This is a genomic window from Acetobacterium wieringae (assembly GCF_026646375.1).
Taxonomy (GTDB): Bacteria; Bacillota; Clostridia; order Eubacteriales; family Eubacteriaceae; genus Acetobacterium; species Acetobacterium wieringae_A.
Genome location: NZ_JAIPPU010000008.1, coordinates 1 through 168,647 on the forward strand (window position 1 = coordinate 1; position 168,647 = coordinate 168,647).

Annotated in this window: 151 protein-coding genes, 5 tRNA genes, 2 pseudogenes and 3 riboswitches; of the genes and pseudogenes, 122 read left to right on the forward strand and 36 right to left on the reverse strand. The window is 43.9% G+C overall.

Annotated features, from left to right (window positions below; translation table 11 throughout):
- Positions 1–39: 39 nt before the first annotated feature.
- Positions 40–4,134, reverse strand: a complete 4,095-nt coding sequence (locus Q7P33_RS08565) for a GLUG motif-containing protein (RefSeq protein ID WP_303869273.1) — start codon at positions 4,132–4,134, stop codon at positions 40–42.
- A 597-nt stretch (positions 4,135–4,731) separates the two neighbouring features.
- Positions 4,732–5,580 (reverse strand): AraC family transcriptional regulator, encoded by an 849-nt coding sequence (locus Q7P33_RS08570; protein ID WP_303869276.1) that lies wholly within the window; start codon positions 5,578–5,580, stop codon positions 4,732–4,734.
- Positions 5,581–6,338: 758 nt separating this feature from the next.
- Between Q7P33_RS08570 and Q7P33_RS08575 the strand changes: the two genes are divergently transcribed.
- The 7 genes from Q7P33_RS08575 (at position 6,339) to Q7P33_RS08605 (ending at position 11,097) form a co-directional block, all read left to right on the forward strand.
- The gene (locus Q7P33_RS08575) at positions 6,339–6,971 is read left to right on the forward strand and encodes a DUF305 domain-containing protein (protein WP_303869278.1); all 633 of its coding nucleotides are present in this window, start codon (positions 6,339–6,341) and stop codon (positions 6,969–6,971) included.
- Positions 6,972–7,230: 259 nt separating this feature from the next.
- Positions 7,231–7,455, forward strand: a complete 225-nt coding sequence (locus Q7P33_RS08580) for a TetR/AcrR family transcriptional regulator (protein ID WP_303869281.1) — start codon at positions 7,231–7,233, stop codon at positions 7,453–7,455.
- Positions 7,452–7,850: a hypothetical protein gene (locus Q7P33_RS08585; protein ID WP_303869285.1), complete on the forward strand. Its 399-nt coding sequence runs from the start codon at positions 7,452–7,454 to the stop codon at positions 7,848–7,850. The genes Q7P33_RS08580 and Q7P33_RS08585 overlap by 4 nt, the downstream gene beginning before the upstream one ends.
- 22 nt (positions 7,851–7,872) lie before the next feature.
- Positions 7,873–8,760: an alpha/beta fold hydrolase gene (locus tag Q7P33_RS08590; RefSeq protein ID WP_303869287.1), complete on the forward strand. Its 888-nt coding sequence runs from the start codon at positions 7,873–7,875 to the stop codon at positions 8,758–8,760.
- A gap of 308 nt (positions 8,761–9,068) precedes the next feature.
- Positions 9,069–9,851 (forward strand): hypothetical protein, encoded by a 783-nt coding sequence (locus Q7P33_RS08595; protein WP_303869290.1) that lies wholly within the window; start codon positions 9,069–9,071, stop codon positions 9,849–9,851.
- Positions 9,852–10,312: 461 nt separating this feature from the next.
- The gene (locus Q7P33_RS08600; protein WP_303869292.1) at positions 10,313–10,648 is read left to right on the forward strand and encodes a TfoX/Sxy family protein; all 336 of its coding nucleotides are present in this window, start codon (positions 10,313–10,315) and stop codon (positions 10,646–10,648) included.
- Complete coding sequence (locus Q7P33_RS08605) at positions 10,576–11,097, forward strand: hypothetical protein (RefSeq protein WP_303869295.1); 522 nt, start codon at positions 10,576–10,578, stop codon at positions 11,095–11,097. Before Q7P33_RS08600 ends, Q7P33_RS08605 begins: the two co-directional genes overlap by 73 nt.
- A gap of 222 nt (positions 11,098–11,319) precedes the next feature.
- Here Q7P33_RS08605 and Q7P33_RS08610 read toward each other — a convergent pair whose 3' ends face one another.
- Positions 11,320–11,586: a glutaredoxin domain-containing protein gene (locus Q7P33_RS08610; protein ID WP_250934491.1), complete on the reverse strand. Its 267-nt coding sequence runs from the start codon at positions 11,584–11,586 to the stop codon at positions 11,320–11,322.
- 292 nt (positions 11,587–11,878) lie between these two features.
- Between Q7P33_RS08610 and Q7P33_RS08615 the strand changes: the two genes are divergently transcribed.
- Positions 11,879–12,181 (forward strand): hypothetical protein, encoded by a 303-nt coding sequence (locus Q7P33_RS08615; protein WP_303869301.1) that lies wholly within the window; start codon positions 11,879–11,881, stop codon positions 12,179–12,181.
- A 26-nt stretch (positions 12,182–12,207) separates the two neighbouring features.
- On the opposite strand, the gene Q7P33_RS08620 is transcribed toward Q7P33_RS08615, so the two are convergent.
- From Q7P33_RS08620 to Q7P33_RS08630, 3 genes are all read right to left on the reverse strand, one after another.
- A complete protein-coding gene (locus Q7P33_RS08620; protein WP_303869304.1) occupies positions 12,208–12,912 on the reverse strand; it encodes a hypothetical protein in 705 nt (234 codons plus the stop codon).
- A gap of 233 nt (positions 12,913–13,145) precedes the next feature.
- Positions 13,146–13,709: a hypothetical protein gene (locus Q7P33_RS08625; RefSeq protein ID WP_303869306.1), complete on the reverse strand. Its 564-nt coding sequence runs from the start codon at positions 13,707–13,709 to the stop codon at positions 13,146–13,148.
- 17 nt (positions 13,710–13,726) lie between these two features.
- Entirely contained in the window at positions 13,727–13,888 is a 162-nt protein-coding gene (locus tag Q7P33_RS08630; protein WP_303869307.1) for a YtxH domain-containing protein, read from the reverse strand.
- Positions 13,889–14,304: 416 nt separating this feature from the next.
- On the opposite strand from Q7P33_RS08630, the gene Q7P33_RS08635 reads away from it, so the two are divergent.
- A complete protein-coding gene (locus tag Q7P33_RS08635) occupies positions 14,305–14,676 on the forward strand; it encodes a hypothetical protein (protein WP_070369595.1) in 372 nt (123 codons plus the stop codon).
- A gap of 182 nt (positions 14,677–14,858) precedes the next feature.
- Here the strand turns inward: Q7P33_RS08635 and Q7P33_RS08640 are convergent, their stop codons facing one another.
- Entirely contained in the window at positions 14,859–16,022 is a 1,164-nt protein-coding gene (locus Q7P33_RS08640; RefSeq protein WP_303869309.1) for an aldo/keto reductase, read from the reverse strand.
- A gap of 123 nt (positions 16,023–16,145) precedes the next feature.
- A complete protein-coding gene (locus tag Q7P33_RS08645) occupies positions 16,146–16,706 on the reverse strand; it encodes a TetR/AcrR family transcriptional regulator (protein WP_303869311.1) in 561 nt (186 codons plus the stop codon).
- A gap of 529 nt (positions 16,707–17,235) precedes the next feature.
- Here Q7P33_RS08645 and Q7P33_RS08650 point away from each other — a divergent pair.
- Together Q7P33_RS08650 and Q7P33_RS08655 are read left to right on the forward strand one after the other, a co-directional pair.
- Positions 17,236–17,505 (forward strand): type II toxin-antitoxin system RelB/DinJ family antitoxin, encoded by a 270-nt coding sequence (locus Q7P33_RS08650; protein WP_070369589.1) that lies wholly within the window; start codon positions 17,236–17,238, stop codon positions 17,503–17,505.
- A pseudogene (locus Q7P33_RS08655) lies at positions 17,498–17,754 on the forward strand (Txe/YoeB family addiction module toxin). The gene Q7P33_RS08650 and the pseudogene Q7P33_RS08655 overlap by 8 nt, the downstream one beginning before the upstream one ends.
- Positions 17,755–17,842: 88 nt before the next feature.
- On the opposite strand, the gene Q7P33_RS08660 reads toward Q7P33_RS08655, so the two are convergent.
- Both Q7P33_RS08660 and Q7P33_RS08665 read right to left on the reverse strand, forming a co-directional pair.
- Entirely contained in the window at positions 17,843–18,355 is a 513-nt protein-coding gene (locus Q7P33_RS08660; protein WP_303869313.1) for a heme-binding protein, read from the reverse strand.
- A gap of 409 nt (positions 18,356–18,764) precedes the next feature.
- Positions 18,765–19,388 (reverse strand): Ltp family lipoprotein, encoded by a 624-nt coding sequence (locus Q7P33_RS08665; protein WP_303869316.1) that lies wholly within the window; start codon positions 19,386–19,388, stop codon positions 18,765–18,767.
- A 369-nt stretch (positions 19,389–19,757) separates the two neighbouring features.
- Here Q7P33_RS08665 and Q7P33_RS08670 point away from each other — a divergent pair, with 369 nt between their 5' ends.
- The 4 genes from Q7P33_RS08670 to Q7P33_RS08685 all read left to right on the forward strand — a co-directional run bounded on the left by Q7P33_RS08670 (position 19,758) and on the right by Q7P33_RS08685 (position 21,448).
- The gene (locus tag Q7P33_RS08670; RefSeq protein ID WP_303869319.1) at positions 19,758–20,000 is read left to right on the forward strand and encodes a hypothetical protein; all 243 of its coding nucleotides are present in this window, start codon (positions 19,758–19,760) and stop codon (positions 19,998–20,000) included.
- A gap of 6 nt (positions 20,001–20,006) precedes the next feature.
- The gene (locus tag Q7P33_RS08675; RefSeq protein ID WP_303869322.1) at positions 20,007–20,294 is read left to right on the forward strand and encodes a DNA adenine methylase; all 288 of its coding nucleotides are present in this window, start codon (positions 20,007–20,009) and stop codon (positions 20,292–20,294) included.
- A gap of 14 nt (positions 20,295–20,308) precedes the next feature.
- Positions 20,309–20,458 (forward strand): hypothetical protein, encoded by a 150-nt coding sequence (locus tag Q7P33_RS08680; RefSeq protein WP_303869323.1) that lies wholly within the window; start codon positions 20,309–20,311, stop codon positions 20,456–20,458.
- A 162-nt stretch (positions 20,459–20,620) separates the two neighbouring features.
- Positions 20,621–21,448, forward strand: a complete 828-nt coding sequence (locus tag Q7P33_RS08685) for a hypothetical protein (RefSeq protein ID WP_303869325.1) — start codon at positions 20,621–20,623, stop codon at positions 21,446–21,448.
- A 254-nt stretch (positions 21,449–21,702) separates the two neighbouring features.
- Here Q7P33_RS08685 and Q7P33_RS08690 read toward each other — a convergent pair whose 3' ends face one another.
- Both Q7P33_RS08690 and Q7P33_RS08695 read right to left on the reverse strand, forming a co-directional pair.
- Complete coding sequence (locus Q7P33_RS08690) at positions 21,703–22,701, reverse strand: GGGtGRT protein (RefSeq protein WP_228878906.1); 999 nt, start codon at positions 22,699–22,701, stop codon at positions 21,703–21,705.
- Positions 22,702–22,712: 11 nt separating this feature from the next.
- Complete coding sequence (locus Q7P33_RS08695; protein WP_148637964.1) at positions 22,713–23,405, reverse strand: iron-sulfur cluster assembly scaffold protein; 693 nt, start codon at positions 23,403–23,405, stop codon at positions 22,713–22,715.
- Positions 23,406–23,683: 278 nt separating this feature from the next.
- On the opposite strand from Q7P33_RS08695, the gene Q7P33_RS08700 reads away from it, so the two are divergent.
- From Q7P33_RS08700 to Q7P33_RS08730, 7 genes are all read left to right on the forward strand, one after another.
- A complete protein-coding gene (locus Q7P33_RS08700) occupies positions 23,684–25,075 on the forward strand; it encodes a DUF2284 domain-containing protein (protein ID WP_303869333.1) in 1,392 nt (463 codons plus the stop codon).
- A gap of 302 nt (positions 25,076–25,377) precedes the next feature.
- Positions 25,378–26,133, forward strand: coding sequence for an MTAP family purine nucleoside phosphorylase (locus Q7P33_RS08705; protein ID WP_070369582.1), 756 nt, complete (start codon positions 25,378–25,380; stop codon positions 26,131–26,133).
- Positions 26,134–26,135: 2 nt separating this feature from the next.
- Positions 26,136–27,167, forward strand: a complete 1,032-nt coding sequence (mtnA, locus tag Q7P33_RS08710; protein ID WP_303869335.1) for an S-methyl-5-thioribose-1-phosphate isomerase — start codon at positions 26,136–26,138, stop codon at positions 27,165–27,167.
- A gap of 18 nt (positions 27,168–27,185) precedes the next feature.
- Entirely contained in the window at positions 27,186–27,917 is a 732-nt protein-coding gene (locus Q7P33_RS08715) for a glycosyltransferase (protein ID WP_303869339.1), read from the forward strand.
- A gap of 15 nt (positions 27,918–27,932) precedes the next feature.
- The gene (locus Q7P33_RS08720; protein WP_303869342.1) at positions 27,933–29,045 is read left to right on the forward strand and encodes a DegT/DnrJ/EryC1/StrS aminotransferase family protein; all 1,113 of its coding nucleotides are present in this window, start codon (positions 27,933–27,935) and stop codon (positions 29,043–29,045) included.
- Between the two features lies 1 nt (position 29,046).
- Entirely contained in the window at positions 29,047–30,186 is a 1,140-nt protein-coding gene (locus Q7P33_RS08725; RefSeq protein ID WP_303869344.1) for an NAD(P)/FAD-dependent oxidoreductase, read from the forward strand.
- Positions 30,179–31,147: a glycosyltransferase gene (locus Q7P33_RS08730; RefSeq protein WP_303869346.1), complete on the forward strand. Its 969-nt coding sequence runs from the start codon at positions 30,179–30,181 to the stop codon at positions 31,145–31,147. Before Q7P33_RS08725 ends, Q7P33_RS08730 begins: the two co-directional genes overlap by 8 nt.
- Before the next feature lie 73 nt (positions 31,148–31,220).
- On the opposite strand, the gene Q7P33_RS08735 is transcribed toward Q7P33_RS08730, so the two are convergent.
- Positions 31,221–31,961, reverse strand: a complete 741-nt coding sequence (locus tag Q7P33_RS08735) for a hypothetical protein (protein ID WP_303869348.1) — start codon at positions 31,959–31,961, stop codon at positions 31,221–31,223.
- Between the two features lie 151 nt (positions 31,962–32,112).
- Between Q7P33_RS08735 and Q7P33_RS08740 the strand changes: the two genes are divergently transcribed.
- From Q7P33_RS08740 to Q7P33_RS08805, 14 genes are all read left to right on the forward strand, one after another.
- Positions 32,113–32,907, forward strand: coding sequence for a sugar phosphate isomerase/epimerase (locus Q7P33_RS08740; RefSeq protein WP_303869351.1), 795 nt, complete (start codon positions 32,113–32,115; stop codon positions 32,905–32,907).
- Positions 32,907–33,105: riboswitch (cobalamin riboswitch) on the forward strand. Its footprint overlaps the gene before it by 1 nt.
- Before the next feature lie 104 nt (positions 33,106–33,209).
- Positions 33,210–34,166, forward strand: a complete 957-nt coding sequence (locus Q7P33_RS08745; RefSeq protein ID WP_303869354.1) for an ABC transporter substrate-binding protein — start codon at positions 33,210–33,212, stop codon at positions 34,164–34,166.
- A 94-nt stretch (positions 34,167–34,260) separates the two neighbouring features.
- The gene (locus tag Q7P33_RS08750; protein WP_303869356.1) at positions 34,261–35,292 is read left to right on the forward strand and encodes an iron ABC transporter permease; all 1,032 of its coding nucleotides are present in this window, start codon (positions 34,261–34,263) and stop codon (positions 35,290–35,292) included.
- 1 nt (position 35,293) lies between these two features.
- The gene (locus Q7P33_RS08755; RefSeq protein WP_303869359.1) at positions 35,294–36,571 is read left to right on the forward strand and encodes a heme ABC transporter ATP-binding protein; all 1,278 of its coding nucleotides are present in this window, start codon (positions 35,294–35,296) and stop codon (positions 36,569–36,571) included.
- Between the two features lie 94 nt (positions 36,572–36,665).
- Positions 36,666–38,030: a cobyrinate a,c-diamide synthase gene (locus Q7P33_RS08760; protein ID WP_303869362.1), complete on the forward strand. Its 1,365-nt coding sequence runs from the start codon at positions 36,666–36,668 to the stop codon at positions 38,028–38,030.
- Positions 38,027–38,911: a GHMP kinase gene (locus Q7P33_RS08765; RefSeq protein ID WP_303869365.1), complete on the forward strand. Its 885-nt coding sequence runs from the start codon at positions 38,027–38,029 to the stop codon at positions 38,909–38,911. The genes Q7P33_RS08760 and Q7P33_RS08765 overlap by 4 nt, the downstream gene beginning before the upstream one ends.
- A 57-nt stretch (positions 38,912–38,968) precedes the next feature.
- Positions 38,969–39,598 (forward strand): precorrin-8X methylmutase, encoded by a 630-nt coding sequence (locus Q7P33_RS08770; RefSeq protein ID WP_228879276.1) that lies wholly within the window; start codon positions 38,969–38,971, stop codon positions 39,596–39,598.
- Between the two features lie 5 nt (positions 39,599–39,603).
- A complete protein-coding gene (gene cobI / locus Q7P33_RS08775) occupies positions 39,604–40,332 on the forward strand; it encodes a precorrin-2 C(20)-methyltransferase (RefSeq protein WP_303869371.1) in 729 nt (242 codons plus the stop codon).
- Between the two features lie 12 nt (positions 40,333–40,344).
- Positions 40,345–41,490, forward strand: a complete 1,146-nt coding sequence (gene cbiD / locus Q7P33_RS08780) for a cobalt-precorrin-5B (C(1))-methyltransferase CbiD (protein ID WP_303869374.1) — start codon at positions 40,345–40,347, stop codon at positions 41,488–41,490.
- A complete protein-coding gene (gene cbiE / locus Q7P33_RS08785; protein WP_303869377.1) occupies positions 41,478–42,104 on the forward strand; it encodes a precorrin-6y C5,15-methyltransferase (decarboxylating) subunit CbiE in 627 nt (208 codons plus the stop codon). The genes cbiD and cbiE overlap by 13 nt, the downstream gene beginning before the upstream one ends.
- Positions 42,097–42,675 (forward strand): precorrin-6Y C5,15-methyltransferase (decarboxylating) subunit CbiT, encoded by a 579-nt coding sequence (gene cbiT, locus Q7P33_RS08790; protein ID WP_303869379.1) that lies wholly within the window; start codon positions 42,097–42,099, stop codon positions 42,673–42,675. The genes cbiE and cbiT overlap by 8 nt, the downstream gene beginning before the upstream one ends.
- A gap of 49 nt (positions 42,676–42,724) precedes the next feature.
- A riboswitch (cobalamin riboswitch) is annotated at positions 42,725–42,910 on the forward strand.
- Positions 42,911–43,388: 478 nt separating this feature from the next.
- Complete coding sequence (locus Q7P33_RS08795) at positions 43,389–44,102, forward strand: type 1 glutamine amidotransferase (protein ID WP_303869382.1); 714 nt, start codon at positions 43,389–43,391, stop codon at positions 44,100–44,102.
- A 267-nt stretch (positions 44,103–44,369) separates the two neighbouring features.
- Entirely contained in the window at positions 44,370–45,131 is a 762-nt protein-coding gene (locus Q7P33_RS08800) for a creatininase family protein (protein ID WP_303869385.1), read from the forward strand.
- Between the two features lie 62 nt (positions 45,132–45,193).
- The gene (locus Q7P33_RS08805; protein WP_303869388.1) at positions 45,194–46,036 is read left to right on the forward strand and encodes a hypothetical protein; all 843 of its coding nucleotides are present in this window, start codon (positions 45,194–45,196) and stop codon (positions 46,034–46,036) included.
- Positions 46,037–46,100: 64 nt separating this feature from the next.
- On the opposite strand, the gene Q7P33_RS08810 is transcribed toward Q7P33_RS08805, so the two are convergent.
- Positions 46,101–47,165, reverse strand: coding sequence for a chitobiase/beta-hexosaminidase C-terminal domain-containing protein (locus tag Q7P33_RS08810; RefSeq protein WP_303869391.1), 1,065 nt, complete (start codon positions 47,163–47,165; stop codon positions 46,101–46,103).
- 288 nt (positions 47,166–47,453) lie between these two features.
- On the opposite strand from Q7P33_RS08810, the gene Q7P33_RS08815 reads away from it, so the two are divergent.
- The 4 genes from Q7P33_RS08815 (at position 47,454) to Q7P33_RS08830 (ending at position 52,004) form a co-directional block, all read left to right on the forward strand.
- A complete protein-coding gene (locus Q7P33_RS08815) occupies positions 47,454–48,128 on the forward strand; it encodes a response regulator transcription factor (protein WP_303869393.1) in 675 nt (224 codons plus the stop codon).
- 1 nt (position 48,129) lies between these two features.
- Positions 48,130–49,140, forward strand: a complete 1,011-nt coding sequence (locus Q7P33_RS08820; RefSeq protein WP_303869395.1) for a HAMP domain-containing sensor histidine kinase — start codon at positions 48,130–48,132, stop codon at positions 49,138–49,140.
- Between the two features lie 118 nt (positions 49,141–49,258).
- Complete coding sequence (locus Q7P33_RS08825; RefSeq protein ID WP_303869397.1) at positions 49,259–50,026, forward strand: ABC transporter ATP-binding protein; 768 nt, start codon at positions 49,259–49,261, stop codon at positions 50,024–50,026.
- Positions 50,019–52,004, forward strand: coding sequence for an FtsX-like permease family protein (locus Q7P33_RS08830; protein WP_303869399.1), 1,986 nt, complete (start codon positions 50,019–50,021; stop codon positions 52,002–52,004). Before Q7P33_RS08825 ends, Q7P33_RS08830 begins: the two co-directional genes overlap by 8 nt.
- Positions 52,005–52,216: 212 nt before the next feature.
- Here Q7P33_RS08830 and Q7P33_RS08835 read toward each other — a convergent pair whose 3' ends face one another.
- Complete coding sequence (locus Q7P33_RS08835) at positions 52,217–54,250, reverse strand: EAL domain-containing protein (protein ID WP_303869402.1); 2,034 nt, start codon at positions 54,248–54,250, stop codon at positions 52,217–52,219.
- Between the two features lie 181 nt (positions 54,251–54,431).
- Positions 54,432–55,763: a C45 family autoproteolytic acyltransferase/hydolase gene (locus Q7P33_RS08840; protein WP_303869405.1), complete on the reverse strand. Its 1,332-nt coding sequence runs from the start codon at positions 55,761–55,763 to the stop codon at positions 54,432–54,434.
- A gap of 169 nt (positions 55,764–55,932) precedes the next feature.
- A riboswitch (cobalamin riboswitch) is annotated at positions 55,933–56,112 on the forward strand.
- 187 nt (positions 56,113–56,299) lie between these two features.
- On the opposite strand from Q7P33_RS08840, the gene Q7P33_RS08845 reads away from it, so the two are divergent.
- From Q7P33_RS08845 to Q7P33_RS08935, 19 genes are all read left to right on the forward strand, one after another.
- A complete protein-coding gene (locus Q7P33_RS08845) occupies positions 56,300–57,025 on the forward strand; it encodes an energy-coupling factor ABC transporter permease (protein WP_369693291.1) in 726 nt (241 codons plus the stop codon).
- Positions 57,003–57,302 carry an energy-coupling factor ABC transporter substrate-binding protein gene (locus tag Q7P33_RS08850; RefSeq protein WP_303869410.1) on the forward strand — a complete coding sequence of 100 codons (300 nt, stop codon included), beginning with the start codon at positions 57,003–57,005 and terminating at the stop codon, positions 57,300–57,302. The genes Q7P33_RS08845 and Q7P33_RS08850 overlap by 23 nt, the downstream gene beginning before the upstream one ends.
- Before the next feature lie 113 nt (positions 57,303–57,415).
- On the forward strand, positions 57,416–58,111 hold the full coding sequence (cbiQ, locus tag Q7P33_RS08855) for a cobalt ECF transporter T component CbiQ (protein WP_303869413.1): 696 nt from the start codon (positions 57,416–57,418) through the stop codon (positions 58,109–58,111).
- Positions 58,111–58,953 (forward strand): energy-coupling factor ABC transporter ATP-binding protein, encoded by an 843-nt coding sequence (locus tag Q7P33_RS08860; RefSeq protein WP_303869416.1) that lies wholly within the window; start codon positions 58,111–58,113, stop codon positions 58,951–58,953. The genes cbiQ and Q7P33_RS08860 overlap by 1 nt, the downstream gene beginning before the upstream one ends.
- The gene (hemA, locus tag Q7P33_RS08865) at positions 58,928–60,220 is read left to right on the forward strand and encodes a glutamyl-tRNA reductase (RefSeq protein ID WP_303869419.1); all 1,293 of its coding nucleotides are present in this window, start codon (positions 58,928–58,930) and stop codon (positions 60,218–60,220) included. Before Q7P33_RS08860 ends, hemA begins: the two co-directional genes overlap by 26 nt.
- Positions 60,198–60,782, forward strand: coding sequence for a bifunctional precorrin-2 dehydrogenase/sirohydrochlorin ferrochelatase (locus Q7P33_RS08870; RefSeq protein ID WP_303869422.1), 585 nt, complete (start codon positions 60,198–60,200; stop codon positions 60,780–60,782). Before hemA ends, Q7P33_RS08870 begins: the two co-directional genes overlap by 23 nt.
- 21 nt (positions 60,783–60,803) lie before the next feature.
- Complete coding sequence (gene hemC, locus Q7P33_RS08875; RefSeq protein WP_303869424.1) at positions 60,804–63,221, forward strand: hydroxymethylbilane synthase; 2,418 nt, start codon at positions 60,804–60,806, stop codon at positions 63,219–63,221.
- A 191-nt stretch (positions 63,222–63,412) separates the two neighbouring features.
- Complete coding sequence (gene hemB / locus Q7P33_RS08880) at positions 63,413–64,378, forward strand: porphobilinogen synthase (RefSeq protein WP_303869427.1); 966 nt, start codon at positions 63,413–63,415, stop codon at positions 64,376–64,378.
- 156 nt (positions 64,379–64,534) lie between these two features.
- Entirely contained in the window at positions 64,535–65,821 is a 1,287-nt protein-coding gene (gene hemL / locus Q7P33_RS08885; protein ID WP_303869430.1) for a glutamate-1-semialdehyde 2,1-aminomutase, read from the forward strand.
- Between the two features lie 327 nt (positions 65,822–66,148).
- Positions 66,149–66,940, forward strand: a complete 792-nt coding sequence (locus tag Q7P33_RS08890) for a sirohydrochlorin cobaltochelatase (protein ID WP_303869432.1) — start codon at positions 66,149–66,151, stop codon at positions 66,938–66,940.
- A 30-nt stretch (positions 66,941–66,970) separates the two neighbouring features.
- A complete protein-coding gene (gene cobM / locus Q7P33_RS08895) occupies positions 66,971–67,729 on the forward strand; it encodes a precorrin-4 C(11)-methyltransferase (protein ID WP_303869434.1) in 759 nt (252 codons plus the stop codon).
- Positions 67,730–67,733: 4 nt separating this feature from the next.
- Positions 67,734–68,789, forward strand: a complete 1,056-nt coding sequence (locus tag Q7P33_RS08900) for a cobalt-precorrin 5A hydrolase (protein WP_303869437.1) — start codon at positions 67,734–67,736, stop codon at positions 68,787–68,789.
- A gap of 32 nt (positions 68,790–68,821) precedes the next feature.
- The gene (cobJ, locus tag Q7P33_RS08905; RefSeq protein ID WP_303869440.1) at positions 68,822–69,559 is read left to right on the forward strand and encodes a precorrin-3B C(17)-methyltransferase; all 738 of its coding nucleotides are present in this window, start codon (positions 68,822–68,824) and stop codon (positions 69,557–69,559) included.
- Positions 69,556–70,320, forward strand: a complete 765-nt coding sequence (cobK, locus tag Q7P33_RS08910; protein ID WP_303869443.1) for a precorrin-6A reductase — start codon at positions 69,556–69,558, stop codon at positions 70,318–70,320. The genes cobJ and cobK overlap by 4 nt, the downstream gene beginning before the upstream one ends.
- Before the next feature lie 31 nt (positions 70,321–70,351).
- Positions 70,352–71,854: a cobyric acid synthase gene (locus Q7P33_RS08915; protein ID WP_303869447.1), complete on the forward strand. Its 1,503-nt coding sequence runs from the start codon at positions 70,352–70,354 to the stop codon at positions 71,852–71,854.
- The gene (cbiB, locus tag Q7P33_RS08920; protein ID WP_303869449.1) at positions 71,851–72,864 is read left to right on the forward strand and encodes an adenosylcobinamide-phosphate synthase CbiB; all 1,014 of its coding nucleotides are present in this window, start codon (positions 71,851–71,853) and stop codon (positions 72,862–72,864) included. Before Q7P33_RS08915 ends, cbiB begins: the two co-directional genes overlap by 4 nt.
- 45 nt (positions 72,865–72,909) lie before the next feature.
- Entirely contained in the window at positions 72,910–73,956 is a 1,047-nt protein-coding gene (locus Q7P33_RS08925) for a histidinol-phosphate transaminase (RefSeq protein ID WP_303869451.1), read from the forward strand.
- A complete protein-coding gene (gene cobU / locus Q7P33_RS08930) occupies positions 73,956–74,510 on the forward strand; it encodes a bifunctional adenosylcobinamide kinase/adenosylcobinamide-phosphate guanylyltransferase (protein ID WP_303869453.1) in 555 nt (184 codons plus the stop codon). Before Q7P33_RS08925 ends, cobU begins: the two co-directional genes overlap by 1 nt.
- An 87-nt stretch (positions 74,511–74,597) precedes the next feature.
- Positions 74,598–75,296: a DNA alkylation repair protein gene (locus Q7P33_RS08935; RefSeq protein WP_303869455.1), complete on the forward strand. Its 699-nt coding sequence runs from the start codon at positions 74,598–74,600 to the stop codon at positions 75,294–75,296.
- A gap of 111 nt (positions 75,297–75,407) precedes the next feature.
- Here the strand turns inward: Q7P33_RS08935 and Q7P33_RS08940 are convergent, their stop codons facing one another.
- Complete coding sequence (locus Q7P33_RS08940) at positions 75,408–77,324, reverse strand: FAD-dependent oxidoreductase (protein ID WP_303869457.1); 1,917 nt, start codon at positions 77,322–77,324, stop codon at positions 75,408–75,410.
- Between the two features lie 209 nt (positions 77,325–77,533).
- Between Q7P33_RS08940 and Q7P33_RS08945 the strand changes: the two genes are divergently transcribed.
- The 6 genes from Q7P33_RS08945 (at position 77,534) to Q7P33_RS08970 (ending at position 83,947) form a co-directional block, all read left to right on the forward strand.
- Complete coding sequence (locus Q7P33_RS08945) at positions 77,534–78,877, forward strand: helix-turn-helix domain-containing protein (protein ID WP_303869459.1); 1,344 nt, start codon at positions 77,534–77,536, stop codon at positions 78,875–78,877.
- Between the two features lie 426 nt (positions 78,878–79,303).
- The gene (locus Q7P33_RS08950; protein ID WP_303869461.1) at positions 79,304–79,657 is read left to right on the forward strand and encodes a VOC family protein; all 354 of its coding nucleotides are present in this window, start codon (positions 79,304–79,306) and stop codon (positions 79,655–79,657) included.
- 264 nt (positions 79,658–79,921) lie between these two features.
- Positions 79,922–80,656: a hypothetical protein gene (locus Q7P33_RS08955; protein ID WP_303869464.1), complete on the forward strand. Its 735-nt coding sequence runs from the start codon at positions 79,922–79,924 to the stop codon at positions 80,654–80,656.
- 48 nt (positions 80,657–80,704) lie between these two features.
- Positions 80,705–81,241, forward strand: coding sequence for a DUF1697 domain-containing protein (locus Q7P33_RS08960; RefSeq protein WP_303869467.1), 537 nt, complete (start codon positions 80,705–80,707; stop codon positions 81,239–81,241).
- Between the two features lie 99 nt (positions 81,242–81,340).
- Positions 81,341–83,311, forward strand: a complete 1,971-nt coding sequence (locus tag Q7P33_RS08965) for a tetratricopeptide repeat protein (protein WP_303869470.1) — start codon at positions 81,341–81,343, stop codon at positions 83,309–83,311.
- A 45-nt stretch (positions 83,312–83,356) separates the two neighbouring features.
- Positions 83,357–83,947: a hypothetical protein gene (locus tag Q7P33_RS08970; RefSeq protein ID WP_303869473.1), complete on the forward strand. Its 591-nt coding sequence runs from the start codon at positions 83,357–83,359 to the stop codon at positions 83,945–83,947.
- 97 nt (positions 83,948–84,044) lie between these two features.
- Here the strand turns inward: Q7P33_RS08970 and Q7P33_RS08975 are convergent, their stop codons facing one another.
- From Q7P33_RS08975 to Q7P33_RS08990, 4 genes are all read right to left on the reverse strand, one after another.
- Positions 84,045–85,295: an ABC transporter permease gene (locus Q7P33_RS08975; RefSeq protein WP_303869476.1), complete on the reverse strand. Its 1,251-nt coding sequence runs from the start codon at positions 85,293–85,295 to the stop codon at positions 84,045–84,047.
- Positions 85,282–86,010, reverse strand: a complete 729-nt coding sequence (locus tag Q7P33_RS08980) for an ABC transporter ATP-binding protein (RefSeq protein ID WP_303869478.1) — start codon at positions 86,008–86,010, stop codon at positions 85,282–85,284. Before Q7P33_RS08980 ends, Q7P33_RS08975 begins: the two co-directional genes overlap by 14 nt.
- Positions 86,011–86,013: 3 nt before the next feature.
- Positions 86,014–86,934, reverse strand: a complete 921-nt coding sequence (locus Q7P33_RS08985; RefSeq protein WP_303869481.1) for an efflux RND transporter periplasmic adaptor subunit — start codon at positions 86,932–86,934, stop codon at positions 86,014–86,016.
- A gap of 278 nt (positions 86,935–87,212) precedes the next feature.
- A complete protein-coding gene (locus Q7P33_RS08990) occupies positions 87,213–88,265 on the reverse strand; it encodes a hypothetical protein (RefSeq protein WP_303869484.1) in 1,053 nt (350 codons plus the stop codon).
- Between the two features lie 137 nt (positions 88,266–88,402).
- Between Q7P33_RS08990 and Q7P33_RS08995 the strand changes: the two genes are divergently transcribed.
- Together Q7P33_RS08995 and Q7P33_RS09000 are read left to right on the forward strand one after the other, a co-directional pair.
- Positions 88,403–88,729 (forward strand): hypothetical protein, encoded by a 327-nt coding sequence (locus Q7P33_RS08995; RefSeq protein WP_303869487.1) that lies wholly within the window; start codon positions 88,403–88,405, stop codon positions 88,727–88,729.
- 81 nt (positions 88,730–88,810) lie between these two features.
- Complete coding sequence (locus Q7P33_RS09000) at positions 88,811–89,311, forward strand: SEC-C metal-binding domain-containing protein (protein ID WP_286805224.1); 501 nt, start codon at positions 88,811–88,813, stop codon at positions 89,309–89,311.
- Between the two features lie 30 nt (positions 89,312–89,341).
- Here Q7P33_RS09000 and Q7P33_RS09005 read toward each other — a convergent pair whose 3' ends face one another.
- The 5 genes from Q7P33_RS09005 to murC all read right to left on the reverse strand — a co-directional run bounded on the left by Q7P33_RS09005 (position 89,342) and on the right by murC (position 94,306).
- Complete coding sequence (locus tag Q7P33_RS09005; protein ID WP_303869494.1) at positions 89,342–90,667, reverse strand: patatin-like phospholipase family protein; 1,326 nt, start codon at positions 90,665–90,667, stop codon at positions 89,342–89,344.
- Between the two features lie 52 nt (positions 90,668–90,719).
- Positions 90,720–91,577 carry a DUF4190 domain-containing protein gene (locus Q7P33_RS09010; RefSeq protein ID WP_303869496.1) on the reverse strand — a complete coding sequence of 286 codons (858 nt, stop codon included), beginning with the start codon at positions 91,575–91,577 and terminating at the stop codon, positions 90,720–90,722.
- 57 nt (positions 91,578–91,634) lie between these two features.
- Positions 91,635–92,405, reverse strand: a complete 771-nt coding sequence (locus Q7P33_RS09015) for a prolipoprotein diacylglyceryl transferase (RefSeq protein ID WP_303869499.1) — start codon at positions 92,403–92,405, stop codon at positions 91,635–91,637.
- Positions 92,406–92,539: 134 nt separating this feature from the next.
- The gene (locus Q7P33_RS09020; RefSeq protein WP_303869501.1) at positions 92,540–92,827 is read right to left on the reverse strand and encodes a hypothetical protein; all 288 of its coding nucleotides are present in this window, start codon (positions 92,825–92,827) and stop codon (positions 92,540–92,542) included.
- 60 nt (positions 92,828–92,887) lie between these two features.
- Positions 92,888–94,306, reverse strand: a complete 1,419-nt coding sequence (gene murC, locus Q7P33_RS09025) for a UDP-N-acetylmuramate--L-alanine ligase (RefSeq protein WP_303869504.1) — start codon at positions 94,304–94,306, stop codon at positions 92,888–92,890.
- Positions 94,307–94,569: 263 nt separating this feature from the next.
- Between murC and purR the strand changes: the two genes are divergently transcribed.
- From purR to dusB, 24 genes are all read left to right on the forward strand, one after another.
- Positions 94,570–95,373 carry a pur operon repressor gene (gene purR / locus Q7P33_RS09030; RefSeq protein ID WP_148637907.1) on the forward strand — a complete coding sequence of 268 codons (804 nt, stop codon included), beginning with the start codon at positions 94,570–94,572 and terminating at the stop codon, positions 95,371–95,373.
- A 199-nt stretch (positions 95,374–95,572) separates the two neighbouring features.
- The gene (spoVG, locus tag Q7P33_RS09035; protein WP_111888046.1) at positions 95,573–95,896 is read left to right on the forward strand and encodes a septation regulator SpoVG; all 324 of its coding nucleotides are present in this window, start codon (positions 95,573–95,575) and stop codon (positions 95,894–95,896) included.
- A gap of 80 nt (positions 95,897–95,976) precedes the next feature.
- Positions 95,977–97,335, forward strand: a complete 1,359-nt coding sequence (gene glmU / locus Q7P33_RS09040) for a bifunctional UDP-N-acetylglucosamine diphosphorylase/glucosamine-1-phosphate N-acetyltransferase GlmU (RefSeq protein WP_303869512.1) — start codon at positions 95,977–95,979, stop codon at positions 97,333–97,335.
- Between the two features lie 57 nt (positions 97,336–97,392).
- On the forward strand, positions 97,393–98,352 hold the full coding sequence (locus Q7P33_RS09045) for a ribose-phosphate pyrophosphokinase (RefSeq protein WP_303869515.1): 960 nt from the start codon (positions 97,393–97,395) through the stop codon (positions 98,350–98,352).
- 8 nt (positions 98,353–98,360) lie between these two features.
- The gene (gene pth / locus Q7P33_RS09050) at positions 98,361–98,987 is read left to right on the forward strand and encodes an aminoacyl-tRNA hydrolase (RefSeq protein ID WP_303869516.1); all 627 of its coding nucleotides are present in this window, start codon (positions 98,361–98,363) and stop codon (positions 98,985–98,987) included.
- A gap of 88 nt (positions 98,988–99,075) precedes the next feature.
- Positions 99,076–102,522 carry a transcription-repair coupling factor gene (gene mfd / locus Q7P33_RS09055; RefSeq protein WP_303869518.1) on the forward strand — a complete coding sequence of 1,149 codons (3,447 nt, stop codon included), beginning with the start codon at positions 99,076–99,078 and terminating at the stop codon, positions 102,520–102,522.
- A gap of 81 nt (positions 102,523–102,603) precedes the next feature.
- Positions 102,604–104,091 (forward strand): peptidyl-prolyl cis-trans isomerase, encoded by a 1,488-nt coding sequence (locus Q7P33_RS09060; protein WP_303869521.1) that lies wholly within the window; start codon positions 102,604–102,606, stop codon positions 104,089–104,091.
- A 138-nt stretch (positions 104,092–104,229) separates the two neighbouring features.
- Complete coding sequence (locus Q7P33_RS09065) at positions 104,230–105,864, forward strand: polysaccharide biosynthesis protein (RefSeq protein WP_303869524.1); 1,635 nt, start codon at positions 104,230–104,232, stop codon at positions 105,862–105,864.
- Between the two features lie 22 nt (positions 105,865–105,886).
- Positions 105,887–107,356, forward strand: coding sequence for a nucleoside triphosphate pyrophosphohydrolase (gene mazG, locus Q7P33_RS09070; RefSeq protein ID WP_303869526.1), 1,470 nt, complete (start codon positions 105,887–105,889; stop codon positions 107,354–107,356).
- A 90-nt stretch (positions 107,357–107,446) separates the two neighbouring features.
- Positions 107,447–107,734, forward strand: a complete 288-nt coding sequence (locus tag Q7P33_RS09075; protein ID WP_014357319.1) for an HU family DNA-binding protein — start codon at positions 107,447–107,449, stop codon at positions 107,732–107,734.
- 92 nt (positions 107,735–107,826) lie between these two features.
- Positions 107,827–108,066 (forward strand): RNA-binding S4 domain-containing protein, encoded by a 240-nt coding sequence (locus tag Q7P33_RS09080; protein WP_303869531.1) that lies wholly within the window; start codon positions 107,827–107,829, stop codon positions 108,064–108,066.
- 30 nt (positions 108,067–108,096) lie between these two features.
- Positions 108,097–108,429: a septum formation initiator family protein gene (locus Q7P33_RS09085; protein WP_303869534.1), complete on the forward strand. Its 333-nt coding sequence runs from the start codon at positions 108,097–108,099 to the stop codon at positions 108,427–108,429.
- Positions 108,392–109,405 carry a Ppx/GppA phosphatase family protein gene (locus Q7P33_RS09090; RefSeq protein WP_303869536.1) on the forward strand — a complete coding sequence of 338 codons (1,014 nt, stop codon included), beginning with the start codon at positions 108,392–108,394 and terminating at the stop codon, positions 109,403–109,405. The genes Q7P33_RS09085 and Q7P33_RS09090 overlap by 38 nt, the downstream gene beginning before the upstream one ends.
- Positions 109,406–109,493: 88 nt before the next feature.
- A tRNA-Leu gene (locus Q7P33_RS09095) sits at positions 109,494–109,581 on the forward strand.
- Between the two features lie 25 nt (positions 109,582–109,606).
- Positions 109,607–109,683: transfer RNA gene (locus Q7P33_RS09100), tRNA-Met, on the forward strand.
- 23 nt (positions 109,684–109,706) lie between these two features.
- Positions 109,707–109,783: transfer RNA gene (locus tag Q7P33_RS09105), tRNA-Met, on the forward strand.
- A gap of 17 nt (positions 109,784–109,800) precedes the next feature.
- A tRNA-Glu gene (locus tag Q7P33_RS09110) sits at positions 109,801–109,875 on the forward strand.
- A gap of 45 nt (positions 109,876–109,920) precedes the next feature.
- Positions 109,921–109,996, forward strand: a tRNA-Val gene (locus tag Q7P33_RS09115).
- A 61-nt stretch (positions 109,997–110,057) separates the two neighbouring features.
- Complete coding sequence (tilS, locus tag Q7P33_RS09120) at positions 110,058–111,503, forward strand: tRNA lysidine(34) synthetase TilS (RefSeq protein ID WP_303869538.1); 1,446 nt, start codon at positions 110,058–110,060, stop codon at positions 111,501–111,503.
- Positions 111,472–112,008 carry a hypoxanthine phosphoribosyltransferase gene (gene hpt / locus Q7P33_RS09125; RefSeq protein ID WP_303869541.1) on the forward strand — a complete coding sequence of 179 codons (537 nt, stop codon included), beginning with the start codon at positions 111,472–111,474 and terminating at the stop codon, positions 112,006–112,008. Before tilS ends, hpt begins: the two co-directional genes overlap by 32 nt.
- Positions 112,009–112,073: 65 nt before the next feature.
- Positions 112,074–113,900, forward strand: a complete 1,827-nt coding sequence (gene ftsH, locus Q7P33_RS09130) for an ATP-dependent zinc metalloprotease FtsH (protein WP_303869544.1) — start codon at positions 112,074–112,076, stop codon at positions 113,898–113,900.
- A gap of 267 nt (positions 113,901–114,167) precedes the next feature.
- Positions 114,168–114,569, forward strand: coding sequence for a thioesterase family protein (locus Q7P33_RS09135; protein ID WP_303869547.1), 402 nt, complete (start codon positions 114,168–114,170; stop codon positions 114,567–114,569).
- Positions 114,570–114,577: 8 nt separating this feature from the next.
- Positions 114,578–115,348 carry a type III pantothenate kinase gene (locus Q7P33_RS09140; RefSeq protein ID WP_303869550.1) on the forward strand — a complete coding sequence of 257 codons (771 nt, stop codon included), beginning with the start codon at positions 114,578–114,580 and terminating at the stop codon, positions 115,346–115,348.
- 9 nt (positions 115,349–115,357) lie between these two features.
- Positions 115,358–116,362, forward strand: a complete 1,005-nt coding sequence (gene dusB, locus Q7P33_RS09145; protein WP_303869553.1) for a tRNA dihydrouridine synthase DusB — start codon at positions 115,358–115,360, stop codon at positions 116,360–116,362.
- An 88-nt stretch (positions 116,363–116,450) separates the two neighbouring features.
- Here the strand turns inward: dusB and Q7P33_RS09150 are convergent, their stop codons facing one another.
- Together Q7P33_RS09150 and Q7P33_RS09155 are read right to left on the reverse strand one after the other, a co-directional pair.
- Positions 116,451–117,749 carry a folylpolyglutamate synthase/dihydrofolate synthase family protein gene (locus Q7P33_RS09150; protein WP_303869555.1) on the reverse strand — a complete coding sequence of 433 codons (1,299 nt, stop codon included), beginning with the start codon at positions 117,747–117,749 and terminating at the stop codon, positions 116,451–116,453.
- Positions 117,750–117,755: 6 nt separating this feature from the next.
- The gene (locus Q7P33_RS09155) at positions 117,756–118,331 is read right to left on the reverse strand and encodes a 5-formyltetrahydrofolate cyclo-ligase (protein WP_303869557.1); all 576 of its coding nucleotides are present in this window, start codon (positions 118,329–118,331) and stop codon (positions 117,756–117,758) included.
- A gap of 201 nt (positions 118,332–118,532) precedes the next feature.
- Between Q7P33_RS09155 and Q7P33_RS09160 the strand changes: the two genes are divergently transcribed.
- The 4 genes from Q7P33_RS09160 (at position 118,533) to Q7P33_RS09175 (ending at position 124,091) form a co-directional block, all read left to right on the forward strand.
- Entirely contained in the window at positions 118,533–119,204 is a 672-nt protein-coding gene (locus Q7P33_RS09160; protein WP_303869559.1) for a DUF1638 domain-containing protein, read from the forward strand.
- A gap of 152 nt (positions 119,205–119,356) precedes the next feature.
- Entirely contained in the window at positions 119,357–120,001 is a 645-nt protein-coding gene (locus Q7P33_RS09165) for a hemolysin III family protein (protein WP_303869561.1), read from the forward strand.
- A gap of 183 nt (positions 120,002–120,184) precedes the next feature.
- Positions 120,185–121,789 carry a CTP synthase gene (locus Q7P33_RS09170; RefSeq protein ID WP_303869564.1) on the forward strand — a complete coding sequence of 535 codons (1,605 nt, stop codon included), beginning with the start codon at positions 120,185–120,187 and terminating at the stop codon, positions 121,787–121,789.
- A gap of 355 nt (positions 121,790–122,144) precedes the next feature.
- Entirely contained in the window at positions 122,145–124,091 is a 1,947-nt protein-coding gene (locus Q7P33_RS09175; RefSeq protein WP_303869567.1) for an NAD(+) synthase, read from the forward strand.
- 41 nt (positions 124,092–124,132) lie between these two features.
- Here Q7P33_RS09175 and Q7P33_RS09180 read toward each other — a convergent pair whose 3' ends face one another.
- The gene (locus tag Q7P33_RS09180; protein ID WP_303869570.1) at positions 124,133–124,540 is read right to left on the reverse strand and encodes a helix-turn-helix domain-containing protein; all 408 of its coding nucleotides are present in this window, start codon (positions 124,538–124,540) and stop codon (positions 124,133–124,135) included.
- A gap of 251 nt (positions 124,541–124,791) precedes the next feature.
- Between Q7P33_RS09180 and Q7P33_RS09185 the strand changes: the two genes are divergently transcribed.
- Positions 124,792–126,453, forward strand: coding sequence for a DEAD/DEAH box helicase (locus Q7P33_RS09185; protein ID WP_303869573.1), 1,662 nt, complete (start codon positions 124,792–124,794; stop codon positions 126,451–126,453).
- 90 nt (positions 126,454–126,543) lie between these two features.
- The gene (locus tag Q7P33_RS09190) at positions 126,544–127,935 is read left to right on the forward strand and encodes an MATE family efflux transporter (protein WP_303869576.1); all 1,392 of its coding nucleotides are present in this window, start codon (positions 126,544–126,546) and stop codon (positions 127,933–127,935) included.
- Positions 127,936–127,989: 54 nt separating this feature from the next.
- On the opposite strand, the gene Q7P33_RS09195 is transcribed toward Q7P33_RS09190, so the two are convergent.
- Together Q7P33_RS09195 and cysS are read right to left on the reverse strand one after the other, a co-directional pair.
- The gene (locus Q7P33_RS09195) at positions 127,990–128,451 is read right to left on the reverse strand and encodes a Mini-ribonuclease 3 (RefSeq protein ID WP_303869579.1); all 462 of its coding nucleotides are present in this window, start codon (positions 128,449–128,451) and stop codon (positions 127,990–127,992) included.
- Positions 128,436–129,833: a cysteine--tRNA ligase gene (cysS, locus tag Q7P33_RS09200; protein ID WP_303869581.1), complete on the reverse strand. Its 1,398-nt coding sequence runs from the start codon at positions 129,831–129,833 to the stop codon at positions 128,436–128,438. The genes Q7P33_RS09195 and cysS overlap by 16 nt, the downstream gene beginning before the upstream one ends.
- 155 nt (positions 129,834–129,988) lie before the next feature.
- Between cysS and Q7P33_RS09205 the strand changes: the two genes are divergently transcribed.
- The 10 genes from Q7P33_RS09205 to guaA all read left to right on the forward strand — a co-directional run bounded on the left by Q7P33_RS09205 (position 129,989) and on the right by guaA (position 140,459).
- Positions 129,989–130,279: a YerC/YecD family TrpR-related protein gene (locus tag Q7P33_RS09205; protein ID WP_228879140.1), complete on the forward strand. Its 291-nt coding sequence runs from the start codon at positions 129,989–129,991 to the stop codon at positions 130,277–130,279.
- Between the two features lie 40 nt (positions 130,280–130,319).
- Positions 130,320–131,537, forward strand: a complete 1,218-nt coding sequence (locus tag Q7P33_RS09210; RefSeq protein ID WP_303869586.1) for a pyridoxal phosphate-dependent aminotransferase — start codon at positions 130,320–130,322, stop codon at positions 131,535–131,537.
- A gap of 19 nt (positions 131,538–131,556) precedes the next feature.
- Entirely contained in the window at positions 131,557–131,868 is a 312-nt protein-coding gene (locus Q7P33_RS09215; RefSeq protein ID WP_303869588.1) for a PspC domain-containing protein, read from the forward strand.
- A gap of 1 nt (position 131,869) precedes the next feature.
- Complete coding sequence (gene tsaE / locus Q7P33_RS09220; RefSeq protein WP_303869590.1) at positions 131,870–132,331, forward strand: tRNA (adenosine(37)-N6)-threonylcarbamoyltransferase complex ATPase subunit type 1 TsaE; 462 nt, start codon at positions 131,870–131,872, stop codon at positions 132,329–132,331.
- A 99-nt stretch (positions 132,332–132,430) separates the two neighbouring features.
- Positions 132,431–133,135 carry a 2-C-methyl-D-erythritol 4-phosphate cytidylyltransferase gene (gene ispD, locus Q7P33_RS09225; RefSeq protein WP_303869591.1) on the forward strand — a complete coding sequence of 235 codons (705 nt, stop codon included), beginning with the start codon at positions 132,431–132,433 and terminating at the stop codon, positions 133,133–133,135.
- 188 nt (positions 133,136–133,323) lie between these two features.
- Complete coding sequence (locus Q7P33_RS09230; protein WP_303869592.1) at positions 133,324–134,286, forward strand: thiamine pyrophosphate-dependent dehydrogenase E1 component subunit alpha; 963 nt, start codon at positions 133,324–133,326, stop codon at positions 134,284–134,286.
- Positions 134,287–134,312: 26 nt separating this feature from the next.
- Complete coding sequence (locus Q7P33_RS09235; protein WP_369693292.1) at positions 134,313–135,299, forward strand: alpha-ketoacid dehydrogenase subunit beta; 987 nt, start codon at positions 134,313–134,315, stop codon at positions 135,297–135,299.
- Between the two features lie 12 nt (positions 135,300–135,311).
- Positions 135,312–137,252 (forward strand): 2-oxo acid dehydrogenase subunit E2, encoded by a 1,941-nt coding sequence (locus Q7P33_RS09240; RefSeq protein WP_303869596.1) that lies wholly within the window; start codon positions 135,312–135,314, stop codon positions 137,250–137,252.
- A 193-nt stretch (positions 137,253–137,445) separates the two neighbouring features.
- On the forward strand, positions 137,446–138,903 hold the full coding sequence (gene guaB / locus Q7P33_RS09245) for an IMP dehydrogenase (protein WP_070369496.1): 1,458 nt from the start codon (positions 137,446–137,448) through the stop codon (positions 138,901–138,903).
- 8 nt (positions 138,904–138,911) lie between these two features.
- A complete protein-coding gene (gene guaA, locus Q7P33_RS09250; protein ID WP_303869601.1) occupies positions 138,912–140,459 on the forward strand; it encodes a glutamine-hydrolyzing GMP synthase in 1,548 nt (515 codons plus the stop codon).
- A gap of 117 nt (positions 140,460–140,576) precedes the next feature.
- Here guaA and Q7P33_RS09255 read toward each other — a convergent pair whose 3' ends face one another.
- From Q7P33_RS09255 to Q7P33_RS09270, 4 genes are all read right to left on the reverse strand, one after another.
- Entirely contained in the window at positions 140,577–141,242 is a 666-nt protein-coding gene (locus Q7P33_RS09255; protein ID WP_303869603.1) for a hypothetical protein, read from the reverse strand.
- A 182-nt stretch (positions 141,243–141,424) separates the two neighbouring features.
- Positions 141,425–142,732: a flotillin family protein gene (locus tag Q7P33_RS09260; protein WP_303869605.1), complete on the reverse strand. Its 1,308-nt coding sequence runs from the start codon at positions 142,730–142,732 to the stop codon at positions 141,425–141,427.
- Between the two features lie 285 nt (positions 142,733–143,017).
- On the reverse strand, positions 143,018–143,185 hold the full coding sequence (locus Q7P33_RS09265; protein ID WP_303869608.1) for a hypothetical protein: 168 nt from the start codon (positions 143,183–143,185) through the stop codon (positions 143,018–143,020).
- Between the two features lie 226 nt (positions 143,186–143,411).
- On the reverse strand, positions 143,412–143,750 hold the full coding sequence (locus Q7P33_RS09270) for a helix-turn-helix domain-containing protein (protein ID WP_303869611.1): 339 nt from the start codon (positions 143,748–143,750) through the stop codon (positions 143,412–143,414).
- Positions 143,751–144,360: 610 nt separating this feature from the next.
- Here Q7P33_RS09270 and Q7P33_RS09275 point away from each other — a divergent pair.
- The 15 genes and pseudogenes from Q7P33_RS09275 to Q7P33_RS09345 form a co-directional block, all read left to right on the forward strand.
- The gene (locus Q7P33_RS09275; protein ID WP_303869615.1) at positions 144,361–145,605 is read left to right on the forward strand and encodes a hypothetical protein; all 1,245 of its coding nucleotides are present in this window, start codon (positions 144,361–144,363) and stop codon (positions 145,603–145,605) included.
- Between the two features lie 47 nt (positions 145,606–145,652).
- Positions 145,653–145,868: a hypothetical protein gene (locus Q7P33_RS09280; RefSeq protein ID WP_303869617.1), complete on the forward strand. Its 216-nt coding sequence runs from the start codon at positions 145,653–145,655 to the stop codon at positions 145,866–145,868.
- 96 nt (positions 145,869–145,964) lie between these two features.
- The gene (locus Q7P33_RS09285) at positions 145,965–146,207 is read left to right on the forward strand and encodes a helix-turn-helix domain-containing protein (RefSeq protein ID WP_303869652.1); all 243 of its coding nucleotides are present in this window, start codon (positions 145,965–145,967) and stop codon (positions 146,205–146,207) included.
- Between the two features lie 24 nt (positions 146,208–146,231).
- Positions 146,232–146,447, forward strand: a complete 216-nt coding sequence (locus Q7P33_RS09290) for an STAS-like domain-containing protein (protein ID WP_303869620.1) — start codon at positions 146,232–146,234, stop codon at positions 146,445–146,447.
- Between the two features lie 786 nt (positions 146,448–147,233).
- Positions 147,234–147,425, forward strand: a complete 192-nt coding sequence (locus Q7P33_RS09295; RefSeq protein WP_026395803.1) for a helix-turn-helix domain-containing protein — start codon at positions 147,234–147,236, stop codon at positions 147,423–147,425.
- A gap of 50 nt (positions 147,426–147,475) precedes the next feature.
- Positions 147,476–148,081, forward strand: a complete 606-nt coding sequence (locus tag Q7P33_RS09300) for a DUF1819 family protein (protein ID WP_303869623.1) — start codon at positions 147,476–147,478, stop codon at positions 148,079–148,081.
- An 11-nt stretch (positions 148,082–148,092) separates the two neighbouring features.
- On the forward strand, positions 148,093–148,650 hold the full coding sequence (locus tag Q7P33_RS09305; RefSeq protein WP_303869626.1) for a DUF1788 domain-containing protein: 558 nt from the start codon (positions 148,093–148,095) through the stop codon (positions 148,648–148,650).
- A 13-nt stretch (positions 148,651–148,663) separates the two neighbouring features.
- Complete coding sequence (brxC, locus tag Q7P33_RS09310) at positions 148,664–152,188, forward strand: BREX system P-loop protein BrxC (RefSeq protein WP_303869629.1); 3,525 nt, start codon at positions 148,664–148,666, stop codon at positions 152,186–152,188.
- A 15-nt stretch (positions 152,189–152,203) separates the two neighbouring features.
- On the forward strand, positions 152,204–155,761 hold the full coding sequence (pglX, locus tag Q7P33_RS09315; protein ID WP_303869632.1) for a BREX-1 system adenine-specific DNA-methyltransferase PglX: 3,558 nt from the start codon (positions 152,204–152,206) through the stop codon (positions 155,759–155,761).
- Positions 155,761–158,364, forward strand: coding sequence for a BREX-1 system phosphatase PglZ type A (gene pglZ / locus Q7P33_RS09320; RefSeq protein ID WP_303869635.1), 2,604 nt, complete (start codon positions 155,761–155,763; stop codon positions 158,362–158,364). Before pglX ends, pglZ begins: the two co-directional genes overlap by 1 nt.
- Before the next feature lie 15 nt (positions 158,365–158,379).
- A complete protein-coding gene (brxL, locus tag Q7P33_RS09325) occupies positions 158,380–160,455 on the forward strand; it encodes a protease Lon-related BREX system protein BrxL (protein ID WP_303869638.1) in 2,076 nt (691 codons plus the stop codon).
- 40 nt (positions 160,456–160,495) lie between these two features.
- Positions 160,496–161,557 carry a CHAT domain-containing protein gene (locus tag Q7P33_RS09330; RefSeq protein ID WP_303869640.1) on the forward strand — a complete coding sequence of 354 codons (1,062 nt, stop codon included), beginning with the start codon at positions 160,496–160,498 and terminating at the stop codon, positions 161,555–161,557.
- 463 nt (positions 161,558–162,020) lie between these two features.
- Positions 162,021–163,043, forward strand: coding sequence for an ATP-binding protein (locus tag Q7P33_RS09335; RefSeq protein WP_303869643.1), 1,023 nt, complete (start codon positions 162,021–162,023; stop codon positions 163,041–163,043).
- A 180-nt stretch (positions 163,044–163,223) separates the two neighbouring features.
- Complete coding sequence (locus Q7P33_RS09340) at positions 163,224–167,804, forward strand: DUF3883 domain-containing protein (protein ID WP_303869646.1); 4,581 nt, start codon at positions 163,224–163,226, stop codon at positions 167,802–167,804.
- Positions 167,805–168,323: 519 nt separating this feature from the next.
- Positions 168,324–168,449: pseudogene (locus tag Q7P33_RS09345) on the forward strand (RNase III inhibitor); the annotation flags it as partial.
- Between the two features lie 8 nt (positions 168,450–168,457).
- Here Q7P33_RS09345 and Q7P33_RS09350 read toward each other — a convergent pair.
- The coding region (locus Q7P33_RS09350) for a hypothetical protein (protein ID WP_303869649.1) at positions 168,458–168,647 on the reverse strand (190 nt) is incomplete at its 5' end.

A 168,647-nucleotide genomic window follows, 5' to 3' on the forward strand; every position in this document is an offset into this window, starting at 1 on the left:
TTATTTTACCTCATTTCCTTGCAATTTGGGACTGCACTTTTATGATAACACTCCAAAGCAGTTTTGAGTTTCGCCAGGGGCGTCCGAACCTTTAGGCACCACCACAATCTCGATGCCTTCCAGTCGGTAGCTAAAGCCGGCCGAGCCGGCGGGGTTACCGTTTGAGGCCCAAGAAAGCCAGCCCAGGTTCTGAACATGAACCCGATAATAGATGTCAAAGTAATCGGCATCGGCCCCGGTTAAAGAAAGCTCAATGGCTTCCAGCCGCAGGCTCTGGCCTTCGGTGCCGGATTTTTTGCCGTCTGACACATAATTTTTTTCCCAGCCGATATTCTGAACATGGGTGCGGTAGGACACGCCCAGATCGTAGTCGGAATTCATCTGGATTTCGATGGCTTCCAACCGCAGGCTCTGGCCTTCGGTGCCGGATTTTTTGCCATCTGACACATAATTTTTTTCCCAGCCGATATTTTGAACATGAGTGCGGTAGGAAACGTTATAGTTTTTTTGAGGCACTTTAATAACGATTGGGATTTCCAGATCACCATAGTTTTTAGTGCTGGCAATGATCGTAACGGTGGCCGATAGCATGGTTTGATCGCTTTCATCAAGGGTGCCGGCAATTTGGTCTGAAGTGATGCTTGTGCTGTGCGGAACATAGTTGATATAGCAGCTTATAAGACCGGTGTCGGCATCAATGGATAGATCATAGGCACTGTTATCGGAGGCATCCAGACTAGCCACTGAGCTGACAAAACCACCGCTTCCGAACAGAATCCTGAAGGGATCAGTAACTCCGCCAATGCTGAAGCTGGTTGCACCGCTGCCAGTTGGTAGAAGACCTCCGGTATCATAGTTAAAGGGATAGCCTGTTCCGCCGCCAGGCAAATAGGTTGGAGACCCCAGGGTTCCGGCACTGCCCGTTCCGCCACCGCCGAACGGAAATACAACGGTTGAACCACCGGCAGGGGTTGCTGTGATGGTGACTGTTGTGGATGCGGTATAATCTATATAACCGGGTGCACTGATTTTATAATAAACCGTATAGGTGCCTGCTACTGGATAAGAAGGAACCGTGGTGCTGTAGGACAGCCCGTCGGTGCTGTAATAAACTGTCGCACCACTTGGCAAACCGGAGAAATTAAACGCTAAAGGACTGCCTAGGACAATTGTTGGCGGTGTAACGGTTATTCCGGTCATGGTCGGACTGCTGCCGCCGCCAGCGGCATTGACCGTGACCGCTGTGCTGGCTGTGTAGTCCTGATACCCGGTTGCTGTTATTTTAATATAAACCATATAACTGCCGGCTGCTGCGAAGGTGGGTGCAGTCGTGCTAAAAGTCGAATTATCCAGCGAATAGGAGATGCTCGCATTAGCGGGATGACCGGATATATTGTAATTGGGGGTTTGCCCCACTGTGATTGTGACTGAATTGGCGACTGAAATATTAGTCATGGCTGGCAATTGTGTTTTTTTCAGGGTCAGATCACTGGTAACAGAAGTGGAAGCGTCAAAGCTGTTGCTGCCGTTTAACCATTGATAGCCGGAAGCTGGCGCTGGGTAATTGACTACGGTGCTACCATCATTGGCATAACGGGTATACAAAAAAGTTGTATTATCAGTATTTTTAAAGATTAGCTGGTGCACTTGTTTGCTGGAAACATCAGTCAGTACTGGACAGGTATCAGTGCTCAGCATCTGTCCCCAGACTAGGCCGGACTGAGCTGAGTAAGACGAGTTTACAAGATTTGGATTTTGTAGTGACCAGGCTACTGAACCGGAGGCAAAAGTTGCGGCAGTTGTGGAGAAGGTTCCATCGCCGTTATTTTTATCGATGTTATCAAGGTAGTAGGTGTTGGAGATGGTGCCATTGTTAAAACCGGCAATTCCACCGATAAAGCTGCTGCCGGTTACATTACCGGAAACGCTGCAGTTCGCAATACTGGAAGCACCGGTGTTTTGACCGGCAATTCCACCGATATAGCTGGCTGTGCTGGTAACCGAGGCGGTAACTCTGCAGTTGGTAATATCTCCGCCATTTTCATTACTGCCGGCAATTCCACCAACGTAGTTGTTCGTACCGGAAACAGCAGCAGTAACGCTGCAGCCTGTAATCGTCTTGGAATTAAAACCGGCAATACCGCCAATACAGTTGTTTGTACCGGAAACAGCAGCAGTAACGCTGCAGCCTGTAATCGTCCCGGAATTAAAACCGGCAATACCACCAATACAGCTGATCGTCCCGGAAATTGTGCCGGCCACGTTCAGATTGCTGACAGTTCCGCTGTTGGAAGCAATAATGCCTTGGCTGCTGCCAGCAGTTGGCAGGGTAAGGGTGAAGCCTTGGCCGTCAAAGGTGGAGGTAAAGCTGGTAATGGTGGTCAGTGTTGTACTGTCGAAATTAATATTTTGGGTTAAAGCGGCATTGTTAATACTGTGACCGCCTTCACTCAAGTAGGTGGCATAAGCATTGAAATCAGCGGGCGAGCTGATCTCGATCGCACTATGACTTGTATCCGTGGCGAGGCAATAGATGATGACCGAAGCAGGTGCAGACCAGTCCGATGAGTCTGTTTTATATTCGACATAGACAGTATGCGTGCCAGCTGTCAGGCTTGGTGTCACAGGGTTTGCTTCTGTCCAGGCTCCGTTGGTGCCATCCACTTGATAGCGATAGCTGGACGCATTTGTTGCAGTGACGGCAATGGATGCATTTTCAGTATTATTCACTACACTTTTGGCTGCATCAAGAGTGGGTGCAGGAAGTCTTTCGCTTAAGGCAAGGTTGGCCGGTCCGGGGGAAGTATTAACATTGGGCATGGTGTAAGCGTCCGTACCAGCGGCGTAAACGGTATTGCTTCCGTCCAACCAGCAATAGCCGGAAGTATTGCTTGGAATGGTGCCTGATTGCCCAGGATTAAGGTAAATGGTAGACAGAGAATTCGCAGCGCTGGTAAAACTGACTTGATAGACCTGTTTTTCAGATGCAGAAGTCAGCACCGGATAGGGATCAGAACCGACCGTCTGGCCCCAGACCAAGCCAGACTGAGCTGAGTAATTAGAGTTTACAAGCTTTGGATTCTGCAATGCCCAGACCACTGAGCCGGAGGCAAAAGTGTCGGCGGCTGTGTCAATAGAAGCGATTGAGCCGCCATCAGATGAACCAACATCAAGTTGTCCGGTTAGATAGTAGACATTAGAAATGGTACCTTGATAATTATAGCCGGCAATTCCGCCGCAATTGCTGTTGCCGGTCACAATGACGGAAACGCTGCAGTTGGTAATTCTCCCGACAGAGTCATTACTGCCAGCTATCCCGCCAATATATTGGTTATATGCCCCAGTACCCAAAACCGAAGCGTTAGAATTAAGCATACAGTTTCCAATGTAGGAATTATTATAGCCGGCAATTCCGCCAATCATGTTGATTCCGGAAATCGATCCGGAAACGCTACAGTTCTCAATGCGACAGGAAGAGTCGGTATTTTGTCCGGCAATTCCGCCTATATTGGTATCACCGTAAACCGAAGCCGCACTGGATAGGGTACAGGCTGTAATCGTGCCGTAATTATTGCCGGCTATACCGCCAATCATGCTACCTGCGCTGGAAACCGATCCGGAAACGTTGCAGTTGATAATACTCCCGCCCAAATCATTAAACCCAGCTATTCCGCCTATATTGCTCGAACCGGCAACCGAAGCGGTTACGCTGCAGTCGGTAATCGTGCCGGCATTTTTACCGGCTATTGCGCCGATATAGTCCGAATCGGAACTGGAAATTGTGCCGGTAACGATCAGATTGCTGACCGTTCCGCTGTTGGAAGCAAAAACGCCCTGGCTGCTGCCAGCGGTTGGTAAGGTGATTGTATGGTCATCGCCATCAAAAGTGCCAGAAAAAGGATGATCAACAGTTCCGATTGAGATCATAGAATTTGCGTTAAAGGTAATATTTTCTTTCAGCACAGCAGTGGTATTGGCATCGGTATGCCCATCATTTACAGCTGTCGAAAAGGCATTAAAATCCTCCACGGAATCAATTTCATAATCCGCCGCCAAAACACTGTTGCCACTGATAAAAAAAACAGTCAGTATTAGAAACAGTAATAAAAAGGGTCTAAAAAAGCTTGTTTTCATGCTCTCTCCTGTCATCGTATTTCTTGCAAATTTTTACTTATATAACGAATGGCCCTTTGCACTAAAACAGCGCCATGGGCATCGGAAAAGGGAAAGTTGTCTGCTCATCACCTTCAATACAAATCTGTTTCAGCAAGCCACCGTTTTTGTGGTCTTAAAAAACAAAGCGCAGACTCATTAGCTGATTTTGATGCATATTTTCGTCATTGGCACTATTATCGCTATTTGGAACGGTTCCCAGGGAAAGGCGGAGGATTAAAGAATTTTCATTTTGTCTTTGTCTGAAACCGTGAAACCCCGCTGGGAATACACCCGGACGGTTTTTCTGATCACGACTGATGGGGAATTTTTTGTTTATGATTCGGTCATTGGTATTTGGCAGGTGCTTCAATCAATTTAAATGCGGTTAAAAAAGAAAAGAATAGTGCTGAAAAATTTATACCATGGTTAAAATTAAAAGTAAAGATAATTTTTGCTACTAAACTGATGTGAGCCGTTTGAAATTTCCTATCCGGACAGTCTGGAAGATGAGTGGGAAAAGCGTGCTTATTTTTATGCCTACACATTTCCGCAGATCATTGCGGCACATGCTGGTTGTTATTTTTTAATAACAGGGATCCAAACCTCGTATTGGGCATTTTGTGGATCTGCATGGATGTAAACTTCGATGTCCGGGGCATTGCCGTATTCATAGCCTGAAGTGGGGAGCCACTCGGTGACAATCCGTCGTTCTAAGTCTTGAATGGATTGACTCGTACCACTACCAGAAAATATAGCCCATGTTGAGGCCGGAATTTGATATTCCGTTAAGCTGTCATCAATGTCTTGAGTACTTGCAACGGCGATAAAGTACTTCCATTCCTCGGCGTTATTGCAGACACTGACACCCAATAGTCCCATGGGCTGATGATCCATCATTGATGCTAATTTGGAAATTGTGCCATCAGTGGCAGCTTTTTGCCACATTTGGGGGACGATCTCGAAATTTTTTTCAATTTCCTTGTACAAGGGTTGCCCAATGCCAATAATTCGAAAGGCTTGTTTTTGTTCAATTCTGTAATTCATTTCCGCTACTCCTGTAATCGTAATTTTGAAGCTGATCGGCGGGTATGCGCGTAGCTCAATGCCACCTTCTTTAACAAGAGAAGGGGCGACGCCGTGAATAGTTTTGAACGCTCTATTAAATGCAGTAGGCGAAGTATACCCATACTTTAAAGCCACATCAACAATTTTTTCCTCACTACTTAGTAGATCCACAGCGGCCAGTGACATTCTCCGGCGTCGGATATATTCAGATAGCGGAACATTTGCCATGTATGCAAACATTCGTTGGAAATGATAAGTTGAGCAACAGGCAATTGCTGCAGGTTGATTGTAGTCAATTTCCTCAGTAAGATGTTCTTCAATATAATTTATTGCATTATTTAGTCTTTCAATCCATTCCATTGATTCAGCTCCTTATTGTTATTATAATGTTTCAAGAGGATTTGTCCTCTCTTTTCATGCACAAATTAGCGAGTCGTTTTTTAGACGACAAGATTATTATATCGATTTAAACACCTATTTACAATCAGGTAGTTTACAAACGGCGAGTGTTAAAGAAAAGTCGGAGGATGAAAAAGTTTAACGGCTACTGGGCTGCAATTCAATACTTCACGTTGTGAAGGCATTAATTATTCGATCTGAAAGTACCCAAAGCCAGAAAATTTATAAATTTAAAGAGAAGTAAAAAAAGTGTCCGCATCAATAGGGAAAAAGCTCAGCAAAAACGATTCTATGGACTTGGTCGGGGGCGAGAAGCAACGGTCTGGTTTCGATGTCCAAACAGGGGATAATGGCAAATATTGCAAAAAACAGTAAAAACAATAGTAGCCATTATGACCACTATATCTTTTTGTTTTTGTGTCCAGAGCTCTTTATGGCAGACGAGACTATCTGAGTTTTTTGTTTAAAGATCTATCGGAAGGGTAATCAGAAAAATAAGCCAGGTTTATGTTTGGACCGGCTTTCCCATCAATCCGATTGCAAAGTATGATTGAGTGTGTTGAGAGATGCTGTATATGGCGCGTTCCTGATTTGGGTTTGTACAATGAAAGCTTGGTTCCTGAAGGTGGTCGATTGGCTTGGATGGGCATTTGTGATGCTGATACAATTAGGGATTGCTGTCGCTGAAAGATTTTAGTATGAAAGTGAAGGTTTCTATTATGAAAAAAACTACAATCGTGATACTTAGTGTAACATCTGCCGTGGTTTTGCTGGTTCTGATGGGGATGATGGCCTATATCATCTTTTTACTGACAAACAACAACCCAATTCAACAAAACGTTAATAATGGATTGGGATGGATGATGAATTCGGGGATGATGAATTCTGATGTGATGGGTTCTGGCATGATGCATGAATCGGTTGAAAGCGAACATGATTATTTAATTCATATGATTGCGCACCACGAAGAGGCTGTAGCATCAGCCAATACGCTGAAAGCGAATACCCAGCGTGAAGAGATGAAAAATTTCGCAGATGATATTATTAAAACCCAGAGTGCTGAAATTGAACAGATGAAAAGCTGGCTTGATACTTGGTATCCCAATGAGGATCATTCGGTTGATTATCAGCCGATGATGCGGGATCTTACTGGCCTTAAGGGCGATGCCGTGGATCAGGCCTTCCTGCAAGATATGATTTTCCATCACATGGATGCAGTGATGATGTCACAACAATTGATCGTCAGCGGCTTTGCCAAACATGCCGAAATCATTCCCTTTGCTGAAACAATCCGAGATAATCAGCGCAATGAGATTTTTATGATGCGTAGGTGGTTGTCAGAATGGTTCTAAACGGACGGAGAATGATTTGTGACGCTGGCTGATATTTGATGCAGTTGTGCGAAGCATTTAAAAGAGTGATTGGAAACTATTCCTGAAAAATTAAAATGACAGAACAGCTTCTTTGTTTAACTGGAATATGACGAACGAAACGTCCCCATGTCATCCCCGTGTTGTTGGGGTTATTTCAAATAATGTACTTGACAAGTGAACAAGTGTTAACTATTATTAGGTTAACATTTGTTCACTTTTGCGTGTTATTAAAGGAGCGATGATGAATGCTAAGGAGCGCATAGTATATATTTCTTTGGAGTTATTTGCACAGAAAGGTTTTTCGGGCGCATCAGTAAGAGACATTGCAAGTGTAGTCGGCGTACGTGAAAGCCCACTATATAAGCATTTCAAAAACAAACAGGATATTTTAGACAATATCTTGGTGATCATGAAAGAGCGAATCGAATTGGTCTATCAGGAAAATGAAGTTCCGAGGTCATGACCGAAGATGTTGTTGCGGCCTATAAGAAATTATCGCTTAAAAAATTATGTGAAATATCCTGGAATTTGTTCTCTCTTTTTACGAAAGATCCGTTGGTATCAAATTTTAGAAGATTGTTAATGCGTGAACAGTTTGGGAATGAACAGATAGCCAGGCAGTATGGGGAGTCTTATTTATTAGGTGTGGTTCGTAAGCAAGGCAAGACGTTTGTAAAGCTTGTTGAAGGTAAATTGTTTAGGGAAGAAAATCTGGAAATCATTGCGCTTCAATTTTATGGGCCGATTCTGTTACTGTTTCAACAATATGATTGTAATCCCGAGAATGAAGAACAGATTAAGGGTTACTTAAATGAACATATAAGAGCATTTGGAAAAAATTATAACAGGACGGTGTGATCAGTTGAAGAAGAGGGGAAAAGTGATCAAAATAATTAGCGGTATTTTAGTTGTAGTGGCGGTTGTGCTGGTAGTAAAATTTAATCTCGAGTTGAAAAAGGCGTCAGAACGATTTGAAACATACCAGAATAAAGCAGAAACCGTTGAAACATCATACGGAAAAATAACCTATATTGATGAAGGCGTGGGTGAAGTCATCCTGAGCTGTCATGGCATCTGCGGCGGTTACGATCAAGCCTATGATACACTTTCGGATAAAACAGATACTTATCGAGTGATCGCTCCTTCTCGATTCGGGTATCCGGGAAGTGATGTCGCAACGAATCCGAGTATTGATAGTCAAGTAGAAACCTTTGTTGAACTGCTTGATGCATTAAATATTGATAAAGTATATGTGCTTGGCACTTCCGCCGGAGGAGCAGTTGCAATTAAATTTGCGCTTTTGCATCCAGAACGTACAAAGGGCTTGATCTTATACTGCTCCGGTTATCCGGCAACTGAAAAGCCAGCCAACGAAGCCACTTATGTGGGACCGCCTGCAGCAATCTGTTATGACTTTCCAATGTGGTTTTTTAGCCCCTTATTTGAACCACTGATGGGGATGGACAGTGACACGATCGGATTAATTATGCCATTAAGTGAAAGACATGATGGCATTGTTTTAGATGCGAAAATTGCTAATACTGATATGGATAATCATTATGAGGAGTATGATATGAGTAAAGTGAGTGTTCCGGTATTAATTGCGCATGCCGAAGATGATAAACTGGCGGATTATAGTAAAGCCGCTTTATGGTCAGAGAAAATACCAAATTGTACATTTGTGTCATGCAAAACGGGAGGCCATTTAATGACCGGAAATTCAGTGAAAATCGATGAGGCATTTAACCGCTTTATTCATGTGGATTAACAAATGATTCTCCTTCTGTTGGGTATAATAGATAAGATGAATAAAACGTGTCTATGTTTTTCTGAATTAAGCATAAGTCGCTTTAAGTGAAATAGAAAAATGTCGCACAGTTCTCAGATGGAGTGCCCTCTTATTACCATTTCAATTTATATTTTAGTAATTATCTTTTCTTATGAAAATTTAGTAAAGTGTTATTTATCTCATTTTTAATAATGAAGGTAGAATGTTCCATTAGCTGATCGTTGCGCTTGGGTTATTTTAGGGCACTTTCGGGCGGCTATTTTGTTACGCGTAAGGAAGGGAGCGAGATGAATTTAAAGACTAAGAAGATAATAATCGGGACAATCGGTGTTGGTTTAACAATACTCGTGTTAGCTTTGGTCAATAGTTTTACCGGGAATCCGATAGCTAACGGATTGGCGAGAAAAGGGGCGCAGCACTATATGGACACCCATTACAGTGATTTAAATCTTTCGATTGCGAAGAGCGCGTATAGTTTTAAGGATGGCTCATACTACGTATCGGTGCAGTCAAATACAAGCAAGGATACCGCATTTAACATTTACGTTGACAGCTACGGAAACGTGAGGAGTGATAACTACCAGTACGAGGTTGAAAATAATTTTACCACTTTTCGAAGATTAGATAAAGAGTTGCGAGAAAAATCAATTGAGCTGATTGATGGCAAGTTGGATTATGACTTTGATTATATTGCATTTCGTTTTGTCAAGGAAGCGAATTTCTTGTTACTTGAGCGCGACATGCAAGTGGATATCCACAATCCGCCACTGCCTATTACGATCGATGTGACGTTGTTTAGTGAAGATGTTTCCTATGATAAAATTGCTGAAGTTTCCAAAGCTTTGGAAACCATCTTAGTTGAAAACGACATTCCCATTGTTGACTACAATATTCGTATTTTGCCATTGTCCGATAAACCGCAAAATAAAGATCAAGCGGTTTCGTGGGTCAATTCACTTTCGATTTCTGATTTCCCGACAGCGCTAATGAATTCGGAAAATCTGTCACAGGTGATGGATCAGTTTGAAATGAACCGGGTCAATGAGGTAAATGAAAAAGATAAAAAATGAATGAGTATCAAGAAGATGGTTATTGTGTGGTTGTGAATTCTGTCTAATACAGAAATTGTCAGAGATAAGTTTGTAATTGCGGTCTGCCTATCAGTAACTACCATTGCTCAATCTGATGAAAAAATGATCTTACATCACATAGGGGAGTATCCACCAATTGAGACGGTACTGGGGAAAGCAATGGGGGCACTGTTTGGTTACAAATGGTTTCAAAATATTGTGAGACCAAAAGGCTGATGGATGGTATAATTAATGAAATATGGGTCAGTTTGTGATAAACACAAGTCGATGAAATGTAAAAAACAGCACCTTTGTCAAACCGGAATATGACGAACGAAACGTCCTCGAGTCATGCCTGTGTCACGTGATGGTAAACGGCTAAAGCGGGCACTGGTTAAATTAATTGGCGCGTAAGGTAGTTTGTCGGCTTGTATCTGACCAGAATATAAAAGGAGACAAAAATGGCAACCAGTAAGGAATTTGCAGAGTATGTTTGTGATCAACTAATGGCAGCGGGAAACGTCAGCTGCAGAAAAATGTTTGGCGAATATGGCGTTTATCTTGACGAAAAAATTGTGGGTCTGATCTGCGATAATCAGTTTTTTTTAAAGAAAACCGAAGTGGGGCGGTCCATGATCGAAGAACACCTGACAACCGTTGAGGAGGGGCTTCCATACCCCGGGGCCAAACCACAGTTTTTGATTGAATCATTGGATGACCGGGAGTGGCTGGGGGAATTGTTGCAGGCCAGCTATCAGGAACTGCCAATGCCCAAACCCAAGAAAAAGAAAAAATGATGAATCAGCAAGTGTATAAAAAGACTTACAAACCACTTATTTTGTGGCTGCTGTTCTTTCTGGCAGCAAGCACCCTGATGCCAATGGGGATCAACAGAATAATGCAGGAACACTTAAAGATTACTTGGGGGGCGGGTGCTGAGGTTAAAATGATCCTGATGTTCATGGTGCTTGCCATTGATGGATTAATGTGGATGATTTATGCCGGTGAATATGTCTACTGGATTAATGGCGGGCCCAGCTTTGAGGAAGCAAAAGCAGCGGGCAGTGAAAAAAGAAAAGCATATGCAGGGGCGCATTTAAAGGTGTTTTTAAAAATGACATTACTTTGCTGTATCTACCTTGCAATCAGTTTGCTTTTTCGATTTCCGATGGGGATTGATATTGTTGCGATCACAGCAGCTGTTGTTGGCGCAGCGATTAAGACCATGCCGATTCGCTTTGATTAAAATCGTTGGTCACATTTGATGTGAGGCAGTCACAGCCAATCTGCCATAGCGGCGATATATTGTTTTTAACGACATTAAAGCTTCGACAATCCGAAACAATCAGCGCAATGAAATCTTCATGATGCGCCAAACAACCGCAGCGTGAGGCATCAAACCATCTTTATGGATATTTTTGACGGAAGAAAAAAACGGCTAGTGTGTGATAGCCGTTTTTTTTATGCATTAATCCTTTTTCTCGTCAATCAAGTCAGACAGTTCGCCTTCCTCGTCGAGTTTTTTCAGGTCCGAAAAGCCGCCAATACAGGTCTCCCCGATAAAAATAAAGGGGACGCTATAGTGATGGGTTTCTGCCTGTAACTGATAACGCAGGTCATCATTCTTAAAAATATCAACATCGGTGTAGGCAATTCCTCGTTCATCAAGCAGTTTTTTGGCACCATTGGAATACGGACAAAACGGCCAGGTATACAATTTTATTTCTTTTTTCATGGGTCTCCTTTCTTTACATCATCAGGGATCAATGTGATGGTATTATTCTACCCACCACTGGTCACTTAAAACGCCAGTATTTTTCAAAAAAACGTTTCAAAAACCGAGTGGCAAAACGGAGATATTCAAAAACGGAGAAAAATAAAACAGGTTATCAAACAGTTTAGGATAAACCGAGTTAATACGGTAAATGAAGGCGCTAAAAGTGAACACATACCCGGAAGAGAGCAGTTGTTAAGAATAATAAAATGGCTGTTTTGGATTCGTCGGAATCGGGAGTACAATCGCTTTTATGACGGCTATACCGGGTATTATTCTTCAGATTATAGTGGTGCCGCTGCTGGTTTTCGCGCTGGAAAAATCAGGCGTGATGATTCCCTATTTAATGGAGTCGGAGATAATCCTGGCGATCGATCTATCCGACCAAATGATTGCTCAGGCACGGGCTAAATGTCCATTGCCATTCGTCTGTTTTGACAATGTCGATTTTTACCGGCTTCAGACAATGGCTTTGACGTGGCTATTGCCTATAGCGCATATCCGCATTTTAAGGATAAACCAGGGTTTTCCAAAAAACTGGCTGATTCATTGGTAGCAGGGGGGCCGATCGGCGCCCGAGTGTTACGCTTGCCGGGATATGTTCATATGGTGGCGGATATTGTTTTTATTAAAAGACGCCAGCAGGTCATCCAGCTGTCGTTCCATCGTTTGAATCACCTGTTCCTCGTCCTGATAGCTAATCACTTTAAAGACACTCTCAATCTCAACGATGCCATAGTTGTTGTTTAGCTGCTTGTTCAAAAACGCATTCATCAGACTGTCGGCGACGGACTTTAAGACGTCGACATTTTTATCAATCGCTTTGATCTGATCAATCGTTTTACCCCGATTGATCAGAAAATCCAGCTGGGTGATGCTGATCAGGTAGGACGCACTGTAAAAACTCAGCCATTCGCGAACCTGCCGGTTAAACGCCTGTTTTTCAACGGTTTCAATCAGTTTTTCAGGCGTCAGCCCGTTATAGTCAATGTTGTCGAGCAGCAGCAACTTAAAATTGACATTGAGTTTTCTGGCATTATTCCAGATTTCGGCAATCAACCGTCGGCGTTCGGTGGCATAACTGACAATTGCGACAATCAGACTGACGAGCGATCCGGTAAAGATGCCAAAAAGAAACGAATTGTAGTTATCGAGGTTATTAAGAATATGACTTTTAAACGGGTCGACAATTAAATCGGGGATTATATCGTCAATCGCAAAAATCGCAATTGCAGATAAAACCGTTAAAACCAGGGTCACAATCGTACTGTACTTAAATGTCTTCATAAACAACGCTCCAGATTTTTTTATTTATTATAACTAAGTTTATTTTGATTGTAAATCTATTGATTAAAATAAAATTCGTAAAAGCGAAGGTTATCAGTAAGGATTTTGGCGAGTTTGATAAACCCTGCAGGCGTTGCGTTATCAAGGTGTGTTGAACTGTCAAATTTGTTGTCACTGTGGAATGCGGATGCGTGTTGATTTTGACAACCATACTCTGCGCAATGTACAAGCGGTCAACGTGTATATTTAATATACTCGCCGGAAATGGTTGAAATGGGACAGATGGTGCACCAGGTGCGTGGTTTATAAACCAGGGACAGAATCACACCGATAAACGTGGTGGTCATCATCATGGAATAAAAACGGTAGGACAGATGCGTCAACCAGGCTGGTAGCCTTTCAAATGTGATCAATTGAGGCATTTCAAATGGCAGGGGAATCACAATCAGAAAACGCAGGTATTCCAAAGCGGGTGAAAAGCCCAGTCCAACACGAATGGTGGTCATGGTGATAATGGTTAGACTGATGCCAAAATAGATAAGCATAATCCATTTCATCTTACCCTGGATAAAAAAAGCTGGCGTTTTCAACGATAATTTCGAAGTAAGTTTGCCAGTTTTGTTCAGCAGACTGGCCCGGGGGCAGTAGCCTTGGCACCAGGTTTTTTTACGGTTTCTAAACAATAAAATAAAGGGCAGCATCATACAGATGAGACCTAAAATGGCGAAGTGAATATTGATAAATCCCAAAGTAAAATAAGTCAGTACCAGGAGAAATAAGAATCGATTATTTTTCATACAACAGCACCTTCACTTTAAAACGAAGAACGGATCATAAAACCGGGACTGGTTCCATAAATCCCATTTCGATGCAGTTTGTCAGTAATGGGGTAACTGCCGTTGAGGTAGCCAAGCCGTTTGTAGCAAAGAAGCCCCAGTGCGCCTTTGACACGTGAGTCGATTATTTTGATATACATTTTTACCTCCGAAAAAATTTGATGGGTCAAGTGAATGTCTCTTATTGTATCAAAGGCTTTTTTTGAAATCGGTGATTAGATCACAGTAAATAAACGGATAGTTCAGAAGCCCTGATGCCAGGGGGACTTATGCTGATTTGAGAGATACTCCACAAATGAACCGATGCCAAGTATTTGCAGTTGAATAAAACATCAAATAAGGATATGATTTTATCAACTGGAAAGGAGTCGTTGACAATGCCAAATATCAAACCAGTCTCGAACCTAAGAAACGATCCGGAAGTATTGCGGGATGTTGCGGTGGCAAACCAGTTTTTTTAACAAAAATAGTCGAGCCATGGGAAGATCACTGGCATTGGCAAAGACAACAAAAAAGGCTCTGTTTATTGAAAATGAAAAAGGAGGGATCAGAAATAATGAAAGACAGAAAAAATATTCTATTTCTTGCCATTGGCGTGCTACTCTCAGTAGTTTCGAAACTGTTGCAATTTGTTTATCAAGCGAAGATTGGGGACTTCATTGTTATACCGGCAGCGGTATTTTTTGTGTTGGCGATTTTGCACTCGTTGCCAGCTTTTAAAGCCCTGTATCGCACCGCTAAAGGAGCCCGACAAGCCAATATTATGGCAACCCTGGCTTGTTCGGCAGTGGTGTCATTTCAGATTATGATGATCCTGATTATTGGCAATAGCAATTGGTTGGGGTTGTTGCTGCTGGTGCCATTTATAGCACTGGGAGCTCTGTTTGGGGTTAAATGGTTTCAAAACATTGTGAAGCCAAAAGGCTGAGGTGGAGGAGGTTCGTTGGCAGATTTAGCGGGAAGAACAAACGTTGTTACAATCCTTTCCGATAAGTGTTGCGGGTTTAGAGAATTTCAGCGATTCTGAAACGACAAAAAACCTGCCACTCGCTGGTAACAGGTTTCCGTAATTTTATCTTGATATTTTTGATTAAATTGATAAAAACAACGCTACAATTTCATAAAGCGTTTGATTAAAAATCGGGTTGGTTTATAATAAAAGCCTTCCATGGTTTTGGCAACTGTCGTCAGCTCATCTCTTATTTTTATATTCTGGGGGCAATGGCTTTCACATTTCCCGCATTTTGAACAAAGAGATGCATTACTCGTCTGGCTTTTGACACTGGTTTGTATAATATACTTGCTAAGCGCCGCTGTTTTTCCTTCAATCTCCCGATCATTATAGGTTGAGAAGCACGTAGGAATGTCAACACCTTTCGGACACGGTAAGCAATAATTACATCCGGTACAGGGGATTTTTATCTTTTCGCTAAGTATTTGGGTGACCTGATTAAACAACCCGAAATCAGCCTCAGTAAAGGCATTGGCTTTCGCCTGGGATGCGACTTTAATGTTTTCTTCAACCATCGCCTGTGAATTCATGCCCGATAAAACAACCGTAACTTCGGGATGATTCCAAATCCAACGAAAGGCCCACTCCGCTGGGGAACGCTTCACGTAAGCATTGTCCCACACCTTATAAACTTCCTTGGGCAGATTGGTAACCAGCTTCCCCCCTCTTAAGGGTTCCATGATCATCACCGGCAACCCTTTGGCAGCAGCATATTCCAAACCGCCTTTGCCAGCCTGTTTATTTTCATCCAGAAAATTATATTGGATCATACAAAATTCCCAGTCATAGGCATCCACCAGTTTTATGAATTCATCCCGGCCGCCATGGTATGAAAAACCAATATTGATAATCTGTCCGGCCTGTTTTTTTTCCGCAATCCATTTGAGAATCCCTAAATTGACCAGCCGCGTCCAGATATTGACATCGGTTAGCATGTGCAGAAAATAATAGTCAATACGATCGGTTTGCAGCCGCTCCAGTTCGGCATTGAAAATCTTATCCAGGTCTTCATACTTCTTTACTAAATAGGGCGGCATCTTGGTGGCAATTTTTACCCGGTCACGATAGCCTTTGGCAAGCACCCGGCCTAAAATCGCTTCGCTTTTGGGATAAATATAGGCGGTGTCAAAATAATTGATGCCATTTTCAATGGCATAGATGATTTGTTGCTCAACCTCTTTTTCATCTTTGGCAAAACGCATACACCCAAAACCCAGGGCAGAAAGTTTGTCGCCATTTTTAGGATTGATTCGATAATTCATATACGTAGCTCCTTCATTAATTCATTATAAACGCTTTTGATCAGTATTCTCTGATTTCATTGTATCTTAACTGTGATGACGTACAATCAATATGACTGATTAGTCATTCATTTGCAAAAAAAATTAGTTTTTAATGCTGTCCCATAGAAAATTAAATGACGTTTCAACAAATCCGTCGTCGGCTGCCAAACTGGGGTTATCAATAAAATAATAGGTGTTCGCATTGAGGATACCCATCAGCAGATTGCTCATATAATCCAGACTGACATTTTTGATAATTTCCTGCTCAATTCCTTCGGAAATTAACTCCATGATATTATTAAATTTACTTAACCCTTCTTTCCGGGTGGCTTCCCCGATACAGGAAGCATTACAGAACTGTTGAAAAAACAAAAATTCGTCAGTATGATCAAGGCTCCAGCCGATGTAATTAATATAAATCCGTTTGAGTTTGCTTCTGAAAGTCGATTCCTGTTCAAGACCAAGGGTTAAACGCCGGGTCAAGGATTCTTTGCAGGTCAAATAAAGCACATTAATCAGTTCTTCCTTGCTTCCAAAATAGTTAAACAGTGTCCCGGTTGCCACCCCAGCCTCTTTTGTAATCCGAGCGGTTGGTGTGTTATCAAAGCCATATAAATTAAAAAGTTTTAAGGCTGCTCTTAATAGTCTGTCGCGCTTATCCAATTCATGCCTCCTGACCAATCTTTTTTTGAATCTTGATGATGTTGATTATACTGTAAAATGACTATTCAGTCAATTTAAATTTCTGACATACTTTGCTTTTAAACTTTTTTATCTGCCTTCACGAAATAAAAAGATTTGGGATAACCTGCTTGCCTATTGGTCTCATGGCAGATGCAGCTTTCGCAGATCGCCATCGTGGATTCGTAGCTTATTCTGGATTTAAAAAAATCGACCCAAATGAAATGGATAACGTTGTTGAAGGAATTGTTGGCAGATAAGCGAACTCAGCGGATCGTGAAGATTCAAAAGAAAATGGGGGGATTATCCGCCAAGTGAGTCGGTTCTGGGGCTGGGAAAGGCGCTTTTGTTAAAGTAATGGACATGACAAACAAAACGTCCCCATGTCTCCAAAGTGGTGCCTTTGATTTGAATAATGGGTGAATAAGATGTGTATTGTAATTATATTTAAGGACAATGTCAATAAAATAGGCTATAATATCTTTAAATATTAGATAAGGGGTGACAAATTATGGCACAAACAAATCTCAACATCCGGATGGATGAAGAATTGAAAAAAAACTTTGATATGATTTGTACAGAACTGGGCTTAAATATGACAGCAGCGATCAATGTTTTTGCAAGAGCGGTGGTTCGTAAGCATGGAATTCCCTTTGATTTGACGATCAATGATGATTTTTTCTATAGTGAAGCAAACGTGGAAAGATTAAGAAAATCCATCAAAAGTCTTGAGGCTGGCAAGGGAACCATTCATGAGCTAATTGAGGCTGATGATGAATAAGGTCTGGACGGATGAGGCCTGGGAAGATTACCTATATTGGCAAAGCCAGGATAAAAAGACATTAAAGCGAATCAATGTACTTTGCAGGATATTGACCGGAATGGTTATGAAGGAATTGGGAAACCAGAACCATTAAGGCATGAATTTCAGGGTTTTTGGAGTCGCCGAATTGATGACACCAATCGTATTGTATACCGAATAAAAGACGGTCAAATCGAAGTTGTGCAATGTCGTTTTCACTATAAATAAACGGATAAAGCAAACGGATTGGCTAAGCGAAACGTCCCCCGGGTCATGCACGACAGGTCTTTTTTTCAGCGTTTTAATAGTGTGGGATTTAGAGGGGCTTCTCGACATCAATCAGCAGTTCGTTGTGTCTTAAGAACAAAGGCGTAAAGGGGGAATTATAACGGGCCAGACGGAAATTGCCATGGGTCTTAAGATTCTTTTCCTGAAGCCATTGGAGTAATTTTGATTGGAGTTCAGCAAGCTTTTCTTTTTTCACGGAACCGGAAAAAGTAATGGCAGCAACGGTTTTTTCATCGATTTTATTAATGGCAATTCGTGAATTACCCGGTTCTGGGGGCGGTTCGTTGGCATATTTAGCGGGAAGAACAAACGCTGTTATTGAAATACCTGTTCCGAGTTCATTAAACACCGGAACAGTCATTGCAATTTTTAGATGTTTGGAATTGTTCCCGTTGATGTAATCAAAAATCTGATTAAATCCACTGGCGTTTTCACTTTTTTTATCGTCGATCGAAGCCGTCAGATAACTTTTGTAGGCGCGAAGCTCGAAATCATTATCTTTCTCAATCACTGTGTATTCTGGGGTTTCATAATTTGGCATGATCTTTCCTCCTTGTGGTTTATAAACTATTGTTACCCCAAATTTGATTTTTATACGACTTTTTTTAAAACGGCTGATCATTTTTGCAACTACAGCAGTTTGCTGTTGAAGATAACATCAAATCAGGGTATGATTTTTTCAACAAGAAAAGAATTGTTGACAATGCCAAATATCAAACCAATCTCAGATCTAAGAAACATTGTGGAAGTATTGCGGGATGTTGCGGTGGAGTGTCCATAGTAAATTGAGTCGGGCGCTGGGGTGGGAAAGGCGATGGTGGTGCTTTTATTAAAATGAGAGTTATGATGAACGAAACGTCCCTGTGTCTCAATTTTTGTAGAGAGATGAGTGAAAGAGGGAACCTGCATGGGTTCCCGTAGAAAATTTCAATGTTTATTTATTAAAACGATTAATAACCAACAGCTGTCACACCGTATTCGGCTTGCTCATTGGTAAAACCTTCAAATAACAGCTGTTCAATTAGACCATCACGTGAGAATGATGTCATATCCAAATAACTTTTAGCTTTTTTCGCTGCCTGAGCATTCCAGTCAGCACCACAATTGTCTGCTCCATACGTAGCATCTTCGGTAGAAAAACCTTCGAACTCCAACTGTGAGATTAAACCAGAATAAGAGAATGCCGTAAAGTCTAAATACGATTTTGCTTTACTTAGTGCATTTTTCTGACCCATCGTTACCTGTGGCTTGGCAGCAGCAGCTTTATCAGCAGCAGCTTTATCAGCAGCAGCTTTATCAGCAGCAGCTTTATCAGCAGCTGATTTATCCTCGGCTACTATCTCAGTTTTGGTCGCCGTTTGGTCGCTGACGGTGGCCGACTTATTTCCGCCAACAAATCCACTCAACCACGCCAATGAATAAAAACCTAAAATAACCGTTAGAATAATTCGAAGTACCATGCCGCCTTTTTTACCAATCCACAACAGTGCAAGCCCTGCTGGGGGAACAAAGATACAAGCCAAGACGACCACCCAGGTTTTCTGCCACCAAGGCACCTTAACATTCTCTTCCATGAAGAACCTCCTCTTTTCAATAATAATTTGATTATACTATTTAAAATGTAACGAAGAAATGATTAAGGAGAGTAAAATTTTAACATTGGACGATATAAGTTAACAAAAATCAATATTTATTAACAGATGTTAAGAAATGGTGTTGCACATAAAGTGATTGAGATGACAATAAAAACTAACATGTGTTTAATACAGATTTTAAAGTTTTAAACATTGGTTCTCATTGAAGTTCACGGCGAATCATAACAGTCTTGTTTTCTTTTGATTCTGCTCAGAAAAAGCAAGGATATAACTCTCTATTTTATAAAAATAGAGAGGAGTCTGTTATTTACCAATTGTTTGAGTCAAAAATTACCGTATGTTAAAATTTTGGTTTACCTTACATACGCCATGGATTGTGATTATCGATACTCTTCGGCTAAAAGTGTCTTTGGTGGTGCCGATTGGGTGCTCTTTGCAAAAGATAAGCACGCCGATCTGGAAATTTATAACGATTTTGATGGCCAGCTGACCAATTTGTTCCGCTGTATGAAATTTCACCCGGATGAAGTTAAAAAAGAAATAACCAGTGTTCTGAATTCCAGGGAGTTTTTTGATGACTTCAAATCTTAGATTGATATGCGAGGATTAACCGGCATTCAACGAGCTGGGCGGTATTTCATGATCATCAAAACGACATATGGAGCCGATAGAAAGACCTTTGGCGGTACAAAGAAGAACCTCAATAAAAGCACTGACTACCTGAGTGAGATCAGCGTCCGATTAAATGGCGTGGTGATTGAAAACAGAGATTGTGAACGGATCATTAAGGTACATGACAGGCCCGGGGCGCTTTTCTATCTTGATCCACCTTATCATGGCACTGAAAACACTGTCAAACCGGATTTGGTGATGCCGATCATATAAGATTAAGAGATTGCTTGAAAGAAATCAAAGGAAAGTTTATACTGAGTTATAGCAATGATGATTTTGTCCGGGAGTTGTATCAGGGCTTTAACCTGATCAAAATCAGCCGAAGAAATTCGCTCTTGAGCGGCATGATGAAAAAAATAAAGAATACAATGAAGTAATAATCACGAATTACTAAGAGACAACCTTATATTAAAGGGCCTTACGATGTGGGGGCTTTTGGTATGAGGTGACTTTTCATTGAAACTTTAGATTGTTCTGTTTGTAATTATTTATATAAACTAAAAAAATATGATTTATGAAATAAGTGAAAGCGGTGTTATATGCGACGTTTCGATAATTTATTTGCCTATATTAAACGGAAATGGTGGTATCTAGTATTATTGCTAACAAGTTCTTTGTATGTCTTTTTCAATAGAAATGATGAAAATATATTTCAGCTAAAAGAATTCAATGCCATGAACTTGATCTTTGTTTTGTGGTTAATACTACTATTATTTCCGTTATTTTCAGAAATGGAATTTTTAGGTATTAAATTAAAGAAGGAAGTAGAAGAAGCGAAAAAAGAGATAAAAGATGGATTAACAGATTTACGGTTGCAATTGATGGATTTTAAGATCAACAATTCTTCTGTACAAAATGTTAATATAGGAAATGTTTTGCCTTCTGAGCAAGTTCTAAATGATTTGAAAGAAGAAATGCAAAAAAATAACGAAAACGAAATAGAACAACAAGATGATGATATTCTTAGTCTTGAAGAATTAGGAGTCTCTGAACAGTCGATTATTCTTTTTTCAGTTCGTTTAAGCATTGAAAATTCTTTAGCTGAATTGTGTGATAAAACTGATTATAATAGAGGTCGACGAACGATTACGGCGATGCTTAGGCATCTTGTGCAAGCTGAGTTAATACCTGGTAGAATATATGAACCTGTTATCGAAATAATAAATATTTGTAATCGCGGTGTTCATGGTGAAATTGTAAGCGAAAAATATATTGACTTCATTAGAGAAGTTCTTCCAAAAGTTCAGTATGAGATTGAAAAGGCAAATTCCGATATACAAATTAATGTATGCCCAAGATGTAAATATACAGGGTATACAAAATTTCATAATGTTTGTCCTAAATGTGGGTATATCAACTGCGACTGATTGACTATTTTCATATAAAAATGGCGATAAAATGGCGACACAACTTCTAGAAACAGTAAATCAGTCATATTCCCCTGACTCTTAATCAGGGTGTCCAGAGAAATTTGCAAATCAAAAACCCCAGGCTTAAAAACCTGGGGTTTCATTTATAAAATTTGTGTCATACCTATCTCATACTTGTGTCATACGACTTCAAATGATCTCAAATGAACGACCCCGAAATCGCATGATACGGTAGTAAATAAGGCTATAGTCTACTTACTTGCTTCCTCAATCGCCACCGCCACAGAAACCGTCGCGCCAACCATTGGATTATTCCCCATTCCGATCAGACCCATCATTTCAACATGGGCAGGAACCGATGAAGAACCGGCGAATTGAGCATCAGAATGCATTCGGCCCATGGTGTCGGTCATCCCGTAGGATGCTGGACCAGCGGCCATGTTGTCCGGGTGCAGGGTTCGGCCAGTACCGCCGCCGGAGGCCACGGAGAAATATTTTTTGCCTTGTTCCAGGGCTTCTTTTTTATAGGTGCCGGCAACCGGGTGTTGGAATCGGGTCGGGTTGGTGGAGTTTCCGGTGATGGAAACGTGAACACCTTCATAATGCATGATGGCCACGCCTTCCTGGACATCGTTACAGCCGTAGCAGTTAACGGCAGCCCGTTCGCCGTCGGAATATGGGGTTCGTGAAACGATGTTTAGTTCACCGGTGGCGTAGTTATAATCGGTTTTAACATAGGTAAAGCCGTTGACCCGGGAAATAATCAGAGCAGCGTCTTTGCCCAGGCCGTTTAAGATAACCCGCAGCGGTTTTTGACGAACCTTGTTAGCCGAGCGGGCGATCCCGATGGCACCTTCAGCCGCCGCAAAGGATTCATGGCCAGCTAAAAAGGCAAAGCATTCGGTTTCTTCTCGTAAAAGCATCGCGCCGAGGTTCCCATGACCTAAACCAACCTTCCGTTGTTCAGCCACCGAACCGGGAATACAGAAAGCCTGTAAGCCTTCGCCGATGACTTCAGAGGCGTCAGCCGCATTGGTAATGCCGCGTTTAATTGCCAGAGCCGCACCCAGGGTGTACGCCCAGCAGGCGTTTTCAAAACAGATTGGCTGAATGCCTTTAACAATGCCAGCCACATCAATGCCTTTTTCATCACAAATCGCTTTTGCTTCTTCTAAAGAGGCAATGCCATTGGCAGCTAAAACTTCTTCAATTTTAGCGATTCTTCTTTCATAACTTTCAAATAATGCCATGTGATTTCCTCCTATTCTTTTCTTGGATCGATGTATTTGACTGCATCGTCGAATTGTCCGTACTTGCCAGAGGCTTTTTCCAAAGCGACGGCTGGCTCAACGCCGTTATTGATACTTTCCATCATTTTTCCAAGATGAACGAAGGAGTAACCAACGATTTCATCGTTTTTGTTTAAGGCCAATTTCTGGATATAACCTTCGGCAATTTCCAGGTAGCGGGGACCTTTGGCAAGGGTACCATAGGTGGTACCAACCTGGCTTCGCAAACCTTTGCCCAAATCTTCAAGTCCGGCGCCAACGGGGAGGCCGCCCTCAGAGAATGCCGTTTGGGTACGACCATATACGATTTGTAAAAACAATTCCCGCATGGCGGTGTTAATTGCGTCACAAACTAAATCTGTGTTAAGTGCTTCTAAGATTGTTTTTCCTGGCATAATTTCAGAGGCCATCGAAGCTGAATGAGTCATTCCCGAACAACCGATGGTTTCAATCAGACATTCCTCGATGATGCCATCCTTTACATTAAGGGTTAATTTACAGGCGCCTTGTTGTGGAGCACACCAGCCAATACCGTGTGTTAAACCGGAGATGTCGGTGACTTCTTTTGCCTGAACCCATTTTCCCTCCTCTGGGATTGGGGCACAACCGTGGTTTGCGTTATTACCAACGGTACACATTCTTTTAATTTCGTGAGAATATTCCATTCATTAATCTCCCTTCAAAAAATTACTCCTTTAATTATAAACTTAAAATTTCAAAATAAACAGGTAATATTTTGTCATTTTTACGAATCGGGGAAAAATACCCGAATAGGACAAAAAGTTTAATTGATGAAATGGCGAAATCGATGTAGAATAGGGCAAGAACCTAAAATAGGTGAATTTTATCTTTGGTTCGGGAACTTATCTTAAAAATTTATTAAATGAAACGATAGATAATTGGTCGATTGATCTGCGGATTGATTGAGAAGGGATGTAAACGAATGGAATTGAAAAATAAACTTAGCCTGGGAGCAAAAAGAGTGGAGTACTTAATGGATGAGTATTTCGACCGGGACAAGACGCTGGGCTTTTGCAAGGCATGTCCAAATTTTTCCAAATACTGGTCCTGCCCAACTTACGCATTTGATGAAGCAATCTTTCTAAAACAGTTTAAATACATGCACATCATCGGCAGACAGTTTGAGGTCTCCCGGGAAGATTTAAGAAATATCCGTGATCCTCAGGCAGTTAAAGACTACTGCACTGACAAACTCCAGGCGATCAAGGTGATGACCTGGAAAACCCTACTGGAAATTGAAAACGAAGTCGATGGGGTGATCGGGCTGATTCCCGGCAATTGCCCGATCTGCGAAACCCAGGGGCTGGCCTGCGCCAGAAAAACCAATGAACCATGCCGTCATCCCGGCATGATGCGCTTTTCATTGGAGTCGCTTGGCTTTAATGTGGCCGATCTGCTTAAATATGAGGTCGGCATGACAATCAAGTGGGGTGATACCTACCGCTTGCCGGAGGTGCTGACCTCGGTGTCGGCAATCCTTTGCAATGAAGAAATTCCCAAAGAAATCCTCAAAAAATATTTCCCTGATAAAAAGAAAAGCTGGGAACGGGACAAACACCGGGCGCCGGTGGATGAGTTCCAGGTTTCGGAAGTCATCAAACCGGAAGAAACCATCCATGGCGGCAGAGCGGCGGTTGCCGCCAGAGCTAGGATTATCGATGATGAAATTCCAGCTTATCGGCCCCAGAAAAGCTGGGTCGGCTATAAGGCCGATAAAAACCCTGAGGAATTGGCTATGAAAAAGGGCTATACGGTCACCATTCAGGGTGAAGAAGACGTGATTCCGGAAATGACAGCACAAGAAGTGGAAGCACAAAAAATCTACGAAGAAGACACGGCCCCGGAAGTTAAGGCAGAAGAGGTGCTGGTGGAAGTGGTTACCCTAACGGCCGAATCGGAAGCTCCCGAAGTGGTGATTGAGGAAGAAGACGACAGCAAGTATCAATGGCTGGGCTTTAAGGCCAACCTTGATGACGACGAAATCGTGAAACGGCCGATTCCCAAAATGACCGAGCTGATTCTCGACGGCGAAGAAATACCGGCGGAAAATGAAGCGACTGAGCCAGCCGGGGAAGTGTGTCCGGATCTGGCTGTACCCCAGGTCGAAGAAGCGGCAGCTGAAGAAGCAGTGTCCGAACCAGCAGTCAGCTGTGATGCAGTTGAAGAAGCGGTTTCGGAAGTGAGTGAAGAGACAGTCGCAGAAGAAGAGGACGACAGCAAATATCAGTGGTTGGGTTTTAAAGCCAGCCTTGATGACGAGGAAGAAACCATTGTCACCAAGTCAACCCTGGCAACCCTGGTGATTCCCGAATAGAATAGTAGTAACGATCGAGATTGTGTTTGGGATGAGCTTTGTCATCTCGGGCACAATCTAATTTGTATCTCGGTACTTTCTGAAATGCCTAAAATCAACTCGATATTTGAGAGAAAATCAAAAATATCGAACAATCATTGCTTTGCGATCAGTTTCCACAAACAATTTTGTAACGTGTAGGCGAACAGTTCATCGAACTGTCCGCCGTACAGTGTAAAAATTGTTTCGTGCGAAACTGATCGTAAAGCTCACGGTAGTAATTTTATATCACCTAAATAAAAACAATTTGAAGGAGAGAAATGATGTATTATTCAGCAGACATTGGTGTTATTGGCGGTTCCGGTCTTTATGAACTCAGTAGTGATGTGAAAAAAATTGAAGTGGACACCCCTTATGGCAAGCCCTCGGACGATATCAGCCTGGTCAAAGTAGGCGAAAAAACGGTGGCCTTTTTGCCCCGGCACGGCAAAGAGCATACGCTCAATCCGTCTGAAATTAATTACCGGGCCAATATCTATGCCTTAAAAACCCTGGGGGTCAAAGCCATTATCTCGCCCTGCTGTGTGGGGAGTCTTAAGTTTGATATCAAACCCGGCGATTTTGTGATCACCGATCAGTTTATCAATATGACCTCTGGCCGCAAGGATACCTTTTTTGAAAAACCGAAGGTCAATCATCTCAGTTCGGCCCATCCATACGATAAAAACCTGCGGGTGCTGGCGATGGAAGCGGCTAAAGAATGCGGAATTACGGCGCATTTTGGCGGGACAGTGATCGTCATTAACGGGCCCCGTTTCTCAACCGTGGCTGAAAGCCGGATGTTTGCGATGCTGGGTGCCGATGTGGTTAATATGACCCAGTATCCCGAAGGCTATCTCTGTCTGGAACAGGAAATCCCGGTGGTGAACATTGCCCTGACCACCGATTACGATGCCGGGCTCGAAGGCCATCCCGACATTAAACCAGTCACCAACGAGGATGTGATCCGGGTTTTAAACGAAAATGCCGAAAAAGTAAAAGCGTTGATCTTTAAGCTCATCGATAAATTAGAGGTGTAGGCTTGAAACCTGTTTATTTTGAAGAGGGGAAGCTAAGGCTGATTGATCAGACCAAGCTTCCCACGGAGTTCATTGTTTATTCCTATACCGATTATCGGGAAATTGCCAAAGCGATTGTCGATATGATTGTCCGGGGTGCACCGGCCATCGGGGTAACCGCTGGCTACGGTGTTTATTTTGGAGCGCTTGAATATCAAAACGAGCCAAAAGATGTTTTTTATGTTAAAATGAAAGAAGTTTGCGAATTACTGGCGTCTACCCGTCCCACCGCCGTGAATTTATTCTGGGCGATTAAGCGGATGGAAGATGTGATGGCGGCCAATGCCGATAAAGAACCGGCCGAGCTGGTGGCGATTTTAAAACAGGAAGCCGATGCGATCTGTGCCGAGGACATTCAGATGTGCCGGGACATGGGCAAGCATGGCGCCGAACTGATCCACGAAGGTGATACCCTCTTGACCCACTGCAATGCGGGTGCTCTGGCCACCGCCGATTACGGCACCGCCCTGGGCGTGATCCGGGCCGCCCATGAAGCGGGCAAGAATATTTCTGTCTATGCCGATGAAACCCGGCCGTTTTTACAGGGTGCCCGGCTGACGGCCTATGAGCTCCACGCCGACGGCATTCCGGTGACGTTGATCACCGACAACATGGCGGGCTGGATGATGAAGCAGGGCAAAATTGACGGCGTCATTGTCGGCGCCGATCGGATTGCGCTAAATGGCGATGTCGCCAATAAAATCGGCACCTATTCGGTGTCGGTACTGGCCAAGGCCCATGGTATCCCGATGTATGTGGCGGCACCAACCTCGACCATTGATTTTGCGATGAAATCCGGCGATGAAATCGTCATCGAACAACGGGACTGCCGGGAGATCAGCCATATTGGTGGGATTCAGGTGGCACCGGATGGGGTCGCTATGGAAAATCCGGCCTTTGATGTCACCCCGCACCAGAATGTCACGGCGATCATCACTGAAAAAGGAGTGGTCTATCCGCCTTATGATCTAAATATTCCCAAGCTAAACGAATAAAAAGCTAAAGGATGACGTATGAAAGTAAATATATTATTTCCCGTTCTTGATGAAGAACGGCGACTCGAAAAAGGGATTTTAAAAACCCTGATATTCCTCAAAAAAAACAAGCTGTTTGATTATCAGCTGACTATCATCGATAACGGCTCCACCGATGCCACCGAGGCCATCAGCCGCCGTTTGTGTGAAAAGTATAAAGAAGTCCAATATCTAAAAACGCCGGAAAAAGGGGTTGGCGTGGCGCTGCGAACCGGTGCCGCTGCCAACAGCTGTGAAGTGATCGGCTATATGGACATCGATTTGTCCACCAGTATTGAGCACTTAAGAGAAGTGAAGGACATTTTTTCAAACCAGCCGGATGTAAAAATTATCAAGGGTTCCCGGCTGATGAAAAATTCGGCCGTGATGGGGCGCAAGCCAACCCGGGAATTGACATCCCGGGGGCTTAATAGCCTCTTGCATGTGGTGTTTAAAAATAAGTTTACCGATGCCCTATGTGGCTTTGATTTTTACCGAAAAGACACCTTTGATCAGTTAATTGCCGCTTCCAGCCAGGACAATGGCTGGTTTTATTGCGTTGAGCTGTTGCTGCGGGCCGAGCGCCAGGGCATTGCCGTTTATGATATTCCGGTAATCTGGAAAGATGATTACGATACTAAGGTAAAGGTTGTTAAAACTGTGGTATCCTATCTCAAGCAGATCAAATTTTTAAAGTCAGAGTTTATCAAAGAAGATCGAACAAAAGGCTGACAGCAAGGAGTTAAGATGAAGGTACCAGCAAACAATTTACTTCGGCATTTCAACGAGCATCAAGCGGAATACGAAAACAAAGCCCTGGAAATTTTAAGAAGCGGCAGCTATGTGCTTGGGGATGAGGTAGCACGCTTTGAAAAAGATTTTGCCAGCTATGTCGGCACCAATTACTGCGTCGGTCTGGGCAACTGCTTAGATGCCCTGTGGTTATCGTTTCGGGTCTTGGGCATTGGCGCCGGCGACGAGGTCATCGTTCCGGCCAATACCTATATTGCCAGCGTCATGGGCATCACCATTAACGATGCCACCCCGGTTTTTGTGGAGCCGGACGCTTACCACAGCATTGATGCGGACAAAATCGAAGCGCAGATTACCGAAAAGACCAAAGCCATTTTGGTGGTGCACCTTTACGGTACTTGCTGCGAAATGGATAAGATTGTGGCGCTTGCCAAAAAGCACAAGCTTTATCTGGTGGAGGATTGTGCCCAGAGCCACGGCGCCACTTATCAGGGTCAGATGACCGGTTCGTTTGGGGATATCGGCTGTTTTAGTTTTTATCCGTCTAAAAACCTCGGCGCTTTTGGGGATGGCGGAGCCATTACCACTAACAGTGCCGAACTGGATCAGGCCTTTCGGATGTATCGTTTTTACGGCAGTGAGAAGCGCTATTATAATAAGGTTGTCGGCACCAATTCCCGGCTCGATGAGCTTCAGGCCGGGCTGCTAAACGTTAAGCTTCGTTATCTGGACGCGCTTAATGCCGACCGCAACCGGGTCTGTACGGCCTATCTTAAAGAAATGAACAATCCGGTGATTGCGCTGCCAAAGCTCCGGGATCAGGCCACCACAGTCTGGCATCAGTTTGTCATCACCACCGCCTATCGGGATGAGCTGAAAGATTATCTGGAAGCGCAGGGCATTGGCAGTATTATTCACTACCCGATCCCACCCCATCTGTCGGAAGCCTATGCGTATTTAAAGATCGGCCCGGGCAGTCTGCCGATTACCGAAAAGCTGGCCGACGAGGTCTTATCGCTGCCGCTTTTTTATGGCATGACCGAGGCTGAAATTGATACGGTGGTGGCCGCTATCAACGCTTTTGTGCCCAAGGCATTGGAGCAATAAGATGACCAAAAACAAAAGCAAATGGGATAAGATCATTATCGGCGCCGGGCTTTACGGCCTTTATGCCGCCAAGCTCTGTGGCGAGCGAGGGGAGCGGGTGCTGGTGCTGGAATGGGAAAAATCCCCCTTTCAGCGGGCTACCTATATCAACCAGGCACGGGTTCATATGGGCTATCATTATCCCCGCTCCTATGCCACGGCGATCAAATCGGCTCATTATTTCAACCGTTTTATCAAGGATTATGATTTCTGCATTCACAGTGCCTTTGATCAGGTTTATGCCACCAGCGACAGCTTCAGCTGGACCAACCGGGAACAGTTTGTTCAGTTCTGTCAGGCCGCTGAGATTCCCTGCGACGAATTAATGCCCGATAAGTATTTTAAAAAAGGCCTTTGTGATGGGGCTTACCTGACCAAAGAATATACCTATGACGCCGGGATTCTGGGGCAGTTTTTTGTCGATGCGCTGGTCGGAATGAAAAATGTTGAAATCAACTATGGTGTTCGACTGCAGCAGATTGACAAGGGGCCCGACAGTTACGTTTTGACGCTGGAAAGCGGTGCCGTTTTAGAAACGGGCTTTCTTCTTAACGCCACCTATGGCTCCACCAATCAGATTCTTAGTCTGGCTGGTTATGAACCCTTTAAAATAAAGTACGAGCTCTGCGAAATCATTCTCTGTCAACCTCAGGACAAACTTCGGGAGGTCGGCATTACCGTGATGGACGGGCCTTTTTTTTCGGTCATGCCTTTTGGCAAAACCGGCTATCACTCCCTGACGTCGGTAACCTTTACCCCCCATGTCTCGTCTTTTGACAGTCTGCCGAAGTTTAACTGTCAAGCAAAGAGTTGGGGATATTGCAGTCCCGAGCAGCTGGGCAATTGCAACGACTGCGTCGCAAAGCCCCAATCAGCCTGGCCCTACATGTCCAATATGGCAAAAAAATATCTAAAGGCCGAATACGGCTTTAGCTACGAGGGCTCACTCTATTCCATGAAGCCGATCTTAAAGGCTTCCGAGGTGGACGACTCCCGGCCCACGGTGGTCCGCAAGGTCAGCGAAAAACCGACCTTTGTCTCGGTATTGTCGGGAAAAATAAACACGGTTTACGATTTGGATGAGGTGTTAAAAAATGACTAGACAGCAAGAAAAGAAGGTGACAGTTCGGGATAAAGAAAAGAACTTTGTTTCGGCGGTGATCTATATTTATAATGATGAAGAGCGGATCCGGGATTTTCTGGAAAAAATCAATGCCGTTTTAAGTGCCAATTTTGAAAGCTATCAGATAATCTGTGTTAATGATGCCTCGGATGACAACAGCCTGGCGGTGATCCGGGAGATTGGCAAAAGCATTTCCGGCACCGTTATCAACGTCGTCAACATGAGCTTTTACCAGGGTGTTGAGCTGGCCATGAATGCCGGGATTGATCTGTCCATCGGCGATTTCGTTTTTGAATTTGATAACATGGTGATGGATTATGAGGCCGAGTTGATGATGTATGTCTATGACCGCAGCCTCACCGGTTTTGATATCGTCAATGCTGCCCCGAAAAAATGCGGGCGCAAGACCTCGCGACTGTTTTATGCGGTCTTTAACCGGTATTCCCGCAGCCCCCATCCCCTGCGAACCGAAAACTTCCGGGTGTTGTCACGTCGGGCGATTAACCGGGTTCATTCGATGAGCAAGACGATTCCCTACCGTAAGGCGGTTTACGCCAACTGCGGCTTGAAGATCGACACCATCGAGTACGACAATGACCGCTCCTGCACCAAGGGATACGATAAGGAAACCCGCTATCAGCGCAAAGAAATGGCCTCCGATTCGCTGATTCTGTTTACCAACGTGGCTTACAAAATGACCCTGTTGGCGGCGGTCTTTATGATGGTGGCCACCTTTGGCATCGGCATCTATACTCTGGTCAGTTATGTTACCGAAGACGTGGTGTCCGGCTATACCTCAATGATGCTGGTCATCGTCTTTGGTTTCTTTGGGGTTTTTGTGATTCTGGCGGTGATTATTAAATACTTATCAATGCTGATGGAACTGGTCTTCAGCAAACAGAAATACACCATCGAGTCGGTGGAAACGATCAGCGAGTAGCCTAAAACAGCCGTACCGACCAATTATCGGTACGGCAGTTATCACATTTCGTATAAAGTCAGTCAAACCAACGTTATTGAATTTCAACCTCGGCATCAGGATCAAAGGGATTGGTTCGCAGGTAAAATGAATAGAGAAACGGGTAGGATTTGCGCAGGTGCATCATGTAAAACAGCCATTCCAGCAATAGCAGTTTGTAAGCCCGCTCAATATCGGACATCAAGTGGTGATAGTCATTTTCAGTGAGGTGTTCAAGATTTTTGCGGCTGGACAGTTCCTGTTGGGCATGGGTCAGGGCTAAAACAAGATCGGTAAAGGTATCATGTTCAACCAGGATGGGGTTTTCCAGGAGTTTTAAAAAAAGATCCCGTCGCGAGGTCAGAAATTCGGAGAGGGCCATCAGACAATGGGGGTTAAAGTTCAAATGGAGATCAAGACTTTTTACCTGTTTGATGGCTTTTTTATAATCTGTGGTCTCCCAGTGGGGCTGAATCATCAGATAATTCCGAAAGTCCGCCAGTTGATCATCCTCTTGCGAAAAAAACTGCATCAGTTCAATGCCGGCTTCGGTGAAATAGACCCCAAGTACCATATTGATTTTTTTGAAACGTTCATTTTTATCTTTATCTTCGATGACTTTGTGAAAAATCACTGAAACCAGCAGGACTTCAATGGGCAAAAAGGCGATATCGCCAAGCAGATAAATAAAAATATGATGCGAATCATGAAAGAATAGAAAATGCAAATAGTAGAGTAAGGCTGAAAGCGTAATAAATCCCAGAGCGAGTAGGATTCCTTTGTAATGTTTTTTCATAAATGAACTCCGTGTTTATTTAGATTTTTGTGCTAGTTGTATTATAACGCAGTTTTAAAAAGATGACCAGTGACGCAATTGAAAGACACAGGAAAAAATAGCGGTGTTTAGGCAAGTTGTGTATCAAAAAGATTGAGAATGAGAGAGTGTAATGAAGTATAGTATGTTTTCCTGGTTTGGCTATTTTATGAAATTTGAAGACCGCATCAAAATCATTGCCGATGCCGGTTTTGAAGAAGCAATGATTTCCTGGGAGGATGAGTTTGAGCCTTGGGCCTTAAAAAAAGAAGAATTCCCGGAGCTGGTTCGAAAAAACGGTTTGGAGATCACCAATATCCATGCTCCTTTTATCGGATACAGCGACATTTGGACCGCATCCCGGATGGAGATAAAGCCTAAGCTGCAGCTCTTTAAGGACTATCTTAAAGATTGCCAGGCCTTTGAAATCCCGGCGATGGTGATGCACACCAATGATCTCGACGAATTTGAGCCGGATCTCGATAAGGGCCTGGCCTTTTTCTCCGAGCTGGCAGATGCGGCCGAAAAATACGATGTCGATCTGGCGGTAGAAAATGTCTCCCGGCAGCATCTGCTTTGTTATCTGCTGGATCAGATTGATGCCCCCCGGTTTGGCATGTGTTATGATAGTTCTCACGATTTTCTGGAAGAGCAGAACTGCGGCCGGATTCTAAAAATACACAAGCAGCGGATTAAGGCGCTGCATTTATCAGACAATGATTTTGCGGCTGACCGCCACTGGATTCCCGGTGAAGGGGAGATTCCGCTGGATCAGGTAATGGCTGAAATCCTGACCGTGCCAACGATTACGACCATTTCCTATGAGGTGTTGGCCAATGAAGCCTGGCGGGAAAAGGAACCGCTTGATTTTGCCCGGGCGGTGCTTCACAGTCTGAACACAAACAATGAAAAATTACCGCAAAAATAATCAATTGAAATGTTGTCGATTCTATGATACACTGCCACTAATATAAATAAAGAAGTGATGAGGAAAGAGGTGAAAGACCTCTACAGCCCCCGCTACTGTAATTGCCAACGCGGTTTTTGTACCACTGTCTTATGGATGGAGTGGGAGAACCAAGGACACGCATAAGTCAGGACACTCATAATCATTGATATTCTTCGGTGGGAAGAACAGGATTAAACCGTTTGTTTAGTATCCAGCCTCCACAGGAAGCTGGATTTATTTTTGCAAAAAATGCAAAAAAATAAAGAAAAAGAAGGACGAAAATGAAAAAGAAAAACATGCGAAATTGGTTAGTGGTTCTTGCTGTGATTGCTTTAATGGTATCCTTTACCGGCTGTCAGCCAGGCAAAACGACAGTGGATGAATCAGGTGTCGAAACAAAAAGCGGCTCGACCACTTACCCGGTCACGGTAACCGATAATGCCGGTAATTCAGTGACCATCGAAAAAGAACCCCAGAAGATCGTCTCATTATCTCCAGCAACAACCGAAATCTTGTTTGCCCTGGATCAGGGGGATAAGGTCGTCGGACGGACCAAATACTGTGATTACCCCGAAGCCGCTTTAGCCGTGACCGATATTGGTAGTTTTAACGCACCAACCCTGGAAAAAATTATTGAGTTGGCACCGGATATTGTGGTGGCCTCGGATTTTGTCTCCGATGATATCAAACAACAGTTGGAAGCCACTGGCGCCAAGGTAATTACCTTTAATGCTGCCAATATTGACGGCGTCCTGGCCAATATTGTTCAGGCTGGCGAGGTCACCAATGCCAACGACAAAGCGACTGAAATCGTCGAAAAAATGCAAGCTGACCGAGAAGCGTTAATCGAAAAGGCGAAGACTGCCAAAACCCAAAAGTCAGTTTTCTTTGATATCGGAAAATTCTATACCGCTGGTCCCGGGTCCACTTTGGATTCGATGCTGACCGATTTGAACGCAGTCAATATTGCCGCTGATGGAGCAGAACAATGGCCGCAGCTCAGTACCGAAGAAATCATTGCTGATAATCCGGATGTTTATATTTCGCTTTATACCAAACCGGAGGATGTTAAAGCCACCGCTGGTTTTGATAAGATCAATGCGATCATTAATGATCAACTGATCTACTTTGAATATCTGACCCCGGAAAGTGATATGATTCAGCGGCCCGGTCCCCGGATTATTGAGGGGATGGCCTTAATTGCCAAAAGCATTTATCCGGAAATATTTACCAAATAAGTTTGTCTGATGGGGCGAAGGCTGTTCGCCCCCTGGTTTTCTTAAGTAGAGAGACTCAGGGGGTGAACAGACAAAACGATTAGTGGGAGAATACATGAAGAATACCGTCAAGAAATATGGCATCATCCTGTCCATTGCCATGTGCATCATCATCATTTACGTCTGTACCTTATTGGGGGTGGCATCGATTTCTTTTTGGGATGCCAATAAAATTCTATTGGATCAGATTTTTCATATCGATCTGGGGATGGAAAATATCAGTGACGGGGCCATTGCGATTATCTGGAATGTCCGTCTACCCCGGATTATTTTGGCCTTTATTACCGGTGGAGTGCTGGCTATCTGTGGCGCCGCCTACCAGGGCATTTTTAAAAACCCGATGGCCGACCCCTATATTTTAGGGGTATCTTCCGGGGCCGCCTTGGGAGCGACGGTTGGCATTGTCATGAATTTTTCCAGCAGTTTGTTCGGAATGAATGGTACGGCGATTTTAGCCTTTGTTGGTTCCTTTACCACGATTCTGGTGGTTTATAATATTTCCCGGGTTGGGCGCAAGGTACCGGTGGCGACATTGCTGCTCAGCGGGATTGCCATTGGTCAAACCATCAGTGCGATTATGTATCTACTGATGATTTTTAATCAGGAAGAGATGACCCAGATTATGTTCTGGATCATGGGCAGTTTAAACGGCAAGGGCTGGGATCAGGTTTTAACGGTGCTGCCCTATGTGCTGATTGGCGGGGTGATCATGCTGACTTCAGTGCGAGAGCTCGATATCATGCTCCTGGGCGAGGAAACCGCCACCCAGCTGGGCGTCGATACCGAACGGTTAAAAAAGAAAATTCTGATTACCTCGTCCCTGCTGACGGCGGCGGTGGTTTCGGTAACTGGGATCATCGGTTTTGTGGGACTGGTGGTGCCGCATATTGTGCGGCTGGTAACCGGGCCCAAACACCGGGTACTCATTCCATTCTCATTGCTCTTTGGCGGGGCGTTTCTGATTCTTTGCGATACCCTGGCCCGAACGGTGGCCGGGCAGGAAATTCCCGTTGGGATTATCACCGCTGCTTTCGGGGGACCTTTCTTTGTTTATCTTTTGAGAAAACGCAAGCAGGGAGGTGTCTGAGATGGAACGGCTAATGCCAAAAGTCATGCTGGATTTTAAGGATGTGGTCTCTGGCTATGGTGAAAAAGATATCCTGCAGGGCTTTAACGCCACCATCTGCCAGGGCGAGTTTGTCGGCCTGATCGGTCCTAACGGCACCGGGAAGTCGACTCTGCTCAAATGTTTGTCTGGTCTGTTGCCGGTGAAATCCGGGGTCATCACCCTGGAAGAAAAGGACAATACCAGCTATAGCCAACGGGAACGGGCCCAGATGATTGCAGTGGTACCCCAGTCCTTTGATATCGACTATGATTTTACCGTTGAGGATATTGTGCTGATGGGACGAAACCCCTACTTAAGTTATCGAACCAGGGAAAGTCAGAATGACTACCACATTGTGACGGAGGCGATGCGGGCTACCAAGACCCTCCCGTTTCGAAAACGGCTCTACAATAATCTCAGCGGCGGCGAAAAACAGCGGGTGATTATTGCCCGGGCGATTGCTCAGGAACCGGACATTATTCTGTTGGATGAACCGACCTCGGCTCTGGATATCCACCACCAGATTGAGGTAATGGAGTTGATTCGCAATCTCAACCTGAAAAAATCGATGACGGTGGTGGCCGTGCTGCATGATATTAATCTGGCCGCCCGTTACTGCAACCGGCTGATTTTAATGAAAGACGGCAAGGCAATTGTGGATGGCATCCCCAAAGATGTGATCACCGAAGTGAATCTTAAAAAAGTTTATGAGATGAAAATGTTTATCAAGGAGAACAAGCTGTTTGGAAAGCCGGAAATTATTCCCCTGCGGGTGATTAAAGAATCGGAGGACTATCGCAGTTTGCGGATTCATGTGATCTGTGGCGGCAACAGGGCGTCCCAGGTACTCGAAGAACTCGAGGCCATGGGTCATCAGCTCACTGCCGGGGTGGTCAACCAGGGCAGCGATGATTGGACCATCTGCGATGTGCTGGGGATTCCGATGATTGAAGAAAGCCCTTTTACGGCCATCAGCAGTGAAAAACAGGAAGAAAACCTGGCGGTGATGGCAAAAAGTGATCTGATTCTGATTTCAGATCTGCCCTTTGGCCACGGCAACATCACAAATCTGAACGGTCTGGAAAAGCTGCCGGGAGCGATATATTTTCACCGCAATTGCCAAAACAACGATTTTACAAATGGTCAGCTGCAAAAGCGGCTGGAAGCGATCAAAAAGCACAAGACCATTCACGAAATCGATGACCATCAGGAATTTATTGAAATGGTTAAAGCCTTGACTCTGATAGAAGATAAATAAAATTAAAGAAAAATAATTTCGTGTAACACGGCTTTTAGCAGTCGATCAGTGAATGCGAATAAACTATATGTCATTGGAAAAAGGAGACACAACTATGAATTATTTTATGCTGGCCGGAGCCAGCAGTAATGTCGGCAAAACAACCGTCACCATGGGCATCATGGCGGCCTTCAAGAAGCGGGGGCTAGCGGTAAAACCATTTAAAACCGGGCCGGATTACATTGATCCGATGTTTCATCGCTTTGTCACCGGTGAGCCGTCCATTAATCTGGACACCTGGATGTTGGACGAAGAAACGATCCGGGGACTCTTTTCCCGACGGCTTAGTGAAAATGATCTGGGCATCGTTGAGGGGGTTATGGGTCTTTATGATGGACATAGTCTGGAATCGGATGTTGGCAGTAGTGCCTATCTCTCCAAAACCATTGATGCGCCGGTGATTCTGATCATCGATGGCCGGGGTATGGCCAAAAGTGCGGCAGCTCTGGTTAAAGGCTATGTCGACTTTGATCCCGAGACAAAAATTGCCGGGGTAATCATCAACCGGATTTCATCGGCATCCCATTATCAGTTGTTAAAAGAAATGATTGAAGCCTATAACGATGTGACCTGTCTGGGGTATTTCCCCAATAATCCCGACATTGTTATGGACAGCCGTCATTTGGGTCTGGTGCCGGTAGAAGAAATCGCTGATTTTCGGGAAAAGGTGGACAAAGCCGGGGAACTGGCCGAAACCTACATTGATCTGGATAAACTATGGGAAATCAGCCAGCACGACCAGCTGGTCGTTCCGTTTGCCGATCCCTTTTCAGACTATGCCACTAAATATCAGGGGCTGCGGATCGGGGTTCCCAAAGACCGGGCCTTTAATTTTTATTATGATGATAATTTTAAAGCCCTGGCTAACGCCGGGGTGGAAGTGGTCGAATTCAGCCCGCTTAATGATGTAAGTCTTCCTGAATCACTCGACGGCCTGTATATTGGCGGCGGCTTTCCGGAAATCTTCGGTGCCGAGCTGGCGGCCAACACCGCAATGATTGCGGATATCAAAAGCAAACTGGATGCCGGACTACCCTGCTATGCCGAGTGCGGTGGGCTGATGTATTTAACCAACTCGATGACCTTAAACAGCGGTGAAACCAATCCGGCGGTGGGCTTTTTTGAGGCCGATGCCCAGATGACCAAACGGCTGCAGCGGTTTGGCTATGTCACTATTGCTGCCTATCTTTGCGGCAAAACCATCGAGATCCGGGGACACGAATTTCATCACAGTCTGGTAAACACCACAGAAGCTTTGCCGACCGCTTATGTGATCACCAAAAAAGGCCGAACCTGGACTTGCGGCTACCGCCAGAAAAACGTTCTGGCCGGTTATCCCCATATCCATTTTTACAGCAATCCGCAATTTTTAACCAGTCTCTTAAATGTGGTTCTTGAGCATCAAGCGGGGCAGGCATGAGGCGGGTTACAGTTAAAACCCCTGGCACCTGCGGCGAATACATTCAGGGTTGGTATGACGGCAATCCCTGTCTGGTATCCAGTCCGATTGACCGCTATTCTCGAATTTTGATCGAGGAAGGTTCGGGGAATCTGGACACATTAAAACCTAAAACCCAGAAACTGGTCGAAGCGGTTTTCCGACGCTTCAGGATTCCAGAGCAGGAAGCAGAGCATTTGCATGTTACCATGACCAGCGAGATTCCCCTGGAGAAAGGCATGGCCAGCAGCACCGCCGATATTGCTGGCATGGCTGCCGGGCTTTCGGCATATTTTAACCTGGGTCTGACGCCAGAAACGATTGGAACCCTGTGTAGTAGCATTGAGCCATCCGACAATCTGATGTTTGAGCGGCTAAACCTGTTTAATCATATCAGTGGTTCGGTGTTAACGGAATTTGACGGCACCGTGTCGGCGGACATCCTGATTATTGATTTTCATGGCGGCATTGATACGATGACCTTTAATGAAACCCAGGACGACTATGGCCCACAAGATCTAGCTGTCTTTGCCGAAATTGTCGCTCAGTTTGAACAAGGGGTGCGTACCAACAGCCTGAAAGATATCGGCGCGGCTTGTACGAAAAGCGCCATTCTCAATCAAAAACGGTTAAAAAAGAATTATCTGGATTGCCTGATTGGTCTGTCCCGGGATTTTGGTGGACTGGGCACTGTCATCGGCCACAGCGGAACGGTGATCGGGATTATGTATGAGCAGGGCGAGTTTCAGCAGAATAGCTTTATCAAAGCTTTGAAGCAGTATGTTCCCGATTCGGTTTATGCCGAAATCTACCACAATCGCCTGATCCCCGGCGGCATAAAAATTATCACTGAAACGGTGTGAAAATAGCGCATCGATTGATGCGATAAATAAAAAATTCATTTACGAAAGCGAGACAAGATGGAATACATTAACAACCCGAGAGAAATTGAAGAGCGTAGTTTTGAGATTATTACCGAAGAACTGGGAGACAAGGTTTTCCCGGAAGCGATTGCCCCAATGGTTAAACGAATCATTCACACCACCGCTGATTTTGAATATGCCGATTTATTGGAAATTTTAAATGGTGGCTATGAAAGTGGGATGGAAGCCTTGAAACAGGGCAAAAAAATCTATGCCGACACCCGGATGATTCAGGTCGCCGTCAATAAAAAAGCACTGGCCGATCACGGCATTGAAATTGTTAATTACGTCCATGATGCCGATGTCGCTGCTGAAGCGAAAGAACGTGGCGTTACCCGCTCAACTGTCAGCATGGAAAAAGCCTTAAAAGACGACAGCGTCGGTATTTTTGCCATCGGTAATGCGCCAACTGCGCTCTATACATTAATTGAACAGGTCAAACAGGGTACTGCCAAACCAGCCTTGATCATTGGTGCCCCCATCGGTTTTGTCGGTGCAGCCGAATCAAAAGAAGCCCTGGATCAGATTGACAGCCCGGTCATCCGAATCAACGGCCGCAAAGGTGGCAGCCCAGTCGTGGCCGCTATTCTTAACGCCATGCTCTATCAACTGGGAAGGGAATGGTAAGGTCAATGACAACAGCAAATAAAGGAATTTTTTACGGTATCGGAGTCGGTCCCGGGGATCCGGATCTTCTGACTGTTAAGGCGGCTAAGGTTTTAGATGCCTGTGATGCGGTGATTACACCGGTAAAAAAAATGGGCAGTACCAGTGTTGCCTTTGAAATAGTTAAAAGCCACATTTCCGATCTTTCCAAGGTTGTGGAAATGAATTTCCCAATGATTTCCCTGTCTCAAGAACGGGAAGCTCTTGAAAAACAATGGCAGCAAAATGCCGACGAAATAGAGGTACTCCTTAACCAGGGCAAAGATGTTGCTTTTATTACCCTGGGGGATCCAATGGTCTTTAGTACTTATTCCTATGTGATGGAATATCTGTTAAAACGCAACATTGAAGTGGTCACCCTGTCCGGGGTGCCGTCATTCTGCAATTTAGGTGCCCAACTGAATATTCCGCTGACCCAGGGCGAAGAGTCGTTGGGGATTGTAGCCATGACTCAGCCGGAGGAAGAAATCCGGGCAATTCTGGATGCCCACCAGAACATTGTGGTGATGAAGATTTCTGCCAACAATGCCTGGATGGCAGCGGAGCTGGAAGCCCGGGGGCTGGAAAAAAGCTTCGTGCTGGTATCCAACATCGGGATGGAAACCCAGCAGGTTGTCCGGGATATTGAGGTGTTAAAAGGTAAGATTCCTTACTTATCGACTTTGTTAATCAAGAAGAATTATCCCCTTCAGTAATGGAGGTGGCAGATGTTTAATAAAACTGTTGAAAAAAATGGCAAAATAATGCGTTATGGTTATACCACGGGTTCCTGTGCGACGGCGGCCACCAAAGCCGCCCTGCTGATGTTTTTAAATCAGCAGAAATGGGATACGGTAAAAATCGATACGCCCAAGGGCTGGCCCCTTGATCTGGTGCTTCATGATCAAAATTTTTCAGAACGTGAAGCGTCCTGTTCGGTAGTCAAAGACGCTGGGGATGATCCGGATGTGACCAATGGCATTAAGATTTTTGCCAAGATCATCCCCTCTGATCAGGCCGGGATCACCTTTGCCGCCGGTATAGGTGTCGGTACTGTGACCTCGGTGGGACTGAGCATCCCCCCGGGCGAACCGGCCATCAATCCCACCCCCAGAGAGATGATCGCCCAGGAAATTCGTGCGGTTCTGGATTCTGATGCTGTTAAACACCGGGCTGATTTACCCAAAGGCTGGCAGGTGGAGCTATCGATTCCCCAGGGCGTCGAGCTGGCCAAGCGCACCTTTAATCCCAAGCTGGGGATTGCAGGGGGGCTGTCGATTATTGGCACCACCGGAATTGTGGAACCGATGAGTGAAGAGGCCTGGAAAGCTTCATTGAAACTGGAACTCTCGGTGCTTCATGCCAAGGGCTTTAAAGAAATCATCTTTGTTCCTGGTAATTATGGAAAAGATTTTTCGGAGGAACTGGGGCTTAATGAAGATGTGCTGGTGAAGACCAGCAATTTTATCGGCTTTATGCTGGATGAGGCTGAACGGATGGGTTTTGATAAAATTCTCTTGATTGGGCATCTGGGTAAGTTGGTCAAGGTAGCGGGCGGAATATTTAATACCCACAGCAGCGTGGCTGATGGCCGGATGGAAATTCTGACCGCCCATGCCGGTATCCTGGGAGCATCCCGGGACACTATGGCCAAAATCATGACCGCCAAAACCACCGATGAAGCCACGGATATTATCCTGGCACAAAATCTGCCGGACTATTTTAATCATCTGGCCGAAGTCGTCAGGAAAAAAGTGACGGATCGGGTTTACGGTACCATCGACATTGAAGTGGTGCTGTTTTCCAAGATCCATGGCTTTTTAGGACAAAGCAAAGACGCAGAAGAGTTGAGGAAACGATTATGTACCCATTAAAAATTATTGGACTGGGACCGGGCCATCCGGATTATATATTACCCATCGCCTTAAAAGAAATTGCGGCAGCCGAGGTGGTTCTATGTGGCACCCGCCATGCCGAAAGCTTTGATGCCAGCGGCAAGGAGATGCTTTTTATCGGCAGGGGAACGCCACTGAGCGAACTGATGGAAAAGGTTGCTAAGGTGTATCAGACAAAAAAAACCGCGCTGGTGGTTTCCGGCGATTGTGGCTTTTACAGTCTGCTGACCTATGCTAAAAAAGTAGTGCCGGAAAAGGACATTGTCTGTATCCCTGGGATCAGTTCGCTGCAGTATTTTTTTGCCAAACTGGCCATCAGCTGGGAGGATGCCAAATTGATGAGCCTGCATGGTCGGGATCAGGATTTAGCAGCAGCGCTGGCAGAAAATAAAAAGCTGGGCATTTTAACTGACAAAAATAATAATACGGCCTTTATTGCTGGAATCCTCCAGGCTGCCGGTTGCGAGAACAGCATTCTTTACGTCGGCGAAGAGCTGTCCTATCCCAATGAGAAGATCACCCGCTTAACGGTTAGCGAAGCCCTGAGTTATCAGGAGGAAGGTTTGGCAGTGGTGGTGGTTATCAATGAGTAAGATAGCAGGATATAAAGACGAGGCCTACATTCGGGGCAAGGCTCCGATGACCAAACGGGAAATCCGCATTCTCACGATTTCGCTGTTGGGAGTAAACCCTGATGATGTGGTGGTGGATATTGGCGCCGGTACCGGCGGTCTGACGATGGAAGCGGCCTATGCCGCCGAAAATGGCAGGGTCTATGCTGTGGAAGCCAAGGAAACCGCCCTGGAGCTGGTGCAAAAGAATAAAGACCATTTTAAGGCCGATAACGTGGTGATCATCCCCGGTAAAGCGCCCGAGGCGCTGGGTGAAATCAAAGAGCCAGTGGATCGGGTTATCATCGGCGGTTCCGGCGGCAATATGGAAGGTCTTTTTCAGTGGTGCAAGGCCAATGTCCGCTCCGGCGGCCGGGTTATTGCCAACTTTGTGACGCTGGAGAACGCCGCCCAGGCCACCACCTTGATGAACCAGTATTTTGAAGCGGTGGAACTGATTCAGGTCGGCATCAGCCGGGGCGAAGGCATCGGCGGATTAACGATGTTAAAGGCCGCGAACCCGATTTTTATTATTACGGGCGATGTGAAGTAAATTAATCATTCGAATGGCAACTGGCTATTGACAAGCAGTAGTTTTTCGTGTAGAATGAATTCAATTAAATAGTGAACTTGTCCTATATTCAAGGGAAAAAGGTGTAAATCCTTTGCTGTAATCGCAGCTGTAAAACATGATGACCGTCTCATAACCACTGTTAAGAAATTAGCGGGAAGGGAGATGGAAAGTTGATTGTTGAGCCAGAAGACCTGTTTGTAGTGATTTCTTAACAACCTCCGATTTAGAGGACTGTAAGAGCATTATATTTAGATTTGTAAGTATGATTCTTTTATCCTTCTCCGTTGGAGAAGGATTTTTTTCGTCTTGCCGTCGGTGATGATCGCAAGCGAACCGGGAAGTGTGTGATTCCCGTGAGTTGGTTACTTTCTCCTAGCCAATTTTAGAATCTCTTCGAATAAAGGGACATCTCCAAGTCAGTATTTAATACCCTTCCTCGGGGATGGTGTGTGACATCCCCGAATTTATTTTGCTTTCATTAATTTATATTTTTGATAGAGTTTATTCCTCATTTCTGCTTAGATTTTTCTGGCCAAAAATTTGAGCACCAATAAAAGAAGTGCATTTTCTTAGGAATGCGCTTTTTTTATTGGAATGGATTTCTTTTAATAAAAAATATTTTTGAAAAAGCACCGAAAATGGTATACTTGCTATAAAAAATATTGATAAAAAATCAGATAGGCAGGTCACAGATGAGAATTCACTATTTACAGCACGTTTCCTTTGAAAATCCCGGCAGTATTCTGGAATGGGCCAAAGCCAACAACTATCCCGTCACTGCGACGCAATTGTATAACAATGAAATGTTGCCAGAGGTGAGTGATTTTGACTGGCTGGTGGTGATGGGAGGGCCGATGAACATTTATGAAGAAGCACAATATCCCTGGCTGAAGGCTGAAAAAGCATTCATTAAAGCCGCCATTGAAGCCAACAAGGTAGTCCTTGGCCTGTGCCTGGGCAGTCAGCTGATTGCGGATATCATTGGCGGAAAAGTTATAAAAAACAAACAAAAAGAAATTGGCTGGTTCCCGATCACCTTTTATGAAGAAGCCAAAGCGTCACCGTTGTTTGCCTTTTTCCCCGACAACCCGGTGGTCTTTCACTGGCATGGTGATACCTTTGTCGAGCTGCCTGAAGCAGCCACCGTCATTGCCGCCAGTGACGCCTGTCAAAACCAGGCCTTTGTCTACCAGAAACGGGTTTTTGGCTTTCAGTTTCATCTGGAAAACACCCGGACAATTATTGAAGCGCTGATTGCAAATTGTGGCGATGAAATGGTTGCTGGTGATTATGTTCAGTTGCCGGAGGAAGTCCTGGCTCACCCGGAATACATCCTTCAGGATAATCAGTGGATGGCAGCTTTTTTAGATCAACTCAATCAATTGACAAAAGAAGGCCAGATTTAAGAAAAGTTTTCTTTGACAATAAATGACTGGTGAAAAAGTGGGTAAATACAAATCAGGATCAATTTTAGGAGAATTTGAAACTCAAAAGTGTTGAACAAAAAATAGCTTTGTGTTTTGTTCCCACATACGATTTTGTAACATGTATGCGAACAGCACAAGAGAATGTTGTGCGTCCCAGTGCACGAATCGTTTCGCGAGAAATTAAACACGAAGCTCTCGACACTTATGCAAAAGCCTAAGAAATATTTTGTGTAAAGGAATGATATCATGAAAAAGGTAATGCTTAACGAAATGACCGCATTGGAAGTTCAGGAGCTGTTGAAAAATGCTGATCAGGTCACCGCAATTGTGACCTTTGGCTCCTGCGAGAGCCATGGCTGGCATTGCTGCCTGGGGCCGGACTTTTTTGTGCCCTCCGAGGTGGCCAAACGGGTGGCGCAGAAGCTTAACAATGTGGTGGTGCTGCCCTGCGTCCCCTTTGGGACCTCGATTCATTACAACCGTTACCCGATGTCGATTACCCTGCGCTATGAAACCGAGATCGCCATTGCTGAGGATATCTTTGAGAGCCTGATTAACAACGGCATCAAACATATTTATATTTTAAATGGCCATGATGGCAATATCCCGGCGCTGGAAATTGCCGCCCACAAAGTTAAGGATCGCCATCGCGATGCTAAGTTTTTGTATCTGCCGGACTGGTGGACTAAGGTTGGCCCGATTATGGGTGACCGTTTTGAGGTCTGGAATGGACTGGGCCATGGTGGCGAAGGCGAAACCTCGATTATGATGGCCTTGCGCCCGGAACTGGTCAAGCTGGAAGATGCGGTATCCCAGGTGCCGGAAAACGTCATTACGATTAATGAAAAGGTCGACATTATCTGGGACATTAAGGAGCTCACGGCCACCGGGGCTACTGGTGATCCCACCAAAGCCAGCATAAAAAAAGGTGAGCAAATGCTTGAGATCTTTGTCGATCTGGTTGCCAGTGCCATCGACGAGATGAATGGGCGGGGCTGGGAGTATTAGCGTTTGGTTGGTAAAAGATGATAAACAATCGTTCTAACAAAAAGAAAAGAGGTGGTTAAGTAATGAAGAAATTAATGCTGTTAGTGACAGCGCTTGGTTTGGTCGTGTTCCTATCGGGCTGTTCGCTGATCCCAGGGATTTTTGGCAACAAGTCAGAGTCGGTAAAAAATAAGGAAATCACGCTGGTCTTGGCGTTTGGCGAGAAAACTGGCACCTATACCGGTCAGTTGGTTAAAGGTTTGCCCCAGGGTAACGGCGTCTTTACGGTTTCTGACGAGGATGAAATTGCCTGGACTTACGAAGGTGAATGGGAACAAGGTCATTTCCAGGGCAAGGGAGAAACAGTCTGGGAAGATGGATTTGTCCAGGAAGGGACTTATCAAGACGATTATTTGACAGGAGAAGGAAAAGAATATCTGGATGGCAATTTGTTATATGAAGGGAATTTTGACAAAAGCCAGTATGATCGACACGGAATCCTTTATAATTATTATGGTGATGTGATTTATGAAGGCGATTTTGTTTTGGGGTTCTACAATGAGACAGCAGCCCAGCGAAAAGCCCGGCTGGATCCGTTTAAAGCCCAAACATCAGAAATATCCTATGCTGAAATCGTTGATAATGCTAAAAATGAAACGGGAAAAAAGGTCAAGATGACGGGACGGGTTTTTCAGGTTTATGAAAATTATGAAAATCAGCAATACTTCTGCGATTTTATCATGGATATGAATGATGATCCCAATCAGATGGTTCAGGTTTATTATCGCTTAAACGTTGATGAAGCACCTTTGGTTGAAGGACAAATGGTGACGGTCTGGGGTACTGTTGAATACCTCTATACGTTTACCTCTGATGGTGGACAGGAATACACCATCCCCAATGTGGAAGCCTGGAGCGTGGAGTAAGAAAAGCGGTGAATAAAAACTCCCATTCAGAAAAAGAATGGGAGTTTTTTGTATTGCAGTTGTGCTAATCCAGGGTAATAATATCGGATCCGGCAAATTGGAAAGGTAAGTGATACTGACCGTTGCCGATATAGTCAGCGGCAGTATAATCCCACCAGGGTTTTCCTTCATGTCGGAGTCGCATCTGATTGTCACCCGGGGTTCCAAAATCAAATTCAATCAGGATGTCACCCGCATTGTAACCTTCAACCGTAAAATTAAGAACCTTGATGGTGCCGCCGTTATCAGTGGTTGATACAATAATATAATCACCGGTTGCATTGCTCAGAGGGTTGGGGATGTGCTCTGTATAGGTCGTTTGAGAAATCGACAACGAATTGCCATAATCGGTTTTATACCATACGCCATAGATTTTGTTAATAAATTCTTTCGGGGTTAGCACCGATTGGGTATTGGTTTGGGGTGTGGTCAGGTTATAGTGCCCTTCAATCGTCGCACTGTAAAAACCTTTATCACTCATTGCGATGGCTTTAACCGTGGTTTCGCCAAGGGGGAGGGGAATAGCACTGGTGTACTTTGGCGAGGTCGTGTTGGGGACCTTGCCATCAATGGTATAATAAATCACATCACTTGAGTTACCCTTGATGATTTCGAGGTTTTGGGTTCCCTCATAGCTGCCTGGAGCCAGGTTAAAACTGGGCGGTTTAACCAGATAGCTGTCCTTGTTTTGAATATAGCTTTGATCCCCGGTTTCTTTGGCAGCCCGTTCCAATAAGGCCAGAATCTCAGCCTCGGACTTTCCGGAAGCCGCGTAGGAACTGAGCAGTTCGTCATAGAGTTTTTTTAGCTCCTCCTGATCGGTGGTTTTTTCAATTTTTTCTTCACTGGTTAGATTGGCTGTGGCAAACTGATTATAGAGGAAAAAAGTGAGGCCACCAAGAATCAGAATACTGCCAATAATTGTCAGAATGATGATCAATTTTTTTTTGTTTTTTTTCGGTGGTGGAACATTTTGCGATGGGTTGTTTTGATTTGAATCAACCTCGATCCGTTCCAGTTCAGCCCAATTTAATTCGTCATGAGCTGGTTTGATTTCATTGCCGTCAGATGGGTGTTCGTAGTCCGTCATTGTTACCCCTCCTTGTCCGGGTTGGAATCGAAACACACAAAAATTCTGCGCTGTAAAAGGTTTAAAATGACAGAAAATTGAGAGTGCAAAAAATTAACCGTGTCTTTATTAACTGTATACCCATAATCCGGATTTTTATATAGTTGTTATCGGCGCAGTTTTAAAAATACGAACAAAACATCAGTTGGATTTTGAAATCTGGGGGATTTGAATTATAATGGTGCATAGGTGGCAACGAAGCGAGCGTGATTTTCTTTGCCGCAATCAGAAAATGATAGGATGGTTCACATGTATAAGATATTAATTATCGAAGACGATCAAATAATTGCCTGGGCACTGAAAAATCATTTGGATAAATGGGAGCTGGAAACCGAAATAGTTGAGGATTTCTCTCACATTCTGGATGACTTTGTGGCCTACGATCCCCAGCTGGTGCTTCTTGATATCTCACTGCCTTTTTTTAACGGCTACCACTGGTGCAGCGAAATCCGCAAGATTTCCAAGGTGCCGATTATTTTTATTTCATCTACCAGCGACAATATGAATATCGTCATGGCCATGAATATGGGCGGGGATGATTTTATTGCCAAGCCCTTTGATCTGACGGTGGTGGTGGCAAAAATTCAGGCTCTACTGCGGCGAACCTACTCCTTTCAGGGTCAGGTCAGTCTGCTGGAGCATAAAGGTGCGATTTTAAACCTCGGTGATGCCAGCCTGAGCTATGCGGATCAAAAAGTGGAGCTGAGCAAAAATGAGTTTAAGACCCTCCAGATTCTTCTGGAAAACAAGGGCAAGGTGGTCTCCCGGGATGTGATTATGAAACGCCTCTGGGACAGCGACTGTTTTGTGGATGACAATACGCTAACGGTCAATATTGCCAGGCTCCGCAAAAAACTGGATGAGGTCGGGCTATCGGATTTTATTGCCACCAAAAAGGGCATCGGCTATTTAATTGGAGACTAAGATGAATAGCGTATTTATTTTTAAGGCCTACCTGAAAAGTCGGATCAAGGTAATTGCAGCTTTTGTGATAATGATGCTGGTCTTTACGCTTGTCTATGCGCTCTACCATCTGACACTGGAGCCGATTGTTTACAGTGCAGAATTGGTAACGGCGTTGGCAGTCGTTTTTGCCAGTATCGATTTTTGGCGCTTTTATCAAAAATATCAGTGTTTGAACGAAGCGATTAGCGGGGCCACTGCCGGGGTCGGGGAATTACCAAAGCCCCGGGACTTACTGGAAGAGAATTATCAAACCTTGATCCGGGTTCTGGATGAGAACCGGGCTGAGCTGATCTCCCAGTTTGATAATCGCCAAACCGACATGATTGACTACTATACCTTATGGGCCCACCAGATTAAAACCCCAATCTCGGCCATGGGGTTGCTACTGCAGACCGATGAGGGAGATCGGGAACGGATCAGTGCCTATCGGCAGGAACTTTTTAAGATCGAACAATACGTTGAGATGGTGCTGCAGTATTTAAGGCTGGAGAGCATGTCCGCAGACTTGCTGCTGGTTGAGTATGATCTGGGAGATCTGGTCCGACAGGCGGTAAAGAAATATGGCATTATTTTTATCAATAAAAAAATATCGCTGGAGCTGGCCGAACTGAATTGCCGGGTTCTGACTGACGAAAAATGGCTGGTTTTTGTGCTGGAACAGATTATTTCCAATGCCCTGAAGTACACCAATCAGGGTAAGATTTCCATTTATCTGGATCAGTACGCAGAAAAAACCCTGATCATTGAAGATACTGGTGTCGGCATCCGGGTCGAAGACATTGACCGGATTTTTGACCGGGGCTTTACTGGTTACAATGGCAGAATGGATAAAAAATCCACCGGAATTGGTCTTTATCTGTGTCAGCAGGTGTTAAATAAGCTCTCGCATTCGATCACGGTAACCTCCCAGGTGGGTCAGGGTACCCGGGTCAGCATAGATCTGGCAACCCGGGGATTTGAAGCCCTATAGGCTAATCTTACAAAAGTGTAAGATAACCAACCGAAATGTAAGCCAAAGCGATGGCTGGCAGTTTTCTTTTTCGTTATACTTTGGTTATCGATAAAAAATTCAGATCAGGGGAGAAAAAATGCGATTACTTGAAGTAAAGAATTTAAAGAAAATTTATACCACCCGCTTTGGCGGGAATCAGGTTCAGGCCCTGTCCAACGTCAGCTTCTCGGTGGAGCAGGGCGAGTACGTGGCCATTATGGGGGAATCCGGTTCGGGAAAAACGACCTTGCTTAATATTCTGGCCTCGTTGGACAAACCCACCAGTGGCGAAGTATTTCTTGATGGAAAGAACATTGTCACCATCAAAGACAGTGAGATCTCAGCCTTTCGACGGGACAATCTGGGCTTTGTTTTTCAGGACTTTAATCTGCTCGATACCTTTTCGATTCAGGATAATATCTTTTTACCGCTGGTGCTGGCTCAAAAGAATTATCAGGAAATGAATAGCCGACTGGGTCCGTTGGCCAAACGATTAAACATCGAAGAAATTCTAAAAAAGTTTCCCTATGAGGTTTCCGGTGGACAAAAACAGCGGGCGGCTGTGGCCCGGGCTTTGATTACCCAGCCCAAGCTGGTGCTGGCCGATGAGCCGACTGGGGCTCTGGATTCCAAGGCGGCAATGAATCTACTAAAGATTTTTTCAGCCATCAATGAACTTGGTCAGACCATTCTGATGGTTACCCATTCGGTGGCAGCTGCCAGCCACGCCAACCGGGTTTTGTTTATCAAAGATGGCGAAATCTACAATCAGATCTATCGGGGTTCGATGAGCAACGATGATATGTATCAGAAGATCTCCTATACATTATCGGTGCTGGCATCCGGAGGTGAGGATTGTGAATAAGTTCTTTTACCCCCGGCTGGCACTGGTTAACCTCAAGAAGAACGGAAATACCTATATTCCCTATATTCTGACCTGTATCGGATCGATCATTGCTTTTTATACCATGGTTTCGATCCACAGTAACAAAGGCTTGGATCAAATGCCCGGATCTGCGAATTTAAAAATCATACTTTTTCTGGGCATCATCGTAATTGGTATTTTTGCGGTGATCTTTCTTTTCTACACCAATAGTTTTTTGATCAAGCGGCGCAAAAAGGAACTCGGTCTATACAGCATCCTGGGTCTGGAAAAAAAGCATATCGCCCGGGTGTTGTTTTATGAAACCGTCTTTGTGACGGTGATCAGCCTGAGTCTGGGACTGATCGGCGGCATACTGATTGGCAAATTGCTGTTTTTACTGCTTTTGAATATTGTTCATTTCAAGAGTCCCCTAATTTTTCATATTGATTATTGGGGGCTGTTAATCACCACCGGGGTGTTTCTGGTGATCTTTGGCTTGACGCTACTGACGAATTTTTTACAAGTAAAACTCTCAAACCCCATCGATCTTTTAAAAGGCGGACAACATGGGGAGAAAGAACCAAAATCTTCCTGGATCGTTACAGTGATCGGACTGATTTCGCTGGGGGCAGGCTATGGAATTGCCCTGTCAGTAAAAACGCCGCTTGAGGCACTGATGCTTTTCTTTGTGGCGGTGGTATTTGTTATTATCGGAACCTATGCCCTATTTATCTCCGGAAGCATCACCCTGCTAAAACAACTGAAAAAGAACAAAAGATTTTATTATCAGTCCCGCAATTTTATTTCAGTGTCGGGGATGATTTACCGGATGAAACAAAACGCTGTCGGGCTGGCCAATATCTGTATTCTAAGCACCATGGTGTTAGTTACCCTGTCGACAACGGTATCGCTGTATGTCGGCCAGGAAGGGATGCGGCGGGATTTTTATCCCATGGATGTCAGCATTATTGGAGAAATAAACAACACCGATTTCGCTGAGGTCAAAGCGATTGTTGAATCAGAAAAAGAGAAACTAAAGATAAGGAGCAGCGATGAAATTTCTTATGATCTGGCTCGTTTTCGAGCTTTTCAGGAAGGTAGTCATTTTCTGAAGGATATGGTTGAGGATGAAAGCACCGATGCCAGGTATTACGAAAGGATCTCAAATATGATCCTGATTCCTCTGGACGACTATAACCGTATGACCGGTGAACAAAAAAGTCTGGCTGAAAATGAAATGCTGATTTTTTCGGTGGGTGACAACTATGGTGAAGCGACCATTGTTTTTGGCGATCAGCAGTATCTGATTACTGAACAGCTGGAAGCCATTCCGATGGACTTTAAAAAGACTCAGGATATGGGCCAAACCTATTACCTGGTTGTTAAAGATGATGCAGTTATGGAGGGCGTTTATCAGACCATGAAAAACGACGATGACCCTCAGACGACCCTTCATGCCCTGATGTTTAATCTCGATGGAGATGAAGACACCCTTAACACCTTTTCGGCGAATCTGCGGACAGCGATAACTCAGAGCAATCCTGATATCGATATCCAAAACCTGTATGAAGCATTGACGGAACTCTATTTCTTCTTTGGTGGATTTTTGTTTCTGGGTGTATTTTTAGGATCGTTGTTTATGATGGCCACAGTGTTGATTATTTATTTCAAACAGATTTCTGAAGGGTATGAAGACAGTGAACGGTTTGAGATCATGGAGAAGGTGGGAATGGATAAGACCGAGGTTAAAAAAACCATCGGCAAGCAGATTCTGATGGTGTTCTTTTTGCCTTTGGCCGGTGCCATTGTCCACGTGGCATTTGCCTTCCCGGTGATCACCAAAATGCTGGCTGCCTTCCGGCTGACCAACATAACCCTGATCTTTTTATGTACCCTGGCTGGTGTTCTCGTTTATGCCCTGGTTTATACCGGCGTCTATCTGCTCACCGCCAGATCATACTATAAGATGATCCATTAAGAATAAGATCAGCTAATAAAAAATCCCCTATTTCAGGAGATTGGAGGTTTACCGTACCGACCAATTGTTAATCTGTTGTATGCGCACAATTCGTACAGTTGCAATTAAAGATTCGGCTAGCTAGGTGTATTGCTGCAACTGTTCGCCTTGAGGCACACAACATGATGTAACTATTCGGTACTCGGTTAGCTTTTTTGACGATCTGAAATCCCCTATTTCAGGGGATTTTTTTGAAGTAGTGCTTCCATCTCTTTGACGCCCATGGGCTTGCCAAACATAAAGCCCTGAATGCAATCGCAGTTGTTGGCTTTTAAATAGTCCAGTTGGGTGCTGTTTTCAATGCCTTCGGCAACAATATGGGCATCCAGGTTATGCCCCAGCGAAATGATATCGCCGACGATGCGGATTGAGGAATCCTGATCGGAGAGATCATCAATGAAGGATTTGTCAATTTTTAAGGTGTCGATGGGTAGCCGCCGTAGATAGCTTAGGGATGAAAACCCGGTACCAAAATCATCCAGGGAAATTCGGACATTTAACGCTTTGATTTCATTAAGCATGTCAATGGTTTCTTCGATGTTATCGATAAAGAGGGATTCGGTAATTTCCAGCTCCAACTGCCTGGGATCCATGTTGGTTTCGGAAAGAACGTTTTTGATCGTGTCGACAAAGCTTTTATCCCGCATCTGCACCGCCGATACATTCACCGAAACGCAGAGATTCTGATTAAAACGACTGTTCAGTTCCTTAAATTTATGACAGGCAGTCAACAGCACCCAGTGGCCGATGCCGATGATCAGGCCCATTTCTTCAGCCAGAGGAATAAAACGCATCGGAGCAACCCGACCATAGTGGGGGGAGTCCCAGCGGATCAGGGCTTCAAAGCCGCGGATACGATGATCTTCGGCATTAAACTGAGGCTGATACTCGATGAAAAACTCTTGATTCTCATACGCTTTTAAGAGCAGGGATTCCATTTGGATCTTATTAAGAATTTCTTCTTTCATATCCGGTCTAAAAAACTGAATAGTGTTGCGTCCCAGTTCTTTAGCTTTGTACATCGAGGTATCGGCGCTGTTAAGCAGCTCAATGGGATCCTTGCCATCCTGCGGGAAGACCGAGATACCGAAACTGGCACTGACTTTAAATTCGGAGCAGCTGGTTTTGATTTTATCACAGAGTTCATTACGCAGGCTTTCCACATAGTTGTAGGCGGTATCTTCTTTGATATTTCGCTGAATGATCAAGGCAAATTCATCGCCGCCCAATCGGCCCAGTAAATCATCTTCATGAACGAGCTCCTTCAAACGTCGGGCAGTATACTTTAAATAGTCGTCGCCATAGAGATGGCCCATGGTATCATTGATTTTTTTAAAATTATCCAAATCGATAAAGACAATATAAAAAGATGACTTTTCATTTTCGGAAAGATTAACGAGCAGATGCAAGCGTTCCAGAATCATTTTGCGATTGGGGAGCTCGGTTAAACCATCGTAATACGCCAGAAAATGAAGACGCTCTTCGTTTTTTCTTATTTCTTCGTTGAAGGCCTGGAGTTCCTGATTTTGAACGGTCAGTGTTTTTTTGGTAAGGTTAAGTTTTTTGTAGAGCCTGGCAATTTTTTCCTTTTGCGAAATAACCGCATTCAGACGAACCACGGCTTTATCGTACCGATTCAGGTTCATATAAAAGGCTGCCGTAGCCAGGATGAACACAAACGTGAAGAGGAGATTTTGGATTAAAAAATAGACCGGGCTAAAAAGAAATCCATCAACAGGTAACAGGAAGGTCACGTATAAGCCGCAGACAAAGGTGGTTATAGCGAGGTAATAGAGCATCGTTATTTTTAATCGCATCAGTGAAAGGATAATCATGACAAACGAAACAGACCATACTGCCGGACCGATAATCTGGTAGTATCGGACGACGATAAAAGCCAGAGTGATGGATTGGGTGAGTGAAACGAGATGATCAAATAAATTGACGGCCATTTTTTTTCGGGAAATAAATTCAAAGCTTATGCCCAGCAATAAAAATATCCCGCTGTTTAACAGTACCTCAAATAAATTGCCGCCCCAAAAAAAGAACACGACAATGATATTGGCCAGGGCACCCAAAAATAAAAGGGGCGATGCCCACATACAGGAGATTAAATTCTGATAATACAGTATCTGGGCAGGATCATCTTCGGCATTTAATAAATCGAACACAACCGGTATGGTTCGCTTGAATTTAATGTTGTTCATCACACGACCTCTTTTATATTAAAGGATTACAAATACGCTGCTTCATTGTATCATTTTTTGGATCTGATTGCGAGTAGAGACGTACAACAAAAAAATAAACTACCGATTTTCTCAATTAAGAAAGTCGGTAGTTTGTGCTTAAATTTTATATGTGATTGAATAATAATTTATCAGATAAAGATCAGTTTTGATCATTCGCAAAGGGATTGTTGGCGAAAACTTCCACATAGGTGGGATGAAGGGGATTGGAACCGGATGGTTTAAAAGCAATCCAGGTTTCCAGGTTATCCATACGAATAACCATCGACTGGATGCTGGGGATATGATCGGATCGGAAGACTGCTCCAGATGGGATCGGTTTACCATCAGTCCCGCTGTAACCGACGATGGCCTTCATTTTATCAACATCGATTTTTCCGGTGGTCAAAGCATTGGTAATATTGTTGCGGTAGCTTTCCCAGCGCAGATCATCGATGGGGTCGTCAGGAGTTGCGAAATTATCGACTAGTCGGAAATCATTGACAGTGGCAATGGTATCTTTGATGCCCCAGATCATGCCGGGTTGCAGGGTGGAATCCCAGCTGCGCAGACCCCGCCCGGGACTGCCAATGTTGTTTTCCAGAACCTGCGCCTTGGTTGCATCAGCCAATAAAACCAGGTGATTCATGGTGTAATTTTCAGTAGAAAGATAGGCTGCAGCTTCCTCAAGGGTTTTAGTGTTTTCCAGTGCATCACGAAAATCGAAACAATAGGATTTTTTATCACGGGTATCCGGATACGGTGCCAGGGTTTCGGCATCCAGTGTACCCAGGAAAACATGATCGTCACTAAAACCAGAGATTGGAACCAACAAACCTAGAATATTGAACATAACAATGGACTTGTCGCCATTCTTGATATAAAGAACGGTATGCATAGCCGAAGCATCATCATGTTGGAGCAGATCCCAATCCAGATTTCGACCGACGATGGTATTGCCAGTGGCAGAAGATTCGCCAAAAACGGCAGCACCAGAACACTGGGTGGGTCGCATCACATCGCCAAACATCTGGTAAACCAGCATTTCATTTTTGGAAAGCCGTCCGTCACCCAGAACATCGTTGTCATAGTTGAATACCTTTTGCAACCCGGCAATTTCTTCCTGATATTCGGGTTGGATATTGTTTTGGATGTCGGTGGCCCGGGATTTACACAGTTCAAAATTTAAATCATAGCCGATGCTGTCTTTGGCAGCTGCCAATAAATCAAATTGATCCTTCAGCATGGAGTCTACATGGGCTTCATAATCTGGAAAGACATTCACAATCGCCTGAGCGTATGCTTCGCCCATTTGGGTGTGGGTCATTTGAGTGAGATCGATTTCACCATAAAAGTAAGCATCATCTTTTCGTTCCAATGTTACAGATGATGACGTGTCATCGTTTGCGGTGTTTTGTTGTTGGCAGCCCATTAAGAGTAAACCAATTGATAGACATAGAAAACATAAAGCTGATAATTTCATCTTATTGTTCATCTTTTTCATTTCTCCCTATTTAATGATAATTTTTTCAGAACCCAGAGTTTATTTTACCCGTTTCGACAGTAAACAAGCAAGAGAATTAATTTATTACCATTGGTAAAAGCATTTAAAAAAACCTGTACTTTTATCATATCCATGTTATAATATAAATGTAATTAAATAAAAATGTAAAAAATCATTTAGGATGAAAAATTCATTGAGGGAATCTGGTTAGAATCCAGAACGATCCGGTCACTGTAATTAGTTATGTCTCCTTAATATGTCACTGGGCACGTTATGTCTGGGAAGGCTAGGAGAATAAAAGCTATAAGTCAGGAAACCTACTAAAATGATGTACTAAAGTGTCCTTCCAGGGAAAAGGGAAGTTAGTAACATTAACAAAAGTTGGTTCCTTGGCGTTGAGTCAACGAATTGATGGATACGTGTAATGATGAAACCTTTTTTCCCATCGTAATGTGGGTGAGAGGTTTTTTTTTCGGCAAATTAAAAAATGGAGAGTGATAATAAGGATGAAAAAAGCAAAAAGAACCATGACTGTTGCCGGTATTGTGTTTTTTATGGTCGTTCTGGCATCGCAGCCGGTCAACGCCATGCACATCATGGAAGGTTTTCTGCCAATTGGTTGGGCAGTCTTCTGGTGGATATGTTCTCTGCCGTTTATCGCATTTGGATTATTTCAGGTTGGAAAAATATTTAAAAATAAACCCGAACAAAAAGTACTATTAGCCATTGCTACCGCTTTCACCTTTGCTTTATCGGCGTTTAAACTGCCATCGGTAACAGGCAGCTCTTCACATATGACGGGGATTGGTTTGGGCGCCATTGTGCTGGGCCCCTTTGCAACCGTGGTGGTTGGTACCATCGCATTGTTATTTCAGGCACTGCTTTTGGCCCATGGCGGGCTGACTACTCTAGGTGCCAATGCCTTTTCAATGGCAATTGTGGGATCTTTTGTGGCTTATGGGGTTTACAAAGGGCTGTCAAAACTCAATGTGCCCAAGGCATTAACTGTCTTTTTAGCAGCATTTATAGCCGATCTGATGACCTATGTAACCACCTCGATCCAACTGAGTCTGGCTTTTCCGGATCCGATCGGTGGGATTGCCGCTTCAATGGTTAAATTCTTGAGTATCTTCGCAATTACCCAGATACCACTGGCTATTATTGAAGGTATTTTAACGGTTCTGGTGGTCAATGCCATCTATCAATATAAAGAAAAGGGGATTATTTCCAATGAAACTCTCACCGATAACTAAAGTTATTCTGGTTTTGCTGATTGGCGCTTTGATTGTTATTCCGCAGATTGTTTTGCCGGATGCCGAATTTTCAGGAGCCGATGATGCCGCTGGAACAGCCATCACCGCAATCGATGAAAATTACGTACCGTGGTTTGAAAGCTTGTTTGATCCCGGCGAAATGGAAGGAAACCTGTTCCATTTCCAACAGCTATTAGGTGTCGGTGGACTGGGAATTTGCTTTTTCTACCTTTATAAAAAATCGAAAAAAAATGAAAAAGCTGATAAATCAGCGTAAACAATGAAAGACAGATAAAGCAGTACTGACAACTGGTTGGTACAGGAGTTTGTCACCAGCCTGAAGCTCGGTGATGTATATAAATACTGACAGCATCTTAGAAGGAGACTGACATGATTGATCGTTTTGCCCACACCAATAAACTCAGCAATGCCAATCCTACGGTTAAAGTAGTGGTTTCATTGGTTATGCTTCTTTCGGTCTTTTTTATCAATGAACCCCTGTATATGGCAGGGGTTTTTGGTGTTATGGTAGGTTGCACGCTACTGTGGGCAAAAATTCCGGTGCGGATTTATTTGCATACCTTGATTTTTGATTCGCTCTTTATTATTCCCGGAGCTCTGGCGTTATTGTTTACGATCTCAAAAGGTGGCGGTGATTATTTATGGGCCGTCAACTTTTTTCAGTTTACCATCGGTATCACGACCACCAATCTGGTGCTGGCCAGCTTGGTTTTCTGTCGGGCGATGTCAGGTGTTTCCTGTATGCTTTTTTTAATTTACACGACCCCGGTGATGCAGATCGCTGGAGTCATGAAAAAAGCCCATATCAGTAATACGTTTTTAGAAATATTTATTTTAACCTATCGCTTTATCTTTGATTACTGGGATAAAATCAAACTGATGGCAACTGCGCAGGAGCTGCGGTTTGGCTACCGTAATGTAAGAGTTGCGCTGCAATCCATCGCTATGATGCTAAGCAATTTATTTCTCATGGCCATCCAGAGCTACGAGGAGATGACAAAAACCCTGGAGCTGAAGCAATATCAGGGAGACTTTCATGTAAGCTATCGGAAAGGTCTTAAATAATGATTAAAACAGAAAATTTAACTTATCAATATCCAGACGGTACCATCGCCCTCAAGGGGGTGTCGATTGACGGCAGCCGGGGCAATTGCATCGCCCTGATCGGGGAAAACGGGGCCGGAAAATCGACCCTGATGTCGGCCTTGATTGGGCTGATTAAGCCCACGGCAGGAACCGTTTTTTTTAAGGAAGAACCCTTATCCTATCAGAAAAAAAAGCTCTATGAATTCCGTAAATCAATTGGGTTGGTTATCCAGGAATCCGATAAGCAGGTCTTTTATTCCGGAATCTATGACGATGTGGCTTTTGCCCTGCGAAACATGGGCATGGCAACAGCGCTTATCGATGAGCGGGTGCAGGCGGCCATGGAAGCCACCGGAATCACGCTGTTGGCCGACCGACCGGTTCACTATCTCAGCTATGGACAAAAGAAACGGGTGGCGATGGCCGGGGTGTTAGCCGTCGAACCGGAGATCATCCTGATGGATGAACCCACCCTGGGACTGGATCCCAAAAGCAAAGCCGGGGTTAAAGCGATTATCAAAGGGGCTTTGGCCAAAGGCATCAAGATTATTTTATCCAGCCATGATATGGATTTTATTTATGAATTTTGTGATTATACCTATGTGCTCCATCATGGAGGGGTGCTGGTTGAAGGTGAAACCACCGATGTTTTTAAAAACACCGAGGCCCTGGAAACCGCCAGTCTGGAACAGGCAACGATGACTCGCCTGGAACAGTGTCTGGGGATTAAAGGGTTTCGCAGTATTGCCGCTCTGGAAGAAGCGATCAGGAATCAGAAAAAGGAGGTTCAAACGGATGAAACTGGTAGTAGCGGGCATTAATCATAAGGATACGCCTCTAGAAATTCGGGAGAAAGGGGCTTTTCTTCATCGTACCCTGAATGAAGCGATCCGTACCCTTTTAAGTGAGCCGGACATCGCGGAGGTAATTATTTTATCAACCTGTAACCGCAGTGAGATCTACGTGTCAACCCGCCATCCCGAAGCAGCTGGAAAAATCCTAACCGATTTTTATCTCAGCGAAAAGTCGGCGGAACTGGCACCCTATCTTTTTGTCAAAAAAGAGCGTGAAGCGATGGTTCATCTCTATGAGGTGGTCACTGGTCTTGATTCGATGATTCTGGGCGAAGACCAGATCCTTGGGCAGGTCAAAGATGCGCTGGAAAAATCCCAGGCGATTAAAGGATGTGGCAAATACCTGACCAAAATGTTTCGCGAAGCGATCACCTTCACCAAAAAAGTAAAAACTGATTATAAAATTTCCGAAACGCCATTATCGTTAAGTTCAACCGCAGTAAAGCATATCAAGCGGGAATATCCGAAAGACTATGGTGATAAAAAAATATTAATCATTGGATCCGGAAAAATGGGTGTATTAGCGTTGCGCTATATGAAGGCCGAGGGTTTTCAGAACCCCTACATGACCAACCGAACCTTCCATAACATGGATCAGTGCGAAGCGATTCACGAAAACGTCCAGACGATTCACTATGAAGACCGCTATGCGATCATTCCCGACATGGATGTGATCATTACCGCTACCGCATCACCGCATGTTGTTTTAAAGGCTGATGAAATGAAGCCACTCCATAAACCACTGACGGTGATCGACCTGGCACTGCCTCGGGATGTCGAAGAAGCCGTTGGCAATTTGCCGATGGTCGAACTGTTGACCATTGATGACTTTAAAAACATCATGGATGAAAAAATGGCCTATCGGGTCAAAATCGCCGAAAAAATTGCGGCTGAAATTCAGGATGAAATCGATGGACTGCTGTCCTGGGTGACGCACGCCAAGGTCGACAACATGGTCAGGGATTTAAACGAAACCTCCCGGCAGCTGGCCGAGGAAACGATTGAAAATCTCTGCGGCAAGTTAAACTTGACCGAGAAAGAAGAAGTCTATCTGGCCAAGGTGATCCGCTCAAAATTCCGGGAAATGGTGATGCCACCGATTAAACAACTGAAGTCGCTGGAATGCGAAGAGGAAATTATTGGCATCGAAAAAACCGTGACCTATCTGTTTCCGGGAATCCAGGATAAAGTACCATTGATGGAACAGAATCATGATGACACCGCTGTTATTTAATTTAAAAAACAAAAAAATCCTGGTGGTCGGCGGCGGCAAGGTGGCTGCCAGACGGATTGGCACCATACTGGAAAACGGTGCGCAGGTGATTGCGGTGAGCCCTGATTTTTGTGAAGCGATTATTAGAATCGAGAACAGTCAATTGACTCTGATTAATGCCGGTTATCACAAAGAACAGCTTGCTGACATTGATTTGGCCGTGGCAGCAACTGATAATCGTGACTTGAATGGGCAGATCAAAACAGACTGCCAATCCAAAAAAATCTGGTGCAACCGGGTCGATGATCCGGAAGATTCGGATTTCATTTTTCCCAGCGTCATTCGCCGGGGTGATTTAACCCTGTCGGTCTGCACCGAAGGAGCCAGTCCTTTTTTAACGAAGCAGATTGTCGACGAACTGGCCGACCGCTTTGATGACAGCTATACCGAAAAAACCGCCTTATTGCGACTGCTGCGACAGGCTGTTTTAGCCGGTGACAGCGCCCCGAACGAAAAAACCGCAGAACTTAAAGCCTTGTCCCGATGTTCCAATGCGGAACTCAGGTCAAAACTAGGAAAATAACTGACAATTGGAGATAAGATAATGAATATAAAAGTTGGAACACGGGGCAGCACCCTGGCCCGTACCCAGAGCCAGTGGTTGATTGATGTGCTGGCAAAAGCCCATCCGCAGGAAAACTTTGAGATGGTGATTATTAAAACCAAAGGTGATCTGGTTCAGGATAAACCGCTTGATAAAATCGGTGATAAGGGTTTATTTACCAAGGAATTGGAAGATGCGCTGCTATCCGGTGAGATCGATATGGCCATCCATAGTATGAAGGATATGCCGTCAAAGCTGCCGGAAAGCCTGGTTTTAACGGTTCCACCGGTTCGGGAAGATCCCCGGGATGTTCTGTTGACACCGCATCCGATTACCACCCTGGAGCAGTTGCCTAAGGGTGCTGTGGTCGCAACCGGCAGCAAACGGCGAATTGCTCAGCTTAAAAAGTTGCGGCCGGATGTGGAAATTGTGGGAATTCGTGGAAACATCGACACCCGAATCCGCAAAATGCAGGAGCAACAATTGGATGGCATCATTCTGGCCGCAGCCGGATTAAAACGGATTGGTCGCTTGGAAGACTCAGCCTACAACACCGTTGCACTACCGGAAACGACCTTTATTCCGGCACCGGCCCAGGGTATTCTGGCGGTGGAAGTCCGGGAAGACAATCAGACGGTTAAAGAACTGATGGCAGTCATCAGCGATCCAAATACGATTGTTCAAATGAGCGCCGAACGGAGTTTTTTAAATGCCTTAAACGGCAGCTGTCATATTCCGGTTGGCGCATTTTGTGAAATAGAAGCAGAAGAAATTACGTTATACGGACTGTATGGTCTGGAAGATGGGAGTCGGGTGGTGACCCGATCCATGAAAGGTGCACCGGAGGAGGCAGAAAATTTGGGAAAACAGTTAGCTAAAGCATGTTATCAGGCGGTGCATGAAAAACCGGGAAAGGTCTATCTGGCTGGTGGCGGTTGCGGAGATCCGGGTCTCTTAACCGTTAAAGCCAAAGATATTTTAAAAAGAGCCGATGTTGTGGTTTATGATGCCCTGGTCAATGAAAGTTTTTTAAACGATGCTCGAATCGATGCCGAAATAATTTATGTCGGCAAACGGGCTGGCAATCATGCCATGCGTCAGGAAGAGATCAATGCCTTACTCGTAAAAAAAGGCGCTGAAGGCAAATTGGTTCTGCGCTTAAAAGGTGGCGATCCCTATGTCTTTGGCCGCGGCGGCGAAGAAGGGGAAGACCTCTATGACGCCGGGGTACCGTTTGAAGTGATCCCCGGGATTACTTCGGTTATCGGCGGACTGGCCTATGCCGGGATTCCGATTACCCATCGGGACTGTGTATCTTCGTTCCATGTCATCACCGGGCATTTAAAATCCAACGCCTACGATGGTTCATCGGATCTGGATTGGCCGGTGTTGGGCAAACTCAAAGGGACGATTGTCTTTTTAATGGGTGTTAAAAATCTGGAAAAGATTTGTGACGAACTGGTTAAAAACGGCATGAATCCGGAAATGCCGGTGGCCGTCGTTCATCGGGCATCCACCCCTTATCAGCGGGTTGTTACTGGAACCCTGACCACCATCTACGACATTGCCACGGAAGCAAAAATCACGGCTCCGAGCCTGATTGTGGTTGGCGAAGTTGTCAATAAACGGCAAAAACTGCGGTTCTTTGATGAAAAACCATTGTTTGGCAAAAACATCATCGTCACGAGGTCTCGGGAACAAAGCTCCCAGATGGTTGAAAAAATCACGGAGTTGGGTGGCAATGCGATTGAATTCCCAACCATCAAAATTGTTCCCATTAACGAAGCCGCTTGTGACGAAAAGGTCAAAGTGCTAAGCGATTACAGCCATATTATTTTTACCAGCATCAACGGGGTCGAAATCTTCTTTGATTCCCTGACCCGCTGCGGCAAAGATGCCCGCGCCTTTGGCAACCTGCATATTACCGCCATTGGCGAAGGTACCCAAAATGCCCTCTTAGCCCGAGGTCTGCAAGCTGATTTTGTACCGGATAAATATGTTGGCGAAGAACTGGTCAGCGGTTTGGTACCTCTGCTTACTAAAGATAGCCGGGTGCTGATCCCCCGATCCAAAAATGCCCGGATTTATTTGGTTGAAGAATTATCAAAGATCTGTCCGGTCGACGAGGTCCAAAGCTATGAAACCATCCGGGAAGATCACGCCACAGTTGATCCGCTGGAAATGCTCAAAAACAGAGAAATTGATTATATTACCTTTACCAGCTCAACCACGGCCCAGTTTTTTGTTGAAAAAATCGGCGCTGCCCACATCGACGCCATTAACTCGGCAAAAGCAGTGTCGATCGGTCCCCAGACCTCAAAAAAATGCCGGGAACTGGGCATTGATGTGGACATCGAAGCCGAAACCTATACCATCCAGGGCATGCTCGATGCGATTCTCAAGGATACAGAAAATTAGCTTTAGTTTCAAAATTGAAAAGCACAAACAAATTTTGCTTTGATGCCAGTTTTCATAAACAATTTTGTAACGTGTAGGCGAACAGTCGATAGACTGTACGACGTACAGTGTAAAAATTGTTTGATGAAAACAGGAAGCAAAGCTCACGTTAGTATCGTAATTATCAAGAAGTAAATTAGGAGGTTGACCATATGTTGCCAACACGATTACGAAAAAATACGGCGGTTCGGAATTTAATTAGGGAAACCCAGCTGTCCATGAACGATGTGGTTTATCCGCTGTTTATCGTCGATGGACAGGGCGTGCGCAAAGAAATCGGCTCGATGAAAGACCAGTACCACCTGTCTTTGGATATGCTCGGGGCAGAAACCCTCGCGTTAAAAGAACTGGGCATCCGTTATGTCATTTTGTTTGGTGTACCCGATGAAAAAGATGGCGAGGCCACTCCCGCTTTCGTTGAAGATGGACTGGTGCAGGAAGCCGTTCGGGTGATCAAAAAGGTTGATCCGGAGATGTATGTCATCACCGATGTCTGTCTCTGCGAATACAAGAGCGACGGCCATTGCTGTTTCTTTGAAGAAAACGGCGAGATCCGCCGGGCGCAGACCCTCGAAACTTTAAGCAAAACGGCGCTTAGCCATGCCGAAGCCGGAGCCGATATGGTCGCCCCTTCCGACATGATGGATGGTCGGATTGATCATATGCGAGAAACCCTTGACCGGGCTGGTTACGAATCGATTCCGATTATGGCTTACTCAGCCAAGTTTGCGTCCAGCTTTTATGGCCCCTTCCGGGATGCAGCCAACTCGGCCCCAGCCTTTGGTGATCGCCGCAGCTATCAGATGGATCCGGCCAATTCCCGGGAAGCCTTAAAAGAAATGGTTCTGGACATCGATGAAGGTGCCGATATTGTGATGGTTAAGCCGGCCATGCCGTATCTTGATATCATCGCTCAGGGCAAAGAACTGTCCTATTTGCCGATGGCCGCCTATCAGGTCAGTGGCGAATACGCCATGATTAAAAATGCCGTCGATGCCAATCTGATGGATCGTCGGGCGATTTTTGAAAGTCTGATCAGCATCAAACGGGCCGGAGCCGATATCATCATCACCTATTTTGCCAAAGAACTACAGGCGATGCTGAAAGATTATCAGTGACAGCAAATTATTTATAAATATAAATCTTTTGATCAAGACAAACGCAGTACCGACAATTGTTACATCATGTTGTGACCCCTTGGTCATTGGTCGGTACGGTAGGGTGTGAACACCTGAGTTTCACATGATGGTGAAATAATTATTATTGGAGATATTATGAATCGAGAAAAATCAGAACAATTATTTATCGAAGCCGAAAAATACATCCCTGGCGGTGTCAACAGTCCGGTACGGGCCTTTAAATCAGTGGAGATGCCACCGGTTTTTATTGACCATGGCAAGGGTGCCAAAATTTATGATGTTGATGGCAACGAGTATACCGACTATATCTGTTCCTGGGGGCCACTGATATTAGGTCATGCCTCACCCGTTTATTTTGACGGGATTCAGGAAATGCTGCAAAAAGGCACCAGCTTTGGAGCCCCAACCGCCATTGAGGTTGAGGTTGCCAAACTGATCACTGAGGCCTATCCTACCATGGAAATGGTGCGGATGGTTAGTTCCGGAACCGAAGCCACGATGAGTGCCCTGCGGGTCGCAAGAGGCTATACCGGCCGGGATAAGATTATCAAATTTGAAGGCTGCTACCACGGCCATGCCGATGGACTGCTGGTTAAATCCGGCTCCGGCACCCTGACCTTTGGCGTCCCGACCAGCTCCGGAGTGACCCCAGGAACGGCCAAGGACACCCTGGTGGCCACTTATAATGATATTGCCAGTGTCAAAGCATTGTTTGCCGAAAACCCGGGTGAAATTGCCGCCGTAATCGTCGAACCAGTGGCTGGTAACATGGGTGTTGTGCCACCCGATCTGGATTTTATGAAAGATCTGCGGGCAATCACCGAAGCTGAAGGAACGGTACTGATTTTTGATGAAGTCATCACCGGATTTCGCCTGGCTTACGGCGGCGCCCAGGAAGTCCTTGATATTAAACCGGATATGACCACGCTCGGTAAGATCATCGGTGGTGGCATGCCAGTTGGTGCCTATGGCGGGCGTCGGGAGATCATGGCCACCGTAGCTCCCTTAGGCGGTGTTTATCAGGCGGGAACCTTATCCGGAAATCCTATTGCGATGAAAATGGGACTCAACACCCTGACTTACCTGCGGGATCACCCGGAAGTTTACACTGAAATGGAAGATAACGCCAAGCTGCTAGAAGCCGGATTTAAGGCCAACATCGAAAAAACCGGAGTCAAAGCCCAGATGGTCCGTTTCAAAGGGATGACCTGCTGCTTCTTTACTGACGCACCCATCGATGGTTACGCGGCCGTTATGACCTCGGACACTAAAGCTTACACTAAGTATTTTAAAGCCATGCTGGATGCCGGTAACCTGATGCCGCCAGCCCAATTCGAAGGTATTTTCCTCTCCGCCGCCCACACCAAAGCGGACATCGAAAAAACCATCGCCGATCACTACCAGGCATTAAAAAGTTTATAAGTAAAAAATAAAAGCATTAATATGCTTTGCTGTCAGAATAAGTACTTTGTATTTTAAGGCGAAGTGAAACAGATATAACTAGATCTGACCGGAAACTGGATAGAAGGAAATGAAGTAGTACCGATAATTGTTACATCATGTTGTACGCATCGGAGCGGACACGGCGTCGCCTGTCCGATTCCGCAGCGAACAACAGATTAACAATTGGTCGGTACGGTAACATTTGACAAACCTTAGCCGTTACGAAAACAGTTTTGTATTTAGGATCGTCAGCAAAGCTAACCCAAGTTCTATAATAACAAAAAACATAAATAGGAGAACCATTTAATGGAAAAAAAAGCGTTACTGGTCATCAGTTTTGGTACATCTTACCCTGAGACCCGAAAAAAAACCATCACAGCTACCGAGAACCGCTTAAAAGAAGCGTTCCCAGATCATGATTTTTATCGAGCCTTTACCTCCCGCATGATCATCAACAAACTGAAGACCCGGGACAATGAAAGTGTGGATACCCCGCATGAAGCGCTTGAAAAGCTTAAAGCCGCTGGTTATACCCACGTGCAGTGTCAAACCACCCACATCATCAATGGTTATGAGTATGATATTACCCTTAAAGAGCTAAAAGCCTTTGAAAAAGACTTTGAATCCCTGACCATGGGCCGGCCGCTGTTAACGACCACCGAAGATTACGAAGAAACGGTGGACATCGTGATGAAACAGATGCCCAAGCTTAAAAAAGGTGAAGCCCTGGTTTATATGGGCCATGGCAGTGACCATCATGCCAACTCGACTTACCCAGCCCTGGATTATATGTTTAAAATGAAGGGCCATGAGGATGTTTATGTGGGTACGGTTGAAGGTTTCCCGGAACTGGAAAACATTGTGCCGTTATTACAGGAAAAGAAATACAAAAAGATTTATCTGGCGCCTTTTATGCTGGTAGCCGGTGATCACGCGATTAATGACATGGCCAGTGATGAAGAAGATTCCTGGCGAACCGTTCTTGAAGAGCAGCGGTTTAAAGTCGAATGTATCCTCGAAGGATTGGGAGAATATGCCGGCATTCAGAACATGTTTTTAGATCATTTAAAGAAAGCACAGCCCGTTACAGAAATGTAGGGACATTATAGAGTTTAGGAGAAATATTTTATGAATACAGTGTATATGGTGGGTGCAGGCCCAGGAGATCCCGAACTGATTACCGTTAAAGGTCAACGAATTGTCAACGAAGCAGATATTATAATTTATGCTGGCTCTTTGGTCAACAAAGCCATTATTGCCGGACATAAACCCGATGCCGAAATTTTTAATTCTGCATCGATGACCCTGGATGATGTGATCGCCGTAATTAAACGGGGAACGGAAGAAGGCAAAAAAATTGCCCGGGTTCATACCGGCGACCCTTCCATTTATGGTGCGATTCGGGAACAGATGGATCGCTTGGATGAGCTGGGAATTCCCTTTGATGTAATCCCGGGAGTCAGCTCCTTTGTCGCATCGGCGGCAGCCCTTAAAAAAGAATTTACCCTGCCAGATGTATCCCAAACCGTTATTTTAACCCGTTTGGAAGGTCGCACGCCGGTGCCGGAAAAAGAAAAACTGGAAGATCTGGCCTCCCATCAGGCGTCGATGTGTATCTTCCTGTCGGTTCAGATGATTGACGATGTGGTGGCACGATTGATGAAGCATTATGCGCCAACCACGCCGATTGCCATTATCCAACGGGCCACCTGGGAAGATCAGAAAATTGTCATGGGAACCCTGGAAACCATTGCCGCGAAAGTAAAAGACGAAAAGATTACCAAAACCGCCCAAATTTTAGTGGGTGACTTCCTCGGTGATCAGTACAGCTTATCCAAACTGTATGATCCCAGCTTTACCCACGAATACCGTCAAGGGGTTGAATAATACTGTGAAAACAGAAAAATGGGCCATTGTCACGCTGTCAAAGGATGGCATGGTTTTGGCCAACCGGTTGGCTAAACATCTGGATGACCGGGAATGTCAGATTTACACCAAAGAAAAATATGCCAACGAAACAACAAATATTATTCCTACCGATATTGCCACGTTTATGGGCAGCATTATCGGCGAGTATCAGATTATTTGCTGCATCATGGCAACTGGCATTGTGGTTCGGGCAATTGCGCCCCATCTGGCACATAAGTCTTCCGATCCCGGGATTCTGGTGATGGATACCAATGGCGAGTTTGTCATTAGTCTGCTGTCCGGCCATCTGGGTGGTGCCAATGATGCGGCCCGGCTGGTCGCCAAACGCCTGGCGGCGCAGGCGGTGATTACTACTGGCACTGATGTTAAAGGTACGATGGCGGTGGATGTACTGGCCCAGAAAATCAATTGCACCATCGATAATTTTACTGATGCCAAAGATGTCACCGCTTTGATTTTAAATGGGGACCCGATTGCCCTGATTAATCAGGAAAATTGTGATCTGGATGCGGTGGTGCTGCCCCGAAACATTGAAACCGTGGCTGATTTAAGTGCGACCGCTCAATATGCCGGGGCGATCATCACGACGTTAAATAGAGAAAAAAGTGATTTGCCAATTCCCAGTGTCAAACTGGTACCAAAAAAACTGGTGCTGGGGGTCGGTTGTCGTCGGGATACCCCGGGCGAGCGGATCATTCAGGCTATAATAGAGACACTGGCCGCTTTGAATCTCAGCGAAAAAGGGATCAAATCCCTGGCCACCATCGGCCTGAAAGCCGATGAACCGGGAATCATTGAAGCCTGCACCTTCTTTACCGCAAAAAAGGTGATCATTCCCAATGAAATGGTGCAAATGGTTCAAAGTCGTTTTGAAGCGTCTGACTTTGTTTTTAAAACCACCGGTCTTTACGCCGTTTCCGAACCCTGCGGCTTTGTCGCCTCGGGCTTCGGAAAGTGTCTACTTGAAAAACAGAAACTGGGTGGCATTACTCTGTCGGTCTGGCAGGATGAAAATTAAAAAAACTAACCTTGTATATAAAAGGAGAAAAGATGAGCAAAATTTATGTCACCGGGATTGGTCCCGGACTGTATGAACATATGACCGAGGCGGCCAAAGCCAGTCTTGAAGATGCCGATATTATTGTTGGCTACAAAACGTATATCGATATTATTGCCGATTTGATTGGCGATAAGGAAGTGATGTCTTCAGGGATGCGTCGGGAAATTGACCGCTGTGAAAAAGCCCTGGAACTGGCGGAACAGGGCAAAAAAATCTGTCTGGTCAGTAGCGGTGATGCCGGTGTTTTCGGAATGGCTGGGATTATGCTGGAAATTGTGGAAGCAAAAAACAGCGACGTCGAAGTTGAGATCATTCCCGGGATTTCAGCGGCCAATGCCGCTGCTTCAACACTGGGTGCGCCACTGATGCATGATTATGCCGTGATCAGCCTCAGTGATCTCCTGACAGATTGGGCAGTTATTGAAAAACGCCTGCACTGTGCGGGTGAAGGGGATTTCATCATTACGTTGTATAATCCCAAAAGCAAGGGCCGTCCCCACAATATTGAAAGCGCTCAGGAAATTTTACTGAAATACAAAGCCCCGGAAACCCCAGTGGGGATTGTGCGAAATGCCAAGCGAAAAGATGAATCGTATGTGATCACCACCCTTAAAAAAATGAATGAAGCAGAGATTGATATGTTTTCGATGGTGATCATTGGTAATTCCAAAACTTATGTAACCCGGGATCAACTCAAAATGATTACCCCGAGAGGTTATCAGCTTTGATTCTGGTATTGGGAGGAACCCTTGACAGCCGAATATTAACCGAACTTCTGCTTGAAGAGGGAAAAGAAGTCTGCTATTCGTCGCTGACCAATATCGCCACCGATCAAATCGCAGAAAACCCCCTCTTAACAAAGATCTCAGGACAATTGGATGCTGGTACCCTGCGGGAAACCATCACCATTTATAATATCAATCTCTGCATTGATGCCACTCACCCCTATGCCCGGGAAATTTCAGAAAACGCGATCTGGGCCTGTGATGCCATGAATATCGATTATATCCGCTTGGAAAGACCATCGCATATTGACGAGGGAAGCGATATTATCGCATATCACACCTACGAAGAAGCCCGGGATTATTTGATTGGCGCAATGGGAAAAAGTGACCGCAATATTCTTTTGACCACCGGCAGCCGACAACTGGAAGCCTTTGATGGGTTGCCGAAAGACCGCACCTATATCCGGGTGCTGCCTACGGCTGGGGTCTTAAAAAAATGTGAAAACCTGGGCTACAAGCCCCGGCATATTCTGGCGCTTCAGGGCCCTTTTTCGGTGGAGATGAATGTCGCCACCATGAAAGAATATAACATCGGCTTTGTTGTTACCAAAGACAGTGGCGACGTTGGCGGCATCCCCGAAAAGGTTGCGGCCGCCCGACAGGTTGACGCTAAAATTTTATTCATCCGCCGCCCCGCCGTCGCCTATCCCCGGGTGATCTCATCCGTTGAAGACGCCGTGGTTTGTGCATTGAAGAATCATTAGAATTTTAGATTTGTAAGAAAGAGGAGAAGACATGGCAAAAAATATTATGTTTATGGGCACCGGGTCGTCAGTTGGAAAAAGTCTGATCACTGCCGCCATGTGCCGGATTTTAGATGACCACGGCTATCAGGTGGCGCCCTATAAATCCCAAAATATGGCCCTTAATTCATTTATCACAAAAGATGGCAAAGAAATGGGTCGGGCTCAGGTGGTTCAGGCCGAGTGTGCCCGGATTGAACCCCAGGTTGAGATGAACCCGGTGTTGCTTAAGCCAAATTCCGACGTGGGCTGTCAGGTTATTTTGATGGGAAAAGCCGAATTTAATATGGATGCCATGGATTATCACGCCCATAAACCCAAACTGGTGGAGATTGTGGTTTCGGCTTACAACTCCTTGGCGGAAGACAAAGATGTCATTGTCATCGAAGGGGCTGGCAGTCCGGCTGAAATCAACCTGCGGGATAATGATATTGTCAACATGGGGCTGGCAGAGCTGGTGGATGCGCCAGTTGTGCTGATCGGCGACATTGATAAGGGTGGCGTTTTTGCTTCTATTTATGGCACAATCATGCTGCTGCAACCCGAAGAACGGGCCCGGATTAAAGGTTTTATCATCAATAAATTCAGGGGTGACGTGGAATTGTTAAAGCCCGGCATCAAAATGATCGAAGATCTGGTCAATGTGCCTTGTCTGGGTGTGATTCCTTATAAACGCTTTGTCATTGATGATGAGGATAGCGTCAGTGAACGGTTTGACAATAATTCCGAAGGCTTGATCACGATTGGGGTGGTTTATTTGCCGCATCTATCTAACTTTACCGACTGCACCGCCTTTGAAATGCACCCCGATGTCAAGGTCGAATACTATCGAAACCAGCGGGAGCTGCAACTGGCCAACCCGGATCTTTTGGTTATTCCCGGCAGCAAAAATACCATCGACGATACCTGTCACGTGATTAACAGTAAGATGGGCGATGAAATCCATCGGCTTCATGATTGCGGCATCCCGATTGTGGGCATCTGCGGCGGTTATCAGTTGTTGGGTAAAGAAATAAAGGATCCCTTCCAGGTCGAATCAACCAAGGGCAGCATTGAAGGTCTGGGTCTTTTAAATATCGTCACCACCATTGAAGCAGAAAAGCGAACCGTCCGGACAGCTGGCAAGGTTCAGGGAAACTTCATGGGAATGGAGCTGGCTGACATGGGAGTGGAAGGCTACGAAATACATATGGGCACCAGTGAAGCGCTGGATCATGCCAAACCGTTTGCCATTTTGGATGATGGGACCATCGATGGCGTGATTGCCGAAGACGGCAACGTCATGGGAACCTATCTTCATGGTATCTTTGACAACGATGGCTTACGGGAAAAAATCATTGAAGCCCTGCGGGTTAAAAAGAATCTCGAAGCTGGTCCGGCGGCCTTCGATTTTAAAGCCTTTAAAGAAGAACAATATGATTTGCTGGCCCAGACGGTGGAAGCAAATCTGGATATGAATAAAATAATGGAAATCATTGGAGAAATAGAAAAGTGAATCTGATAGAAGGACTTCCCTTGGGGTTAGGGGGAGGCTTTTGGTTTTTACTGATCCTCATCGGCGTAGTGTTGGATTGGCTGATCGGGGATCCTTCCTGGCTACCCCATCCGATTATCGCCATGGGGAAAACCATTGGCTTTTTAAATAAAAAACTTAATCACGGCAAGCATCGCAAGGCCAAAGGGTTTTTGCTGTTATTTTTAGTGCTGGGTCTGACTGGGGTGATTGTTTTTGGACTGCAATGGCTTTTATATAGAATCAACATTTATCTGTACATCATCTTTAACCTTTATTTGATTGTTACCGCCCTGGCAGCTAAAACCCTGGCAGTTGAAGTGCAAAAAGTGATGACCGCCTTAATGGGTGGCGATATTGAAGTCTCCCGGGTTCAGGTAGGCTATCTGGTTGGACGGGACACCTCGGAACTCAAAGAAAAAGAAATCATCCGGGCGACGGTGGAAACCACCGCCGAAAATACCATTGATGGGGTCCTTGCACCAATTTTCTATCTGCTTTTGGGTGTTTTGATGCCGGTGCCTTGGCTTAATCCCGTGATGCTGGTAATGCTTTATAAGGCGACCAACACCTTGGACTCAATGGTCGGCTACATCCAGGAGCCTTATAAGGACTTTGGCTATGCTTCGGCAAAATTTGATGATCTCATCAATTGGATTCCCGCCCGCATCGGCAGCATCTTTATGTTGGTTGCCGGAATGTTTTTGGGCTATACTTTCAATGATGGCTGTCGTATTTTTAAACGGGATCGTCACAACCACAAGAGTCCCAACTCGGCCCACCCCGAATCGGTGGTGGCCGGCCTTTTAGGTATTCAGTTGGGCGGCACCAATCAGTATTTTGGACAGGTGCTGGAAAAGCCGACTATCGGTGACCCCAAAAGCCCACTGGAAATTCTCGATATCCGGGAAACCATTACGATCATGTATGGTAGTGAGGTTGTACTGATGGTTTTTGCCACCATCATGGCGGTGATTATTTTTTCTTTATAGACGAATTGGTAAAAGCAGCGAAACTAAAATAATGGGAGCGACACGATGAATAAACACGGCGGATATCAGGGTGAGAATAAAAATATGCTGGATTTCAGTGTCAACATCAATCCTTTGGGAATACCTGAGGGAATCCGAAAAAAACTGATTGCCGGCATTGATGAGTTGGTAAAATATCCGGAGATCACCGGTGTGTCAGCGATAAAAAAGATTGCCGATGATCTGGCGGTGTTGCCTGAAAACATCATTCTTGGCAACGGCGCCATCGAGCTGATCTATCTTTTTGCCCGCAGCATCGGGCCGGGAAAGGCACTGATTGTCCAGCCAACCTTTAATGAATATGAACGGGCCTTGAAACTTTACGGCTGGGAGGTCATTCATCACGTTTTATCAGAGACAGACCAGTTTACCATTGACCCGGAAGCATTAGCGGCAGTGATTAAAAAGGAAGAGGCCCAGGCAGTTTTTATCTGCAATCCCAATAATCCCACTGGTCGGGTTTACGGCAGCGACTTTGTCAGAGCAATGTTAGAGCATTCAACACCTGAAATCAACTGGTTTCTGGATGAGTCCTTTCTGGATTTTTCTGAGCAAAGTAGCAGTCTGGCATTGGTTAAAGAAGCAAAGCAGTCGGTCTTTATTCTCAAATCACTGACAAAGTTTTATGCGCTGCCAGGGCTCCGTATTGGTTATGGGATCGGAACACCGTCGATGATTAAGAAAATGGAAAACTTCAAAGAACCCTGGACGATCAATGCCCTGGGTTTGATTGCAGCTGTCGGGGTATATGATGAAAAAGACTATGCGGCCAGTACCAAAGCCTATATTAAAGCCGAACGGCAGCGCGTTTTTGAAGCGTTAAACCAGATTAACACCATCAAGGTTTATCAAAGCGGCACTGATTTTCATCTCTGCCGACTGTTACAGGGAACTGTAGCAGAGCTGCAGATCGCCCTGGAAAAAGAAGGCATGTCCTTGAGAAGCTGCGAAGATTTTATCGGTCTGGATCATACCTATTTTCGGATCGCCATTAAAAAAGAAGCAGAAAATACCAAGCTGCTGACTTTTCTTAAAAACTGGAGGAATGAGTAATGGGACAGTTAATATTTGTCACCGGCGGTGCCCGCAGCGGCAAGAGTACCTATGCCGAAAATTTAGCCCGGGAATCAGGCCAGCCCGTGGCTTATATTGCCACCGCCATCGCCTTTGACGATGGTATGAAAGACCGGATTGCCAAACATCAGGCGCAACGGCCCGATCACTGGGGCACGATTGAACAATATAAGAATTTTCAGACAATTGCCGAGAATCCCATTTTTAAGCAAGCCAGGATCGTACTTTTTGACTGTCTGACCGTGATGACGACCAATAACATGCTTGATTTTCCGGTCGATTATGATACGTGTTCAATGGAGACGGTCGACGAAATTGAAGCGGCGATCAAGCTGGAAGTCGAAAAACTGCTGGATGTCTGTCAGGATAAAACCTTGATTGTGGTTTCCAATGAGGTCGGTCTGGGTCTGGTACCAGCTTACAAACTGGGCAGTTATTTCCGTGACATTGCCGGACGGATGAATCAACTGGTGGCCGGTCAGGCCGACGAAGCCTATTTACTGGTAGCGGGTTTACCGATGAAACTCAAATAAATGACTACAGGAGCCTATTTGCGGCGCAATAATCATTGCTGCCGCAAAGGGCTTTTGTTTTGTCTAAAATAACAGGGAGAGCAAACCATGGATCAAAAAGAAATAAGAGATGAATTAGTAGCTTTAGCCGAAGAAAAATATCAGAAATTTTCCAGTCGTTTGACACCGGGAACCGATACAATTTTAGGGGTACGCCTGCCAGCGCTTCGGAAGATCGCCAAACGAATTGCCAAATCCGACTGGCGGGTTTATCTGGAAACAGCTCGGGATGACAGCTTTGAAGAAACCCTGCTGCAGGGGATGGTGATTGGTTATATTAACGTGAAACTGGATGAGCGGCTGGCACTCATAAAAGCCTTCATCCCCAAGATTGACAACTGGTCAGTCTGTGATAGTTTCTGTACGGGTCTAAAATTTACAAAACAACATCAAGAGGAGGTATGGCTGTTCTTACAACCCTACCTCCAATCCAATGAAGTTTATGAGATCCGTTTTGGGGTGGTGATGTTTATTACTTATTTTCTGGAAGATCGTTATCTGGAGCCGATGTTTCGCAATTTCAACGCCATTGACTGTGACAACTATTATGTGAAGATGGCCGTGGCCTGGGCCATCACCAGCTGTTTTACAGTTTTTCCGGAAATGACAATGATTTATCTCAAAGCCAATGATCTGGATGACTTTACCTATAATAAAGCATTACAGAAAATCACTGAGTCGAGGCAGATAAACCCGGAGGTGAAGGTGCGGATACGCTGTATGAAACGAAAAAAGAAATTGGAGTGATCTGATGAAGTCCTGATGACAAACGCACATAACTTAGGGACTGAACTGATTAAGCGTAACTGAGACCAGAGTCAAGACTTCGGTCTCAGTTTTTAACATATTGATTAAAGATCAGATATCCAATCCGGCATTATAACCGGCGGTGGTGGCGGTATAGAGGGTTCCCTGATTGGTGGTGCAATCACCAATACAAAAAACCGTATCAACAAGATTGGCAAATTTGGACACTTCCGACAGGTTTGGTTTTACCCCCAATGAAAGAATCAGGGTATCAAAAGGAACTTCTTGTTGGCCGGAACGTCCTTCAATCAGAACGGCATGATCCATGGCCTTAATCAGTTGATGTTCTGCCAGGATGGTCACATTTTCTTTTTTGAGCAGCTGGAGCAAAGCGGTCATCGGAATTGGAGAAGGCTCAAGCATTTTCTTTTCGCTGACCATTTCGACAATCGTGACATGTTTGCCTTTTCGGGCCAGATCCAAAGCGGTTTCACATCCGGTTAGGCCACCACCGGCGATGACAACATTTTGACCGACGGAAACCGCTCCGGATTCAACATCACCGACCCATACTACGTCATCTCCTTCTAAACCGGGAATAGCTGGGATATTGGTTTCGGCTCCGACGGCAATAATCAGGGCATCTGGTGACTCGGCCAGAATGTTTTGTGGGGTGGCTTCAGTGGAAAGTCGCAGTGAAACATTGGGGTGACGGCTGGTCATCCGGATCGCCCAGGCCAAGTAATTTTTAAGATCAGCCTTGAAATCCGGAGCAACCGCCAGCCGCAGCGTCCCCCCGAGACAATCGTTTTTTTCAAAAAGAATCACCTCATGGCCCCGGTCACCGGCTGTTCGGGCCGCTTCCATCCCGGCGGGTCCGCCTCCGATGATGACCACCTTTTTCTTCTGATCCGCCAGCATATTGACATCTTTTAACTCACATTCGCGACCAGCCAGGGGGTTAACGGCGCAGGCCACCCGCAGTGGTTCCATACCATGGGTACGATTCAGGCAGAGTACGCAGCGAATACAGGGACGGATTTCTGCTTCGTGTCCGGTTCGGGCCTTATTGACACTGTTGGGATCGGCAATTACGGTACGGATCATCGCACACATATCCGCCTCGTTGTTTTCAATGATTTCGGACGCCAGTTCCAGATCAATGGAACCGACGGTGATGATCGGAACATGGATGCCCGGCGCTTTTTTTATACTGGCGGCATAATGGGCGTTATAACCACGTTTTAGATAGGACGGCTGGGTGGTGATCGGCACCATTTCGTCATCCAGGAGCATTCCGGCGGAGACATGAACCAGATCGACTTTATCCTGAATAATTTTAATGAATTCAATGGTTTCGTCCAGTTCGACACCACCGGGAACCAGTTCAGCGGCACTCAGGCGAAATTCAATGGCCAGTTTATGACCGACCTTACTGCGAATGGCATCGAATAATTCGCAGGCAAAGCGGGCCCGGTTTTCGATACTGCCACCATATTGATCGGTGCGGTGATTAAACAGGGGCGAGAAAAAATTACTGACGAGAATGCCATGGCCACCATGGATTAGCACCATGTCCATGCCTGCTTTCATGGCCCGTTCAGCGGCATTGGCAAACAGGGTAATCCAGTTTGTGATCTCTTCCTGGGACATCATGTCAATGGGTGATTTGCCTTCCTCGGGCATCTCATGTCCCATCGCAAATCCTGCCAGTTCAATCGAGGCCTTGGCGCCATAACGATGGACTGTGTCGGCCAATACTGCTAAACCGGGTACCACGTTGTCATCGCCGATGTTTACACAAAAACCGTTCATGTGTCCAAAGGGCGGGGTGACCATGGATATTCCGACAGTAACAATTCCGGCACCACCTTTGGCCAGGGCCCGGGTCCACTCGATCAGCTCCGGGGTGACCAGCCCTTCCGGGGAAGCCAGCCGGGGTGCTGCCGGGGCAGTTTCGATCCGGTTTTTTACCATCATATTACCAATTTTAATCGGGGTAAAAATCTTTGTGTATTTAGAATTCATTTTTGACCTGCTTTCTTTTTGTAAATCGTTTACTTAAATTAATTCTATCAGGAATACAGACTAAAACAATGTCAAAAGAGCAAAAATTATCAAGTATATTTATTGCAAAATGACAATGAATGCATTTGCTTTTTTATCCTTAAATACGTATAATATGAGCTAAAAAAAGGTTTAAAAGCAGTCGAAAAAATTACCAAAGCAGGTTAAAGATGAAAAATAGTAACGACAGCAAAAATACATACCGAATTCGGGTGAAAAGCTTCAGAGATGATCCGGAAGAAAACCAAATGCTTAGAGCCCACTGTTCACAAAAACGGTGTTTCGAAGCAAAAAAAGCGAAACTGACCGAGGCATTATTATCAGGCGGTGGTCTGCAGCAGATTATTGATATTGGTTATCGGGTATTGGGAAATCCGATGTTTGTCAGCGATATGGGCTATAATGTGCTGGCATTTAATAAAAACGCGGTAGTCGGGGACCCGTCCTGGCCTGCCGCCAAATCGGAGGAAGAATTTGCAGCCTATGAACGGATCAAAAAACTCAATGACAGCGGTGTATTCGAACGGCTTTATAACAGTGAAAGCCCTTGTATTGAACACTTTGATTATGCTCCGACACGCTGGATGGCTACAAAAATTGCAATTAATGGAGAGAATATCGGACATATTGCCGTAGTGGAGGCCAACAAAACCTTTACGAAAATGGATTTTGAGCTACTGCAATGGTTGTCCAGAATCGTAGCCAATGAGCTGCAAAAAGAGCCGATTCGGAGTGGTCAATTAGCTGGCGAGTTTGAACATTTTCTAGTTGCTATGCTTGAAGAAAAAATCACGAAAGCAGAAACAATTAAAAAACAGGGAAACAAACTAGGCTTAAAAGCAAAAAAACATTGTTGTCTGGTTACGGTCAGTCCGGAGTTAGACACAGCAAAAGGAATGTCGCTGAGTTATCTAAGAAGCATAATCAACCGTATCCTGGGGACTGAAAAATCTATTTTGTATCAGAATAAAATTACGGCATTGTTACTGTGTGACAGAAAAGAAGCACTTTCGGGTACTGCTAAAAATAAGCTGATAGAATTCTTAACCAGTAATCAGATGAATGCCGGTGTCAGCGCTTGTTTTTCGGATTTGGCAAGGCTTAAAGACCATTACAATCAATCCACAAAAGCATTGGAATTGGGGGTCTCCATCAACCCCAAGCAGAAGCTTTTTTATTATGATGCGTACACATTTTATTATTTGCTTGAACTGGCGGGGGATCAAAACCGCTTAAAGGATTTTTGCAGTGGCGCATTAACTGATTTAATGGACTACGATCAAAAGTACCAAACAAATTACTGCCATAATCTGATCATCTATCTTCAGAACGATGGTAACGTGACCAAGACCGCCCAGTATTTTCAAATTCATCGCAATTCGATGAAATATCGCATCAAAAAAATCGAAGAAATTATGGCACTATCGCTGGCAGACAGTGAAATTAAATTTTCCTTGATGATGTCGTTTAAACTGCTGACTTATTTGGGTGATGAACTTTTACTGAAGGTTTAAGCAAAATGCGAACACTTTGAATTTATTGATCACTGTTTTAAAAATTGAGCTATACGGGTTGCTTACTGGGTTAGGAACCTCTGCATGGTTGCGTGTCGAGTTGTTTTTTTGAATAGCGATTTTTAAACGCCTGACTGTTTGTTGGGCGTTTTTTTCTATCTTCTGTTTCCATTTAGTGGTACAATAAAGCCATTCGAAGCGATTGCATAAACAGAAAAGAAGAAAAAAAGGCAGAAGCAAGTCATGTTTATTATGGACATTTATTTCGGAGTGTCCGATTCCATGAGATGACCAGGAATTATTAGTTGAAGGTGAACAAGCTGTCGCTGCGATAAGAGAATCAGAGATAGAGCTGTTTCTTAGTAGTTGGTGCCTGGTTACTTGATTTGTTGATGAGAAATTGAGAACGGACTAGAAAGGTGTATTATGGAAATAAAACAAATATTAAACCGATTCTATGTAGAAGATATTGAGGTATCCATTGATTTTTACGAAAAAATATTGAATGAAAAATGTGAGTTGAGATTTAAGTATCCCGATAAAGATCTGGAATTGGCACAGATTGGGAATATTTTAATTCTGGCCGGCTCGAATGAAGCCCTAAAACCATTTCGAGAGACAAAAGCAACGATTTTAGTTGATTCGATCAAGGATTTTAAAAACTTATTATTAGCTAATGGTGCCACAATTATTCGCGATTTGACAGCAGTGCCTACGGGCATCAATATGACAGTTAAACACTTAGATGGGTCGATTGTAGAGTATGTAGAACATCATTAGGTCTCGGTGCCAGGGGTATGTTACTTGTAAAATTTAATTAACGCTTAATAAATCAGAATAATGATTATTTGTTTGAGTCAACAGCCTATTTAACAGAGCTTTTGAACACAATGTTTTTAAGAAACAATGATTAAAGAGTTTCTTTTATCCTTATCCGACATTTGTTATTCTGAGTTATACCGGGCATTGAATGAGAACATAATAAGAAATTTAATTGTCTGTTCTCAACTCAATCGATCTCAATTCATACAAGGGGGCGTTTATTTGGATAACAGCATCAAACAGGAATTTGACAATAAGATCAAGCGCCTGACAAAGAGTAAAGCATATCTGGACTACTGTGAAGAAGTTTATGGCTACCGCATGTATCTTTTCAACATGATGGACAAAGAGCAGCTTGACTTCGTTTTTGACTTGATACCCTTATCTGTAGACGACACAGTTTTGGATCTGGGGTGTGGGTCAGGCAGCATAGTGAATGCACTGGTCAAAAAATACCGCTGTTTCGGCATTGGTATTGATCAGCTGGACAGCGATACCATCGAAATTGAAAACGCTAAATATCTGCAAGGTGATATTGACAATTTCATTGATTTCCAACTACAACCGACCGTTACCTTGTCTGTTGACAGTATTTATTTCAGCTGTGACTCGGAGGCACTGATACGGTCTTTGTGCGCCGTTAAAAACAACCGGGTCTATTTGTTCTATTCTCAATATCTGTTTGATGATGCGGTGGATAAGCGCATATTGCAGGGTCACTTCACAAGAGTTGCCGACATCTTAAAAAACCTTCAGGTTCCTTATGAAATGATTGATTATAGTAGAAATGAGCGAATACTGTACGAAAGATCACTAAGTGCTCTGGAAAAGCGAAAAGCAGCGTTTAAAAGTGAGGGGAACTATGATTTGTATGTGGATAAGATGAACGAGCAAAAAATGGGAATACAGCTCTATGAAACGGGAAACGCAAGTCGGTATATGTACATTATCGGCTGATCAGCGGGGAACTGAGCAGACTCCCAAACTTGAATTGGAGGTGAAATTATGGTGTATGTTGCCTTGTTGCGAGGTATCAATGTGGGTGGAAAAAACAAAATCGGAATGAAACAGTTAAAAGAGACCTTTCTTCGCTTAGGTCTGGAATCGGTGGTGACGTATATTAATTCCGGAAATGTAGTTTTTGTCGATCACCAGACCAAAGATGTGTTGGAAAAGAAATTGCGTCAGGAAATTTATCAGGAGTATGATCTGGATATTCCGGTATTAATCCGCAGTTTGACTGAGTTTGAATGCTTAATGGAAATCTTGCCTGCTGACTGGAAAAATGATGATACCATGAAATGCGATGTGTTGTTTTTGGAAAGTGGGTTGGACGAAACTGCAGTAATGGAAAAGTTGACTGTCAAACCCGGTATCGATACCGCCTTATCGGCCACTGGTGTCATTATCTGGTCGGTCGCAAGAAAAAATGTCACCCGTAGCAGCTTGATCAAAATTGTCGGTACCGATCTTTATAAAAAAATGACGGTGCGAAATGTAAACACCACCCGAAAGCTCTATGAAATGATGAGAAATATTTAGACGGGATTAAGGCCGCTCGTTAAATTTTTTGATTAGTATGAATCTAATCGATTACAAAGAAATAATTTTATTCCATCAGAATGCCAAAGGAACGAAGCAATGAAAAATTGGAATCATCTACCCTCAGGCGCAATCGAGCTTACAATTGAAAGCGAAGCGTATCTGGAGCTCGCAAAAGATTATCTCACAGAGTGCCAATACGAAGATGCGAAACAGGCCCTTGAGGTTGCCGTTAGAAGCATAAACCCGCAGGCGGAATATCTGTTTGGAATTCTTTATCAAAATGCGCTTGGTGTTGTCAGGGACAACGAAAAGGCGCTTTTTTGGTATCTTCGTGCGGCGGATCATAACTACGCACCCGCCCAAATTGCTGCCGCTTGCTTGCATATTGATAAGGACGATGTGATGACGGATTATGCTGAGGCCTACCGGTTGCTCACACTGGCGGTTCATAAGGAAGTCACTGATGAAAACGCTGAGTCGCTGTCTGCGGACTTTCCTCATGTAATGGAATGCTTCGATGAAGACGAGCGCTGGATGGCGGTGGAGGAAGGCTATGCAGAGTATCTGCTGGGATGGCTACATGGTGCCGGCCTTGTTGGGGCGATCGATCATGCAAAAGCCATCGGCTGGATGGAAAAGGCCGCCGAAAAAGGATTCCGGGCGGCTGTTTTTGAGCTCGCACAGAAAAGTGGATATGGTATTGAGCGCAATGAAGTCTGGGCGAAAAAGGCGCTGGAGTATGGTGAGTATACCCCGCTTATCCGTGTCGCACGACGATATCTGGATAATGTTGATACTTCGCAGGATTGCAAAAAAGGCCTGTCAATTCTGACAGAGCTTGCCGATGAGGGGATCGGAAGCGCCCAGATCGCACTGGCAGAATGCCTGATCAAGGGAAAAAGCGTTCCCAAAGATGCGGACAAAGCATTTTATTATTTATCACTGGCTGCCAAAATGGTCGATGCAAAATTAATGACTGATTTGGGCATTGCATTGTACAAGTCGGAAGAACCAGAGATAGACTTTGCCATAAAAAGCCTGGAGCTGGCAGCGGCTGCGAGGGATGATCAGGCGCTGGTTGAACTTGGAAATTTGTACTTTGACGGTGCGGGAGAAATGATGCCGGATCAGGAAAAAGCTTTCAACTATTTTACCCAGGCCGCCACGAAAGATGTTCCCCGCGGTTGGGAATTGGTGGGGTACTGCTTGTATGAAGGCAAAGGCGTGTTGCAAAACAGGTGTGAAGCCTTGAGGTGGTATGAAAAAGCGGCCAAATATGGACTTTATAACAGCTATTACATGATGGGGATGATTTACGGCTATGATGAGACCTTATTTAATTATGAAATAGCGGTTAGCTGTTTTGAAAAAGCGGCAAATTTTGGACAGACGGATGCGCTCGTGCGACTGGGAACCATGCATTTACATGGCGTCGGTACGATCCCACCGGATCGTAAAAAGGCATTTTCATATTTTAACCAGGCAGCGCAGGCGGATAACAGCCTTGGCTGGGAATGGGCGGCTTACTGCCATTATTGGGGCTACGGTACCAAAAAAAACCTGCAGAAAGCCCAGCAATTTTATCACAAGGCCGCTCAAAAGGGCTCGAGCCACAGCCAGTACATGCTGGGTTATATTTATGGCTATGATGTCACACCGCCTGATTTTAAAAAGGCGGCTTGCTGGTTTGAAAAAGCAGCGGAACGGGGGCACAGTGATGCTCAGCTTAAACTGGGCTTTTACTACCACCAGGGGCGTGGTGTCAGGAAAAACTATAAAACAGCATTCAAGCTATTTACCCAGGCGGCGGCCCAAGGACAGGCCAGCGCCATGTACAATATCGGCGACGCCTATGAAAATGGGTTTGGTGTGGAAAAGGATGAAAAACAGGCATTTGCCTGGTATCGCAAGTCAGCGGAGTTGGGTGACAAATGGGGGATGTTTGGTGCCGGCCAATTGCTTTATTATGGCATCGGCACAACTCCAAATCAGGAAGAAGGCCGACGCTGGATAAACAAAGCCGCCAAAGCCGGTTTACCGGAGGCCATTAAATGGAGACCACATTAGATGCCAAATGCAACCTTAAATAAGAAGATAAAAGAGGATACTAGCATGGACACATATCAATTTGACGCAGCTGCCTATCGACGCATCCGGCTTCCGTGGCTGCTGTTGGTTTTGCTTCTGTCGTTTGCTGTGGATGGTATTCTGATCGGAATCTGGGAGACCGGGGTCAACCCGGAGGCAAAATATTATTGGGATGTCGGATTTGCGTTCCTGTGCTTTATCAACCTGGTGTTTGTAAAGGGTGTGGCACTCTATCATTATTGGCATACAAAAAAGATGCGTTTGCGAAGTTATGTCCGGCTCGAAAAAGAAACAGTTGTTCATTACCTGCTGAGGACACGCATGTCCCACTGGCAGGTGGAGACAGCTAAGGAGACAAGTTTCGCCGCAGACGGCAAGGCAGAATACCTTTTCGCCGACACCTTTTTTATTCGGCAGGTGAAGAATTTAAAGCGGCGATCCAATGGAAGCATCGTAATCGAAGGAACCATTGAAAACGAATCGCTCAATGAAGGCTGGGAAGAATACAGTTCTGATGGAAAGGCATTTAAAAGAACAACCAAACGGCATACGATTCCCGCCTATTATCAAGGGATGGATGAGATCTTTAATGCGCTTGAAAGGATGATTAAATAAAAGAGCTTTATCCAGTGCTTAAAAAGAAGCAGAGGATAAAGCTTTATTTAATCAAATCCTATTTTACAAAATTTCCCAGGCGGATAAAGCAACACAGTTATTCGTATCGTAGCGCATCAATCGGATCAAGCTTGGCGGCCTTATTGGCTGGATAAAAACCAAAGAAGACGCCGATGGCCATCGAGAAGCAAAGTGCAATGATCATTGGGCCAATGGGTGGTGTTGACGGGAATTTCATCAGGGTACTGCCTGTTATCCCCAAAACGGAGCCGAGGCCAACGCCAATGATTCCACCGATCAGACAGATAATCATCGCTTCGATGATAAACTGACTGCGGATCGCCGAATTACGGGCTCCTAAAGCTTTGCGGATGCCGATTTCTTTAGTTCGCTCGGTGACGGATACCAGCATGATGTTCATAACCCCAATGCCACCAACGAGCAGCGAGATACCGGCAATCACTGAGATACCCAGGGATAAGGTGCCGAGCATACCGGTAGCTTCACTGGCAATTGCTTCCAGGCTTTGGGCCTCAATGGTAAAGTCGGATAATGGACTCATCCCTTTAATAAAATAATCTTTGGTAGTCTGAGCAAAGGCAGCGGAGTCGGTGTTGGAAGTGGCCATGATGGTGAAGCTTTCATAACCAACCGTGTTGGCTGTATCGGGATTCAGTGATTTGGCGGTCGTGATGGGAATAAAACACTCGACCCGGGTATCGTCACCCATGTAAAACAAGGGATTGTCAATTACCATTTTTTCGTAGACGCCAATGACCGTGTAGGTTTCGTTGGTGGACTTGGTGTCGACCTGGACTTCTTTACCGATCACGTCGCCATCTACACCAACCAGGTTATTTCGTAGCGTCGTATCAATGATGATGACGTTGCGGTTTCCATCCATGTCCCGGTTGCTGATAAAACGGCCCTGAACCAGGTTGACATTGTTAACCAGACCATAGTCCGGGCTGGCGCCGGTGATGCTGACATCTTTATGGATGAAGCCACTGTTGAGTTGGCCCGAGCCCATCCCGGTCGAAAAGCTAATGGCCTTAATCTGGTCGCTATAGGTGTTTCGAAACGCATCAAGTTCTTCCTGGGTAATCAGATCGTCTTCCTGCAGGGTGGATTGGGTATCGTAATTTTTGGGCGACAGTGAAACCATAATATTTTTGCCGCCGATCTTATCCATCGTTTTGGTGACCGATCCAGTCATGGCTGAACCCAGTGTGGAGATGGCCATCACCGAGGCAATTCCGATGATGATCCCCAGCATGGTAAGCAGTGCCCGCATTTTATTGGCCCGCAAGCCTTCCAGGGCCAGTCGAATATTTTCAAACAGATTCATAGTAGCCCCCCAATTGATATTGATTATTTCTACGGTTATCGACGATCGAGCCATCCCTGAGCCGGATGGTTCGTTCGGTTTCTTCAGCCAGTTCGGCATTATGGGTGATCAGAATAATGGTTTTTCCTTGTTCCTGATGGAGTCGATGGAAGATGTCCATAACCAGACGACCGGTATGGCTATCCAGGGCGCCAGTCGGTTCATCGGCCAGAATGATGGCCGGATCGTTGGCCATCGCCCGGGCGATCGCCACACGCTGTTTTTGACCACCGGATAATTCATTGGGGCGGTGATGGGAACGACCACTCATTTCCACCAGCTGCAGCAAATCCGCCGCTCGCCGGGAGCGTTCACTGCGGGGCACCCCGCCGTATAGCATTGGCAGAGCGACGTTTTTTAAGGCGGTGGAACGGGGGATCAGATTAAAGGTCTGAAAGACAAAGCCAATTTTTTTATTACGGATTTGCGATAAGCCATCGTCCTTGACATTTTCCATCGGTAGATGATCCAGATAATAGTGTCCTTTGGTGGGGCGATCCAGGGCCCCGAGAATATTCATCAGAGTGGATTTGCCGGAACCGGAAGCGCCGACAATCGATAAGAACTCGCCTTCATAAACATCCAAATCAATCCCGTGGAGAATTTCCAGCTCGTTGGGAGTTCCCTGATAATAGGTCTTGACAATCCCCCGCATTTCAATAATTTTCTTGCGCATTGTTTAGACCCCGGCTTCCACAGAAACGGCCATTCCCGGTGAGACGGTTTGCGGTTGGGAAATAATGGCCAGCCCTTCACTGAGCTGATCGCCGGCGATTTCAATTAAAGAATCGGTTTCCAGTCCGGTGGTGACCGGAATCGCTTCAACGGTATAGGAGCCCTGTTCAACTGGGTTTTCTTTGGCAATATAAATCGAAGTCTGACCGGCATCATTCACAACCAGCGCTTCAAAGGGAACACAGAATACATCGGCCCGTTCTTCGCTGACAATGTTCAGGCGGGTGGTCATCCCGATTTTTAGCCCGGTGACATCAGATGGAAGATCAACTTCAACCTCGAATTCAGCTTTGGTGGCTGTTGCGTTGGCAGAGGAATTCTCGTTTTTTATTGCCGTTGGGGCGATTTTAGTCAGGTTTCCTGGGAAGATCTTATCTCCGGTAGCATCGGCTTTGACCAGCACTGGCATGTTTTCATGGATATGGTTCAGATCGGCTTCTTTAACCTTGCCGCGAACCTTCAGGTCATTGGTATCCTCAATGGTAAATAGTTCGCCATTGGCAGGGTTTCCTTTAACGGCGTTCATGGCCGTGATGGTTCCGCTGGTAGTGGCTTTAACATAGCTGTAGCTGTCATCGGCTTTGTTATAGAGCTGACATAACCAATCGTCTTTGGCTACCCATTGTCCAACTGAAACATAAATTTTTTCGATATTATCATTGCTGGTATCGCTGACTTTGACTTTGGTGTAGCTTTCGATCACGCCTGTGGCTGAGATTGTGTTTTGCAGGGTTGCCTTGGAGAGCGGGGCAGTTTTAACCGCGACTGTCGGGGCGGGCTGGGAATTGGCATAAACATAGGCACCCCCGCCAATCAATAGGGCTACCCCAAGTACAACACATAAAATAATTCCTTTTCTTTTCATAACTTCTCCTTTTTTGGGTGTGGGATTTGGAAAACGAGTTCGTATCATCACGATTCGTATTACTGTATTAAGTAATTAATACAGTAATACGAATCGTGATGATTGTCAAGCACTTTTTATAATTTTATTTAGTGTTTTCAACTGCTTCTATCGCAAAACAAATGATCACCAATGGATTTAAGTATAATGGTTAATTATGAAGAGCGAGTTACCCAAATTCTTAAGAATTTTTGACAATAAAAAAAGACCCCGAATGAGAGTCTTGAATCGTTGAATGACTACTGGTGAATCGGCAGAATCAGTTCGACCTTAAATAGCTGGTTCAGTTGATAATAGTCGATCCGACCCTGATGGCGAGTAATGATTTTACGGCAGGAGTCCAGACTGGAACCGTCAGTATCAATGGTTTTTTTGCCGACAGCGTCGGGATTATTAATGGTTTTATTACGCAGAATAAGACAGAGTTCATTTTTATTGAGGATCAATCCAAAATCAACGGGCTTATCGGGGTCAGCGTACTTAATAATATTGGAAGTCAGATAGTCAAAAATCCGTTGCAGCTGTTCCAGATCAACCCATAACGAAAAATCCCGTTCAATACAGTTTTCCTGGATCACTTCATAGCCGGCTTCTTCTAGAGCTTTGGTGGAAGCGCTCAGCAACTGATGAATCAGGGGTTTGCCATTATAGACTTTAAACTGATAGTAGCCTTTGCCATTGTCAGTAAAGGCGTGTTCAAAAAGATCGTCGATAAAATTGATGACCTGATAAGCTTTTTTCAGGGCAATCTTTAAGTATGCTTCCTTTTTGGAGACATCATGCTCATCAGGGTTTTGAATGCGTTCGAGATAGCCGATGATACCCGATAAGGGAGCGTGGATCTTATTGGAAACAGAGGTGATGATATGATGATTTTCCATTTTGGCCAGGGATTCAGCTTTGGATTTAGCTTCATACAGATCATGAATCAAGTTGACATTATTGGCAATGTCAGTGAGCTCGTTATTTCCCTGAAGGGGGATATACGTTTCAAAGTTTGCTGAGGCAACGCGTTCAGATCCTTTTTGGAGTGTTTTAAGATAGCTTAATTTTTTGCGAATGATATGAGCCATGATAATAAAAGCCAATAAATTGGGTACAAATATAGACAGAATGCTGATCAGTGGGTTACCATTTAAAATAGGAAGGAGAATCAGATTTAATAACACACTGATGATCGCCGCACCGATTAAAGTCAGACACAGATAGCGTATCAAAACGGAAACCAATTCTTCATCGTGCTGAGGTTGGTTGTTTTTTACCTGGGCTTGGTCAGGGTTGTTCGTTTTCAATATATTATTCCTTTCTGCATGTATTGATCATATAATCATTGTAAACTGGAATGGAATTATAATCAATAACTGCTTTAATTTAATTACAGGTGTTGGCTGAATGCTGATGAACAAAGAAGGTTCAATAGGAGGATAAAATGAAAAAAAGAATTGGATTATTGATCATGGTTATCGTGGCGATGGGGTTATTGGTTGGCTGTAACAGCAGCTCCAAGGCAAAAACCGATGAACTGGCAGATAGTATCAGCTTTACGGCTACCATTGACGAAGTAAGTGACACTGAACTGCTGGTCACGGTGTTGGATAATGAGAATTTTAATCAGGCCCGAGTTAATATGCAGGGGTTTGACAGCCTCGATTTTGTACCGGAGAAGGGTCAGACGATTAAACTGACTATCAAAAACCAGGTCGGTATGAGCGAGCCACCTTTTGTAAATCCAGTTACCATCGAACTGGTGAAGTAATTGCAGGGTTTAGCAGAAAATGGTTTATCTTCGGGTGTTTTTGGGATATAATATGCTTAGATTACTATGAGGAGAAATTGAATGAGTTTATACGAAGCGTGGAAGAGCTACATCGAAGAGAATTGCAATACTCAGGAAGAGCAAAATGCCTTTTGGGAAAAATACTGTGCTGAGGAAAAAGTCCTCTACCAGAAGATTCTAGGTGAAAAAATCACTGTCGTTGAAGGCCGATTTGAAGATCTGGCGAACGAGAGCAAGATGGTTCCACCCCAATACATGGGTTTTCTGGATGGAATCAGCGAAAGTCTGATAACCCCCATTGATCTGGAATCGATTGAGCTGGATTCGCAAATCAGACTGGAAATCGATTTTGCCAAACTTTATAAAAATATGCTGGCAGTGCCGGCGGAGTGGCTTTATACTTTGGAAGAATGGAACAATTTTTTCACTGAGGATGAACGCCTTGAGCTGGAAAAAGAATACAAGCGTTCAAAAACAGTGGTGAACGAAGTAAAGGTGGGCCGCAATGATCCCTGTCCGTGTGGTTCTGGAAAAAAATATAAAAAGTGCTGCGGCCGTTAACACATTAAAAAAAGAGCGAAAGCTCTTTTTTTAATGGTTGATGATTTCATGGATGTAGAAAATCGTGATCATTGAGAGGGAAATGTCCGCCGAAAATTTGCTCAAAAATGTCGACATCCGCTCGGGACTGAGATCACCCCGGATACTTAAAAAGACGATATAAAAGGTGATGAAATTGTAGCGGAGATAATTGCCGTTCGATGGCGTTAAAAAGGTTCCGATAATTTTGGGGTTATCCAATAGGGTGAGGTTTTCATCCAGAAGGCGATTCAATTCTTTGAGAATGGCCTTGATGAAAAAATCAACAGAATAATTTTCCAGCCGGGGTACCCCCATGCTTTTTGCGGTGATTTCCAGCATACCAAGGCCAAGCGGTTGATTTTTGAACGATGTTTTCTTTAACAAATTTTCAAGTGCGTCCAAAACATCACTTTGGCTGGCAGTGCCGGGTAAATTAAGTAAGGCCAGCATTTTTTGCAACTGTTTTTTATTTGAAAGGGGCTGTCCCAAAGTGTTGATAAATTTTTTGAAAAAGGTATTGCTTTTTTGTGTGTTCAGATAAAAGTGCTTGCCATCGAGTGCCCCAAACACTTTCATGGCATCCAGATAACCGAGTTGGATGTTCTGTTCAATCTGACGGGTATCAAAATTCAAGATCCCGCCAAGAAATTCGGAATTATTAACCGTAATGATTTCAGCATTATTATCCCGCACCCATTTTCGCATTCCAGGAGCCGGGAATTCCACTGAAATAATCTGAGAAAAATTCTGTTCCAGCATAAAATTAATTGGGACATTATCAAAGAATCCCCCATCGAGATAGGTTTTACCATCGATTTCCTGTTTCTGGAAAATCGGTAGGGCAGCACTGGCCAGCAGATAGTCAATCAGCTGGCCCTGGGGAATGTCTTCAATCATCAGTTGACGTGGTTTCAGACTGGTGATATCAACCGTGACCAGTCCAAAACGAATCGGTGAGTTTCGGATGGTTTCTTCACAGATTAATCGGGTCAGATTGTCGCGCAATGGCGAAATATCCAAACCGTCTGAGAATAGCGCTGTTAAAAAACCATTGCGAAAAGCATCAAAGCTCTCTTTTGACCACTGATCAACATAGGTATTGGTCATTATTTCATTTAAATCAAGAACCTGGTTAATGGTGAGATTGGACCAGAATTCCATGGCAATGTCATAATCATCCTGCGCAATCATGGCAGCATTCAGGGCTCCGACGGAGGTTCCGATGACTGCCCCCAGAGAATAATCACATTCTTTAAGGGCTTTCCAGACACCCATTTCAAAGGCACCTTTGGCTCCGCCACCACTGAGAACCAGACCATACTGTTGGTATGACATTAAAAATTCACCTCGCTGTCATTATGAAATGAAAGTTAAAAAACGGTTTCGATTAATAATACATCCCGTTCATCAAACCACCCAGCATGCCCATGCCGCCTAATCCCACACAGGCAATGCAGGCAAAGATCATCAGTACCGTAAAGGCCATACCAATGATGGAGCAAATCAAACCAGCCATCGCCATGCCGGTGGGTAGCCCCTGAAGTTTTCGTTCTTTCATGGCAATCATTCCAAAAATCAGGCCCACAGCACCGGTAAGCAAACCGCTGCCCATTAGGGTGATAAAGCTGACAATTGAGAAGATCCCCAGGGTCAGAGCCAGGATTGACTTGGAATCGTAAGTTTCGGTGATTACGCCTTCGGGGTGACGTTCATCGTAGGCATCCCGATTGCGGATAACAAAAACAAAAATCGGTCCCAGGAAAGGGAGAATGATGCTGAGAACCAGATAAAGAACCCGATGATCTTTGTCATAGATGCTGTAAAGCCAGAATTGAGCAGCATAATAGTAAAAGCTCAAAGCCAGTGATAATATAATCCCCATAAAGGCCCCTAAATAGGGAATAAACCCGAGAATGGTCATGACTACGGTTAGGGCCAACCCCATCAGCGGAAGAAAGAGCTTGGCATAGGGAATGTGCCAGGTACTGATGGAAACATCATCGTTGATCAATTCGCCCATCAGGTAGCTGCTGGCTAAGGGAATCCAGGCCAACCAGGGGTTATCAAGATTTCGGTTTTTGGCCATGGTATAAAGACCAAGGGAATTAAAAACATAGCAGATCAGGCCGATCACCAGACTAACGACTAAAATAATACCAAGAACGGACATAATAACTGGCATAATTGCCATAAAACTGTCGGGCCGGGAAGAAATATCGCCCAGATAATCATCATACATATGCATAACAAAACCTCCTAAAAATAGTAATATCCTAATTATACCCTAAAGTCATCTAAATAACTATTGTTTCAAGTATTTTTCATAAAGCTGCTGAGGGATCTTCATTAAGAATAAGATGCCTAAACCAATAACGAGCAGGCTGATAAATTGAGAAGTTGAGAGAAATCCAATGGCACCTCGGGGATCGGCCCGGAAAAATTCATTGATGAAACGAAACAGTCCTGAGGCGAGCAAGTAAACACCGGTGGTCATACCGCAAGCTTTGCTTTTCCACAACACGGCGATCAGAACCAGCGTCAGAATAAACAGAAAGACTGATTCTGACAATTGGGCTGGGAACAGTCCGATTCCCGATGGTGGATACGCCCCCACTGGATAGTAAACGGCACCGATCCCTTCGTAGGGAATCCCATAGCAGCAGCCATTAAAAAAACAGCCGATCCGGCCAAAGGCCTGAGCCAGAGCCAGGCAGGGGACGGCGATGTCGAAAAATTGAATGGCATGCAGATGATAAATATGGGTATAAAAATAGCCTCCCAAAAGGCCGCCGATCAGTCCCCCATAAAATACCGCACCACCAGTGGCAAGGCGAATCAGGGCAGTTTCCGGGTTGGCGAGCAGGTTTGGTAAGTCGACAATAATGTAAAGTATTTTGGCCCCGGTGATGCCGCCGATGATCCCAAAGAGACCAAAAAACATTGCATCCATGGTGGTGATATGATATTTTCGGGCGGTGTAGACGCCCAATAAAAACGCGGCACCGGTTCCCAGCAAAAATAAAACACCAAAGGTAGGGATGGAATAATCAAAAAAATGAATGATCGGATACATAAGACTCCTTTTTGAATTATGGTTAAGATTGGCTCCAAACAGGTCATGGACGGTGGTCGTTTAAAAGTTGACGGTTTGGGGACTGCGGGTAAAAAAAATAGACGATGGAAATCGTCTATTTTAAAACACCTGAATCAACTAAACATCGCTGCTGTGCCCAATAGTCCGACACAGGCAACACAAGCGATCAGGACAATTGCGCATAGGGCAAGACCAATGATATTAAGGACCAAACCGGCAGTTGCCATGCTACTTGGTTTAAATCCTTCCAATTCGCCAGCTTTACGAATTTGGATGGCAAAAATCAAACCGACTATAGCGCAGATAATACCAATAATAGTGAAGTAGCTCCATACGATGCTAACCAAGGATACGATTCCCAACACTAGGGAAGCAATGGCCTTATTATTATACTGTTCCATATAAGCCTCCTAAAGTAAAAAATAGTTCTCTCTTTAGGATACTCCTGCTTAGAAAAAATGTCAAGAATTATGAATCTCTTTTAACTTATCCACCAGATCAAAGGCGACGTGGTTGATCGTTTGGGAACCGGCCACCAGCACCAGATCATTCGGGCAGAGGTGGTCAGTCAGATACTTGACGATATCCTCAAAAGCCGAAATGGTGACAGTGGGAATGCCGTATTTTGCTTCAATGGCTTTTTGCAGATCTTCGGAATAAATGTTCCAGCTATTGCCTTCCCGGTCAGAATAAATATCGTTGAGAATGACATAGTCGGCTTTGGCAAACGCATCGACGAATTCATCAAAGAAAAAGAAGGTTCGTGAATAGGTATGCGGTTGAAAAACAACCCACAGTTTATTGTGCTCATAATTGAGACAGGCATCCACAACCACTTTTAACTCTGTCGGGTGATGGGCGTAATCTTCATAAACGTTGATGCCGTTGACTTCCCCCCGGAATTCGAAACGGCGTTTGGCACCGCTGAATTTTGCCATGGCAGCGACGGATGTTTCGAGTGGAATGGCCAGGAAATCCCCGCAAATAATGGCAGAAAGAGCGTTAAGAACATTATGCTCTCCGGGAATAATCAATTGATAATGACCATAAAATTCACCCTTTTTATAGACATCAAAACTGGGCTTGCCGACCTTATCATAAACAATGTTGGCGGGGTACCAGTCATTGGTTTTATTTAAACCGTAAGTAACCACCGGACAGGCTAAATCAGCCACCACGTCCAGAACATCCTGAGAATCGCCGTAGGCAATCATCAGACCATCGGCTGGCAGGATCTTGCCGAATTTTGTAAAAGACGCTTTGATCTGTTTGATGCCATCTTTAAAATAATCCAGATGGTCTTCTTCAATATTCGTAATGATGCCAATGGAATGAGACGTTGTCAGAAAGCTGTCCACATATTCACAGGCCTCCACGACAAAAAAATCTTTGCCGTCAATCACCGCATTGCCGCCGAATTCGTCAAGTTTGCCGCCAATGCTCAGGCTGGGACGCAGATCGGCGTGCTGGAGTAGACAGGCAACCATCGAGGAGGTCGTCGTTTTACCATGGGTTCCGGAAACCGCAATGGTTTTATCAAAGATATGGGAAAAGAGACCCAGGAAACTTGAACGTTCAATTTTGGGAAGATTTAAATCGGTGGCTTTGACCATATCCGGGTTGTCATCGTGGATAGCGGCTGAATAAACAACACAATCGGTGTCAGCGGGGATATTATCATAACTGTGTCCGATATGAACCGTGACACCCAGGCCTTCAAGTTTTTCAGTATAGGAGGAAGCAATCATATCCGAACCCTCAATGGAAAAACCTTGGGACAAAGCCATCGTAGCCAGGCCACTCATGCTGCTCCCGCCAATTCCAATGAAGAATAATTTATTGATGGGTCGGTTGAATTTGTTTTCTAGTTGTGCTTTCAAATAATCAGCTCCTTTATTTGGTGATAAAATCTTAAATATTTCTTAATGTTTTAATTATAAGTGTTCACATGTCGGTTGAGGATAAGGACGAAATAATCGAAATATCATCCAAAATCAGGAAAAACACTTTAAATCGAATTATAACATAGGTGTTTCCGCTGAGTAAAGATTAAAAAAAACTTGCACTTTTGCGGAAATATGAATAATATTATAGATATTGAGAATAATGTTCGGATTTTAATCAAATCCTTCATAGGTGGAAAATGAAAAAAAATGAAAGAATCAGTGTTATCACAAAAATATTGTCAGACCATCCCAACGAGGTGTTCAGTTATAATTATTTTACCGACTTGCTGGAGGCGGGCAAATCGAGTGTCTGCGAAGATGTGGCGATTGTCAAAAATGCCATTGAACTGACCGGTACTGGCTATGTCGAAACCTATTCCGGGGCATCCGGGGGGGTCGTTTATCATCCCCAGGTCACCAGAGAAGAAGAGGTCAGTATCCTCAAAGAAATAGCGGATCAGCTTCAGTCGCCAGCCCGGAAAATTCAGGGGGGATTTGTTTATTACAGCGACATCCTCTCTAATCCCCGCTATTCTAAAAACATTGGTCGGATCATAGCCTCAAAATATGGTCAAATAGGGATCGAGTATGTTGTCACCACCGAAACAAAAGGTATTCCGGCAGCCATGGAAACGGCCCATTATCTCAATGTGCCAATGGGACTGATCCGTCGTTCCAATCGGGTAACTGAAGGAGCAACCACCAGTGTCAATTATATTTCCGGCTCCTCCAATAAAATCAAAACCATGTATCTCAGTCGCCGGATTGATCTGCAGGGTAAGAAAGTATTGGTTATTGACGATTTTATGAAAGGCGGCGGAACCGCCAAAGGGATGATGAACCTGATGGAAGAGGTGGGCGCTGAGGTAATGGGAATCTGTGTTATTTTTGTGACCCGATCCCCGGCTGAAAAACTGGTTGAACAGTTCACTCCACTGATTTGGATGGATGATGAAAACCTGGAATCGGGATTGCGGGTTTCTCTGCATTTAGAAAGCTGAAAATTGAAATAAATATGGTGTCACATTTTATAATTCAATCGATTGGCAGTACCTGAAATTAAAGAAATTATTTGTTTTTTTACCCTTTTAGAAAATAAGTAAGAATGGAAAAATTTCAAGGTTTTTGTTTTAATATAGTTGAATTTGTGTTAGTATATACCTAGACATGTGACTTTATTTCAAAGGGGAGGCTTACGAGATGGAAATAACAGACGTAAGAGTACGGAAAACGTATCCAGAGGGTAAAATGAGAGCGATTGTCTCGGTTACTTTTGATGACCAATTTGTTGTTCATGATATTAAGGTAATTGAGGGTCAAAGCGGATTTTTTATTGCGATGCCCAGTCGAAAAACGCCGGACGGCGAATTCAAGGATATCGCACATCCCATTAACATGGGTACCCGTCGTGAAATGCAGGAAAGTGTCCTGCGCGCTTACGAAAAGGCCATAGAAGAGGATAATCAAGTAACCAATGAAGAAGAAGCAACAGTTGAATTAGAAGTAGATTACGAAGAAGAATAAAAATTAAACAAAAAAAGTTAAAAAGGGGGAAGCGTTTCCCTTTTTTTGTTGTTAATTATTATAAATGTTTGGAGAATAATATGAACCATTCACGAGTTATTATCTTGGCAGCCGGAGAAGGATCCCGGATGCGCTCCCAGAAGCCCAAGGTACTTCATCAGGTTTGTGGGGAGAATATTCTGGATTATGTGATAGCGGTCAGCAAGGCTTCAGGAATTTTTGAAATTGGCGTAATTATTGGGTTTCAAGCCGAACTGGTTAAAGCAAGCCTACCACCGGAGATCGTTACCTATTTCCAGCAGGAACAATTGGGGACGGGACATGCAGTAATTCAGGCGCTGCCCTTTTTTGATGAACTGGAGGGAAATCTGATTGTGCTAGTTGGCGATGCGCCACTGATTCAAGAAGAAACCCTGACCGGCCTGATTGCTGCCCATGAAAACGGTGGTTATGCCGCCACGGTTTTAACGGCGGAATTTGCAGAGCCCAGCGGTTATGGCCGGATGATCAAAAACAGTGCTGGTGAGCTGCTTAAAATTGTAGAAGAAAAAGATGCGACACCGACTGAAAAGCAGATTAAAGAAATTAATTCCGGGATGTATTGTTTTGATGCCCAGAGTTTGATTCTGGCGCTTAAAGAACTAAAAACCGACAATGCTCAGGGTGAGTATTATCTCACCGATGTTATTGAGATCTTCAGGAGAATGGGAAAAACGACCGGCACCTATGTGACGCCGGATTTCGAAGACATCCAGGCCATTAATTCCCGGGTACAGCTGGCTGAAGCCGAAGCAGTGATGCGAAAACGGATCAATAAAAAACTGATGGACAAGGGCGTGACCTTTATCGATCCGGCCGCTACCTATGTTGGCGCTCGGGTTATTGTTGATCAGGACACGGTGCTCTATCCCGGGGTCATACTGGAAGGTCAGACGAGAATTGGAAAAGATTGTGTCATTGGTGCAAATAGTCGGTTAGTTGACGCAAAAATTGGGAATAATGTTACTATTCAGAATTCCACAATACTGGATAGTAGCGTTGACGAGTACACCAGCGTTGGACCATATGCATATATTCGGCCGGGAAGCCAGATTGGTAAGCATTGCAAGGTTGGAGATTTTGTGGAAGTTAAGAATTCCACCATGGCTGATGGCGCTAAAGCCTCTCACCTGACCTATATTGGGGACGGGGATGTTGGTGAAAATGTCAACCTCGGCTGTGGTACGGTGTTTGTTAATTATGATGGCAAGAAAAAATACCGAACCGTTGTTGAAAAAGATGCCTTTGTTGGCTGTAATACTAATCTGATTGCCCCGGTTACGGTAAAAGAGGGGGCCTACATCGCCGCTGGATCGACTATCACTGACGATGTTCCGGAAGACAGCCTGGCGATTGCCAGAGCCCGACAGGTCAACAAGGTTGGCTATTTAAAAAAATAGCCGTTCACACCATTTACAATAGAAAAATTGAGAAAATTAAGAAGAGGTAAGAAACGCATGGATGGAAAGTATAGTGGAATTAAGATTATTGCTGGAAACTCAAATATCGCATTGGCACAGGAAATTGCCGAATATTTAGAAGTTCAGCTGTGTAACGCTGAAGTGGTTTCCTTTAGTGACGGGGAAATCGGCGTTAATGTCTTTGAATCGGTTCGGGGGGCAGATGTTTTTGTGATTCAGTCGACTGGAACCCCGGTGAATGAAAATTTAATGGAATTACTGATTCTTATTGATTCCATGAAACGGGCTTCGGCAGGACGAATTAACGCTGTCATTCCGTATTATGGTTATGCCCGACAGGATCGGAAGGCCAAATCCCGGGATCCCATTACCGCTAAACTGGTGGCAAACCTTTTAACCACCGCTGGAGCCGATCGGGTTATCACCATGGATCTTCACTCCAATCAAATTCAGGGATTCTTTGACATTCCCCTGGATCATTTGTCCGGCGGGGCCTTGATTACTGAATACTATCGGGAAAAGAAACTCGAAAACATGGTTGTGGTTTCCCCGGATGTGGGCAGCGTCAAGCGTTCCAGAAAGTTGGCCAGAAGTCTGAATTGCCCGTTTGCAATCATCGACAAGGAACGTCCCCGCCCCAATGAAACCGCCGTTATGAACGTTATTGGGGATGTTAAAGGGAAAAACTGTATCATGATCGATGATATGATTGATACGGCTGGTACCATCACCTCTGGGGCCAATGCGCTGATTGATCTGGGTGCCAGTTCAGTTTTTGCGGCCTGCAGCCATGGGGTGTTTTCCGGTCCAGCCATCCAGCGGATTCAGGATTCCGCCATTGAGGAACTGGTTACGCTCAACACCTTGATTATTCCCAAGGAAAAACAAATCGACAAGATAAAGATTTTATCCACAGGAACTCTTTTTGGTCGCGCGATTGACTATGTCCATTTTGGTCGCTCACTGAGTAAGCTTTTTGTGGGAAGATACGTTTAGGCTTTGCAATGCATCTGATTGTTGGATTGGGAAACATTGGCAAAGAGTACGATGGAACCCGGCATAATATCGGCTTTGAAACCCTTGATTATCTCAGTGATAAAAAGGGCATCGCTATCACCAAGAAAGAACAGCATGGCTTAACCGGGGTCTATCGTGAAGCGGGGCATAAAATTATGCTGGCCAAACCGACCACCTACATGAATAACAGCGGATTGTGCGTGGCTGGGTTGATGAATTTTTATGAGATTCCGCTGGAAAATCTTTTGGTGGTCTATGATGACATCGATCTGGCTATCGGGGATGTACGGATTCGCCAGCGGGGCAGTGCCGGGACCCATAACGGCATGCGATCGATTATCCAACATCTGGGTAATCCCGATTTCTCCCGCATCCGGATCGGCATTGGTCGGCCCCGGCTGGGTTCGGAATTGGTGCACTATGTGTTGGGACGATTTCCCAAAAGTGAATTTCCGGCCATGGAAACTGCTGTGATGGAAGCGGCAAAAGGGGTGGATATTTTTGTCAAGCAGGGCGTTGATCTGGCGATGAACCAGATCAATGTGCGAAAAAAGATTGAAAAATCAGCAGAAGATAAGATTGCAGAATCAAACACACTGGAAAAATCGGAATAAAAGACGATAAAAGAGCAGGACTTAGACGTGCGAAAAAGAATACAAAACAGGGGCCCGGGTTTAAAACCCGGGCTATCCTTGTTTTAAAATGAAAGAAGAACGTATGGAATTACTTTATCAAAACCTTTTAAAGGGTGAAGCCATCCAAACCATTTTGAATAATCTGGCCCCGGGAGAAATCATTAACCTTTCCAATGTTAACAACAGTTTTAAAGAAGTTCTAACCGGGCTGATTGAAAGCCAGATGCAGAGCCGGATTCTTTATGTTGCAGCAACCGATTATCAGGCTCAGAAAACAGCTGCGCATCTGGAGATGCTGCTCGGGGATCAGGTGCTTTATTTTCCGGCTGAACCGATTCATGATTATTTTGCCGATGTTCACAGTCAGGAAATCAATCACCAGCGGTTGATTGTATTTGAAAAGCTGTTGTCCGATAACCATTTTGTAGTGGTGATGGGAGCGGAAACCCTGCTAAAAAAACAAATGCCCCGAGAAAAATTTCAGGAACTAAGCTTTTCCCTGACAGTAGAGGACAGCTGTGATCCGGTTGAATTGACAAAGCGCCTCTTTGAATTGGGGTATGAATCAGTTTCCCAGGTCGAGGCCCGGGGCCAGTTTGCCCACCGGGGTGGGATCATTGATGTGTTTTCCACGACCGGCGAAGAAGCCTACCGGATCGATTTTTTTGGCGATACCATTGAATCGCTTAGAACCTTTGATCCCCAAACCCAGTTATCAACTGACTCGCTTAATCAGGTGACGATTTTTCCGGGACGGGAAATTATTCTGGCGGATGATGAGCGAGCAAAAGCCCTCAAGCAGATTTTAAAAAATTATGGTGACATTCCCGGTTATCAGACGCTGATTGAACGGCTTAACGAAGATCCGGGAAGCCACGACGAAACCTTGTTTGCCTTTATCAAGTCCGAAGGAATGCTCACCGATTATCTGGGAGCTGCGCTGGTGATATGGGATGAGCCGCCGCGCATTAAGGAAGCCCAGAGCGTTTTTGTCAATAAGTTGCACAGTGACTTTCAGACCCTGATGGATGAACAGTTAATGTTTTCGGAAGAAAAAAACAAATTTAATTCTTTTTCAAAAATTGAGAAAGCGCTGGAGAACCAGCCGCAGTTAAAACTCCATTTATTTACTTCACGGGGTAAAAAAGGAATGAGCCTGGATTTAGCGGTCAAAGAAAACGATTCGTTCCTGGGGCAGATGCCGCTATTTATCGAATTTGTTCAAAAGCAGCTAAAACAGGATGCGATCATTCATTTACGGGCCCGGGATCAGGCGGGCATCGAAAAGCTCAAAAAAATATTGACTGATGCGGATATTCATCGCTTTACCAATCAGGCCTTGCCGGGAGTTCAGCTGGTTACCGGCGAAATCAGCGGCGGTTTTGAATTGACCAATGAAAAGCTGATTTGTATCAATCAAAGTGAAATCATCAAAGAATCGACCCAGCGGAAAAAGCGCCGCCGCCAAAAGGGGCGTAAGATTGATACTTTTACCCAATTGAATCAGGGGGACTTTGTGGTTCATGATACCCACGGCATCGGGGTCTATCGGGGAATTGAACAATTAAAAATCGATGAGACGATTAAAGATTTACTGGTTATTGAATATGCCAATGAAGCCAAGTTTTATTGTCCGGTGGATCAGCTCGATGCCATCCAGGTTTATGTGGGAACTGGTGAGAAAAAGCCGAAAATTAACCAGTTGGGCACGAATGACTGGAGCAAGTCTAAATCGCGGGTCAAGGCGGCTGTTGAAGAAATGGCCGATGAGCTGATTGCTCTTTATGCCAAACGCCAGAATTTAAAGGGCTATGCCTTTGGTCCCGATTCCAGCTGGCAGCAGGAATTTGAGGATTCATTTCCGCATGAGGAAACCAACGACCAGCTCCAGGCGGTGGATGAAATCAAGGAAGACATGGAGTCGCCCCGACCGATGGATCGGCTGCTCTGCGGGGATGTCGGTTATGGTAAAACGGAGGTCGCTCTGCGGGCGATCTTTAAGGCGGTAATGGAAGGCAAGCAGGTGGCTTTTCTGGTGCCCACCACCATTTTAGCGCAGCAGCACTACCAGACGGCACTGGAGCGATTTAACAAATATCCGGTCAGTATTGGCCTGCTCAGCCGCTTCCGGTCGAAATCCGATCAGGATAAAACCTTAAAACAACTCGCTGCCGGTCAAGTGGATTTGATCATCGGTACACACCGGCTTTTATCAAAAGATGTAATCTTTAAAGATCTGGGCTTGCTGGTGGTTGATGAGGAACAACGCTTTGGGGTTGGTCATAAGGAACGGATCAAGCAACTCAAAGAAAATGTTGATGTACTTACCCTCAGTGCCACCCCGATTCCAAGAACTTTGCACATGTCAATGATCGGGGTTCGGGATATGAGCGTTATCGACGAGCCTCCGGCGGGCCGTCGGCCGGTTCTGACCTACGTGATGGAATACAATGAAGCGATTATCAAAGATGCGATTGAGCGGGAACTGGCTCGGCGGGGCCAGGTCTATTTTGTCCACAACCGGATTCATGATATCTTTGAAGTGTCTAGAAAAATTCAAAAGCTGGTTCCGGAAGCCCGAATTGTGGTGGCCCATGGCCGGATGACCGGACAGGAATTGGAAGACATCATGGTTGATTTCTTGGAACAGGAATTTGATATCCTGGTGACCACCACGATTATTGAATCGGGACTGGATATTAAAAATGCCAATACCCTGATCATTGACAATGGCGATTATATGGGGCTGTCCCAATTGTATCAGCTCCGGGGGCGGGTTGGGCGATCCGATGTTCAAGGTTATACCTATGTGACCCATCGGCCCAAGGTGCTTTCAGAAATTTCCCAGAAACGCTTAAAAGCCATCAAAGACTTTACTGCCTTTGGTTCAGGCTTTAAAATTGCTCTTCGGGATCTCGAAATCCGTGGTGCGGGAAATATTCTGGGAGCGGCTCAGTCCGGTAATCTGGCCACCATTGGCTATGAGCTTTACTGTCGGATTCTGGATCAGGCCATTCATGAGCGGCTGGGCAAAGAAATGGATTTCTCAGCCAGCGAACTGTTAATTAACCTCAATGTCAGCAGCTATATTCCAGAAAAATATATTGCGGATGAGGAGTTAAAATATGATATCTATAAGAAACTCTCCTATGTCAAATCCCAGGCGGATTATGATGAACTGGAAGATGAACTGTTGGATCGCTTTGGGGAAATCCCAGATGGGGTTTATAACCTGATGTCGCTGGCAATGATTAAACATCTGGGCCGAATGCTGGGAATGACGGAAATCCGGGAGCGCGGTAACTCGGTATTATTCACTTTTGACAGTACCAGAGAAATTCCCATTCCCGATCCGGAACTGATGAAGGAACTGTTTAATTGCTATAATATTAAGTTTAATGCCGGTAAAGGCGATCAGATCCGTTGGCGGATCGTTTTAAAACATGAGCGTGATCAACCCTATCTGAAAGCTCTGGGTGAATTTTTGGGTCGACTGACTCCCGCTAAGAATTAAGGTAAAGTCCAGTTGTCGTGTGTTAAACTGGGCAAGGTCTTAATGATATGATATTAATAAAAGAAGAGGAGAACAACAAAAATGAAGAAATCTCGTATTCTGGCTTTGTTGCTGACAGGCGTAATCAGTGTCAGTCTTTTTGCCGGAGGTTGCAGTTTGGTTAAGGTAAATCCTGAACAGGATAAAAAGGTGGAGATCGCCGTTATTGATGGTACCCCCTTGTTGAAAGAAAATTTCAACAACTACATGGCATATTACCAGATGTATTTTGATGCCAGTGGCATGACATTCCCTACTGATAAAGAGCTCACCCAGCTAAAAAAAGACATTCTGGATGATCTGGTACGAGTTGAAACCCTCACCGCCAAAGCCAAAAAAGATGGGGTGACCGTCGATGAAACCGGGATCGCTACGAATGCCAGCAGTATGCTGGAATCACTGAAAACAACCCTGGGCGAAGAAAAATATGCCGCTGTTTTAGCAACCTATAACACCGATGCCGCTTCTTTCGAGGCATTCTTAAATAAATTCCTGCTGGATTACAGCTATGCCAACACTATGGAAACAAACTACAACAACACCTTAAAGGCCGATCCCAGTAAAGAGTTAAATACGGTTGTGGGAACTGTTGGTAAGGATGAGGTTAAAAAAGATGTGTATAACTATCGGTTGGCCAACGAAGAATTATTGACCTATTATCAGACGCAACAGGCCCTTAAAACGGATGATGAAACCATGAAAACGACAAATGAAACCATCTTTAACACCATTGCTGAACAAAAAGCACTGGCCCAGTATGCCGAAGAAAAGAAACTGACAGCGGATCAGGCTAATATTGACAGTTATGTAACCACACAGGAAGCATTTATTAACTATCTGCTACCAGGGGACGAAGCACTGCAACAGTTTCTCGATACAAAATTCTTAACGATTGCTCAATTTAAAGAATTTATGAAACAGGATGCTACTGCATCAGCTATTTCCAAAGCAGTACAGGCAGATCTGGAAAGTACGATTAAAGTGACGGATGGCGAAATCAAGAAATACTACGATGAAAACAAAGCGTCCTACGATACCAGCACTGTTTCTGCTAAACATATTCTGGCCAGCGAACAAGCCTTAGCAGATCAAGTTTACGCTGAAGCCAAAAATGCTAAAACAGTCGAAGAATTTGATGCGATTATGGCCAAATACCAGACCACCGAAGGAATTAAGGAAGCTGCCGATTTGGGTGCATTTACCAAGTCAACCATGGTATCGGAATTCTCAGATGCCGCCTTTGGTATGGATGTCAATACCGTCAGCGAGCCAGTTAAAACCGACTATGGGTACCATGTCATTTATGTCTACGATAAAAAAGACGGAGAAACACCAAGCCTGGAAGATAAAAAAGAAGAAATAACCGAAACATTGAAAAGCGAAAAAGTGACGGAAGAATTTGATAAGCTTAAAACCAAGCTGACGAACAAATTCAAAGTAAAAATCAACGATATTGTTACGCCAGCTGACGCGTATCTGGACGAGCTAAAAACGGAATTGAATGTTAAAGTATACGAAAATAAAATCTAGCATCATCTAAGCATAACCCGCAAAAAGCACTGATTTTCAGTGCTTTTTGGTTGTACATGGTTAGTTGATACGATATAATAAAAAACAATCTGCAAAGCATCAGTGGAATTTGCAACACTGTAAAAAAGAGGTTTATCTATGTCTGAGCGAACATCAAATTACTTAAAGGGTGCCAGTATTCTGGTTGCAGCGGGGATTTTGTCCCGGCTGTTGGGCCTCTTTTTCAAAATTCCCCTGTACCAGATGGTAGGCAGTTATGGAAATGGGATCTATGGCAATGTTACCAGTATCTATAACCTGCTGCTGATGGTTTCCACCGTGGGCTTTCCGGTAGCGATTTCCAAAATGGTATCTGAGAGCATCGCCCAAAAAGAATATGCCACCGCCCATCGGGTTTTTAAACTATCGATTCTCATTCTGGCGGTTTTAGGGGCATTATCCAGCCTATTTCTGTTCTTTGGAGCGGAATGGATCATCGAAACGGCGAATTGGACGGCCGAGAGTTATCCGGCGTTGGTGGCCATTGCCTTGGCGCCCTTGTTCATTTCCTTTGTGTCGGCCTTTCGGGGCTTTTTTCAGGGGTTTCAGATCATGACACCTACCGCAATTTCCCAGATTCTTGAACAAATTGTCCGGGTTTTTTTAGGTGTTGTCCTATGTTGGGCTTTTGTCGGTCAATTTGGGGTTGGTTTGGGCGTTGGTGGGGCGGTTTTTGGCGCCACCGCCGGTGGTCTGGTGGCAGCCATTCTACTGGCTTATCTGTATTATGGTTTTGTTACCAAAAATAAACGCCTGCTCAAAGTAAAGACCAGAAAACGGCAGCGCTCCAACCGGGCACTGCTCAAGAGACTAGTGATCATCTCAATTCCGGTCACCTTGACATCGGCTTTAGTGGCGATGTTTTCGACGGTGGACTCCTTTATCTACGTATCCCGGCTGGCCGTGGCCGGAATTGACGAAATAACCGCAACAATGATGTTTGGTGATTTTACCAATGCTGAAATATTGATTACCATTCCGCTGATTATCAGCGGTAATCTGGCAGTAGCGATGATTCCGGCGATTTCGGAATCCTTTGCGATGCGAAACCGGAAAGCGATGAATGAGAAAATTGTGTTGGCGATCCGGGTCATCCTGCTGGTCGCTTTTCCCTCCTGCATTGGTTTGTCGGTGCTGTCTTACGGCATTTTTGATCTGCTCTTTCCGGGATCACCCTACGGCGGCTTTATTTTATGCACCTTTGCCTATGCAACGATTTTTATGATGCTGTCAAACACCTTTCAGAGTATCCTTCAATCCATCGACCGGTTTCGCATTCCGCTGATCAATCTGGGAGTAGCTATTATTATCCGTTTTATCACGGGTTGGATATTTTTGTCGATTCCCTTTTTTAATATTCAGGGGATTGTCATCAGCAGCATGATTACCTTTATCTATCTGACGTTGGCGAACTACGCTTCGGTTAAGCGTTATACCCACATCAAGGTGGATTTTGTCCATACTGCCCTGAAACCATTGGTTGCTGCCATCATGATGGGAATTGCCGTGTTTTTTACCTACAAGGGAATTGCAGCCTTCCTGGGTGGATTTATAGGGATTATCATTGCGGTATCCATAGGTGTCTTTATTTACTCCTTTGTGCTGGTTTTAATCAAAGGCATAACGGCAGACGAAATCAGCGTTTTGCCGGGAAGTCGTACCCTGCTTCGCTTTTTTCATTGGCTCGAGCGATTGACGCCCGGTCATAAAAAAAGGCGGATTAGACATCAATAACTGATCTAGAAAGGAAATAAACATGCACCACATTGATATTGTTGGACTCGGTCCGGGCAGTCCCGGCCAGATGACTTTGGAAACATTTGCTTTGTTGAAAGATTCAAGTCCCAATTTTTTTAGAACGACGATCCATCCAGTGATGGATTTTATTTGTCAGGAAGCCATCACTTACCAGAGTTTTGACTGTTATTATGAGCAGGAAGACTCGTTTGAAGCGGTCTATGATCAAATCGTCACGACCCTTATTGAGGCCGCCAGGACAAATGAAAAATTGGTTTATGCGGTTCCTGGAAACCCGCTGTTTGGCGAAAAAACCGTCGAGAAATTGATCGTTGCAGCCAAAGCCGCTGGCATCAGTTATCGAATTTATCCCGGAGTGAGTTTCGTTGATGTGACACTCAACAGTTTGGAAACGGATCCGATTAATGGGCTAAAAATCATTGATGCCTTTGATGTATTCAAAAATCCCCCGGATCCCCGAATAGGCACGTTGGTGACCCAGGTGTACGATCAACATATGGCTTCGGAGTTGAAGCTTCAATTAATGGAAATCTATGACCCGGAAAAAAAAGTGGTTTTACTGATTAACTCTGGGATCCCCGGTGCTGAAAAAACACTGGAAGTTTACCTTTATGAACTGGATCGGGTTGATGACATCAATCATTTGACCAGTCTGTTCATTCCCGCCGAAATTGATGTCTATCAGGGATTTCAGGGCACCATAGAGCTGATGAAAGCTCTGCGAGCCGATGACGGCTGTTCATGGGATCGCAGCCAGACCCACGAAAGCTTGAGAAGCTATCTGCTGGAAGAGAGTTATGAGGTGCTGGAAGCCATCGATAATCAGGACTGGGATAATCTCGCGGAAGAATTGGGCGATGTTTTATTTCAGATTGTTTTCCATGCTGAAATTGCCAGTGAAGCCGGTCGCTTTAACGTCAACCAGGTGATTTCTGGAATCAATGAAAAAATGATTCGGCGCCATCCCCATGTATTTATCGACAAGGCGAGCTTTAATCCAGACCAGGTTGAAACCAACTGGGATGCGATCAAACGATTAGAAAAAGGTGAGGTGAATACCACCCAGGAAAGTGGTCTGTCATCCGAAATGAAAAAAATTCCCAAGGCGCTGCCAGCTCTAATGGAAGCGGTTAAGGTTCAGAAAAAAGCTGCTAAAGTCGGCTTCGACTGGCTGGAGGCAACGGCTGCGCTGGAAAAAATCGATGAGGAAACCCATGAATTAAGAGCGGCAATGGAGGAAAATGATCCTCAAAAGATTGCTGAAGAACTGGGAGATCTGCTTTTTTCAGTGGTGAATGTATCCCGATTGCTCAAATTACAGCCCGAACTGGTATTAAGAAAGGCGACAGAAAAATTCATTGATCGCTTTGAAAAAATGGAAAAAGTTGCTAGTCAAGAGAATAAATTGCTAAATGAATATACTTTTGAGGAATTAAATGAGGTCTGGAATCGGTCGAAAGGGCTTTAATAACGGAAAAAGCCGAAAAAAGCAAAAAAAACTTGTAATTTGCTGGTGAACACGCTTATAATATTACAATAGAATACTGGAAACTATCAGATGGAGGAAAAAATGAACAAATCAGAATTAATTGCCCAAATGGCAGAAAAGTCGGGTTTATCAAAAAAAGATTCAGAAAAAGCATTAGGTGCTTTTTTGGACACAGTGGTAGATACCTTGAAAAATGGAGACAAGGTGTCGTTAGTAGGTTTTGGAACCTTTGAGGTTAGAGAACGTGCAGCACGTACAGGTCTTAACCCACGAACAAAAGAGCCCATCGAAATAGCAGCCTCTAAAGCCCCTGGCTTTAAAGCAGGTAAAGGCTTTAAGGATGAAGTAAATAAGTAAGCAAAGTTACAGAAGCCGGGGCGATGCTCTGGCTTTTTGTTTTATCAGTGGTTTTAGTTTTAAGCTTTTTGATTTAGAATAATGAGGAATACATGAGAATTGATAAATATTTAAAAAACGCCAGAATTATTAAACGACGAACCGTGGGAAAAGACGCCTGTGACGGCGGGCGGATATCGATTAATGATAAGGTTGCTAAACCGGGTGATCAGGTGAAACCCGGAGATATTATTACCATCCGTTATGGAGACGGAGAACAAAAGGTGGAGGTTCTTTTATGTCTGGAACATGCTCCCAAAGAAAAAGCAGGAGATATGTATCGGGAATTGTAGGGCAGCCTTGCCGGAAGTGAAGAAGTGAAGATGAATGAAAAAACGAGAAACCTGATCAGACGTCGAATCATCATTGCCCTGGCAATTATCGGGACAATTTTATTTACCGTCTACATCTACCTGGCCAATGCCATAAAAATCTATGAGTTGGATCAGCAAAAGATCCAGATTAGCCAACAAATCGAAAATGAAAAAATAAGAAGTAATCAATTAGATGAACAGGTTAAACAGATGGGCAGCAAGAATTATGTGGAGAATTTTGCACGGCGATATCTGGGTTTGTATTATCCGGATGAAACCATCGTTATTGTGGAAACCCAGAAAGATGCTGCAGAAAGCGATGGGCAAACAGTTGAACAATAAATGTAACAGTAATTTAGATGGTACTGAACTTGATCGGATTGAACAAAAAGAAAAAAAACGCCATTTGGCGGTGATCGATATTGGCACCAATTCGACCCGGATGCTGATTTTTCGAAATGACCAGGGGAAGCTGGTGCGGGTCAATAAATCCGTTCGTTATACTCGGATGGGCCAGGGGGTCAATCAAACGGGACGCCTCCATCCCGATGCGGAAAAGCGGAATATCGAAGCACTGGAAGAATATAAAAACATCGCTGCCGATTATGGGGTGGAAGAATTTTATTTATTTGGCACCAGTGCGATGCGGGATGCCGATAATACAGCGACTTATCTTGAGACAGTTAAAGAAAAACTGGGATTCGAAATTGAGGTGATTTCTGGTGAAGCTGAAGCAGAGCTTGGTTTTGTTGGGGTATCACAGTGCTTTGAAGAAAAAATTCTGATCTTTGACATCGGTGGTGGAAGTACCGAGTTTATCTATGGCGAAGACAATGAAATAAAACGAATGATGAGTATTAATCTGGGCTGTGTTCGCTGTACCGAAGAATTTATTTTTTCTGATCCACCAACCTTTCAGGAATTGGAGCGGATGAATGAGAAAATATATGCCGAGTTCGAAAAAAAGACGCACGGATTTTTGCCGACCAAACCCTATAAACTCATCGGAATTGGTGGAACAGCTACCAGTTTGTCGACGATCAAACAGGAACTGAAGACCTATTGTAGCGAAATGGTTCATCAGAGTACCATTACGAAAGATGAGCTGGAACGTATGATTGACAGCTTAGCCAGTAAAACCATCAAGGAGCGACAAAATATGGTGGGGCTGGAAGCCAAACGAGCTGATATCATTCTAGCTGGCGCTTTTTTGCTTTTAAATATTTTTAAAATTACCGGTGAAACTGTTTTTACCGTTTGTGACTATGATAATCTTGAAGGTGCAGCATACCGCCATTTTGTCATGGAAAATAAATAGAGAAATTATTTTCAAAAAAGCTTGACATTAGCTATGGATGGGCGTATAATAACACTTGTCCCTTGAGCAAGGGGACAAACGAAAAAGTGCCGGGGTGGCGGAACTGGCAGACGCACAGGACTTAAAATCCTGCGGTCCTTTCGACCGTACCGGTTCGATTCCGGTCCTCGGCACCACTTTTTACTTGCTCAATAATCACATCGCGGGATGGAGCAGCTTGGTAGCTCGTCGGGCTCATAACCCGGAGGTCGTAGGTTCAAATCCTGCTCCCGCAACCAAATATACAAATCCTTTTTTTCATGGCGGCGTAGCTCAGTTGGCTAGAGCATACGGTTCATACCCGTAGTGTCAGCGGTTCGACTCCGTTCGCCGCTACCATAAAAAAATAAATCAGTGGCCCCTTGGTCAAGCGGTTAAGACACCGCCCTTTCACGGCGGTAACAGGGGTTCGAGTCCCCTAGGGGTCACCACTTAATTTGTATCGTTACAACCAAATAGTTTCCAGATTATTTCGTGGTCGCATAGCTCAGCTGGGAGAGCACCTGCCTTACAAGCAGGGGGTCACAGGTTCGAGCCCTGTTGCGACCACCATTTTTTTTACCTATTTTTATAAAGAAATTAGAATAGAGAATTTTATTGAAGTGGTGAAACCATGGAGAAAAAAGTAATTCAGTATATTGAAGAACAGGGAATTTTAGAGGCTGGCGATCAGGTTCTCATCGGCGTATCCGGTGGAGCAGATTCGCTGGCTTTATTGTATTTTTTGGATAAATATGCCAACCAATTTGAAATCACCCTCGGTGTGGCTCATCTTCACCACGGTCTTCGGGGAGCCGCCGCTGATGCCGACGAGGAGTTTGTAAAAGAATTTTGTCGAGCGCGGAACATTCCCTTCTTTTCGCGACAACGAAATATCCGGCAAATATCGCAAATCGAGAAAATATCGGTAGAAGAAGCGGGCCGGAAAGAACGTTACGGCTTTTTTAGTGTCATTGCTGCAGCGCATGGTTATAATCGGATCGCCATGGGCCATCATATCAATGATCAGGCGGAAACAATGCTGATGCGGTTGATCCGCGGCACTGGAGTCAAGGGTGTTTCGGGCATAAAATCCAGTCGGGACAATTTATATATCCGGCCATTTCTGTGTCTGGAGAAAAAAGAAATTCTGGAGTATTGCAAAATCCATGAGCTGGCTTTTCGAACGGATGCCACTAACTTTCAGCGTGACTATACCCGCAACAAAATCCGTTTGGATATTATGCCGATGGTTTTAGAAATCAATCCCCGGGCGGAAGTCCATTTTAATGAATTTACAAAAATTGCCTATGAATATGAAGCGTTTTTTGAGAAATATGTGGATCTGATTGAAGATCGGATTTTGGGTTCTGAAATAAACCGGGTAGTTATTAATCGTGACGTCTGGTTGGGCGAAGAACCGGTGGTTCAGAAAGAAATTTTACGGCGGGCTATTTTTAAATTTAAGGGTAGTTTAAAGGAAATTGAGTACAATCATATCACTGCATTTTATAGTTTACTAAAGAGCGACAAAACAATCTGGGAAATCCACCTTCCGCATGACATTCACGTTAGCCGCCGTTATGATCGAGTAATGGTGTCTGAAAAAGAAGTGCAAGCAGATGTCATGATAACACCCAAACGGATTCTGGCAAATAAGACCTATCTATTTGCTAAAGAGCATCTGATCATCGAGACTAAACGTGTTACTCCGGCTGAATTTAAAAATAAAAGGTGTTTTTTTTCGAAAGAAGTGGAAAATCATTGTGAAAAATATTTTGATTATGATAAAATAAAAGGCATATTGGTTTTGCGTAGCCGTCAATCAGGAGACTATTTTTATCCGCCAGGTCTACTTGGGAAAAAATCCATTAAGAAGTATTATATTGACAAAAAAATTGATCGCAATCGCAGAAATGAGATTCCACTACTGGTAGTGGATAATGAGGTCTTATGGATTTTGGGCTATGCCATCAATCAACGATTTTTGGCCAATGATGATACAAAAAAAATAATTAGGGTAACATACCTTATGTTAGGAGAAAAATGTGATAGCCGATATTCAGGAAATTTTGGTTGATGAAAAGGCATTGGAAAAGCGTGTCGCTGAACTTGGAGAAAAGATTACCGCAGATTACCGGGGAAAGTATCCCATCTTGATTGGTATTTTGAAAGGATCATCGGTTTTTATGGCCGATTTGATTAGAAAAATTCCGATTCCATTGGAGATTGATTTCTTAAAAGCCTCCAGCTATGGCGCCGAAGCCCGGAGCTCTGGAGTTGTTCAACTGGAAGCGGATCTATCGATGGATGTCAAAGGCCGGAGTATTTTGCTGGTTGAAGATATTGTTGATACTGGTAATACCCTGAAATATTTATTGAATCGCTTTGAAAGCCTGGGGGCAGCGGATGTTAAGGTCTGTTCGCTACTGGATAAACCGGAGCGTCGGGAACAGCGGGTTATAGCTGATTATATCGGCTTTGAAATACCCAACGAATTCGTAGTTGGATATGGATTGGATTATGCTCAAAAGTACCGGAATCTTCCCTTTATTGGGATTTTAAAACGAGAAGTATATGAATAAACCGAATGAAAAAAAGAAGAATTTGAACATGAGAGGAGTGATGTTTTTTGAATAAATACCTTAAGATGATTGGGTTTTATTTAGTAATTCTATTGATCATTATTGTCGCTGTAACCTTTTTAAACCCCATGAAAGAAGAGGTTAAAACGATTGTTTATAGTGAGCTGCTTACCCAATTGGAGAATAATCAGGTAGCAGAACTGGAAATAAACAACTCAAATGTCACCGGCGTTCTACGGAGTGGCGAAGAATTTGAGGCAGTGGTACCGCAATATGTAATAGACGAACAGGTAACACCGTATATTTTGAAAAACGATGTGAAAGTAACCATTACCAAGCAGCAGGATTCCTGGTGGATTTCGTTAATTCCATCAGTGGTGTTGATTGTTTTAATGGTGGTGTTTTTTCTCGTCTTTAGCCAACAGGCTGGCGGTGGCGGCGGGAAGGTAATGTCCTTTGGAAAAAGTCGGGCAAAACTTCACGTTGAAGGGGAAACCAAGGTGACCTTTAAAAACGTCGCTGGTGCCGATGAGGAAAAAGAAGAGTTAGAAGAAGTTGTTGATTTCTTGAAAGCTCCGGATCGCTACCGGAAATTGGGCGCCCGGATTCCCAAAGGGATTTTATTAGTTGGACCTCCGGGTACTGGGAAAACCCTTCTGGCCAGAGCAGTTGCCGGAGAAGCGGCAGTGCCGTTTTTCACGATTAGTGGTTCGGATTTTGTTGAAATGTTTGTTGGGGTCGGAGCTTCCCGAGTTCGGGATCTTTTTGAAAATGCTAAGAAAAACGCCCCATGCATCATTTTTATTGATGAAATTGATGCGGTTGGTCGACATCGTGGCGCTGGTCTGGGTGGTGGACATGACGAACGGGAGCAAACCCTGAACCAGTTACTGGTTGAAATGGATGGTTTTGGTATCAACGAAGGCATTATCATTATTGCCGCTACGAACCGTCCGGATATTCTTGATCCAGCCTTACTAAGACCAGGACGTTTTGACCGTCAGGTGACTGTTGGTGTGCCTGATGTTAAAGGCCGGGAAGAAATTCTTAATGTGCATAAAAAAGATAAACCCCTGGCACCTGAGGTCGATCTGGCCACCATTGCCAAAGGAACACCGGGTTTTACCGGAGCTGATCTGGAAAACCTGATGAATGAAGCTGCCCTTCTGACAGCCAGACATAGTGGTAAATTGATTACCATGGTCGAGTTGGAAGAAGCCATCAAGCGGGTGATCGCTGGCCCTGAAAAGAAAAGCAAAGTGATCAACGAGGATGATTTACATATCACTGCTTATCACGAAGCCGGACACGCGATTGTGATGCATCTTTTACCCAATTGTGACTCAGTTCATGAGATTTCGATTATTCCCCGGGGGATGGCAGCTGGTTACACGTTATCACTGCCGGATGATGATCGTCAGCATATGAGTAAAAGTAAGTTACTGGAAAATATCTGTGGCCTACTGGGTGGACGGGCGGCTGAAAAAATCGCTCTGGATGATATTTGTACGGGTGCCAGCAATGATATTGAACGTGCAACCAAGATTGCCAGAAGTATGGTAACGGAATGGGGAATGAGTGAGCATCTGGGGCCAATGACTTTTGGACATTCTGAAAGCGGCGAAGTTTTTCTGGGTCGGGATCTGGGCCGGTCTCGCAACTACAGCGAGGAAGTTGCGGCGGTCATTGATAAGGAAATCCGTACGATTGTGGAAAACGCTTTTGAACGGGCCTGCTCGATTCTGGAAACACATAAGGAAAAGCTCGAAGAAATCGCCACTCGCCTGTTGAGAGATAAAACCGTCACCGGTGAAGAATTCAAAGCGCTGTTTGAAGAACAACCGGAATCAGAAAAAATGGTAGAAGTTGAGATAGAAGCTGAAATTGAATAATTAACAAGTAGAAAAGTCGTTAATATAACGGCTTGAGGTTGTCGATAAACTCCCGTACCGACCAATTGTTAATCTGTTGTTCGCTGCGGAATCGGACAGGCATTCGCCGTGTCCGCTCCGATGCGTACAACATGATCTAACAATTGTCGGTACTAGGTTAGCTTTTTTGACAGTCTGAAGCCGTTCATATAACGGCTTTTTTTAAGATAAGATGTTAAAATACAACTATGTAATCAGTTGAATTTGATAGAACACATGGAGGGTGAAATGGAAGAACTGAAAGTTGGAACCAGTTTTGAAAAGAAATTTTTTGTAAATAAAGAAGATACGGCCTTGGCCTTAGGCAGCGGCGGCGAAGCGGTGCTGGCCACGCCCCGACTGGTGGCCTGGATGGAGAATGCGGCTTTTGAAGGGGTAGAAGCGAGTCAGCCGGAGAGCAGCACCACCGTGGGAACCTTCATTGAATTAAAGCATCTGGCAGCTTCACCGGTGGGCGTTGAAATTCGGATTAAGGCGACACTGGTATCCATCGAAAAACGGGCCTTGAATTTTGATATTGATGCATGGGACGCAGTTGAAAAAATTGGCGAAGCAATTCATCAGCGTTTTATTGTGGATAAAGCCCGCTTTAACGAGAAGGTTGCAAAAAAACTGGAAACCAATCTTTAGGAGGAAACATGATTTTAGGTATTGATGTTGGAAATACAAATACAGAACTGGCGGTTCTGATTGGCGATGAAATCCCCTATTCCTGGCGCTTTGTCACCAAAACACCGCGAACCTCGGATGAGTATGGCGTGTTGATCAAATCCTTTTTTAGAAATGCGGAAATATCTGTGGAGAAAATCAGCAGTGTCATTATTGCGTCGGTAGTGCCAAATATCATGTATTCACTGATCAATGGCATAAAAAAATATATTGGGGTAGAGCCAATGGTGGTGGGGCCGGGTATCAAAACCGGAATGCCCATTAATACCTCGGATCCATCGGAAGTTGGAGCTGACCGGATTGTCGATGCGGTAGCGGCGTACAGCATTTATGGCGGGCCGTTAATCGTCACCGACTTTGGAACGGCCACTACCTTTGATTATGTCACCAAGGAAGGGGCTTTTGCAGCAGCTGTAACCACCCCGGGGATTCAGATTTCCATTGATGCATTGTGGAAAAATGCCGCTAAGCTGCCCAACATCGAAATTAAAAAACCGTCATCAATATTGGCCCGTGATACGGTAACCAGTATGCAGGCGGGTTTAGTTTATGGTTATATTGGTCAGGTGGAGTACATCATCGAACAGATCAAAAAAGAGACGGGAATCAAGGACATGAAGGTCGTGGCAACGGGGGGATATGGCCGTCTGTTTTATCAGGAAACTAAATCCATCAACGTTTATGATCCGCAATTGTCTCTTAAAGGGCTGAAAATTATCCATGACAAGAATTCCCGGTAAACAGAAGCAATGATGAAAATAAAGTCTGCATGTGAACAAAAAAATGAAGTTCTAAAAATTGGGGATGTTTCAATTGAAACCCCTCTTTTTTTGGGGCCGATGGCTGGTTACACCAATCTGCCTTTTCGGTTGATAGCCAAAGAGTTTGGAGCTGGAGTGGTTTTTTCAGAAATGATCAGCGGTAAGGGTCTATATTATAAGGATCATAAGACGGCTGATTTAATGCTGACCTGCGAGCAAGAGGCGCCGGCGGGGATTCAATTGTTTGGCTCCGACCCGGACATTCTGGCTGAGGTCGTCAGGGATTATATTAATGCCACCGATTTTGCCTTTTTGGATTTTAATGCCGGTTGTCCGGCACCTAAGATAACAAAAAATGGCGAAGGTTCAGCTCTGTTAAAAACACCAGAGTTGTTTTTTACGGTGGTTAGGGCATTGGCTGAAGCCTCCCAGAAGCCTCTGATTGTCAAAACCCGTATTGGTTGGGATGATCAGAGCATCAATATCCGGGCCATCGCCGAGGGGGTAGAAGCAGCTGGAGCGGCGGCCCTAACGATCCATGGCCGCACCCGGGAAGCCTATTATTCCGGTTCTGCCAATTGGGATATTATTGCCGAGGTCAAGAAAAATGCCGGGATTCCGATCATCTTAAACGGCGATATCAACAGTGGCAGAGCAGCCCAAAAGGCCATTGAATTAACCGGAGTCGATGGGTTGATGGTTGGCCGGGCAGCGATTGGTAACCCCTTTGTTTTTCGGGAAATTAAGCATTATTTAGATACTGGCGAAGTGCTCGCCAAACCGACGTCTGAGGAACGGGTTCAGGTTGCCATTAAACACATCGACTTGTTGGGTCTGCTAAAAAATGAGGAGGCTGGACTCCGGGAAATGCGTAAACATCTGGCGGCTTATACCAAAGGTCTTCCCCATGCCACGGTAATCCGTAACGAGCTCTTTCATGCTCCGGATAAAGCAGCGGTGATCCGATTGCTGACATGTGCCCTGAAACAATAAAATAAGAGTGACTTCATAAAAAAAGTAGGGGCGATCTCGGATCGCCCCTACTTTTTAATTAATGTTGTGAAAATTTTAAAGCTTAGTTTTATAGTAAATGCTTCCGGATCAGGGTGCGGGCTTCACCAATCATGTAGAGAGAACCCACAAAAACATTGACCTCGTTTGTTTGGGTCAAGTTGATGCTTTTAACGGCGTCATCCATATTGTCGTAGAAATCAACGCTTTTACCATAGGTCGTGCTGATTAATGTGGCCATTTTATCAGCTGGCATGGCCCGGTCACTGTTGGGTGTCAGGGTGTGAATGGTGCTGGCGATCGGTACCAGATAAGATAACGATTCTTCGATGTCCTTGTCTTCCAGCATTCCGAAAAACAGGTTGATTGTGCGGTTGGGAAAATACTGCTTCATATTCTTGACAAAGGCCTGAATCCCATTACTGTTGTGGGCGCCATCGATGAGGATCACTGGATTCTCCTGAAAAATTTCAAAACGCCCAGGAAAAACGACGTTAGCCAGCGCTTCTTTTATCTGACTGGAGTTGATTGAATAGCCTTTGCGAATCAATAGGGCAATGACTTCCAAAGCGGTCAGACAGTTCAGGGATTGATGATCACCGAGCAGTTTTAAGGTAAAGCCATCAAGATAGAGGTGATCACCCCGATATTTCAGGGTCTGATCGTGGGTGGTATGGCTTAGAATTGAAATATCATCGGGGTTAACCAAAACCACATTGGCATTTTTGGACTCGGCAAAGTCAAGAATGACCTTTAAGGCTTCGGGATCCTGAGGGTAGACAACAACATCGGAGCCTTCTTTGATAATAGAGGCTTTTTCGTAGGCAATTTCAGCCAAAGTGTTTCCCAGGTAGTCGGTGTGATCATTGCTGATCCCCATGATCACGACTGCCAATGGATCTTTGATGATGTTAGTGGCATCAAGCCGTCCGCCCATTCCAACTTCAAGCACAACAAAGTCCACCTGTTTTTCATAAAAATATTGGAGACCAACGGCTGTCACCATTTCGAATTCGGTCGGGTGGGGTTCGCCTTGCTCCAATAGCACTTCGATCCGTTCCTTGACAAAGGTAGTAGCGGCGACCAGACTGTCATCGTCGATGGGTTCATTGTTTAACTGGATCCGTTCATTGAAGGCTTCCAGAAAGGGAGAGGTAAACAGACCAGTCGTGTATCCGGCGGTTTTTAAGATCGTGGCGATCATGGTGGAAGTGGATCCTTTGCCATTGGTGCCGGCAATGTGAATAAATTTAAGTTTATCTTGGGGGTTGTCCATGGCATTCAGCAGGAGTCTCATGCTATCAAGCCCTAATCGGGTGCCAAACTTGTGGGTTGCTTCAATGTAGCTGATGGCTTCGGTAACGTTCATGTTAGATTAGGCCTCCTGAATTGGACAACAATTGACACATTTTTCGGTAACCATGAACTGAACGCTTTTATCATGTTCTTCCATGGGAATTTTGTCAAAAATAAAGTCTTCACGAATCAGTGCAACGGTGATACAATCATCACTGACGGTTTCCAGAAAACGGTCATAATAGCCGCCGCCAAAGCCCATCCGGTGGCCAGAGGGTGAGAAGGCACACCCGGGTACCATCACGAGATCAAGTTTTTTTGGATCAACAATCCGCATACATTCCTCACGAACTTCGAGGATTCCATAGTGACCCTCTTCCAGATCTTCGGGAAAATTAATCAGTTCTGACAGGGTAACGGTATGATCTTCGATGTTACAAATGGGAACTACGATGTGTTTACCATCGGCAAGGGCTTTTTTGATAAAATCATGGGTATAAATTTCGGTGCCAAAGCTGACATAGGCCATAATCCAGTCGGCGTTTTTATAAAGATCACTATCCAGGAATTGTTCGATAATTTTTGCATCGGTATCGGCACAATAAATTTCTTTTCGTCGTGCCAGAACTTCTTTTCGGAACATACTTTTATCCATTTTCTTCTCCTAATATTAAGATTAATTGACGATGATATTATAACATAAAGTCGGTTATCGACAAAAAATTATCGAGGGGAAATTTTATCTGAATTTTCGCTTGAAAAACAAGGATTCTTGGTTATACTGGAAATAGTGCATAAAAATAATCCATAAATAATACGCTTGAAAGCGTAAACAGAAAAAAGGTGTAAAAAATAAATGAAGCAATTATTAATTGCCTGCGAAACCATCAAAGACGAGGTTGAACTGGCATTGAAAAAAAACAACGTAAAATTGGATACTGTCTGGATGTCCAATCTGCTCCATGACTCTCCGGAACGATTGAAAAACGCCCTTCAGGAAGAAATAGACAAAGCTGAAGAGGAATATGATCAACTCTTGTTTGCCTATGGCAATTGCGGCAACGGATTGTTGGGGTTAAAAAGTAACACGGCCACTTTGATTATTCCCCGTTATGGAGATTGCATTGATATCCTACTTTCAGAGAAAGATAATCTGGAGCGGATTCGAACATCCACTTACTTTCTGACTGAGGGCTGGTTGCGGGGGGAAAAGTCCCTGGACAAAGAGTTTGCTCATAACAAGCAAAAGTACGGCGAAAGTCGGGCCAGAAAAGTTATGAATATTATGTTTCGGAACTATGAAAACCTGATGCTGATCGATACGGGCGCCTACTCAGTTGATAATTCGCTACCCCGGGTAAATGAGATTGGTGAACTTATCGGACTGGAAGTGGTGGTCGATCAGGGGAGCATATCACCGCTTGAAAAACTGGTAACCGGTCAGTGGCAGGAGGGCTTTTGTATTATTCCGCCCGGTCAAATGACCACGCATAATGATTTTGATGAGATAACGGTTCGAAACAGGTAGGATATAATAGTATGTTGGTTGGATAAACACCTGTTTTGATCTTTAAAGGGTTGAAATAGGTGTTTTTGTGGTGTGAAACCCGATTTCACAAAGTTTAATAAGTATGGTATAGTGGTAACAGCGAATGATTGAGTAACAGAAAGGACAAAAAAATGAATCAGTTTAGAGAACCGATGAATGCGTTCACCCATTTAATTGGGGCAATACTATCCATCTTTGGCATTATTGCGATGTTGATTTTAATTATTGCAGAGGGTAGTCTGACCCCTCTGACACTCATTTCGGTGCTGGCTTTTGGAATGGGACTAATCTGTCTCTATGGCACCAGCTTCAGATACCATGCATCACATGGTAGTAAGGAAAAAATTCTGCATCTGAAAAAATTGGATCATGCCATGATCTTTATTCTGATTGCTGGAACCTATACTCCATTTTGTCTGCTCTGCTTAACGGGAACCATGCGGATAGCGATGATGGTGGCGATCTGGGGAGTGGCGCTAGTCGGGATTATTCTTAAAGTGGCCTGGATCAATATGCCAAGGTGGCTGGGAACTGGCCTCTATATTTTTCTGGGATGGTTTGCGCTATTTGTTTTAGGGCCGCTGTATCGGGCATTGCCTCGACCCGGTTTTGTGCTGCTGGTTGGCGGTGGGGTGATGTATACCATCGGCGGGGTGATTTACGCCATCAAAAAGCCAAACTTTGGTAAAAATTTCGGATTTCACGAATTATTTCACATTTTTGTAATATTAGGTTCTCTGTGTCATTTTATTTGCGTTTTTTTCTTTATTCTTTAAGAAAAAAATGGTATCATAAAAAAGTTGATAGTTAAAACAAAATTATTATTGTATTTTATAAAAAAACTGTTAAACTATATAGTGTTGTTAATTGCATCACTGCAAAAAAAAAACTCATTTTTTGCAGTGATTTTTTTGTTGAAATAATACGAAAATGTAAAAGAAAAAGGAGTCGGTAAATTAATGCAAACAAAGTATATTTTTGTCACTGGTGGTGTAGTATCTTCTTTAGGAAAGGGCATTACGAGTGCTTCATTGGGTCGATTGCTGAAATCCAGAGGACTTAAAGTGTCGATTCAGAAATTTGATCCCTATTTGAATTTTGATCCCGGAACGATGAGTCCTTATCAGCATGGTGAAGTTTTTGTGACGGATGATGGCGCAGAAACGGATTTGGATCTGGGTCACTACGAGCGATTCACCGACGAAAACCTGTCCAAGTACAGCAATGTCACCACCGGAAAAGTATATTGGAATGTTATCTCAAAAGAACGTCGTGGCGATTACCTGGGAGGAACGGTTCAGGTTATTCCCCACATTACCGATGAAATTAAAGACGGCATTCTGCGGGTCTCAGAGTATAGCCATCCTGATGTCGTTATTACTGAAATCGGCGGAACCGTGGGAGATATTGAAAGTCTGCCCTATCTGGAAGCGATCAGACAATTCAAGGGCGATCTGGGGGCTGAAAATGTTTTGTACATCCATGTAACCCTGCTGCCTTTTTTGGGAAAGGCTGGTGAACTCAAAACCAAACCAACCCAGCATTCGGTAAAAGAACTCCGTAGTATCGGGATTCAGCCGGACATTATTGTGCTCCGTTCCGAAAAAGAAGTGGAAGAAGGCCTTAAAGGGAAAATTTCACTATTTTGTAATGTCGATAAAAAAGCGGTAGTGGTTAATATGGATGCCGCTGAACTTTATGAAGTACCGTTAATGCTGGAAAAAGAGGGCTTAGCTGAATTAGTTTGCGAAAAACTTCATATCGAGTGTAAAGAACCTGATTTGACCGAATGGAAAGATCTGGTCAAAAAGGCTAAAAGTCTGGAAAACAAGGTAACCATCGGCTTAGTTGGAAAATATGTGGAACTTCACGATGCCTATCTATCGGTGGCTGAGGCCCTGCGACATGGCGGGATCGGTAACAATTCCGAGGTTGTCATCAAGTGGATTCACTCCGAAGACATCAATGAAGAGAATGTTGACCGGGTGCTCAAAGATCTGGACGGAATTATCGTTCCTGGCGGCTTTGGTCACCGCGGGGTGGAAGGTAAGATCCACGCCATTCAATATGCTCGAGAAAACAAGGTGCCTTTTTTAGGGCTATGTTTGGGTCTGCAGTTAGCTGTCATCGAATTTGCCCGTAATGTAGCTGGATTGACCGGAGCCCATAGTATTGAACTGGATCCGGAAACGCCTTATCCGGTAATTAACCTGATGGAAGAGCAGAAAAAAATTATTGATATGGGTGGTACCATGCGTTTGGGATTATACCCCTGCGAATTGTTGGAAGGCTCCAAAGCCATGGAAGCCTATGGGGAGAAAAATATCAGCGAACGACATCGTCATCGCTATGAAGTGAATGATGATTTCATTTCCCAACTTGAAGAAAAAGGGTTGGTTTTCTCAGGTATGTCACCTGACCGGGTACTTGTTGAGATGATTGAAATTAAGGATCATCCCTGGTTTGTGGCCACTCAGGCTCATCCGGAGTTTAAATCCCGACCAAACAAACCGCATCCGCTGTTTCAGAGCTTCGTTAAAGCGGCGTTGGCTATAAAAAAATAGTGGATAAAAAAATCAAGATCCCAGATCTTGATTTTTTTTATGGGCGTACACACAAGATATATTAACAGAAAAACTGTGGATAACTTATAAAATGTGGATAGTATTCGAACAAAGCTGTGGAGAACATCGGTTTTACCTGTGGATAATGTGGATAACCATGTTGACTAGTGGAAGAACCCCCCAATAGCCCCAATGTAATGGGAAAACAATGAACAGGTCAATTGTTAATAAAAAATAGTTGATTAGACACAGGCTGTGGAAAATAAAATATGATTGTTTTGTAGCAGAAATGGCGATATAATGAAGGTCATTCAAACGACCACGTTGAAAAATAAAAAGATACAAGGTGAATTAAATGCATAAATTTGGTTTTTTTAGAACAGCCTGCGCTGTTCCCAGACTTAAATTGGCAGACTGCCAATATAATCTCAATGAAATGACTGGACTGGCAGAAAAGGCCTGGGATCAGGGTGTGGAAGTGCTATTGTTTCCGGAGTTAGGGATTACCGGGTATACCTGCGGTGATCTGTTTTTTCAGCGGGAGCTGCAGAAAAATGCCGTCAAGGCACTGGACAGCCTGTGTCAATGGTCAGACGGAAAAAAAATGCTGCTGGTGGTGGGTCTGCCCCTGGCTATTAACGGCAGTTTGTATAACTGTTCAGCACTGCTAAACGACGGTAAAATTCTGGGGATTGTCCCCAAAACCTATATCCCCAATCATCAGGAATTCTATGAGAAACGTTGGTTTGCTTCGGCAAAATCATTGAATCAGACAGAAATTACCATCGGTTCCCAAGCGGTTCCGATTGGAACGGATTTGTTGTTTAAGCACGTTCATCGGGAAGAATTTGTAGTGGCCGTCGAAATATGTGAAGACCTGTGGGTGCCGATTTCACCGGGCAGCTTTCACGCGCTGGCTGGTGCCACGGTGATTCTTAATCCCTCCGCCAGCAATGAGGTGGTGGGCAAAAGTGATTATCGAAGGGAACTGATCCGCTCCCAATCCGGACGCTGCAATGCAGCTTATCTCTATGCCTCAGCAGGATTTGGTGAATCCACCAGTGATCTGGTTTTCGGTGGCAATGCGATAATCTGTGAACGGGGGATCCTACTTAAAGAACTACCTAAATTTAACCTGGGAAATGAATTGCTGATTTGCGATATTGATGTGGAATCACTTAATCATGACCGCCAAATGCAACATGGTTTTGGCGATTCGGTGGATTTGCTTAATAATCATTCCTACCGAACCATTACGTTTGAAACCTCAGGCACCAATGATTTTGATCGGGAGGTTAACCCGCAGCCCTTTGTTCCGGCAGATCCCAACCGTCGCAGTGAACGATGTGAAGAAATCTTTAATATTCAAACCATCGGTTTGGCTACCCGCCTGGCTCATATCGGGAATGCCCCAATGGTAGTGGGGATTTCCGGGGGACTGGACTCCACCATGGCGCTTTTGGTCTGTGTCAGTGTTTGTGATCGCTTTGGCATCCCCCGGGAAAAAATTCATGCCGTCACGATGCCCGGCTTTGGTACCACCGACCGCACCTACGATAATGCCGTAGCCCTGATCAAGGGTTTAGGCGCCAGCTTCCATGAGATTTCGATTGTGGCGGCCTGTACCGCGCACTTTAATGATATCGGCCACCCCATGGAGCTTCATAATATCACCTACGAAAATTCCCAGGCCCGGGAACGCACCCAGATTCTGATGGATCTTTCCAATAAACTGGGAGGGATTGTTATTGGTACCGGGGATCTTTCGGAACTGGCACTGGGCTGGGCCACCTATAATGGTGATCATATGTCGATGTACAGTGTCAATGCCAGTGTGCCAAAAACCCTGATCCGTTACCTGGTGGAGTGGGTGGCCGATCATTCGCCCGAAGCAGACATTCGCAAAATTCTTTATGATGTTCTGGCAACCCCAGTTTCTCCGGAACTGCTGCCGCCGGATGCCGATGGAAAAATTACCCAGAAAACGGAAGAAACCGTGGGACCCTATGAACTTCACGATTTCTTCATGTATCAAATGGTTCGTCACGGCTTTTCACCAGAAAAAGTATATTTTCTGGCCTGCAAGGCCTTTGACGGCGTCTATCAAAAGGCAGTAATTTTTAAATGGCTAAAAAACTTTTATCATCGTTTCTTTGGCCAGCAGTTTAAACGAAACTGTCTTCCCGATGGTCCCAAGGTTGGTTCGGTATCCTTTTCGCCCCGGGGCGACTGGCGAATGCCATCGGATGCCCACGCAACCCAGTGGCTTCAGAGCCTGGAAAAAATGGCGCCTCTCGGTTAAATTGATAAAAAAAAGAAGCTGTCCGAAAACAGCTTCTTTTTTTAGGATTCTTTTTTAGCGTAATGTTGGAGCAAAACTTCGTGTTTGAAGTTAATAAAATCAAGAATTTCCCGCTTGCCTTCGTCGCTGGTCATGGCGTATCCGAACAGCCCCAGTAGGTCTTTCATATCCAATGGTTTAACTAATTGTTCAGCCGAGTTTAATGAACCCTCCGATTTAAGTTTAGCATCATTGAGAGATGTGGCATTGTCAGTCCGACAAAGTAAATAATCAACCGATACATCAAAATAATCAGCGATTTCAACCAGTAACTGGTTTTCAGGAAGGTTTTTATCCTTCTCGTACTTGGAAATTGAGCTCTTGTTTAAATCAAAATGCTCAGCAAAATCTTGCTGGGTCATATCCTTATTAATTCGTAGTCGTTTTAATCGGGTACCAAAAGTAGACATCGTGTTTCCTCCAAAAAATATTCATAAACTCAGTATGAACGAATAAGATAAACACATGATATGTGTATAATCGTATTATACACTATTCGTATACTTGCTGGCTAGAAATTTTATACAAAGGTGCAAAACCGGAAATAATTCAAATTCCACATGAAACAGAAGCACTATTTCTTAATAAATCTAAAACAAACTTGCGTTATCGTTTCATTTGGTTTAAAATAAGATGTTATATATTCGAGAAAGGATACTAAATGAAATTTACAGAATTAGAAATTAATGAACAATTACTGCAAGGCATCGAAGAAATGGGCTTTGTAGAAATGACCGAAATCCAGGAGCGAGCGATACCACAATTGATGATGGGAGGAGACCTCATTGGAAAATCGCAAACCGGAACAGGAAAAACTGTTGCCTTTGCAATTCCAGCCATTACAAAGCTTGACCCTTCCATAAAGAAAGTACAAGTTTTAGTTCTATGCCCAACCCGTGAGTTGGCAGTACAGGTCTCAGACGAGTTTAGAAAAGTAATAAAATACCAGAAAGGCGTAAAAGTTCTGCCGATTTTTGGTGGGGCATCCATTGAAGGTCAAATCAGAGACCTTAAATCCGGGGTTCAGATCGTCGTTGGCACCCCCGGCCGGGTAATGGATCATATGCGTCGAAAAACCTTGAAACTGCACGATGTTTCGATGGTGGTGCTGGACGAAGCAGATGAAATGTTAAACATGGGATTCCGGGAAGATATTGAATTGATTCTCGATGAAATTGACCATGATATTCAGACTGTGTTATTCTCAGCGACGATGCCAAAACCAATTTTAAAAATTGCTGAAACCTATCAAAAAAATCCGGTAATGATTGAAATTTCGCCAAAAACGATGGTGGCTACCAGCATTGAGCAGAAATACTTTAACATCAGTGATCACCATAAGTTTGAAGCGTTAACCCGATTACTGGATGTTTACAAACCCCAGCGATCGCTTATTTTTTGTAACACCAAAAAATATGTTGATGAAATCACCGATGATCTGAAAAAATTGGGTTATTCGGTTGACAAGATTCATGGTGACATGCGTCAAATGTCTAGAATGGCGGTATTAAAAGATTTCAGTCGCGGTAAACTGAATATCCTGGTGGCAACCGATGTGGCGGCCCGGGGGATTGATGTGGATGATGTGGATATTGTCTTTAACTACGATGTGCCAGACAATGAAGAATACTACGTCCATCGAATTGGTCGAACCGGCCGGGCGGGTAAAAGCGGAATTTCCCTGACCCTGGCACGATCAAGAGATCAGTTCAGACTCAAAAAGATTACGGATTACACTAAAAAAAGTATCGAACGGGATCTGATTCCTACCAGTGAAGTCATCAATGACATAAAGATAGCCCACTTCCACGAACGCTTTAAAATTCGGGCTGAAAAAGGCACTGAAAAAGGCAGCCTGGATACCTACTTGAAAATTATTGACGACTTGGTTGAAAAAGGTTACACCGCCGAAACCATTGCTGCAGTGCTGTTACAGGCCCAGTTACCGCTGTCAGAAGCCGAAGATCTGAATACTGTGGAGCGCCGTCCCCGACGGAGCGATGCTGGTCCTCGCCGGGATGGACGGGGTCGTCGTGATGGGGGATCCAGAGATGGTGGCTCTCGTCGTGTTGGCCCAGAAAAAACAAAACGATTGTTTATTAGTGTCGGCGAAAAGGATCATGCCCAAAAACGGGATATTCTGGGAGCAATCTGCGGTGAATGCGGAATTCCATCGTCAGCAGTGGGTAATATTGACATGTATGATAAGTTTACCTTTGTTGATGTGGATGAAGAGCAAGCGAAAAAAGTCGAAAAGAAACTAAACGGAAAAATAATCAAAGAACGTAAAGTGAAAGTTGAAATTTCTAAAAAGAAGAAATAATTAGATTTTGGAACCTGGGTGTGAGGCTGACATTGTCCTTGGATCCGGGTTTTTTGATACAGTATTCAGAAAAAACAGAGGAGGTGCCCTATGAAAGACACACAAACAGAAAAAAGGAACAAACTGGGCGTCGTTCCAATTCCGAAGCTGCTTTTTTCAATGTCCATACCGGCAATCATTTCAATGATGATTCAGGCTTTATATAATATTGTCGACAGTATCTTTGTGGCGCAAATCGGGGAAGAAGCACTAACGGCGGTTTCTCTGGCGTTTCCGATTCAGATGATTATTATCTCCTGTTTTGTCGGTCTGGGAGTTGGGATTAATTCAGCCATATCCAGACGGCTGGGTCAGAATAAAAACAGCGAGGCGGCCAACGTGGCTGAGCATGGTTTCTTACTGGCGATTTTAATCGCCGCCGTGTTGGGAATTCTGGGATTCTTTACGGCAGAAGCGTTTATCAGTCTGTTCACTGACAGTAGCAACATCATTGCTCAAGGTCGCGCTTATTTGATGATCGTCACGGTGTTCTGTTTTGGTAGTTTTATTACCCAGGCAGCTTTTTCAACCCTCCAGGGAACGGGTGAAATGATTCAACCGATGGTGGGTCAGATTATTGGTGCAGTGACAAATATTATTCTGGATCCGATTATGATTTTCGGGTGGTTTGGATTTCCGGCCATGGGAGTAGCCGGTGCGGCCATTGCCACGGTCATCGGTCAGCTCTTTGGGATGGTTTATATGCTTTTGATTGTTTTTAAAAGCGGAAAGTCGTATCTCAAACTGGATTATCAGGTGTTTCACTATGACACAAAAATCGTCAAAGATATCTTTAAAGTCGGTTTGCCAGCGGCGATTATGCAGGGATTGGCCTCGCTGATGATTACTGGATACAATCTGATCCTGGCAGGATTTGGGATGTCGGCGGTGGCAGTTTTCGGGGTTTACTTCAAAATTCAGTCGGTCATCTTTATGCCCATCTTTGGATTGGGACAGGGGGCCATGCCCATCTTCGGTTTTAATTTTGGGGCCAGAAACCGGGAACGGTTCAATGAAACCCTAAAGGTCGCAATTACCGCGGCGCTCTCAATTATGATCATTGGCACAGTGCTGTTCTGGCTTTTCCCGGCGCAGATTATGATGGCGTTTAATCCGTCGGAAGAAATGATGGAAATCGGGATCAACTGTCTGCGCAGCATCAGTCTGGCTTTTCCATTGGCGGGGATTTCGATTATGCTCAGTGTCAGTTTTCAGGCTATCGGGAAAGCTTATGTCAGCATGATTGCTTCCTTCATCCGCCAGATGGTTGTACTTCTTCCGGTTACCTATCTGTTGGCTCAGGCCGGCGGACTGGCCTGGGTCTGGTATGGATTTTTCATCTCGGAAATCGTTTGTCTGGCGTATGAGCTGTTCATGTATCGGTGGTATCAGCGAACCATCTTTGATACCTGGGAGGCGGCTCCGGTCACCGTACAAAACTAATACAACAAAAATGAAAAGATCTGCTTCAGGCATTTGCCCAAAGCAGATCTTTTGTTAGTTGAGGCTTTGATTGATAATCGCAATGCTCTGAATAATCAGGGCATTCATCCGTTCCCGTTCACCACAAAGAAAAAGGTAGCCAATTAGGGTTTCAAAACCGGTGGCATAGCGGTAGTCAGACGGGTTGGCATTCCTGGGAACCTGAGAGGCGGTATTGCGGCCCCGCTTAACCATCCGCACTTCGGCTTCAGAAAGCTGCGGTAGCAGCTCCCGGATGATTTGTGCCTGGGCACTGGCCCGGACATAGCGGATGGAGGTTTTGGTCATGAAGTTGACGTTCTGGTGACCACAGCCAAGCAGGTATTTTCGAATCATATCAGAATAAATCCCATCGCCGAGATAGGCCAGGGCCAGGGGATTCATGGCAGCGGCCTGTTCAATGGTATAGCTTTTTTCGATGGTGGCCTGAATGATAGAAAGGGTGTCAGGATCTGGGGAGGTCAGGCTTTTTTCCATTTAACACCTTCCCGGGTATCCTCCAATACAATGCCTTTGGCCAGCAGTTCATCACGGATTTCGTCAGCCCGCTTAAAATCTTTGGCTTTGCGGGCGGCCTGTCGCTGGGCAATCAGCTCTTCCACCGCCTCATCCAGATTGGTTTCTTTTTCTTTTACTGCCAGTCCTAAAACACCGGTGAGTTCGGCAAAAATATTCTGGCCGGCAATGATTGCCGCTTTGGAAGAAGTGGCATCAAGGTTGGAATTTAAATCCCGAACCAACTCAAAAATAACGGCGATGGCATCAGCGGTGTTGATGTCGTCGTCCATGGCAGCAATAAAATCGTTTTTGTATTTGGACAGAGAATCAATCCAAACCTGTTCGGCTTCGGTGGCTGCCTTTGCGGTGGCGTTTTCCAGCAGGAAGATCATCTGGAATTTGGCGGTATATAAACGTTCCAGGGCACTGGCGGCCTGTTTTAGCAGCGGTTCGCTAAAGTTAACCGGGCTGCGGTAATGTGCCATCAGCAAGAACATCCGGACCGCTTCCAGATCGAAGGTTTTGGCAATATCCCGGACGGTGAAGAAGTTGCCCTTGGACTTGGACATTTTCTCGTTGTCGATATTGATATAACCGTTGTGTACCCAATAGTTGGCAAAGGGTTTACCGCAGCAGCCTTCCGATTGGGCAATTTCATTTTCGTGGTGGGGGAAGATCAGATCCTGGCCGCCGCCGTGAATATCAATGGTTTCACCGAGGTGTTTTTTGGACATCGCCGAACATTCAATGTGCCAGCCTGGTCGTCCCTGGCCCCAGGGACTTTCCCAATAGGGTTCGCCATCTTTTTTCTTTTTCCATAGGGCGAAATCCAGGGGACTGTTTTTTTCGTCATTGACATCAATTCGGGCGCCGGATTTCAAATCATCAATGGATTGTTTGGACAGTTTACCATAATCGTTAAAGGCATCGACACGGTAGTAGACATTGCCATCGACGTTATAGGCAAGTCCCTTTTCTTCCAGGGTTTTGATCATATCAATGATTTCTGGAATGTGTTCGCTGACCTTGGGATGAACCGAAGCCCGTTTGATGCCCAGAGCATCCGCATCGGTGAAGTATTCCTTGATGTATTTTTCCGAAACATCACCTGGCGAAATCCCTTCTTCGTGACTACGGTTGATGATTTTATCATCAACATCGGTAAAATTCTGGATAAAGGTGACCTCATAACCGGTATATTCCAAAAAACGGCGCAGCACGTCAAAAACGATGAAGGGACGGGCGTTGCCGATATGAAAATAGTTGTAAACAGTCGGGCCGCAGGAATACATCCGCACTTTGCCCGCTTCAATCGGGATGAAGGTTTCTTTCTGCTGGGTCAGGGTATTATATAATTTCATAAAGTACAACCTTTCAATTTATTTCTTTACAGCAATGTGTTATGATAACATATTATACACTAAAGATAAGATTAAGTGTCAATGGATAAAATTTTTTAGGAAGAAAATTTCTTTATCATCCCAGATGAATAACAAGAAATGAAAGAGGAATCTCCATGGAAGCAAATGCAAAAAGAAAAGTCCTGGCCCAGGCGATTTTAGCCCTAGAAACCGAAGAGGATTGTAATCTGTTACTGGAAGACCTGTGTACCATAAAAGAAATTGAAGACATGGCTCACCGTTTTGAAATTGCCTACTTGCTGTCCCAGGGAAAAACCTTTATCGATGTCGAAAAACTGACCGGGGCCAGCTCGGCCACGATCAGCCGGGTTAACCGCTGCCTCAAACATGGCAAAGGCTACCGTAACATCATCGAAAAAATGAAAAAGGACCATACATTGGAATAGTCTTATCTAAAATTTAATATTAAAGGAGTTGAGTGTAGTGATGAAAGCTGTGAAGAAGTCAAAGAAGTTGGACAACGTTTGTTATGATATTAGAGGACCGGTGGTTGATGAGGCGGATCGCATGGAGCGGGACGGCATTGACATTATTATGCTCAATACAGGTAATACAGCCCCCTTTAATTTAAATGCCCCGGATGAAATTATTCAGGATATTAAATATAACATGAAAACCGCTGAAGGATACTGTAATTCACAGGGGATCTTTTCGGCCCGAAAGGCCGTGGTTCAGCATTATCAAACCAAGGGTCTGATGGATCTGAAGGTTGATGATGTTTTTCTGGGTAATGGGGTCAGTGAGCTGATTCTTTTTTGTATGCAGGCGCTGTTAGACAATGGTGACGAAATTCTGGTGCCGGCACCGGATTACCCGCTGTGGTCGGCTGCCGTCAATCTGTCGGGTGGCAATGCAGTATATTACACTTGTGACGAAGAAGACGACTGGAATCCCAGTCTTTCGGATATTGCCAGTAAGATTACCCCCAATACCAAGGGGATTGTCGTCATCAACCCCAATAACCCCACTGGTGCCCTTTATCCCCGGGAGATTTTAGAAGGGATTGTCGATCTGGCGGTGGAAAATGATCTGATTATCTTCGCCGATGAAATTTATGACCGGATTCTCTATGATGATAATGTTCATATCCCGATGTCAACCCTCACCGAAGATGTATTGGTGGTAACCCTCAATGGCTTGTCCAAATCCCATCGGATTCCCGGTTATCGGGTCGGTTGGATGATTCTGACCGGCAATAAGGAGGGCGCAAAGGACTATATCGAAGGGATTAAAATGCTTTCCAATATGCGAATGTGCTCCAATGTTCCGGGACAGCATGCGATCCAGACCTCACTCGGTGGCTATCAGAGCATGAATGACCTGCTCAAGCCCGGCGGACGGCTCTATGAACAGCGGGAGATTGTCTGTAAGCGGATCAATGCGATTCCGGGCTTGTCCTGTGTCAAACCCAAGGCCGGATTTTATGTCTTTCCTAAAATTGATACCGAAATGTTTAATATCACCAGTGATGTCCAGTTTGCCCTGGATTTTCTAAAAGAAGAACATGTCCTGATGGTTCAGGGAACCGGCTTTAACTGGCCAAATCCGGATCATTTCAGAATCGTTTTTTTACCGCACCCTGAAGATCTGATTGAAACCATGGATCGACTGGAACGGTTTATGGCAACCTACCGTCAAGAATAAAATTTAGAATGGAATAATAATGAAAAAACAATTAGTGAAAAGTAAAAAAAGGGCCATTCTGGCCGGTGTTTGTGCTGGTCTTGGTGAATACTGCAACATTTCGCCCTGGGTTTTCAGAGGGTTGTTCCTGTTGCCCTTCGTGCTCCGGTTTGTACCGGGAATCCTCAGCATCATTGTCTATATTCTTCTGGCAGTGGTTCTCCCCGGAAATAAGCGGATTGAGGATCAGGATGTCGTTGAAGTGGATTATGAAATTATCGATGATAACAGCGACGAAGAGATCATTGATTTTAGTAACGAAAAGACGGGATCCGAAGAAAAGGTTGATTAAGATGTTGGAGAAACGAATTATTTCAAAATCAAGTCAGGATACATATGATTTTGGTAAACAGTTGGGGGAAGCGATACGCTTCCCCCTGATTATTTTTTTACACGGTGGAATGGGTGCTGGAAAAACCCTGTTTTCAAAAGGATTTGTAGCTGGTATGGGTCTTTTGGACGAGGTGACCAGTCCCACCTATACGATTGTCAATGAATATGGCAACCCGCCCCGGGTTTTTCATTTTGATTTATACCGGCTTCAGGATCCCGATGAGCTTTATGAGATGGGTTTTGATGACTATCTCAGTCAGGGGTGTACCCTGTTGCTGGAGTGGCCGGATCTGGTCTTGGAAGAAGCGTTTGAACCCAGGTTGGAAATTAGCCTGGAATCAAAGCTGGAGACACCTGACCAACGGGAAATAATTCTGAGAACCGACAATCAGAAAGTGGCGCAGATATTAAATTCGCTGTAGAAAAATTGCAAAAAATCATTTGGCAAAAACGTGGGTATAACTGGTTGGTTGTCAGTGACTGAAAGCGTTAAGCGAATAATTAATGATAAGGTGGCAAATATGGAAAAAGTGTTAACCAGTGTGGTCATTCCCGCTGCCGGATTGGGTCGGCGGATGAATGCATCTGTCAGCAAACAGTATCTGCAGTTGAACGGAAAACCGATTTTAGCCCATACTCTGGATGTTTTTGAAAAATGTTCGCTGATCGACGAAATTGTGCTGGTCATCAATCCCGAAGAACAGCAGCTGTGTCAGGATCAGGTCATCGGGGTCTATTCCTATAGCAAGGTCAAAGTAGTGGCTGGCGGCGACACCCGGCAGGCGTCGGTTTATGCCGGACTAAAGGCGGTGAATCGGAAAACCCGGATTGTCCTGATCCACGATGGGGCCAGACCGCTGATTAGTGACTCGGTCATCGGCAGGAGCATTGAAGAAACCATCAAGTATCGAGCTACGGTGGTGGGGGTGCCAGCTAAAAACACCATCAAGGTGATTAATGACGATGGTTTTGTTGAAGCGACCCCGGATCGAAATTATCTGGTGGAAATTCAAACCCCTCAAACCTTTGATTATGATCTGATCAAAGAGGCCCACCAGAAAGCGCTTGAATCAGGCGTATCTGGGACAGACGATGCTTTTCTGGTAGAATGGCTGAAGATCCCGGTTAAAATTGTGGTTGGCGACTATACCAATATCAAAATCACTACCCCGGAGGATTTAACTGTCGCTGAATCGATTATTAAGGAAATGGCTGAAAGCCAATGATCGGGCATAAAAATTAAAAGTTTATTAATAGAAATAAAGAATGAGGTGAAAAATACTGTTATTTTAGGCAGTTTTTCGCTTCATTCTTTATTTATTGGGGAATAAAAGATATAATGGAAAAGTATGAAACAAAATGCTAAGGGTTATTCACCTTTTTAAAAATAAATAGTGAAAATGTGGAGGAAACCATGATTGAATTATCAGAAGAACTTCTATTAAGAATGTATTATAAAATGAATCAGGCTCGATATTTCGAGGAGAAGCTGGATGAACTGGATGTAAAAGGTCTGGTTCATGGCACAGTCCACCTCGCTTTAGGTCAGGAAGCTGCTGGGGTGATGGCCTGTCTGGCCCTGGAAGAGGGCGATCTGGTGTCATTAAGCCATCGGGGTCATGCTCAGGCGATTGGCTTTGGTCTGGATGTCAATCTGATGATGGCGGAATGTCTGGGGAAAGATACCGGCTACTGCAAGGGCAAAGGCGGATCAATGCACATTGCCGATGTCGAAAATGGCAATCTGGGGGCCAATGGTGTGGTTGGAGGCGGCTTTGGCCTCTCCTGTGGGGCGGCACTGACGCAAAAATACCAGCACACTGGCAAGGTCGTGTTGTGCTTTGCCGGGGACGGGGCCACCAATACGGGCAGTTTTCATGAATCCCTGAATCTGGCCTCGATCTGGAAGCTGCCGGTGGTTTTTTTTATCGAGAATAATCAATATGGGATGTCCAATCCGGTTGAAAATCATATGAATGTTGAGAATATTTCTGATCGCAGCGAAGCCTATAACATGCCGGGCCTCACCATTGACGGTAACGATTTCCTCGATGTCTATAATACCGTTACGAAGGCGTTGCGCTATGCCAGAGCCGGGAAGGGCCCCGTGCTGATTGAGGCGAAAACCTATCGCTTCAGCGGCCATTCCAAAAGTGATAAACAGCTGTATCGGGACGAGCAGGAAGTTAAGGAGTGGCAAAAAAAAGATCCGCTGTTGAAGATGAAAGAATACCTTCGGGAAAATCGGATCTTTACTGAAAAGCAGATTCAAAAGATGGAAACTGAAGCCATGATTTCCATTGAACAGGCGGTGGAATTTGCCAAAAAAAGTCCATCACCGCAGCTGGATACAATTTTAGCAGATGTATATGCGTGAGAGGTTGAAGAATGAGAACAAATGATATGACAAAAATGACCTACCGCGATGCCATCCGTCTGGGGATAACAGAAGAAATGCGTTTGGATCGGGATGTCATTTTTTTAGGGGAAGATATTGGTGTTTATGGTGGAGCCTTTGGGGTCTCGAAAGGTTTGCTGGAAGAGTTTGGTGAAGAGCGAATTCTGGATACTCCGATTTCTGAAGCCGCCATCGTCGGAACTGCAGTGGGGGCGGCAACTACCGGCCTGCGCCCGGTTTGCGAGATTATGTTTATGGACTTTATTACCCTGGGGTTGGATGCTCTGGTGAATCAGGGCGCTAAAATGCGCTATATGTTTGGTGGTCAGTCCCAGGTGCCGATGGTATTGCGATTGCCAGCTGGTTCCGGCACCGGTGCAGCAGCTCAGCATAGTCAGAGCCTGGAAGCCTGGTTATGCCATGTACCGGGACTAAAGGTGGTGACCCCATCAACCCCGGCCCAGGCCAAGGGTCTGATCAAAGCGGCCATCCGGGATAACAATCCGGTCTGTTTTATTGAACATAAGATGCTTTACGATGCGGTTGGTTTGGTTCCCCTTGACGAGGAGTACACTTTAGAAATCGGAAAGACCATCGTTGAGCGGCCCGGAAAAGATGTCACCATCGTCGCCTATGGAACCACTCTGGCAAAAGCCGTTGAAGCTGCCGATTTTTTAGAAGAGGAAGGAATTCGGGTGGAGATTCTCAACCCCCTGACCTTATATCCCATGGATATGAAACCAATCATCGAATCGGTTATTAAAACCGGTTGTCTGATTGTGGCCCATGAGGCCGCTAAAACCGGCGGGGTCGGCGGCGAAATTGTTGCTCGGGTTGTTGAGAGTGAAGCCTTCGACTATCTCACAGCACCGATTGTCCGTCTGGGCGGCCTGGATGTTCCAATTCCCTTTAATCAGGAACTGGAGTCAGCTGCAGTGCCCCAGCGCAATGATTTCGTTCATAGCGTCTATCGTCTTCTGAATCGGGAATAGGGAGCGGACGCAATGATGGAAAATGAAATAATAGTACCGAAAGAGACAGTGGATATGACAGTAGAAAACTTGACGAATGCCGTAATGGTTGAAGTGGCGGATGCGATTAAAGAAGAGACCCAGGAGCATGATCAAAAAAGTGAGGAAGCGTTGTCAGAAGTGAATGCTGATAACGAAGAAATCAGCCCAACAGACGGAGCGGCAGATAAAAAAATATCAGATCAGGCGATCGAGAATATCGATTGCGAAGAAGCCCATTGTGAAGATGGTCAACAGGAAGAAAATCTGGAAGAAAAACTAACTGCCGCCATTGCAGAACTGGAACGAAATCTGGAAGAAACCATTAAAGAAGGGATAAAAGAGCGACCGGCAGAAGCCATTCGGGGAATCATTAATGATGAAATCATTGAAGAACCGGAAGAGGCGACGGTTGAACCGGATCCCCGGATGGGAAAGGTTCGAGCGACCCCAGCTGCCAGACGGATTGCCCGGGAATTTAAGGTGGACATTGAAAAGGCCACGGGAACCGGACCAAATGGTCGAGTTGAAGTTGATGATGTGAAAAAACTGGTGGTTATTCAACCGGGCACCTTTGACTACAAGTCAAAAGAGCCGGTGGTGATCGGAACCAGTCTGGATAAAATAGCCGGAAATCCCGGCAATTTGTTTACAACACCCGGAAAGCTGGAAGAAATCCCGGTCAACAAAACCAAACCCCGAAAAAAACTGAGCGAGATGAATCAGAAAGTTGAAAGACTCCCGAATCCGGAGCTGGACTTTGTTCCCTTTGTGGATGCCAATGATACAGCTCTGGAAGAAAAAGATACGGATGTCGTGACAAAAATTTCAGAACTGGATTTTGTCCCGTTCGTTGATTTTAAAGCGGAGCCGCTCCGGGAAGAAATCATTGTCAAGCCAACGCCAATGCACGTACTTCGTGAAAATGAGCGCGACGAGCTGGGTTTAAAAAATAAAAAATCCCGGGGATTAGCAAGAAAAAAACAGGAGCCGGAGAAAAAGACTGAGATTAAGTCAGAAAAAACCGCGCTTCCAATTGCTTCAGAAACAGCAGATCCAGAGATTAAAATGGATAAACCGACAGCCGTTGACACTCAAAATCCGGAGACAGAATTGGCGGTTGTTGCAACGGATCAGAGCACTGTAAGCGACGAAGTGCTGCAAACAGCAGCAGAGCATGCGATTGAAATAGCTAAAGAACCGCTTGGGGAAGCAGAACAGCCTGTCAGTGATGAAGTCAGTTTTGAGAAGAATAATCGGAGTCAGGGGGTTCGATCCAGGATAGTCAGAAAATATCGGATTAAAAGCGAGGAAAAAACAGCGGTCATCAGTTTAACGACAGAAATTGATATGACAGAAATCAAGGATCTCCGCAAGAAGATTACCAAAAAAATTGAGGAGCAGGCTAAATACCGCTGCACCTATACCGATTTTCTGCTTCTGGCAACAACCCGGGCTTTGGTGAAACATCCGCTTCTTAACGCTCGGCGGGAAGACGCAATTCTTGTACCTCAGGAATATGTAAATATGGGTTTAACAGTGGAATCCGATGGGGGTTTGATTGTTCCGGTGATCAAAGACGCTCAGACGATGAGCTTTGTGGAAATTGTCAAAAGTCGGGGTGATCTTTTAAAAGCTGTTAAAAACAAACATCTCTCGCACGAGCAACGGGAAGGCAGCACCTTTACCATCTCCAACCTGGGGATGTATGGGATTCGGGAATTTACCGCCATCATCGACCCGACGAACAGTGCGATTCTCAGTGTTGGTGAAGTGGTTCAACGAATCCGGATTTTTCAGGGGGAACCGGTTGTTCGAGCAGTGATGAAAATCAGTCTGAATCTTGATCAGCGGGTGGCCAATGGGGTCGAAGGTGCAAAATTCCTCCAGGCTGTTAAGGCTGACATGGAGAATCCCTCACTATTATTGTTTTAGTCTTAAAAATTGTCAGAATTAAGAAAAGATAACGTTACCAAAAAAATAATCATTGTCACATTTAAGCAAATTGTGTTAGACTAAACAGCATAATATAAGATTACAGAACATACATGAAGCAGATGAAAAGCAATGGCCAATTGTCTGCTTTTTTTGTATCTAAGCGAGTGTTAAATTTGAAAGGAGTACAAGGTTGGAGAAGATTTTAAAGGAAGGCATTACCTTTGATGATGTATTGTTAATCCCAGGGAAGTCCGAAGTGTTGCCAGGAGACGTTAACACCGGCACCCGTCTGACAAAGAAAATTGCCCTGAATATTCCCATTATGAGCGCCGGCATGGATACCGTCACCGAAGGACGATTGGCCATTGCCATGGCCAGAGAAGGTGGTATCGGGATTATTCATAAGAACATGACGATTGAAGAACAGGCTTTTGAAATTGATAAGGTAAAGCGTTCAGAAAACGGGGTTATCGTTGATCCGTTTTTTTTATCGCCGGAACATAATATTGGAGATGCACTGGAACTGATGTCCCGCTACCGAATTTCTGGTGTTCCGATTACCATCGAAGGGAAATTAGTGGGAATCATCACCAACCGTGACCTGCGTTTTGAAAGTGACCCGAAAAAGAAAATCAAAGACGCCATGACAAAAGATAATTTGGTGACAGCGGAAGAGGGCACTACCCTGGAAAAAGCTGAAGCCATTTTGAAACAATACAAAATCGAAAAGCTTCCGATTGTGGATTCCGAAAATAATCTTAAGGGTTTGATCACCATTAAAGATATTGAAAAAAGCATTAAATACCCGAATGCCGCCAAAGACTATCGAGGACGACTGATTGTTGGTGGTGCCGTTGGTATTAGCAGCAACACCTTCGAACGGGTTGACGCCCTGGTAGCCGCTCAGGCTGATGTCATCGTCGTGGACACGGCGCATGGTCATTCCATTGGGGTCGTTAAAACGGTTAAAGCGATCAAGGAAAAATACCCAGATGTACAACTGATTGTTGGAAACATTGCTACCGGCGCTGCTGCCAAAGATTTAATTGAAGCTGGCGTGGATGCGCTAAAGGTCGGGATTGGCCCCGGCTCTATTTGTACCACCCGGGTTGTTGCCGGGATTGGGGTTCCGCAGATTACTGCGATTTTAGACGTGGTTGAAGTCGCCAAAGAATATGATATTCCGGTAATTGCCGATGGTGGGATCAAGTATTCCGGTGATGTCGTAAAAGCCATTGGAGCTGGAGCTGATGTGGTGATGATTGGTAGTCTCTTTGCCGGTACTGATGAAAGTCCGGGAGAAACCATCATTTATCAGGGCCGAAGCTTTAAAACCTACCGTGGCATGGGCTCTTTAGGGGCCATGAAAGACGGCAGCTCGGATCGCTATTTTCAGGAAGGCCAGAAAAAACTGGTGCCTGAAGGGGTTGAAGGTAAGGTTCCCTACAAAGGACCGCTGGCCGACACCGTTTATCAATTAGTTGGTGGCCTTCGTTCCGGGATGGGCTATTGTGGTACCCCGACCATCAAGGATCTACGAGAAAAATCGCAGTTTATGAAAATAACCAGTGCCGGTCTGATTGAAAGTCACCCGCATGATATTTCCATCACCAAAGAATCACCCAACTACAATAGCGCTCAATTTTAGGAGAATTTATGATTAAAAAGCATTATCAAGATGAGATCATTCTCATTGTGGATTTCGGAGCACAATACAATCAGCTCATTGCCCGACGGGTTCGTGAAGCAAAAGTGTATTCAGAAGTTGTTCCTTATGACATCACCCCCGATGAGATTCGCAAGAAAAATCCCAAAGGGATTATCTTTACCGGCGGACCTTCCAGTGTTCATGAAGCAGGAGCTCCCCAATGTGATCCGGAAATTTATAACATGGGCATTCCCATTTTAGGGATCTGTTACGGCGCTCAGCTGATGGCGGAGCAGCTAAAAGGGGTTACCGACTCAGCCGATATTCGGGAGTACGGTAAAAAGGCCTTGAATTTTTCACAAGACTCGGTGCTGTTTAAAAATATTCCGGATGGATCAACCTGCTGGATGAGTCATACCAACTATATCCAGACCATTCCGGAAGGATTTTGTATCACTGCCACCACCGACTCGTGTCCGACCGGGGCGATGGAATGTCACGAACGCAAGCTCTATGCGGTTCAATTCCATCCTGAGGTGGAACACACCCAATACGGTAAAGAAGTTTTAAATAACTTTATCTATGATGTCTGTGGCTGTGAAGGGTTATGGACCATGCATAATTTTGCCCAGGAACAGATTGAAGCCATCAAAGAACAAGTCGGTGACCGGCGAGTGCTGTGTGCCCTTAGCGGCGGGGTTGATTCGTCAGTGGCAGCGACCCTGGTTCACCAGGCCATTGGTGACAAGCTGACCTGTATCTTTGTTGATCATGGTCTGCTTCGAAAAGATGAAGGCGATCAGGTTGAAGAAATCTTTAAGAATCGCTTTCACATGAACTTTATCCGGGTGAACTGTGAAGATCGTTTCCTTGGTAAATTAACTGGTGTCAGTGATCCGGAGCAAAAACGAAAAATCATCGGGACAGAGTTTATCCGGGTCTTTGAGGAAGAATCGGGGAAACTGAACGACATCGATTTCTTGCTTCAAGGAACCATTTATCCGGATGTGATTGAAAGCGGCACCAAAAACGCGGCGGTGATCAAAAGTCATCACAACGTTGGCGGATTACCCGATGATGTTGATTTCGAACTGATTGAACCACTTAGAAACCTCTTTAAAGACGAGGTTCGAGCCGTCGGTGAAGAAATCGGACTGGATCATGATCTGGTCTGGCGGCAACCTTTCCCGGGGCCAGGTCTGGCCATTCGGGTGATGGGTGAGGTCACCAAAGAAAAATTGGATATCTTAAAAGAAGCCGATTTTGTCTTTAGAGATGAGATTGCCAAAGCCGGTCTGGATGAAGAAATTTGGCAATATTTTGCCGTCCTGCCGGGAAACCGCAGTGTTGGTGTTATGGGTGATGAACGAACCTATGACTATACCATTGGCCTGCGAGCCGTTACCTCGGTTGACGGAATGACTTCGGATTGGGCACGCATCCCGTATGATGTGCTGGAAAGCATCTCAACCCGAATTGTTAACGAGGTAAAACATGTCAGCCGGATTGTCTATGACATTACCAGCAAGCCACCTTCAACGATTGAGTGGGAATAATAAACAAAACCTCAGGAATCTCTTTAAGAGGATTCTTGAGGTTTTTATTGTACTAACGGCTTGAATTTTGCGCTGTTTTATGCTTTCTTCTGGCAGTTCCTGCGCACTCAGATTAAATCACTTTCTCAAAAAATCCTGCTTATCTGCAGAAATCGACTTGACCACCTCAACATCACTGGCCACATCAAAATATTGAGCATCATACAAACGGTTTAAATAATCCTGATAAAATTCAAGGAGTGGCGGAAAGGACGCAATGATTTCATTTCTGATCTTGTTGATGTTTTCCACCGAATCATCCGGGGTGCGATCTAAGTCAAGGTAGGTGTTCAGGAGTTGAGTGGCGGTTTCAGCATGATGACTGGCATATTGCGGAAAAACCTGAAGGTCTGGCTCCTTGCTGATTTTATCCCGAACTTTTGAAACAACCGCTTCCAGATCTTCGAGGATGACCTCCTGCGAATAGAGCGATTCCCGTCGTTTGGCAGTTTTTAATAAACCGATTAGTTTTTGAAGCCTTGCCTGTTCCGCAATGTTGCGATCCTGAAGAGCTGATAAATTGGGAGTTTCAGCCGCATCAAACATCGCAAGATCCTGGGAAGGGGATTCGATAGTTGGGCGCTTGATTTTTTCTGGTGGTTCATGTTTTACCCGAAAAACGACATAGTAGATCACAAAAACGAATAGGATCGTTAAAAATGCGCCCCCGAAAAAGAGCGACAATTGGGTGACCGGTGAATTTTCTAAAGTAAACAGATTACTGAAAAAGGCTGAAGTGTTCATGATGGAGATACCCCCTGATATGAATTGATAAATCATTATTATGATAAAGTTAAATTACCCCGTTAATCAAGAAAAGCACCAAAAGCAGGTGCTTTTCTTTTGAATTTCACTCGGTAGAAAAGGGAAGAACCCGACCAAAATGCGTCAATCTCAAATAGTCAAAATAAGCAAACGCTGTAAAATTAGACTTCTTCGGGATCTTCGGTGCTGGTTTCAGAAGGGGCAGGTTGAAGCTGAGTGGCAAACTCGGTTATCAAATCCTGATTCTGTGGTTCGCTATTTTCAGCAGCAAGTGGTGTACTGACAGTTATTGTAGGGGCCTCAGTTGGGGTTGCCATTTTGCCGCCTAAGAATCCCGAAATCAACGACTGCAAATTCAGGCCAGTGCTTTCGGAGATTCCTTCGGTCACTTGGGACATGGTATTGACGATGTCTTTGACCATTTTGGTAGAATTACCGTCGCCATACATGGTAATGCGATCGACGTTGTTAAGTGGCGCGGCAACATTGCGGGCAACTTCGGGAAGGGCATTGAAGTACATTTCCATGATGGCGGCATCGCTGAATTTCTTCATTGCCTCAGCTTTAGCATCAATTCCGGCAGCTTCAGCCAGACCTTTGGCCTTGATAGCGGCAGCCTCGGCAAAACCTCTGGCTTCAATGGCTGCAGCTTCCTGTTCTTTGGCATAACGATCAGCTTCGGCCGCCAATCGATTGGCTTCAGCATCTTTGGTGGCAATAAACAGCTTGGCTTCAGCATCTTTTTGTTTCTCAAATAATTCGGCTTCGGCTTTTTGGATACGCTGGTAGCGTTCAGCATCGGCAGTTTTATTGATCTCTGCTTTTAGTCGTTGTTCGCGAACTTCAACTTCTTTAGCGGCCAACTCAATTTCTTTTACCTGTTTAATAATGTTGGCTTCCTGGGTCTTTGTCTCGATTGTTTTTCGCTGTTCTTCCTGCTCGATTTGGTAAGCGGCGTCGGCCTGGGCCTTCGTCAGATCAGACTGACGTTTTAATTCGGCTTTGCGGATATCCAGATCGGTATTTTTCTGGGCAATTTCCAGATCGGCTTTAATTCTGGCATCGTTGGCAATTTTAGCGGCTTCTGATTCGGCAATCGCAACTTCTTTCTCGGCGTTGGCGCGGGCAATCGCAGCACCTTTTTTGATCTGCGATTTGTTTTCGGTACCGAGATCTTCAATCACGCCAGCCTGATCGCGGATTGACTGAATGTTGAAGGAAATTATTTCAAGACCCATCCGTTTAAGATCCGGAACAGCGTTTTCCTGCACCTTTTCAGAGAAGGATTTTCGGTCGGTCAACATATCTTTGAGGTCAAGTGAGCCAATGATTTCACGGACATTTCCCTCAAGGACATCTTTAACTTGAGGAATGATTGAATCAGTTGATTGGTTCAAGAAATTCTCGGAAGCAAGTAAAATGGCCTCTGGTGACGAACCGATCTTGATCTTTACCGCGCCATCCACCATTACATCGATTATCTAATGTAGTTAAAATTTTGTAGCTTTATAAAGCTGTTATCACAACGTTTATATGTATTTATTGTAACCATTCACTAGTCTCAAATCAAGTTGGTTTATTTCAAAATCGCAACTCTCGATATTTTATAAAGCAGGTAGATATCTTTTAAAGTCTGTTCTTCATGAGTAATCCGAGATTCCCTAATACATTTCCCTACTGATTTCGTCTCCTTTCTATTTGCAATAAGAGAAGTATCACACAACTATCATTTATTATTCTAATAAGTGATAAAATCAAATAAGTGATAAAATCAAAGCTACGCTGAAATTTATGGGCAGAAAATCAATGTAGCCCATTATTAGTTTTAAAAATTCATTCTTACTACTTCCTTGTCTTTCATGGACTTCAAATAGAAGATCGTTAAATTCTTTTACTTTTCTTTTACGTTCTTGTTCATCCATCTTTCGAAGTTATTTAGGATAGTTCTAAATTTGTCTGGTGTTTTATAGTCATCGGACAAACGAGCTACCTTTAAAATGCTAATTGATTCGTTGAATTCGAATAAATTAATAAAATTTGTTTCGTGCTGGTGCTGCTTAACATAGTGATATTGAACATCTTTTTGATAATTCTAACCAGGTAGTAGTTGTGTTGGAGAGAATTGCTTTTGACAGAATGAGCAGTCTTTTATTCATTTTTATACTTTTCAATTTCAACAATGATGTTGTAAATCCTTTTCTGCTCAAAAAAAGTTTTTGAAAGAATAATTTCATAACATTTCTCAGCAATTTGATTTTCAGAAGGATTAACAAAATCGATTTTTTCAAATAATTGTGAAAGAGAGATTCCCAAAGATCGCGTAATTTTTTCTATACTCTCAATGGTTGGGTTTTTCTCGCCTCGTTCAATTTGACCAATATAGGTTGGATGACAATGTGATCTTTCGGCAAGTTGTTCCTGACTAAAACCAAGCTTTTGTCTATAATTTCGTATACGTTTGCCTAATTTAGTTGTTAAATCGCTCATAGACCCACTCCTTTTTAGTATAGTCTATAAGTATCTTTTACTACTTTCTACATACTATTGATATCATATTGGAATATTGGTATACTATAAGTATATATGCTAGATTTATGATACTAAAAGTATTTCTATTAAGGACTTGAAATTTTTACTTCGAAAGCCTTTTTAAAGAAACGAAGGCTATTTAGTTAATTGTGTGAAAATAACAAATCTAGGATATAATTCGGTTTAGCCTATAAAAAGGGGATAAGTCACAAGTGATTGTTTTTCCTTTAAATGCGCAAAAGAGACAATTAAATTATAATGAGTATTTCGGGTGCGATTTACCAGCGGGGCTTTCGTTAAAATGCTTTCGGAGTTTCGTTTAAATAATTCCGATCTGGTCCAATAATCCAATTCTTTGAGAATACATGAATTACTCAGCTCAATCAAGGAAGCTTTGCGGCGCTATCCTTGACTGATAACAATTTTATATGCTTTATGTGTTTAATGGTTAAGATTCCGTTTGTAATAAGTCGAATCAAGTGAAACTTAAATCTGGTTCCGCTGAGACTAATCACCGGTTTTTTTAGCCGAAATATTCAATTAAAATTTATCATAAAATGAGGGAATAATGAGCAATGAAAAAATTCATAAAGACTTATCCCATTTGTCGGAAAGTCAAATAAAGGAACTAATTTATCGATACTATGAAAACGAAAATGTAAAAACCTTACTTGTAGAATTTGATGTTCATGTACCTCCTGGTAAACTAGTCAAATTATTTCCTCCTGTTTCTCATCAGGATTATCCATGCCCAAATTGCGGGGCACTCCTATATTCAAATCAAAAATCTAAAACGAATAAAGTGCCCACAAGTATCCATGAGCTTTTTTGTTTAAATTGTGGTCACACAAATAATTTGTCAAATCATTGTACTTGCAAATATTGTTTATCCCTAAAAAAAATAGAGAAAGAGCGAATAGAAAAAGATCGACAAGATCGAGAAAAAAGAATCAGTAAAATTCATGAAGTCATAGAAAATGCTTTTAACATCAACAATAATATACCTTTGGATTTTGATGAATTATGTTTTAAGCATAAAGTATATTTGAGCGCAATTTGCAAAGCGTTGCTTGTTGAAAATTATACATCAACAAGACAAATTCAGCCTTTTGAACTCTTAACTTATATCAAACCACTTTCACCTTCAGATCAATATACAACATTGATGTATTCTGAATTAGTTAAACAAAGAATATTAATTCCAAGTCCGATTTCTGACATAACAGCTTTCGTTTTGGAAGATCAAAATGGAAATTTCAATTTTCTAGATGATTTTCCATATGAATTTTGTCTTGATAAAACATGGTATATCATTAATGTAACTTGTAATGAGGGATTTGATTCATTAATAAAAAAAATATTGTTGGGAAATTATTATTCTTCTGAAATAAATTCATCGGAAGCATTGGTATTGTGGAAAGATATTGCGAAACAGGAGTGTATTTCATATTTTGAATATCAATTAAGTACTGTCCATTTTAACACTCAATTTGGGAAGAAGACAAATATCATTATTGAGAAGCTTCTTGAATATTTCTCTGTTTCACAAGTTTATGCATTAATCTGGAAAGAAGTCGCAAGTGCATCAAAAGCTTATCTTGAACATCGGTTTTCAAAGAATTATGCTAAAAATATCGCTATTCACGGAGTAGAGCGATACGGTGAACGTGCTCTGGAAAATGGATGGGAAATTATAAAGTATTCGCGAAATAGAGAAGTTCCGCAGAGTATCTTAAGTTTGGTTTTATTCAATTTAGTACTTTTAATTTATGATGATGGATTTAATGAGCCCCCTAATATCAAGCTACTATAATAAACTGTCAATGAACCCTACTAAAAACCTCAAGGAGGAAATCAACGATGATGAAAACATTTTGCGAAACATGTCATGAAATAGCAACCTATATAGTCAAAGAAGCGTGGATTGAAAAGAAAATCAAGGGATCTTCATATAAATTTCTGGGATTAAAAGCTTATTGCACTGAGTGCGGAGGGGCTCTATTTGTTACAAGTATTCACGATCACAATCTTAATATGTTGGAAGATGAAATTGATTACGGAAACTGCAATGAATAGAAATAGTGTTGGGCTTAAAGTTAAGATGATGTGCGATAAAGCATGTTTAAGTCAGAAGTGCTTTGCGGAATATTTAGGAATTGATCAAAAAAAATAATAAAATTCGAAAAAGGTGAACTTCGATTAAGTATCAATCAACTTGAAAAAATATGCGACTTGTTTAGTTGTTCATGTAACGATTTAATGGAAGGAATAACAGATGAGCTGCAGCAAGATTACTATTTTGATTTTAGTACAATAAGTAGTGATGATCTTACAGGAATCTCAAGGATTAATAAAATTGTGCGTAATTCAAAAGAAATGAATATTTTATTAACTGGCAGGCTAGTACAAAGATGAAATTATTGAAATAAAGGAATTGATATGATAGAAATTAAACTGAAATATTTATGTAAAAATAAGTATCCCATGTCAAGATCTGAGGCAAGACGCATTATAGAGAGTTCAAATGCTGTCAAAGAGATTACCATTGATTTTGAAGATATTGATAACATTGGTCAGGCATTTTGTCATGAAATATTTGTTGTATTTCAGAACAAAAACCCAAAAATGAAATTAAATTTTGTCAATGCAAAATAATGAAGTCATGGGAATGATAAAACGAATTTTAAACACGGAAAATTGCTTTAATAATAAAAATGTGAAGTAGCAAAATATGAATTGTTTCACAGAATGTGTTTGAAATTTAATGTGTAATTTTCAATGAATCCAAATATAAAGGATTCTTATCGATCAAATTGACAAATCTTCATAAGTAACACTCCTCCTATTCTTTTTTATGATTTGCAAGTCAAATTGAACAGCGTAATGATATTAAATCGGAAACGTTCATATTTTGCATTCTGCGAAATTTTTGATTTGATTTATTGATTTTATACTTAAAAGATTCTACTTTGTGACATACGTGCGCTTTTTTTTGATTATCAGTTCTTTTTCTTCAATACTATATTCTCTCCATAGTTTGCAGTATTTAAACTGTATTTTGTTCATAATATTCTCCTTTTTTTATATAACGACAGCTTTTTTTACATTTTTGTGTTGATTTTGTGCTGGCTGTAGTAAACGGGTAGGTAGCCTACATCTGCATTGACTATAAACCAAGAACAGAGATCGATGTATTATTGCAATTTACATAAATTATTTCCACCTGAGATTGACATTGTGCATTGATATTGCTAAAATTGATTAATAGGAATTAGTTGGATTTATACTTATTACATGTGATTATGTAGATTTGATTGTTTCGCTCTAATGATGATATTTATATGCAAAATAAATATCAATATCAGAAGAACTTAAATTATACTGCTGGATAGAAATAACCAGACTAGTGACAGTTTGTTTGGCTTTTTAAGGAGGAGAAAAATGACGAATGCACCTGAAAAATGGTCAAGTCTTGAAGAAGTTGCCGAACACCTCGGCGTTAGTAAGGATACAATTCGCAACTGGATAAAAAAAGAAGCGATTCCTTATCGAAAGGTGGGTAAGCAATACAAATTTAAAATATCTGAAATTGATGCTTGGGTAGATAGCGGCAAAAGTGCCGAGATTGAATAAGCTGCCGATGACAAGAGTCAACGGCGCATATAAGTGGGTGATTGATTAATATGGATACAACAATGATGTATAACGGCAGCCTGACCGCCGAGCAATTTCTTTTCTATGAAATAAGAATTGTCTCCAAACAGTACCTTGAGGGAAAATCGATAGACGAAATCGTTGAAGTCATAAAATACGATAATTTATTTCAGTACCCGACTGAACGAAAGATATCAAAATTAGCGCGAGCTTGTCATCGGAGAATTCTGGCCCTTGACAATGACAAACTGGTTTATGAGTTGGCAAATGCACCTGTTGAAGTGGCAAAGCAAATAAATCTCTATGCGATGATGCGCTATAACCGCCTTGTCCGTGAGTTTATGACCAGCCTGATTGGCGAGAAATACCGTCAGCATGATTTCTCCTATAGTAGGAAAGACATCAATGTCTTTTTTTCACGGTTGCGAGAGCAAAACGATAATATCGCCACCTGGAGTGAGCAAACAATAGCGAAACTCAAACAAGTACTGACCAAATGCCTGATCGAAACAGAGATGCTCGACAATGTTCGCGCTTGCGAGCTAAACCCTATATTTATCAGTGCGGAGCTGGAAAACGGGATCCGTGAGAATAACGATTTAACCGCCCTTGCGGCATTTAATTGTTTCAGGTAGGAGTGAAGACAATGACTGATATAAAACAAGAATTGGATCGAATTAAAGCGCGAATCTCCGATACAAACTTCCTTGCCAATAAAGGGTTATCGAACGAGGTCGGGATTCACGTATTCAAGTATGCACCGCAGCATGAGTTAATCGTCCGGGATTATATTGAGCGACTGGTCAACAGTTCATCCGATGAATTTCGGATTATTGAGAGAGACATGTATAAGATTCTTTTGGAAATTTTGGCTGAAAAGCGTGTGCTTGGCACCGTACCAGGGCTTGAAGAGAAAAAAGGCAAGGACTACCTCCTTGCTCAGTTACAGAAGATCGCTACCCAGGAGGAATTTCTGGAAAAGATGAAATATGAGCCACACAAATATGGTGATGTGCTATTTCTGACGGGAATTGGGAAAGTGTACCCGTTTATGAGGTCACATAAGATGCTCGATACAATGCAGCAAGCATTCTCAGATATTCCAATTGTGATGTTTTATCCGGGAGAGTTTAACGGGCAAAGCTTAAACCTGTTTGATAAGTTCCATGACGGGAACTATTATCGGGCATTCAATCTACTATAACAGGGGGAAAGACATGAAAATTCAAAATATGTTCCAAAAGGATATTAATCGCGATATTAACGGTGTTATCAAAGTTGCTCAAGATGATGAAGTAAGTCTCGTTCAGGAACTTGATGAGTATATCATCACGAGAGAACTACGCCGCCATTTCAGTACATTTTTCGATAATTATGCTAAAGCCATCGATCATCCCACGGACAAAGTTGGAGTCTGGATTTCTGGCTTCTTTGGAAGTGGTAAATCACACTTTCTTAAAATTCTGTCTTATCTTCTGTCAAACGCTAAAGTAGGAAATAAAAAGGCAGTTGATTTCTTCGAAGACAAATTTGACGACCCGATGATGTACGCCACCGTCGTTCGTTGCACAAATATCCCCACTGAGTCAATCCTCTTTAACATCGATATTGAAGGCCCCATTAACAAAGACAAAACCGCAGTCTTAAGGGTTTTTACCAAGGTTTTCTATAACCATCTTGGTTTTTACGGTGAGGACTTAAAAATTGCCAAACTCGAACGATTCATTGATGAGCAGGGTAAGACCGAGGCATTTCGCATGGCCTTTGAAGAAATTAACGGTGCATCATGGTTGGAGAGCCGCGCTGCCTGTGCTTTTTTTGAGGACGATATCGTGTCTGTCCTGCAAAGTGTCCTCGGCATGAGTGAAATCTCCGCCCGCAACTGGTTCAATGGTGAAGAAAATACTGATATGAGCATCAAGCAGTTGGTTGAGGAAATAAAATCGTATGTTGACAGCAAAGGGAAGGACTTCCGTCTGCTTTTCTGCGTGGATGAGGTTGGCCAATACATCGGTGACGACAGTGATCTGATGATCAATCTGCAATCCATTGTTGAAGAAGTCGGCAGCAAGTGTCATGGCAAAGTCTGGGTGATGGTCACGAGTCAGGAAGCCATCGATTCGGTGGTGAAAATCAGTGGCGACGATTTCTCAAAGATTCAGGGGCGTTTCAACACGCGACTCTCACTGTCCTCGGCTTCAGTGGATGAGGTCATAAAAAAACGTATTCTCGAAAAAACAGAAGATGCTGATGGGCTTTTGCACATGGTTTATGACAAAGAACACGCTGTACTAAAAAATCTCTTTACGTTTAACGATGCAGTATTGGATATCAAGGGATACAGCGATGGTGCGGAGTTTTCTGCGACGTATCCATTTGTACCGTACCAGTTTATTATTATCCAAAAAGTCCTTGCCGAAATACGCAAGCACGGTAACTCCGGTAAGCATCTCTCCGGCGGGGAGCGTTCAATGCTGTCCGGGTTCCAGGAGGCAGCGCAAAAAGTGCAGGAGAAGGATGAGAATGCGATTGTGCCATTCTCACAGTTCTATGATACGGTCCATACCTTTCTTGAAAGCTCGATCCGTCGGGTTATTGACCGATCCCAAAATGCCGCCGACAAACATGATGGTTTAGAGCAACGTGACGTAAGCGTTTTGAAACTGCTTTATCTTGTCCGTTACATTGAAGACATCAAGGCGAACATCGACAATATCGCCATTTTAATGGTGGATGATATCCGAACCGACAAGATCAACCTTCGCTGTGAAATAGCCGCATCGCTGGAGCGTTTGGTCGCGCAGAATTACGTCGCACGTAATGGTGATACGTATTCATTCTTAACGGATGAGGAGCAGGACATTGCCAGCGACATCCGCAAGACGACCATTGAAAGTGGGGCGATTGTTAGCAGTATCGGGAAGACGATCTTTTCAGAAATTTATCCCACCAAGAAATATAAGTACAATAAGTACGACTTTGCATACGACCAGTATATCGATGAAACCCGCGTTGGTGCGGCATCTGGTGGTGTGCGACTACGTTTCATTACAGTTGTCAGCGACTATTATCATGCGCCTGATGCAAAGCTGATAATGGATTCGCAGGCCAACAACGAAATAATCGTGCGGCTTTCAAACACAGTGAAGTATTTCGAAGAACTCGAAACAGCAGCGAAGATTCATAAATACATCAGTAACAAGAACGTGTCCCAATCATCCGAGAGCATTAAGGAAATTATCAGCAAACGTCACATTCAGGCACGAAAACTTGAAGCTAGTGCAAAAATACAAATTGAAAAAGCGATCATAGAAGGAACATTTTTTATCTGCGGTGAAAAGGTTGAAATAAAATCTGGCGAGACCAGAAGCAAGCTTGACGATGCAATGAAACAATTGATCGAGAGTGTCTATTCCAAGCTGAACCTAGTGAATGTGTTCCGAGAGAGTGATGCCGATATTCTTAAAATCTTAAACGGCGAACCAGAACAAGGCGGTTTCCCCGGTCAGGGAGCAAATAATGAGTTTGCCCTGAATGAGGTAAGTCAATGGTTGGAGGAACGCAATCTTAGCCACGTTCCGGTATCGATGGGCGACGTACAGCGTCGTTATCAGGCTATCCCCTATGGTTGGCGCGAGGTGGATATCGCTGCGATTATGGCACGACTGATTGTTTCACAAAAAATCGAAATCCGTTATGGTGGGGCAGTGGTGGCCAAAGACGACAGAAACCTTGTTGGGTATCTGCGAAAAAAATCAGAAATCGAAAAGGCTGCCGTGAGCCGCAGAATTGCTCCCAGTGAGGAACTGATGCGCAAGAGCATTGCCTTCCTGCGTGAATGGCTCGGACAGATGGGTATTCCCGGAGATGAGGATGGTCTGATCAACTTCGTAAAAGACACACTTGAGCCAAAACTGGCGCACTACGAAAAACTCATTGACGAATACAACCTCGACCGTTATCCCCAAAAAGAGGTAGTCACCACCGCCCGCGACCTGATTTATAACATCCTTTCGCAAAAACGCGATAATGTCGCCCTCCTTACACGCCTGATTGCCAGACGGGATGACCTCCTGGACAGTTCTGAAGATATGGAGGAGGTTGAAACATTCTTTAAATCCCAACGGTCGATATTTGATTCGGCCAGACAATTGCAGCGCGATTTGCAAAACGAACGTGATTATTTTGTCACCGATGTTGATGCTACCGAAAAAATCAAATCGATTGCTGCGATCCTTGAGATGGCAAAACCCTATGCCCGGATCAAAGACCTTTCCGAATTGATGCAGGGTGTGAAGACCGCCTATGGGACACTTCTTGCCCAGAAGAAGGAAGAAGTTCTTGCCATTATTACCCAGTGTCGTGGCGATGTTCACACGCTGGCAGGAGTTGGAAGTCGGGTTAATAATGAAGTAGCAAAATCCGATGACCGCTTCGCTGAATATCAGCATAGAGTTACCAGTGCAACCAGTCTCACGAACCTCGATGCAATGATTACCCAGCTGCTTAGCTACAAAGACCAGGTTTGTAAACGGATTGAAATGATGCTCCATGAAAGTACGACACCACCTAAAGCCGGTGAAAAAGCACCGAAGCCCCAAAAAATCGCGCAAATACGGAGATATGATGTATTCCCTGTCAAGCGGCTGACATCGCGCGAGGATGTCGAACAGTATCTTGAGGTTATCCGTAAAAAGCTGTATGACACGCTTGAGGCAAACGACAGTATTCAGATTAACTAAGCGAGGAAGTGAACGATGAACAAGAACGCGATTCAAAAATACGCCATTTGGGCGCGGAACGAATTAATCGAACAGGTCAAACAGCGCGCCTACCAATATGACATCAGCGAAACGGGATACGGTGACGAACATGCCACCGTTGTTTCCGGACGGGTGCTGTCCACCGATGAGAAACGACAACGCCACGCCTTTATCGAAGAAATAAAGCAATCCGGTTATAAACAAACCATTGAGGAAGTGGCCTACACCTGGTTTAACCGCTTTGTCGCCTTGCGCTATATGGAAGTGAACGACTATTTGCCGACCCATATCCGTGTTTTTTCCGACGCTGGTGGCAATTTTAATCCGGAAATCCTCACGAATGTCTTGCATCTTGATCTTCCAAGCCTGGATAAGTCAAAGGTATCGACACTGCTCAATGCCAACGCTACCGAGGAACTTTATCGCTATCTTTTACTGACGCAGTGCAACGCCCTAAACTCAATACTGCCCGAGATGTTCGAGCGCATGGGAGCCTATACCGAAATGCTGCTGCCGAACAATATTCTCAAGCCTGAAAGTGTCATCGGGCGGCTGGTGAATGACATCCCTGAAGAAGATTTCCTCGACGCAGTGCAGATTATTGGTTGGTTGTATCAATATTACAATACCGAACCGAAACAGGTAGTTTTTGATGACTTGAAAAAGAACATCAAGATTATAAAAGAGAATATTCCTGCTGCAACCCAGCTATTCACGCCGGACTGGATTGTCCGCTATATGGTTGAGAACTCACTGGGACGTTTATGGTATGAGGGGCATCCGGATGAAACGTTAAAATCCAACTGGAAGTATTATCTTGATGAAGCCGACCAGGAAGAAGCGGTGCAAACTCAGCTTGATCAAATCCGTGAGGAATATAAAACCCTTAAGCCTGAAGAAATTAAATGCATTGACCCATGTATGGGCAGTGGACATATTCTTGTTTATATGTTCGACGTTTTAATGCAAATTTATGAAAGCAACGGCTATAACCCACGTGATGCGGCGGTCAGTATTGTTGAGAACAACCTTTATGGATTAGATATTGACGAACGTGCCGCCCAACTTGCTTATTTTGCGGTCATGATGAAAGCCCGACAATATGACCGACGTTTCTTGTCTCGTGGTATTAAACCCCATATCTATGCAATTGATGAAAGCAATGGTATTACCACAGCACCCATGCACGATATGGGTTTAAATTTAACGGAAAATGAGTATGAACTTGCAGTAAAACAGGCGATGAGACTGGTCGAAGAAATGCACGATGCTAAAGAATACGGAAGTCTGATTAATATAACTCCCTCTGACTGGGATCTGCTCCGTCGTTTTGCAGTGCCTCGTGATGTAAGCGGTCAAATGATGATTGATATCCATGGCGAACAAGAAGCTTCCAGACGACTACAATACCTGATCAACATTGGGGAAGTCCTAGCACAAAAATACGATGTGGTAGTAATCAACCCGCCGTATATGGGTAGCAAGGGAATGGGTGCTATGTTGGTTGAATTTTTAAAGGCAAATTATAAAAGTGCTAAAAATGATTTATTCGCAGCCTTCATTTATCAATGCCAGCGGCTTGCGAAAACATCGGGTTACATAGCAATGATTACTATGCAAAGTTGGATGTTCAAAACCGCCTATAAGGCTACACGTGAAATACTGTTAACAGATACAATAATAAATATGGCGCATTTAGGTTCAAAGGCTTTTGAGGAAATTGGTGGGGAAGTAGTTCAAACTACAGCATTTGTTCGAATGAAACAACACATCGTAGGTTATCTTGGAAAATATGTCAAGCTTTCCGATTATGAAAATTCTTTACAAAAAGAATCAAACTTGTTCAATAAAGATAAACTTCATATAGCTTGTCAGGATGATTTTGCTAATGTACCGGGATATATTTTTGCGTATTGGTTAAGTTCGACTATGATTGACATTCTTTCCAGTGATAAGTTGCTGGAATCCATTGCGGCAGCACGAAAGGGATTAACAACAGGAGATAATGATAGATTTGTTCGTTTATGGCACGAAGTAAATATAGCTAGTTTTAGTATTTTTGGCAGCTCAAAAAAATGGTTTCCGATGACAAAAGGAGGAGATTGGCGCAAGTGGTATGGTAATAATGAATATGTTGTTGATTGGAAGAACGATGGCTTCGATATAAAAAATTTTAAAGATGAGCGAGGAAATTTGCGATCTCGTCCTCAGAACATTCAGTATTATTTTCGTGAAGGATTATCTTGGAACGACACTGGTTCTGGTTCTATTGCATTTCGCTTTCAAAAACAGGGTTATATACCAAATGCGTCTGGCCCATGTGTTTATGGTGAACATAATATGCTATTCTCCATAGCAGGACTCTTAAATTCATGTGTTACTCAAAGTATTCTTGAAGTGCTTGCGCCGACACTTAAGTTTGAGGTTGGACAAATCCAAGCAATACCAATTAAAGCCCCCAATTTGAATACTTCTAAAAATTTATCTAAAGAGTGTATTGATATTGCCGCTGCTGATTGGGATTCTTTTGAAACATCGTGGGATTTTACCCACCACCCCCTCATCAGCGGCGAGCGAAAGATTGCGGTGGAATTTGCCAAATGGGAGTGCGAGGCGGCTAAGCGGTTTGACAACCTCAAAGCCAATGAAGAAGAACTGAACCGCATTTTTATCGATATCTACGGCATGCAGGATGAGCTTACGCCGGAGGTTGAGGACAAAGATATAACACTAAAAACTAATACGGCATATCGATATAAACAAAAGAAGAAAAAAACAAACGATGACGAATTTGAAATGCAAGAAGAAATAGTTGAAGCAGCAGAAATAAGAAATGCAAAGTTTTTACGTGATACTATTAGTGAGTTTATTTCTTATGCTGTTGGCTGCATGTTCGGGCGCTACTCGCTGGATTGTGAAGGGCTTGCTTTTGCTGGTGGTGAATGGAATGCCGATAGTTACAAGAAGTTCCCTGCAGATAAAGATAATATTATACCCATCTGCGACGATGAATACTTTGACGACGATATCGTCGGGCGCTTTGTGACCTTTGTAAAAACAGTCTACGGTGAAGTCACACTGGAAGAGAATCTGAAATTCATCGCTGATGCTCTGGGTGGTAATGGTATGCCGCGTGAAGTTATACGGAACTATTTCCTGAAGGATTTCTATAAAGACCACTGTAAAATCTACCAGAATCGACCGATTTACTGGCTGTTCGATAGCGGCAAAAAGCATGGCTTTAAGGCGCTCATCTATATGCACCGCTACACGCCCGATTTGCTGGCCAAGCTGCGAACGGATTACGTACATGAGCAGCAGGAGCGCTATCGCACCCAGCTTTCGCACGTCGTCACTGCCCTGAATACTGCCTCAGGTGCAGAACGCGCCAAGCTTTTGAAGCAGCAGGATAAACTAACGGAACAGCTGGCTGAAATTACTATCTTTGAAGAAAAGGTACATCATCTCGCCGACCAGAATATTTCAATCGATCTAGATGATGGCGTAAAGCATAATTATAAAATTTTCGCCGATGTCCTGGCGAAAATTTAATGGAGGATATCATGCTGTCAGAGACAATTAAATCACGGCTGGCGGAGCGATTCGCCATGCCCTTGCCCGAATTTTATCAACGCCGCATTATCTTCTGGCCTGACGAGGATGGCGAGTTCGTTGAGGCGGTTGACGAGTTGACCCTTGACGGTGTAACACTGGTAAAACTAACGGGGAATAATAACTTCGCTGTCAAAAAATTGATTGCAGTAGACGATCTGACGGGCGACTACCTCGTCTATGACCCCCTCACCTACGAACAAGATCAGAAAGATGACTGGCTGCTTGATATTAAGCTATACAGCGAAGTGTTTCGCGCCGATCTGATTTCAATCCAGATGGAAGAACTGCTTGTCGAACCGACCTCGGCGATGCGCAAGACTATCAAACTGTATGCCAGATTTCTTGAAAATAAAGACCGTAAGGCGAAACTTTGCCGAATTGGGAGAACCTACCAGTCCCCCCTTCAGCTGCATATCGATATTATGGCCGTGCTGTGTGGGCTTAACGGTGGCTCCGCTCAAGATGTAATCATTGAGGTGCTGTCAGCAGGCTTGGAGAAAGAAAATAACGCCCCACTTGTCAACATTGAGAAGTTCGGAAATATCGAGGCATTCTGGCAATTGGTACATAAGTACACGGGATTTGTAAATGCGGAAGACCGCCCGCTGTCTGACCTTGCTGCGCATATTTTAATCACAGCCCTGTCGCAGACGCTGCCAGCTTCCGCATTACGCGGTTTGGAGCGGTTTGTAACGGATTCAGGAAAGGCATACTGCTATCAGCTTGTCCACGAATGGCAACGCAGCGATGGCTGGGAGGATTTAGTCGAGATCTGCCGTCATGTCGAGGGTGAACTTCGCCTTGCTGAGCGTTTTGATAAGATCGAGATTCCAAGACTGTTAAAAAGCGATACCTTTCCTGCCATCGATGAGAGCATCCTAAAACGTTTCTATGGAGAAATCAGCGAGCGGGTTATTAAGGTAGAGTTGATCCTTGAAGCGGTTGAGAACCGTCGTACCTCAGGATGGTACGGCCTGACAGCTGATTACTTCGAGAGCCTGTCTTATATTGCCAAAATGCAGGAATTTTACCTCGCCCATATTGAGGGCTTTCATCTCGTAGAGCCAGCGAAGATCTGGAAACTCTATACAACCGATGCCTACCAGATGGACGGTTATTACCGACAATTCCATTACTTTTTCGGCAATACATTAAAAGCCCCTAACCAACATCTGGAGGATCCATTGAAGAAATGTTCCGACGTCGTTGAGGGCTTATACCATCATTGGTTCCTGAAAGAACTGACCCTAAATTGGACAAATGCCATCGCAGGGGATCTGGATACGCTTGGTTACGTTTCGGAGATAACCAAGCAGCGGGACTTCTATCGTCGATACGTTTCCCCGAACGTGAGTAAGGGCAATCGCGTGTTTGTGGTAATTTCCGATGCCTTGCGTTTTGAGGTTGCAGCTGAACTTTCCGAAGTCCTCAGCCATACAACTAAGGGAAAAGCATCCCTTGAAGCTGTTCAAGCAGTATTTCCGAGCATAACTAAGTTTGGTATGGCGGCTTTGCTGCCGGGGAAAAAGTTATCTGTCAACGACAACATCGAGGTAGCCGTTAATGGCAAACAGGCGGGAAGTACGGCTTGTCGTGCTGCGATTCTAAATGAAACAAACCCTAACAGCGTCGCCGTAACCTATAAGGACTTACTTCAAATGAAAAAAACAGAACGTCGCGCCCTGGTACAGGGTATGGAAATTATTTATGTTTACCACAATACGATTGATGCGCTGGGTGATAAACTGGCGACTGAAACAAAGGTGTTTGAGGCATGTGATGAAGCGATCTCAGAACTGAATGCCATCGTCAAAATTATTGTCAACGATCTGAGCGGTGCTAACATCCTTGTTACGGCTGATCATGGTTTTCTCTATACATACAATCCACTTGAGGAAAGCCAGAAAATAAGTCGTCAGACCTATCATGGTGACGTTTATGAACTTGGTCGGCGTTATGCCCTTGTGTCGCCAGAAACGTCTGCAGACTATCTCTTACCAATCAAGACCGATGGCGAAATTGACGGCGTCCCAATGAAAGGCTATGCTCCCCAGGATACGGTTCGCATTAAAGTCCAGGGTGGTGGTCAGAATTATGTTCACGGCGGCATCAGTTTACAGGAGATGGTCGTGCCGGTGATTGTCTATAAAGGGATGCGCTCTGGCTACAAGCAATATGTCGAGGTTCAAAATCCCGGGCTGTCCTTGATTTCTGAGAGCCGCAAAGTAACAAACCTGTTCTTTTCACTCGATTTCTTGCAAAAACAGCCTGTCGGAGAAAAGGTACAGCCGTGTAGTTATACAGTGTATTTCACTGATGATGAGGGCGTTCCTGTCAGCGATACGCAGACGGTTATTGCCAACAGGGTCAGCAACAACGCTTCTGAACGCGTATTCCACGTGAGATTCATATTGAATAAAATACAGTACAACAAAAGTAAAATATACCGTCTTATTATCGCAAATGATACGGATGTGCCAGAAGAGATCGAGTTTCGTATCGACATCGCGTTTGCCGATGACTTCGGATTTGACCTGTAAGAGGAGGATTTCGTAATGGATTTAGAAAAGACAAGCTATACGCCGGAAATCGATGACGTGAATGCAGTCATCGATCGGAAACTGCGCGAGTATTTTGACGGCAGAATAGTCCGTAAAGATCTGACCAAGGCGATTAAAGAAGGTGCGAACGTTCCTGTTTACGTCCTGGAGTTTTTGCTTGGGCAATATTGCAGTTCCGACGATCCGTCGATCATTGAGGACGGGGTAAAAAACGTGAAGCGAATCCTCTCTGAGAATTTTGTGCGCCCCGACGAGGCCCAAAAGGTGCTATCTGGCTTACGTGAGCGTGGTAGTTACACGGTCATCGACCGCATCACGGTTGGTCTGAATATCAAACTCGATCGGTATGAAGCTGACTTTTCAAATCTAGGCGTTCGCAGTATACCCATTTCGTCGGACTATGTATCGAAATTCGACCGTTTGCTTTGCGGTGGGATATGGTGCATTATTGGTCTGGAATATGAGTTCGTTGAGGAAGACAAAAAGTCCACACCAATACGAATCATGAAACTCACGCCCATACAGATGCCGCATATTGATATGGAAGAAATCAAAAATGGTCGCCGGGCGTTTACAAAAGACGAATGGATTACCATCCTGCTTCGCTCCACCGGTATGGAAGCTGACAGGTTCACAACCAGAGAGAAATGGCTGCAGCTCGCCCGGATGCTTCCGCTGATCGAGAACAATTTTAATCTCTGTGAACTAGGACCCCGCAGCACTGGCAAGTCACACCTGTATAAGGAAATTTCACCAAATAGTATTCTTGTTTCCGGTGGACAGACGACGGTGGCGAACCTTTTCTACAATATGTCGAGTAAGACCGTTGGGCTTGTAGGGCTGTGGGATTGTGTCGCTTTTGACGAGGTCGCAGGCATCACGTTTAAAGACAAAGATGGCATTCAGATCATGAAGGATTATATGGCTTCAGGCTCGTTCGCTCGGGGCAAGGAGGAAAAAGCAGCATCCGCTTCAATGGTTTTTGTCGGTAATATCAACCAAAGCGTGGAGGTGCTGCTCAAAACCTCACACCTGTTTGATCCGTTTCCTGAAGCAATGGCTTATGATACGGCGTTTCTCGATCGGATGCATTGTTATATACCCGGTTGGGAGATTCCAAAATATCGACCAGAATCGTTCACCAATGACTATGGTTTCATTACCGATTACCTTGCCGAGTTTATGCGGCAAATGCGAAAAGAGCCCTTCGGCGATGTATGTGATAAATATTTCCGGTTTGGGAATAACTTAAACCAGCGTGACGTTATCGCTGTCCGCAAAATGGTGTCCGGCTTTACTAAGCTGATCTACCCGAACGGGGAATTCAATAAAGAAGATATAAAGGAAATTCTCACGTATGCCCTTGAAATGCGCCGCCGTGTAAAAGAACAGTTGAAAAAAATTGGTGGGATGGAGTTTTATGACGTGAACTTTTCCTATATCGACAACGAGACTTTTGAAGAGCATTATGTAACCGTGCCGGAGCATGGGGGAGGTAAGATTATCCCTGAAGGATTGACGAATCCTGGTAACATCTATACCGTTTCGCAAGGAAAAAGCGGAATGATCGGTGTTTACCGGCTTGAAACGCAGATTTTGCCCGGCAATGGTAAGTTTGAGCGCACCGGTTTAGGCTCTGATCGTGAAGCAAAAGAAGCTACCAATACGGCGTTTAACTTTTTGAAAGCCAGTGGCTCACACATCAGTGCCTCAATTAGCACGACCACAAAGGATTATATCATCAATTACCAGGATCTAAATGGTATCGGGATGACAAAATACCTGACGTTGCCGTCTGTTATTGCCCTTGCCTCTTGTGCCCTCGGCAAACCGACTATATCAAGCCTTGTGATTCTCGGTGAAATTAGCATTAGTGGTACAATTCAAAAAGTCGAGGAACTGGCTAGCGTCCTGCAAGTCTGTCTCGACAGCGGCGCGAAAAAAGTGTTGATACCAATAACCTCAGCTTCCGAACTCGGTACGGTACCAACTGACCTCATTGGTGCATTTAGTTTGATTTTTTATACAACACCGCAGGAAGCTGTGTTTAAAGCGCTGGGTGTGGAATGATTCGGGATAAGAAGGAGTGCAAACTAGAGGAGGAAATAATATGGCTATGATTGATACATATAAGAACAATCTTACAAGAAAACGACAGGAGATTGTTAAGTTATCTTCAGATAAAGCTAAGGAAAGTGGGAAAATTCAGCCACTAAAAGCAAAGATAATATCGGCAAAGTCTGCTATTTCACGATCAAAGCAAACATCCACAATTAAATCAAAGCTTTCAGAAATTGAACGCCACGAGAAGTCCCTTGCTGCGATTGATAAAAACATAGCCAGAATTGAAGGAAAGATTGCTGCAAAGGAGAAAGAAATTGCTGCAGAAGAAAAGAAGATCCTACAAGAGCAGAACAAAATCGACACCCAACGTATTAAGGCTGAGGAAAGCCGCCTAAAAACATATAATCGGAGGATGGAGTCATTTAACCATTCATTGCAACAGCAGAATGACATTCAAACGCAGCTCGCTGACGAGATAGAACAACTAAAATATGTACCAGAGAAAATCACAGTTCTTTTCTTTGCTACAAACCCACATAACACAGATAGGCTTCGCCTAGATGAAGAGGTTAGGTCTATACAAGAAATGATAAGAAAATCTGAGCATCGAGATTCCATCATATTTGAAAGTCGTTGGGCAGTGCGACCATTGGATATTCTTCAAGCAATAAATGAATTGAATCCTGATGTCGTTCATTTTAGTGGACACGGGGCTTCTACGGGTGATTTGGTTCTTGAAAATGCTGATGGGACGGCAAAGGTAGTATCGAAAGAAGCAATAACTCAAACAATTATGACTTCTTCAGATAAAATCCATCTTCTCTTTTTCAATGCGTGTTTCTCATTTGAACAGGCACAATTTATTTCGGAATATGTTGATGCAGCAATAGGTATGACAACGTCGATTGGTGATAAGGCAGCAGTCGCTTTTGCAGCACAATTTTACTCCTCACTAGGCTTTGGATTTCCTGTTCAAAAAGCATTTGAACAAGCGAAAGGTGTACTTATGCTTGAAAGTCCTAATGAAAAAGATACACCTGCATTGTATTTGAAGGATGGCGTTGATGCTAATATATTATATATAGTTCGTCCAAATAGCACTAACTAAAATTCAATTAGAGCCTATCATTCCAGACGGTGGAAAGAAACAGATCAGTACAAGACTTTTTAATTTTATCGAGATTTTTTAATTATTCCATTTGTCAAACTAATAGGTATTCAATTTCAGACAAAATTTCTAAAACTGATAATTCATAATACAATAAATAAAAGTGTGCTTTCAGATTTATAATGAACCAAGACAGCCGTTGATTTAAGTCTTTTGAAGCTTTTTTCAGAGATAATAACTTTTAGTGTTTGTATCAAAACCGGTATGAAGATTGAAACAATCATGCAGAGATTAACACAATTTAATCATCTCAGAAGATAGTGTACTTAGGGGTTTGCAAAATCAAAAAGAGTATGCAGAGCTGAAAACCGGGATTGACCAGTTTTATTAAAAAAATGAACGCCACTTAGATCAAGGTATCATACCAAATTTTTCAATATACTAATAGATGGGAGATTAAATTTTGATATGTGAAATTCCAGCACTTGAGACTTTAAAAGCTTTGAAGTTCGCTAAGGATTTAGATGAATTAATAGTGGATGAGGCATTTACTTTTAATGCTAATATGAAATGGGTTCGTCCATTTGGAATGCTATTAACTGCTTGTAGTATTAAACAGTTTCGCGAAAAACATATAGATATTCCATTTAATTTCGAATGTTATATTACAAATAAGAGTATATCGTATGCTTCACACATGGGCTTTTTCAAATCCATTTCGGAAAGGCTTGAGATTGGAAAAGAGCCTGGAGAAGCTATGGGCAATGATAATTACATTCCAATAACGGAGATAAATACAAATCAAATTCTTAAGGACGAAGTGTCAAAAGGTAGAATGATCGAAATGGGAGATGCAATAGAACTAAAAGCTTCAGAACTGGCAAAGATAGTAAGCAGAGATAATAAAGAATTTCATTCATTGCTGACTTATTTAATTCGTGAAATTTTAAGAAATATACCAGAACACGCTGATTGTAATAAGGCATGGATTTGCGGTCAATACTGGAGAGACGGTACTGCGGAAATTGCAATTGTTGATGAAGGCATTGGTGTTTTGAACAGCCTTCGACGAAATGTAATACACAGAGAATATATAAGAAATGATGAAGAAGGACTCAAGTATGCTTTAAAAGCGGGAATATCGCAAGCTTTCCAACCTTCTAAATCAAATGCATCTAACAATCCGTGGGCAAATTCGGGATTTGGCCTTTATATGGTAAGTGAGATTTGTAAAGAATTACAAGGTTCTTTTTGTTTAGCTTCGGGGGAAAAATATCTTAACATAAATTGTGATGGGAGTACCAGCATTGGTAATACAGCATTTAAAGGAACCGCCGTTAAAATCACTGTATCTACAAATGCCCTTCAACGTAGTCAGGACATAATTAATAAGATAGCAAAGCAAGGTGAGGGACAAGCAAGAACAATTCGCAATGCTTTTAAAAAAGCATCAATGCCTTCAAAGGGGCTAATTGAGAATCTTTGATTAAGTAGCAGTGATAAGTGGTTTATGGTCTCTCTATACGGTCATTTTAGAGCAGGCTTTGAGAAGGTTACCTCCATTATAATAAACAAAATATCTCAATGAAGGGGGCAAAATTGAATACACAAGAAATTGAAGGGACAATACTGGATTTAATTAATTTAAAACAAGAGGAATTCTATAATGAACGATAAAGTTAGTAAAGCGATAGAGACAATGAAACAGGGGTATAACCTTGACCCTAATCGTATTCTAGCAGATTACCGTAAAGAAACTGCCGAAATCAGAGGTTATCACGGTCGTGAATTGTTAGAACTACTTCAAAACGCAGTAGACGAACTTGGTGGTACAGAAGACCGCTCTGTCTACATCTCTCAAAAGGATGGCATACTAAAGATTTGCAATAACGGAAATGTTTTCACATACGATGGCTTTATTTCGTTAATGTATTCAAACCTGAGTCCGAAGCACAATAAAGCTGAATATATTGGTAACAAAGGTACGGGATTTCGTTCCATTCTCAACTGGGCGGATAGCGTTCGGATTTATAGTGGTGATTTGTCTGTGGAGTTTTCCGACATATATGCTACTGAGTTGCTGGCTGAACTCATGAATAATGCTACGGTCAACGCATTTTACCAAGAGCATGAAGATCTTCGTATAGCAACACTTGTAGCACCAAGAGTAATTAAAAAACTTCCGAGTAAAGACTACGACACAGTGATTGAAATTAATCTTAAAAACGGTATAGTTGATGGAGTAATCAATCAACTAAATCAACTAAATACTAAAACACTTCTTTTCCTTGAAAATCTAGAACACTTGACTGTTGAAATTGAGGAAAATCTTTTTACTTATCGCAAAACTATGAGCGACTCGGAGCGTGGTATTTCAAAAATAAAAATTGTAACTGCCGTTAACAGCGAAATTACTGAATCCGAAGAATGGTTGGTTATATCTCGAGAAGGTAATTTTGAAAAGCAAAAGTATGGACTGATGATTGCATATAAACCTGATATGTCCGTCAAGCCAAATGTGCTTTACAGCTATTTTAAAACAAAGGTACAGTTTCCAGTTCCGGCACTTGTTCATGCGACTTTTGACTTAAATGCAGATAGGAACCACCTTGCCGAAACAGAAGCAAATAAACATATCCTAAAGGCAATTTGCGATACACTTGTTGAATTGGCTTTACTGACTGCTGCGGAGGTTGTTAATTACGTGCCGCTTGGTTTACTCTCAACAATCGGGGATTTCCCAATTGACCTAAGTTGGGATGAATTTTCAATTCGTGATTATTATTTTGATGCCATAGCGGCAAACCGTGTTCTCCCCACTGTCAATGGCACATACATTTCATTTAATGAAAGACCACGGTTTTATGATACTACAATTGCTGATTATTTAGCAGGAGAGGCTTTTGGGAGCCTTTTGCTATACACTGACAATTCAGCGGTAAGTGGTATGCTGAAGGCGATTGCTAAATATAAAAGCACTTCCCTTAAATACAAATACTCTGAAATCACTAATGGGATAAATATTGTACTGCCTACGCTCACTGTTAAGGAACGTGCTGCTCTGTGGCTTATTTTTATTAAAGAATACGGAAATGAGATTACCCAAGTAAATAAACCAAGCTTCGCTCTGGATGCAATCGGTAAGACAGTTAATGACAACCAGCAAGTATTCTTACCTACTGATGGTACGGTATTTCCTTCGCCTCCTAGCTTCACAAAAATTGTGTTTTTAAACAGAGATCTCGTTACAGCTTTGCGCGAATTACGTGGCAAGGAAGGAACACTTAGAAGTTTGGCCAATGAATTGTCGAAATTCAACGTTAGGGAATATAACCTTGCAAACATTATTAATGCTGTGATTTCCAGACTTCGAAGCCGAGAGCATCAAGCCAGCAAGAAAACCCGAGGCTGTTACGAATATACTATTGAATGGCTATGGAAATTATGGAACGCTAATGTGTTAAATAATGAGATGGCCGCAATATCAGCGATACCATTAATAAATCGGAATGGAACAGTAAAAAATGCATCGGATTTATATTGGGGTCGTGATTTTGGCAATGAAATAGTCGAAGAATTGTTTGGTGGTATGGATGACTATTTTGTCGGACTTCCACAGAGAATAGCGTTGTCCGAGACATCAAAGCTACAGTATGTTGAATTCTTATCCGCATTAGGTGTTTCTTGTTATCCAAGGAAAGAACACATCCAGTTGCGCCCTGTTCCTCAAGAATATAAAGAAGTCATATATTCAAGTATAAAGAAATATCCCTTAATTGCAGAAGACAACCACTACCAAAATACACAGGAGTTCCGCAGTGCTCATTTTACTTATGCATCCGTAATTACAGTTGAGCGAATTAAAGAAATTCTTGATAATTCAAGCACAAAAAGTATTATTTCATGGATAAGAAATGATGAAAGCCTATGGCAATTATTAGCTGTTTACGAGCCAAGCTCAAGCAGAGGCTATGTTAGCAACAACAATCAGCAAAAGAGCAGAGAAGTGAGCGGAGAACAATTAGCTTCATATTTACGCTTTGTTTTTTCAACAAGTAATTGGATAGAAGTAGATGGCAAAAGATACTCACCAAGACAGTGCATATTTGTAAACAAGGTTAAAACCCTATTTGCTCCGCTTGTCGTTTCACCTGATTTAGATTTTTTTATTGAAAATGAGAATCGTAAAATCGCCGAAATGTCAGTGGTTCAAGACATTTTAGCACGAATAGGAGCTGCTACTGAGTACTCTGAATTGGAAATGGATACATTTTATTCGTTGTTATTAAAGCTACCAGAAGTGGATGCAGATGGCGATATTAGCAAAGCGCTTTATACATCTGTTTTAAAATCGGGAGGATTGAAAAAGTTTGATCCAGGAAATCATGTTTACAAACAGTTCTTACAGGACGGAAAGGTATATTGTAAATCCTCGAAATCATTTGAGACGATAAAATCTGTCTATTATCTAACCGAAAAAACTGTGAGCAGAGAGATATTGAAGGATTTTAATCTTATTGCTATCCCTAATAGACAAAGTCAGGAGAATATAAAGCGTTATTTTGGAGTGTCTCCTCTAAAAATAAAGGGGTCAGTAGTTGGTGAGCCAATTATTCATCCAGATAGCGCCTCTTTTGAGCAAGACTTTAACGATTTTATTTGCTACGCCTTCTGCTTACGTGTTGATACGGCAAAACAAAGTGAAATATCTACTGTAAAGGCTTTACGGGCTCACTTATGCACGTATATTTGTGCTGACTATGGTAAGGGAGAGGTTGTTTTAGGAGAGAACTCATACATCAGGGGAAAAAACTGTGTTTATGTACAAGCTCCTATTAGCTGTCATAATTTGAAACAACTCAAGAGTAATGTGGATTTCTGCTCAGCTATTTCCGAACTTTTTATGACCGCCATTGATATTCAGGATGACACTCTTTATGGTTATGTTCGGTCTTTATATGAAAAGGAGCCGCATAACAGGAATGCAATGATACTACATGATTTTGACGATTTAGAAGTTCTAGAAAGGTCGCGTGAAACACTTAGCAGAACACAATCTGAAAAAGAAATGTTTATTGCTGCTTGTGTACTTATCGGAAGTGATGCAATAATAGATCAAATAAGTGGTGAAATTGACAGAATCAATTTCAGTGATTTTCCCTCTATGGACAATGTAGGTGCCGTTATAAATATCTTAAAATTGCTTAACGTTGATGTAGAAGATTTTAACGAAAAGTCAGAAATTTTAATTGATTTGCGTCAATATTATAGTAACGTGTTAAACTCTCTCATCGTTGATAATGAGGAAAGATATAAAAACGGATTGTTTGCATCGCTTAAAAGCGAAGCATTAAATAAAAAAAGGACTTTCTTAAAGCAGTACCATCAGTTCAGGGTGTTTCAGTTTACTCCGATGAACAGCGTTAAATACGATTGCTGGGCTGAGTTTGAAAATCAGTTTGGTTCGATTATTAATGCCGAATCTAATGGTGTTGCTAATCTCGAATGGAAAACTAATAAAGATCTATTCATCAGGGATAAAGATGTGGCAATAGTAAATGATATGCTCGTAGATTCCGAGTATGAAAGTCTCCTTTACTTCGGTATTTTTGATGAACTAAACAAAGCCTATAACCAAAAGAAGGCTGATATTAATGTTGCTCAAGAGCGAGAGGCTACGATTTTAAAGGCTCAAACAGCGTCTAGCACACCAATAATTCCTATCGATTCTGTTGCTCTAATAAAAGGAAAGAACGGCAATAATGCAATATCAAACCGCACAGGAAGTCGTATGGCTGGAATGAAGCGTGAGCGGAACATTTCGGATTGGGGAGCCTTTGCTGAGAGACTTGTATATGACCAAATGAGGATAAAATATAATGATGTCGTCTGGGTTTCAGAAAACGCCAAAAAGGATGGAGTAAACCCAGACGGTATCGGTGGCTTGGGCTATGACCTTAAATATACAAACGCAAATGGTAAAACAGTATATGTAGAAATCAAGTCAGCTGCCGGATCAAATATTACATTTGTTATTACAGAAAACGAACTAAATTTTGCAGAAGAGAACTCTAACCAGTATGAGGTAATTCTCGTAACTTCAGTAATGAACGATGAAGAACGAAAGGTCTATCAGATTTCTAACCTGTTCAATTACGCTGAAGGCGAAGACCGTTTTTGTAATTCAAAATTTAATATTTCGGGAGATAATTACACCGTTCGTTGCCAGATATCAAACTCTAAATAGAAAGAGTCTATTACGCATATTCAACCGAAAAATTTGGGCGAATTCCATTGTCAAATAATTCCTAAATACGCTCTAGACATCGAAACGAGGCTATATTGACCACTCAAGATATTGTATGAGTGATTTCCTTGAACAGTCATATCTTATAGACGTATTCCCATGAACGTAGAATTGTAAAAAAAATCGCAAGACATCAATACGAGCGATCCGTTCCACGTTGAGACCGTAGTATTGATGTCACGGGTAGAAAAATAAATGTCTTAAAAGTCCAGTATTACTGGGCTTTTTCTTTTTTTGTGCTATAATTTTATTATCTGTAAACAGGTGAATTATTGCTTCGTTGGAATCGATCCAAAGGGTTGATTTTTGACCGTGCAGTGTGATTTAGACGTCAGTGCTTAATGAGAAGTTGATATAGCATGTTTTCAGTTTTTAGGGCTTGTTGAGTGGTTGATTTAGATGCTTTCCGGATTTGGTGAGGTTGAGTGGTTAGGTTAGATGTAAATTTCCGAATTATGATATGCCCAGTCTCGCAGCAAGAAATTTGATATTATAGATGAATACTTTATTGTCGGCGGGAAGTACGACATTTTTGAGATTGACGAGGTACTGTTCAAATATGACCAACCGCTGTTAGGAGGGTGAGCCGTGGATTACTTGTGGTTAATAATACTCATTTCTATTGGCGCAGTTTTGGCGATTGCAGTGGGGATTAATTTGAGGAACAAAACAAAAAACAATGTTGAGAAAGTCATTGATGAGACAAACTTATTGCCGTTAGTTGCAGATGTCAAAATCGGTGTTAAAATACCCATAATAAACGGTTGAAAATTCCCCAAAAAC

What these genes read in the sequence shown, in the direction of transcription:
- Q7P33_RS08565 (WP_303869273.1), bottom strand. Translation starts at nt 4,134, where the DNA reads ATGAAAACAAGCTTTTTTAGACCCTTTTTATTACTGTTTCTAATACTG.
- Q7P33_RS08570 (WP_303869276.1), bottom strand. Translation starts at nt 5,580, where the DNA reads ATGGAATGGATTGAAAGACTAAATAATGCAATAAATTATATTGAAGAA.
- Q7P33_RS08575 (WP_303869278.1), top strand. Translation starts at nt 6,339, where the DNA reads ATGAAAAAAACTACAATCGTGATACTTAGTGTAACATCTGCCGTGGTT.
- Q7P33_RS08580 (WP_303869281.1), top strand. Translation starts at nt 7,231, where the DNA reads ATGATGAATGCTAAGGAGCGCATAGTATATATTTCTTTGGAGTTATTT.
- Q7P33_RS08585 (WP_303869285.1), top strand. Translation starts at nt 7,452, where the DNA reads ATGACCGAAGATGTTGTTGCGGCCTATAAGAAATTATCGCTTAAAAAA.
- Q7P33_RS08595 (WP_303869290.1), top strand. Translation starts at nt 9,069, where the DNA reads ATGAATTTAAAGACTAAGAAGATAATAATCGGGACAATCGGTGTTGGT.
- Q7P33_RS08600 (WP_303869292.1), top strand. Translation starts at nt 10,313, where the DNA reads ATGGCAACCAGTAAGGAATTTGCAGAGTATGTTTGTGATCAACTAATG.
- Q7P33_RS08610 (WP_250934491.1), bottom strand. Translation starts at nt 11,586, where the DNA reads ATGAAAAAAGAAATAAAATTGTATACCTGGCCGTTTTGTCCGTATTCC.
- Q7P33_RS08615 (WP_303869301.1), top strand. Translation starts at nt 11,879, where the DNA reads ATGACGGCTATACCGGGTATTATTCTTCAGATTATAGTGGTGCCGCTG.
- Q7P33_RS08620 (WP_303869304.1), bottom strand. Translation starts at nt 12,912, where the DNA reads ATGAAGACATTTAAGTACAGTACGATTGTGACCCTGGTTTTAACGGTT.
- Q7P33_RS08625 (WP_303869306.1), bottom strand. Translation starts at nt 13,709, where the DNA reads ATGAAAAATAATCGATTCTTATTTCTCCTGGTACTGACTTATTTTACT.
- Q7P33_RS08630 (WP_303869307.1), bottom strand. Translation starts at nt 13,888, where the DNA reads ATGTATATCAAAATAATCGACTCACGTGTCAAAGGCGCACTGGGGCTT.
- Q7P33_RS08635 (WP_070369595.1), top strand. Translation starts at nt 14,305, where the DNA reads ATGAAAGACAGAAAAAATATTCTATTTCTTGCCATTGGCGTGCTACTC.
- Q7P33_RS08640 (WP_303869309.1), bottom strand. Translation starts at nt 16,022, where the DNA reads ATGAATTATCGAATCAATCCTAAAAATGGCGACAAACTTTCTGCCCTG.
- Q7P33_RS08650 (WP_070369589.1), top strand. Translation starts at nt 17,236, where the DNA reads ATGGCACAAACAAATCTCAACATCCGGATGGATGAAGAATTGAAAAAA.
- Q7P33_RS08660 (WP_303869313.1), bottom strand. Translation starts at nt 18,355, where the DNA reads ATGCCAAATTATGAAACCCCAGAATACACAGTGATTGAGAAAGATAAT.
- Q7P33_RS08665 (WP_303869316.1), bottom strand. Translation starts at nt 19,388, where the DNA reads ATGGAAGAGAATGTTAAGGTGCCTTGGTGGCAGAAAACCTGGGTGGTC.
- Q7P33_RS08675 (WP_303869322.1), top strand. Translation starts at nt 20,007, where the DNA reads ATGCGAGGATTAACCGGCATTCAACGAGCTGGGCGGTATTTCATGATC.
- Q7P33_RS08685 (WP_303869325.1), top strand. Translation starts at nt 20,621, where the DNA reads ATGCGACGTTTCGATAATTTATTTGCCTATATTAAACGGAAATGGTGG.
- Q7P33_RS08690 (WP_228878906.1), bottom strand. Translation starts at nt 22,701, where the DNA reads ATGGCATTATTTGAAAGTTATGAAAGAAGAATCGCTAAAATTGAAGAA.
- Q7P33_RS08695 (WP_148637964.1), bottom strand. Translation starts at nt 23,405, where the DNA reads ATGGAATATTCTCACGAAATTAAAAGAATGTGTACCGTTGGTAATAAC.
- Q7P33_RS08700 (WP_303869333.1), top strand. Translation starts at nt 23,684, where the DNA reads ATGGAATTGAAAAATAAACTTAGCCTGGGAGCAAAAAGAGTGGAGTAC.
- Q7P33_RS08705 (WP_070369582.1), top strand. Translation starts at nt 25,378, where the DNA reads ATGTATTATTCAGCAGACATTGGTGTTATTGGCGGTTCCGGTCTTTAT.
- Q7P33_RS08715 (WP_303869339.1), top strand. Translation starts at nt 27,186, where the DNA reads ATGAAAGTAAATATATTATTTCCCGTTCTTGATGAAGAACGGCGACTC.
- Q7P33_RS08720 (WP_303869342.1), top strand. Translation starts at nt 27,933, where the DNA reads ATGAAGGTACCAGCAAACAATTTACTTCGGCATTTCAACGAGCATCAA.
- Q7P33_RS08725 (WP_303869344.1), top strand. Translation starts at nt 29,047, where the DNA reads ATGACCAAAAACAAAAGCAAATGGGATAAGATCATTATCGGCGCCGGG.
- Q7P33_RS08730 (WP_303869346.1), top strand. Translation starts at nt 30,179, where the DNA reads ATGACTAGACAGCAAGAAAAGAAGGTGACAGTTCGGGATAAAGAAAAG.
- Q7P33_RS08735 (WP_303869348.1), bottom strand. Translation starts at nt 31,961, where the DNA reads ATGAAAAAACATTACAAAGGAATCCTACTCGCTCTGGGATTTATTACG.
- Q7P33_RS08740 (WP_303869351.1), top strand. Translation starts at nt 32,113, where the DNA reads ATGAAGTATAGTATGTTTTCCTGGTTTGGCTATTTTATGAAATTTGAA.
- Q7P33_RS08745 (WP_303869354.1), top strand. Translation starts at nt 33,210, where the DNA reads ATGAAAAAGAAAAACATGCGAAATTGGTTAGTGGTTCTTGCTGTGATT.
- Q7P33_RS08750 (WP_303869356.1), top strand. Translation starts at nt 34,261, where the DNA reads ATGAAGAATACCGTCAAGAAATATGGCATCATCCTGTCCATTGCCATG.
- Q7P33_RS08755 (WP_303869359.1), top strand. Translation starts at nt 35,294, where the DNA reads ATGGAACGGCTAATGCCAAAAGTCATGCTGGATTTTAAGGATGTGGTC.
- Q7P33_RS08760 (WP_303869362.1), top strand. Translation starts at nt 36,666, where the DNA reads ATGAATTATTTTATGCTGGCCGGAGCCAGCAGTAATGTCGGCAAAACA.
- Q7P33_RS08765 (WP_303869365.1), top strand. Translation starts at nt 38,027, where the DNA reads ATGAGGCGGGTTACAGTTAAAACCCCTGGCACCTGCGGCGAATACATT.
- Q7P33_RS08770 (WP_228879276.1), top strand. Translation starts at nt 38,969, where the DNA reads ATGGAATACATTAACAACCCGAGAGAAATTGAAGAGCGTAGTTTTGAG.
- cobI (WP_303869371.1), top strand. Translation starts at nt 39,604, where the DNA reads ATGACAACAGCAAATAAAGGAATTTTTTACGGTATCGGAGTCGGTCCC.
- cbiD (WP_303869374.1), top strand. Translation starts at nt 40,345, where the DNA reads ATGTTTAATAAAACTGTTGAAAAAAATGGCAAAATAATGCGTTATGGT.
- cbiE (WP_303869377.1), top strand. Translation starts at nt 41,478, where the DNA reads ATGTACCCATTAAAAATTATTGGACTGGGACCGGGCCATCCGGATTAT.
- cbiT (WP_303869379.1), top strand. Translation starts at nt 42,097, where the DNA reads ATGAGTAAGATAGCAGGATATAAAGACGAGGCCTACATTCGGGGCAAG.
- Q7P33_RS08795 (WP_303869382.1), top strand. Translation starts at nt 43,389, where the DNA reads ATGAGAATTCACTATTTACAGCACGTTTCCTTTGAAAATCCCGGCAGT.
- Q7P33_RS08800 (WP_303869385.1), top strand. Translation starts at nt 44,370, where the DNA reads ATGAAAAAGGTAATGCTTAACGAAATGACCGCATTGGAAGTTCAGGAG.
- Q7P33_RS08805 (WP_303869388.1), top strand. Translation starts at nt 45,194, where the DNA reads ATGAAGAAATTAATGCTGTTAGTGACAGCGCTTGGTTTGGTCGTGTTC.
- Q7P33_RS08810 (WP_303869391.1), bottom strand. Translation starts at nt 47,165, where the DNA reads ATGACGGACTACGAACACCCATCTGACGGCAATGAAATCAAACCAGCT.
- Q7P33_RS08815 (WP_303869393.1), top strand. Translation starts at nt 47,454, where the DNA reads ATGTATAAGATATTAATTATCGAAGACGATCAAATAATTGCCTGGGCA.
- Q7P33_RS08820 (WP_303869395.1), top strand. Translation starts at nt 48,130, where the DNA reads ATGAATAGCGTATTTATTTTTAAGGCCTACCTGAAAAGTCGGATCAAG.
- Q7P33_RS08825 (WP_303869397.1), top strand. Translation starts at nt 49,259, where the DNA reads ATGCGATTACTTGAAGTAAAGAATTTAAAGAAAATTTATACCACCCGC.
- Q7P33_RS08835 (WP_303869402.1), bottom strand. Translation starts at nt 54,250, where the DNA reads ATGAACAACATTAAATTCAAGCGAACCATACCGGTTGTGTTCGATTTA.
- Q7P33_RS08840 (WP_303869405.1), bottom strand. Translation starts at nt 55,763, where the DNA reads ATGAACAATAAGATGAAATTATCAGCTTTATGTTTTCTATGTCTATCA.
- Q7P33_RS08845 (WP_369693291.1), top strand. Translation starts at nt 56,300, where the DNA reads ATGACTGTTGCCGGTATTGTGTTTTTTATGGTCGTTCTGGCATCGCAG.
- Q7P33_RS08850 (WP_303869410.1), top strand. Translation starts at nt 57,003, where the DNA reads ATGAAACTCTCACCGATAACTAAAGTTATTCTGGTTTTGCTGATTGGC.
- cbiQ (WP_303869413.1), top strand. Translation starts at nt 57,416, where the DNA reads ATGATTGATCGTTTTGCCCACACCAATAAACTCAGCAATGCCAATCCT.
- Q7P33_RS08860 (WP_303869416.1), top strand. Translation starts at nt 58,111, where the DNA reads ATGATTAAAACAGAAAATTTAACTTATCAATATCCAGACGGTACCATC.
- hemA (WP_303869419.1), top strand. Translation starts at nt 58,928, where the DNA reads ATGAAACTGGTAGTAGCGGGCATTAATCATAAGGATACGCCTCTAGAA.
- Q7P33_RS08870 (WP_303869422.1), top strand. Translation starts at nt 60,198, where the DNA reads ATGATGACACCGCTGTTATTTAATTTAAAAAACAAAAAAATCCTGGTG.
- hemC (WP_303869424.1), top strand. Translation starts at nt 60,804, where the DNA reads ATGAATATAAAAGTTGGAACACGGGGCAGCACCCTGGCCCGTACCCAG.
- hemB (WP_303869427.1), top strand. Translation starts at nt 63,413, where the DNA reads ATGTTGCCAACACGATTACGAAAAAATACGGCGGTTCGGAATTTAATT.
- hemL (WP_303869430.1), top strand. Translation starts at nt 64,535, where the DNA reads ATGAATCGAGAAAAATCAGAACAATTATTTATCGAAGCCGAAAAATAC.
- Q7P33_RS08890 (WP_303869432.1), top strand. Translation starts at nt 66,149, where the DNA reads ATGGAAAAAAAAGCGTTACTGGTCATCAGTTTTGGTACATCTTACCCT.
- cobM (WP_303869434.1), top strand. Translation starts at nt 66,971, where the DNA reads ATGAATACAGTGTATATGGTGGGTGCAGGCCCAGGAGATCCCGAACTG.
- cobJ (WP_303869440.1), top strand. Translation starts at nt 68,822, where the DNA reads ATGAGCAAAATTTATGTCACCGGGATTGGTCCCGGACTGTATGAACAT.
- Q7P33_RS08915 (WP_303869447.1), top strand. Translation starts at nt 70,352, where the DNA reads ATGGCAAAAAATATTATGTTTATGGGCACCGGGTCGTCAGTTGGAAAA.
- Q7P33_RS08925 (WP_303869451.1), top strand. Translation starts at nt 72,910, where the DNA reads ATGAATAAACACGGCGGATATCAGGGTGAGAATAAAAATATGCTGGAT.
- cobU (WP_303869453.1), top strand. Translation starts at nt 73,956, where the DNA reads ATGGGACAGTTAATATTTGTCACCGGCGGTGCCCGCAGCGGCAAGAGT.
- Q7P33_RS08935 (WP_303869455.1), top strand. Translation starts at nt 74,598, where the DNA reads ATGGATCAAAAAGAAATAAGAGATGAATTAGTAGCTTTAGCCGAAGAA.
- Q7P33_RS08940 (WP_303869457.1), bottom strand. Translation starts at nt 77,324, where the DNA reads ATGAATTCTAAATACACAAAGATTTTTACCCCGATTAAAATTGGTAAT.
- Q7P33_RS08945 (WP_303869459.1), top strand. Translation starts at nt 77,534, where the DNA reads ATGAAAAATAGTAACGACAGCAAAAATACATACCGAATTCGGGTGAAA.
- Q7P33_RS08950 (WP_303869461.1), top strand. Translation starts at nt 79,304, where the DNA reads ATGGAAATAAAACAAATATTAAACCGATTCTATGTAGAAGATATTGAG.
- Q7P33_RS08960 (WP_303869467.1), top strand. Translation starts at nt 80,705, where the DNA reads ATGGTGTATGTTGCCTTGTTGCGAGGTATCAATGTGGGTGGAAAAAAC.
- Q7P33_RS08965 (WP_303869470.1), top strand. Translation starts at nt 81,341, where the DNA reads ATGAAAAATTGGAATCATCTACCCTCAGGCGCAATCGAGCTTACAATT.
- Q7P33_RS08970 (WP_303869473.1), top strand. Translation starts at nt 83,357, where the DNA reads ATGGACACATATCAATTTGACGCAGCTGCCTATCGACGCATCCGGCTT.
- Q7P33_RS08975 (WP_303869476.1), bottom strand. Translation starts at nt 85,295, where the DNA reads ATGAATCTGTTTGAAAATATTCGACTGGCCCTGGAAGGCTTGCGGGCC.
- Q7P33_RS08980 (WP_303869478.1), bottom strand. Translation starts at nt 86,010, where the DNA reads ATGCGCAAGAAAATTATTGAAATGCGGGGGATTGTCAAGACCTATTAT.
- Q7P33_RS08985 (WP_303869481.1), bottom strand. Translation starts at nt 86,934, where the DNA reads ATGAAAAGAAAAGGAATTATTTTATGTGTTGTACTTGGGGTAGCCCTA.
- Q7P33_RS08995 (WP_303869487.1), top strand. Translation starts at nt 88,403, where the DNA reads ATGAAAAAAAGAATTGGATTATTGATCATGGTTATCGTGGCGATGGGG.
- Q7P33_RS09000 (WP_286805224.1), top strand. Translation starts at nt 88,811, where the DNA reads ATGAGTTTATACGAAGCGTGGAAGAGCTACATCGAAGAGAATTGCAAT.
- Q7P33_RS09005 (WP_303869494.1), bottom strand. Translation starts at nt 90,667, where the DNA reads ATGTCATACCAACAGTATGGTCTGGTTCTCAGTGGTGGCGGAGCCAAA.
- Q7P33_RS09010 (WP_303869496.1), bottom strand. Translation starts at nt 91,577, where the DNA reads ATGCATATGTATGATGATTATCTGGGCGATATTTCTTCCCGGCCCGAC.
- Q7P33_RS09015 (WP_303869499.1), bottom strand. Translation starts at nt 92,405, where the DNA reads ATGTATCCGATCATTCATTTTTTTGATTATTCCATCCCTACCTTTGGT.
- Q7P33_RS09020 (WP_303869501.1), bottom strand. Translation starts at nt 92,827, where the DNA reads ATGGAACAGTATAATAATAAGGCCATTGCTTCCCTAGTGTTGGGAATC.
- purR (WP_148637907.1), top strand. Translation starts at nt 94,570, where the DNA reads ATGAAAAAAAATGAAAGAATCAGTGTTATCACAAAAATATTGTCAGAC.
- spoVG (WP_111888046.1), top strand. Translation starts at nt 95,573, where the DNA reads ATGGAAATAACAGACGTAAGAGTACGGAAAACGTATCCAGAGGGTAAA.
- glmU (WP_303869512.1), top strand. Translation starts at nt 95,977, where the DNA reads ATGAACCATTCACGAGTTATTATCTTGGCAGCCGGAGAAGGATCCCGG.
- Q7P33_RS09045 (WP_303869515.1), top strand. Translation starts at nt 97,393, where the DNA reads ATGGATGGAAAGTATAGTGGAATTAAGATTATTGCTGGAAACTCAAAT.
- pth (WP_303869516.1), top strand. Translation starts at nt 98,361, where the DNA reads ATGCATCTGATTGTTGGATTGGGAAACATTGGCAAAGAGTACGATGGA.
- mfd (WP_303869518.1), top strand. Translation starts at nt 99,076, where the DNA reads ATGAAAGAAGAACGTATGGAATTACTTTATCAAAACCTTTTAAAGGGT.
- Q7P33_RS09060 (WP_303869521.1), top strand. Translation starts at nt 102,604, where the DNA reads ATGAAGAAATCTCGTATTCTGGCTTTGTTGCTGACAGGCGTAATCAGT.
- Q7P33_RS09065 (WP_303869524.1), top strand. Translation starts at nt 104,230, where the DNA reads ATGTCTGAGCGAACATCAAATTACTTAAAGGGTGCCAGTATTCTGGTT.
- mazG (WP_303869526.1), top strand. Translation starts at nt 105,887, where the DNA reads ATGCACCACATTGATATTGTTGGACTCGGTCCGGGCAGTCCCGGCCAG.
- Q7P33_RS09075 (WP_014357319.1), top strand. Translation starts at nt 107,447, where the DNA reads ATGGAGGAAAAAATGAACAAATCAGAATTAATTGCCCAAATGGCAGAA.
- Q7P33_RS09080 (WP_303869531.1), top strand. Translation starts at nt 107,827, where the DNA reads ATGAGAATTGATAAATATTTAAAAAACGCCAGAATTATTAAACGACGA.
- Q7P33_RS09085 (WP_303869534.1), top strand. Translation starts at nt 108,097, where the DNA reads ATGAATGAAAAAACGAGAAACCTGATCAGACGTCGAATCATCATTGCC.
- Q7P33_RS09090 (WP_303869536.1), top strand. Translation starts at nt 108,392, where the DNA reads ATGCTGCAGAAAGCGATGGGCAAACAGTTGAACAATAAATGTAACAGT.
- tilS (WP_303869538.1), top strand. Translation starts at nt 110,058, where the DNA reads ATGGAGAAAAAAGTAATTCAGTATATTGAAGAACAGGGAATTTTAGAG.
- ftsH (WP_303869544.1), top strand. Translation starts at nt 112,074, where the DNA reads ATGATTGGGTTTTATTTAGTAATTCTATTGATCATTATTGTCGCTGTA.
- Q7P33_RS09135 (WP_303869547.1), top strand. Translation starts at nt 114,168, where the DNA reads ATGGAAGAACTGAAAGTTGGAACCAGTTTTGAAAAGAAATTTTTTGTA.
- Q7P33_RS09140 (WP_303869550.1), top strand. Translation starts at nt 114,578, where the DNA reads ATGATTTTAGGTATTGATGTTGGAAATACAAATACAGAACTGGCGGTT.
- dusB (WP_303869553.1), top strand. Translation starts at nt 115,358, where the DNA reads ATGATGAAAATAAAGTCTGCATGTGAACAAAAAAATGAAGTTCTAAAA.
- Q7P33_RS09150 (WP_303869555.1), bottom strand. Translation starts at nt 117,749, where the DNA reads ATGAACGTTACCGAAGCCATCAGCTACATTGAAGCAACCCACAAGTTT.
- Q7P33_RS09155 (WP_303869557.1), bottom strand. Translation starts at nt 118,331, where the DNA reads ATGGATAAAAGTATGTTCCGAAAAGAAGTTCTGGCACGACGAAAAGAA.
- Q7P33_RS09160 (WP_303869559.1), top strand. Translation starts at nt 118,533, where the DNA reads ATGAAGCAATTATTAATTGCCTGCGAAACCATCAAAGACGAGGTTGAA.
- Q7P33_RS09165 (WP_303869561.1), top strand. Translation starts at nt 119,357, where the DNA reads ATGAATCAGTTTAGAGAACCGATGAATGCGTTCACCCATTTAATTGGG.
- Q7P33_RS09170 (WP_303869564.1), top strand. Translation starts at nt 120,185, where the DNA reads ATGCAAACAAAGTATATTTTTGTCACTGGTGGTGTAGTATCTTCTTTA.
- Q7P33_RS09175 (WP_303869567.1), top strand. Translation starts at nt 122,145, where the DNA reads ATGCATAAATTTGGTTTTTTTAGAACAGCCTGCGCTGTTCCCAGACTT.
- Q7P33_RS09180 (WP_303869570.1), bottom strand. Translation starts at nt 124,540, where the DNA reads ATGTCTACTTTTGGTACCCGATTAAAACGACTACGAATTAATAAGGAT.
- Q7P33_RS09185 (WP_303869573.1), top strand. Translation starts at nt 124,792, where the DNA reads ATGAAATTTACAGAATTAGAAATTAATGAACAATTACTGCAAGGCATC.
- Q7P33_RS09190 (WP_303869576.1), top strand. Translation starts at nt 126,544, where the DNA reads ATGAAAGACACACAAACAGAAAAAAGGAACAAACTGGGCGTCGTTCCA.
- Q7P33_RS09195 (WP_303869579.1), bottom strand. Translation starts at nt 128,451, where the DNA reads ATGGAAAAAAGCCTGACCTCCCCAGATCCTGACACCCTTTCTATCATT.
- cysS (WP_303869581.1), bottom strand. Translation starts at nt 129,833, where the DNA reads ATGAAATTATATAATACCCTGACCCAGCAGAAAGAAACCTTCATCCCG.
- Q7P33_RS09205 (WP_228879140.1), top strand. Translation starts at nt 129,989, where the DNA reads ATGGAAGCAAATGCAAAAAGAAAAGTCCTGGCCCAGGCGATTTTAGCC.
- Q7P33_RS09210 (WP_303869586.1), top strand. Translation starts at nt 130,320, where the DNA reads ATGAAAGCTGTGAAGAAGTCAAAGAAGTTGGACAACGTTTGTTATGAT.
- Q7P33_RS09215 (WP_303869588.1), top strand. Translation starts at nt 131,557, where the DNA reads ATGAAAAAACAATTAGTGAAAAGTAAAAAAAGGGCCATTCTGGCCGGT.
- tsaE (WP_303869590.1), top strand. Translation starts at nt 131,870, where the DNA reads ATGTTGGAGAAACGAATTATTTCAAAATCAAGTCAGGATACATATGAT.
- ispD (WP_303869591.1), top strand. Translation starts at nt 132,431, where the DNA reads ATGGAAAAAGTGTTAACCAGTGTGGTCATTCCCGCTGCCGGATTGGGT.
- Q7P33_RS09230 (WP_303869592.1), top strand. Translation starts at nt 133,324, where the DNA reads ATGATTGAATTATCAGAAGAACTTCTATTAAGAATGTATTATAAAATG.
- Q7P33_RS09235 (WP_369693292.1), top strand. Translation starts at nt 134,313, where the DNA reads ATGACAAAAATGACCTACCGCGATGCCATCCGTCTGGGGATAACAGAA.
- Q7P33_RS09240 (WP_303869596.1), top strand. Translation starts at nt 135,312, where the DNA reads ATGATGGAAAATGAAATAATAGTACCGAAAGAGACAGTGGATATGACA.
- guaA (WP_303869601.1), top strand. Translation starts at nt 138,912, where the DNA reads ATGATTAAAAAGCATTATCAAGATGAGATCATTCTCATTGTGGATTTC.
- Q7P33_RS09255 (WP_303869603.1), bottom strand. Translation starts at nt 141,242, where the DNA reads ATGAACACTTCAGCCTTTTTCAGTAATCTGTTTACTTTAGAAAATTCA.
- Q7P33_RS09260 (WP_303869605.1), bottom strand. Translation starts at nt 142,732, where the DNA reads ATGGTGGATGGCGCGGTAAAGATCAAGATCGGTTCGTCACCAGAGGCC.
- Q7P33_RS09265 (WP_303869608.1), bottom strand. Translation starts at nt 143,185, where the DNA reads ATGGATGAACAAGAACGTAAAAGAAAAGTAAAAGAATTTAACGATCTT.
- Q7P33_RS09270 (WP_303869611.1), bottom strand. Translation starts at nt 143,750, where the DNA reads ATGAGCGATTTAACAACTAAATTAGGCAAACGTATACGAAATTATAGA.
- Q7P33_RS09275 (WP_303869615.1), top strand. Translation starts at nt 144,361, where the DNA reads ATGAGCAATGAAAAAATTCATAAAGACTTATCCCATTTGTCGGAAAGT.
- Q7P33_RS09280 (WP_303869617.1), top strand. Translation starts at nt 145,653, where the DNA reads ATGATGAAAACATTTTGCGAAACATGTCATGAAATAGCAACCTATATA.
- Q7P33_RS09290 (WP_303869620.1), top strand. Translation starts at nt 146,232, where the DNA reads ATGATAGAAATTAAACTGAAATATTTATGTAAAAATAAGTATCCCATG.
- Q7P33_RS09295 (WP_026395803.1), top strand. Translation starts at nt 147,234, where the DNA reads ATGACGAATGCACCTGAAAAATGGTCAAGTCTTGAAGAAGTTGCCGAA.
- Q7P33_RS09300 (WP_303869623.1), top strand. Translation starts at nt 147,476, where the DNA reads ATGGATACAACAATGATGTATAACGGCAGCCTGACCGCCGAGCAATTT.
- Q7P33_RS09305 (WP_303869626.1), top strand. Translation starts at nt 148,093, where the DNA reads ATGACTGATATAAAACAAGAATTGGATCGAATTAAAGCGCGAATCTCC.
- brxC (WP_303869629.1), top strand. Translation starts at nt 148,664, where the DNA reads ATGAAAATTCAAAATATGTTCCAAAAGGATATTAATCGCGATATTAAC.
- pglX (WP_303869632.1), top strand. Translation starts at nt 152,204, where the DNA reads ATGAACAAGAACGCGATTCAAAAATACGCCATTTGGGCGCGGAACGAA.
- pglZ (WP_303869635.1), top strand. Translation starts at nt 155,761, where the DNA reads ATGGAGGATATCATGCTGTCAGAGACAATTAAATCACGGCTGGCGGAG.
- brxL (WP_303869638.1), top strand. Translation starts at nt 158,380, where the DNA reads ATGGATTTAGAAAAGACAAGCTATACGCCGGAAATCGATGACGTGAAT.
- Q7P33_RS09330 (WP_303869640.1), top strand. Translation starts at nt 160,496, where the DNA reads ATGGCTATGATTGATACATATAAGAACAATCTTACAAGAAAACGACAG.
- Q7P33_RS09340 (WP_303869646.1), top strand. Translation starts at nt 163,224, where the DNA reads ATGAACGATAAAGTTAGTAAAGCGATAGAGACAATGAAACAGGGGTAT.